At 68.7% G+C, this 227,329-nt stretch carries 205 protein-coding genes, 2 tRNA genes and 1 pseudogene (2 of these 208 cut by a window edge); 128 read left to right on the forward strand and 80 right to left on the reverse strand.

Annotated elements, in window-relative coordinates:
- The 3 genes from cpaB to ACHAAJ_RS02715 form a co-directional block, all read right to left on the reverse strand.
- On the reverse strand, positions 1–252 hold the start of the coding sequence (gene cpaB / locus ACHAAJ_RS02705; protein WP_435726340.1) for a Flp pilus assembly protein CpaB. The gene continues 453 nt to the left of window position 1, outside the view; only the first 252 of its 705 coding nucleotides appear in the window; its start codon is at positions 250–252; the stop codon falls past the left edge of the window.
- A gap of 121 nt (positions 253–373) precedes the next feature.
- Positions 374–670 (reverse strand): FmdB family zinc ribbon protein, encoded by a 297-nt coding sequence (locus ACHAAJ_RS02710; protein WP_435726342.1) that lies wholly within the window; start codon positions 668–670, stop codon positions 374–376.
- 98 nt (positions 671–768) lie between these two features.
- Positions 769–1,380 (reverse strand): 5-formyltetrahydrofolate cyclo-ligase, encoded by a 612-nt coding sequence (locus ACHAAJ_RS02715; protein WP_435726344.1) that lies wholly within the window; start codon positions 1,378–1,380, stop codon positions 769–771.
- 40 nt (positions 1,381–1,420) lie between these two features.
- On the opposite strand from ACHAAJ_RS02715, the gene ACHAAJ_RS02720 reads away from it, so the two are divergent.
- From ACHAAJ_RS02720 to ACHAAJ_RS02730, 3 genes are all read left to right on the forward strand, one after another.
- A complete protein-coding gene (locus ACHAAJ_RS02720; protein WP_435726346.1) occupies positions 1,421–2,038 on the forward strand; it encodes a GNAT family N-acetyltransferase in 618 nt (205 codons plus the stop codon).
- Between the two features lie 249 nt (positions 2,039–2,287).
- Positions 2,288–3,013, forward strand: coding sequence for a hypothetical protein (locus ACHAAJ_RS02725; protein ID WP_435726348.1), 726 nt, complete (start codon positions 2,288–2,290; stop codon positions 3,011–3,013).
- Positions 3,014–3,058: 45 nt separating this feature from the next.
- Complete coding sequence (locus ACHAAJ_RS02730) at positions 3,059–4,255, forward strand: aminoglycoside phosphotransferase family protein (RefSeq protein WP_435726350.1); 1,197 nt, start codon at positions 3,059–3,061, stop codon at positions 4,253–4,255.
- Positions 4,256–4,349: 94 nt separating this feature from the next.
- On the opposite strand, the gene ACHAAJ_RS02735 is transcribed toward ACHAAJ_RS02730, so the two are convergent.
- From ACHAAJ_RS02735 to ACHAAJ_RS02760, 6 genes are all read right to left on the reverse strand, one after another.
- The gene (locus tag ACHAAJ_RS02735) at positions 4,350–4,898 is read right to left on the reverse strand and encodes a hypothetical protein (RefSeq protein WP_435726352.1); all 549 of its coding nucleotides are present in this window, start codon (positions 4,896–4,898) and stop codon (positions 4,350–4,352) included.
- Positions 4,899–5,119: 221 nt separating this feature from the next.
- Entirely contained in the window at positions 5,120–5,788 is a 669-nt protein-coding gene (locus tag ACHAAJ_RS02740; RefSeq protein WP_435726354.1) for a response regulator transcription factor, read from the reverse strand.
- On the reverse strand, positions 5,766–7,250 hold the full coding sequence (locus tag ACHAAJ_RS02745) for a sensor histidine kinase (RefSeq protein WP_435726356.1): 1,485 nt from the start codon (positions 7,248–7,250) through the stop codon (positions 5,766–5,768). The genes ACHAAJ_RS02740 and ACHAAJ_RS02745 overlap by 23 nt, the downstream gene beginning before the upstream one ends.
- Positions 7,250–7,678, reverse strand: a complete 429-nt coding sequence (locus ACHAAJ_RS02750) for a hypothetical protein (RefSeq protein ID WP_435726357.1) — start codon at positions 7,676–7,678, stop codon at positions 7,250–7,252. The genes ACHAAJ_RS02745 and ACHAAJ_RS02750 overlap by 1 nt, the downstream gene beginning before the upstream one ends.
- A gap of 72 nt (positions 7,679–7,750) precedes the next feature.
- Positions 7,751–9,667: a tetratricopeptide repeat protein gene (locus ACHAAJ_RS02755; RefSeq protein ID WP_435726359.1), complete on the reverse strand. Its 1,917-nt coding sequence runs from the start codon at positions 9,665–9,667 to the stop codon at positions 7,751–7,753.
- A gap of 49 nt (positions 9,668–9,716) precedes the next feature.
- Complete coding sequence (locus ACHAAJ_RS02760; protein WP_435726361.1) at positions 9,717–10,196, reverse strand: Lrp/AsnC family transcriptional regulator; 480 nt, start codon at positions 10,194–10,196, stop codon at positions 9,717–9,719.
- Positions 10,197–10,302: 106 nt separating this feature from the next.
- Here ACHAAJ_RS02760 and ACHAAJ_RS02765 point away from each other — a divergent pair, with 106 nt between their 5' ends.
- Positions 10,303–11,565 (forward strand): MFS transporter, encoded by a 1,263-nt coding sequence (locus ACHAAJ_RS02765; protein ID WP_435726362.1) that lies wholly within the window; start codon positions 10,303–10,305, stop codon positions 11,563–11,565.
- Here ACHAAJ_RS02765 and ACHAAJ_RS02770 read toward each other — a convergent pair.
- Positions 11,534–12,025: an Lrp/AsnC family transcriptional regulator gene (locus tag ACHAAJ_RS02770; RefSeq protein ID WP_435726364.1), complete on the reverse strand. Its 492-nt coding sequence runs from the start codon at positions 12,023–12,025 to the stop codon at positions 11,534–11,536. The two genes, ACHAAJ_RS02765 and ACHAAJ_RS02770, sit on opposite strands and share 32 nt — an antisense overlap.
- A gap of 68 nt (positions 12,026–12,093) precedes the next feature.
- Between ACHAAJ_RS02770 and ACHAAJ_RS02775 the strand changes: the two genes are divergently transcribed.
- From ACHAAJ_RS02775 to ACHAAJ_RS02805, 7 genes are all read left to right on the forward strand, one after another.
- Positions 12,094–12,579, forward strand: coding sequence for an NUDIX hydrolase (locus ACHAAJ_RS02775; protein WP_435726366.1), 486 nt, complete (start codon positions 12,094–12,096; stop codon positions 12,577–12,579).
- Positions 12,576–13,619, forward strand: a complete 1,044-nt coding sequence (locus ACHAAJ_RS02780; protein WP_435726368.1) for an ABC transporter ATP-binding protein — start codon at positions 12,576–12,578, stop codon at positions 13,617–13,619. Before ACHAAJ_RS02775 ends, ACHAAJ_RS02780 begins: the two co-directional genes overlap by 4 nt.
- Positions 13,606–14,310, forward strand: a complete 705-nt coding sequence (locus ACHAAJ_RS02785) for an ABC transporter permease (protein WP_435726370.1) — start codon at positions 13,606–13,608, stop codon at positions 14,308–14,310. Before ACHAAJ_RS02780 ends, ACHAAJ_RS02785 begins: the two co-directional genes overlap by 14 nt.
- Before the next feature lie 5 nt (positions 14,311–14,315).
- Positions 14,316–15,011 (forward strand): ABC transporter permease, encoded by a 696-nt coding sequence (locus ACHAAJ_RS02790; RefSeq protein ID WP_435726589.1) that lies wholly within the window; start codon positions 14,316–14,318, stop codon positions 15,009–15,011.
- Positions 15,008–15,973 carry an ABC transporter substrate-binding protein gene (locus tag ACHAAJ_RS02795; RefSeq protein ID WP_435726371.1) on the forward strand — a complete coding sequence of 322 codons (966 nt, stop codon included), beginning with the start codon at positions 15,008–15,010 and terminating at the stop codon, positions 15,971–15,973. The genes ACHAAJ_RS02790 and ACHAAJ_RS02795 overlap by 4 nt, the downstream gene beginning before the upstream one ends.
- 158 nt (positions 15,974–16,131) lie before the next feature.
- Positions 16,132–17,346, forward strand: coding sequence for a pyridoxal phosphate-dependent aminotransferase (locus tag ACHAAJ_RS02800; protein ID WP_435726372.1), 1,215 nt, complete (start codon positions 16,132–16,134; stop codon positions 17,344–17,346).
- 41 nt (positions 17,347–17,387) lie between these two features.
- Positions 17,388–18,353, forward strand: a complete 966-nt coding sequence (locus tag ACHAAJ_RS02805; RefSeq protein WP_435726373.1) for a PPK2 family polyphosphate kinase — start codon at positions 17,388–17,390, stop codon at positions 18,351–18,353.
- A gap of 25 nt (positions 18,354–18,378) precedes the next feature.
- Here the strand turns inward: ACHAAJ_RS02805 and ACHAAJ_RS02810 are convergent, their stop codons facing one another.
- Positions 18,379–18,624: an exodeoxyribonuclease VII small subunit gene (locus ACHAAJ_RS02810; RefSeq protein ID WP_435726375.1), complete on the reverse strand. Its 246-nt coding sequence runs from the start codon at positions 18,622–18,624 to the stop codon at positions 18,379–18,381.
- Positions 18,617–19,918, reverse strand: a complete 1,302-nt coding sequence (xseA, locus tag ACHAAJ_RS02815) for an exodeoxyribonuclease VII large subunit (protein ID WP_435726377.1) — start codon at positions 19,916–19,918, stop codon at positions 18,617–18,619. The genes ACHAAJ_RS02810 and xseA overlap by 8 nt, the downstream gene beginning before the upstream one ends.
- Positions 19,919–20,036: 118 nt before the next feature.
- Here xseA and ACHAAJ_RS02820 point away from each other — a divergent pair, with 118 nt between their 5' ends.
- Entirely contained in the window at positions 20,037–20,939 is a 903-nt protein-coding gene (locus tag ACHAAJ_RS02820) for a hypothetical protein (protein ID WP_435726378.1), read from the forward strand.
- Positions 20,940–20,949: 10 nt separating this feature from the next.
- Entirely contained in the window at positions 20,950–22,044 is a 1,095-nt protein-coding gene (locus ACHAAJ_RS02825) for a 4-hydroxy-3-methylbut-2-enyl diphosphate reductase (RefSeq protein ID WP_435726379.1), read from the forward strand.
- A gap of 47 nt (positions 22,045–22,091) precedes the next feature.
- Here ACHAAJ_RS02825 and ACHAAJ_RS02830 read toward each other — a convergent pair whose 3' ends face one another.
- Positions 22,092–23,354, reverse strand: coding sequence for a DNA recombination protein RmuC (locus ACHAAJ_RS02830; protein ID WP_435726380.1), 1,263 nt, complete (start codon positions 23,352–23,354; stop codon positions 22,092–22,094).
- 54 nt (positions 23,355–23,408) lie between these two features.
- Between ACHAAJ_RS02830 and ychF the strand changes: the two genes are divergently transcribed.
- The 5 genes from ychF (at position 23,409) to ACHAAJ_RS02855 (ending at position 26,129) form a co-directional block, all read left to right on the forward strand.
- Complete coding sequence (gene ychF / locus ACHAAJ_RS02835) at positions 23,409–24,494, forward strand: redox-regulated ATPase YchF (RefSeq protein WP_435726381.1); 1,086 nt, start codon at positions 23,409–23,411, stop codon at positions 24,492–24,494.
- Positions 24,495–24,634: 140 nt separating this feature from the next.
- Positions 24,635–25,213: a hypothetical protein gene (locus ACHAAJ_RS02840; RefSeq protein ID WP_435726383.1), complete on the forward strand. Its 579-nt coding sequence runs from the start codon at positions 24,635–24,637 to the stop codon at positions 25,211–25,213.
- Positions 25,214–25,240: 27 nt separating this feature from the next.
- Positions 25,241–25,456: a cupin domain-containing protein gene (locus tag ACHAAJ_RS02845; protein ID WP_435726385.1), complete on the forward strand. Its 216-nt coding sequence runs from the start codon at positions 25,241–25,243 to the stop codon at positions 25,454–25,456.
- Between the two features lie 160 nt (positions 25,457–25,616).
- Complete coding sequence (locus ACHAAJ_RS02850) at positions 25,617–25,862, forward strand: type II toxin-antitoxin system Phd/YefM family antitoxin (RefSeq protein WP_435726386.1); 246 nt, start codon at positions 25,617–25,619, stop codon at positions 25,860–25,862.
- Between the two features lie 9 nt (positions 25,863–25,871).
- Entirely contained in the window at positions 25,872–26,129 is a 258-nt protein-coding gene (locus tag ACHAAJ_RS02855) for a type II toxin-antitoxin system RelE family toxin (RefSeq protein WP_435726388.1), read from the forward strand.
- A gap of 292 nt (positions 26,130–26,421) precedes the next feature.
- On the opposite strand, the gene ACHAAJ_RS02860 is transcribed toward ACHAAJ_RS02855, so the two are convergent.
- From ACHAAJ_RS02860 to ACHAAJ_RS02870, 3 genes and pseudogenes are all read right to left on the reverse strand, one after another.
- The gene (locus ACHAAJ_RS02860; RefSeq protein ID WP_435726389.1) at positions 26,422–26,715 is read right to left on the reverse strand and encodes a hypothetical protein; all 294 of its coding nucleotides are present in this window, start codon (positions 26,713–26,715) and stop codon (positions 26,422–26,424) included.
- A 30-nt stretch (positions 26,716–26,745) separates the two neighbouring features.
- Positions 26,746–26,919: a hypothetical protein gene (locus ACHAAJ_RS02865; protein WP_435726391.1), complete on the reverse strand. Its 174-nt coding sequence runs from the start codon at positions 26,917–26,919 to the stop codon at positions 26,746–26,748.
- A 269-nt stretch (positions 26,920–27,188) separates the two neighbouring features.
- A pseudogene (locus ACHAAJ_RS02870) lies at positions 27,189–27,445 on the reverse strand (DUF8821 family protein); the annotation flags it as partial.
- Positions 27,446–27,500: 55 nt separating this feature from the next.
- Here ACHAAJ_RS02870 and ACHAAJ_RS02875 point away from each other — a divergent pair.
- The 7 genes from ACHAAJ_RS02875 (at position 27,501) to ACHAAJ_RS02905 (ending at position 37,182) form a co-directional block, all read left to right on the forward strand.
- Entirely contained in the window at positions 27,501–28,046 is a 546-nt protein-coding gene (locus ACHAAJ_RS02875) for a DinB family protein (RefSeq protein WP_435726393.1), read from the forward strand.
- A gap of 386 nt (positions 28,047–28,432) precedes the next feature.
- Complete coding sequence (locus ACHAAJ_RS02880; protein WP_435726395.1) at positions 28,433–30,235, forward strand: ABC transporter family substrate-binding protein; 1,803 nt, start codon at positions 28,433–28,435, stop codon at positions 30,233–30,235.
- Positions 30,236–30,347: 112 nt separating this feature from the next.
- Positions 30,348–31,865 (forward strand): ABC transporter permease, encoded by a 1,518-nt coding sequence (locus ACHAAJ_RS02885; RefSeq protein WP_435726397.1) that lies wholly within the window; start codon positions 30,348–30,350, stop codon positions 31,863–31,865.
- Between the two features lie 40 nt (positions 31,866–31,905).
- Positions 31,906–32,943, forward strand: coding sequence for an ABC transporter permease (locus ACHAAJ_RS02890; protein ID WP_435726399.1), 1,038 nt, complete (start codon positions 31,906–31,908; stop codon positions 32,941–32,943).
- The gene (locus tag ACHAAJ_RS02895; RefSeq protein WP_435726401.1) at positions 32,940–34,643 is read left to right on the forward strand and encodes an ABC transporter ATP-binding protein; all 1,704 of its coding nucleotides are present in this window, start codon (positions 32,940–32,942) and stop codon (positions 34,641–34,643) included. Before ACHAAJ_RS02890 ends, ACHAAJ_RS02895 begins: the two co-directional genes overlap by 4 nt.
- Before the next feature lie 210 nt (positions 34,644–34,853).
- Complete coding sequence (typA, locus tag ACHAAJ_RS02900) at positions 34,854–36,776, forward strand: translational GTPase TypA (RefSeq protein WP_435726403.1); 1,923 nt, start codon at positions 34,854–34,856, stop codon at positions 36,774–36,776.
- Complete coding sequence (locus ACHAAJ_RS02905) at positions 36,763–37,182, forward strand: hypothetical protein (RefSeq protein ID WP_435726405.1); 420 nt, start codon at positions 36,763–36,765, stop codon at positions 37,180–37,182. The genes typA and ACHAAJ_RS02905 overlap by 14 nt, the downstream gene beginning before the upstream one ends.
- A 108-nt stretch (positions 37,183–37,290) precedes the next feature.
- On the opposite strand, the gene ACHAAJ_RS02910 is transcribed toward ACHAAJ_RS02905, so the two are convergent.
- Positions 37,291–37,785 carry an ArsR/SmtB family transcription factor gene (locus tag ACHAAJ_RS02910; protein ID WP_435726407.1) on the reverse strand — a complete coding sequence of 165 codons (495 nt, stop codon included), beginning with the start codon at positions 37,783–37,785 and terminating at the stop codon, positions 37,291–37,293.
- 150 nt (positions 37,786–37,935) lie between these two features.
- Here ACHAAJ_RS02910 and ACHAAJ_RS02915 point away from each other — a divergent pair, with 150 nt between their 5' ends.
- Complete coding sequence (locus ACHAAJ_RS02915; protein ID WP_435726408.1) at positions 37,936–39,219, forward strand: MFS transporter; 1,284 nt, start codon at positions 37,936–37,938, stop codon at positions 39,217–39,219.
- An 8-nt stretch (positions 39,220–39,227) separates the two neighbouring features.
- Here the strand turns inward: ACHAAJ_RS02915 and ACHAAJ_RS02920 are convergent, their stop codons facing one another.
- On the reverse strand, positions 39,228–39,500 hold the full coding sequence (locus tag ACHAAJ_RS02920) for a hypothetical protein (protein ID WP_435726410.1): 273 nt from the start codon (positions 39,498–39,500) through the stop codon (positions 39,228–39,230).
- A 131-nt stretch (positions 39,501–39,631) separates the two neighbouring features.
- Between ACHAAJ_RS02920 and fdxA the strand changes: the two genes are divergently transcribed.
- From fdxA to ACHAAJ_RS02940, 4 genes are all read left to right on the forward strand, one after another.
- Positions 39,632–39,955, forward strand: coding sequence for a ferredoxin (gene fdxA / locus ACHAAJ_RS02925; RefSeq protein WP_435726412.1), 324 nt, complete (start codon positions 39,632–39,634; stop codon positions 39,953–39,955).
- Positions 39,956–39,977: 22 nt separating this feature from the next.
- Positions 39,978–41,084: a succinyldiaminopimelate transaminase gene (gene dapC / locus ACHAAJ_RS02930; RefSeq protein ID WP_435726414.1), complete on the forward strand. Its 1,107-nt coding sequence runs from the start codon at positions 39,978–39,980 to the stop codon at positions 41,082–41,084.
- Between the two features lie 107 nt (positions 41,085–41,191).
- Positions 41,192–42,475: a citrate synthase gene (locus ACHAAJ_RS02935; RefSeq protein WP_435726416.1), complete on the forward strand. Its 1,284-nt coding sequence runs from the start codon at positions 41,192–41,194 to the stop codon at positions 42,473–42,475.
- A gap of 154 nt (positions 42,476–42,629) precedes the next feature.
- Positions 42,630–43,277, forward strand: coding sequence for a hypothetical protein (locus tag ACHAAJ_RS02940; RefSeq protein WP_435726417.1), 648 nt, complete (start codon positions 42,630–42,632; stop codon positions 43,275–43,277).
- Between the two features lie 17 nt (positions 43,278–43,294).
- Here the strand turns inward: ACHAAJ_RS02940 and ACHAAJ_RS02945 are convergent, their stop codons facing one another.
- Both ACHAAJ_RS02945 and dapD read right to left on the reverse strand, forming a co-directional pair.
- A complete protein-coding gene (locus ACHAAJ_RS02945) occupies positions 43,295–44,116 on the reverse strand; it encodes a hypothetical protein (RefSeq protein WP_435726590.1) in 822 nt (273 codons plus the stop codon).
- Positions 44,117–44,225: 109 nt separating this feature from the next.
- Positions 44,226–45,197 carry a 2,3,4,5-tetrahydropyridine-2,6-dicarboxylate N-succinyltransferase gene (dapD, locus tag ACHAAJ_RS02950; RefSeq protein ID WP_435726419.1) on the reverse strand — a complete coding sequence of 324 codons (972 nt, stop codon included), beginning with the start codon at positions 45,195–45,197 and terminating at the stop codon, positions 44,226–44,228.
- A 40-nt stretch (positions 45,198–45,237) separates the two neighbouring features.
- On the opposite strand from dapD, the gene dapE reads away from it, so the two are divergent.
- Positions 45,238–46,356, forward strand: coding sequence for a succinyl-diaminopimelate desuccinylase (dapE, locus tag ACHAAJ_RS02955; RefSeq protein ID WP_435726420.1), 1,119 nt, complete (start codon positions 45,238–45,240; stop codon positions 46,354–46,356).
- A 97-nt stretch (positions 46,357–46,453) separates the two neighbouring features.
- On the opposite strand, the gene ACHAAJ_RS02960 is transcribed toward dapE, so the two are convergent.
- The 4 genes from ACHAAJ_RS02960 to ACHAAJ_RS02975 form a co-directional block, all read right to left on the reverse strand.
- A complete protein-coding gene (locus ACHAAJ_RS02960) occupies positions 46,454–47,377 on the reverse strand; it encodes an amino acid ABC transporter permease (protein WP_435726421.1) in 924 nt (307 codons plus the stop codon).
- Positions 47,374–48,051 carry an amino acid ABC transporter permease gene (locus ACHAAJ_RS02965; RefSeq protein ID WP_435726423.1) on the reverse strand — a complete coding sequence of 226 codons (678 nt, stop codon included), beginning with the start codon at positions 48,049–48,051 and terminating at the stop codon, positions 47,374–47,376. Before ACHAAJ_RS02965 ends, ACHAAJ_RS02960 begins: the two co-directional genes overlap by 4 nt.
- Positions 48,052–48,158: 107 nt before the next feature.
- Positions 48,159–48,983 carry a glutamate ABC transporter substrate-binding protein gene (locus ACHAAJ_RS02970; RefSeq protein ID WP_435726425.1) on the reverse strand — a complete coding sequence of 275 codons (825 nt, stop codon included), beginning with the start codon at positions 48,981–48,983 and terminating at the stop codon, positions 48,159–48,161.
- A gap of 52 nt (positions 48,984–49,035) precedes the next feature.
- Positions 49,036–49,809 (reverse strand): amino acid ABC transporter ATP-binding protein, encoded by a 774-nt coding sequence (locus ACHAAJ_RS02975; protein WP_435726427.1) that lies wholly within the window; start codon positions 49,807–49,809, stop codon positions 49,036–49,038.
- Positions 49,810–49,962: 153 nt separating this feature from the next.
- Between ACHAAJ_RS02975 and ACHAAJ_RS02980 the strand changes: the two genes are divergently transcribed.
- The 3 genes from ACHAAJ_RS02980 (at position 49,963) to ACHAAJ_RS02990 (ending at position 51,390) form a co-directional block, all read left to right on the forward strand.
- Positions 49,963–50,760 (forward strand): LOG family protein, encoded by a 798-nt coding sequence (locus ACHAAJ_RS02980; RefSeq protein WP_435726429.1) that lies wholly within the window; start codon positions 49,963–49,965, stop codon positions 50,758–50,760.
- 8 nt (positions 50,761–50,768) lie between these two features.
- Complete coding sequence (locus ACHAAJ_RS02985) at positions 50,769–51,119, forward strand: DivIVA domain-containing protein (RefSeq protein WP_435726430.1); 351 nt, start codon at positions 50,769–50,771, stop codon at positions 51,117–51,119.
- Positions 51,120–51,222: 103 nt separating this feature from the next.
- Positions 51,223–51,390 carry a DUF3117 domain-containing protein gene (locus ACHAAJ_RS02990; RefSeq protein ID WP_435726431.1) on the forward strand — a complete coding sequence of 56 codons (168 nt, stop codon included), beginning with the start codon at positions 51,223–51,225 and terminating at the stop codon, positions 51,388–51,390.
- 126 nt (positions 51,391–51,516) lie between these two features.
- Here the strand turns inward: ACHAAJ_RS02990 and ACHAAJ_RS02995 are convergent, their stop codons facing one another.
- On the reverse strand, positions 51,517–52,152 hold the full coding sequence (locus tag ACHAAJ_RS02995) for an O-methyltransferase (RefSeq protein ID WP_435726432.1): 636 nt from the start codon (positions 52,150–52,152) through the stop codon (positions 51,517–51,519).
- A gap of 111 nt (positions 52,153–52,263) precedes the next feature.
- Here ACHAAJ_RS02995 and sigE point away from each other — a divergent pair, with 111 nt between their 5' ends.
- The 3 genes from sigE (at position 52,264) to ACHAAJ_RS03010 (ending at position 54,298) form a co-directional block, all read left to right on the forward strand.
- The gene (gene sigE, locus ACHAAJ_RS03000) at positions 52,264–52,887 is read left to right on the forward strand and encodes an RNA polymerase sigma factor SigE (RefSeq protein ID WP_435726433.1); all 624 of its coding nucleotides are present in this window, start codon (positions 52,264–52,266) and stop codon (positions 52,885–52,887) included.
- Positions 52,888–52,890: 3 nt separating this feature from the next.
- Positions 52,891–53,841, forward strand: a complete 951-nt coding sequence (locus ACHAAJ_RS03005) for an anti-sigma factor family protein (RefSeq protein WP_435726591.1) — start codon at positions 52,891–52,893, stop codon at positions 53,839–53,841.
- 67 nt (positions 53,842–53,908) lie between these two features.
- On the forward strand, positions 53,909–54,298 hold the full coding sequence (locus ACHAAJ_RS03010; RefSeq protein WP_435726434.1) for a sec-independent translocase: 390 nt from the start codon (positions 53,909–53,911) through the stop codon (positions 54,296–54,298).
- On the opposite strand, the gene ACHAAJ_RS03015 is transcribed toward ACHAAJ_RS03010, so the two are convergent.
- The 4 genes from ACHAAJ_RS03015 to ACHAAJ_RS03030 all read right to left on the reverse strand — a co-directional run bounded on the left by ACHAAJ_RS03015 (position 54,295) and on the right by ACHAAJ_RS03030 (position 58,209).
- Complete coding sequence (locus ACHAAJ_RS03015) at positions 54,295–55,134, reverse strand: SAM-dependent methyltransferase (RefSeq protein ID WP_435726435.1); 840 nt, start codon at positions 55,132–55,134, stop codon at positions 54,295–54,297. The two genes, ACHAAJ_RS03010 and ACHAAJ_RS03015, sit on opposite strands and share 4 nt — an antisense overlap.
- A gap of 73 nt (positions 55,135–55,207) precedes the next feature.
- A complete protein-coding gene (locus ACHAAJ_RS03020; protein WP_435726436.1) occupies positions 55,208–56,329 on the reverse strand; it encodes an Mrp/NBP35 family ATP-binding protein in 1,122 nt (373 codons plus the stop codon).
- A 4-nt stretch (positions 56,330–56,333) separates the two neighbouring features.
- The gene (locus tag ACHAAJ_RS03025) at positions 56,334–56,933 is read right to left on the reverse strand and encodes a DUF1003 domain-containing protein (protein ID WP_435726437.1); all 600 of its coding nucleotides are present in this window, start codon (positions 56,931–56,933) and stop codon (positions 56,334–56,336) included.
- Positions 56,926–58,209: a magnesium transporter MgtE N-terminal domain-containing protein gene (locus tag ACHAAJ_RS03030; protein ID WP_435726438.1), complete on the reverse strand. Its 1,284-nt coding sequence runs from the start codon at positions 58,207–58,209 to the stop codon at positions 56,926–56,928. The genes ACHAAJ_RS03025 and ACHAAJ_RS03030 overlap by 8 nt, the downstream gene beginning before the upstream one ends.
- A gap of 107 nt (positions 58,210–58,316) precedes the next feature.
- Between ACHAAJ_RS03030 and ACHAAJ_RS03035 the strand changes: the two genes are divergently transcribed.
- The gene (locus ACHAAJ_RS03035; protein WP_435726439.1) at positions 58,317–59,123 is read left to right on the forward strand and encodes a YflT domain-containing protein; all 807 of its coding nucleotides are present in this window, start codon (positions 58,317–58,319) and stop codon (positions 59,121–59,123) included.
- Here the strand turns inward: ACHAAJ_RS03035 and ACHAAJ_RS03040 are convergent.
- Complete coding sequence (locus ACHAAJ_RS03040; protein ID WP_435726440.1) at positions 59,120–60,676, reverse strand: aminopeptidase P family protein; 1,557 nt, start codon at positions 60,674–60,676, stop codon at positions 59,120–59,122. The two genes, ACHAAJ_RS03035 and ACHAAJ_RS03040, sit on opposite strands and share 4 nt — an antisense overlap.
- Before the next feature lie 60 nt (positions 60,677–60,736).
- Here ACHAAJ_RS03040 and ACHAAJ_RS03045 point away from each other — a divergent pair, with 60 nt between their 5' ends.
- From ACHAAJ_RS03045 to ACHAAJ_RS03060, 4 genes are all read left to right on the forward strand, one after another.
- On the forward strand, positions 60,737–61,594 hold the full coding sequence (locus ACHAAJ_RS03045) for a PHP domain-containing protein (RefSeq protein ID WP_435726441.1): 858 nt from the start codon (positions 60,737–60,739) through the stop codon (positions 61,592–61,594).
- Between the two features lie 389 nt (positions 61,595–61,983).
- The gene (locus ACHAAJ_RS03050) at positions 61,984–63,660 is read left to right on the forward strand and encodes a sodium:solute symporter family protein (protein ID WP_435726442.1); all 1,677 of its coding nucleotides are present in this window, start codon (positions 61,984–61,986) and stop codon (positions 63,658–63,660) included.
- A gap of 8 nt (positions 63,661–63,668) precedes the next feature.
- Entirely contained in the window at positions 63,669–63,800 is a 132-nt protein-coding gene (locus ACHAAJ_RS03055; RefSeq protein ID WP_435726443.1) for a putative transporter small subunit, read from the forward strand.
- 199 nt (positions 63,801–63,999) lie between these two features.
- On the forward strand, positions 64,000–64,734 hold the full coding sequence (locus ACHAAJ_RS03060; RefSeq protein WP_435726444.1) for an AMP-binding protein: 735 nt from the start codon (positions 64,000–64,002) through the stop codon (positions 64,732–64,734).
- 9 nt (positions 64,735–64,743) lie between these two features.
- On the opposite strand, the gene ACHAAJ_RS03065 is transcribed toward ACHAAJ_RS03060, so the two are convergent.
- Positions 64,744–65,670 carry a DNA-methyltransferase gene (locus ACHAAJ_RS03065; protein ID WP_435726445.1) on the reverse strand — a complete coding sequence of 309 codons (927 nt, stop codon included), beginning with the start codon at positions 65,668–65,670 and terminating at the stop codon, positions 64,744–64,746.
- Between the two features lie 5 nt (positions 65,671–65,675).
- Positions 65,676–67,343, reverse strand: a complete 1,668-nt coding sequence (locus ACHAAJ_RS03070; protein ID WP_435726592.1) for a DEAD/DEAH box helicase — start codon at positions 67,341–67,343, stop codon at positions 65,676–65,678.
- Between the two features lie 413 nt (positions 67,344–67,756).
- On the opposite strand from ACHAAJ_RS03070, the gene ACHAAJ_RS03075 reads away from it, so the two are divergent.
- The 3 genes from ACHAAJ_RS03075 to ACHAAJ_RS03085 are packed head-to-tail and all read left to right on the forward strand — an operon-like array spanning position 67,757 to position 70,093.
- Complete coding sequence (locus ACHAAJ_RS03075) at positions 67,757–69,025, forward strand: FAD-dependent oxidoreductase (RefSeq protein ID WP_435726446.1); 1,269 nt, start codon at positions 67,757–67,759, stop codon at positions 69,023–69,025.
- A complete protein-coding gene (gene thiS / locus ACHAAJ_RS03080) occupies positions 69,022–69,285 on the forward strand; it encodes a sulfur carrier protein ThiS (protein ID WP_435726447.1) in 264 nt (87 codons plus the stop codon). The genes ACHAAJ_RS03075 and thiS overlap by 4 nt, the downstream gene beginning before the upstream one ends.
- A complete protein-coding gene (locus ACHAAJ_RS03085) occupies positions 69,278–70,093 on the forward strand; it encodes a thiazole synthase (RefSeq protein ID WP_435726448.1) in 816 nt (271 codons plus the stop codon). Before thiS ends, ACHAAJ_RS03085 begins: the two co-directional genes overlap by 8 nt.
- 53 nt (positions 70,094–70,146) lie before the next feature.
- On the opposite strand, the gene ACHAAJ_RS03090 is transcribed toward ACHAAJ_RS03085, so the two are convergent.
- Entirely contained in the window at positions 70,147–71,634 is a 1,488-nt protein-coding gene (locus ACHAAJ_RS03090) for an RNB domain-containing ribonuclease (protein ID WP_435726449.1), read from the reverse strand.
- A 54-nt stretch (positions 71,635–71,688) separates the two neighbouring features.
- Here ACHAAJ_RS03090 and ACHAAJ_RS03095 point away from each other — a divergent pair, with 54 nt between their 5' ends.
- Positions 71,689–72,372 (forward strand): ferritin-like fold-containing protein, encoded by a 684-nt coding sequence (locus tag ACHAAJ_RS03095; RefSeq protein WP_435726450.1) that lies wholly within the window; start codon positions 71,689–71,691, stop codon positions 72,370–72,372.
- Between the two features lie 118 nt (positions 72,373–72,490).
- Here the strand turns inward: ACHAAJ_RS03095 and ACHAAJ_RS03100 are convergent, their stop codons facing one another.
- Both ACHAAJ_RS03100 and ACHAAJ_RS03105 read right to left on the reverse strand, forming a co-directional pair.
- Positions 72,491–72,712 carry a DUF3107 domain-containing protein gene (locus tag ACHAAJ_RS03100; RefSeq protein WP_435726451.1) on the reverse strand — a complete coding sequence of 74 codons (222 nt, stop codon included), beginning with the start codon at positions 72,710–72,712 and terminating at the stop codon, positions 72,491–72,493.
- 55 nt (positions 72,713–72,767) lie between these two features.
- A complete protein-coding gene (locus tag ACHAAJ_RS03105) occupies positions 72,768–73,403 on the reverse strand; it encodes a TetR/AcrR family transcriptional regulator (RefSeq protein ID WP_435726452.1) in 636 nt (211 codons plus the stop codon).
- Positions 73,404–73,605: 202 nt separating this feature from the next.
- Here ACHAAJ_RS03105 and moeB point away from each other — a divergent pair, with 202 nt between their 5' ends.
- A complete protein-coding gene (gene moeB / locus ACHAAJ_RS03110) occupies positions 73,606–74,787 on the forward strand; it encodes a molybdopterin-synthase adenylyltransferase MoeB (protein ID WP_435726453.1) in 1,182 nt (393 codons plus the stop codon).
- Positions 74,788–74,884: 97 nt separating this feature from the next.
- Here the strand turns inward: moeB and ACHAAJ_RS03115 are convergent, their stop codons facing one another.
- A complete protein-coding gene (locus ACHAAJ_RS03115) occupies positions 74,885–76,249 on the reverse strand; it encodes a glutamyl-tRNA reductase (RefSeq protein WP_435726454.1) in 1,365 nt (454 codons plus the stop codon).
- Positions 76,250–76,385: 136 nt separating this feature from the next.
- On the opposite strand from ACHAAJ_RS03115, the gene hemE reads away from it, so the two are divergent.
- Genes hemE through hemL form a run of 8 tightly spaced genes read left to right on the forward strand, consistent with a single transcriptional unit; the run spans position 76,386 to position 85,192 of the window.
- Positions 76,386–77,459, forward strand: coding sequence for a uroporphyrinogen decarboxylase (hemE, locus tag ACHAAJ_RS03120; protein ID WP_435726455.1), 1,074 nt, complete (start codon positions 76,386–76,388; stop codon positions 77,457–77,459).
- 18 nt (positions 77,460–77,477) lie between these two features.
- The gene (locus ACHAAJ_RS03125) at positions 77,478–78,983 is read left to right on the forward strand and encodes a protoporphyrinogen/coproporphyrinogen oxidase (protein ID WP_435726456.1); all 1,506 of its coding nucleotides are present in this window, start codon (positions 77,478–77,480) and stop codon (positions 78,981–78,983) included.
- Between the two features lie 54 nt (positions 78,984–79,037).
- Positions 79,038–79,745, forward strand: coding sequence for a hydrogen peroxide-dependent heme synthase (gene hemQ, locus ACHAAJ_RS03130; RefSeq protein WP_435726457.1), 708 nt, complete (start codon positions 79,038–79,040; stop codon positions 79,743–79,745).
- Between the two features lie 50 nt (positions 79,746–79,795).
- Positions 79,796–80,953: a ferrochelatase gene (locus ACHAAJ_RS03135; protein WP_435726593.1), complete on the forward strand. Its 1,158-nt coding sequence runs from the start codon at positions 79,796–79,798 to the stop codon at positions 80,951–80,953.
- Complete coding sequence (gene hemC / locus ACHAAJ_RS03140; RefSeq protein WP_435726458.1) at positions 80,950–81,921, forward strand: hydroxymethylbilane synthase; 972 nt, start codon at positions 80,950–80,952, stop codon at positions 81,919–81,921. Before ACHAAJ_RS03135 ends, hemC begins: the two co-directional genes overlap by 4 nt.
- 2 nt (positions 81,922–81,923) lie before the next feature.
- On the forward strand, positions 81,924–82,898 hold the full coding sequence (locus ACHAAJ_RS03145) for a uroporphyrinogen-III synthase (protein WP_435726459.1): 975 nt from the start codon (positions 81,924–81,926) through the stop codon (positions 82,896–82,898).
- On the forward strand, positions 82,895–83,878 hold the full coding sequence (gene hemB, locus ACHAAJ_RS03150) for a porphobilinogen synthase (RefSeq protein WP_435726460.1): 984 nt from the start codon (positions 82,895–82,897) through the stop codon (positions 83,876–83,878). The genes ACHAAJ_RS03145 and hemB overlap by 4 nt, the downstream gene beginning before the upstream one ends.
- Before the next feature lie 3 nt (positions 83,879–83,881).
- Complete coding sequence (hemL, locus tag ACHAAJ_RS03155; protein WP_435726461.1) at positions 83,882–85,192, forward strand: glutamate-1-semialdehyde 2,1-aminomutase; 1,311 nt, start codon at positions 83,882–83,884, stop codon at positions 85,190–85,192.
- Positions 85,193–85,201: 9 nt separating this feature from the next.
- Here hemL and ACHAAJ_RS03160 read toward each other — a convergent pair whose 3' ends face one another.
- From ACHAAJ_RS03160 to ACHAAJ_RS03200, 9 genes are all read right to left on the reverse strand, one after another.
- Entirely contained in the window at positions 85,202–86,614 is a 1,413-nt protein-coding gene (locus ACHAAJ_RS03160; RefSeq protein WP_435726594.1) for a glycoside hydrolase family 32 protein, read from the reverse strand.
- 53 nt (positions 86,615–86,667) lie between these two features.
- The gene (locus tag ACHAAJ_RS03165; RefSeq protein WP_435726462.1) at positions 86,668–88,278 is read right to left on the reverse strand and encodes a type 2 periplasmic-binding domain-containing protein; all 1,611 of its coding nucleotides are present in this window, start codon (positions 88,276–88,278) and stop codon (positions 86,668–86,670) included.
- A 44-nt stretch (positions 88,279–88,322) separates the two neighbouring features.
- Complete coding sequence (locus tag ACHAAJ_RS03170) at positions 88,323–89,294, reverse strand: carbohydrate ABC transporter permease (RefSeq protein ID WP_435726463.1); 972 nt, start codon at positions 89,292–89,294, stop codon at positions 88,323–88,325.
- A gap of 11 nt (positions 89,295–89,305) precedes the next feature.
- Positions 89,306–90,115, reverse strand: a complete 810-nt coding sequence (locus ACHAAJ_RS03175) for an ABC transporter permease (RefSeq protein ID WP_435726464.1) — start codon at positions 90,113–90,115, stop codon at positions 89,306–89,308.
- A gap of 151 nt (positions 90,116–90,266) precedes the next feature.
- Positions 90,267–91,319, reverse strand: a complete 1,053-nt coding sequence (locus ACHAAJ_RS03180) for a LacI family DNA-binding transcriptional regulator (RefSeq protein WP_435726465.1) — start codon at positions 91,317–91,319, stop codon at positions 90,267–90,269.
- Positions 91,320–91,608: 289 nt separating this feature from the next.
- Positions 91,609–92,454, reverse strand: a complete 846-nt coding sequence (locus ACHAAJ_RS03185; protein ID WP_435726466.1) for a MetQ/NlpA family ABC transporter substrate-binding protein — start codon at positions 92,452–92,454, stop codon at positions 91,609–91,611.
- 115 nt (positions 92,455–92,569) lie between these two features.
- Positions 92,570–93,250, reverse strand: a complete 681-nt coding sequence (locus tag ACHAAJ_RS03190; protein ID WP_435726467.1) for a methionine ABC transporter permease — start codon at positions 93,248–93,250, stop codon at positions 92,570–92,572.
- Between the two features lie 2 nt (positions 93,251–93,252).
- Entirely contained in the window at positions 93,253–94,242 is a 990-nt protein-coding gene (locus tag ACHAAJ_RS03195) for a methionine ABC transporter ATP-binding protein (protein ID WP_435726468.1), read from the reverse strand.
- 219 nt (positions 94,243–94,461) lie between these two features.
- On the reverse strand, positions 94,462–95,169 hold the full coding sequence (locus ACHAAJ_RS03200) for a 3'-5' exonuclease (RefSeq protein ID WP_435726469.1): 708 nt from the start codon (positions 95,167–95,169) through the stop codon (positions 94,462–94,464).
- Between the two features lie 90 nt (positions 95,170–95,259).
- Here ACHAAJ_RS03200 and ACHAAJ_RS03205 point away from each other — a divergent pair, with 90 nt between their 5' ends.
- The 3 genes from ACHAAJ_RS03205 to ACHAAJ_RS03215 are packed head-to-tail and all read left to right on the forward strand — an operon-like array spanning position 95,260 to position 102,346.
- Entirely contained in the window at positions 95,260–95,640 is a 381-nt protein-coding gene (locus ACHAAJ_RS03205) for an MGMT family protein (protein ID WP_435726470.1), read from the forward strand.
- Positions 95,640–98,915, forward strand: a complete 3,276-nt coding sequence (locus ACHAAJ_RS03210; RefSeq protein WP_435726471.1) for an ATP-dependent helicase — start codon at positions 95,640–95,642, stop codon at positions 98,913–98,915. Before ACHAAJ_RS03205 ends, ACHAAJ_RS03210 begins: the two co-directional genes overlap by 1 nt.
- Positions 98,912–102,346: an ATP-dependent helicase gene (locus ACHAAJ_RS03215; RefSeq protein WP_435726472.1), complete on the forward strand. Its 3,435-nt coding sequence runs from the start codon at positions 98,912–98,914 to the stop codon at positions 102,344–102,346. Before ACHAAJ_RS03210 ends, ACHAAJ_RS03215 begins: the two co-directional genes overlap by 4 nt.
- Here ACHAAJ_RS03215 and ACHAAJ_RS03220 read toward each other — a convergent pair.
- Positions 102,312–103,655 carry a phosphotransferase gene (locus tag ACHAAJ_RS03220; RefSeq protein ID WP_435726473.1) on the reverse strand — a complete coding sequence of 448 codons (1,344 nt, stop codon included), beginning with the start codon at positions 103,653–103,655 and terminating at the stop codon, positions 102,312–102,314. The genes ACHAAJ_RS03215 and ACHAAJ_RS03220 overlap by 35 nt on opposite strands.
- A gap of 129 nt (positions 103,656–103,784) precedes the next feature.
- Here ACHAAJ_RS03220 and nudC point away from each other — a divergent pair, with 129 nt between their 5' ends.
- Both nudC and ACHAAJ_RS03230 read left to right on the forward strand, forming a co-directional pair.
- Positions 103,785–104,771, forward strand: coding sequence for an NAD(+) diphosphatase (nudC, locus tag ACHAAJ_RS03225; protein WP_435726474.1), 987 nt, complete (start codon positions 103,785–103,787; stop codon positions 104,769–104,771).
- Between the two features lie 5 nt (positions 104,772–104,776).
- Positions 104,777–106,897 carry an ATP-dependent DNA helicase UvrD2 gene (locus ACHAAJ_RS03230; protein WP_435726475.1) on the forward strand — a complete coding sequence of 707 codons (2,121 nt, stop codon included), beginning with the start codon at positions 104,777–104,779 and terminating at the stop codon, positions 106,895–106,897.
- Between the two features lie 5 nt (positions 106,898–106,902).
- Here ACHAAJ_RS03230 and ACHAAJ_RS03235 read toward each other — a convergent pair whose 3' ends face one another.
- Entirely contained in the window at positions 106,903–107,895 is a 993-nt protein-coding gene (locus ACHAAJ_RS03235) for a ThiF family adenylyltransferase (protein ID WP_435726476.1), read from the reverse strand.
- A gap of 138 nt (positions 107,896–108,033) precedes the next feature.
- Here ACHAAJ_RS03235 and ACHAAJ_RS03240 point away from each other — a divergent pair, with 138 nt between their 5' ends.
- Positions 108,034–108,648, forward strand: coding sequence for a M48 metallopeptidase family protein (locus ACHAAJ_RS03240; RefSeq protein WP_435726477.1), 615 nt, complete (start codon positions 108,034–108,036; stop codon positions 108,646–108,648).
- Positions 108,649–108,654: 6 nt separating this feature from the next.
- Here ACHAAJ_RS03240 and ACHAAJ_RS03245 read toward each other — a convergent pair whose 3' ends face one another.
- Complete coding sequence (locus tag ACHAAJ_RS03245; protein WP_435726478.1) at positions 108,655–110,148, reverse strand: zinc-dependent metalloprotease; 1,494 nt, start codon at positions 110,146–110,148, stop codon at positions 108,655–108,657.
- A 230-nt stretch (positions 110,149–110,378) separates the two neighbouring features.
- On the opposite strand from ACHAAJ_RS03245, the gene ACHAAJ_RS03250 reads away from it, so the two are divergent.
- The 6 genes from ACHAAJ_RS03250 (at position 110,379) to ACHAAJ_RS03275 (ending at position 117,228) form a co-directional block, all read left to right on the forward strand.
- Entirely contained in the window at positions 110,379–111,413 is a 1,035-nt protein-coding gene (locus tag ACHAAJ_RS03250; protein WP_435726479.1) for a YlbL family protein, read from the forward strand.
- Between the two features lie 247 nt (positions 111,414–111,660).
- Complete coding sequence (locus tag ACHAAJ_RS03255) at positions 111,661–114,606, forward strand: UPF0182 family membrane protein (RefSeq protein WP_435726480.1); 2,946 nt, start codon at positions 111,661–111,663, stop codon at positions 114,604–114,606.
- A gap of 112 nt (positions 114,607–114,718) precedes the next feature.
- Positions 114,719–114,792, forward strand: a tRNA-Met gene (locus ACHAAJ_RS03260).
- A gap of 237 nt (positions 114,793–115,029) precedes the next feature.
- A complete protein-coding gene (locus tag ACHAAJ_RS03265) occupies positions 115,030–115,914 on the forward strand; it encodes a cytochrome b/b6 domain-containing protein (RefSeq protein ID WP_435726595.1) in 885 nt (294 codons plus the stop codon).
- A gap of 37 nt (positions 115,915–115,951) precedes the next feature.
- Positions 115,952–117,088, forward strand: a complete 1,137-nt coding sequence (locus tag ACHAAJ_RS03270) for an acyl-CoA dehydrogenase family protein (protein WP_435726481.1) — start codon at positions 115,952–115,954, stop codon at positions 117,086–117,088.
- Positions 117,089–117,154: 66 nt separating this feature from the next.
- Positions 117,155–117,228 (forward strand) — tRNA-Met (locus ACHAAJ_RS03275).
- Positions 117,229–117,291: 63 nt separating this feature from the next.
- Here the strand turns inward: ACHAAJ_RS03275 and ACHAAJ_RS03280 are convergent.
- Together ACHAAJ_RS03280 and ACHAAJ_RS03285 are read right to left on the reverse strand one after the other, a co-directional pair.
- Positions 117,292–118,077 (reverse strand): PspA/IM30 family protein, encoded by a 786-nt coding sequence (locus ACHAAJ_RS03280; protein WP_435726482.1) that lies wholly within the window; start codon positions 118,075–118,077, stop codon positions 117,292–117,294.
- A 56-nt stretch (positions 118,078–118,133) separates the two neighbouring features.
- Complete coding sequence (locus ACHAAJ_RS03285; RefSeq protein ID WP_435726483.1) at positions 118,134–120,239, reverse strand: TPM domain-containing protein; 2,106 nt, start codon at positions 120,237–120,239, stop codon at positions 118,134–118,136.
- A 251-nt stretch (positions 120,240–120,490) separates the two neighbouring features.
- Here ACHAAJ_RS03285 and ACHAAJ_RS03290 point away from each other — a divergent pair, with 251 nt between their 5' ends.
- The 4 genes from ACHAAJ_RS03290 (at position 120,491) to ACHAAJ_RS03305 (ending at position 124,688) form a co-directional block, all read left to right on the forward strand.
- Positions 120,491–121,999, forward strand: a complete 1,509-nt coding sequence (locus ACHAAJ_RS03290; RefSeq protein WP_435726484.1) for a S1C family serine protease — start codon at positions 120,491–120,493, stop codon at positions 121,997–121,999.
- 157 nt (positions 122,000–122,156) lie between these two features.
- Positions 122,157–122,972: an electron transfer flavoprotein subunit beta/FixA family protein gene (locus ACHAAJ_RS03295; protein WP_435726485.1), complete on the forward strand. Its 816-nt coding sequence runs from the start codon at positions 122,157–122,159 to the stop codon at positions 122,970–122,972.
- A gap of 16 nt (positions 122,973–122,988) precedes the next feature.
- On the forward strand, positions 122,989–123,930 hold the full coding sequence (locus tag ACHAAJ_RS03300) for an electron transfer flavoprotein subunit alpha/FixB family protein (protein WP_435726486.1): 942 nt from the start codon (positions 122,989–122,991) through the stop codon (positions 123,928–123,930).
- Between the two features lie 2 nt (positions 123,931–123,932).
- A complete protein-coding gene (locus ACHAAJ_RS03305; RefSeq protein ID WP_435726487.1) occupies positions 123,933–124,688 on the forward strand; it encodes a PIG-L deacetylase family protein in 756 nt (251 codons plus the stop codon).
- Positions 124,689–124,727: 39 nt separating this feature from the next.
- On the opposite strand, the gene ACHAAJ_RS03310 is transcribed toward ACHAAJ_RS03305, so the two are convergent.
- The 5 genes from ACHAAJ_RS03310 to folP all read right to left on the reverse strand — a co-directional run bounded on the left by ACHAAJ_RS03310 (position 124,728) and on the right by folP (position 128,675).
- The gene (locus ACHAAJ_RS03310; protein ID WP_435726488.1) at positions 124,728–125,273 is read right to left on the reverse strand and encodes an anti-sigma factor; all 546 of its coding nucleotides are present in this window, start codon (positions 125,271–125,273) and stop codon (positions 124,728–124,730) included.
- A gap of 93 nt (positions 125,274–125,366) precedes the next feature.
- Positions 125,367–125,843 carry a tRNA (cytidine(34)-2'-O)-methyltransferase gene (locus tag ACHAAJ_RS03315; protein ID WP_435726489.1) on the reverse strand — a complete coding sequence of 159 codons (477 nt, stop codon included), beginning with the start codon at positions 125,841–125,843 and terminating at the stop codon, positions 125,367–125,369.
- A gap of 46 nt (positions 125,844–125,889) precedes the next feature.
- Complete coding sequence (locus ACHAAJ_RS03320) at positions 125,890–126,816, reverse strand: J domain-containing protein (protein WP_435726490.1); 927 nt, start codon at positions 126,814–126,816, stop codon at positions 125,890–125,892.
- Positions 126,817–126,959: 143 nt separating this feature from the next.
- On the reverse strand, positions 126,960–127,733 hold the full coding sequence (locus ACHAAJ_RS03325) for a pyrimidine reductase family protein (RefSeq protein WP_435726491.1): 774 nt from the start codon (positions 127,731–127,733) through the stop codon (positions 126,960–126,962).
- Between the two features lie 9 nt (positions 127,734–127,742).
- Entirely contained in the window at positions 127,743–128,675 is a 933-nt protein-coding gene (gene folP / locus ACHAAJ_RS03330) for a dihydropteroate synthase (protein ID WP_435726596.1), read from the reverse strand.
- A gap of 81 nt (positions 128,676–128,756) precedes the next feature.
- On the opposite strand from folP, the gene ACHAAJ_RS03335 reads away from it, so the two are divergent.
- The 3 genes from ACHAAJ_RS03335 to mnmA all read left to right on the forward strand — a co-directional run bounded on the left by ACHAAJ_RS03335 (position 128,757) and on the right by mnmA (position 132,058).
- Positions 128,757–129,632: a hypothetical protein gene (locus ACHAAJ_RS03335; protein WP_435726492.1), complete on the forward strand. Its 876-nt coding sequence runs from the start codon at positions 128,757–128,759 to the stop codon at positions 129,630–129,632.
- A 69-nt stretch (positions 129,633–129,701) separates the two neighbouring features.
- Entirely contained in the window at positions 129,702–130,940 is a 1,239-nt protein-coding gene (locus ACHAAJ_RS03340; protein WP_435726493.1) for a cysteine desulfurase family protein, read from the forward strand.
- On the forward strand, positions 130,937–132,058 hold the full coding sequence (mnmA, locus tag ACHAAJ_RS03345; protein WP_435726494.1) for a tRNA 2-thiouridine(34) synthase MnmA: 1,122 nt from the start codon (positions 130,937–130,939) through the stop codon (positions 132,056–132,058). The genes ACHAAJ_RS03340 and mnmA overlap by 4 nt, the downstream gene beginning before the upstream one ends.
- 25 nt (positions 132,059–132,083) lie before the next feature.
- Here the strand turns inward: mnmA and ACHAAJ_RS03350 are convergent, their stop codons facing one another.
- The gene (locus ACHAAJ_RS03350) at positions 132,084–132,446 is read right to left on the reverse strand and encodes a hypothetical protein (protein WP_435726495.1); all 363 of its coding nucleotides are present in this window, start codon (positions 132,444–132,446) and stop codon (positions 132,084–132,086) included.
- A gap of 96 nt (positions 132,447–132,542) precedes the next feature.
- On the opposite strand from ACHAAJ_RS03350, the gene ACHAAJ_RS03355 reads away from it, so the two are divergent.
- Complete coding sequence (locus ACHAAJ_RS03355; protein ID WP_435726496.1) at positions 132,543–132,953, forward strand: chorismate mutase; 411 nt, start codon at positions 132,543–132,545, stop codon at positions 132,951–132,953.
- A gap of 29 nt (positions 132,954–132,982) precedes the next feature.
- A complete protein-coding gene (locus tag ACHAAJ_RS03360) occupies positions 132,983–133,975 on the forward strand; it encodes a uroporphyrinogen decarboxylase/cobalamine-independent methonine synthase family protein (protein ID WP_435726497.1) in 993 nt (330 codons plus the stop codon).
- Positions 133,976–134,014: 39 nt separating this feature from the next.
- Here the strand turns inward: ACHAAJ_RS03360 and ACHAAJ_RS03365 are convergent, their stop codons facing one another.
- Genes ACHAAJ_RS03365 through ACHAAJ_RS03385 form a run of 5 tightly spaced genes read right to left on the reverse strand, consistent with a single transcriptional unit; the run spans position 134,015 to position 139,334 of the window.
- A complete protein-coding gene (locus tag ACHAAJ_RS03365) occupies positions 134,015–135,307 on the reverse strand; it encodes a DUF58 domain-containing protein (RefSeq protein ID WP_435726498.1) in 1,293 nt (430 codons plus the stop codon).
- An 11-nt stretch (positions 135,308–135,318) separates the two neighbouring features.
- Positions 135,319–136,290, reverse strand: coding sequence for an AAA family ATPase (locus tag ACHAAJ_RS03370; protein WP_435726499.1), 972 nt, complete (start codon positions 136,288–136,290; stop codon positions 135,319–135,321).
- Positions 136,287–137,492, reverse strand: a complete 1,206-nt coding sequence (locus ACHAAJ_RS03375) for a DUF4350 domain-containing protein (protein WP_435726500.1) — start codon at positions 137,490–137,492, stop codon at positions 136,287–136,289. Before ACHAAJ_RS03375 ends, ACHAAJ_RS03370 begins: the two co-directional genes overlap by 4 nt.
- The gene (locus tag ACHAAJ_RS03380; RefSeq protein WP_435726501.1) at positions 137,489–138,169 is read right to left on the reverse strand and encodes a DUF4129 domain-containing protein; all 681 of its coding nucleotides are present in this window, start codon (positions 138,167–138,169) and stop codon (positions 137,489–137,491) included. The genes ACHAAJ_RS03375 and ACHAAJ_RS03380 overlap by 4 nt, the downstream gene beginning before the upstream one ends.
- A gap of 10 nt (positions 138,170–138,179) precedes the next feature.
- Entirely contained in the window at positions 138,180–139,334 is a 1,155-nt protein-coding gene (locus ACHAAJ_RS03385) for a DUF7847 domain-containing protein (protein WP_435726502.1), read from the reverse strand.
- A gap of 160 nt (positions 139,335–139,494) precedes the next feature.
- On the opposite strand from ACHAAJ_RS03385, the gene mtrA reads away from it, so the two are divergent.
- The 7 genes from mtrA (at position 139,495) to secA (ending at position 149,537) form a co-directional block, all read left to right on the forward strand.
- Entirely contained in the window at positions 139,495–140,172 is a 678-nt protein-coding gene (gene mtrA / locus ACHAAJ_RS03390; RefSeq protein WP_435726503.1) for an MtrAB system response regulator MtrA, read from the forward strand.
- Between the two features lie 2 nt (positions 140,173–140,174).
- Positions 140,175–141,863, forward strand: a complete 1,689-nt coding sequence (mtrB, locus tag ACHAAJ_RS03395; RefSeq protein WP_435726504.1) for an MtrAB system histidine kinase MtrB — start codon at positions 140,175–140,177, stop codon at positions 141,861–141,863.
- Positions 141,856–143,601, forward strand: a complete 1,746-nt coding sequence (locus ACHAAJ_RS03400) for an LpqB family beta-propeller domain-containing protein (protein ID WP_435726505.1) — start codon at positions 141,856–141,858, stop codon at positions 143,599–143,601. Before mtrB ends, ACHAAJ_RS03400 begins: the two co-directional genes overlap by 8 nt.
- 107 nt (positions 143,602–143,708) lie before the next feature.
- Entirely contained in the window at positions 143,709–144,674 is a 966-nt protein-coding gene (locus ACHAAJ_RS03405) for a ComF family protein (RefSeq protein ID WP_435726506.1), read from the forward strand.
- Positions 144,675–144,796: 122 nt separating this feature from the next.
- Positions 144,797–145,483: a ribosome hibernation-promoting factor, HPF/YfiA family gene (gene hpf / locus ACHAAJ_RS03410; RefSeq protein ID WP_435726507.1), complete on the forward strand. Its 687-nt coding sequence runs from the start codon at positions 144,797–144,799 to the stop codon at positions 145,481–145,483.
- A gap of 30 nt (positions 145,484–145,513) precedes the next feature.
- Positions 145,514–146,743, forward strand: a complete 1,230-nt coding sequence (locus tag ACHAAJ_RS03415; RefSeq protein WP_435726508.1) for a winged helix-turn-helix domain-containing protein — start codon at positions 145,514–145,516, stop codon at positions 146,741–146,743.
- Between the two features lie 67 nt (positions 146,744–146,810).
- Positions 146,811–149,537, forward strand: coding sequence for a preprotein translocase subunit SecA (gene secA, locus ACHAAJ_RS03420; protein ID WP_435726509.1), 2,727 nt, complete (start codon positions 146,811–146,813; stop codon positions 149,535–149,537).
- Here the strand turns inward: secA and ACHAAJ_RS03425 are convergent.
- The gene (locus ACHAAJ_RS03425) at positions 149,534–150,091 is read right to left on the reverse strand and encodes an Rv3235 family protein (protein WP_435726510.1); all 558 of its coding nucleotides are present in this window, start codon (positions 150,089–150,091) and stop codon (positions 149,534–149,536) included. The genes secA and ACHAAJ_RS03425 overlap by 4 nt on opposite strands.
- A 42-nt stretch (positions 150,092–150,133) precedes the next feature.
- Positions 150,134–150,889: a LysM peptidoglycan-binding domain-containing protein gene (locus ACHAAJ_RS03430; RefSeq protein WP_435726511.1), complete on the reverse strand. Its 756-nt coding sequence runs from the start codon at positions 150,887–150,889 to the stop codon at positions 150,134–150,136.
- Positions 150,890–151,014: 125 nt separating this feature from the next.
- On the opposite strand from ACHAAJ_RS03430, the gene ACHAAJ_RS03435 reads away from it, so the two are divergent.
- From ACHAAJ_RS03435 to ACHAAJ_RS03455, 5 genes are all read left to right on the forward strand, one after another.
- Positions 151,015–151,566 carry a hypothetical protein gene (locus tag ACHAAJ_RS03435; protein WP_435726512.1) on the forward strand — a complete coding sequence of 184 codons (552 nt, stop codon included), beginning with the start codon at positions 151,015–151,017 and terminating at the stop codon, positions 151,564–151,566.
- A gap of 145 nt (positions 151,567–151,711) precedes the next feature.
- Positions 151,712–152,359, forward strand: a complete 648-nt coding sequence (locus ACHAAJ_RS03440; protein ID WP_435726513.1) for a hypothetical protein — start codon at positions 151,712–151,714, stop codon at positions 152,357–152,359.
- Complete coding sequence (locus ACHAAJ_RS03445) at positions 152,356–153,594, forward strand: CpaE/TadZ family protein (protein WP_435726514.1); 1,239 nt, start codon at positions 152,356–152,358, stop codon at positions 153,592–153,594. Before ACHAAJ_RS03440 ends, ACHAAJ_RS03445 begins: the two co-directional genes overlap by 4 nt.
- A gap of 114 nt (positions 153,595–153,708) precedes the next feature.
- The gene (locus ACHAAJ_RS03450) at positions 153,709–158,523 is read left to right on the forward strand and encodes an NAD-glutamate dehydrogenase (RefSeq protein WP_435726515.1); all 4,815 of its coding nucleotides are present in this window, start codon (positions 153,709–153,711) and stop codon (positions 158,521–158,523) included.
- Positions 158,524–158,526: 3 nt separating this feature from the next.
- Positions 158,527–159,996, forward strand: a complete 1,470-nt coding sequence (locus tag ACHAAJ_RS03455; protein WP_435726516.1) for a sensor histidine kinase — start codon at positions 158,527–158,529, stop codon at positions 159,994–159,996.
- A 68-nt stretch (positions 159,997–160,064) separates the two neighbouring features.
- Here the strand turns inward: ACHAAJ_RS03455 and ACHAAJ_RS03460 are convergent, their stop codons facing one another.
- Positions 160,065–161,597 carry a LysM peptidoglycan-binding domain-containing protein gene (locus ACHAAJ_RS03460; protein WP_435726517.1) on the reverse strand — a complete coding sequence of 511 codons (1,533 nt, stop codon included), beginning with the start codon at positions 161,595–161,597 and terminating at the stop codon, positions 160,065–160,067.
- Between the two features lie 206 nt (positions 161,598–161,803).
- Between ACHAAJ_RS03460 and ACHAAJ_RS03465 the strand changes: the two genes are divergently transcribed.
- Positions 161,804–162,157, forward strand: coding sequence for an Rv2175c family DNA-binding protein (locus ACHAAJ_RS03465; protein WP_435726518.1), 354 nt, complete (start codon positions 161,804–161,806; stop codon positions 162,155–162,157).
- Positions 162,158–162,183: 26 nt separating this feature from the next.
- Here ACHAAJ_RS03465 and ACHAAJ_RS03470 read toward each other — a convergent pair whose 3' ends face one another.
- The gene (locus ACHAAJ_RS03470; RefSeq protein ID WP_435726519.1) at positions 162,184–163,290 is read right to left on the reverse strand and encodes a polyprenyl synthetase family protein; all 1,107 of its coding nucleotides are present in this window, start codon (positions 163,288–163,290) and stop codon (positions 162,184–162,186) included.
- A 69-nt stretch (positions 163,291–163,359) separates the two neighbouring features.
- Here ACHAAJ_RS03470 and dinB point away from each other — a divergent pair, with 69 nt between their 5' ends.
- The 25 genes from dinB (at position 163,360) to nrdR (ending at position 191,896) form a co-directional block, all read left to right on the forward strand.
- Positions 163,360–164,544: a DNA polymerase IV gene (dinB, locus tag ACHAAJ_RS03475; protein WP_435726520.1), complete on the forward strand. Its 1,185-nt coding sequence runs from the start codon at positions 163,360–163,362 to the stop codon at positions 164,542–164,544.
- A gap of 161 nt (positions 164,545–164,705) precedes the next feature.
- Positions 164,706–165,074, forward strand: coding sequence for a DUF3040 domain-containing protein (locus tag ACHAAJ_RS03480; protein WP_435726521.1), 369 nt, complete (start codon positions 164,706–164,708; stop codon positions 165,072–165,074).
- 296 nt (positions 165,075–165,370) lie between these two features.
- Entirely contained in the window at positions 165,371–165,802 is a 432-nt protein-coding gene (mraZ, locus tag ACHAAJ_RS03485) for a division/cell wall cluster transcriptional repressor MraZ (RefSeq protein ID WP_435726522.1), read from the forward strand.
- Between the two features lie 154 nt (positions 165,803–165,956).
- A complete protein-coding gene (gene rsmH, locus ACHAAJ_RS03490) occupies positions 165,957–166,952 on the forward strand; it encodes a 16S rRNA (cytosine(1402)-N(4))-methyltransferase RsmH (protein WP_435726523.1) in 996 nt (331 codons plus the stop codon).
- A gap of 2 nt (positions 166,953–166,954) precedes the next feature.
- Positions 166,955–167,698, forward strand: coding sequence for a cell division protein FtsL (ftsL, locus tag ACHAAJ_RS03495; protein ID WP_435726524.1), 744 nt, complete (start codon positions 166,955–166,957; stop codon positions 167,696–167,698).
- Positions 167,699–167,773: 75 nt separating this feature from the next.
- A complete protein-coding gene (locus ACHAAJ_RS03500; protein WP_435726525.1) occupies positions 167,774–169,627 on the forward strand; it encodes a peptidoglycan D,D-transpeptidase FtsI family protein in 1,854 nt (617 codons plus the stop codon).
- A complete protein-coding gene (locus ACHAAJ_RS03505; protein ID WP_435726526.1) occupies positions 169,627–171,285 on the forward strand; it encodes a UDP-N-acetylmuramoyl-L-alanyl-D-glutamate--2,6-diaminopimelate ligase in 1,659 nt (552 codons plus the stop codon). Before ACHAAJ_RS03500 ends, ACHAAJ_RS03505 begins: the two co-directional genes overlap by 1 nt.
- A 13-nt stretch (positions 171,286–171,298) precedes the next feature.
- Positions 171,299–172,771 carry a UDP-N-acetylmuramoyl-tripeptide--D-alanyl-D-alanine ligase gene (locus tag ACHAAJ_RS03510; RefSeq protein WP_435726527.1) on the forward strand — a complete coding sequence of 491 codons (1,473 nt, stop codon included), beginning with the start codon at positions 171,299–171,301 and terminating at the stop codon, positions 172,769–172,771.
- Positions 172,768–173,874 carry a phospho-N-acetylmuramoyl-pentapeptide-transferase gene (mraY, locus tag ACHAAJ_RS03515; protein ID WP_435726528.1) on the forward strand — a complete coding sequence of 369 codons (1,107 nt, stop codon included), beginning with the start codon at positions 172,768–172,770 and terminating at the stop codon, positions 173,872–173,874. Before ACHAAJ_RS03510 ends, mraY begins: the two co-directional genes overlap by 4 nt.
- Positions 173,856–175,394: a UDP-N-acetylmuramoyl-L-alanine--D-glutamate ligase gene (murD, locus tag ACHAAJ_RS03520; RefSeq protein ID WP_435726529.1), complete on the forward strand. Its 1,539-nt coding sequence runs from the start codon at positions 173,856–173,858 to the stop codon at positions 175,392–175,394. The genes mraY and murD overlap by 19 nt, the downstream gene beginning before the upstream one ends.
- A gap of 136 nt (positions 175,395–175,530) precedes the next feature.
- Positions 175,531–176,724, forward strand: coding sequence for a putative lipid II flippase FtsW (gene ftsW / locus ACHAAJ_RS03525; protein ID WP_435726530.1), 1,194 nt, complete (start codon positions 175,531–175,533; stop codon positions 176,722–176,724).
- A gap of 35 nt (positions 176,725–176,759) precedes the next feature.
- Positions 176,760–177,896 carry an undecaprenyldiphospho-muramoylpentapeptide beta-N-acetylglucosaminyltransferase gene (gene murG, locus ACHAAJ_RS03530; RefSeq protein ID WP_435726531.1) on the forward strand — a complete coding sequence of 379 codons (1,137 nt, stop codon included), beginning with the start codon at positions 176,760–176,762 and terminating at the stop codon, positions 177,894–177,896.
- Between the two features lie 4 nt (positions 177,897–177,900).
- Positions 177,901–179,298 (forward strand): UDP-N-acetylmuramate--L-alanine ligase, encoded by a 1,398-nt coding sequence (gene murC, locus ACHAAJ_RS03535; protein WP_435726532.1) that lies wholly within the window; start codon positions 177,901–177,903, stop codon positions 179,296–179,298.
- Positions 179,295–180,047 carry a cell division protein FtsQ/DivIB gene (locus ACHAAJ_RS03540; protein ID WP_435726533.1) on the forward strand — a complete coding sequence of 251 codons (753 nt, stop codon included), beginning with the start codon at positions 179,295–179,297 and terminating at the stop codon, positions 180,045–180,047. Before murC ends, ACHAAJ_RS03540 begins: the two co-directional genes overlap by 4 nt.
- Before the next feature lie 204 nt (positions 180,048–180,251).
- Positions 180,252–181,451 (forward strand): cell division protein FtsZ, encoded by a 1,200-nt coding sequence (gene ftsZ / locus ACHAAJ_RS03545; RefSeq protein WP_435726534.1) that lies wholly within the window; start codon positions 180,252–180,254, stop codon positions 181,449–181,451.
- A 41-nt stretch (positions 181,452–181,492) separates the two neighbouring features.
- Complete coding sequence (locus ACHAAJ_RS03550) at positions 181,493–182,227, forward strand: purine nucleoside phosphorylase YfiH/LACC1 family protein (RefSeq protein ID WP_435726535.1); 735 nt, start codon at positions 181,493–181,495, stop codon at positions 182,225–182,227.
- Positions 182,224–183,006: a YggS family pyridoxal phosphate enzyme gene (locus ACHAAJ_RS03555; RefSeq protein WP_435726536.1), complete on the forward strand. Its 783-nt coding sequence runs from the start codon at positions 182,224–182,226 to the stop codon at positions 183,004–183,006. The genes ACHAAJ_RS03550 and ACHAAJ_RS03555 overlap by 4 nt, the downstream gene beginning before the upstream one ends.
- Positions 183,007–183,072: 66 nt before the next feature.
- Positions 183,073–183,588, forward strand: a complete 516-nt coding sequence (locus ACHAAJ_RS03560) for a cell division protein SepF (RefSeq protein ID WP_435726537.1) — start codon at positions 183,073–183,075, stop codon at positions 183,586–183,588.
- Positions 183,589–183,605: 17 nt separating this feature from the next.
- A complete protein-coding gene (locus tag ACHAAJ_RS03565) occupies positions 183,606–183,893 on the forward strand; it encodes a YggT family protein (RefSeq protein ID WP_435726538.1) in 288 nt (95 codons plus the stop codon).
- A gap of 167 nt (positions 183,894–184,060) precedes the next feature.
- Positions 184,061–184,807, forward strand: coding sequence for a DivIVA domain-containing protein (locus ACHAAJ_RS03570; RefSeq protein ID WP_435726539.1), 747 nt, complete (start codon positions 184,061–184,063; stop codon positions 184,805–184,807).
- 90 nt (positions 184,808–184,897) lie between these two features.
- Complete coding sequence (gene lspA / locus ACHAAJ_RS03575) at positions 184,898–185,446, forward strand: signal peptidase II (protein WP_435726540.1); 549 nt, start codon at positions 184,898–184,900, stop codon at positions 185,444–185,446.
- On the forward strand, positions 185,446–186,369 hold the full coding sequence (locus tag ACHAAJ_RS03580) for an RluA family pseudouridine synthase (RefSeq protein ID WP_435726541.1): 924 nt from the start codon (positions 185,446–185,448) through the stop codon (positions 186,367–186,369). The genes lspA and ACHAAJ_RS03580 overlap by 1 nt, the downstream gene beginning before the upstream one ends.
- 86 nt (positions 186,370–186,455) lie before the next feature.
- Complete coding sequence (gene dnaE, locus ACHAAJ_RS03585) at positions 186,456–190,019, forward strand: DNA polymerase III subunit alpha (RefSeq protein ID WP_435726542.1); 3,564 nt, start codon at positions 186,456–186,458, stop codon at positions 190,017–190,019.
- 27 nt (positions 190,020–190,046) lie between these two features.
- The gene (gene hisD / locus ACHAAJ_RS03590; protein WP_435726543.1) at positions 190,047–191,447 is read left to right on the forward strand and encodes a histidinol dehydrogenase; all 1,401 of its coding nucleotides are present in this window, start codon (positions 190,047–190,049) and stop codon (positions 191,445–191,447) included.
- Positions 191,444–191,896: a transcriptional regulator NrdR gene (gene nrdR / locus ACHAAJ_RS03595; protein ID WP_435726544.1), complete on the forward strand. Its 453-nt coding sequence runs from the start codon at positions 191,444–191,446 to the stop codon at positions 191,894–191,896. Before hisD ends, nrdR begins: the two co-directional genes overlap by 4 nt.
- Here nrdR and ppgK read toward each other — a convergent pair.
- On the reverse strand, positions 191,893–192,696 hold the full coding sequence (gene ppgK / locus ACHAAJ_RS03600; RefSeq protein ID WP_435726545.1) for a polyphosphate--glucose phosphotransferase: 804 nt from the start codon (positions 192,694–192,696) through the stop codon (positions 191,893–191,895). The genes nrdR and ppgK overlap by 4 nt on opposite strands.
- 50 nt (positions 192,697–192,746) lie before the next feature.
- Complete coding sequence (gene map / locus ACHAAJ_RS03605; protein ID WP_435726546.1) at positions 192,747–193,622, reverse strand: type I methionyl aminopeptidase; 876 nt, start codon at positions 193,620–193,622, stop codon at positions 192,747–192,749.
- 47 nt (positions 193,623–193,669) lie between these two features.
- On the opposite strand from map, the gene ACHAAJ_RS03610 reads away from it, so the two are divergent.
- Entirely contained in the window at positions 193,670–193,858 is a 189-nt protein-coding gene (locus tag ACHAAJ_RS03610; RefSeq protein ID WP_435726547.1) for an SPOR domain-containing protein, read from the forward strand.
- Positions 193,859–193,909: 51 nt separating this feature from the next.
- Here the strand turns inward: ACHAAJ_RS03610 and panB are convergent, their stop codons facing one another.
- Positions 193,910–194,785, reverse strand: a complete 876-nt coding sequence (panB, locus tag ACHAAJ_RS03615) for a 3-methyl-2-oxobutanoate hydroxymethyltransferase (protein WP_435726548.1) — start codon at positions 194,783–194,785, stop codon at positions 193,910–193,912.
- A 146-nt stretch (positions 194,786–194,931) separates the two neighbouring features.
- Between panB and glnA (ACHAAJ_RS03620) the strand changes: the two genes are divergently transcribed.
- The 3 genes from glnA (ACHAAJ_RS03620) to ACHAAJ_RS03630 are packed head-to-tail and all read left to right on the forward strand — an operon-like array spanning position 194,932 to position 199,654.
- The gene (glnA, locus tag ACHAAJ_RS03620; RefSeq protein WP_435726549.1) at positions 194,932–196,269 is read left to right on the forward strand and encodes a type I glutamate--ammonia ligase; all 1,338 of its coding nucleotides are present in this window, start codon (positions 194,932–194,934) and stop codon (positions 196,267–196,269) included.
- Between the two features lie 9 nt (positions 196,270–196,278).
- The gene (locus ACHAAJ_RS03625; protein ID WP_435726550.1) at positions 196,279–199,287 is read left to right on the forward strand and encodes a bifunctional [glutamine synthetase] adenylyltransferase/[glutamine synthetase]-adenylyl-L-tyrosine phosphorylase; all 3,009 of its coding nucleotides are present in this window, start codon (positions 196,279–196,281) and stop codon (positions 199,285–199,287) included.
- Positions 199,288–199,324: 37 nt separating this feature from the next.
- Positions 199,325–199,654 (forward strand): cupin domain-containing protein, encoded by a 330-nt coding sequence (locus ACHAAJ_RS03630; protein ID WP_435726551.1) that lies wholly within the window; start codon positions 199,325–199,327, stop codon positions 199,652–199,654.
- 60 nt (positions 199,655–199,714) lie between these two features.
- On the opposite strand, the gene glnA (ACHAAJ_RS03635) is transcribed toward ACHAAJ_RS03630, so the two are convergent.
- A complete protein-coding gene (gene glnA / locus ACHAAJ_RS03635; RefSeq protein WP_435726552.1) occupies positions 199,715–201,139 on the reverse strand; it encodes a type I glutamate--ammonia ligase in 1,425 nt (474 codons plus the stop codon).
- 231 nt (positions 201,140–201,370) lie between these two features.
- Between glnA (ACHAAJ_RS03635) and ACHAAJ_RS03640 the strand changes: the two genes are divergently transcribed.
- Entirely contained in the window at positions 201,371–201,805 is a 435-nt protein-coding gene (locus ACHAAJ_RS03640; RefSeq protein WP_435726553.1) for an RDD family protein, read from the forward strand.
- 90 nt (positions 201,806–201,895) lie between these two features.
- Here ACHAAJ_RS03640 and ACHAAJ_RS03645 read toward each other — a convergent pair whose 3' ends face one another.
- From ACHAAJ_RS03645 to lipB, 3 genes are read right to left on the reverse strand one after another with little or no spacing between them, the layout of a single operon-like run.
- Positions 201,896–202,657, reverse strand: coding sequence for a DUF4191 domain-containing protein (locus ACHAAJ_RS03645; RefSeq protein WP_435726554.1), 762 nt, complete (start codon positions 202,655–202,657; stop codon positions 201,896–201,898).
- Between the two features lie 30 nt (positions 202,658–202,687).
- Complete coding sequence (gene lipA / locus ACHAAJ_RS03650) at positions 202,688–203,692, reverse strand: lipoyl synthase (RefSeq protein ID WP_435726555.1); 1,005 nt, start codon at positions 203,690–203,692, stop codon at positions 202,688–202,690.
- The gene (lipB, locus tag ACHAAJ_RS03655; protein WP_435726556.1) at positions 203,689–204,363 is read right to left on the reverse strand and encodes a lipoyl(octanoyl) transferase LipB; all 675 of its coding nucleotides are present in this window, start codon (positions 204,361–204,363) and stop codon (positions 203,689–203,691) included. The genes lipA and lipB overlap by 4 nt, the downstream gene beginning before the upstream one ends.
- A 103-nt stretch (positions 204,364–204,466) precedes the next feature.
- Here lipB and ACHAAJ_RS03660 point away from each other — a divergent pair, with 103 nt between their 5' ends.
- Positions 204,467–206,035 (forward strand): serine/threonine protein kinase, encoded by a 1,569-nt coding sequence (locus ACHAAJ_RS03660; protein ID WP_435726557.1) that lies wholly within the window; start codon positions 204,467–204,469, stop codon positions 206,033–206,035.
- A 29-nt stretch (positions 206,036–206,064) separates the two neighbouring features.
- Positions 206,065–209,751, forward strand: coding sequence for a S41 family peptidase (locus tag ACHAAJ_RS03665; RefSeq protein ID WP_435726558.1), 3,687 nt, complete (start codon positions 206,065–206,067; stop codon positions 209,749–209,751).
- A 70-nt stretch (positions 209,752–209,821) separates the two neighbouring features.
- Here ACHAAJ_RS03665 and ACHAAJ_RS03670 read toward each other — a convergent pair whose 3' ends face one another.
- From ACHAAJ_RS03670 to ACHAAJ_RS03690, 5 genes are all read right to left on the reverse strand, one after another.
- Positions 209,822–210,256: an OsmC family peroxiredoxin gene (locus tag ACHAAJ_RS03670; RefSeq protein ID WP_435726559.1), complete on the reverse strand. Its 435-nt coding sequence runs from the start codon at positions 210,254–210,256 to the stop codon at positions 209,822–209,824.
- Positions 210,257–210,385: 129 nt separating this feature from the next.
- Positions 210,386–210,736 carry a hypothetical protein gene (locus ACHAAJ_RS03675; RefSeq protein ID WP_435726560.1) on the reverse strand — a complete coding sequence of 117 codons (351 nt, stop codon included), beginning with the start codon at positions 210,734–210,736 and terminating at the stop codon, positions 210,386–210,388.
- 99 nt (positions 210,737–210,835) lie between these two features.
- Positions 210,836–212,641 (reverse strand): 2-oxoglutarate dehydrogenase, E2 component, dihydrolipoamide succinyltransferase, encoded by a 1,806-nt coding sequence (gene sucB, locus ACHAAJ_RS03680; protein WP_435726561.1) that lies wholly within the window; start codon positions 212,639–212,641, stop codon positions 210,836–210,838.
- A 131-nt stretch (positions 212,642–212,772) separates the two neighbouring features.
- Complete coding sequence (gene lpdA, locus ACHAAJ_RS03685; protein ID WP_435726562.1) at positions 212,773–214,152, reverse strand: dihydrolipoyl dehydrogenase; 1,380 nt, start codon at positions 214,150–214,152, stop codon at positions 212,773–212,775.
- A gap of 237 nt (positions 214,153–214,389) precedes the next feature.
- Positions 214,390–215,916 carry a leucyl aminopeptidase gene (locus ACHAAJ_RS03690; protein ID WP_435726563.1) on the reverse strand — a complete coding sequence of 509 codons (1,527 nt, stop codon included), beginning with the start codon at positions 215,914–215,916 and terminating at the stop codon, positions 214,390–214,392.
- A gap of 225 nt (positions 215,917–216,141) precedes the next feature.
- Between ACHAAJ_RS03690 and ACHAAJ_RS03695 the strand changes: the two genes are divergently transcribed.
- The 4 genes from ACHAAJ_RS03695 (at position 216,142) to ACHAAJ_RS03710 (ending at position 221,180) form a co-directional block, all read left to right on the forward strand.
- The gene (locus ACHAAJ_RS03695; RefSeq protein WP_435726564.1) at positions 216,142–217,074 is read left to right on the forward strand and encodes a proteasome assembly chaperone family protein; all 933 of its coding nucleotides are present in this window, start codon (positions 216,142–216,144) and stop codon (positions 217,072–217,074) included.
- A 17-nt stretch (positions 217,075–217,091) separates the two neighbouring features.
- Entirely contained in the window at positions 217,092–218,423 is a 1,332-nt protein-coding gene (locus ACHAAJ_RS03700; RefSeq protein ID WP_435726597.1) for an MFS transporter, read from the forward strand.
- 110 nt (positions 218,424–218,533) lie between these two features.
- The gene (locus ACHAAJ_RS03705) at positions 218,534–219,694 is read left to right on the forward strand and encodes a DUF4192 domain-containing protein (protein WP_435726565.1); all 1,161 of its coding nucleotides are present in this window, start codon (positions 218,534–218,536) and stop codon (positions 219,692–219,694) included.
- 298 nt (positions 219,695–219,992) lie between these two features.
- Positions 219,993–221,180 carry an RNA polymerase sigma factor gene (locus ACHAAJ_RS03710; RefSeq protein ID WP_435726598.1) on the forward strand — a complete coding sequence of 396 codons (1,188 nt, stop codon included), beginning with the start codon at positions 219,993–219,995 and terminating at the stop codon, positions 221,178–221,180.
- A 117-nt stretch (positions 221,181–221,297) separates the two neighbouring features.
- On the opposite strand, the gene ACHAAJ_RS03715 is transcribed toward ACHAAJ_RS03710, so the two are convergent.
- On the reverse strand, positions 221,298–221,525 hold the full coding sequence (locus ACHAAJ_RS03715; protein ID WP_435726566.1) for a DUF7455 domain-containing protein: 228 nt from the start codon (positions 221,523–221,525) through the stop codon (positions 221,298–221,300).
- A gap of 224 nt (positions 221,526–221,749) precedes the next feature.
- Between ACHAAJ_RS03715 and ACHAAJ_RS03720 the strand changes: the two genes are divergently transcribed.
- The gene (locus ACHAAJ_RS03720) at positions 221,750–223,855 is read left to right on the forward strand and encodes a DNA gyrase/topoisomerase IV subunit B (RefSeq protein WP_435726567.1); all 2,106 of its coding nucleotides are present in this window, start codon (positions 221,750–221,752) and stop codon (positions 223,853–223,855) included.
- A gap of 27 nt (positions 223,856–223,882) precedes the next feature.
- Here ACHAAJ_RS03720 and ACHAAJ_RS03725 read toward each other — a convergent pair whose 3' ends face one another.
- Both ACHAAJ_RS03725 and ACHAAJ_RS03730 read right to left on the reverse strand, forming a co-directional pair.
- Entirely contained in the window at positions 223,883–224,818 is a 936-nt protein-coding gene (locus ACHAAJ_RS03725) for a M56 family metallopeptidase (protein ID WP_435726568.1), read from the reverse strand.
- Positions 224,819–224,846: 28 nt separating this feature from the next.
- Positions 224,847–225,224: a BlaI/MecI/CopY family transcriptional regulator gene (locus tag ACHAAJ_RS03730; RefSeq protein ID WP_435726569.1), complete on the reverse strand. Its 378-nt coding sequence runs from the start codon at positions 225,222–225,224 to the stop codon at positions 224,847–224,849.
- Between the two features lie 203 nt (positions 225,225–225,427).
- Between ACHAAJ_RS03730 and ACHAAJ_RS03735 the strand changes: the two genes are divergently transcribed.
- Both ACHAAJ_RS03735 and cydB read left to right on the forward strand, forming a co-directional pair.
- Positions 225,428–227,011 carry a cytochrome ubiquinol oxidase subunit I gene (locus ACHAAJ_RS03735; RefSeq protein WP_435726570.1) on the forward strand — a complete coding sequence of 528 codons (1,584 nt, stop codon included), beginning with the start codon at positions 225,428–225,430 and terminating at the stop codon, positions 227,009–227,011.
- Positions 227,012–227,034: 23 nt separating this feature from the next.
- On the forward strand, positions 227,035–227,329 hold the start of the coding sequence (gene cydB / locus ACHAAJ_RS03740) for a cytochrome d ubiquinol oxidase subunit II (RefSeq protein WP_435726571.1). It continues 728 nt past the right edge of the window; 295 of the gene's 1,023 nt are visible here — the first part of the coding sequence; its start codon is at positions 227,035–227,037; the stop codon falls past the right edge of the window.

A 227,329-nucleotide genomic window follows, 5' to 3' on the forward strand; every position in this document is an offset into this window, starting at 1 on the left:
CAGCTCCAGGGCGTCCGATCCCAGCACGGAACCGGCGGGCAGGTCGCGGCGCGCGACCACCACGTCGACGACGGGCGAATGCGCGGGAGCCAGCGCGGAAAGCGCCGCCGCGACCGACAGCGCGGCGAGGCAGGCAGCCATCGGACGCCGGTAAAGGGCCAGCAGTTCGCGCCAGGAGCGACGGTAGCCGGTTCCGTTCCGGCCCGGGGCGGAACGTGCTGCCGGGCTTTGTAACGCAAAGGGGATCCTCATGCGTCCAGTAGGCCACGGACCAACGCAAAGGGCCGCCCGCAATCCGAAGACTGTGGACGGCCCGGCCCCCACGGGGCGAAGACAGGTGCTGTGCGGGGCGGGTGCCCGCGCGGGGGAAGTGCTAGACCGAGGCGCCGGAAGTGGCGGCGGCGGCGGGCACGGCGGGTGCCGGCTTGGAGGCCTCGGACGCGCCCTTGGTGTCGCCGGTTCCGGATGCCGCGGGTGCCGTCGCGGTGGATCCGCTGCGCGAATCCGTGCGGTAGAAACCCGATCCCTTGAACACGACGCCCACGCTGTTGAACTTCTTGCGCAGGGTCCCGGCGCACTCGGGGCAGGACGAGAGGGAATCGTCGGTGAAGGACTGGACGATCTCGAACGCGTGGGTGCAGTCCTTGCAGGCGTAGGCGTAGGTCGGCATGGGTTTCCTTCCGGTGTGGCGGGGTCGGGGATGGTCCGTGGCCGGAACCGCCGCCGCCCGCGGGCTGGCAGTCGAATCCCCAGACTGCCAATTCTACATCACCGAGCGGCGTCGTCCCCGAACCACGTGATGCCGGAGGGGGTCAGCACGGCGTCCACCCTGCGGTCCAGGGCGTTGTAGACGAAGGAGTCCGCGGGCAGGAACTCGTGTTCGTAGACCATCGAGAGCAGCAGCGGACGCGGGGTGAATTCGTCCAATGACGCAATGAAACGGTCGTAGTAGCCGCCGCCCTGGCCGAGCCGCGCGCCCGTGGTGTCGATTGCCTGGGCGGGCACCAGCACGACGTCGACGCCGGCCATCACGTCGCTGCCGTGCCGGTCCCCCATGGGTTCGGCGATAGGCGCCACGGCGCTGCGGCTGGTGGCTATGCCCGGGTGCCAGTCGGTCCAGCTCAGCCGCCTGCCGGGTTCGCAGATGGGCACGAGGATGCGGTATCCCTGAGCGTGGAGGGCGTCCATGAGCCTTCCCGTGGGTGGCTCCGCCCCGTAGGACAGCACGCACGTGAGCGTGCGGCGGGGCGCCTTGGCATCCAGCCACGGGAGCAGGTGTGCCTGCATCGCGTCCACTTGGGCCTGGCGCGCCTCGGGCGTCAACGCGCGGCGAAGTGCCCGGTACCGTTCGCGGGCCGTCTCCTTGTTCAGTGTGTCCACCAAGCCATCCTAGGGAGATGGACACGGATAAGCTTCCCCCATGGACTACGGCGCGCGGTTTTGGCCGGTCACCCTGCAAAGCGGTGACCTGTTGTTGCGTCCGCTGCGCCACCGCGACCGACGCGCATGGACCGATCTGCGCCGGGACAACGCCGAGTGGCTCCGGGCGTGGGAAGCGACCCAGCCCAACCCCGGCGGCCGGATGCCGACGTTCCGCGAGATGGTCTCCTCGCTGAACCGCCAGGCGCGCTCGGCGCAGTCGTTGCCCTGGGCGATCGCCGTCAGGGAACCGCTCGTCCGCGAACCTGTCATGGCCGGGCAGTTGACGGTTGCCGGCATCATGTGGGGCTCGGCCATGACGGCGTCGCTGGGATACTGGGTGGACCAGGCCCGCGCTGGACAGGGGCTCGCTCCCACGGCCGTGGCCCTCGCCGGCGACCACTGCTTCGGCACCCTCGGATTGCACCGCCTGGAGATCAACATCCGGCCGGAGAACTCCGCCAGCCTTCGGGTGGTGGAGAAGCTCGGGTTCCGCGACGAGGGCATCCGGCGGAACTACCTGCATATTGACGGCCGCTGGGCCGACCACAGGACGTTCGCGCTCACGTCCGAGGAGGTCCCCGGGGGACTGATGAAGCGCTGGCTCGAGACGCGCTGAAACGATCCGCCGCGGCGCGCCGGGGAACGAATCGCCGCAGATCAGCGGACACACCGCGCCCAATGCCGGTCCTGCGTGTCGCGTGCCAGTAGCGTCGAACCTGTGGACGTCCAAGTCGAGAGCTCTGCGGTCCTGGTGGCCATGGTTGGAGTGATGCTCGCGTTCGTCGTCCCGGGTCTTTTGCGTCGGGGCAAGGACGCGCCCCACAGTGCCCGCCCAGTCCGCAACGACAGTCCACGGAGGAAAACGATGGCAACACGAGCACCCCAGGCCGCCGCGCCGCGCACTCGGCTGCGGATCCGCACTGGCCCCGCCGCCGTCGCCGCCGCGGGTGCGCTTGCCGCCGTCGTACTGGTCGTCGGGGGAGCGCTGGCGCCCTTCGGCGTCGTCTCCGGGATGGTGCCCCTCCTTGCTGCCTTGGTGCTCGTCGCGAGTTTCGCGGGCCTGCGCATGCTCGCGGTGGCCGGCCGTCGTCGCCGGGCCCTGGCCCGCATGGAGGCCGCCTTCGCGGAAGCCATGCAGGCCCCACGCACCGAATCCAACGCGCCCCGCCGCGAAACGAAGCTCTTCGACGCGCAGCCCGCGCAGCAGGTCGAGCCCGCTTCGCTGACGGTCCACGAACTGCGGGCGGCGGCGCGCCGCGTGGCGGCGGACGCAGGCCCCCGGTCCGTGAAACCGCCGACCTGGGATCCCGTGGAGGTCCCGAAGCCCACCTACGTCGACGCGGCCAAGGCCGAGCGCCCGGCGCCGGCCGCGTTGCCGCAGCCCGAGGAGAAGAAGGCCACGGGCGTCACGAGCATCCTTCAGGACACGCGGGTGCTCGCCGCCGCGGAGGCCCGGGACGCCGCGCCGGACGGCGTCGTCGCCGGACCGGGGGAGCGCACCGGCGCGGCCCGCGGAAGCGTCGCGGAAAGCGTCCCGTTGGACACTGGCCGCATCAACCTCGACGCCGTCCTGCAGCGCCGCCGCGCCTAGTTCCGCGACGTGTCCACGACGTCCGGATGGCCCGAGGAGCTCCACGTGGGCTTTCTCGAAGCCCACGCCGCCGAACTGATCGAGGCGGCCACCGGCACCGAAGTGGCCCGGCCGCCCCGGCAACTCCAGCTCCAGCACCGTCCGGGCGCCGGGGTCAGCGCCCTCTACGAACTACCCGCCGCCGCGGGCTTCATCGGCATGACCACCGAAACCATGCCCGCGACGGAGGGCACGGTCCGCGTCGAGATCCCGGCGGACGCCGCGCCCAGTTCGAGCGGCAAGCCGGTGACCGGACCCTTGGTGGTCTCCATGTGGCGGCATCCCCACGACCCGAAACTGCCCGGACTGAGGTCCGCCACCGTGGAGCAGGAGGTGTGGCGGATCTGGGGCCGGGACGATACGCTGCGCCGGCTCGAGACCGTCACCTACCGCCCGCTGCGCCGGGCGGTGGTCCGCGCCGAATTCGCCACGGCCGCACCCGTCGTCCACACCCGCCGCCTGTACCTGAAGGTCATGCGCGCCGGGCTGGCCGAGGGCCTGCACCGGCGCCACCGCGTGCTGCACGACGCCGGACTGCCGGTGCCGCGCCCCGTTGGCGAGCCAGTGGACGACGTCGTTGCCCTCGCCGAGGTGACGGGGGACCCAATGTCGAAACTGATTCTGCAGGACGGCGCCACCTCCCTGGCCCCGGGCGACCTGTTGGAGCTCCTGGACCGGCTCCCGGAAGAGGCCTTGGGCTTCCCCCGCAGACCCGCGTGGTCGGACCGGCTGGGTCGCTACGCATCGGCGGCGGCCGTGGCGCTACCCGAGCACGGGGAGCGCATCGGACGTCTGGAACGGCACCTCGCTCGGTTGCTGGGCTCAACGGACCGCGGGCCCGTTGTGCCCACGCACGGCGATTTCTACGAGGCCAACCTCCTCATGGAAGGCAACCGGATTTCGGCGCTCCTGGATGTGGACGGGGTGGGCCCCGGACACCGCGTCGACGACCTGGCATGTCTGCTGGGACACCTCGGTGTCCTGCCTGCGGTGGACATCCGCTACACGCGGATAACGGAGGCCCTCGACCACTTTGGTGGGGCGTTCGCCGCCCACGTGGACCCGGGGGCCCTCTGGGCCCGGTCCGCCGCCGTGGCGGTGTCGCTGGTCGCCGGGGCACGGACTGCCGGCGCCTCCGGCTGGAACCGCCAGGCGCTGGCGCGGCTGGTCGCGGCCGAGGAGCTCGCAGACCGGGCAAACTGAGTCGAACCCGTAGATGAGGGTTTTCTCATGCGTTTCTCCTTTGCCTCTCATCAGGCGTGCGCACACTGGGGTGGAAGGCAAACACCGGACCCGGTCACACGGTCCCCGCATGAGGAGCAACGACAATGATGAACCACAGATTCTGGACCATCACCGGGTCCCTCGGCGTCGTTGCCGTCGGCGCCGGAGCGGCCGTCGCAGACAACCACGTCTTCGACGACTCGTCCGATCTCGGAACCGGCATCCACTCGACGGCGGCAACCCAGGGCGCCCGCACGGCCGTAGCGCCGGAGCCGGCCGCTGCCAGCGTCAGCCCATCCGCCATCAACGACGACAACTTCACGCAGCGCGGCCTCTCCGCCGCTTCCACGGACACCTCGGGTTCGGCCAACACCTCCGGTTCGGCGAACACGTCGGGCTCTGCGAATACCTCGGGTTCGGCCGATACGTCGGGCTCTGCGAATACCTCGGGTTCGGCCGATACGTCGGGTTCCCCCAACACGGCGGCCACGCCGCCGACGCCCCCCACCCCGCCGACACCCGCTTCCGCCCCGTCGCCCGTGTCGGCGGCAACCCCCGCCACGCCGCCGACCCCGATGTCGCCGGCGTCTCCCGCCAGCCCGATGTCGCCGGCGTCACCCACCTCGCCGGTTTCGCCGGCGTCCCCCGTCAGCCCGGTGAGTGCGGCATCTGCCGGCTAGCCTCCTGACGGTACCCCCAAGCGATGGCGTTGCCGGCCCCCCACGGCAACGCCATCGTTCTGCGTTTTGATGCCTTGCCAGTCTCTGTCGGCATAGTCGCCGTCGTCGTGCGCGGTGCGCTTGCGGAGGCCAGCGCATGCGAACAGCCCAGCGTTCCGGCCGTCTACCCGTCGCGCGACAGCCTGTAGCCCATGCCGCGGACGGTCTCGAAGCGGTGGGCACCCAGCTTGTTGCGCAGGTAGCGCACGTAGACGTCCACGACATTCGATGACGGATCGAAGTCGTAGCCCCAGACGCGCGAGAGCAATTGCTCGCGGCTGAGCACCTGGCCGGGGTTGCGCAGGAACGCCTCGGCCAGCGCGAATTCGCGGGCGGAGAGGTCGATTCCGTGTCCACCCACGGTGGCCCGGCGTGAGCGGAGGTCCAGGGAGAGGCCGTTGTGTTCGATGACCTCCTGGTGCGCGCCGTTCGCCTCCGGGTGCAGCCGCAGCCGGACACGCGCCAGCAGTTCCTCGAAGCGGAAAGGCTTGGCCATGTAGTCGTCCGCCCCGTTTTCCAGGCCCTCGACGGTGTGCTCGATTCCGGACCGCGCGGTGAGGATGATGACCGGCACGTCGTTCTTTCCTTGGCGCAGCGACCGCAGGACCTCGAATCCGTCCATGTCCGGCAGGCCGAGGTCGAGGACGACCAGTTCGAAGTCGCCGGTTTGGGCCAGATGGAGGCCGGCGGTTCCGCTGGCCGTCACCGTTGGCAGGAAGCCCGCGGAGCGCAGCCCCTTGGAGACGAACGCGCTGATGCGTTCTTCGTCCTCAATAATCAGGATCTGGCTCATGCGTTCCCCTTTCTTCCGGCGGGGGCACGAAGCCCCGCAACGGTAGGTCCAAGTAGAAGGTCGATCCAACGTCCGGTGTGGACTGCACGCGCACGTCTCCCCGGTGGCCGGCGGCGATGGCACGCACGATTGTCAGCCCGAGCCCGGATCCCTCCGCGCGGCTGCCGTTGCTGCCCCGGGCGAACCGGCTGAAGATCTCTTCGCGGTCCTCCGGCCGGATGCCCACGCCCTCGTCGCGCACCCAGAGGCGCAGGTGGTCGTCCAACAGCGTGGAACCGAGCGCCACCGTGGATCCCGGCGCGGAAAACTTCACCGCGTTCTGGCACAACTGGAGCATGGCCTGGGTGATGCGCCGCGGATCCAGCTCCAACGAGCCGTGCGCGCGCCGTTCGATGATCCAGTGGCGGTCCCCCAGCGCGCGTGCCTTGTCCAGCACGTCGTCGAGGAGGTGGTCCAGCTCCACCGCCACGGGCGCCACGAAGTCGGCCCTGTCGGACTTGGCCAGCGTGACGAGGTCGTCCACGAGCAGCGTCATGCGGTCGAGCTCGTCGAGGGCAACGGCGCGCGTCTGGGTCACGTCGTCGAGGTCCGTGTTGTCCTGCAGCTCGAGGTGGCCCTGGATGATCGTGATGGGGGTGCGCAATTCGTGCCCGACGTCGTCCAGCAGCTGGCGCTGCGAGCCCAGCGCGAGCTGGAGCCGGTCCAGCATGTTGTTGAACGTGCGCGACAGGTCGGCGAGATCGTCGGTGCCAGCGACCGCCAGCCGCTCGTCGAGATCGTGTTCGGTGATCTTGTCCGCGGTCCGCCTCAGGTCGCGCAGTGGCCGCAGCAACCGGGAAACCAGCACCCCGCCGAGCAGGGCCGCCAGGAGGAGTGACCCCAACCCGGCGGCGAAGAAGACGGCGTACGTCTGGTTGAGTTCCTTCAGGGCCGCGGTGGAGTCGTAGGCGAGCACGAACAGCATGGGCTGCTGGTCCGCCGCGAGTTGGACCGGGACCACCACCAACCGGTAGGTGGTCGAGCCGGTCTCGAAGTTGCGCAGCACCACTCGCTCCGGAGGGCCCTCGGCGACGAGGGCCCTGACCAGATCGCCGTCCTGCTCTAGGCGCAGCTCGACCGACTCGGGCGCCTGCCACCGCACCCCGCCCGGCTCCAGGGCCATGAGGCCCTCGTTCGTGGAGGGCAGCGTGCGCTGCATGGCCACGTAGACGAGCGACTCCGCCGATGAGAACGGCCGTCCGGTCTCCAGATCCACGCCGCCCTCGGCCAGGACGCGGAATTCCCGAACCGAACGGGTGAGCGAGGCGTCGATCCGGTCGGCCACCTGACCGCGCTGCACGCCGTATGACGTCGTCCCGGCGACCAGCAGCGTGAGCAGCGCCAGCAGCACCATCGAGGTGAGGATGCGCGCACCGACGGAGCCGTGGCCGCGGAGCCAGTCGAGCCGGCGCCCGTCCTCCATCAGCCGTCGTCCCGGTCGTCCCGGTCGTCCCGGTCGTCGTCATCGTCGTCGTCCGATTCGTCGTCGGGGCGGTCCCCGCCGTGGTCGTCGTATTCGACGGGCGGGGCGGGCGCCACGGGCTGCGGCGAACGGGTCGCCGAGCGGTTCGGACGCGGGGACGCGGACGACGACGGCGCCGCGGACGGCTTGGTCGACGATGGCGTGGCGGACGACGTCGGCGCGGAAGACGGTGTGGAGGACGGGGACGCGGACGACGACGGCGCGGTGGGGCCGGGCGCACCGCTTCCGGCGGGAGTCGTGGACGTCAGTCCGGGGCCCAGATCCACCGGCTGCGGCGCGCCCAGGGCGACGCCGAGCATCGCGCCGATGGTGAGCAGCGAGGCGGCTACGGCCGCCACGAGGAGCGGCCGGATGGTCCGGGGATGCATGGGATCCATTATCCGCGAACCACATGAGACGGGAATGAGAAGACCGCGCCCATGCCCGCCACCGGATCCACGCTAGTCCCCGTGTGGCCCGGGAGCGCCGGGCCCACGATCCGGCGGCGGAGTCTCCGGTTCCCCGTCCGACGGCGGAGCCTCCGGTTCGTCATCCGACGACGGCGCGCCCGGGTCGTCCGCTCCGTCGGCGTTCTGGAGGGCCTCCTCAGCGAGATGCCTGGCTTCTTCGGCCTGGGCCGGCAGCCCTTGCGCCGCCAGGACATCCGCGAGACCACGCTGCGCCGCGTAGAAGTGGGCGACGCTGTCCCGGTGCTCCGAGGCGATCAACCTGTAGAGCGGCACCGCTTCCTCGCCGCGGTCGGTCTCCGCAAGAACGTGGGCCGCGAACAGTTCGGCGTTGCCGCCGGCGTCGTCGTCCTTGGCCGCGCGGAAGAGATCCGCCGCCTCGAGCGCGCCGGCCACGGCCTCCGGACCGTGGCCGAGGGCCCACAGGCTGCGTGCGCGGGTGTCGCGGAAGTCCGCGGAGTGCCATTCGGCGTCGTGTTCGTCTGCGAGGCGGATCGCCTCGTCCAGCACGGTCAGGCCCGCGGCGTCGCCGGCCTCGCACATGGCGTGTCCGAGCGCGTGGAGGGACTGCGGCAGGACGCCCGGATCCGTCTGGCCGGACCGCCGGGAGAGCGAGACGGAACGCTCGAAGTAGGGCAGCGGCAAGCCGGGGTCCTCGCCGCCGGAGACCAGGGTCCCGGCCGCGAGCAGCGCGCGCGCCGCGTCGCCGGGGAGGTCCTGCTCCTCGAAGAGCCGCGCCGCCCGCTCCCACGCCGCGAGCGCCTCGTCCAGGCGTTCCTGGTGGCGGAGGCAGTGGCCGAGCGACATCAGCGTGCGCGCCTGGTCGGAATGGTCGCCGACCTGTTCGAGGGAGGCGGCCAGGTGCTCCAGCACCTCTTCGGCGAGCAGGAATTCCTCGGCCTCCAAGAGCTGGTTGCCGAGCGCCAGGCGAACCGCCCAGGTCTCGCCGAATTCCCCGCGCTCCGCCTGTTCGACGGCGATGCGCCACGCGGTCACGGCGGAATCCTGGTCCATGGACAGCGACGACAGGTTGGCGACCAACGCGGCGGCCGAGACGGCGCCGCGGCGCACCCCCGCGCCGGCGTAGAGCTCCAGCGCGCGCACGGCGCAGCCCTCCGCCTCCAGCGGTTGGTCGAGGTCGGCGTTGGCGGCGGCCTTGACCATCCACACCGCCGCGCGCATCGCCTTGTTGACCGGTAGCTCCAGCAACCGGTCCGCCTTCAGGAGCGCGTCCTGGGGGCGGCCGGCCTTGGCGTAGCCGTGCGCGAGGTAGAGCAGGGCGCCCGCTTCGCTTTCGCTGCGGCCGCCCTCGCGGTACGCGGCCGCACAGGCCTCCAGGTCGTCCATGGCCGACTCCTCGCCGGCCTCGTAGCGGCAGACCGCCAGCGGCAACCGCACGTCCGCGAGGACGGACTCCGGTGCGCCGGAGGCGGCGTGGGTGGCGAGGGCTGCCTCGAGCACCGGTGCCTCCTCGGGGCGCGGCTCGCGGAAGAGGAGCGGGCCGAGGTGCTCCTCGAGGTCCGCCTGGTGGGGGCGCCCGAGCGCGCGCAGCAGTGAGACGCGGGCGGCGGCGGCCTCCGCGGCCGCGTCCTCCTCGCCGGAGAGGTGGCGGACGGAGGCGGCGACTCCCCACAGGGAGAGTGCGGTCTCCGGATCCGAAACGTCGCCGGCCGTTAGATCCCCGGCCGTCGGGTCACCGGCCACCACCGCCCCGGAGTCCCCGCCCGCGGAGGGTCCGCCGCCGCAGAGCGCCAGACCGGCCTCGGCGGCGCGGACGGCGCCGTCGTGGTCCTCGCCGTAGGCGCGCTCGTAGGCGAGCTCCAGCCATCCCTGGGCGTCGGTGGGGGATGCGAGGGGGTTGGGCTGTGGTTCCGTCAGTATGCCGCGCAAACGCTCGGCCAGGGCTGACAATCGAGGCGCCTCCTTATGGGTCGCCGGGTGCGGCGTGACTGGTTCCAGCCTAATGCCTGCCCCCGTCAACTAGCTTGCCGAGCAGGGGTTGCGCCCGGTAGGGAATGTGTTCGCTCAACGCCAGGGAGGTTTCGGTGCGGATGACCCCGCGCATGCGCAGGATCGCCCGCAGAACGGCCTGCAGGTTGTGCGTGTCGCGCGCGGCGACCCGGCACCAGATGTCGCCGCGGCCGGAGATCTCGTGGACCTCGAGCACCTGTTCGTGCCGGCGCAGGGACGCGATGACGCCGTCGAGCTCCCGGTGCGAGACCTCGATGGTGATGAACGCCAGCACGTCGAAGCCCAGGGCCTGCAGGTCGACGTCGCGTCCGCCGTTGCGGACCAGCCCCGCGCGGTCCAGCCGCCGCAGCCGGGACTGCACGGTGTTGCGTGCCACGCCCAGCGACTCCGCCAGCTCGCCGATCTGCGCGCGGGGGTTCTCCAAGAGAGCCAGAAGCAGGCGGATCTCCAGGTCGTCGAGGTTGGCCATTTTGTGTCCCGTCCGGTCACATGGGAGGTGAATGTTGATAATAGTGATCAATTCTGCACCATGAAGGGCATCACCATGCGCGTTGCGGTCCCACACTGGTTGCATCATGACTGTTATCAACGAATTGCGCATGCGCGCAGCCGGGGACGTCGCCGCCAGGAACGGCTGGGACGCCTCGGTGCGCACCCGCCTGATCCTGACCGGAACCGTCATGACGCTCCTGCTGGTCGGGGCGAACCTGGCCACGCCGCTCTACCCGTTGCTCCAGGAGCGCCTCGCCCTGGGACCGTTCGCCGTCACGATCGCCTTTTCCGCCTACGTCCTGGCCCTGATCGCCGGGCTGGTCGTCTACGGGCACTGGTCGGACCACATCGGCCGCCGCGCCGCGCTGGTCGTGGCCGTCTGTGTGGGCCTCGCGGGGGGACTGGTCTTCGCCTTCGCGCCGTCGCTGCCCGTGCTCGTGGCCGGACGCGCGCTCCAGGGCGCCGCGATCGCGCTCGCCACCGGCGCCAGCAGCGCGGCGCTGCGCGAGCTCCTGCCGCTGCACCCGGAGTGGGCCAGCCGCTTCACCCTGCTGGCCTCCGCCGGGGGAGTCGCCGCGGGGCCGGTCGCCGGCGGACTGCTCAGCGGGCTTCCGGCACCGACGTCCACCCCGTTCCTCGTGCACGGCGCCCTGCTCGCCGCGGTGCTGGTCCCGCTGTGGGTCCTGCGCGCCCGTCCCGCGCTCGCTCCCGCACCGGGACGCCGGGCGCCCCGCGCGCTGCGGCCGCGCCGGTTCCGGCTCGGCGGGGAGGCGCTGCCGCAGTTCCGGACGGCGGCCGCCGTCGGCTTCCTCAGCTTCGCCCTGTTCGGCTTCGGGCTGTCCCTCGCGCCGACGTATTTCACGCAGGTGTTCGCCATCGAATCCCGCGTGCTGACCGGCGCCCTCGCGGCCCTGACCCTCGGGGCCTCGGCGCTGAGCCAGCTGTTCGGCCGGGCCCGCCGCCGGCTGCTGCCCGGCGCGCTCACCGTGATGGCGGCCGGGGTCGTGCTGGTTGCCGTCGCGGGGCACGTGCGCAGCCTGGAACTCCTGGTCGCCGCCAGCATCCTTGCCGGGCTGGCGCAGGGCGCCGCGTTCCGTTCCGCGTTCAACGACGTGACCGCGGCCGTCGCACCCGCCCAGCACGCGCAGGTGGTCAGCACGGTCTATGTGGTCACGTACCTGGGCAGCGCCGTGCCGGTGCTCGGACTGGGACTGGCCGCCGCCGCCTTCGGGTTGCCGATGGCGGTCAACGCCTTCGCCGCGTGCTGCGCGGCCGCCTGCCTGGCGGTCGCGGCCGCCACGCTGGCCCCGCGGATCAGGGCCGGAGCGGTCCCGTCTGCCCCTTGACGTGGTTGAACACCAGCGTCGTTTCCGTGTGTCCCACGGCAGGGTCCGTCGCGAGGTTGTCCAGCACCCAGTCGCGCAGCGCGTCCGTGGAAGCGACCGCCACGTGGAGCAGGTAGTCCGTCCCGCCCGAGACGTGGAACATCGAGAGCACCTCGGGCAGGCCGGGGACCCGTCCGGTGAACCGGTCGATCTCCACGCGGTCGTGGACGCGCAGCTTCACGGCGATCAGGGCCTGGACGCCGCGCCCCACGGCGGGTAGCGAAAGCTCGGCGTGGTAGCCGAGGATGACGCCGCGCTCCACCAGCTGCCGCGTGCGCAGCAGGGCGGTCGACGGCGCGATGCCCACGCGCTCGGCCAGCGCCGCGTTGCTGATCCGCGCGTCGGCCAGCAGCTCCGCGATGATGCGCCGGTCGACGTCGTCGAGGGCTGCGGGGGCCGGGTTCTGCGGTGCGGCGGGCATGGGAACATTCCACCACAGTCCGCGCCGCGCCGCTCCCCGTCGGCGGGGCCTGACAGTAGGCTGGTTCAATGAGCAGCCCCGAGCCGGCCCGGCACCGCGGATTCGACACGCGGCTGGCCGCATACTGCGTGGTGGTTCGGGAGAGCAGGATCCTGCTGGCCCTCTGGGACATGCGCGCGAGCGCCCCGGACTTCCTCCCGCGCTGGACCCTGCCGGGCGGGGGAGTGGAACTCGGCGAGGCGATCGAGGACGCCGCCGTGCGCGAGGTCGCGGAGGAGACCGGCTACGACGTCCGGCTGAGCGGCCTGCTCGGGGTCGACTCCGGGCACGTCCCCCCGGAACTGCGGCTGCACGGGGCGGCGCGTCCGCTGCAGACCGTCGCCGTCGTCTACGGCGCGGAGATCGTCGGCGGCGTCCTCGCCAACGAATCGGACGGCACCACCACCGAGGCCGCCTGGTTCGACCTCGCCGATGTGGCCCGGCTAGAACGCACCACCCGCGTGGACCACGCGCTGGGACTCTTCCACGCCAAACAGCAGGAGGGCGCCGTATGATCCGGTTCCGCGAGATCGAAAAGCGGTACGACGGCGGTGCGCCCGCCGTCAGCGGGCTGAACCTCGACGTCCCCGCCGGGAAGGTCACCGTTTTCGTCGGCCCGTCCGGCTGTGGCAAGACCACCTCGCTGCGGATGATCAACCGCATGGTGGACCCGACGTCCGGACGGATCGAGGTGGACGGGCGCGACGTCTCCGGCGTTCCTCCCCACGAGCTGCGGCGCTCCATGGGCTACGTCATGCAGCAGGGCGGGCTGATGCCGCACCGCACCGTGGCGGACAACGTGGGGACCGTGCCGCGGCTCAACGGGGCGTCCAAGTCGGCCGCCCGGGCGGCGGCGGGGGAGCTGCTGGAGCGCGTCGGGCTGGATCCCGGGCTGGCGTCGCGGTACCCGGGACAGCTCTCCGGCGGGCAGCAGCAGCGGGTCGGGGTGGCCCGCGCGCTCGCCGCCGACCCGCCGATCCTGCTGATGGACGAGCCGTTCAGCGCCGTGGATCCCGTGGTGCGCGGCGAGCTGCAGAACGAGCTGCTGCGGCTCCAGTCCGAGCTCTCCAAGACCATTGTCTTCGTCACGCACGACATCGACGAGGCCGTCCTGCTCGGGGACCGGGTGGCGGTGTTCGGCACCGGGGGAGTGCTCCACCAGTTCGCGCCGCCGCCGGAGCTCCTCACGGCCCCGGCGAACGACTTCGTCGCCCGCTTCGTCGGGCGGGACCGCGGGTTCCGCGCCCTGTCCTTCCTCGACGCGGCCGGTGTCGAGCTGCGCCCGCTGGACAAGTACGACGCCGGCGCGCTCGCCGGCGCGCTGCGGTTTCCGGCGGCGGGTTCGCTGCGGTCGGCGCTGGACGCCGCGCTCGCCTCGCCCGGGCGGATCGCGGTCGCGACCGACGCGGACGGCCGGGACGCCGGGGTGGCCCGCGCGTCCGACGTCGTCGCGGCGATCGAACGGGGCGATTCCCGGCAGCCTGCGCGGGACGGGGCGGCTGCGATCACGGCGGACCGGGCCACGGCGGAACCGGGTTCCCGTGGAATGGCTTAGCCGCAACCTGGACCGGGTGTTCGAACTCGCCGGTTCGCACCTGGTCCAGTCCATCCTGCCGCTGTTGCTCGCCACGCTGATCTCGATTCCGCTGGCCCGGGCCGTGCGCGCCAACGGAACGCGCCGGCGTCGTGCGGTGCGCGGGACGGTGATCCAGCTCAGCGCCCTGCTCTACACGATCCCGTCGCTGGCGCTGTTCGTCGCGCTGCCCGCCGTGCTGGGCACGCAGATCCTGGACCCGGCCAACGTGATCGTCGCGCTGACCATGTACGCGGTGGCGCTGCTGGTGCGCAGCGCGGCCGACGCGCTGGAGTCCGTGGACCCGGCCATCCTGCGCGCCGCGGACGCCATGGGATACCGGCCGCTGCGGCGCTTCTTCGCCGTGGACCTCCCGCTGTCCCTGCCGGTGATGTTCCCCGCGCTGCGCGTGGTCTCCGTCAGCAACATCTCCCTGGTCAGCGTCGGCGCGCTGATCGGGATCGAGAACCTCGGAACGCTGTTCATGGACGGGCTGCGCCGCGACTTCCCCTTCGAGATCATGGTCGGCATCGTCGCGACGCTCCTGCTCGCGCTGGCCATGGACCTCGCGCTGGTCGGCCTGCAGCGGCTGACGACGCCGTGGACGCGGCCGTCGGTGCCCGTGGCGGTCGCCGCCGTCGTCGTTCCGGCGCACGTCGGGGACGCACCGTGACGGCCGTGCGGCTCGCGGCCGGACCCGTGGACCAGTTCGCCGAGTGGCTCTCCCGCCCGGGGACGCTGTCCGGGCCGGGCGGCATCTGGGACCGGACCGTCGAGCACCTGACCTACACGGGCCTCACGCTGGCGATCTCCCTGGCGATCGCCGTGCCGATCGGCTTCTACGTGGGGCACACGGGCAGGGGACGGGTCGTCGTCGTCGCCGCAGCCGGCATGCTGCGCGCGCTGCCGACCCTCGGCATGGTCACGCTGTTCATCCTGCTCTCCGGGACGCTCGGGGTGATGCCGCCGATCTGGGCGCTGGTGCTGCTGGCGGTGCCGCCGCTCCTAGCGGGAACGGCCGCGGGAATCGGCGCGGTGCCCCGGCAGGTGGTGGACGGCGCGCGCGCCGTGGGGATGACCGAGACACAGGTGCTTTTCGGCGTCGAGGTGCCCAACGCCCTGCCCGTGCTGATGGGCGCGCTGCGCCTGGCGGTGCTGCAGATCGTGGCGACCGTCGCCGTCGTCGCGGTCATCAACCTCGGGGGACTGGGCCGCTTTCTTATGGACGGCATCGCCGTGAGGGACTACGGTCAGGTTCTCGGCGGCGCCCTAGTCATCGCCGTCTTGGCTATTGTTGTTGATGCGGTGCTGGCGGTGGTTCAGAAGTTCGCCGTCTCGCCGGGCCTTGCCACCCATTCCGGAGGAAAACCATGAACCGCAAGACCCCCAGTCCCACCCCCCGCTCCCGCACGCGACTGGCCCTGTCCGTCGCCGCCGGGTTGGCGGCCACGCTGGCCCTCGCGTCCTGCGGCGGCGGCGACCCGCTGGCCGACGACGAGCCGCAGGCCACCGCGTCCGGCGTCGACCGGCCGTTGGTGATCGGGTCCGCCGACTTCCCCGAGAGCCAGATCATCGCCGAGCTCTACGCCGGGGCGCTCAACGCCGCGGACATCGAGGCCACGACGACGCCCGGCATCGGCGCCCGCGAGGCGTACGTCGAGGCCGTCAAGGACGGCTCCGCGGACGTCGTCCCGGACTACTCCGGCAACCTGCTGCTGTTCTTCGACGCCGAGGCCACCGCCGTCTCCGCGGGGGACATCCGCACCGCGCTGGACGAGGCGCTCCCGGAGGGGCTCGGCGTGCTCGAGGCGTCCTCGGCCGAGGACAAGGACTCGCTGGTCGTCACGTCCGCCACGGCCACCGAGTACTCGCTCACGAGCATCGAGGACCTGGCGGAGGTCTGCGACGAGCTGGTCTTCGGCGCGCCCCCGGAGTTCAAGACCCGCGCCTACGGACTGCCCGGGCTGGAGGAGAAGTACGGCTGCACGCCGAAGTCGTTCGAGCCGATCGCCGACGGCGGGGGCCCGCTGACCATCAAGGCGCTCATCAGCGACCAGGTGCAGGTCGCGGACGTGTTCACCACCAGCCCGTCCATCGCGGACAACTCGCTGGTGGTGCTGGAGGACCCGAAGGACAACTTCATCGCCCAGCAGGTGCTGCCGCTGGTGAACACCGAGGTGGTCGGCGAGGCCGCGGCCGAGCAGCTGAACCGGGTCTCCGCGGAGCTGACCACGGAGGACCTGATCGACCTCAACCGCTCCGTCTCCGGCGACGCCAAGCTGGAGCCGGCCGAGGCCGCCGCCGAATGGCTGCAGGAAAAGGGCTTTACCGAGTAGCAAGGCGGGCCCGCCGCGCCGGCCGGCCGGGCGCGGCCCGGCTGCGCGGCACCCGGCGGGGGCGCCGCCGTCGAATGCCTTCGGGCGCGGCGGCGGCGCCCCGCGTTGTTTTGCTCACAATTCCGTGCCCCGTCGCGACGCTGTGAGAAGCTTGGCAAATGCCAGAATTCAAGCAGTCGTCCAAGCTCCACAACGTCCTCTATGACATCCGTGGACCACTGCTTGAGCACGCCCAGCGCATGGAGGCCGAGGGGCACCGCATCCTGAAGCTGAACATCGGCAACCCGGCGCCGTTCGGTTTCGAGGCGCCGGACGCCATCCTGGTGGACATCATCCGGAACCTCCCCACCGCCCAGGGCTACAGCGACTCCCGCGGGATTTTCTCCGCCCGGACGGCCGTCTCGCAGTACTACCAGACGCGCGGTATCCAGACCATCGGCGTGGACGACATCTACCTCGGCAACGGCGTGTCCGAACTGATCACGCTCAGCCTCAACGCCCTGTTGAACAACGGCGACGAGATCCTGATCCCGGCGCCCGACTACCCGCTCTGGACCGCGTCGGTCTCGCTCGCTGGCGGAACCCCCGTGCACTACCTCAACGTGGAGGAGGAGGGGTGGCTGCCGGACTTGGAGGACATCGCGGCCAAGATCACCCCGCGCACCAAGGGCATGGTCATCATCAACCCGAACAACCCCACCGGGGCCGTGTACCCCAGGCACATCCTCGACGGGATGCTGGAGCTGGCACGCAAACACAACCTGGTGGTGTTCTCCGACGAGATCTACGAAAAGATCCTGTACGACGACGCCGTTCACATCAACACCGCCTCCCTCGCGGACGACGTCCTGATCCTGACGTTCTCCGGCCTGTCCAAGGCGTACCGCGTCTGCGGATTCCGCGCCGGGTGGATGGCCATCTCCGGGCCCAAGCACCTGGCCGGCGACTACATCGAGGGCATCAACCTGCTCACGAACATGCGGCTCTGCGCGAACGTCCCGGCGCAGCACGCCATCCAGACCGCGCTCGGCGGCTACCAGTCGATCGACGACCTGATCCTGCCCGGCGGACGCCTCAAGGAGCAGACGGACACGGCGCACCGGCTGCTCAACGAGATCCCCGGCGTCAGCTGCCAGCCGGCCCGCGGCGCCCTGTACCTGTTCCCGAAGCTCGACCCCGAGGTCTACCGCATCCGCGACGACGAGCAGTTCGCGCTGGAGTTGCTCAAGCAGCAGAAGATCCTCGTCTCCCACGGCCGCGCCTTCAACTGGGTCGCGCCGGACCACTTCCGGCTGGTCACCCTGCCGAATGTCCGCGACATCGAGGACGCGGTGGGCCGGATCGCCACCTACCTGGAGGATATCCGCGCCTGACTACCACCCGCTCGGTGTGCCCACGGTGGCATAGTGGGCGCATGGGCGACAAAAAGCGTGGCAAGGGCAAAGGCAAAGGCAAGGGCGGAAACAAGGGCGAGAGGGGCTCGAAGCCCACGGTCGTGGAGGACGCGGCCGCCGCTGACGGGCGGGGAGTCGACTTCGCGGTGGCACCGTCCCAGACGCTGCGGGCCGGCCCCGACGTCCGCTTGGCGGACATCGATCCCCGGTCCACGCCCGGCTATCCGGGCGACAAGGACGACGGCGCCGCTACCCTCGCGCGGGCCGACGGCGAGCTGAGCGAGCTCCAGGAGCGCTTCTTCGCGGCCTCCCGTGGAGGGCAGAACACGGGCGGTGTCCTGCTGATCCTGCAGGCGATGGACACCGCCGGCAAGGGGGGAATCGTCCGGCACGTCATCGGTGCGGTGGATCCGCAGGGGGTGGCGCACAGGGCGTTCAAGGCACCCACCGAGGAGGAGAAGTCCCACGACTTCCTCTGGCGGATCGAGCGCGAACTGCCCGAGGCGGGGATCATCGGCGTGTTCGACCGTTCGCACTACGAGGACGTCCTGATCCACCGGGTGCGCGCGCTTTCGCCGGCGGAGGAGATCGAGCGGCGCTACGGGGCCATTCGCCAGTTCGAGGCGCGCGTCGCCGCGTCCGGCACCCGGCTGATCAAGGTCATGTTGCACATCTCCAAGGAAGAGCAGCACGGGCGCCTGTCCGAGCGGCTGGAGCGTCCGGACAAGTACTGGAAGTTCAATCCGGGCGATATCGACGAGCGGGAGCTGTGGGATAGCTACATGGATGCCTACGAGACCGCGATCCGGCGCACGGACTCCGACGAGGCGCCCTGGTTCGTGGTGCCGGCGGATCGGAAGTGGTACGCGCGCATCGCCGTGCAGCAGCTGGTGATCGACGCGCTCAAGGACATGGGTCCGCAATGGCCGCCGGCCGACTTCGACATCGACGAACAGAAGCGGCGGCTCGCCGAGTCGGGGGGCTAGCCCCGCGCGGCGCCCGCCCGGCGGGCTACCGCCCCTGTTCTTCGTCAGGTTGCCCGTCGGAAGCCTTCCGCGCCGCCTCCAGGCGCTGCCGCGCGCCCTCCAGCCACGCCTCGCACCTGGCCGCGAGCGCCTCGCCGCGCTCCCACAGGGTGAGCGACTGCTCGAGGCTCGCGCCTCCGGCCTCCAGCTCGGCGACGACGGCGACGAGCTCCTCGCGTGCCTGCTCGTAGCTCAGCTCGGCGATGTCCGCGTTGGTCTGGGTCTCAGGCATGGGAGGTCCCTTCGGTGGTGGTGTCCTCGGTCGTGGTGTGCGCGTTGGACGCGTTCTCGAGTACGACGGCGGCAAGCCGGCCGCGGGCGACCCGCACCGTGAGTTCGGTGCCGGCCGGAGCGTCGGCGGGATCCCGGACGACGGCGCCGCCGGGGCGTTGGACCACCGCGTAGCCGCGGTCCAGGGTCTGTTGCGGCGAGAGGGCCCGGACCTGAGCGCGCAGGTGCGCGACGGCGTCGAATCCCCGGGCGAGCGCGGAGCGCATCGATTGGAGCGACCGGACGCGCAGTCGGTCCACGTCCTCCGCGCGCACGTCCACCATGCCCGCGGGATGGGCCATGACGGGACGGGTGCGCAGCGATTCGATCCGGTGGGACTCGCGTTCGACGAACTGGTGGACGGCCCGGTCCAGCCGGACACGGGCCTGTTCGATCCGCTGGCGCTCCTCCCCGACCTCGGGAACGATCCGCTTGGCCGCGTCCGTGGGGGTGGAGGCGCGAACGTCCGCGACGTCGTCGAGGAGGGGGCGGTCGGCCTCGTGCCCGATGGCGCTGACCACGGGCGTGGTGGCGGCGGAGACGGCGCGGACCAGCTCCTCGGCACTGAACGGCAACAGGTCCTCGAGCGCGCCCCCGCCGCGGGCGATGACGATGACGTCCACCGTCTCCATCGCGTCGAGTTCACGCAGCGCGGCAACGACCTCGCGGACGGCATTGACGCCCTGGACCGCGGTGTTGCGGATCTCGAACTCGACGCCGGGCCAGCGCAGGGACGCGTTGCGCACCACGTCCTTTTCCGCATCCGAATTTCGGCCGGTGATCAACCCCACACGGTGCGGCAGGACCGGAAGCGGCAGCTTCCGCGAGGCGTCGAAGAGCCCCTCCGCGCCCAGGGACTGGCGCAGGCGCTCCAGCCGGGCCAACAGGTCCCCGAGGCCGACGGGACGCAGATCCGACGCCGTCATGGAGAGCCGGCCGGTCTTCAGGTAGAGGTTGGGGCGGACACGGGCCACCACGCGGGCTCCGACTTCCGGCCGCGAGTCGAGGTTCCGCATCACGGGCGCCCACACGTTGACGGACAGGGAGTATTCGACGTCCACGTCCCGCATGGTCAGGTAGGCGTGCCCGTTGCGGAGGTTGGCCTCGAGGAGCTGGCCCTCGATCCAGACGTCGGGGGAGCGCTCGATGTGCGCCTTGAGCTTTTCCGAGAAGACGCGGAGCGGCCAGGGGGAGTCGGGGGAGGTTTCCGCGGCGGTCGCGGGCAGCGACGAAACGTCCGCGCGTTGCTCGTCCACGGTGGTCCTTCCCGTTGCTCGTTTCGGTCCGGTCCGGAGCGGTCCGACCCCTCAATCAATATCAGTAAGGTGGGACAAATTGGGCCAGCCACTCCCCGGCGGCCCGGGAGGGGCCCGGATGAGGACGTTCTTGGCTGTGCCGTTGATCCTGTTGGCTGCCGCGCTCGCGTGCCTCGCCATCGCCGGTTCGTACCTGGAGCGACTGGCCGAGACGCCGGAGCAGGCCCGGGCGGTGGCCGGCCCGCTGTCCGGCGACCCAGCCTTCCTCGAGGCGCTGGCTCCGCGGCTCGCGGCGGTAATCACCGATCGGTTGCCCGATGAGGTCGCCATCCCCGACGCGCTGGAGCCCGTTATCGAGCAGGCGACCGGCCAGGCACTCGACGCAATCGTCACGGACCCGGGATTCGAGGCCGCGTGGCTGAAGACCATCGACCTCACTAGGGAGGACTACGTCGCGCAGCTCCGCGCGGTCCATGCGGGGGACTCGGAGGACGCGGGCGTGGGGCTGGACATCGGCCCGGTGGCCGCGCTCGGATACGCCAAACTGGCCGAATCGGCCGGCTCGATAGGCCTCGGAGGGATGGTGGAGGGCCTGCGGCCGGAGACGTCCGTGGTGTTCGATCTCGGCGTTCCGCCGGACGGACACCCGATCCAGGAGCCCCTTGCCGCCGCCGTCGCGCAGGCCGGGCTGTGGATCTGGTGCGCGGCCGGATCCGGCGTCGCCACGCTGCTCGCCTTCGCCGTCGCCGGCCGGGGCCGTTGGCTGGTTCTGGCGCTTGGCGGGGCGGTCCTGGCCGTGGCGGGATTCGCCGCGCGAGTGGCGGCCGGGGACCTGGCCACCGGTGCCGCGGCGCCCGGAGGTTCGGGCGCGACACTGGAGGCCATCGTGACGGACACACTCGTGTCCGGCCTCGGAGGCCAGCTGGTCCCCGTCGCCACGGGGACGCTGGTCGGCGGCGCGGCCGTGATGGTTGTCTCCCTTGTGGCCCACGCCCTGAGCCGCCGCCATTCGACCGGCTAGAATTGACCCCATGCCTACCACCGCCACCGCTCCGGTCTCCGTGCCCATGCCGCAGGTTCCACGCCGGCGGCGCAGCCCCGAGGACGTCGCGGCCGCGGCTCCGGTCGAGGGACCCAAGCGCGTCCTGCTGGCCGCCCCCCGCGGCTACTGCGCCGGCGTCGACCGGGCCGTCATCGCCGTGGAGAAGGCGCTGGAGCACTACGGGCCGCCGGTCTACGTCCGCAAGCAGATCGTGCACAACCTGCACGTCGTGACGACGCTCGAGGAGCGCGGGGCGATCTTCGTGGAGGAGACCGACGAGGTCCCCGAGGGCGCGCTGGTGATCTTCTCCGCGCACGGCGTCAGCCCCGCCGTCGTGCAGTCCGCGGACGACCGCAACCTCCGCACCATCGACGCGACCTGCCCGCTGGTGACCAAGGTCCACCGCGAGGCCGTGCGGTTCGCGAAGGACGACTACGAGATCCTGCTGATCGGCCACGAAGGCCACGAAGAGGTTGAAGGCACCTACGGCGAGGCGCCCGAGCACACGCAGATCGTCAACAACCCCGAGGAAGCGGCGACCATCGAGGTCCGCGACCCGGACAGGCTGATCTGGCTTTCGCAGACCACGCTGTCCGTGGACGAGACCATGGAAACCGTCCGCATTCTCCGGGACCGCTTCCCGAACCTGCAGGATCCGCCCAGCGACGACATCTGCTACGCGACGTCCAACCGACAGGTGGCCATCAAGAAGATCGCCCCGGATGCCGATCTCGTCCTCGTGGTGGGATCGTCGAACTCGTCGAACTCCGTGCGCCTCGTCGAGGTGGCGCTGGAGTACGGCGCCCAGGCGGCATACCGGGTGGATTACGCGAACGAGATCGACGAAACCTGGTTCGAGGGCGTCTCGACGGTTGGCGTGACCTCCGGGGCATCCGTGCCCGAGGTGCTGGTGCGCGATGTGCTGCACCTGTTGTCCGAGTACGGTTTCGGCCCGGCCGAGGAAATCGTGACGGCCGAGGAGGACATCCTGTTCTCACTGCCGAAGGAGTTGCGCGCCAAGCTCAAGGAGGCCGGCGACGGCTCCGTGGGGCTCGGCGGCCGCGGGGCGCGACCGGCGAACTAGCGGCGGCTGAACCGCGAACTAGCGTCCGCCGCGCCGGGCCCGCGACGCTAGCCAGCCGCGCGGGCATCCCGACATTGCCCGGAGCTCGCGTTCTCCTCCAACTGCCGCTCGTCGAGCAGTTCGGTCGCGCTGAGCACCCGTGGTGTCGCCTCCAGCGGAGCGGCCTCGAGCGCTGTTCTGGTGGCCGGGTCCGAGCCCAGCCCCGGATCGAGTTCCTGGATCCGCCGCGCGGACGGCAGCACGCGGGACTCCAGCGCGCCGACGAACGAGTTGTACTTCTCCACGCTGGACTTCAGGGAATTGCCCAACCGCGTCACGTGCCCGCCCATGGTGCCGAGCCGTTCGTAGAGCTCCCGCGAGTGCTCGAAGAGCGCCTTGGCGTTCTCCGTCAGCAACTCCTGCCGCCAGGCGAAGGCCAGCCCCTTGAGAATGGACAGCAGCGTTGCGGGCGAGGCCAGCGCGACGTTCTTGGAAAACGCGTGGTCCATCAGTCCGGCGTCGGCGGACAGGGCCGCGGCCAGGAACGACTCAGCCGGCAGGAAGCAGACCACCAGCTCGGGGCTGCCGGGCACCGAATCCCAGTACTTTTTCGAGCCCAGCGCGTCCACATGGGCGCGTAGCGCCTTGGCGTGGGCGAGGAGTAGTTCGGCTTGGCGGGAGCGCAGGGACGGATCCGCGTCCGTGTCCAGCTCCTGGGCCTGCAGATAGGCCGCCAGCGGAACCTTCGAATCCACGGCGACGGACTTGCCGCCCGGCAGTGACACGACGAGGTCGGGCCGTTGGCCGGTGTGGGTGGTGGTCTGTTCCGAGAAATCCACGTGGTTGAGCATGCCGGCGGCCTCGACCACCCGCCGCAGCTGAACCTCGCCCCACGTGCCGCGCGCCGCGTTGTTGCGCAGCGCGCCCGCCAGCGAAGCGGTTGTGCGCAGCAAGGCGGCATCCTGTTCGGCGGCCATCGCCAACTGCTGGCTGAGCTGTCCGAACTGCTCGACGCGGTCCCGTTCCAGGATCGAAACCTGTGTCTGCACCTGGTGGAGCTTTTCCGCGACCGGGGCCAGCGCCTGGAGCACGGACTGGTCCCGGCGGCCGCGCTCGCGGTCCTCGTCCACGCGTCCCTGGAGCATGTGTTTCTCCGCTTGGACCGCCGCGAGGGCCGTGGTCGCGTCGCCCAGGCGCCGCGCCGCGTCGTCGTTCGCTTGGCGAAGGCCCGCGAGCGTGCCCCTGATACCGAACCACCACAGGGCGGCGGCGCCCGCGAGGGCCCCGACGATCAGGGTGAGACCTGCCACTATCCAGCCGATTGCGTCCATGTCTCCACTGTGCCAGCCGCCACCGACGGAATGGGGCAGGTAGACTCTTCTCCCGTGGCTCTTACTATTGGAATCGTCGGACTGCCCAATGTCGGCAAGTCAACCATGTTCAACGCACTGACCCGCGCGCAGGTTCTGGCGGCGAACTACCCGTTCGCGACCATCGAACCCAATGTCGGCGTCGTGCCCCTGCCCGACTCGAGGCTGAAGGTGCTGGCCGGGATCTTCTCCTCCGACCGCATCCTGCCCGCGACCGTGTCCTTCGTCGACATCGCGGGCATCGTCAAGGGCGCCTCCGAGGGCGAGGGCCTGGGAAACAAGTTCCTGGCGAACATCCGCGAGGCGGACGCCATCTGCCAGGTGACCCGCGTGTTCGAGGACTCCGACGTGGTCCACGTCGACGGCGAGGTGAATCCGGCGTCGGACATCGAGACCATCGCCACCGAGCTGATCCTGGCCGACCTGCAGACCATCGAGAACCAGCTTCCGCGCCTGGACAAGGAACTCCGCGCCAAGAAGATCGAGGCGTCGTTCATCGAAACGGTCAAGTCCGCGCAGAAGGTGCTCGAAGAGGGGACAACACTTTTCGCCGGCGCCGCCGCCGCGAAGGTCGATCTCGAGGAGCTCGCGCCGCTGCAGCTCATGACCACCAAGCCGTTCATCTACGTCTTCAACACCGACGAGGCCGGGCTGGGCGACGAGGAAATGAAGGCCAAGCTCTCCGCCCTCGTCGCGCCGGCCGAGGCGATCTTCCTGGACGCGCAGTTCGAGTCCGAGCTCGCCGAGCTGACCGAGGAGGAGGCCGCCGAGATGCTCGAGGACGCCGGCTACCAGGAATCGGGCCTGGACAAGTTGGCCCGCGTCGGCTTCGAGACGCTTGGCCTGCAGACCTACCTGACGGCCGGTCCCAAGGAAACGCGCGCGTGGACCATCCACAAGGGCGACACCGCCCCGCAGGCCGCCGGCGTCATCCACACCGACTTCCAGCGCGGCTTCATCAAGGCCGAGGTCATCGGCTTCGACGACCTGGTCGCCGCCGGATCCGTTGCCGCCGCCAAGTCCGCGGGCAAGGCCCGGATCGAAGGCAAGGAATACGTGATGAAGGACGGCGACGTCGTCGAATTTAGATTCAATGTCTAATTGAGTTCCGGTTCAACGTCTGCGATCCGAGTTCGTGTGGTATGTAACCCTCCCGGCGACAGCCCAAGGAGTAAAGCTCCAAATTAGAGTGCGTAGCGCTGTGTGGTATTCAGGTTGGCTTGTTCGCGCAGGTACAGGCGATGGGAGAGGCAACGGCTCCTAGCTTTCGCGAGTCCAATCCATATGACGAGCAGCTTGCGGCCGCGAAGATCAGGCGGCAGTATGAGACGAACGCCGAGTTGAGCACGGCCAGCGACGCCCTCTTTCAGCAGCGCGCGGTCGCCGAATGGCTCGAGGCGCAGAAGCCCGAACTCGGCAACACCTACCGGGTCGCGAGGCAACTGTTGGCCGAGGCACCGGATCCCGGTTATGAACGAACCCGGGTTCTCCTGATATGCCACTCCGTGAGGGAGGTGATCAATCGCCTGCCTACCGGAGTGATGCTCGGTCGCGGAAGCCTTGATCGTAGTGCCGTAGCGAACCACAGGGGCTCATCGGAACTGGTGCGTAGTCTTCCGAAGCTCCGCGTCGAGTACCCGGAAATGGACTTGTCGCAGGAGGTTGAAAATGTTCCAGTCCCGCGCGACGTTGCGCTCGCTTTCAACTGCCTCATCGATGCCTCGGTGAACGAGGATCAGCGGCGCCTGAGCGATCTAGCCGCGTTTCTGACCACGATGCCAATCGCAAGCATCCCGCCGTGCGTGAGTGGCGCAGCTTGAGTTAGAGCTCCGACAGCTAACTGTTTCGTGTGGCATTGTCACCCCGAAACGGACGAGCTGATCCTGGTCGCGAGCGGCGAGCTCAGGATCCTGATGCGTGGTGGCGACGTCGTCCTCGGCCCTGGTGACTTGTATGTCGTTCCCTGGGGCACCGAGCACTGCCCGATGGTGGACGGTGAGGTGCACGCGGTCCTTCTCGAACCGAGCGGGACGATGAGTACGGTGACGCCGGTGGGGAGATGACGGCGGACCTGCGAGAATTTGCGTAGGAAGCCGGTCAAAGACGCGTGGCCCAAGGCTGATAACTGCCGGAACTAGGTGGCATTGAGGTTCGCACCCTAACGTCCGACTGCCTAATTCGCGGACTCTTGAGTACAACTTGTACAAGTTGTACTATTGGTTCATGACTTCCGTGACCTTGTCCCAGTTCCGTAACCAGCAAAGTGACTACATTGCTGCGGCCCAGCGTGAACCGGTTGAGATCACCTCGCGCGGGGCCGGGCGTCGTGCTGTCGTCGTCTCGCCCGAGTTCTTCGATCGTGCGCTGCAGGCGCTGGAGGACCAGGCTGACATCCATGGTGCCGCGCAGGCCCGCACCGAGATGGGGCGGGTCTCCCACGAGGAGCTCGTGCGTGAGCTTGGCTTCTGATCCGGTTCGATGCCGTATTCGATCAGTTATGTCCCTTCAGTAGCGAAGACCATCCGGAAACTCGACAAGCCCACGGCCCGGCGATTGCTTGATGCGATCGGGGGACTCGCCAGCGACCCGCGCCCTCCTGGTTGCATTCAACTCAAGGGAGGCGACGGCGAATTCCGTATTCGCGTCGGCGACTACCGAATCGTCTACGATGTCCAAGATGATGAGCTGGTCGTCCTGGTGCTGCGGGTCGGCCATCGCCGAGAGGTGTACCGGTGAGATGGTGTCGGCTGTCGGGCAGGGAAGGGAGTTTTTTTGACGTGCTTGCGGAAACCGAACCGGCACACGGGTCTATGGCCACCTGCCAATGGCGTTAGACCCGGCGTCCAGTAAGGTTAGCTCGCACAGCGAGCGGGACATTCATAGGTTATTTAGGTGCTGAACGTGGTGGAGTTCCGCTTCAACGTCTGATCGACAGCGTCTTAACCACACTGCGCACACGCCAACGAGTGTGCCGGGGCCGGTGGCCCGGGCACACTCGTTTTTGCCCGCGCTAGTTCTTGGTGACGGATCAGATGGTGTTGGTCGACGGCTTGGTGAACCAGACGGAGGCGCTTTCCTTGCCAGCACCGTCAGGATCGGGCCGGACAACGACGCCGAGCGCGTCCTTCAGCCCACCGTCCTGCGGCGCGTCCTTACCCGCCGCGGTCATCACGCCGTCTGGGGTGATGTTGACGACGTTGCCGCCTTCGGCCCTCATGAACCACATGCTGCCGTCGTCGACCGACTTGATGTCCTGTGGCCCGGACGGATCCCCGCTGTTGAACAACTGAACGGCGAGGGTGAGCGGGTCGACATACCCCACGCAGTCGCTGAACCGGCTGGTGAACAGACCTTACTCCGCGAAGTGTCCGGCCAGAACTTGGTAGCGCCATAGCGCCCCGCTGCCCGACCCCCACAGCTCGTTGGCGTGGCGGACGATGCCGGTTCCGAAATTGGTCGTGAGCTGGTTGCCGTCGGCTCCGTCGACGATGTCGATGGGGGCGCAGCCGCAGGTGAAGGGAAACATCGGTGATGTCGCCTCTCGGCGTGATGCGTCCGATGTGGTTCGTCTCCTCGAACGTCTCCGAGTTGAACTCCGTCGCGCCTTCCGTGACCCACACATTGCCGCCCGGCCCCGGGTGATGCCATGAGGGGCGCTGTGTTCCGAAGATGTGACTACGACATGGCTACCGCCCCTGTACTGACGCCCCCATGGGTGATGTGCGTCACTTCACTCCCACATGACCTCCTTGTCGTCAATAGGATGTCAAGTCTTGACCTGTCGTGAGCGGAAGGTCAGTACTCGCCTTTGATGACGAGGTACGAACCGCGGATGTCCCCGGCCAGCTTCGACTTCTGGCGCGCGAACTTGAAGCGCGACGCCAACTCCTCGGGAATCTCCATGCCGTCGGACAGCTTGAATTCGACTGCCCGAATTCGATGGCCTCGAGGGGAGGGGATTCGGCGACGATGTCGCGTTCCTCCTCGAGGATGCGATGTACCCATGCGACGACGTCGGAAACGTCGGACGCGGGGCTGACCGTGAAGTCGTGCGGGGCCGTCCAGCGGGCGCGGCAACGCGTAGGCGGTAGGCAGAGTCTGACCTCCATGGAGACTGCCAAGGACACGTTGCACAGGTACCTGCAGAGCCAGCGCGATGCCCTGATCTGGAAGCTCGATGGGCTGGGGGAGCGGGAGATGCGCTGGCCCGCGACCTCAACGGGGACCAATCTGCTCGGGCTTGTCGAGCATCTCGGCACGGTCGAGTTCGGCTACTTCGGCGAGGTGTTTGGACGCCCCGTCCCCGAAACCATCCCCTGGGTCGGCGACGCTGCCGAGGACAACGCCGACATGTGGGCGACGGCGGAGGAGGCCTCGGCGGACATCGTCGCCTTCTACCGCCGTGCTTGGGCCTTCGCCGACGAGACCATCAACGATGTGGATCTCGAACACGTCGGGCACGTGCCGTGGTGGGGCGACCGGGGCGCAGTCACGCTGCACACGGTGCTGATCCACATGATCGCCGAGACCGCGCGCCATGCCGGGCACGCCGACGTCGTGCGCGAATCCCTGGACGGCGCCGCCGGCCTACGCGACGGCGTCGGCAATCTCCCGGAGCAGGGCGCCGGTTGGTGGGCGCGCCACCGAGCGTGACTCGGGGCCGTCGCGACGGGCGCCGTTGATAGTGGATCGGCGGCTCGCCCATGGAAGCCGTGACACGCCCGATCGGTTCCACAGGCTTCCCTACTTTTCGCCCAATGCTTCCCCGCCCGAGGGGCACTAATTGGTAAAACCCAATGTGAAGCAAATCCTTGATTTCCCGGGGATCCGCGCCAGTCCGCGGTTGTGGAGGGGTAGAGGTGACGCGATGGGCCAAAAGTTGCGACTCCATAACATCGCATTCTGAAACGAGATTTTTATATCCAAAAACGCGGGGCCGGTCTAAAGTTTCTGCTTGTGAGACGCGCCACGTTTAGCGGGGACGTCGGGGACAAGTGCAGAGCTTGGCTTGAAAACACACCTAAAAACAAGGAGGCGGAATGCGTTTGAAGCGTATTTCCAAGGCTGTTGCCGTAGGCGCCGCCCTCGGGCTGGTTCTCAGTGCGTGTGCGCCAGGCGGCGAGGGCAACACGGATGCGTCGCCCTCGAGCGAATCGACCGGCAAATTCACCGTTGAGCCGACCAATACCGGTCTGGCGGATCTCGGCGACATCACCACCAAAGACGACTCCATCAGCTACTCGGTTGGTGCGGAAGACTTCATCAGCTACAACGGGTTGACGCCGGAAAGCTACAGCACGTACAACTCGGCTGTCGTCGACCGCATGCTGGTGGGTTTCTCCTACTTCGGCACGGACGGCAAGATCTACCCGAATGAGGACCTCGGCACCTACGAGGTGGTCAGCGAAGATCCGATGACCGTCAAGTACACGATCAACCCGGAGGCCAAATGGTCCGACGGGACGGACATCACGGTGGCCGATGCGGTGCTCGCGTGGGCCACGCAGAACGTCAATCTGGCCAAGGGGGATACCCCGCTCTTCAACTCCGTCTCCCAGGACCTGGGCGACACGGTACCGAAGGGGCCCGAGGGCGATCCGATGGGCAAGGAATTCACCCTTACCTACGCGAACCCGGACCCGGACTACGCGATCCAGGTCCTGATGGCGCAGCCGGCCCACGTCGTGGCCGAGCAGGGTGGACTCTCCGTAGAGGAATTCGTCGAAGCCGCCCGCGCGGGCGACTCGAAGAAGCTGGAGAAGGCCGCCGAATTCTGGAACACCGGCTGGAACACCAAGCCGGGTACGTTGCCGGACGAGGCACTCGTCCCGGTCAACGGCCCCTACAAGCTCTCCTCGTGGGAGCCCGGCCAGTCGGTGACGCTCGTGGCCAACGAGAACTACTACGGCACGCCGGCGGCGACGAAGGAACTGGTCATCCGCTTCGCAGCTCCAGACACCATGGTCCAAGCGCTGCAGAACGGTGACATCGACGTCATCGAACCGCAGGCTACGGTGGACACGCTGGCGCAGCTTGAGGCGCTGGGTGAGGAAACCGTTCAGATTCACACGGGTGACTCACTGACCTGGGAGCACCTCGACTTCAACTTCGGCGACGGTGCACTCTTTGCCGACAACCTGGAACTGCGCAAGGCCTTCGCCATGTGCGTTCCGCGTCAGCAGATCGTGGACAACCTGATCAAGCCGCTCAACCCCGAGGCCGAGGTCATGAACGCCCGCGAGGTGTTCACTTTCCAGGACAACTACGACGACATCGTCTCCACGTCCTACAGCGGTCAGTACGACGAGGTGGACATCGAGGGCGCCAAGGAGATCGTCGACGCGGAGGGTGCGACCGGCAAGAAGGTCCGCATCGGCTACTCTTCGCCGAACCCGCGCCGCACAGAGCAGGTGGCGATGATTAAGTCCTCCTGTGACCAGGCAGGATTCGAAATCGTCGATGGCGGAGACGCCAAGTTCTTCGCACCGGGCGGAAGCCTGGAGCGCGGTGACTTCGAAGTGGCACTCTTCGCGTGGGCCGGCTCCGGACAGATCACGTCCGGCGAGAACATCTACGCAACGGGTAAGCCACAGAACTACGGCCAGTACTCCAACAAGGAGGTCGACGCCGCCTGGAACCGTCTGGTGACCACGCTGGACACCGAGGTCCACCTGGAGGAGACCAAGAACATCGAGAAGCTGCTGTGGGATGACCTTCACGGCATTCCGGTGTTCGCCCACCCGGGCCTCGGGGCATCCTCGGCGGATGTCTTGAACGTCCGCGACACGGCGACCCAAGGCGGCATCGTCTGGAACGCGGAACAGTGGGTTCGCGCCGAGTAGCCGCCTGACGGCAACAGCGCAACAGTGGGGCCTGGCGCATCCAGCGTCGGGCCCCACCTGCACGCCGCCCACGGTGGCCGTGTACCACGGTTAGGAAAGGTCGTTTCTTGCAGTGTTGAGATTCATTCTGCGAAGGCTCGCCGCATCGATAGGAATCCTGTTCGCGGCCTCGCTTTTGCTCTATGTCCTAGTGGTCAACTCCGGCGACCCGCTCGCCGAACTCAGGGAAAGCAACGCGGAAAACCGCGAAAACCTGATGAAGCAGCGGATCGAGTTCATGGACCTCGACCTGCCGTGGTACCAGAGGTACTGGACCTGGCTCGTCGGCGTCGGGAAATGCTTCACGCTGCAGTGCGACCTCGGCACCAACCGGCAGGGCATCGAGGTCATCGACCTCCTCGCGCTTGCGGCGGGCTCCACCCTCCGACTGGTCCTTCTGGCCACCGTGTTGGCCGCCGTGCTGGGCATTGCCATCGGCGTCCTGACAGCCGTCCGCCAGTATTCCGGCCTCGACTACGGCGTCACTTTCCTGACGTTTCTCTTCTTCTCCCTGCCAGTCTTCTGGGCCGCCGTGCTGCTCAAGGAGTACATGGCGATCGGATACAACGACTGGATCAGGCAGCCCGAATTCAGCGTTCCCCAGATCGTCGTGATCGCCCTGGTCGTCGGATTTCTCATGCAGGTTTTTCTCGGCGGAAACCGCAAGCGGCGCGCCGTCACGTTCCTCGTCTCGGCCGGCTTCGTTGCCATGGTCATTCCCTACCTCACGTGGCTGAACTTCTTCCGCTTCCCGCAGCTGGGGTTCGGCGCGGTCATCTTGCTCACCCTCGGCGTGGCCCTCTCCGGCACGGCGATGAGCGTGGGCCTGCGGAACACCAAGGTCCTCTACCCCGCGCTGGCGACAGTGGCCCTTGGCGCCATCCTCTACTTCGTCACCTTCGGAATGCTGGAGGAGCCGAATGTGTGGATCCTCGTCGGCGGCGGCATCATGGCCGTGGTTCTTCCGGCCCTGCTGGGGCACTTCATGGGGGGATGGCTCCGCAGCCAGGCCATGGCCGTCAGCGTCGCCACGGGGCTTGTGGCCGCGGCCCTGACCACCGTGGACCACATCTTCCGGGCATGGCCGGGTTTCCTGGCGATCAAGCCACGTCCCATCGCGACGATCGGCTCGCAAACACCGAACTTCGCCGGGACGTTCTGGGAGGACTTCCTGGACAAGGGGGCGCAGCTGCTGCTCCCGACCATTCTCCTGGCGATCATCTCCCTCGCCAGCTACAGCCGCTACACCCGCTCGTCGATGCTCGAAGTGGGCCAGCAGGACTACATTCGGACGGCGCGCTCCAAGGGCCTCTCCGAACGCACCGTGATCTTCCGCCACGCGTTCCGCAACGCCATGATTCCGATCGCGACGATCGCCGCGTTCGATTTTGCCGGTCTGATCGGCGGCGCCGTGATCACCGAGTCGGTCTTCGGCTGGAAGGGAATGGGCGAGCTGTTCCGGACGGGCCTCACCCAGGTGGATCCCGCGCCGGTGATGGCGTTCTTCCTGGTGACCGGCACGGCGGCCGTGCTGTTCAACATGCTGGCCGACATCTTCTACGCGATATTGGATCCGAGGATCAGGGTATGAGCATTAAAACGACGGGCACAACGACGAAGGAGGCCTGGGCATGACGGTCAACAAGGAGCCGACCGACGTCGAAATCGTCTCCCTCGCCGACGCCGAAGACGCGGCACTGCTGCGCAAGACCACCGTATCGCTGAGCCAGGGCCAGCTGGTCCGGCGACGCTTCTTCGCGCACAAGGCCGCCATGGTTTCCGCCGTGACGCTGGTCTTCATCGCCGTCATGGCATTCACCTCCATCGGTTTCGCGGGCATCCCCGGTTGGTGGGACAAGAGCTACATCCTGGCCGGCACGGTGGTCGACGGGGGGAGGCCGACGCTATCGTTGATCCCCTCGCTGCTCGGCGGGGACGGCCTGCGATGGGGCGAGCACCCGTTCGGGCAGGACTCCACGGGCAAGGACTACTTCGCCCTGGTCATGCGCGGAACGCAGCAGTCGATCATCATCGCCGTGATCGTGGGTGTCGTCGCCACCGTGATCGGTGCGGTGGTCGGTGCCGTCGCCGGGTACTTCCGCGGGTGGGTCGACGCCATCCTCATGCGCGTCACGGACCTCTTCATTGTGATTCCGCTGCTGGTTTTGGCCGCCGTGCTGGGACAGATCGCCAGCCAGTCCGGGAACTCGACCGTCATGCTTGCCCTGGTCCTCGGCCTCGTCACGTGGACGGGGCTGGCCAGGTTGGTCCGTGGCGAGGTCTTGTCCCTGAGGGAACGCGAATTCGTCGCCGCCGCCCAGGCCATGGGTTCCAAGACCAGCCGCATCATCTTCAAGCACCTGCTGCCGAACACCATCGGGGTCATCGTGGTCAACGCCACGTTCGCCGTGGCCGGCGCCATCCTGTTGGAGACGTCCCTCAGCTACCTGGGATTCGGCGTGAAGGCGCCGGATTCCTCGCTTGGGCTCCTCATCAGCCAGTACCAGAACGCCTTCACTAACCGTCCGTGGCTTTTCTGGTGGCCCGGCATGACGATCCTGGCCATCGCCCTCAGCGTGAACTTCCTGGGCGACGGCATGAGGGACGCCTTCGATCCCCGGCAAACCAAGTCCGTTCGGCGGCAAAAGAAGGGAGCGGTCAGGAAATGAGCGCCTCAACCGAAGTACGCGTGGACCAGACCCCCGTCCTCAGTTTCGAGGACCTGAACGTTGTTTTCGAAACGGAGTTCGCAGACGTCCACGCAGTCAAGGGACTCTCGCTCGAGGTCCGGCCCGGCGAGGTCGTTGCGCTCGTGGGCGAATCCGGATCGGGCAAGTCCGTCACGTCCACCGCCGCGATGGGGTTGTTGCCCGGCAACGCGCGGATCACGGGAGCGGCGCGTGTTGGCGGCATCAATGTGGTCGGCATGGACCAGAACAAGCTGCGCAAGATGCGCGCCACGGACATCGCCATGGTCTTCCAGGAGCCCATGACGGCCCTGAACCCGGTGTTGACCATCGAGCGCCAACTCACCGAGGCGTTGGAGCTCCACGGCCTGGCCTACGGCGAAGAGGCCACTGCCCGGGCGCTGGAGCTGCTGAAACTGGTCGGCATCCCAAACGCTGAGAAGCGGATACGCCAGTACCCGCACCAGTTCTCGGGGGGCCAACGCCAGCGCATCGTGATTGCCATGGCGATCTCCTGCGGCCCCAAGGTCATCATCGCCGACGAACCAACCACGGCCTTGGACGTCACGGTGCAGGCGGAGATCCTCGACCTGCTGCGTGAGCTAAAGGACAAACTGGACACGGGCATCCTCCTGATCACCCACAACATGGGTGTCGTGGCCGACCTGGCGGACCGCGTCGCGGTGATGTTCAAGGGTCAGCTGGTGGAGACAGGGACTGTGGAAGGAGTGCTCAACGACCCGCAGCACCCCTATACGCAGAAACTGCTCGCCTCCGTGCCGCGCCTCACCCAAGTCGACGTGCTCTCGGGGGACGCCGATGCTGAGGTGCGGGCTGCGGCGCCGGAGCGCAAGCTGGTGCTCGAGGCGAGGGACCTGATCCTCGAATACGACATGCGCGGAAAGCAGTTCCGTGCGGTCGACGGCGTCTCCTTCGAATTGGCCTCGAACGAGATTCTGGGGATCGTGGGCGAGTCGGGGTCCGGCAAGTCGACCATTGCCAAGGCCGTCCTGGGTCTGCTCCCCGTCGCAGGCGGGACACTGGCGGTGAAGGGCGCGAACCTGGGGAAGCTCTCCACACGGGAGGCCCGTGCGGTGCGCTCCACGATCGGCGTCGTGTTCCAGGATCCCGCGGCCTCGCTGAACCCGCGGTTCCCGATCGGCGACTGCATCACCGAGCCCATGGTGATCCACAAGGCGGGGGACCGGAAGTCCCGCCTCGCCCGGTGCGGAGAACTCCTCGACGCCGTCCGCCTTCCGCGCTCGGTGATCAACAGGTATCCGCACGAGCTCTCCGGCGGCCAGCGCCAGCGCGTCTCCATCGCGCGTGCCCTGACCCTCGACCCGGACCTCCTCATCGCCGACGAGCCGACGTCGGCCTTGGACGTCTCTGTGCAGGCGGCGGTGCTGGAGATGCTCGCCGAACTCCAGGAGCGCTACGAGTTCGCCTGCCTGTTCGTGAGCCACGACCTGGCGGTGGTGGACATGCTGTCCCACTCCGTCGTCGTGATGAAGGACGGGAAGACCGTGGAGATGGGACTGACGAAGGAAGTCCTCCACCATCCCCGGGAGGACTACACGAAGCGCCTGCTGGCGGCCGCGCCCGTCCCCGAGCCGGGCGAGCAGCGCGATCGGCGCGAGGCCCGGCGTGCGCTCATCCGGCTCGATGAGGACGTCGCCTAACCGGCTAGCCCCGGTTGCCAAATCGGGGCCTCCGCGTCAAACGGGTCGCACGTGGGATCGCACAGATGTGCCCCCGAAACGCCCGCCGCGCCATGGCGGCGCGCCCACTGGTTTGGGTTGATTTTTCCCAGCGGTTAGAATGGTTGATTGGGTCAGCCGTGGCCCCACCGCACTGACCCCAAACCCCAAATGAAGCGAGCCTGAGAACGCATGTCAGATTTCACCTCGGCAAACAACACCGCACGTCGCGACGACCTGCGCAACGTAGCCATCGTCGCCCACGTCGACCATGGCAAGACCACGCTGGTGGATGCCATGCTGGGGCAGACGGGCGCCTTCTCGTCCCACGGAGAGACCGAAGACCGCGTCATGGACTCCGGCGAGCTGGAGCGCGAAAAGGGCATCACCATCCTCGCGAAGAACACCACGGTGTTCTACCAGGGCCCGTCGGCCCAGGGCAAGGACGTCACCATCAGCGTCATCGACACCCCGGGCCACGCCGACTTCGGTGGCGAGGTCGAGCGCGGCCTGTCCATGGTCGACGGCGTCGTCCTCCTCGTCGACGCGTCCGAGGGTCCGCTGCCACAGACCCGCTTCGTGCTGCGCAAGGCGCTCACGGCCAAGCTGCCCGTCATCCTGGTCGTCAACAAGACCGACCGCCCCGACGCGCGCATCGACGGCGTCGTCTCCGACTCCATGGACCTGCTGCTCGGCCTGGCCTCCGACCTCTCCGACGAGGTGCCGGACCTGGACCTGGACTCCGTGCTGAATGTCCCCGTGGTGTACGCCTCCGGCAAGGCCGGCCGCGCGTCCACCAACAAGCCCGAGGACGGGACGCTGCCGGACTCCGAGGACCTCGAGCCGCTGTTCGCCGCCATCATGGAGCACGTGCCGGCGCCGTCCTACAACCCGGAGGAAGTCCTCCAGGCGCACGTCACCAACCTTGACGCGTCCCCGTTCCTGGGCCGCCTCGCACTCCTGCGTATCTTCAACGGCACCCTCCGCAAGGGCCAGCAGGTCGCTTGGGCCCGCCAGGACGGCCAGCTCAAGACGGTCAAGATCACCGAACTGCTGGCCACCAAGGGCCTGACCCGCGTTCCGGCCGAATCGGCCGGACCCGGCGAGATCGTCGCCGTCGCCGGCATCGAGGACATCATGATCGGTGAGACCCTCACCGACCTCGACAACCCGAAGCCGCTCCCGCTGATCACCGTGGACGATCCCGCGATCTCCATGACCATCGGCATCAACACGTCCCCGCTGGCCGGCCGCGTCAAGGGCGCCAAGGTCACCGCGCGCCAGGTCAAGGACCGACTTGACAAGGAGCTCGTCGGCAACGTCTCGCTCAAGGTCCTCCCGACCGAGCGTCCCGACGCCTGGGAGGTCCAGGGCCGTGGCGAACTCGCGCTCGCCATCCTGGTGGAGCAGATGCGCCGCGAGGGCTTCGAGCTCACCGTCGGCAAGCCGCAGGTCGTCACCAAGACGGTCGACGGCAAGCTGCACGAGCCGATGGAGCACATGACCATCGACGTCCCCGAGGAATACCTCGGCGCCGTCACGCAGCTGCTGGCTGCTCGCAAGGGCCGCATGACCAACATGTCCAACCACGGCACCGGCTGGGTCCGCATGGAGTTCATCGTCCCGGCCCGCGGCCTGATCGGGTTCCGCACCCGGTTCCTGACGGACACCCGCGGCGCCGGCATCGCCGCCTCGATCGCCGAGGGCTACGAGCCGTGGGCAGGTGACATCGAGTACCGCACCAACGGTTCGATGATCGCTGACCGGGCCGGCGTCGTCACCCCGTTCGCCATGATCAACCTGCAGGAGCGCGGCTCGTTCTTCGTCCAGCCGACCTCCGAGGTCTACGAGGGCATGATCGTCGGCGAGAACTCGCGCGCCGACGATATGGACGTGAACATCACGAAGGAAAAGAAGCTCACCAACATGCGCGCGGCCTCCTCGGACTCCTTCGAGAACCTCACCCCGCCGCGCCAGCTGACGCTGGAGGAGTCGCTCGAGTTCGCCCGCGAGGACGAGTGCGTGGAGGTCACTCCGGAGGCCATCCGGATCCGTAAGCTGATCCTGAACGTGAGCGAGCGCCAGAAGTCGCAGCGCGCACGTGCCCGCTCCTAGCGAGGCCCGCACGGGTTCCCTGGCGACCGCCACAGCCGTCATCGCCGCCCTGGTGGCGGGCGGGCTGGCGGCGGTCGTCGGGACCCTCCTGCACGCGCAATTGCACTACGCCGGCGACACGCCCCTTCCGTGGGGTGCGCTGCTGGCGCTCGTCTTCGCGGGGAGTCTGTTCACGGCCGCCGGTATCTACGCCGAACGTGTCTGGGCCGCGGCCATGGCTGGCATCGCGGCCTACGCGCTGGTCGCGTGGGTGTCCCTGGACGAGCGGAATCGGCTCATCCTCTCGTGGGCCAACCACGAGGCGCTCCCGGGCCCGGCCCTGGCCGGCGTCGTGTGGATGTACGGCATCGTCGCGGCGACCGTCCTCGCACTGCTGGTCTGCGCCCGGGCCATGCGCAAACACTAGCCCCCCAACCAGCACCCCCCACCCCCCGAAGTGGACATTACCTACCGGAATAACCGGCGGTAATGTCCACTTCGGGGGGTATTGCGTTTTTTTGAGGGGGCGGGAGCGCTAATTCGCGGTCTGGTCCAGGTGGTGCGCAAGGAACAGGGAAGTGGCCACGCCGTCATCGCCGACGGTGCGCAGGGCGTAGTCGGAGACGATCTCGCGGATGCGATCCAGCATCTCGCGCTGGTCTTCCTCGGTGAGTTTCAGCCCGACGCGTAGCACCTGGATTTCGTTGGGAGAGAGGCCGTCGATCTCCTGCAGGAACGTCTCCACCAGCACGGGGGCCGCGTCCGGGAGCTTGGTGCCCCAGGACATTCGCGTGCTGCGGTAGGGGACTTCCTTGGCCCCGCGATTGCCGCGGCGGGCGGCCTCGGCCTCGAGGAATCCGGTGGCCAGCAGCGTTCGAACATGGTGCAGCGAGGTGGCCGGATTGATGTCCAGCAGATCGGCGATTTCCTTGTTGGTCCTAGATTTATGCAGGCAAAGGCGTAGGATTCGTAGCCTGATGGGGGAACTCAGGGCCCGTGCTCGTGCTTGCAGCTCCTCGTCGGTTGCCATATGTTCAGCATACGGTAAATATCCGCACTGATTGACTTCCTCAAATCGCATAGCAAGGTTCGTATGACCTCCTCTAGGCACCAGTCTCAGCCGGCGCCGGATGGGACGGGGGGATCCGCTGGGGGCGGTCCCACCGACTTTCACGAAGCTGTGAGCCAACCGGCGAAGCCCCTTCTGCGTGATGGCAACTTCCTGGTTTTCTGGCTCGGGCAGACGCTCAGCCAGCTCGGGGCCCAGCTCGGCGCCGTCGCCTTGCCCGTCCTGGCGGTGTCCCTCCTGCATGCCACCGAGTGGGAAGTGGGCGTGCTCAACGCCGCCAACACCGCCGCGTTCCTCCTCGTGGGTCTGCCGGTCGGGGCGTGGGTGGACCGGTGGTTCAAGCGGCGCATCATGATCCGGGCGGACCTGGCCCGCGTGGTGGCCATGCTTGCCATCCCGGCGCTGTGGTTCTCCGGCGTGATGGAGATGTGGCACCTCTGGGTGATCGCGGCGGCCATCGGCGTGGCCAACGTGTTCTTCGACGTGTCCTACCAGTCCTACATTCCGGCGCTGGTGGCGCGCGACCAGATCTCCGAGGCGAACGCCAAGCTGGAGACCACGGGGCAGGTGTCGCGGCTGGCCGGGCCGGCGCTCGGGGGAGGGCTGCTGGTCGTCATCTCGGCGCCGGTGCTCTTCATCGGCGAAGCGATCGGTTATCTGATCTCGGCGCTGTGCCTCTGGCGGGTGCGCGACAACGAAAAACCCGCCCCAGAGCCGGCGACCCGCAACCTGGCCGACGAAATCCGGGAGGGACTGGCGTACGTGGTGCGCCATCCGCTGATCGGCAGGATCGCCCTGACGACCGCGATCACCAACTTCTTCAGCACCATCGTTTTCACGCTCCTTCCGATCCTGGTCCTGCGCACCCTCGGACTCGACACCGTGCAGCTCGGCCTGATCTACTCCGTGGGCGCCGTGGGCGGGCTGATCGCGGCCTCGGTGACCCCGCAGGTGGCGAAGTGGATCGGCGAGGGAACGTCCCTGCCCGTCAGCTGCCTCCTCACAGCGGTCGGGATGGCGGGCTTCCCGCTGTCCACGATGGTCGAGGGCAAGGTCGCCGCCTTCCTCGTCCTTGCGGCGTCGATGTTCGTGCTCACGGTCGGGGTGCTGATCTACAACATCATCCAGGTGAGCATGCGCCAGCGCATCTGCCCGCCCCGCCTGCTGGGGAGGATGAACGCATCGATCCGCTTCCTGGTCTGGGGCGTCATGCCGTTCGCGGCGCTGCTCGCGGGGGTTCTCGGCGAATGGACGGGCCTCGTCACGGCCCTGTGGGTCGGCGTGGTCGGCTGCGCCGCGGCCGTCCTGCCGTTACTCTTCTCGCCGCTGCCGCGCATGCGCACCCTGCCCGAATCGGTCGAGCGCGACGCCGGCGGCCCGGACGGCCGCAGCTAGGACGCCGGCTACGCGCGGGGGCGCCGTCGTTCGGGGGCCGGGGGGACGAGCTTGGCGTGCGTGACAGCGCTGCGCGGCACCGGCACGTCGCCGGACCTGGTCCGCACGACGACGGCGTCGCCTGCCGTCTCGCCCGCGGCGTCGGCTTCGGTGGCCGCCGCGCGCACCCCGACGAACGTTCCCAGGGCGTCGCTCGACATCGCGCCGCGGGGGCCTTCGAGGCGGTAGCGTACGACGATCCGGTCGCCGGGGGAGAGTGTGTCGAAGAAGTCGCTCGGCATGACCCGATCGTAGCGGTCCGTGACGACACCTGAGAGCGGGCGGGCGCACGGGCGTACTAAGCTGGGGGTGCGTGGTCGAACGCTGACCGCCGCACCGGAACATCCCACTCCACAGGAAGGCCTCGGGTACCGTGACCTACATCATCGCCCAGCCGTGCGTCGACGTTAAGGACAAGGCCTGCATCGAGGAGTGTCCCGTCGACTGCATCTACGAGGGCGAGCGCTCGCTGTACATCCACCCGGACGAGTGCGTCGACTGCGGTGCGTGCGAGCCGGTGTGCCCCGTCGAGGCCATCTACTACGAGGACGACACCCCCGAGCAGTGGGCGGAGTACTACAAGGCCAACGTCGAGTTCTTCGACGAGATCGGATCGCCCGGCGGCGCCGCCAAGCTCGGCAACACGGGCACCGACCACCCGATCATTTCCGTCCTTCCGCCGCAGAACCAGGGCTAGCGGCGGTCGCCGCGCACCGGAGATGCTGAAGCTCCCCGACTACCCCTGGGATTCGCTCGCCCCGTACCTGGCTACGGCCGCACGGCACGACGGCGGAGCGGTCAACCTCTCGATCGGCACGCCGGTGGACCCGACCCCGCGCATCGTCCAGGACGCGCTGCGCGCCGCCGCCGACGCCCCCGGCTACCCGACGACCCACGGCACCGAGTCGCTGCGGCGCGCGATCTCCGACTGGTACGCGCGGCGCCGCGGCACGCACGGGATCGACCCGGCGAACATCATGCCCACGGTCGGATCCAAGGAACTGGTGGCGTGGCTGCCTCTGCTGCTCGGCGTTGGCCCGGGAGACGTCGTCGTGCGTCCCGAGGTCGCGTACCCGACGTACGACATCGGCGCCAGGCTCGCCGGCGCCGAGGCGGTCGCCGCGGACCGACTGTCCGACCTCCCCGCCGACGTCCGGGCGCGCGTGCGCCTGGTGTGGGTGAACTCGCCCGGCAACCCGACCGGAATCGTCCGCGATGTCGACGAACTGGCCGAGCTGGTGCGCGACGCCCGATCGCTGGGCGCCGTCGTCGCCTCCGACGAGTGCTACGCGGAGCTGGGCTGGGACCGGTGGGAGGCCGGTGTTCCCGGTGTCCTGGACCCGCGCGTCAGCGGCGGGGACCATTCGTCCCTGCTCTCCGTCTACTCGCTCTCCAAGCAGTCCAACGTCGCGGGATACCGCGCCGCGTTCGTTGCGGGCGCCCCCGAGCTGATGCCAACGCTGATCAACAACCGCAAGCACGCCGGCATGATCGTGCCGCACCCCGTCCAGGAGGCCATGCGCGTGGCCCTGGGCGACGACACGCACGTGGCCGCGCAGAAGGACCTCTACCGCGGACGCCGAGAACGCCTGATCCCGGCTTTGGGCGCGTTCGGGCTGCGGATCGAGCACTCGGAGGCCGGGCTGTACCTGTGGGCCACGGCGGGCGAGGACACGTGGGACACGGTCGGACGCCTTGCCGACCTGGGAATCGTGGTGGGCCCGGGCAGCTTCTACGGCACGGCCGGCGAAGGTTACGTTCGGGTGGCGCTCACGGCCGCCGACGAGCGCATCGATGCCGCCGTCCAGCGCCTGCATGCGGGCTAGCGTGGCCGAAACGTGACCGCCGGATTAGTTGTCGGCGCCGAGTTGCCGGTAGCGTGAGCCGTGATTAATGCCCTTTGGAACCATCTGTACTCCGGTGAGGAAAAGCCATGACGGATCAGAATTCTGCCCGCTTAGCGTTTGCGGGTGCGGAGCTCGAGCTCCCTGTTGTCCCCGCCGTTGAGGGCAACAATGGCTTCGACGTTGCGAAGCTCCTCAAGTCGACCGGCGCCGTCACGTACGACCCCGGCTTCATGAACACCGCGGCCACGAAGTCCGCCATCACCTACATCGACGGTGACGCCGGCATCCTGCGCTACCGCGGCTACCCGATCGAGCAGCTGGCCCAGAAGTCCACCTTCCTGGAGACCTCCTACCTGCTCATCTACGGGAACCTTCCCTCGAATACGGAGCTGGAGGAGTTCGACCAGAAGATCCGCCGCCACACGCTGCTGCATGAAGAGCTCAAGGGCTTCTTCGGCGGTTTCCCGCGCGACGCGCACCCGATGCCGGTGCTCTCCTCGGCCGTGTCCGCCCTGTCCACCTGGTATCAGGACTCGCTGGATCCGTTCAACGAGGAGCAGGTGGAGCTCTCCACCATCCGCCTGCTCGCGAAGATGCCCGTCATCGCGGCCTACGCGCACAAGAAGTCGATCGGCCAGGCGCTGCTCTACCCGGACAACTCCATGAACCTCGTGGAGAACTTCATGCGCCTGAGCTTCGGCCTCGCCGCCGAGCCGTACGACCTCGACCCGGATCTGGTGAAGGCGCTGGACCAGCTCCTGATCCTCCACGCGGACCACGAACAGAACTGTTCGACGTCCACCGTCCGACTGGTCGGCTCCTCCAACGCGAACATGTTCGCGTCCGTCTCCGCCGGCATCAACGCCCTGTTCGGCCCGGCCCACGGCGGCGCCAACGAGGCCGTGCTGAAGATGCTGCGCCAGATCCAGGCCGACGGCATCAAGCCCGAGGACTACATGGAGAAGGTCAAGAACAAGGAGGACGGCGTCCGGCTCATGGGCTTCGGACACCGCGTCTACAAGAACTACGACCCGCGCGCCAAGATCATCAAGGCGACGGCCCACGACATCCTGGGCAAGCTTGGCGGCAACGACGAGCTTCTGGACATCGCGATGCGGCTCGAGGAGCGCGCGCTGGCGGACGACTACTTCATCGAGCGCAAGCTGTACCCGAACGTCGACTTCTACACGGGCCTGATCTACAAGGCCATGGGCTTCCCGGAGAAGATGTTCACGGTGCTGTTCGCGATCGGCCGCCTGCCGGGTTGGATCGCGCAGTGGCGCGAGATGATCCAGGATCCGCAGCTGAAGATCGGCCGTCCGCGCCAGCTCTACATCGGCGAGGGCGAGCGCACCTACCCGGGCAACTAGCGCGGCGGAACAACGAACGACGGCGGCGGCCGGCTCCCAACGGGCCGGCCGCCGTCGTTGTCGTTGGCGTTCAGGGGCAAAACGCGGTTTTCGGTGCCCGCGGGGCGAAACGGGTTTACTCTGGTGGGGGAAACCTTCACGAGGAAGGCCATGGATGTACGAACGATCCGGTGACGGTTGGCGGGTGTCCGCGGACACGCACGAACAGGTCCTCCTTGCTCTGTACTTCCGCGACCTGGCGGGGATCCCCCATGCCGATCAGCCGATGCTCTGTCCGTTGTCGCCCCCGGTGCGTCCCGTCGCCGCGCCCGAGGTGCCCCGGCACGGGGCCGCGGAGTTGCGGCAGGAGTGGCAGCAGTGGTGGCGCCGGTTGCTGCGGCACGATCTCCAGGAGCACGATGGCGGTCCCGCTGGACATCCGCGCCCGGGACTGGACGCCCTGCTGGAACCGCCGCGCTTTCCGGCGTTCGACGACTCGCCGACCCTGCAGCGGCTGATGCGCGCCCACTACGGCGCCGCGTTCAGCTGGGTGGAGGCGCGGCTTCTGGAATACGGAGAGGTCTCCCGCGAGCACACGGCCTCCGGGCGCAGGGCCGCGCTGGAGCGGTTGGTCCAGGACCGCGAACTCGAATCGGACCTCCCGGCCGCCTCGATCAGCCTCAACCTGGTCGAGCTGCCGCTGGCCGAGCCCCGCGCGTGGTTCGTGGAGCCGCGGACCGTGATCATGAGCCAGGAACTGCCGCGGCACGAGGAACTGTTCCGCAGCTACCTCCAGCCGATCGTCGGCATGCTGCAGCCCTGAGCCCTGAGCGCGCCCGGCTATCCCTCGCCCTCGGCGGCGGCGACGGTGACGACGACGCTGCCATCCGTGGTGGACGCCGGAACCCAGCCATCCTCGGCGCGGTTCCAGAGAAGTCCCGCGTGTCCCACGGACGTGGTTTGCTGCGCCGCGGCGTTGGCCACCGCCCACTGGGCAACCGCCCACCCCCGCGTGCCACGCGCCTCGAAGGCCACGGTGCGGCCATCGACGGTGGCGGAGAGGCCGCCGAACGCGGCCTCCGCGGCATCGGCCACCTCCTGAGGGTCTCCGGACGCCGTCGCCTTGCGCAGCACGCAGTTCAGGGCGGCGGGGGACTGGCCGGTGAGCGCCGACGCGTAGGCGCGCCCTTCCGGCTCGTGGTCGGCATAGGCATCCGGGTAGGCGCTTCGCTGGACTTTCTGGGCGGCCTCGGTCACCGGCATGTCCACGTAGTCGAACGTGTCCAGCTCCTCGTAGAACCGGTTCGCGGCGTAGAGCGGATCCATGACTTGCGCCTGCGTCCCCCAGCCCTGCGACGGGCGCTGCTGGAAGAGGCCGCGCGAATCGGGGCCGGCGGTGTCGCCGTAGTCGATGTTGCGCAGCTTGGATTCCTGGACCCCGGTGGCGATCGCGATCGTCGCCGCCCGGGCGGGCATCCCGCGCCGGACGGAGACCGCGGCGATCAGCGCCGCGTTGCCCGCCTGTTCCGGATCCAGCTCGTGCCGGTCGGAACCGACGACGGCGTCGCAGCGCTCGCGCACCAGCGTCTGCTCGTCCTCGAGGTACGCGTAGGCCGCGTAGATTCCGCCCCCGACGACGGCGACGCCGAGCAGGAGCGCCATCACCGACCGGGCGCGCCGTCGCCTGCGGTGCGCCAGCTGTCCGGACCTCCCGCGGCGGGACGGCGTCCGGCTCCATTCCGCCCCGAGGGCTAGAACCCGGCGGTGGGGGTCAGTTGGCATGCAGGGCCGAGTTCAGCTCCACCGTCTGTCCCTGGCGGGGGAGGGCCTCGACGGCGCCGGAGGACGAGTTGCGGCGGAAGAGCAGGTTCGGCACGCCGGAGAGCTCCAGCGCCTTGACCGTCCGGTCCCCGAGCTGGACGCGCGTTCCCGCGGTGACGTACAGGCCGGCCTCCACGACGCAGTCGTCGCCGATGGAGATGCCGACGCCGGAGTTCGCGCCCAGCAGGACGCGCTGTCCGATCACGATGCGTTCCTTGCCGCCGCCGGAGAGCGTCCCCATGATCGAGGCGCCGCCGCCGACGTCGGAGCCGTCGCCGACGACCACGGAGGCCGAGATGCGGCCCTCGACCATCGAGGAGCCGAGCGTTCCGGCGTTGAAGTTCACGAAGCCCTCGTGCATCACCGTGGTCCCGGCTGCGAGGTGCGCTCCCAGACGGACGCGGTCGGCGTCTGCGATGCGGACACCCGCCGGCAGGACGTAGTCGACCATGCGGGGGAACTTGTCCACGCCGTACACGGAGACGGCGCCGCGGCGGCGGAGCTTCAGGCGGGTGGTCTCGAACCCGTCGACCGAACACGGCCCGAAGTTCGTCCAGACGACGTTTGAGAGCAGGCCGAACACGCCGTCGAGGTTCTGTTCGTTCGGGGCGACGAGGCGGTGCGAGAGCAGGTGGAGGCGGAGCCAGGCGTCGACGGCGTCGGCCGGGGCGACGTCGAGGTCGGCCTCGATCTCCACCACTTCCTGTGTGGTTCCGCGGTCGGCGTCGTCCGCCACGACCGCGGCCAGTTCGCCGGAGACCTGGGGAGCGCGTTCGAGCGGGCCGAGGGAGGGGGCCGGGAACCACACGTCCAGGACCGAACCGTCCGCCGCGCGGGTGGCGAGGCCGTATCCGGACGCGACGCGAACGGTGGAGTCGGCGGGGTTTTGGACAAGACCGGGCTGGGCATCTGCGGAAGTCATGCCTCCATGTTAGCCGCGGCGGCGGGGTTACGCTGGACGGGTGACTTCAGCCCAGCACGCGCGCCCGCGCACACCGCAGCCTGCCGCCCTCGACCCGCGCGGCGACGTCGCCGCCCTGACGGCGGCCCTGATCGACGTCGAATCCGTCTCCGGGAACGAGCGCGCCGTCGCCGATCTCGTCGAGGACGCGCTCCGGGACCTGGCGCACCTGGAGGTCCACCGCGACGGCGACGCGATCGTCGCCCGCACTCGCTTGGGCCTGCCCGAGCGCGTCGTGTTGGCCGGGCACCTGGACACCGTGCCGCTGCCCACCACCGGGGGCGCCCGCGGGACGGTCCCCTCTGCCTGGGACGGCGAGACGTTGTTCGGGCGCGGCGCGACGGACATGAAGGGAGGCGTCGCCGTCCAGCTGGCGCTGGCCGCGGGCCTCGCCGCACCCAACCGGGACGTGACGTACGTGTTCTACGACCATGAGGAAGTCGAGGGCAGCAAGTCCGGTCTGGGGCGGCTGGTGCGCAACAGCCCGGAGCTGCTGGAGGCCGACTTCGCGATCCTGCTGGAGCCCACGAACGGCACTGTCGAGGGCGGCTGCAACGGAACGTCCCGCTTCCGCGTGACCACCCGGGGCGTCGCCGCGCATTCGGCCCGCGCGTGGATGGGTCGGAACGCCATCCACGGCGCGGCGGACATTCTGGCCCGGCTGGCCGGGCACGAGCCGGCGACCGTGGACGTCGACGGGCTTCAGTACCGGGAATCGCTGAACGCCGTCCGGATCTCCGGAGGCATCGCCGGCAACGTGATCCCGGACCACTGCGAGGTGGAGATCAACTACCGGTTCGCGCCGGACAAGGGCATCGATGACGCCGAGACCTACGTGCGCCGGCTGATGGACGGCTTCGACGTGGTGCGGACCGACGCCGCGCCCGGTGCCCGTCCGGGACTGAGCCACCCGGCGGCGGCCTCGTTCGTGGAGGCCGTGGGAGCAGTGCCCCTGCCCAAGTACGGCTGGACGGACGTGGCTCGCTTCTCGGAACTGGGCATCCCGGCCGTGAACTTCGGCCCGGGCGATGCGCTGCTGGCCCACACGGACAACGAGCACGTGGAGGCGGACGCGGTCCGCGAATGCCTGGCCGCGCTGACGCGCTGGCTGACCGCCTGACGCAGGACGCCTGACACGCAAGCGGCGCCGCCACCCCGTGATGGTTACGGGTGTGGCGGCGCCGCTGTCTCGTTGGCCCGAACGCGGAACGTCCGGTCTATTTCTTGTCCCTCGGGTCATCCGGGTCCTTCGGCGCGGTCGCCGCGCCGGCGGCCGGTGGGAGGCCCGCCGGAACGCCGACGGGTTCTTCGGCCTTTGGCTTGACCTTGCCGGGCCCCCGGCTGCTGAGCCGGCTGGAGACGAACTCCGCCAGTCGCGAAAGCGAGAAGTTGATGAGGATGAAGATGGCCGCCACCACTATCAGCGCTTGCAGGACGTTGCCGTTCGGGGACGAGTACGTGCGTCCGAAGAACAGCAGCTCGTTGAAGCTGATGATGTAGCCCAGCGCGGAGTCCTTCAGGATCACGACGAACTGCCCGATCAGGGCCGGCAGCATCGCGATCAGGGCCTGCGGGATCTCGATCAGGCGCAACGACTGCTGCCGGGTGAGCCCGATCGCGATGCCCGCCTCGCGCTGGCCCTTGGGCAGGTTGTGCACGCCGGACCGGACGAGTTCGGCCACCACGGATCCGTTGTAGAAGACCAGTGCGGCGACCACGGCCCACAGCGCGCTGTCGTTGGAGATCTGCAGGGTGCGGGCGAAGAAGACGTTGAAGAAGACGATCATCAGCAGCACCGGCACTGCGCGGAAGAACTCCACGACCACGGAGCTGATCCCGTTGATCAGCTTGTTGTGCGAGAGCCGGCCCATGCCGAAGACCAGGCCGAACACCACGGATCCGACGATGCCCAGCGCGGCGGCCTTGAGGGTGTTGACGAGGCCGGGCAGCAGGTAGTTGGTCCATGTGCTTGCCTCCAGGAAGTCGTCCCACTGCGAGGCCTGCATCTGGTTCTTCGCGGCGAGGCCGGCGATGATCCACCAGAGGAGACCAGCGATGACGGCCACGCCAACGATGTTGATGGCGAGGATGGTCCGGCGGGACTTGGGCCCGGGTGCGTCGAAGATTACCGATGCGCTCATCGGGACACCGCCAGTTTCTTGGAGAGCCAGGTGGTCAGGAGTCCGACGGGGATCACGATGATCACGAACCCGGCGGCGAAGGTGAGGAAGATCGGGATGACGATGTCGGACCGGAACTCGATCATCGTCTTCATGACGGATGACGCCTCGATGGCAACGGAACCGACTGCGGCCACCGTGGAGTTCTTGATCAGGGCGATCAGCACGTTGCCCAGCGGCACGATGGCGCCCCGGAAGGCCTGCGGAAGGATCACGAGGCGGGCCGCCGGCATGAATCCGAGCCCGATGGCGCGGGCGGCCTCGGCCTGCCCGAGCGGGACGGTGTTCACGCCGGACCTGATGGCCTCGCAGACGAATGCCGCGTGGTAGACCGCGAGTCCCATGACAGCCAGACGGAAGAAGTTCTCCTGGAAGCCGCCGCCCAGACTGACGCCCAGCTGGCCGTTGAGGGCAAGAACGCCGAACAGGATGATGATGGTCAGCGGCGTGTTGCGGATGATGTTGACGTAGGAGGTGCCGATGGCGCGGAAGCTGGGGACCGGCGAGATCCGCATCATGGCCAGGAAGGTCCCCAGAACGAGCGATCCGATGGCGGCCCAGAAAGTCAGCTTGATGTTGACCCAGAACGCGGCCGGGATGTCGTATTCCGTGAAGATCGATAGGTAGTTGTCCACTGCCTGCCTCTATACTTGGTGGCCGCGCGGACGCGGCCCAGTGGGAAAGCGGTCCCCGGCGGGACGGCTCCATCACTGGAGCCGTCCCGCCGGGTGTGGCTCGTCGGCTAGGCGCAGGGTGCGGGCGTCGGCGGGTTGAGTTCCGCGTTCGGCTCGTAGCCCGTGCCCTCGGTGTTGGTCTCGAGCGCCGTCTTCCATTCGCCGGAGTCGACCATCTTGGTGATGGCCTCGTTGATGGCCTCGCACTGGTCGGATCCCTTGGGCAGTCCGACGCCGTAGTTCTCCTCCGAGAACGGCTGGCCCAGAACCTTGAACTTGCCCTGGTAGGCCGGCTGCGCCGCCAGGCCGGCCAGGATGATGTCGTCGGTGGTGACGGCGTCGATGGTGCCGCCGGACATCTGTGTGGTGCACTCGGCGTAGCCCGGGAGCTCCTGCAGGTTCACGTCCGTGGCCAGGGTGTCCTTGACCTTCTGCGCGGACGTGGAACCGGTGACGGAACACAGGTTCTTGCCGTTGAGGTCCTCCGGGGACGTGATGTCGGAGTCGACGCTGATCAACAGGTCCTGGCCGGCGACAAAATACGGTCCCGCGAAGTCGACGACCTCCTTGCGCGTGTCGGTGATGGAATACGTCGCGAAGATCATGTCGACCTGGTTGTTCTGCAGCATGGTCTCGCGGTTCGCGGACGGAGCCGAGACGAATTCGATCTGGTCCTCGGCATAGCCGAGTTCGTTGGCCACGTACTTGGCGACGTCGACGTCGAAACCCTTGTAGGTGTCGCCGTCCTTGAAGCCGAGACCGGGCTGGTCGAACTTGATGCCGATCTTGATCGAGTCCTCGGACTCGCCGGCGTCGCCACCGCCGCCGCAGGCGGAAAGGGTCAGTGCCGCCACGGCCGTGACGGCGGCGAGCGCGATGCGGTTCTTGCGCATGTCATTCTCCTTGGTATGTGGCCGCCCCGTGGGGCGGCCGCGAGTGGTGGTGCTAGTGGGTGATCAGTTTGCCGAGGAAGTCCTTGGCACGGTCGGTGCTGGGGTTCGTGAAGAAATCGTGGGGAGTCGACTGCTCCACGATCTGGCCGTCGGCCATGAAAACCACGCGGTCCGCGGCCTTCCGGGCGAAGCCCATCTCGTGGGTCACCACGATCATGGTCATGCCCTCCTTCGCCAGGCCCACCATGGTGTCCAGCACCTCCTGGATCATCTCCGGGTCCAAGGCGGAGGTGGGCTCGTCGAACAGCATGACCTTGGGGCGCATGGCGAGCGCGCGGGCGATGGCCACGCGCTGCTGCTGGCCGCCGGAAAGCTGGGCGGGGAGCTTGTCCTTCTGGTTGGCGACCCCGACCCGCTCGAGCAGTTCCATGGCTAGCTTGTTGGCGTCCGCCTTCTTCATGCCCTTGACCTGGATCGGGCCGAGCGTCACGTTTTCCAGGATGGACTTGTGGGCGAACAGGTTGAAGGACTGGAAGACCATCCCCACGTCCGCCCGCAGGCCAGCCAGCTGCTTGCCCTCTTCGGGAAGCAGCTTGCCGTCGATGTAGATTTCGCCGTCGTCGATCGTCTCCAAGCGGTTGATGGCGCGGCACAGTGTCGACTTGCCGGAACCGGACGGCCCCAGCACCACCACCACTTCGCCCTTGGCCACCTCGAGCTCGATGTTCTGCAGAACGTGAAGCGGCCCATAGTGCTTGTTGACCTTCGCCAAGCGGACGACCGGTCCGGTCGCCGTGGCGTTGCCGGTCTGGGGATCAGTGCTCATAGGGACGAGACTAGCGGATGTAAGGCGCGCCACAATGTACCCGCGGGCACTTCGGGCCGGATCGTCGCGGAATCTTTATTTTGCCGAGTCACCCCGGGATTGACCGGGCCTGTTCGGAACCCGGACCGGGCGTGCTCGCTATAGGGTGGAAGCATGTCCAGCAGCAACTCCTCCGGCCCGGCCTTCGACCCCCTGCCGTACCCGGCACGACGCAAGGGATCCGTGGTTCTGCGGCACCAACAAGCCCAGACCCAGCAGGCGGACGCCCAACTGCTGGATTCCCCCAAGGGGATCGACTTCACCCACACCGATCCGTGGCGCGTGCTGCGGATCCAAAGCGAATTCGTCGAGGGGTTCGGCACCCTCTCCGAGCTTGGCCCGGCCGTCAGCGTGTTCGGATCCGCCCGCACGGAACGGAACTCCGAACGGTATCTCCTGGCCGAACGGATCGGCTCGCTGTTGGTGGAGGCCGGCTACGCCGTGATCACCGGCGGCGGGCCGGGGACCATGGAGGCCGCCAACAAGGGCGCGATCGAGATGGACGGCACTTCGGTGGGGCTGGGCATCGAGCTGCCCTTCGAAACCGGCCTCAACGAGTTCGTCGACCTGGGCATCAACTTCCGATATTTTTTCGCGCGGAAAACCATGTTTGTCAAGTACTCGCAGGGATTTATCGTCCTCCCCGGTGGCTTCGGCACGCTGGACGAGCTCTTCGAGGCCCTGACGCTGGTTCAGACGGAGAAGGTGACGAGCTTTCCCATCGTCCTGGTGGGCACGGAGTATTGGGAACCGCTGGTGGCCTGGCTGCGCGCAACCGTCGCGGGCGAGGGCGCGATCTCCGAGCGGGACATGGACCTGATCCGGATGACCGACGACCCGGAGGAAGCGGTGCGCCTGATCGCGTCCCACGAATCCCAGGGGCGCGCGGACCCCGCGGGCCGCGCGGACTAGGGCCGGCCATGGAGTTCGTGCTGGTCGTCGTGGCCGTGGTGGTGGCGGGCCTCGCCGTGCTCCTCGCGGTCGGCGGCCGGCGCGGGGGGCGTGCGCCCGGCCCGGCGCCCTTCTCCGATGGAGAGCTCCTCGGCCTGGCCGAGCCCCTGCCCAACCTTCCGCCGGTGCTCCTTCCCGAGCGTCCGACGGCGGTGGACGTCGCCCGGGTGCGTTTCGGCGTCGGGTTGCGGGGGTACCGATGTGAACAGGTCGACGCGGTGCTCGAGGCACTGGCGGACGAGATCACGCGGCTCGAAACTGAGCTCGGCGACGCGCGGCGCAAGCCTGTGATTAGCACCACGAACCAATCTCCGGAATAATATGAAATGCAGGTTGAACGCCTTTCCGCTCCGGCGGATTCGTTCGACGTTCGAGCGGCGGGGCCAGGGGGTTCCGTGACACCTAGGAAGGAACACAGCGCCAATGGCTGCGATGAAACCGCGTACCGGGGATGGCCCCATGGAGGTCACGAAGGAAGGCCGTAGCCTGATCATGCGAGTGCCGATCGACGGCGGTGGGCGCCTTGTGGTGGAGCTCAACGGCGCCGAGGCGGCCGAACTGAAGGAGTGCCTCGTCGGCGTCACGGAATAAGACCCCTCGGGATGCCTCGACTCGATGCGCCACCGACGCGTCGGATTCACGCAAAAGGGTTCGGACGGCCGCCGCCGTCCGAACCCTTTTGCATCACCCGCACTATGGGTGGACGTTCGGTTCCGACTACGCGGTCTTGACCGCCAGCAGCAGGCCGCTGCCCGTCGGCACCATCGATGTCACCAGGTCTTCGCGCTCGCGCAGGAAGCGCCCCATCTGGCGCGCCGCGACCGTGGTCGGTTGGCGCACGGCCGGTTGCGGGACGCGGTCCGCATCGAGGGCGTCGTGGACCATGAGCATGCCCCCGCGGCGCAGGAGGCGCACGCCGTGATCCACGTAGTCGGCCAGGTGCGTCTTGTCGGCGTCGATGAAGACGAGGTCGTAGGCGGCATCGGTCAACCGGGGCAGGACGTCGCGCGCGCGGCCGCAGATGGTGCGGGTGCGGTTCGGGGCGACGCCGGCGTCGAGATACGCCTCGCGCGCCGCATTGAGGTGGTCGACGTCGATGTCGATGGTCGTGAAGACGGACTGGCGGTCCAGGCCGCGCAGGAGGCTGACCCCGGATACCCCGACGCCGGAACCGATCTCCACCGCGGTCCGCGCCTTGGAGGCGGCGGCGAGCACCGTGAGCAGCGCCGCGGTGCCGGATCCGACGGGCCAGACCCCGAGTTCGTGTCCGCGCTCGCGGGCTCGCGTGACGACCTCGTCCTCGACCGGCAAGGCCTCGGTGTAGGACCAGCTGCTCTGCTTGTCGGAGCTCATGGCGTGGAAGTTCCTTCGGTGTGCTGGTGGAGTGGTGGCCGGACGGCCGATTCCATCCTAGCGCCAGCCATTCCCCAGCAATCTCACAGCCTCTTCGGCCAGAATGTATACGTGAACGCAACACCATCGAACCGCGCAGCCGGCCTGGCCCCCGAACCCGAAGAGACCGTGGTTCCGGGCTGGGACGAAATCGTCGAGGTCCATTCGCCCCGCGTCTACCGCTTGGCGTACCGCCTGACGGGCAACAGGTTCGACGCCGAGGACCTCACCCAGGAGACGTTCGTCCGGGTGTTCCGTTCGCTGCACAATTTCACGCCGGGCACGATCGGCGGGTGGCTGCACCGCATCACCACCAACCTCTTCCTGGACCAGGCGAGGCGCCGGAACCGCATCCGCTTCGATTCCCTGGGCGAGGACGCGGAGAACCGCGTCGAGGGCAAGGACCCCGGACCGGAGCGGAGCTTCGAGCACAACAACCTGGACATCGACGTCCAGGCGGCCCTCGACGGGTTGCCGCCGGACTTCCGCGCCGCCGTCGTCCTGTGCGACCTCGAGGGACTTTCCTACGAGGAGGTGGCCGCGGCGTTGGGCGTCAAGCTGGGAACGGTCCGTTCGCGCATCCACCGAGGACGTACGCTCCTGCGCGAGAAGCTCGCCCACCGCAACCCCTCCCGGACCGCGGCGAGCGGCATGGTCTTGCCGAAGGTGGGTCCCGCCGTCTCGGAGGCGCACTAGGTGATGCACCGACAGGAGCGCTGGCTCGACGCCTACATCGACGGCGACCTGTCCGCCGAGCGCGTCGTCGCCCTCGAGGAGCACGTGCGCACGTGCTCGGATTGCCGCACCAGCCTGGCCGACCGCCAGCGACTGCTCGAGCGGCTGCGCGCCTTCTCATCGGCGCCGCACTCGGGTCCGACGCCCGATCAGGCGCTGCTGGACCGGCTCTGCCAGCCCCATTCCGCGGCGGCGGATTCCGACTGGGCGGCGTTCATCGACGCCTACAGCGAGGGCTCCCGGTTGCGCCGCATGGCCCCGGCCCTCGCCTCCGTCGCCGCCATGGTCCTGGTCGTGGGGGTGCTCGGTGCCGCGTGGTTGCTGGGCGGCACGGACCGCTCAAACCCCGCCGCGGACGTGGTGTCCGCAGCCTGGACCGGAGACAGCACCGAGCTGACCGGCGGCGACATCGAACGCCTCCGTGGTGCCGGGTGGAACTGTCCCGAATTCACCGACATGGGTTTGGCGCTCGTCGGCGCGAAAGGCCAACGGGTCGACGGGGCCGCGCGGCTGGTCCTCGACTTCTCCGGCGCGGCGGGCGACGTTCGTGTGGTCGAGAGCGGCAAGTCCCTGATGCCGTCGCTCCTCGGCGGACCGGACGGCAACAGCCAGTCGGCCGCGCCGACGGAGGCCGGGAGCACTCAGCGGCCGGAAACGCGGCTGGTTGCCGGCGAACAGGTCTCCCTGCGGACCGCGCAGGATCCAGGTACTCCGCACCGGGCGACGGTGGAGATGGACGCGACCCGGTACGAAGTCGAATCCACGCTCGGGGAGCAGGTGACCGTGGCCGTGCTCAGGCGGATCGTCGTCAGCGAGCACTCCAAGTTGGCCCCCGACGGCGTGCGGGAAGCCGAGGGCTGGGAGCGCATCGGCCGCGGCATGGCACGGCTCATGGTCTTGGACACCGGCCGGTGACGCGTGGCTCGCCGCGCGGCACCGCGGAAAATACGGTGTTGCACCGCCTAGCGGGTAATCTCTAAGCGTGTTCGGAATTAACGGTGGCGAGTTCCTCATCCTCGCGGTGCTTGCGGTCCTCGTGCTGGGCCCCGACAAACTTCCCGAATACGCCGCACAACTTGCCCGGCTGGTGAAGGAAGTCCGCCGGATGGCCACGGGTGCCAAGGAACAGCTGCGCGAGGAGGTCGGCGACGAGATCGCCGACATCGATTGGCGCAAGCTGGACCCGCGGCAGTACGACCCGCGCAAGATCATCAAGGACGCGTTGCTGGACGATTTCGACGACGCCGTCTTGGCGGCCAGGGAAGCGCCCGCCAAGGCGATTTCGCCGTCGGGCCCCACGACGCCGAAGCGTTCGGCTGAACCGCCGCTGACCGACGGCGAAGCGGCGCCCTTCGATTCCGAGGCGACCTAGGCGTTCGCCTTCGACAGGGTGAATATCCCATAGCGCATCGCGCCGGTGCGGTAGGCCAGAATCAGGCGGGGGATGGATAGCACGAAGATGCGATTGCGTGCGCCCAGGGCGAGGCGACGGGTCTCTCGATCGACGGCCAAGGCCTTCCCCAGTCGAAGGGCGCAGATTGTCCAGGTGCGTCCGACGCGGCGGCTCACGTCCTCATAGCCGTCGATCGAAAAGCCCGCCGCCCTTGCCATCGACTCATACTCCTCGCGCGTGCCCATCGAGGGCAGGCGCCCTTCGCGGCAAATTGGCTCGAGCAGGTGGCGAACCTTCCAACCGCTGGCTCCTGTCTCTGCGAGCCACGCGCAGACGACGAGGCGGCCCCCGGGCGACAGCACGCGATGCACCTCGGCGAAAAACGCCGGCTTGTCGACCATGTGCTCGCTCGACTCGATGGCCCATGCGGCATCGGCCGAGCCATCGGGCAGTCCGTTGGCGAGCCAGTCGCGGAGATGGATGTCCACGCCGGATGCGGGACGTGCGGCGGCGTAGTGGGCCTGCTCGGTGGATAGCGTGAAGCCGGTAACGCGAACCGAGCGTGTCGCCGCGAGCCGCCTCGCGGTGGAGCCGTAGCCGCAGCCGATGTCGACGCACGCTTCTGCGGGCATAAGACCCAGCCGGTCGCCCACCGTGTCGACCAGCGCCTCGACGGCCTCGGCGGGCGTCTCGCGACCCGTCGCCCAGAACCCGTGATGGACATGCTCGCCCCACACGCGACGATAAACCGGATCGAGTTCGTCGTAGTGGTCGGCGACCGCCACTGCGGTCTGGGGAATGTCGGGGACAATCACGCCATCACACTACAACGCCGATCCAGACGATCAGAAGGTCTCCGCCCCAAGGACGTCCTGGCGCCGGCGGCGCCTAGGCGAGGCTGACGCCGAGCGGCTTGCCGGCGAGTCCCCGGGGTTTGCGCGCCAGCGTTCCGGCGATCCTCGCGATCTCGCGCGACGCGGCCGCATCCGGGGTGGACAGCACCAGCGGGACGCCCGAGTCCCCGCCCTCGCGCAGTCGGGGATCCAGCGGGACTCCTCCGAGGAGCGGCACGTCCGCGTCCAGCGTTTGCGACAGGCGGCGGGCCAGCAACTCGCCGCCCCCGGAGCCGAAGGGCTCCATGCGGCTGCCGTCCGGCAGTTCCAGCCAGGACATGTTCTCCACGACGCCGAGAACCTCTTGGCCGGTCTGCTTCGCCACGGCCCCGGCGCGTTCGGCCACCTCGGCGGCGGCGGACTGCGGCGTGGTGACCACCAGCAGCCCGGATCCCGGGAGCAGCTGCGCGACGGAGATGGCGATGTCACCCGTGCCCGGCGGAAGATCCAGCAGCAGCACGTCGAGGTCGCCGAAGTGCACGTCGGTCAGGAACTGCTCGAGCGCTCGGTGCAGCATCGGACCGCGCCACACCACCGGCTGGTTGCCCTCCACGAACATGCCGATGGAGATGACCTTCACGCCGTGCGCGACCGGAGGAAGGATCAGCTCGTCCACCCGCGTCGGCGGCTGCGTGATGCCCATGAGCGAGGGGACGGAGAAGCCGTGCACGTCGGCGTCGATGATGCCCACGCGCAGACCGTCCGCGGCCATGGCGCACGCCAGGTTGACCGTGAGGCTGGACTTGCCGACTCCGCCCTTGCCGCTGGCGACGGCGATGACGCGCGTCAGCGAGCCGGGAGAGCTGAAGGGAACCGCACGGACCTTGAGCCCCTCCTTGAGCTCGGCCCGCTGCCCGGGCGTCATCACGCCGACGTGGACGGCGACCGAGCCGACGCCGTCGACCCCCGAGGCCGCGGCCGTGACGTCGTCGACGATGGTGTTCCGCAGCGGACAGGCGGCGATGGTGAGCAGGACGCGCACGCGGGCGGCACCGTCGTCGTCGACCTCGACGGAGTCGACCATCCCGAGCTCCGTGATGGGGCGGCGCAGTTCCGGGTCCTGGACCCCGGACAGGGCGGCCAGGACGGCGTCGGTCCTCGCGGTGTTCTCTCCCACGGGCTCAACCACCCCGCTTCGGGTCGATGCGGGGAAGCTGGGTCGTGGCGTCGGAGACCCGCTCCTTCTTCTTCTTGGGCGACTTGCCGCGCAGGCGGATCTCCTCGCCGTCGTTGGATTCCAGCAGGTCCTCGAGCGCGGAGCGCAGCTCGCTGCGGACGTAGTCGCGGGTGGCGACGTCGCGCAGGGCGATGCGCAGCGCGGCGAGTTCGCGCGTGAGGTATTCGGTGTCGTGCAGGTTCCGCTCGGCGCGCTGGCGGTCCTCGGTCACGGAGACCTTGTCGCGGTCGTCCTGGCGGTTCTGGGCCAGTAGCAACAGCGGCGCCGCGTAGGAGGCCTGCAGCGAGAGCATGAGCGTCAGCGCCGTGAAACCAATGGCCGCGTCGTCGAACCGCAGGGTCGACGGCCCCCACGTGTTCCAGGCGAGCCAGAAGACGCAGAAGACCGACATGTAGAGCAGGAAGGTCGGCGTCCCCATGAAGCGGGCGAAACCCTCGGTGGCGCTGCCGAACGCGTCCGGGTTGGGCGACAGGCGCGGCCAGAACCGGTCCCTCGCCGGAAGCGGCGTGTCGAGGCCGGTGGTCGGATTGTTCTTCTCAGCCATGGGCGCTTTCCCCCTTCGGTTCCTTGTCGTCGTGCGTTCGCCAGTCGTCCGGCAGCAGATGGTCGAGGACGTCGTCCACGGTCACGGCCCCGACCAGGCGGCCGGCGGTGTTGACGACGGGTAGCGACGTGAGGTTGTAGGCCGCCAGCATGCGGGCCACTTCGCTGATGCCGGCGAAGTCGTGCACCGGTTCCAGATCGGTGTCCAGGATGTTGCCCAGCGGCTCCGGCGGCGGGCAGCGCAGCAGGGCCTGGACGTGCACGACGCCGAGGTAGCGGCCGGTCGGAGTCTCGGAGGGGGGCCTGCAGACGAAGACGGACGACGCCAGCGCGGGGCTGAGCTCCTCCCGCCGGACGTAGGCGAGGGCCTCGGCGACGGTGGCTTCCGGGGGCAGGATGATGGGCACCGTGGTCATCATCGACCCGGCCGTGTTCTCCTCGTACTCGAGCAGGCGGCGTACGTCCTTCGCCTCCTCGGGTTTCATCAGGCCCAGGAGCGCCTCCTGTTGTTCCTCGGACAGTTCGGCGAGGAGATCGGCGGCGTCGTCGGGATCCATCTCCTCCAGGACGTCCGCGGCCCGCTCCATGTCCAGCGAGGAGAGGATCTGGACCTGCTCGTCGTCGGGGAGTTCCTGCAGCACGTCGGCGAGCCTGTCGTCCTGCAATTCGGTGGCGACCTCGACGCGGCGCTTGTCGTTCATCTCGTGGAGCGCCTCGGCGAAGTCCGCGGGCTTGAGCTCCTCGTGCGCGGCGACGAACTGGGCGGCGGCCTGCGGTTCCTCCAGGTCGCCGTGCACGACCTCGCTGCGCGGGACGAGCAGCCGCTCCCCGCGGGCCAGGCGGCGCAGGGCGCGGAAGCCGCCGGCCTCGCCGCGCCGGACGTAGTAGTCGGAAATGATCCAGTCCCCGTGCCGCTGGAGCTCCAGGCCGATGTCCTCGACGACGCCGTTGCTCGAGCCGTCCTTGAACGTCACCTTGCGGTCGAACAGCTCGGCGGCGGCCAGGCGCTCCGCGCCGCGTTGCTGGAAGCGGCGGAGGTTGACCAGTCCGGAGCAGATGATCTGGCTGGATTCGATGGCGTGCACCCGCGTCATCGGGACGAAGACGCGCTTCTTTCCGGGCACCTCGACGACGAGGCCGACGCACTGCGCGGGTTTCGACGGTCCGTGGTCGAGCACGACGACATCCCGCAGCCGGCCCAGGCGGTCGCCCAAGGGGTCGAAGACGTCGAGGCCGAGCAGGCGGGCAATAAAGACCTTGTTCAGGGAGCTGCTCACCTCCTTAGGCTACTGCCTGGGCGTCGGCCGGACGTCGAGGCCCGCCCTCCGGTTCACCCGCAGCGATAACCGTCCCGGCGGATGCGCGAGCGGGGCAGAATGAAGGCATGTCTTTTCCCTTTGGCTCGAAACAGTCCGATCCGACCCTGCTGGGCCTTCCGCGCGGCGAGGTCCTCGGGCGCTACCAGTCCTACCTCGACGCCCAAAAGGTGGTGGACTACCTCGCGGACAACGACTTTCCCGTGGCCAACGTGAGCATCATCGGGAACGACCTGAAGTCCGTGGAGCGCGTGACGGCGAAGCTGAGCTACCCCAAGGTGGCCCTCGCCGGCGCGGCGCAGGGCGCCATGTTCGGCATTTTCGTCGGGCTGCTGTTGAGCATCTTCACGCCGTCCGGCGGGATGGCCCAGATCGTCTCCTCCGTCGGACTCGGCATGGCAATTTGGATGATCGTCGGCGTCGTCGGCTACTCGTTCCGCAAGGGAAAGCGCGACTTCGCGTCCTCCAGCCAGGTCATGGCGGGCTATTACGACGTCGTTGTCGGCTTCGAACACTCGGCCGCGGCCCGGCAACTGGCCGCCAAACTGCCGATGAGCGCGGGCGAGGCCCAACGACCGGCCTCCGCCTGGGGCCAGGGCAACGGCTCGGCCAAGCCGTCCCGTCCCGCCGAGCCCGCGGCGCACCGGCCGCAGGACGGAGCCGCCGGGACCCCGGCTTCCGCCGGGGCGCAGGGCGCGACCGGCACACAGCGTCCGGGAACGGGGGACCTGCCCGACGGGCGGCCGCAGTACGGCGTCCGCGTCGACCCGGCGGAAACGCGGCAGTCTGAATCCCCGCAGCCGGAGACCCCGGAGGCGGAAGCCCCTCGGCCGGACTCTCCGGAACGCCCCGAGCGCCCCGACGAAAACCGCTAGCGGGGCCCTCCGGCGACGATGCCCGCCATCCAGGATTCGACGTCGTCGGGGGTGCGCGGCAGGGCCGCGCTGAGGTTCTCGACGCCGTCGGCGGTGACCAGGACGTCGTCCTCGAGGCGCACGCCGATCCCGCGGTATTCCTCCGGAACGGCCAGGTCCTCGTTCTTGAAATAGAGCCCGGGCTCGATCGTGAAGACCATGCCCTCCTCGAGGATTCCGTTCAGGTACAGCTCCCGCTTGGCCTGCGCGCAGTCGTGGACGTCGAGTCCCAAGTGGTGGCTGGTCCCGTGCGGCATCCACCGCCGATGGTGCTGGCCCTCGTCGGACAGCGCCTCCGCCAGCGGCACCGGCAGCAGGCCCCACTGCGACAGCCGTTCCGCGAGCACCTCGATGGCCGCGGTGTGCACGTCGCGGAACCTGACACCGGGACGGGCGACCGCGAACGCGGCATCGGCGGCATCGAGCACGGCCTGGTAGATCTTGCGTTGGATCTCGGAGTACTTGCCGTTGACCGGCAGCGTGCGGGTGATGTCGGCCGTGTACAGCGAGTCCGCCTCGACGCCGGCGTCGAGCAGGAGCAGATCCCCGGTGTCGACCCGCCCGTTGTTGCGGATCCAATGCAGGATCGTGGCGTTGTTGCCCGCCGCGGCAATCGTGTCGTACCCCAGGTCGTTGCCCTCCTCGCGCGCCCGGGCGAAGAACGCGCCCTCGACGACTCGTTCGCCGCGGGCGTGGGTGATGGCGCGGGGCAGCTCCTTGACCACCTCGTGGAAGCCGTTGACGGTGGCCTCCACCGCGATGCGCATCTGCGCGATTTCCCATTCGTCCTTGACGAGCCGCAGCTCGGACAGGGCCTCGGACAGTTCGCCGTCGAGGCGGTCGGAGACCTCCAGGTCCACGCCGGTGTTGATGCGCGAGGTATCCACGAGGGCATCGCAGTTCAGGTCGACGTCGCGCACCAAACGGATGCGCATGCCACCGAACTCCACGGCGCCGGCGTCCTTGGTCACCGCGACCTCCAATTCGCCGAGGTCGGCGGTCGGGATGGCCAGTCGCGCTGCGAGGTCCCCGAGGGTGGGGCGGGAACCGATCCAGAATTCGCCCGAGCGCGCGTTGGAGTAGAACTCCTCGGTGTCGCGGCCGGCGGGCGGACGGAAGTACAGCGTGGCGGTGTGGTTGCCGCCGTCGTCCCCGGCGCCGTCGTCCGTGGGCTCCATGACCAGCACGGCCTCCGGCTCGTGGTCGATTCCGAGCCCCGTGAGGTGCGCGAAGCCGGAGTGCGGGCGGAAGCGGTAGTCCGTGTCGTTCGAGCGGACCTTCAGCGGCCCGGCCGGCAGGACCAGACGCTCGCCCGGGAAGCGGGCGGACAGCGCGCGGCGCCGGCGCGCGGCGTAGGGGGCGACGACGTCGGGCCCCGGCTTCACTGCCGTGTCCGGCGCCCACTGGGAGGCCATGAACTCCTTGAAGGCGTCTGAACTCGGTCGCTGGGAACGGTTGTTCACGCGTTCGCCGAGGGGCTGGTTGCTGCCGGGGGCGTCGTTAGATTCGGTCATCACCCCTCCATCGTCTCAAAGCCCGTCTCATCCACCAAGGCGCCCGGCTAGGCTTGGGCCATGCTGATCGACCTCCACACGCATTCGAATGTCTCGGACGGCACGGAACCGCCGGCCGGCGTCATGGCGGCGGCGGCCGCCGCCGGCGTCGATGTGGTGGCGCTGACCGACCACGACCAGACCAGCGGCTGGGCCGAGGCGGCCGAGGAGGCCGCCCGCCTCGGGATGGGTCTGGTTCCGGGCATGGAGGTCTCGTGCAAGACCCGCGAGGGCGTGAGCGTCCACCTGCTCAGCTACCTGCACGATCCGGAACACGCGGGTCTCGCGGAGGAGATCGACAAGGCTCGCGACGCCCGCCTGCACCGCGCCCGTCGCATGGTCGCGCTGTTGTCGGAGGACTTCCCGGTGGACTGGGACCTGGTCAACCGCCATCGGGCGCCCGGAGCCACGATCGGGCGCCCGCACATCGCCGATGCGCTCGTCGCGGCCGGCGTCGCGGCGGATCGTTCCGAGGCCTTCGCCACCGTGTTGACCTCCCATTCGCGTTACTACGTGGGGCACTACGCGGTGGATCCGGTCACGGCCGTGCGGCTGGTCCGCGACGCCGGTGGAGTACCGGTGTTCGCCCACCCGGTCGCCTCGGCGCGCGGCCGCGTGGTCGACGAGTCCGTCTTCGACGACCTGATCGCCGCGGGGCTGATGGGCGTGGAGATCGACCACCGGGACAACCCCGAGGATGGGAGGGCGTTCCTGCGTTCGCTGGCCGCGCGACACGACCTGATCGTCACGGGATCCAGTGACTACCACGGCACCGGAAAGCCCAACAGGCTGGGGGAAAACGGCACGACGCCACAGATGCTTGCGAGGATCCTCGAGGCCGGCACGGGCTCGATGCCGATTGGCGTCTCCGGCCTTTAGCGGGTGGCCTGCGACGCCTCACCAGGGGGCCCTCAGGGGAGCGCCCCCCCGATTCCTGTTAGTATCAAGCGTTCGGTGTTGCCCTGAGCAACTACTCGTAGAGCCCGGTTCCGAGTGGATCCAGGCCAACATCGGCTTCCACTGCAGGTTGCAAGACAGCCTCTGCCCTAGACGTGGACTAGGCCCGCGGACCGCGGGTTCCACGTGCTTGCCGCGCTGTGCGCGGCCCGATTGGTCCGGTGTACGTGCCGGGTGGAAAGCGCGCCTTTAATGCGTCCCACACCGGATGCGGTTCGCCCTCACGGCGGCCAGGTAGTCGAGCCCTGACAGGCCGGCGCGCTCGCACGGGGGAGTGTTGCCGGTGGCTTCCCCCACTTGAGAGGAGAATTATGTCACCGGATGGCAACAGCCCAGCGCTGATGTCCGGCTGGATCATCATCGCCCTGCTGGTGGTGTTCTACGGAGGCACGTTCGTGATGAGCGTGGTGATTGGCAAGAAGAAGGAAAACGCCGACGGCTACATGACCGCGGGAAACAAGATCGGCTTCGGCATCTCCGCGGCCAGCATGACCGCAACCTGGATCTGGGCCGCATCGATGTACGCGTCGGCGACCTCGGGATACACGTACGGCATTTCCGGCCCGGTCCACTACGGGCTCTGGGGCGCGTTGATGATCCTGTTCATCTACCCGTTCGGCAAGCGGATCCGCCAGGTGGCGCCGAAGGCGCACACGCTTGCCGAGGTCATGTACGCGCGCCACGGCCGTTCCAGCCAGCTGATGCTGGCCGGCTCCAACATCCTCGGCTCCGTCATCAGTCTGACCTCCAACCTCATCGCGGGCGGCGCGCTGGTCGCGCTGCTGTCGCCGTTCAGCTTCCAGCAGGGCATTCTCGCCATCGCGGCCGGGGTGCTTCTCTACACGCTCTGGTCCGGTTTCCGAGCGTCCGTGCTCACCGATTTCGCCCAGGTTATGGCGATGCTCGGCGCGGTGGTCATCATCATCCCCGTGGTGTTCTTCGCCGCCGGCGGTTCCGCGATGTTCGAGGCCGGTGCGGCCAACCTCACACCGCAGCAGGGCAACTTCTTCTCCTCCGAGGCCTTCATGAACCAGGGCGCGCCGTATATCGCGGCCGTGCTGGCCTACGCGATCGGCAACCAGACCATCGCGCAGCGGCTTTTCTCCGTCCGCGAGGACCTGATCAAGCCCACGTTCGTCACCGCGACCATCGGCTACGGAGCGACCATCATCGGCGTCGGGATGCTCGGCGTCATGGCGCTGTACCTGGGCGTCGAACCGCTCAACGGCGACACGAACAACCTGATCCCGCAGATGGCGGCCACCTACCTCGGCCCCGTCCTGCTGTGCCTGTTCTTCGTCATGATCATCGGCGCGCTGTCCTCCACGGCGGACTCCGACCTGGCGGCGCTGTCTTCGATCGCGATGGCAGACCTCTACGGACAGGCCAAGGGCAAGGCCAACGCCAACCCGAAGACGATGCTGATGGTGGGCCGCCTCACCATGGTCCTCGCGACCGGCACCGCGTTGTACTTCGCCAGTGGGCAGATGAACATCCTGGACCTGCTGGTCTTCGTCGGCGCGCTCTGGGGCTGCCTCGTCTTCCCGGTGCTGGCCAGTTTCTACTGGAACAAGGTCACGAACGCGGCCTTCACCGTGGGCGTCCTCGCCGCGATGGTCGTGTTCCTGCCGGTTCGGTTCGGCTGGATCACGATGGACGGCGTCGTCGGCTACGCGGTCGACGTCCTGTCCATCGTGGGCATCGGCGTGGTGATCGGGCTGATGGCCTTCGGGTTCTTCGGCACCCGGATCGCCCGGATCGCGGGAGCGGCGTCGGCCGCCGTCGCGGCTCCGTTCGCGTTCGGCACGCTGCACGAGTACGCCGTGCTGAGCGGCTCACTGGTGGCGTACGCCGTCTCCACGCTGGTCTGCTACTTCATGTCGGTCCGGTCCAAGCGCGAGTTCGACTTCGACTCGATCAAGGACACGGTCGGCAACTTCGACACCCCGGAAGCCGCCACCGTCGGCGCGCCGGCACCCACCAAGTAGGGAGACCCATGGAAACGTTTTTCTTGACCCTGTACGTCCTTATCTGGCCGGTCGTCGTGGCGGGCACGCTGTTCGTGATTGCCCGGGCCTTCTTCCGGGAATGGGCCCAGGCCCGCCGCGACGGTCGAAACCTGATCTAGCGCGCAGGCGGTTGCCGGGCGGGCCGGGTGACACCGCGTCCGTCCCGGCATCGCCCGGCAGCCGCGTCCGTCCGGGCCCGGCAAGCGACATTTCGCCCCCAGGCCTCGATGAAACTCCGTCTCATTTGCTTGGTACTACGTACCGTAGGGTGCGCAGGGACACATTGCCTCCCAGGGACGCCGTCGAGGATGGAGAACCATGAACATCGAGCAGGCCGCCAACCACAGCGAGCTGACCCCCTTGCCCTTCCTCCAGCGTTCGGCGGAGGTCTACCCGGACAAGCCCGCGGTCATTCACGGAAGCCTGACGTGGACCTACCGGAGGTTCGCCGAGGAGGTCCAGCGCACCGCGAAGGCGTTGGCCGCGCGGATCGACACGGGGGACACGGTTGCCTATCTTGCCCCGAACATTCCTGAACTCCTGGTGGCACACTACGCGGTGCCGCTGGATGGCGGCGTGCTCCTGGCGCTGAACACGCGCCTCTCCGGCCGCGAGTTGGAGTACATCCTGGGGCACGCCGAGGTCTGCGAGCGGCAGGACGATTGGGACGCACCGGCCCCGGCCGAGCGGGCCGCCAGGCTGTCCCGGCAGGGCGGCGGCATGATCCAGGCCGAAAGCGCGCGCGTTGTCGACGGGGAGATGCGCGACGTACCGGCGGACGGACGCACCATGGGGGAGATCGTCCTGCGCGGAAACAACGTCATGATCGGGTATTTCAAGGACCCGGAGGCGACGGCGCGCGCTTTCGCCGGCGGCTGGTTCCACACCGGCGACCTGGGGTCATGCACCCCGACGGCTACCTACAGGTTCGCGACCGGGCCAAGGACATCGTCATCAGCGGCGGGGTCCCGGAGGAAGTGCACTTGTCGGACGCGTTGCCGCGGACGTCAACGGGCAAGGTCCAAAAGCACGTGCTGCGCGCGGATGCGGTAGAGCGGCGGACTATTCGGCGCCGACGACGGCCGCGCGTGGAATCCGTTTCCGCATGACCTCGATCGCCTCGGCGTTGGCGTCGACGCACACGAAGCGCCGGCCCAGCGCCGAGGCAACGGCGCCGGTGGTGCCGGACCCGGCGAAGAAGTCCAGGACCCAGTCGCCGGGGCGGCTGCTGGCTGCGACGATCCGGCGCAGGATGCCCTCGGGCTTCTGCGTCGGATAGCCGGTCTTTTCCTTGCCGGTGGGGGAGACGATCGTGTGCCACCAGACGTCCGTGGGCAGTTTCCCGCGGGCTACTTTTTCGGGGGTCACCAGCCCGGGGGCCATGTAGGGCTCCCGGTCCACCTCGGCGGAGTCGAAGTGGTAGGCTGCCGGGTCCTTGACGTAGACGAGGATGTTGTCGTGCTTGGCGGGCCAGCGGCTCTTCGCCCGCGCGCCGTAGTCGTAGGCCCAGACGATCTCGTTCAGGAACGAGTCCCGACCGAAGATCGCGTCGAGCATGACCTTGGCGTAGTGCACCTCGCGGTAGTCCAGGTGCACGTACAGGGTGCCGTCGTCGGCCAGCAGCCTCCAGGCCTCGCGCAGCCGCGGCTCCAGGAACGACCAGTAGTCCGCGAACGCGTCGTCGTAGCTGCTCAGTGCCCCGCGCACGGTGGAGTAGCTGGCACCCTTGAACCCGAGCCTGTCGCCGGTGCCCGGCTCGGCCCGCACCATCTTCGTCTGCTGCCGGCTCTGCTTGCGGCCGGTGTTGAACGGCGGGTCCACATAGATGAGCGTGAACGCGCCGTCGGGCAGGGTGGGCAGGTAGTCGGCGTTCTCGGCATGCACCACGAGGTCGGGGCCGTCGGGCGTCCAGACGGTCGCGCCGGGCTCGCGGGCGAAAGCCCCGACCGTGTGGTCGGGGCCTTCGGTGTCGACGCGGTGGGGATCCATTCCCGCTATTCGGACTCGGTGCGGTCCACGGCCTCGCCGTTGCGGCGGCGCGTGCGCGAACGACGCCGGCGCGTCGGCTCGACGGCATCGGACGCGGCGTTGACTTCGACGGCGGGGCCGGTGGCTCGGACCGCATCCGCGTCTTCGGCGCGGCGGCCGCGGCCTTCGCCGGTCGCCTCCTTGTTCGGGCGGTCCGCGCGGCCGTGGCTGTGTCCGTGGCGGCCACCGGATCCGCGCTCGGCGCGGTCTCCGCGGCCCTCGCGACCACGTCCACCGCGGTCCCCGCGTGAGTCGCGGTCCCCGCGTCCTCCCCGGGCGTCGCGGTCGCCCCGGACCGCCGGCTTCTTGCCGGTCTCCCCGAGATCCTCGAGCTTCTCGCCGGACAGTCCCTCGAGCACGCGCTTGTTGCGCGGCAGGCGGCCCTTGGTCCCGGCGGGAATGTGCAGATCCTCGTACAGGTGCGGCGAGGACGAGTAGGTCTCCACCGGCTCGGGCTGGTCGAGGCCGAGCGCCTTGTTGATCAGACCCCAGCGCGGGACGTCCTCCCAGTCCACGAACGTGACGGCGGTCCCCTTGTTTCCCGCGCGGCCGGTGCGGCCCACGCGGTGGAGGTAGGTCTTCTCGTCCTCGGGGCACTGCAGGTTGATGACGTGGGTGACGTCGTCGACGTCGATGCCGCGGGCGGCCACGTCGGTGGCGACGAGTACGTCGACCTTGTTGTTGCGGAACGCGCGCAGGGCCTGCTCGCGCGCGCCCTGCCCGAGGTCTCCGTGGATGGAACCGGCGGCGAAGCCGCGGTCCATCAGTTCCTCGCTGAGCTTGGCGGCCGACCGCTTGGTCTTGGTGAAGATGATCGTGCGTCCGCGGCCCTCGGACTGCAGGATGCGGGAGACGACCTCGTCCTTGTCCAACTGGTGAGCCCGGTAGATGACCTGGCGGATGTCCTTCTTGGTGATGCCGTCGTCCTCGGGATCCGCGGCGCGGATGTGCGTGGGGTGGCTCATGTAGCGGCGGGCCATGGCGACGACCGGGCCGGGCATCGTGGCGGAGAAGAGCATTGTCTGACGGACCGACGGCGTCGCGCCCAGCAGGGTCTCGACGTCGGGCAGGAACCCGAGGTCCAACATCTCGTCGGCCTCGTCCAGCACCACGATGCGCACGTTCTTCAGGTTCAGGTGCTTCTGCTTGAACAGGTCGATCAGGCGCCCCGGGGTGCCGACGACGATCTCGACGCCGGACTGCAGCTGCTCGATCTGCGGCTCGTACGCGCGGCCGCCGTAGATCGTTGCGATGCGCGCGTTGCGCTGCGTGGATGCCTTGGCGATGTCCGCGGCGACCTGCACGGCGAGTTCGCGCGTCGGGGCGACGATGAGTGCCTGCGGGGCGCCCGGAACCGGGAGCTGGTCGTAGCCGGCGTCGTCCGGACCCACCACGCGCTGCAGCGCGGGGATGCCGAAGCCGAACGTCTTGCCGGTGCCCGTCTTGGCCTGGCCGATGATGTCGTGGCCGCCGAGGGCGATCGGCAGGGTCATGGACTGGATGGGGAAGGGATGCAGGATCCCAGCGGCGGCGAGCGAGTCCACGATGTCCTGGCGGACTCCGAAGTCGGCGAACGTCTGCTCGGGGATCTCGTGGGGGACCTCGTCGGTCGCGAGTACTTCCTCGACCTCCATCTCCTCGGCGCCGCCGTCGGCCGTCAAATGCTGTTCATTGCTCAATTGGTTCTCAGTTCTTTAAGGCACCGGCCACGGGCGTGCTCGACGTGCACCGCCGTTGTGGGCGGGACGGAGTCCACCGCGAAAGCGGCGCATCCAGCGGAGCCGATCGCGGGCTTGCAAGCGCGGTGTTCGCGCCGGGGTGCAGGTTCGCTGGGAATCGCTGCCAAGAAAATGCGTATGGGTACGACCGGGCATCCTTGTCTACGCGACCCAGTCTAGCGCGCCGCGGCAAAACCCCGGGGCAGTGACGGTAGCCGGCCCCGCCGCGCCTAGACTGGTGGGGAACCACGGGAGCCCGCCAACGGGCTGAGAGGGCACTGCCGGGCACACTCCGGCACCGGTGCCGACCGCTTAACCTGATCCGGATCATGCCGGCGGAGGGAGGGAACGTCGCGATGCGCTGCGTAGTTGTCGGTGCGGGAATCATCGGATTGTCGATCGCCTGGGAGTTGACCCGCCGCGGCGCCGAGGTGGTCGTCCTCGACCCCGCGCCGGCGTCGGGCGCCACCCGCGCCGCCGCCGGGATGCTGGCGGCCGTTAGCGAATTCCATTACCAGGAGCTCGATCTCCTGAACCTGTCCGTACCCGCGGCGCGGCGTTGGCCGGGATGGGCGGCCGAGTTGTCCGACGCCTCCGGGGTGGAGCCCGGCTTCGCGGCCCGCGGGACAATCGCCGTGGCGGCGGATTCCGCCGACCGCGAGACGCTGGCGGACCTTCGGCGGGCACAGTCGGCGGCCGGGATGGACGTCGAGGAACTCACCGTGCGCGGTGCCCGCACGGCCGAACCCATGCTTTCCCCGCGGCTCGCTGGCGCGTTTGTGGCGCAGTCGGACGGCCAGACGGATCCCCGGCGCACGGCGGCTGCCCTGCGCGAGGCGCTGGCGCGATCACCGGGCGCGCGGTTTCTGTCCGGCACGGCGCTGCGCTGCGTGGCCGGAGCCAATCCGGCCGTGGAGTACGACGGCGGTCGGCTCGCCTGCGACGAAATCGTCCTGGCCGGCGGACTGGGCCTGCGCGGCGCGGGGCGCGGAGCGGCCCCGGGCGCGGAAGCGAACGGAACGTGGGCCGGACCGTTGCTGGAGGGCCTGCCGACGACGCTGCGCCTGCCGGTGCGCCCCGTGTACGGCGACGTGCTGCGGCTGGGCACGCCCCGCGGCGGTCCCCGATTGGCCGGCACGACGATCCGCGGGCTGGTGGGAGGCCACGGCGTGTACGTCGTCCCCCGCGACTCCGGCGAGGTGGTCGTCGGCGCCACCGAGCGGGAGGACGGCCGGGCGGCGGTCAGCGCCGGGGGAGTCCAGCGACTCCTCCGCGACGCGCTCCGGTTGGTTCCGGTCCTCGGGGAGTTCGACCTCGTGGAATCCATTGCCCGCGCGCGCCCCGGGACGCCGGACAACCTGCCGCTGCTGGGCCGGGCCGCTCCCGGACTGGTGGTCGCCACCGGCTTCCACCGCCACGGCGTTCTCCTGAGTCCGCAGGCGGCGGCCGTCGTCGCGGAACTCTTGGGTGGGCAACGCGCCGAGGACCCGCCGGGAGGCTCCGGCGTCGTGCCGTCAGGCCCTGGGCCAACCCGCCCCGCCGCTTTTGACCCCGCACCATTTGACCCCGCACCATTCGACCCTTGGAGGTTCTCGTGACTACCACCCGACCCGCACCCGCACACGCACCCGTCACCGTCAACGGTTCGCCGGTTACGGATGCCCCAGAAAACGTCCTCGTTCTCGTGGCCAGGCACACCGGGCGCGCCCTGCTGCCCGACGGGCATCCAGAGGACGGCGGAAGGCTGGGCCTCGCGGTGGCGCTCAACGGCACCGTGGTGCCGCGGTCCATGTGGGGATCGACGCCGCTGGCCGCGGGCGACCGCGCAGAACTGCTTTCGGCGGTGCAGGGTGGATAGCGCGGTCACCGGGGTCACCACACCCGCCGCCCCGGACACCGACGCCCTCACGATCGACGGCGTGGGGCTGGGTTCGCGGCTCATCACCGGCACGGGAGGCGCGCCGAGCCAGGTGGTGCTCGAGGACGCGCTCGTCGCATCGGGAACGGAGCTCACCACGGTGGCGATGCGCCGGCACCAGGCCACCGCCGGGGAATCCATCTATTCGATGCTGCTCCGCCTCGGCATCAGGGTGCTCCCGAACACCGCCGGATGCCACACGGCCGGAGAGGCCATCCTCACCGCCGAGCTTGCGCGCGAGGCGCTGGATACGAACTGGATCAAGTTGGAGGTCGTGGCCGACGACGAGACCCTCCTACCGGACGCCGTCGAGCTCCTGGACGCGGCCGAACGGCTGGTGGCGCGCGGCTTCACGGTGTTCGCGTACACCAACGACGACCCGGCCACCGCCCTGCGTTTGGAGGACGTCGGCTGCGCCGCCGTCATGCCGCTGGGCGCACCGATCGGCACCGGACTCGGCATCCTGAATCCCCACAACATCGAGTTCATCGCCTCCCGCGCGAACGTGCCGGTGGTGCTCGACGCCGGCGTGGGCACTGCGTCTGACGCCGCGCTGGCCATGGAGCTCGGCTGCGACGCCGTGTTGCTGGCCACCGCGGTGACCCGAGCGCAGGATCCCGCACGGATGGCCGCGGCGTTCCGCCACGCGGTGGTGGCCGGGCGGCTGGCACGCGGGGCGGGTCGGATCCCCAAGCGGCGGCTGGCCCAGGCGTCGTCGTCGCTGGAGGGCCGCGGCGACTTCGGCTAGCTGGTCCGGAATCCGTGGGAGGCCGTTCCCCGTTCGACTTGGCGGGTGGGGAGCTACGCCGTGGCCGTTTGCGACAGGCCGGGGACGATGCGGAAAACGACGGATCGGCTTTCGACGTCTGCCTCCACGAGTTCGGCGACCACGTGCTCGCCGGCGGGGACGTCTCCCTCGTATCGGGCGGTGATGGCCGGTTCCGCCACCAGAAGCGTCCCCGAGGGGGCCTTGCCATTCGCGGGGGTCTTGCCCGATTGGTGCGGTGCCGGTCCGGTGACGGTCACGGCGTCGAACCTTTCGCCGATGCGCCCGTGCAACAGGGCGGCCTCGACCGCGTTGAGGGCCTCGCGTTCCGCCTGACCGGCGGTCCTGTTGGAGGCGTTCATCAAATCCGGCAGCAGCGGGAGCGTCGCGCGGATCCCGGGCGGAACGTCGGCCCCGCGCACCAGGTGTTCGCAGACAACCAGGACGAACCGATCGACCAGCCGGCGAAGGGGAGCGGTAGTGTGGGCGTAGGGCGCGGCGATGGCCGCCTGATCCGTCTCGGCGGGCGCTTCGCCGTCGAAGGCCGTGTATCCCGCGCCGCGGAACAGGGAAGTGGCCGCATGCATCACGGCCATCTGCCGTGGGTCCGAGACGTCCAAGCTGCGCAGGAAGTCTCCGTAGTGCACCCCATCCGCCCACTCGGATCCAAGGGCGGCCGCCTGGCGCCGGAAGATCTTCTCGCTGCCTGTTTCCGGTGCCGGCATGGTGCGCAGGATGCCGACACCGCCGTCGAGCATGATCCGGGCGGCTTCCATCCCGGTCATCAGGGAAATCTGCGCATTCCAGTCCTCAACGGGAAGCGGCGCCCGAGCGGTCAGGCGGTAGCCGCCGTCGTCGACCTCGACGTCCTGTTCCGGCAGACGCAGGCTCGCCCCGCCGCGCTGGTGCTCCAGATCGATGCGTTTCAGACCCACCTCGCGCAAAAGCGACAGGGAGTGGCTCGCGGTTCCGGCGTCGATGGATTCCTGTACCTCCGAGTAAGCGAGCTTCTCCCGGCTCTCGACCGCGGCCCTGACCAAGGACGTCTGCACCACGTTGCCGTCCGCATCGAGCGAAAAGGTCCAGACGTAGGCGCCGCGGCGCTGGCCCGGTAGCAGGCTCCCGGCGTCCTCGCTGATGACCTCCGGGTGGAGGGCGATGCGGCGATGCGGCAGGTAGAGGGTTTGTCCGCGGCGGCGCGTCTCGGCGTCGAGGTCACCGTCTTCGGGGACGAAGGTGGGGACATCGGCGATGGCGTAGCGCACCGTGTACCCGTCGCCGTCGCGTTCGATGTGCACCGCCTGGTCGAGGTCGGTCGAGGTCGGCGGGTCGATGGTGACGAAGCCGATGTGCGTCATGTCCTCGTCGGGCAGTGCGTATTCCTCGACGACGCGCACCGCCTCCGCGGTCACCTCCGGCGGGAAATCGCCGGGCAAACCGAGTTCATCCTCGAGCGCGGACATCGCAGCCGCGAGGACGGTGTTGCGGGCACTGGTGCTGAGATTCATCTGCTGGTACGCCACAGCCACAGCCTACCCACACACGGCACAGATGCGCCCGGAAGGTAGGGTTGGGCCATGACCGAGAAGCCCCTGACCGCACTGGACGAGGCCACCCGCGAGCGTTTCGACGCGGCCCTCTATGGGCTCATGGCCTACCGCGAATTAACGGCCTTCGAACGACTCTCCTCGGACGCCCGCTTTTCCCCGACGCTCGCCGATCGACACGCGCTCGCGCAGCTTGCCGTCGCGGAATTCGGGCACCACGAGTTGGTCCGCGAATACATCGAATCGCGTGGCCAGGATCTTGAGCGGTCCATGGAACCGTTCGTCGCGTCAATTGATGCCCTGCATGACCGTACGCGGCCCGCGGACTGGTTCGAGTCCCTGATGAAGGCGTATGTCATCGACTCCGTGTCCGGAGATTTCTACCAAGCCATCGCCATGTCCCTCGACGACGAGGCCAGGGTGCTGGTGGCGGAGGTACAGTCCACGGACACGCAGACGAAGTGGTTGCGCGAGAGGCTCCATGGTGCGCTTTCGGAGGACCCGCGGCTGGCTTCGAGACTGGCCCTCTGGGGACGGAGGCTCGTGGGGGAGGCCCTGACCCAGGCGCGTCGAATAGGAGACGAACACGACTTCTGGCGGAACCTGCTGTCCCTCTCGGAGGGTGAGGAACGCGAGGCGGGGATCACTCGGCTTTTCGCCAAGCTCGTGGAAAACCATTCCCGGCGGATGAGCGATCTGGGGTTGACGGCCTAGCCGCCGGCGCCGAACACCTTAATCAAAAGATGCCCGACAGGCCGCCCCGTGTGGGGCGCTGGTTCGGGCAGCTTTCGTTTGTCGGCGGTGAGCGGCTCGGCTGACCACCCTACAGTGACTAGTGGGCGAAGCCCACGCGGCGCGGTTCGTCGGCGCCGATCTCGACATAGCCGATGGAAGCGGCGGGAATGATCACCACACGCCCCTTCACGTCGGTCAACTGCAACTCGTTTCCGGCGTGAAGTGCCTTGGTCACCTGCTCCGAGACCTTGTCCGGCGAGTCCGCGGACTCGACGACGACTTCACGGGCGACGTTCTGGATTCCGATGCGCACGTCCATGTGGCGGCTCCTTCTCTGGCGGGGCGATATTCAAGCTGTCAGCTACGAATCTACTTCAGGATTCCTTGGGAAACCGACCGATTCCGCGCCAAGCTAAACGAGAGACGAGTTCCGAGGCGTCGTCCAGGTTGACGTCGTCCTCCAACTCCAACCAGTAGCGCGCCGACACCTGTGCCATCCCAGACATGCCCCGCCCGAGAAGGAGCGCCTGTGCCCGCGGCAGCTTCGTGTCCTCCGCGATGACGTCGGCGATGGCCGATGCGAACCGGGCGTTGAAGTCCTCGAGCCGCTTGCTGACTTCCGGGTCGTTCATGAGGTCGGATTCAAAGACCATGCGGTGCGCTTGGCTGTCGTGGGCGATGAACTCGAAGTAGGCCTTTATGGTCGCCTGGACGCGCAGCTTGTTGTCCGTGGTCGAAGAGATCGCCGCCAGCATGCGTTCGGTGAGATCCGCGAGATGCGCTTCGAGCAACGCGAGGTACAGTTCGCGCTTGCCCGGAAAGTGTTGATATAGAACCGGTTTGCTCACCATGGCAACATCTGCGATCTCGTCCATCGAGGCACCGTGGTAGCCGTTCGATACGAAGACCTGGTGGGCTGCGCGCAGAAGCTGTCGACGGCGCTGCTCACGGGGCATGCGTTGGGTCTTCGACGCCCGATCCGGGGTGCTGTCCACATCCTGCCTTTCCATGGAGCCGCCGCCAATGTAGGGCCGGCTGAGGTACGTCATTCTATGCCCGGGTAAACTCGTTATGCCCACCAGAAAGCCTAACTTCGCGGTATTTCCCGAGCTCTTGGTAACAGTGGGTCACCCGAGGCGCCGCAGTGTGCGGCTAGCAGGGCAAAATGCCGTCCTTGAGGTCATACGGGAACTACTGACTTAGGGTTGTTGCATGGAAACCGAACGTAGGGGTCCCGGAGTCCCGCTTGTCGACCTTGCACCGGAACTCACCGCGGCGGAACTACGCCGTTACTCGAGGCACCTCATCATTCCCGAGGTGGGGATGGATGGACAGCGTCGCCTGAAGCAGGCACGGATATTGGTGGTAGGTGCCGGTGGACTTGGCTCGCCCGCCCTGCTCTACCTTGCGGCAGCCGGCATCGGCACGCTGGGGATCGTGGACGACGACACGGTCGACGAGTCGAACCTCCAGCGGCAGGTCATTCACGGCGTTTCCGACCTCGGCAAGTCCAAGGCCGAGTCCGCACGAGATTCGATTCACGACCTCAATCCGCATGTGTCCGTAGTCCTCCACCAGGAACGCCTCGACGCCGGAAACGCCCTGGAGATTTTCGCGGGCTACGACTTGGTCCTGGATGGAACGGACAATTTCGCGACACGCTATCTGGTCAACGACGCGGCGGCGATCGTAGGGATTCCCTACATCTGGGGCTCGATCCTGCGTTTCGACGGCCAAGTCAGCGTCTTCTGGAACGGCCATGGCCCCACCTACCGCGACCTCTATCCGGAGGCGCCGCCCGCCGGCACCGTCCCCTCCTGTGCGGAGGGGGGTGTGTTCGGCGTGCTGTGCGCACAGATCGGATCCGTCATGGTGGCCGAGGCGATCAAACTGGTCACCGGTATGGGAGACCCCCTTTTGGGTCGGGTACTGATCCTGGATTCCCTCGCCATGACGTGGCAGGAGATCCGGCTGAAGCCCGATCCCGAGACGGTGCAGCCCGCTGCCCTGCTGGACGACTATCCCGCATTCTGCGGGATGCCGACGCAGGGCGCCGATTCGGAGCTTCCCGCGGTGGGGGCGAAGGAACTCCAGGCCATGCTGGCCGCCAGGGCGGACGGGCGGTCCGACTTCCGACTCATCGACGTGCGGGAACCGGGCGAGGCCGACATCGTGGCCATCGATGGTGCGGAGTTGGCTCCCCGAGGCCAAATACTCGGCGGCGACATCGATCTTCCGCGCGACGTGCCGCTGGTGCTGCACTGCAAATCAGGTGGCCGTTCCGGTGAAGTGCTGGCTTATCTCCTCGAACGCGGCTACCCGGACGCAAGGCATCTGGCCGGCGGTATCCTGGCCTGGGTTGAGGACGTGGAGCCCGGCAAGCCCGTCTACTGAGCAAGCCCGTGTGCCGTACAAGCCCGCGTGCGCAGAGTTCGTGTGCTCGGACCCCTCGTCCTGAGGGAACCCGGCCTACTCAGGAGTGCAGGCGCCCTTAGCCGGCGTCGCGGACGGAACCGCCAGCGGCAGACTCTGAAATCGGGCAGGTGTCGGCGTCGGTCGCCGCGGAAGTCCCCGGATGGGCCGAGCCGCGCCGGCCGACGGACTGCCCGCCAACGCTGATGCCGAAGAGGGTCTCCAGTGCGGACTCGACCTCCGCCTGCCGACCCTCGGAAGCGAGCTCGCGGGCGCGGACGGTGGGGGCGTGCAGCAGTTGGCGCATCATGCGACGCATGGCGAACTCGACTTCCTCCGCTGCGGCGGTGCAGCCGTGTTGGGCGCGGACCTTCTCCACCTCGGTCTCCAGAACGCGCTGGGTGTGGCGCCGCAGTGCCACGATGGCCGCGTCCGCGGACCGCTCCATCTGTTCGTTCACGAAACTCTCGGCGGCCGAACTGACAATCGTCCGGGCCTCGCGCAAAGCCTGCGCCTGCTCGGCGGGAGCCGCCATCCGCACCGACTCGAGCGTGATCAGGTCGACGTTCTCCAGCTCTTCGACGGACTGGTCGAAGTCGCGGGTCAGCGCCAGGTCGATGGCAACCAGCTGGCGGTCGCCGCGTTCGAGGCCAGCGAGATCGGAAGCGGTGATTCGCTGCCCGCCGCCGCTGCAGCCGATCAGGACGTCGGCCGCCTCAAGGGCACTGCCCAGTGAAGCTTCGTCCAGGGCCGTGCCGCCGCGCGTCGCGACAAACGATTCGGCTCGACCGGAGGCGGAATAAACCGAAATATCGGTGGCGCCGCGTTCCTTCAGCAGCGCCATGGTGGCGCCGGCGTAGGCGCCGGTTCCGAACACGACGATCGACTTGGACGACCAGTTGGCATCCGTGGCGATGTCCGTGGCCAGGTCCAGGGCGACCGAGACGATGGAAAGGCCGCGACCGCCTAAAGCGGTACGTGTGCCGACGTCCTTGGCGGTGCGGGACGCCGTTTGGAAGAGTCGCACGAGTGGGCCCGAAGCGGTTCCGCCCTGCTGGGCCTCGATCAGCGCGCGGCGAACCTGGCCCGCGATCTCGCGTTCGCCCGTCACAGCCGAGTCGAGTCCGGCGCCCACGGCGAAGAGGTGGTCGACGGCGTCCTGCCCCGTCTTGGTCGACAGCGCCGCGGAGACATGTTGCTCGGCCAGGCCAGAGGCGTCCGCGATCTGCGAAATGATGGCTGCCCGGGCGGCCTCGACGTCCTGGTCGGAGGTCGCCTCGCAATAGACCTCGTAGCGGTTGCACGTGGAGAGGACCACCGCTCCGGACAAGGGGGTGGTTCCATCGAGCACGGCGGAGGCGACCCCGGAGGCCGCGGCACTCAGCCGGGCGACGGTCTCGAGGTCGATGTCCGAGTGGGAGGCGACGAGCGATAGGTAAACCACAGTGGATCCATCCTACCGCCAGAGCAGGGGGTATTCTCCGCCGATTACGGCATGTGTTCGTGTCTTATCCCACCTTCCGGGCCTTTCCGCGGCGGGGGATTAGCGGTTACGACACCACCTTGGCAGAATCATCACCATGACGTTGAGCGCAAGCCACCCGCTGAAGGATGGCCGAACTGCCGGATCCCCCCTGATCACCGCCTACCGAGGCGGGGAGCCGAGTCGCCGTCCCGTGTGGTTCATGCGCCAGGCGGGCCGATCCCTGCCGGAGTACCGCTCGCTGCGCGAGGGGATTCCGATGCTGGAGTCGTGCCTGAGGCCCGAGCTGGCGTCGGAGATCACCCTGCAGCCCGTGAGGCGCCACGACGTCGACGCGGCGATCTTCTTCTCCGACATCGTGATCCCCCTGAAGCTCGCCGGCGTCGAGGTGGACATCGTTCCGGGCGTCGGGCCAGTGCTCGCGAAGCCCGTGCGGACCGCCACGGACGTGGCGGCCCTGCCGCGGCTCGACGACGCCGCCCTGGATCCGATTCGCGAGGCCGTCGCGCTGACGGTGGAACAGCTGGGGTCCACCCCGCTGATCGGCTTCGCCGGTGCGCCGTTCACGCTGGCCGCGTACATGGTGGAGGGCCGCCCGTCGCGCGACCACTTGGGCCCGCGCACCATGATGCACGCCGACCCTGAAACCTGGCGGGCGCTCGCGGAATGGGCCGCCGACGCTTCGGGCGAGTTCCTCCGCGCCCAGCTGGAGGCCGGCGCCAGCGCCGGCCAGCTCTTCGACTCCTGGGCCGGCAGCCTGGGACTGGCCGACTACGAGCGGCACGTCGCGTCGTCGTCGTCCCGGGCCCTAGACCACGTCCGCGACCTGGGCGCACCGCTGGTCCATTTCGGGACCGGCACCTCCGAACTTCTCCCCGCCATGCGCGACGTCGGCGTGGACGTCGTCGGCGTCGACTACCGGCTCCCGCTGGACGAGGCCAACCGCCGGCTCGGCGGCACGGTCCCGCTGCAGGGCAACATCGATCCCGCGTTGCTTCCCGCGCCGTGGGAGGTCCTCGAGGAACATGTGCGCGGCGTCCTTGCCGCGGGGGAGTCCGCGCCCGGCCACGTGGTGAACCTGGGACACGGAGTCCCGCCGGAAACCGACCCGGACGTCCTCACACGGGTCGTCGAACTGGTGCACTCCGTAGCCCCGACCGCGAAGGCCTAGCAGGAAAGAGAAGCCGAGATGCCACACCGGAACGCACGCCAGACACACCCCGCCGCCGACCAGGGCGCGCCAGTGCCCGTTCCGGTGCGGGCCGTCGTCGTCGGCGGGGGTGTGGCCGGACTGGTGGCAGCGCGGGAACTCGCGATCTCGGGGCACGAGGTGGAGGTGTTCGAGGCGTCGCCCGCGTTCGGCGGCTGCGTCGCGCCCCATACCGTCGCCGGGCTCCTGCTCGACGCCGGCGCCGAATCCTTCGCCACCCGCAACACCGCCGTCGCGGACCTGATGGCCGAACTCGGACTCGCCGGCGACATCGCCGTGCCGCGCCCCGGAGGCGCCTGGTTGTACTTCGATCGGGACGGCGGCCGCGGCGGCACCGCCCTGCCGATGCCGCAGACCGGCATCCTCGGCATCCCCGGTGACCCCGGGGCGGACGACGTCAAACGCGCCATCGGTGCGGCGGCGGCGCTGCGGGCCACGACCGACCTCGCCATGCCCGTCTCGCGCCACGTGGCCCAGGGGCCGCTCAGCATCGGGGAACTGGTCCGCTCCCGCATGGGCCGGGCCGTGTTGGACACGCTGGTGGCGCCGGTCGTCTCGGGGGTCCACTCCGCGGACCCGGACACGCTCGACGTCGACACGGTCGCCCCCGGGTTGCGCGCCGCCGTCGTCAAGCACGGTTCGCTGGCCCGGGCGGTGTCCTCGATGCGTGCCGCGGCGCCCGCGGGATCGGCCGTCGCCGGGTTGAACGGGGGCATGCACCGCCTCGTGGCCGCGCTGGTCCAGGACCTGCGCGAGCGCGGCGCGACCCTACACGTGGGCACGTCCGCCACGGGCATCGAAAGCACGACGGCGGGGCACGCACCGGGCGCGCGCCCGTGGGCCGTCGCGGTGCGCGGCCCCGGCGCCGCGGCGGCGCACACGGTCGACGCCGACCGGGTTGTCGTCGCCACCACGGGACCGGCCGCCGTCGACCTGCTCGCGGGCCTGCGTCCCGAACTCGGGCGGCACCGTCCCGAAGCGGGCGCGGGCGTCTCCCTGGTCACCCTGGTCGTGGACAAGCCCGAACTCGACGACGCTCCGCGCGGGACCGGGATGCTGGTCGCCCCGGGCGCCGCAAACGTCGGCGCGAAGGCCATCACCCATGCGTCCGCCAAGTGGGGATGGCTCGGCGAGGAGGCGGGCCCCGGCACGCACGTGCTCCGGCTTTCCTACGGCCGCGTCTCCGAGGCGACGTCGCGGATCTCCGACGCAGCCGACGAGGAGCTGCGCCACACGGCAGTGCTCGACGCCGGCCGGCTGCTGGGCGTGGACCTCCAGGACACCGACGTCCTCGGGTGGGACGTGGTCCGCTACGTCGGTGCGCTGCCCTTCGCGACCACGGGCCACCGGGACCGCGCGGAGGAGTTCCGGCGGGACCTCGCGCCCCTGGACGGCATCGACGTCGTCGGCGCGTGGCTTTCCGGAACCGGACTCGCAGCCGTCGTCGCCGACACCCGCACTCGCATCGGCATCACCGCCAGCTGACCCCCTGAACACAGCATGCCCCACGCAGAGAAACACGTAGAGAAAGAGGCCACCATGAGCGAGAACCCCTACAGCAGTCCCGTGCTTGCCGACCGCGAGCGCGAGGGCGACACGCTGCACTTCACCCTCTGGACCGTGTTCAAGCGCGACTCCGACCTCGACCGGTCCGAGGGCGTCGCGGCCTTCGACGCGCTCGTCGCCGAGCTCGCCGCGGACGGCGTGACGATGCGCGGGGCCTACGACGTCTCCGGCATGCGCGACGACGCCGACGTCATGGTGTGGTTGCACGGCCCCGCCGCCGAGGCCCTGCAGGAGGCCGTGCGCAAGATCCGGCGCAGCTTCCTGTTCGCCGAGACGTCCATCGCGTGGTCGTCCATGGGCGTGCACCGCGAGGCCGAGTTCGCCAAGGACCACTCGCCGGCGTTCGCGCGCGGCAAGGAGCCGAGCACGTGGATGACGGTCTACCCGTTCGTGCGCTCCTACGACTGGTACCTGCTGGACCCCAAGGACCGCGGAAAGATGCTTCGAGACCACGGCGTGCTCGGCCGCCAGTTCCCGCAGGTCCTCGCCAACACGGTCGCCTCGTTCGCCCTGAACGACTTCGAGTGGATGATCTGCCTCGAGGCGCCGGAACTGATCGACCTGGTGGACATGATGCGGCACCTCCGGTACTCCGAGGCGCGCCTCCACGTGCGCGACGAGCTCCCGTTCTACACCGGCCGCCGCGTCGACACCGCCGGGATCGCCGAGGTGCTCCGGTGACCGGCCGGCTGATCTTCGATCCCCGCGAGGGATACGACGCAGACGGGCGCATGGCCCCCAAGCCGTACGACGCCGTCCTGCTCGCCTCGTTCGGCGGCCCCGAGGGCCAGGACGATGTGATTCCGTTCCTGCGCAACGTCACCCGCGGGCGGGGCATCCCGGACGAGCGCCTGGAGGAGGTGGCCACCCACTACCGCGCCAACGGCGGCATCAGCCCCATCAACGCGCAGAACCGCGCACTGAAGGCGGCCATCGAGGCGGAGTTCGAGGCCCGCGGGATCGCCCTGCCCGTCTACTGGGGCAACCGCAACTGGGCGCCGTACATCCCGGACACGCTCCGCGAGATGCACGACGCCGGCCACCAGCGGGTGCTCATGTTCAGCACCAGCGCCTACTCGTCCTATTCCAGCTGCCGGCAGTACCGCGAGGACCTCGGCGTCGCCCTGCGCGAGACCGGCCTCGAGGGTCGGATGGAGGTGGACAAGGTCCGCCAGTACTTCGACCACCCGGGCTTTGTCGAGCCGTTCGTCGAAGGCGTCGCGGCCGGCCTGGCCGACGTGCGCGCCCGCCTCGCTCAGGCGGGGAAGGACGGCGCCGGGGTGCGCATCGTCTTCGTCACCCACTCCATCCCGACGTCCGACGCCGAGGCGGCCGGCCCGCGGGACGTGGCCGCAGCGCTGGAAACGGACGTCTACTCGGCCCAGCACCTGGCCGTGGGGCGCGCCATCCTGGACCGCGTTCCGGAGTCCGCCGGCCTGGAGACGTCGCTGGTGTTCCAGTCGCGCTCCGGGGGGCCGCACGTGCCGTGGCTCGAGCCGGACATCAACGACGCCTTGTCCGAATACGCCGCCGCGGGCACCCGCGGGGTGCTGGTGGTCCCGATCGGGTTCGTCAGCGACCACATGGAGGTCCTGTGGGACCTGGACACGGAGGCCAAGGAAACCTGCGCCGAGCTCGGCCTCGTCTTCCACCGCGTGCCTACCCCAGGCACCCACCGCAAGTACGTCGAGGGCATCGTGGACATGGTCTCGGAGCGCCTCCTCGGCACCAACGGCAAGGCGCTGCTCGACGGCCGGGCGTCGGAGGCCGAACTGGGCCCGTGGTACGACGTCTGCCGGCCGAACTGCTGTTCCAAGACCATGCGGGACGGAACGGTGAAGCCGACCATCGCGGCCGTCGACTCCGAGGTGGGGGTGCCGCGCCCGTGACCGGATTCGTGGTGGGCACCCGCGGAAGCGCGCTTGCCGTGACCCAAACGACGACGGTCGCGGAGCACCTCGCCGCCGCCGGCGCTCCGGACTACAAGATCGTGCGCATCAAGACGGAGGGCGACGTGACCGCCGGGCCGCTGTCCCAACTGGGTGGCACCGGGGTCTTCGCCGCCGCCCTGCGCATGGCGCTCCTCAACGGGGAGTGCGACGTCGCCATCCACTCCCTCAAGGACCTGCCCAGCAAGCAGCCGGAGGGACTGGTCATCGCCGCCATCCCCGAACGCGTCGACGTGCGCGACGCCCTCTGCGCGCGCGACGGGCTCACGCTCGCGGAGCTGCCCGAAGGCTCCAGCATCGGCACCGGGTCCCCGCGGCGGGCCGCGCAACTGCGCGGGGCACGCCCGGACCTGGTGGTCGTCGACATCCGCGGGAACGTTGGCACGCGCCTCGGCAGGGTCGCCGGGTCGCCGGCCCCGGCGAACGACGGCGGCGTGGGGCACGGCAGGCACGGCGACCTCGACGCCGTCGTGCTCGCCGCCGCCGGACTGCGGCGCCTGGGCCTGGAGGGCCACGTCACCGAGTTCCTGGACCCCTCGATCATGCTGCCGGCGCCGGGACAGGGCGCGCTCGCCGTCGAGTGCCGGCCCGAAACCGTCGTCGACGGAAACCTCGCGGACGCGCTCGCCGGGATCGACCACGCGACGTCGCGGCTGGGCGTCACCGCCGAGCGCGGACTGTTGGCGCGGCTCGAGGCCGGCTGCAGCGCCCCGATCGGCGCGCTGGCGCACCTCGACAGGGAAGCGCTGGTGCTGGAGGCGGCCGTCTGCAGCACCGACGGCTCCCGCATGCTGCGGCGCGCCCTGTCCACCGCCGACCTCAGCCTCGACGGCGCGGAGGCGCTCGGGCGCGACCTCGCCGACGAGCTCCTGGGCCTGGGCGCCGCCGAACTCGCGGACCTGGGCTGAGCATGGTCGGCAGCGGCGTCCTCGCCGGCCGGACCGCGGCGGTGCTCCGCGCGCCCGGCCGGGCCGGCGGCATCGTCGCGGAACTGCGGTCCCGCGGCGCATCGGCCGTTCTCTGCCCGCTGATCGACTTCGAACTGCCAGCCGACACGGTGGCCCTGGACGACTCGGTCCGCGCGCTCCTGGGCGGGGAATTCACGTGGATGGTGTTGACCAGCCGCACCACGGTGGCAGCGCTGCTGCACCGTTGCCGGGCGCTGGGACTGTCGCTGTCCGTGCCGGCGCACACGCGGATTGCCGTGGTGGGCGACGCGACCCGCCGGGCCGCCGAGGACGCCGGTCTGCGCGTGGACCTCGTGCCCGACGCCGACCATTCGGCCGAGGGCATTCTCGAGGCGTGGCCCTCCGGGACGGGCGGCGTGGCCTATCTGCCGCAGGCGGACATCGCCTCCCCGACGCTCGACGACGGCCTCGGGGCCCGCGGTTGGCGGACACGGCCGGTCACGGCCTACCGGACGGTCGACGCGCCGGCCGATCCGACCCGGCGGCTCGCGGACGAGGCGGCGCCCGATCACGACGGAGTGGTGGGAAGCCACACGGCGACCCCGAGTGCCACCGCCCCGCCGGGCGGCCGGGCCGCCGTCGTTCTGGATTCCGGGCGGCTGGCCGAACTGTTGTCCGGCGCCCCGGAATCCGGCCTCGGAGCGGTGTTCCTGACCTCGCCCAGCATCGCGCGGCGGTTCCACACACTGGTCCCCGCGCCGGACGGATCGGTCGCCGTCGTCGCGATCGGCCGCAGCACCGCGGCCGAGGCGCACCGGCTGGGCCTGCCGGTCTCGGCCACCGCCGAACTGCCCACTCCGGTGGGACTGTGCGACGCTTGGGAGGGTGCCCTGCGCGGCTCCGTGCCCGCGATGGACTGCGCACCCGCCCACGCTCCCCAGCCCGCCCCGATCCCACCGAAGAAGGAGCCGATGTGAGCTTTCCCCATCGCCGACCGCGCCGCCTGCGCACCACCCCGGCGCTGCGCCGGCTCGTCGCCGAGACCAGCCTGTCCGCCGGGCAACTGATCCTGCCCGCGTTCATCCGCGAGGGCATCGTCGAGCCGAATCCGATCTCGTCCATGCCCGGCGTCGTGCAGCACACCACCGAAACCCTCAAGCGCGCCGCCGCCGAAGCGGTGGAGCTGGGGCTGGGCGGCATCATGCTCTTCGGCATCCCCGAAACCCGCGACGCCACGGGCAGCGCCGGACTGGACCCCGACGGCGTGCTCAACAAGGCCATCCGCGACGTGCGCACCGAGGTCGGCGACGAGCTGGTGGTGATGGGCGACGTCTGCTTGGACGAGTTCACCGACCACGGGCACTGCGGTGTGCTCGACGTCCGCGGGCGGGTGGACAACGACGCGACGCTGGAGATCTACGCCGAGATGGCGGTCGCGCAGGCCGAGGCCGGGGCGCACGTTTTGGGCCCCTCCGGGATGATGGACGGCCAGGTCGCCGTCATCCGGCAGGCGCTCGATGCCGCCGGCCACCAGGACACCGCCGTCCTGGCCTACGCCGCGAAGTACGCCTCCGCGTTCTACGGCCCGTTCCGCGAGGCCGTGGATTCGCAGTTGACGGGGGACCGGCGGACCTACCAGATGGATGCCGCCAATCGGCGCGAGGCCATCATCGAGGTGGAACTGGATCTGGCGGAGGGTGCGGACATGGTGATGGTGAAGCCGGCCATGAGCTACCTGGACATCCTGGCCGACGTCGCGGCGATGTCGCCCGTGCCGGTGTCCGCCTACCAGATCTCCGGCGAGTACGCGATGATCGAGGCCGCCGCCGCGAACGGCTGGATCGACCGCCGCGCCGCCATCACCGAATCCGTCCTCGGCATCCGCCGGGCCGGTGCGGACACCGTTTTGACCTACTGGGCCGCGGAACTCGCGGGCTGGCTGAAAGAAGGAAAGTAGACCATGGCCTCCTCAGAGGAACTCTTCGACCGCGCCCGGCACCTGATGCCGGGCGGAGTGAACTCGCCCGTCCGGGCTTTCGGCTCCGTCGGCGGGACGCCGCGCTTCATGGTGGACGCGCACGGACCGCACCTCACGGACGCGGACGGACGGCGCTACGTGGACCTGGTCTGCTCGTGGGGCCCGGCCCTGCTGGGGCACGCCCACCCCGAGGTTCTCGCCGCCGTGCACGCCGCGGTCGACCACGGGCTTTCCTTCGGGGCCTCGACGCCCGACGAAGGGCGGCTCGCCGAACTCGTGATGGAACGCGTCCCCGGCGTGGAGCGCATCCGCATGGTCTCCACCGGCACGGAGGCGACCATGACGGCCGTTCGCCTGGCCCGCGGATTCACGGGGCGGGATCTGATCGTCAAGTTCGCCGGCTGCTACCACGGACACCTCGACGGCCTGCTGGCGGCCGCCGGTTCCGGTTTGGCAACGCTGGCGCTGCCCGGGTCCGCCGGGGTCACGGCGGCCACGGCCGCAGAGACGCTGGTCCTGCCCTACAACGACCCCGCGGCCGTCGAGGCGGCCTTCGTGGAGCACGGCGGGCGGATCGCCGCGGTCATCACCGAGGCGGCGCCCGCGAACATGGGGGTGGTCGCGCCGGTGGACGGCTTCAACGCGTTCCTTTCCCGCACGACGGCGGCACACGGCGCCCTGCTGATCCTGGACGAGGTGCTGACCGGATTCCGCACGGGCTACTCCGGCTACTGGGGCCTCACGGGCCGTGACGAGGGCTGGACGCCGGACCTGTTCACGTTCGGCAAGGTCATCGGCGGCGGCCTGCCGACCGCGGCGCTCGGCGGCCGCGCCGAAGTCATGGAGCACCTGGCCCCCACCGGTCCGGTGTACCAGGCGGGGACCCTGTCCGGGAACCCGGTCGCCATGGCCGCCGGCGTCGCCACGCTGACCCACGCGACCCACGCCGTGTACGAGCAGATCGACGCGGCCAGCCTCGAGCTTTCCTCCGCGGTCTCCTCCGCCCTGGAGGCCGAGGGCGTGGACCACTCGGTCCAGCGGGCCGGGAACCTGTTCTCCATCGCCTTCGGGACCTCGGCGACCGGCGTCCACAACTACGCGCAGGCGCAGGCCCAGGAGGCCTTCCGCTACGCGCCGTTCTTCCATTCCATGCTGGAGTCCGGCGTCTACCTGCCGCCGAGCGTGTTCGAGGCGTGGTTCCTGTCCTCGGCACACGACGACGCTGCGATGAACCAGATCCTCGAGGCCCTGCCGGACGCCGCGCGGGCCGCCGCGGGGGCCACGGCACACTAGCGGGCCGACTTAGACGACCTTCGACAGCCTGTCGTAAGGCGTCGAGGGGAAGACCAGCTCGGTGAACGTCACCAGCCCTCCGTCTACGTAGACCTCCACGACGCTCGCGTCGACGACGATCTCCAGTTGCACATCTCCGTCCACGTCCGGCAGGGGCGCCCGGTCGACGGAGGCATACCGCGGGTGGAAGGAGGTGTCGCCGGCGCGGGTGCGGTCGCACAGCACCTGCCCCGCCGCCGCGTCCACCGTGATGCGCAGTTCCTCTCCGGTGTCCGCGCCGCCGTCGAGCACGAACGTCGACGAGCCGGGGCCGGTACGGGGTGCGCTTGCCGTGAAGACGAGGACTCCGGGGAGCGCCGCCGGACCGTCGCCCGTGCGGTGTCGCCGGGCGTCGGGGGGCAGGACGGGCCGCTGTTTCAGGCGGTGGCCGTCCCGGCCGGACCGGACGAGCCCGAGTTCCCTCACGAGGGACATCGACGAGCGCCACGGGTACGTCGGGGTGTCTGCCGCGTATTCCCAGTTGCTGGCCCATCCCACCATCAGGCGACGGCCGTCCGGCGCGTTGGAGAACGAGACGGCGGCGTAGTAGTCGCGGCCGTAGTCCAGCCAGTCGTAGTCCGCGAGGTCCTCGGAGGCGCTGAGTCGTTCGGCCGTGAAACGCCGGCCGTCGAAATCGCCGACGAAGTACTGGGTTCCCGAACCACCGGCAATTGAGCCGGGATTGAGGCTCACGATCAGTACCCACCGGGTGTCGCCGGTCGCGTCCACGCGAAGCGGGAAGAGGTCCGGGCATTCCCAGACCCCGCCCGTCGCGTGTGCCGGACCGAAGGACGAGGCCTTGAGCCACGTCTTCAGATCGGCAGAGGTGTAGACGGCGACTCGGTGGTCGGTTGCCTCGACGACGACCATGACCCAATGGCCGGCCTCGCCTCCGTACCAGAACACCTTCGGGTCGCGGAACTCGGAGGATCCGATGTCCAGCACCGGGTTTCCCGAATACCTGGCCCAGGTGGCGCCGTCGTCGACGCTGAACGCCAACGCCTGGGCCTGCCGCATCGATCCGTCCCGCTGCGTCGTGGCGCTGGTGTAGACCGCCACCAGGGCCGTCTCGCCGGGGCGGGCGAACCCCGCCGTGTTCCGGTGGTCCACCACCGCGCTGCCGGAGAACACCATCTCGTCTTCCGTGCTCTCGATGGCCACCGCGTGTTCCGTCCACGTCACCAGATCCGTGGACGTCGCATGGCCCCAGGAGATGTTCCCCCACACGTTGCCGTGCGGGTTGTTCTGGAAGAAGAGATGGTACGTACCGTCGTGGTGGACGAGCCCGTTCGGATCGTTGAGCCACGTGTCGCGTGCGCTGAAATGGGTGCTGGGGCGCCACTGGTCCGGCGCGGTCTGGGGCCTGCCGACGGCGAGGCGCATGTCAGTCAAAAGTTACTCCTGAATCGGGCGGGAAGGCTGCGGGGGAACGGGTGTCATTCGCCAACGGCTGCAAAGCGGTCGTAGGCCGTCTGGTAAACGCCGGTGATCTCTTCGATGCCGAGCTGGTCGAGCTGCTGGCGGTAGGTATCCCAATCGGATTCCACGGTGTCCTTGACGACCCACGAGGCGAACTTCTCCAGCACGAGGGTGTTGATGTCTGCCTGGGGGAAGGAAACCTGGTCCAGTTCCTCGTTGGAAAGCATCACCGGCGGGTAGGCCTCGTTGGCGCGGTGCGGCTCGTAGAAGTCCCTCACCAGATCCTGCCGCTCCTTGGCTCGCGGTTCCGGGGCAACGACGGTCTCGAAGTCCTCCGCCGTGGTGATCTTCGGGCCTCCGGGGGCCACACGCTGGCGGCGTTCGCCCTCGGATTCTCCGGCCGCGGCGGGTATTTGGACCAGAACGCCGTCCGCGTCCTCCTTGAGGGTGACTCCAATCGGACCCCAGTTCGCCTGGGCGGACATTGCCGGTTCGAAGAGGCGGTCCGCCCAGCGCATCGTCGCGGCGGGGTACTCGTTGGCGCGCGTGATCGCCATGGCACCGCGGCTGATCTCCTGGTTGTTGGACACGCTGGCCAGCCGTTCGCCGTCGACGCCTTCGAGGACGCCCACGAGCTCGTAGTCCCCGAGCCGGTCCTCACCCACCATTTCCTTGGCCTCCCACCAGAAGAACGAACCGAGGATCGGTGTGTTCGACTTTCCCTTGGAAAGGTAGGCGACATCGTCCTGCGAGAAAGACTCCGGATCGATCAGGCCGTCGGCGTACCAATCGCCGAGTTCGTCCACGGCTTTCTTGTAGCCTTCGGTGTTCGCCGTGAATTCGACGGTGCCGTCCCGAACGATGCGGTGGTCGTTGTTTTCCGGCTGGCCACCAAGGGCGGCCACCAGATCGTGTGGGTTGGCCGCGAACGAATCCGTGCGGAATGACAGGGGGATCTCATCGGCCTTGCCGTTGCCGTTGGGGTCCTTTTCCTTGAAGGCGCGCAGCGCGTCCCGGTACTCGGAGATGGTCTTGGGCATGTCCAGGCCCAGCTCGTCCAGCCAGGCCCGATTGATGTAGAGGAAGTTGGGGTGGGAGAGGATCCCCAATTCCTCGACCGACGGAAGGGTGTAGATGTGGCCGTCCGAGGCGGTGATGGCCGCACGGATGTCGGGTCGCTCCGCGAGGATGCCCGAAAGCGTGGGCGCGTGTTCGGCGATGAGGTCCTCCAACGGCAGCAGGGTCCCGTTGCTGCCGTTGGTCACGACCTCGGCATCCGTGAGACCGGTGTTGAAGAGGACGTCCGGCAGGGCATCGCTCGCCAGCATCAGGTTCTTCTTCTCCGCGTAGACCTGATCGGTGAGGTTTCCCCAATCAATGGCGATGTTGGTGTCTTTTTCCCACTGCTGGACAAGCTCCATTTCGGAGTAGTCGGGGGAGAGCGCGGATTTGGTGCCGCCGAACGTCAGACTCAGGGTTTCGTCGACGATGGGCAGGCCCTCGGCGTTGAAACCGTATTTCTCCGAGCTGTCTTCTACGGATGTCCCGCCTTCGGATCCGCAGGCGGTGAGCGCGAGACCAGTCGCGAGCGTCAGGGCGGTGAGGGTCAGATGCCGATGTGAGCGCATGGGTGCTTCCTTTGTTCGGTGGTGGTGGGGGCGTAGGGGGGCTGTTAGCTTTTGACGGCGCCGAGCATGGCGCCCTTGGTGAAGTGCTTTTGCATGAAGGGCAGGATGATCAGCAGCGGGAGCGTGGAAACGACGATCATGCCGTACTTGATCAATTCGCCGAGCCGTTGCGCCGCGGCATATGAGTCCAGCGCTCCGGTCCCGCCGGCCGAAGAGACCTCCGACTGGATGAGGACGTTGCGCAGCACGAGCTGGAGCGGGTATTTCTCTTCGCTGTCGAGGAAGATCAGGGCGTCGAAGAACGCATTCCAATTCGCCACCAGGTGGATCATGATCATCAGGAAAATGAGCGGCTTGGACAGCGGCAGGACGACGCTGAAGAAGAACCGGAAGTCGCTCGCTCCGTCCATCTGGGCGGCGTCGCGCAGTTCGCCCGGGACGTTGTTCTCAAAGAAGGCGCGGGCAATGATCAGGTTCCAGACTCCCACCGCTCCGGGAAGGACCACGGCCCACATGGTGTCCAGCATCCCGAGGTCGCGGACCACCAGATAACGGGCGATCAGGCCGCCGTCGATGAACATGGTGATGATGAACATCAGCAGCAGCGGAGTCCGGCCGTACAGGTCTTTCCTGGAGAGCGCGTACGCCGCGCACAGGATCATGGCGACGCTGACGACGGTTCCGACCACGGTGTAGAGGACGGAGTTGGCGAAGCCGCGCAGGATGCTGTCGTCGGAGATGATCCGCAGGTAGCCCTCGAGCGTGAAGCCCCGCGGCACCAGCCAGACATTGCCGTTGAGGATCTCGGAAGGTTCGCTCACCGACGCGATGACGATGAAGTACATCGGGTAGATGATGGCAACGATCGCGGTCACGAGCAGGCCGATGGAGCAGAAGTTGAATACCGGATCGGACCAGCGGCCCATGGTGCCCCGTGCGCGGCTTGTCCGGCGTCGTTCCTGGGGCTGCTTCGGGTCGGCCGGAGCGGCGGGGGAACGGGGAATCGTTTCGGTCATGGCTTCCTCTCTCACCACAGGCTCGACTGGTTGGCGCGGCGCGCGATCCAGTTGAAGGTCAGCAACAGCAACAGGTTGATCAGTGAATTGAAGAGGCCGATGGCGGCGGAGTAACTGAACTGCGCCTGTTGGAGCCCGGCCTTGTAGACGTAGGTCTGGATGACCTCCGATGTCTGGAGGTTCAGGTCCGTCTGCATGAGCAGGACCTTTTCGAACCCGAGGTTGAATAGGTTGCCGATGGCCAGGATGAAGAGGATTGTCACGACGGGCAGGATGCCGGGGATGTCGATGTGCCAGATCCGTTGCCACTTGTTGGCCCCGTCAACTCGCGCGGCCTCGTGGAGCGCGGGGTCGATCGCCGTGAGCGCGGCCAGGTAGACGATCATCGAGAACCCGGCGTTCTGCCAAATATCGGAACCAATGTAGAGCGGCCTGAACCACTCGGGCATGCCCATGAAGAACACCGGTTGGCCGTTGAACAGCTCGATCGCGTTGTTCACGATTCCGGAGCGGGGCGAGAAGAGGAGGTGGATCATGCCGACGATCACGACGACCGATATGAACGAGGGTGCGTACAGGACGGTCTGCGTGAACTTCTTGAACCGTTCGCTCTGCAACTGATTGACGATGAGGGCGAGGACGATCGGGACCGGAAAAGCGATGAGCAGGCCCAACGCGTTGACGCTCAGGGTGTTCGCGATCAGCCGTTCGAACTGGAAGGAACCCACGAACCGGATGAAGTGGTCGAGCCCAACCCACTGACTGCCGGCAAAACCGTCGGCAGGGTTGTAATTGCGGAACGCGATCTGCGCGCCGTACATAGGCCAGTACTTGAAGACGAGTACATAGATCGCCGCGGGCAGTAGTAATACGTATAACTGCCAAGAACGAAGGGCCCGATTCAGGGGCGACGTGGTGTGCCTGCGGGGTGTTTGGCCAGCCTGCTTGAGGGCAGTGTCAACGGTCTGTGGCCTATTCATGGGGGACCTTTGCGGTGCGTTGGGCGGGGGCAGCGACCGAGGAGCGCTCGACCAGTCTGCCGTGGACGGGGATCTGTTTCGTGGTGTCCGCAGGGGACAAGAGGAGGTCGATGGCGCGTCGCGCCATGTCCTCGAACGGCAGCTCGACGGTGGTCAGGCCTGGATCGAGGTGCGGAGCCGTCGTCTCTTGGTTGTCGAAGCCGACGATCGAACAGTCGTCGGGGATGCGCAGTCCACGGGCTTCGAGTGCACGGTAGGCACCCCAGGCGGTGCGGTCGTTTCCGCAGAAGATCGCGGTCGGCGGGTCGTCGAGGCCAACGAGGGCCGCGCCGTGCTCCAAGCCATCCTCGACCGTTCCGTATCCGGGCCGCACCAGCGAAGCGTCGAAGGCAATGCCGGCTTCGGCCAAGGCGGCCCGGTATCCCGCAAGCCGGCCGATACCCGCGGGCAGGTTGCTGTCCGGCTGCTGGATGTTGATCATGCCGATGCGCTGGTGCCCGGATTCGATCAGGTGGGATGTTGCACGGAACCCGCCGTGACGCTCGTCGGGGAAGACGCTGCTGTGCGTTCCGTCGACGTCGAAGGCGTTCAGTACGACGACTGGGATCCCGGAGAGCGCGGCCGGAACCTCGACATGGCGGTGATACATGGTCGCGTAAATGACCCCGCGCACCCGGTATGACTGCATCATCTCGATCGCCGCCGTCTCTAGTTCCAGGGAGCCGAACGTCTCGACGCTGAGGATGACGTTTTCCGACTCCCAGGCGCGCATCTGCGCCCCCTTGAGCAGGCCGCCCGAGAACGGCGCACTGGCGACCTCATCGGAGATGAAACCGATCATCCCGGATTCCCCGCTCCTCAGGGACTTTGCAAAGGCATTCGTTCGGTACCCGAGTTCGTCCACTGCCTTGTGGACCCGTTCCTGGGTGGCTTGGGCGACCCGACCGCCGCCGGCCTTGTTCAGGACGAGGGACACCGTCGCCTGGGACACGCCCGCCCGCTCGGCGACTTGCCACATCGTCGGCAACTGCTTTTTGGCGACCACGGATTGTTCCTTTCGAGTGCAGGCGAGGCGTGGGGGGATTTGGTGGAGCGGTGGTTATTCGTATAACTAGATAGACAATAAAGCCCGTTCGAGAATGTGTCAACCATCACAAGCGAGAAGGGGTGCGTTTGTCGCCTTGGCCCCGCATCGGCGGGTTTGCCCGTACAGGGGGGGCGGTCGATGTGAGGGCCATGCCGGTGCCGGATGCGGAAGAGGGGCGTTGGCCGGAAGCCAACACCCCTCTGCTCTTAGCACGCGATAGCTAGTGGGCTACGCCGGCGGGCGCGTCCTAGAACGCGGGGATGACATCGCCGTCCGGCCACGTCTCCTCGATGTAGTCGGCGACCTCCTCGCTGTGGAGCAGCTCGTCCAGCTTGGCGATTGCCGCGGTCTCCTCGCCTGCGCGCCAGGCGAGGAAGTTGGCGTACGGGTTCTCCTCGACGGACTCGACGGCCAGGGCGTCGGCGCTCTTCAGGCCTGCCTGCAGGATGAAGTTGCCGTTGATCATGGCGATGTCGAACGACGGGTCCTGCTTGAAGACCTGGACGGCCTGCTCCGGCGGAACCTCGGAGAACTTGAGCCTCTTGGGGTTCTGCTCGTCGGACAGCGTCAGGACCGCCGAGTCGTCTTCGATGCCGGACAGCAGGCCCGCGGCCTCGAGCACCTTCAGGGCGCGCAGCTGGTTGGCCGGGTCGTTGGTCAAAACGACCTTGGCGCCTTCCGGGACCTTTGCGGCGTCGTCGTACTTGTCCGAGAACGCGGCGAACGGCTCGATGTGGACACCCTCGCCGTGCTCGAACTCGTATCCCTTGGTCTCGACCTGATCCTCGAACCAGGGGAGGTGCTGGTAGTAGTTGGCGTCAAGGCTGCCCTCGTCCAGCGCGGTGTTCGGGGTCTGGAAGTCGTCGATCTCCTGGATTTCCAGGTCGATGCCGGCTTCCTCCGCCAGGTTCTCGTCGATAAACTCGAGCACCCGGGCGTGGGGAACGGGGCTGGCGCCGACCTTGATGACGGTCGGGTTCGCCGGATCCAGGGTCGCGTCTGCGCTGGGCGTGGTGCTGCTGCCGCCACCGCAGGCCGCGAGGGCGAACAACGTGGCAGTGCCGGTGAGGGCAAGTGCGATTTTCGTACGCATGGTCTGCGTTCCTTATCTTGTGGGCCGGGCCGCCGAAACGGCTCCGGAGGTGTTCGCAGCTGGCGGCTACCGGCTGCGTTCCGCCGCCCGGGGCGGGGAAGAATGTGGGTGTCGGTCAGCGGTGGTCGACGCGCCGGGCGATCAGGTCGCCGACGATCTGGATGAGCTGCACCAGGACGACCATCACCACGAGGATGACGATCATGACCGCGTACTCGAAGCGCTGGAATCCGTAGTTGTACGCCAGTCGCCCGAGCCCGTCGCCGCCGACGAGACCCGCCATGGCCGAGTAGCCAACGAGCGTGACGAGCGTGGTGGTGAGGGACGCGACCAGCCCGGGCATGGCCTCGGGTACCAGCACCTTGCGGACCACTTGCAGCTTCGTCGATCCCATGACCAGGGAGGCGTCGACCTTGCCGGTGTTAACGTCGCGCAGCGAGGTCTCGACGAGCCGGGCAAAGAACGGGATGGTCCCGATGGTCAGCGGAACGGAAGCGGAGATGGGCCCCAGGGAGCTGCCGGTGATGAGTACCGAAAGCGGGATCAGCGAGAGCATCAGGATGGCAAACGGGATCGAGCGGGTGATGTTCACGACGATGCCGGACAGGAAGAAGCTCAGCCAACGGATCGGAGTCAGGCCGCCCTGGGAGGTCGCGTGGAGGACGATTCCGAGCGGCAATCCGATCAGGACGGTGAAGAATCCGGAGATGCCCACCATCTGCAGGGTCTCAAGGGTGGCCTCGGGGATGGCCCGGGTGATGGCCGGGTTGGTGGAGAGTTCGCTGAAGAAATCCACGTCTAGGCCTCCTTCGAGGACACGGCGATGCCGCTGGTTTTGAGGTGGTCGGTGATGGCGGCGATGTCGCTTCCGGCCGGAAGGTGGATCCGCAGGTGGGCGAACTGGGCCCCGCCGAGCGATTCGACCGAACCGGCCAGGACGTTCACGTCTGTGTCGAACCGTCGGGCGATTCCGGAGATGACCGGTTCCACGGCCTGGTCGCCGGAGTAGAGAAGTTCGAGGACCGTGCCCGCCGGGAGGTCCTCGGGGATTTCGCCCGGTAGCGGCAGGAGCGCCTCCGAGAGGCGGCCGTCCAGCCGGGAGACGACCTCGGCCAGGTTGCCGTGCTCCACGATGCGCCCGGTCTCCAGGAGCGAGACGGAGTCACACGCCCGCTTCACCACGTGCATCTCGTGCGTGATGATCAGGACCGTAAGTTGGAGGCGGTCGCGGACCGCCTTGATGAGATCGAGGATCTCGTCCGTGGTGCGGGGGTCCAGCGCGGACGTCGGCTCGTCGCACAGGAGCACGTCCGGATCCGTTGCCAGCGCGCGGGCGATGCCCACGCGCTGTTTCTGGCCCCCGGAGAGCTGCGACGGGTACGCATCGGCGAACTTGTCCAGGCCCACGAGCTTCAGGAGTTCGGCGACACGCTCCTCCACCCGCTTGCGCGGCGTTCCCACAAGCTCCAGCGGGAAGGCGACGTTCTGCGCCGTCGTCCGCGAGTCCATGAGGTTGGCGTGCTGGAAGACCATTCCGATCCGGCGGCGGGCCGATCGCAGGTCGCTGTCGCCGACGTTGGAGAGTTCCTTGCCGTCGATGGCCACCGAGCCTGACGTGGGACGGTCCAGCAGCGTCAGACACCGGACGAGCGTGGATTTGCCGGCGCCGGAGTGGCCGATGATGCCGTGGACCGAGCCCTTGGGGACGCTGAGCGTGACGCCATCGAGGGCGACGACGTCCCGATCCCCTTGGCGGTACACCTTGCGCAGGTCGGTGACTGTGATCAAGTGAAACCTCGAGAGCTGGGGGCGAAAAACCTTACCCCATATTCAACCACCGCCGAATAAACGGTCCCTAAACTGCGTCACATTCCAGGATCGTCGACGAGATGGGCCTGAACGAAGAAATTCGTCGAACGCCACCCCGTATTTTAGGGGGATGCGCCGAACGACAGCCTGTGACGTGAGTGCCGCGGGGAGTCGAATGTTGCGGCGCTGCCCAGTGTTCTAGGACACACTCGCTACCGGGGTGGCCACCTTGCGCAGTGGCCAGGACCCGTCGACCTCGGCTTCGGGATCCTTGCGGCGGAAGTACTCCTGGAGGCTGGCGGCCTGATGGGCGGCCCAACCAACCTGTGCGTCATGGAGCTCCGTCGGATCCACCTGGAGCTGCGGGTACTTCAGCGCCTGGGCGTGCGCAACGGCGACCGTTGCGGCGGCGTCGGCGACCGAGGTGTGGGCGTTGCGCAGTGGAATGCCGTAGAACTCGCACATCGCGGTCAGCGTCCGCTTGCCGCGCCGGTACTTGTCGACGTGTTTGTCGATGACGAACGGATCGACGACGGGACCGGGCTCGACCGGCTCCACGCCATGGCGGGCGCACTCGCGGGCCAGGACGGTGAAGTCGTAGCTGGCGTTGAAGGCAAGAACGGGCATGGTCTGGAAGAGGTCGCGCAGGTGCGCGGCGATCTCGGCGGTCGCCTGCGCCGCGTCCATGCCCTCGGCGGCGGCGCGGTCCGTGGTCACACCGTGGATCGCCGAGGCTTCCTCGGGAATCGGCACCCCGGGGTCGACGAGCCACTCGCGGTGGTTGACGATCTCCTGGCGTCCGTTCACAACCACGACGGACGCCGTGACGATGCGCGCCTGAAGCGGGTCGCGGCCCGTGGTTTCAAGATCGAACGCGGCCCGGGGAAGTTCATGCCAGTTACTCATGCTCACCACGCTACCGTCGGGCCCCGACGGGTTGGCGCATGCCGGACGGCGTGTGGATAAGTGATCCGCGGCGCACCCTAGGCTGGGGAGATGCAGAACGACTATGCCGAGGCGGTCCTCGAACTGGCATGCCTGGTCGCGCGCGGGAGCGTCGTCAGTTACGGGGATGTCGCCGAGCTTCTCGGAGCGGGCGGACCGCGGCAGGTGGGATCCGCGATGTCCCGCGGCGCGGAGCACGGACCGGGGCCCGTCCCCTGGTGGAGGGTGGTCCGCGCCGACGGGACCCTGCCGCAAGGACTGGCCGTGGAGGCGGAGGCCCGGTGGGCCGAGGAGGGCACACCCAGGCGCGGCGGACGCGTCGCGATGGGGGAGGCCCGATGGCGTCCCTCCGAATCGGACTTCGAGGCCATCGACACGTTGGCCGGACGCCTGCGTGCGCCGGAACCAAAGTGTCGGGACCCCCTGATCTAATGTTCCGGGTGACCCAACAACAAGCCCCGGCATCCGACGTCGTCCGTCCCTCGGGATCGGAATCGGTGCCCAGCGAGCAGCAGGCGCGCATCGAGGACCTGCGGTCCGGGCACGGAGCCGTGCTCATCCTGGGGGCGCCCGGAACCGGCAAGACGACCGCGCTGCTCGACGCCATTGCTTGTCGCCTGCGGGACGGGCTCCCCCCGGAGGCGCTTTTGGTGGTGGCCCCCTCCCGTGCGGCGGCGGCCGGCCTTCGCAGCGGGCTCGCGGCTCGCACGGACCGGACATTTTCCGAACCGGCCGTCAGGACCTGGGCGGCCTACGCGTTCGACCTCATCCGGCGTGCGCGGCTGCAGGGCTACCTCCCGCACGTCGAACGGCCGCCCCGGCTGTTGTCGGGGCCCGAACAGGACACGCTCATCGGCCAGTTGCTGGCCGGCCACGAGACGGGGCTGACGCATGGCCCGGCTTGGCCGGAGTCGTTGGGCGAGGCCGTGGCCACCCGGGGCTTCCGCCAAGAGATCCGCGAACTTTTCGACCGGCTCTCCGAACACGGGCTGGAGGCCGGCGACCTCCAGGACCTCGGTCGGACCTGCGGCAAGCCGGAATGGACGGCCGCCGCATCCCTGTATCAGGAATACCGGGACCTGCTGGACTTGGGCAGCGCCGAGGCGTTCGATCCGGCCGGACTGATCACCGCGGCCGCGGACCTCCTTTACGCCAACCCCGGCCTGCTGGCGGACGAACGCAAGAGGCTGGGGCTCGTGGCGGTGGATGACCTTCAGGAGGCCAACCCGGCCCAACACCGGTTGCTCTCCGCGTTGTGCTCGGGTTCGGACCTTCTCGCCTTCGCGGCGCCCGACAACGCTGTACAGGGTTTCCGCGGTGCGCGCCCGGACCTCCTGTCGAGGTTCGATTCCCTCTACGGATCGGCCGAGCGGCCCGCCGTGGTGATCGAACTGACGCGGTCTTTCCGGATGGCGCCCGCGGTCGCCCGTTCGTGGGAGCGCATCGCGCGCCGCGTACCGGTCGCGGCCGGCGCCGCCGGAAGGCGCCTCGACGGCCCGGAGGATGTCAACGGGACCGCCCGTGCAGGCAACGTGGAAGTGCACCTGGTCGAATCTCCCATCCATGAGCTCCGGCTCGTCGCACAGCGGATCCTCGAGGAGCACCTCATGGATGGCCGTCCCCTTCAGGACATGGCCGTCGTCGTGCGCAACGGAGGCCAGGTGCGGACGGTGGCCCGGCACCTGGCACACCAGGGAATCGCCGTGTCCGTGCCCGCGGCGGACGTCGCGCTGCGCGACGAGCCGGCCGTGCGTCCCCTGCTCGACCTGCTTCGGTTGGCCCTCGCGTTGGAGGCATGCAGTGAAGAGAACCCCGATGCGGACGGCGAAGCCGGGCCGGGGGATCCGGGCACGCCGGAACTGCCCGGCGCCGCGGAGATCGAAACCCTCCTGACCTCGCGGTACGGGCAATCGAACGCCCTCGACGTCCGCCGGCTGCGTCAGGCGCTGCGACGCGAGGAACGGCTGTCCGGAGGCACACGCGGCAGCAGCGAACTGCTGACCGGAATGTTCCAGGATCTGCCGCTGCTCGGCACGCTCGGCCGCGAGGGTCGCGGCGCCCGGCGGCTTGGCGGCATGCTGACGGCCGCCCGCGCCGAGGTTTCGCGGCCGGAGGCCAACGCGGAGACCGCGTTGTGGGCGTTGTGGGACAGCTCCGGCATGGCGGCGAAATGGAGCGAGGCCGCGCTGGCGGGGGGATCGGCGGGGGCGCGCGCCGACGCGGACCTGGATGCCGTGTTGGCGCTGTTCCAGGCGGCGGAACGCTTTGTGGACCAGCTGCCGGGCTCGACCGTCGGCCAGTTCGTGGACCACGTCCTCGGTCAGGAGCTGCCGATGGATTCCCTGGCCGGCCGCGGTGGAACGGGTCCCGCTGTGGAGGTCCTCACGCCAGCCGCGGCTGTAGGGAGGGAATGGGACCTGGTCGTCGTCCCCGGCCTGCAGGAGGGCATCTGGCCCAACACGCGGCTGCGCGGCGAGCTGCTCGGCAGCGGCGCCCTCGGCGACGTCGTCGAACATGGCACGCGCGCCCTTGCCGAACGCGATGCGGCGTCGAGGTTGCGGGCCGTGCGTGCCGACGAATTGCGCACTTTTGCCGCGGCATGCTCCCGGGCCAGGGATTCCCTGGTCTGCATCGCCGTCGAATCCGAGGACCACCAGCCGTCCGGGTTCCTGGACCTGGTGCTGCCCTGGGAGGACCGGGAGCGTCCGCGGCCCTTGACCCAGGTGCCCCGGCCCCGGACGCTGGCCGCCCTCGTGGCCATGCTGCGGCAGCGAGCCGAGGACGGCGGCCGCAACCCGGCCGAGCAGGCCGACGCCGCCGCCGTCCTGGCACGGCTGGCGACCAGCGAACGGGCCGTGCGTGGTGCGGCCCCGGAATCCTGGTGGGGTTTGCTGCCCCCGACGACGGACGCACCCGTTGCCCCCGCCGGCCACGCGGTCCGCGTATCACCCTCTCGGGTGGAAGCGGCCCTTGAGTCGCCCCTGAACTGGTTCGTGCAGGCGGCGGGGGGCGAGGCGGCCACGGACTTCGCACGAAGCCTGGGCACGCTGGTGCATGCCATCGCCGAAGACCGCCCCGACGCCACCGGGGACCAGTACCGGGAAGAGCTCGACCGCCGCTGGCCGGAACTGGACCTTCCCGAGAACTGGGAAACATCCCGCGATAGGGAGCGCGCCGAAGCGATGCTGCGCAAACTCGCGCAGTACGGGTTGCTGATGCGTCAGGGTGGCCGCCGCCTGGTGGGGCGCGAGGTCGACTTCGACGTCGAAGTGACGGCCGATGGCCGTACCGCAAGGCTGCGGGGGGTGATCGACCGCCTGGAGGTGGACGAATCCGGACGACCCTATGTCGTGGACCTGAAGACCGGGAAGTCCCAACCCGCCGCCAAGGACGTGGACCGCAACGCCCAGCTGGGCAGCTACCAGGCGGCCGTGCTCGCCGGGGCGCTCGGAGACAAACTGCCGTCGCGTCCCTCGGGGGCGGCCCTGGTGCAGCTGGGCACCGCGACGAAGTCGCCACGCGAGCAGGCGCAGCCACCGGTCGAGACGGAGGACTGGGCGACGCCCATGGTCCTCGAGGCCGCCGGGCTGATGGGGGCCGCCGACTTTCTGGCCCGGCACGACCCGGGAAAGGGGAGGGCCGGCTCGTGCAGGCTTCCCGGCGTTTGCCCGCTATGCACCGAAGGAAGGCAGGTCACCGAACCGTGAGCAACCCCATCGCCCACACGCCGGAAGAGCTGGCCGATCTGCTCGGCCAGCACCAGCCGACGCCTGAACAGTCCCGGATCATCAGTTCCCCCCTGGCGCCGATGCTGGTTATCGCCGGCGCGGGATCGGGCAAAACGGCCACGATGGCAGACCGCGTCGTCTGGCTGGTGGCCAACGGGCTGGTAGCCCCCGATGAGATTCTCGGGGTCACCTTCACACGCAAGGCCGCCGGTGAGCTGGCCCAGCGCATCCGGCAACAGCTGGCCACCCTGGCCGCGAGCGGCCTGGTCCCGTCGTCGGACGATCGGGGAGAGGCCCCGTTGGAGCCAACCGTCTCGACCTACCACTCCTATGCGAACACCCTCGTTCAGGACCACGGACTGCGCATCGGGGTCGAGAGCGACACAATGCTGCTCGGTGGAGCGCAGGCCTGGCAACTGGCGGCGACGGTCGTAGAGGAGTACAACGGCACCCACGAACACCTCATGGCCTCGAAATCCACGCTCATCGACGCCGTGGTGACGTTCGCCGGGGAATGCGCCGAACACCTGGTGGAGCGTGCCGACGCCCGCGGGCACTTGGACGGCCTCATCGCGCAGTTGGAGACCCTTCCGTATCGCGAGGGGAAACAGGCCGCGAGATCCCAGAAGGGAACCGAGCTTCTCAACAAGTTGCGGACCCGCGCGACGGTCGCAGAGCTGGCAGCCCGGTACGCCGAGGCGAAACAGCTGCGCGGCGTGCTGGACTACGGGGACCTCGTTGCCCTGGCCGCGCGGATCGCACGCACCGTGCCAGCCGCCGGAGAGGCGGAGCGCCAACGCTACAAGGTGGTGCTGCTCGACGAATTCCAGGACACGTCCCATGCACAGATGGTCCTCTTCGCCAACCTCTTCCGCGGCGGACACGCCATTACCGCCGTCGGAGACCCGAACCAATCGATCTACGGGTTCCGCGGCGCGTCGGCCGGCCAACTCTTTCGTTTTCCGCAGGAATTCCCCGAGGTCTTGGCCGACGGCTCCCGGAAGCCGTCGGACGTCGCCTTCCTGACGACCGCCTGGCGGAACTCCGTCAACATCCTCCAGGCGGCGAACGCAGTCTCCGCCGCCCTGAACAAGGCCGACCCGAACCGGGCCGCGGGGCGGATCGAGGTCCCACCGCTGGTGGCCAGCCCGTTCGCCGGTACCGGTCGCGTCGAGCTCAGCCGCCACGCCACGAGCGGGGACGAGGCGAAGCACCTTGCCAGAAGGTTGCTCACGGAACACCACGACTTCCGCTCCGCACACGGCCGCGCTCCCACCATGGCGGTGCTCTGCCGCACACGCGGACAGTTGGCCGGGATTGCGGATGCGCTGGTGGAGCAGGGCATCCCGTACGAAATCGTCGGACTCGGCGGCCTCCTCGGGATGCCGGAGGTCACGGATCTGGTCGCGACCTTGCGCGTTCTCGTGGACCCCTCGCGTTCGGATGCGCTCGTGCGGCTGCTGGCCGGGGCGCGCTGGCGTATTGGACCTGCCGACCTGATGGCGTTCGCCGACTGGTCCCGATTCCTCGCCCGTCGCCGCGAGGCCGCCATCCGCCACCGGCGTCCCCTCGACGTGGAGTCGCCCGACGAAGTCGGGGACGCGAACCGCGCCGAGGCGCGGGCGGAACTGTCGGAGGCGGCGAGTCTCGTGGAGGCGCTGGACTGGCTGCCCCAACCCGGTTGGACGAGCCAGGACGGACGATCGCTGACCGATGCGGCCCATGAACGCCTGACCCGGCTACAGCACGAGATCCGGCACCTGCGGACCTTTGTGGACGACGATCTGCCCACCCTGCTCCACGAGATCGAGCACGCCCTCCAACTGGATATCGAAGTGGCCGCAAAGCCCGGCGTCGGCATCCATGCGGCGCGGCGGCACCTGGATGCCTTCGCCGATGTCGCAGCCGGGTATTCGGACTCCGCACTGCGCACCGACCTCGCGGGATTCTTGGCCTGGCTCGACGCCGCCGCGGCCAAGGAAGGCGGACTGGAGGTCGTTCAGCAGGAGGCCACGGAGGAGGCCGTGCAACTCCTGACGATCCACGCGTCCAAGGGCCTCGAATGGGATGTCGTAGCGGTAACTGGACTGAACGAGGGCGTCTTCCCCTCGGCGCGCGATTCCCGATGGACGTCGGGGGACAGTGCGTTGCCTTGGCCGCTGCGCGGGGACCGGCACGACCTCCCGCAGTGGGACACCGATCAGCCCAGTCTGTTCGAGGCACTCGAAGCCGAGCAGGAGTTCCGATCACGGGTGATCGGCCATGGCGAGGCCGAGGAGCGGCGGCTGGCGTACGTTGCGCTGACGCGTGCCCGTGACCTCCTGCTCTGTTCGGCGACCGTGTGGACCGGAACGCGCTCCAAGCCCACCCTGCCGTCCATGTTCTTCAACGACTTGCTGCCTTTGACGGACGGGCCGACGCCGCCGGCCTCTTGTGGACACTGGGTCGGGGACGACGAAGCGCCGGCTGAGAACCCGTTCCGCGAGGAACCGGTGCAGGCGGTATGGCCCTACGATCCGCTCGAAGGACCCATAAGGATCCGCGGCTCCGTGGAGGAGCCGGTGCGTGCGGGGCGCCGGCGGGCGATGGAGGCCGCGGCCGCGGCCGTCCGCTCAGCCATGGACGAGCTCTCGGCCGGCGACTCCGGAGAATCGGCGGCCATTGACGCGCGGCGGGCGATCCAAACAGACGTGGGCCGGTCTTGGGCCGACGAGGCCTGCCTGCTACTAGCCGTCCACGAAGGTGGGTTGGAGCAGCCGAACAATGCCGCCGTTCCGCGGCACGTGCGGGCGTCGCTGTTCGTGGAAATCGCCACCGATACGGATGCCGTGCTCCGCCAAATGCGCCGCCCCGTGCCCCGCCGGCCCGGTATCGCCGCCCGCAAGGGCACGGCGTTCCACGCCTGGGTCGAGGAGCACTACGGGACCACCGGCATGCTGGACCTCGGGGAATTCCCGGGTTCGGCGGACGCGTACGTCGAGGACATGTACGGACTCGACGACATGAAGGCGGCTTTCCTCGCCTCCGAATGGGCCGAGCGGCAACCGGCCTTCGTGGAGGTGCCGTTGGAGACGCCCGTGGGACCGGTGACGGTGCGCGGCAGGATCGACGCGGTGTTCAGCGAGCGGCGGTCCGATGGGACCACGCTCTGGACGCTCGTCGACTGGAAGACCGGGCGGGTGCCCTCCGGCCGTGAAATGGCGATCAAATCCCTGCAGCTGGCTGTGTACCGACTCGGGTGGGCTCGGTTGCAGAACATCGACGTCGAACAGGTCCAAGCGGCCTTCTACTACGTCGGGGAGGGGCGGACCGTTCGTCCACACGACCTCGCCGATGAAGCCGCACTGGTGCGCCTGATTTCCGACGCGTTTGGGACTACTGCCGGTCCGCCTCCCTCTGATCCACGATGATCACGGGGATGGCCGACGTGGGGATCTCCGAGGCGGACAGGTCCTTGGTGTCGGTTGCCTCGGTGGTTTCGGATTCGGTGGTTACATCCGCTTCAGCAGTGGGATCGGCGTCGGGAACGGAAACGGGTGCGACGTCAGGGGTCGGCGGCACGTTGCCGTCGCGGGGACTCACCGTGCGCTCCGGGCGCGAGATAATCACGGCGTCGTCCAGGTCGTCCAGGTCGTCCACGGCGTCCGCGTTGACGGCGGGGTCCGAGCCGTCTGCGGCGTGCCCGACCTTGGCGTGCCCTTCATCGTTACCTGCGCCAGCGGCATCGGCATCGGCGTTTCCGTCGACTTCCGCCGGCGAAGCAGCATCGACCCGGGGCGGTTCGACGATGCTGATGGGCTGTCCGCCGTATTCGGCCACGTCCTCATCCAGTTCGCGCAGCATCTCCTCCGCCTCGACGATGCGCTCGGGGTCCTCGCTCGCAATGCCCTTGGCAAGCCACTGTGCGAGCGCGAATTCGGCCGCCAGAGCGGCGCGGCGCATCAGATGCGGGTCGGCGCGCTCCCCCCGCACGGCCACATAGGCCTCGAGCACCGCATCCGCGAACGACTGTTCGTGGGCGGCGGCAAGCCATGCCAAATCGTCGGCCGGATCCCCGATCCGCAGGTCGGTCCAGCCGGTCACCGTAGTGACTTTGCCGTCCTCCAGAAGCAGGTTCTCCTCGTGGAGGTCGCCATGGACGACAGTTGGGTTGAAGCGCCACAGGGCGACGTCTTCCAAGGCGTGTTCCCATCGGCGCAGCAGACGCGCCGGGATGCGCCCGGTCGTCGCCGCCTGGTCCAGCTCGTTGAGCCGGCGTTGGCGGAATTCGTTCGCCGTGTAGATGGGGAGGTCGGCGCGGTCCACGACTTCCTCCGGCAATCCGTGGATGGCGGCGAGGGCGCGGCCGATGTCCTCCGCGGTTCGGCCGCCGGCGGCTATCAGGTCCTCGAGGGACAGGGCAGAACCGGGAAGATGGTTGTAGACGAATGTCCTGAGTGCCCCTTGGCGGACCGTGCCCGCGACGGACGGCAGGCGGAACGGCAACTCCGCCCGGATACCCGGGGTGAAGGACCGCAACGCCGTGAGTTCGGTCTCCAACCGCATGCTCGCCTCGTCGTGGCGCGGGGAGCGCACCCGCCAACGGTTCTGCTGGGCGTCGACGATGACGGCCGAGTCGAAATCGTGCGCATCATCCGCCACGGCGGCGACGCCAACCGGCGTCAGCCCCGGGACGGCGGCGGTCGCGATGGCGGCAAGTTCCATGGGAGAGCGTTTCACGTCTCCCACCGTATGCGCAGGAGCGGCCGAGCGGTGCCGTGGAACGGCGGCGAGTCGCGGGAAGGAGCATCGTTCCACAGGATGCGGACCGGTGTGCGGACCGCCTGCCCGTGTCAGTACGGTAGGTACATGACTTTTCGCCAAGCCGACTCCGTCGACAGCGCCGCGGTACCCGGACGGGCCGCCGGCGTCGTGGACGCCGGAGCATTTCCACCGCTGGGCGAACTGCCCTTGACCCGCGGAACCGTGGACCGCGGCTGCGAGCGGCGCGCTGACGAGGAATGGCTGCCGGGTCTGCTGGAGGATCCGCGCACCCGCGTCCTGCGGCTGGTCGGCGGCAAGGCCCCCGTCGGAGACGGTGCCCTGCTTCTGAGTGGTCCGGAGGCCGCCGCCGAAGCCGAACTCGTCGTTTACCTCGGCCGTGTGTCCGGCGAGGAAGTCGTGTTGGCCGTCCTGCCCGAGATTCCGGAACAGGCCGGAGGCGGAACGGAATGGCAGGGTCTGCGCGACGTCGCCGCGGGGCTGGCCGCGCACGAGGGCGCGCTGTTCGTCGAGGCGTTGGCGATCGCCAATTGGCATGCCAATCACCGGCACTGCCCGCGCTGCGGCGCGGCGACCGGCGTCGTGCAAAGCGGTTGGGTGCGGAAGTGCCCGCAGGACGGTTCCCTGCACTTCCCGCGCACTGATCCCGCCATCATCGTGGCCATCACCGACGAACTGGACCGCCTGTTGCTGGGCGCCAACGCGCAGTGGGGAGGGCAACGGTTTTCGACCCTCGCCGGATTCGTCGAGCCGGGCGAAACGCTCGAGGCCGCCGTGGTGCGCGAGGTCGCCGAGGAGGCGGGTGTGTCGGTGCACTCGCCGCGCTATGTCGGTTCCCAGCCGTGGCCGTTCCCCGCGTCGCTGATGTGCGGCTTCACCGCCAAGTCGGCATCCACCGCCACGGTCCCCGACGGCGAGGAGATCGTCGCGCTGCGTTGGTTCACGCGGGAGGAGCTCGCCCGCGAGGTGGAGGAGGGCACGATTTCGGTGCCCTCGGGAGTGTCCATCGCCAGTGCGCTCGTCGAGCAGTGGTACGGCGCGCCGCTTCCCGAACCGCGCCGTCTGGAGAACTAGGAGCCATGCCCACCACCCTCGAAGAGAAGATCCTGGGCGGACTCGACGACGAGCAGCGGGAGGTCGCCACCACGCTCGGCGGTCCTCTCTGCGTGCTCGCCGGCGCCGGAACCGGCAAGACCCGCGCCATCACGCACCGGATCGCCTATGGAGTCCACTCCGGTGTCTACAAGCCGAACCAGGTCTTGGCGGTGACCTTCACCGCGCGCGCCGCCAGCGAAATGCGCACCCGACTGCGGGACCTCGAGGCCGGCGGTGTCCAGGCCCGGACGTTCCACGCGGCCGCCCTGCGCCAGCTCCAGTACTTCTGGCCCCAGGCCATCGGAGGCCAGCTGCCCGCGATCGTCGACCACAAGGCGCAGCTGGTCGCGGAGGCGGCCCGGCGCCTGCGGATCAGCACGGATCGGGCCGCCATCCGCGACCTCGCCGCGGAGATCGAGTGGGCCAAGGTCTCCATGCACACGCCGGAGGGCTACACCGCCGCGGCCGCCTCCCGCGTGCCGCCCGCCGGGCTGGACCTCACCACGGTCTCGCGGCTCTTCCAGTCCTACGAGGACGTGAAGACCGACCGGAACATGATCGACTTCGAGGACGTCCTACTGCTGACGGTCGGGATTCTGGACGAGGACCCCAAGGTGGGCGCCGCGGTCCGCGAACAGTACCGCCACTTCGTGGTCGACGAGTACCAGGACGTTTCTCCGCTGCAACAGCGTCTCCTGGACCTTTGGCTCGGCGGGCGCGAGGAGCTGTGCGTCGTCGGCGACTCCAGCCAGACCATCTACTCCTTCACCGGCGCCACGCCGGCGCACCTGCTGGATTTCACCCTGCGCTATCCCGAGGCGCCCGTGGTCAAGCTCGTCCGCGACTACCGGTCAACCCCTCAGGTGGTCCACCTCGCCAACCGGTTGCTGGCCGGACGGCGCCTGGAGCCGGGGGTGCCCGCCGGGACGGCGAAGTGGCCCGAGCCCTTGGAGCTCATGGCGCAAAGGGAAACCGGCCCCGATCCGGAATTCATCGAATGCAGCGACGACGAGGCGGAGGCGGCCCACGTCGCCCAGCGGATCCGCGCGCTCGTCGAATCGGGTGTGCAGGCCGCGCAGATCGCGGTCTTGTTCCGCACCAACGGGCAGTCGGAGGCGTACGAACAGGCCCTCGCCTCGGCCGGCATCGGCTACCAGCTGCGCGGCGGCGAGCGGTTCTTCCAGCGCCGCGAGGTGCGCGACGCCATCCTGCAGCTTCGGGCGGCCTCCCGCACCCCAACGGACGACGCCGTCCCCCAGCTGTGCCGAGACGTCCTGGCCTCGCTCGGCTACTCCGGTGAGGCTCCGGCCGGCGGCGGGGCGGTCCGCGAACGCTGGGAATCCCTGAACGCGCTCGTCGCGCTCGCCGGGGAACTGGCCACCGCACGTGCGGGCCGTGAGACACCTTTTACGCTGACCGAATTCGTGGCCGAACTCGACGAGCGTGCGGCCACCCAGCACGCGCCGACGGTCCAGGGAGTCACCCTCGCCTCGTTGCACTCCGCCAAGGGGCTGGAATGGGACGCGGTGTTCCTGGTCGGGTTGAGCGAGGGGCTCATGCCGATCTCCTTCGCGGACGAGCAGGCCGATTACGACGAGGAACGGCGCCTGCTCTACGTCGGAATCACCCGTGCGCGCATCCACTTGTCCCTAAGCTGGTCGCTCTCCCGGACCCCGGGCGGGCGGGCGGGCAGGCGTCCGTCGCGTTTCCTCGACGGGCTGCGGCCCGCGGCCGCCGGCAGGGCTGGACGGGAAGCGGCCCGCCCGGCCAGGCGCCGCAAGGCGGCCGGCCCGCCCACGTGCCGTGTCTGTGGGTCCATGCTGTCATCCGCCGCCGAACGCAAGCTCGGCCGTTGCGGCGGCTGCCCGCCGGGATACGACGAGGCCGTCTTCGATGGGCTCCGAGCCTGGCGCCTCAGGGTGTCCCAGGAGGCCGAGGTGCCGGCCTTCGTGGTGTTCACCGACGCCACGCTGATGGCGATCGCGGAGGCGATGCCGGAAAACGCGACCGGGCTCGCCAAGGTCGTCGGCGTGGGCGCCAGCAAGCTCGAACGCTACGGACAGGACGTATTGGACATCATCAACGCGGGCGCCGAATCCGCCTGAGACCGCTAGGCGGCGCGCGCTAGGCAGAGGCACCCGGGGCGCGCAACCACCGGCTCGTGCGTCGCCGCGCCGGTCCCGAGGTCCAGGCATAACACCGATCCCGCGGCCGCCGGAACGTTGACGCCGTCCACAAGCATCAGGAGCTGCATCACGGCCATGCCCGCCGCCGCCGCCGCGATCGAGATCTCGGGCGACGTCGGTGAGACGGCGCATGCGGGGGCCACGGGCGCCGGCATCGTGTGGGACGGCGCGCAATCGAGGCAGGGCGTGAGACCCGGAATGACCAACGGACCCACCCGGGCACCTGCATCCGTGAACAGCACGCGCAGATGTGGAATCGGGCTCTGCGCCAGATGGCCGGCGACATCCTCGCGCAACCAATCACGGGCGACGGCCACCGTGGCATCCGCCTCTTGCGGCGTGCCCCCGAAGCGGGGGGCCCATTCCGGAAAGCGGGTGTGCGGCCAAGCGCGCGCCAGACTCCGCGACAGCGCCCGCGTGCGCGGCATGCCGAGGTCGGCCAATCGGAACGGGCCCGATCCCAGGTCCCCGGGATCGACGATTCCGGGGTCGCACAGCGCAACGGTGCCGACACCGGCGGCGGCCAGCAACGAAGCCACGGCCTGTCCGCAGCGGTCCAGCCCGTGAAGCCGAACCACGGCGCGGGCGCGGCGCTGCACGGACGCGCCTGCATGCCTTCCATAGGCCGCCGACCACTGGGCGATGTCCGGCGCCAGCGTCGACGCCCGCGTTCCAGGAAGCCGAAAGTCATCCTCCGGCACCAACACCGGAGCGAGCACCGCGAGCAACTCTTGCTCGCGTTCCGGCGCGAGCCCGGATGGCAGCCTGTCGGACGTCCCGGAATCTTTGGCAAAGCGGGCGATGAAAGCACGATCGGCATCGTCCAAACCGTCTATCCACAGCCCCCCGGCTCCGGAACCTATACAGACGGATCCGTCCGTTAGGCTGATGACCCGAAGTCCGGGATTGATTCTCATGTGAGCCTCCTCGCAAGGCGTGGATCGACGGTTTCGGGAGTGTCATCCTGACACGGGATTTCCCTCCGACCGGCGCTTTCCACAGCTTTTTGGGGGAGAGTCGCCCACAACATTCGAGTACGAAAGAGCGGAGTGACCATGCCGGCCTCGCCCAGGGAACGAGAGTTCACCGCACCCGACGGATTGCGCGTGCGCGTGGTGCGATCGGCCCGTCGGACGCGCACGGTTTCCGCCGCGTGGCGTGACGGAGCGGCCGTGGTGTCGGTCCCGGCCCGCCTCAGCGCCGCGCAGGAGGAGCAGTGGGTCCTCGACATGGTGGAACGTCTCCGCGACGGCCGCACCCGTCGGCGCAAGCGCGGTGCCAAAAGCGACGCCGAGCTCATGGACCGCGCCACCCGGTTGAGCGCGCGGTACCTCGCTGGCCGCGCGGAACCGGAATCCGTCCGATGGGTGTCGAACCAGCAGTCGCGCTGGGGATCGGCCACTCCCGAGGAGGGGAGCATCCGGCTGTCGAACCGCCTGATGGAGATGCCGGAGTGGGTCAGCGACTACGTCTTGGTGCACGAACTCGCACACCTCGCCGAACCGGGCGGGCACGGCCCCCGGTTCAAGGCACTCGAGGCAACCTATCCGCGGATGGCCGAGGCGAAGGCGTACCTTGAGGGCGTCACCTTCGCCCTCACTCGGCTCGGGGGCAACGAGTCCCCCGATGCGCCGGAATGGGACGCGCGAGAACCGGCGGCGGGGGAGTAGGGCGCCCTATGACTGTCCGGGCTTGTCGCCCGAGCCGTCCCGACCGGTTGTGTCGTCCCCACCTTCCGCGTCGCGGCCATCCTCGGTCTTGTCCGGGCCGTCGGTGTCGCCCGCTTCGGGGTCCGGAACGTCGTATCCGCCCGACAGCAGACGGTTGAGCGCCTCGTCCATTTCGCCGTCGGAAGCCTCGGCAAGGGCCCGGCGTTTGCCGAAACCCTCCGGGTCGTCGAGGTCCTCGGCCGTTGGCATCAGGTCCGGATGGGACCACACGTCCTCGCGACCCTCCTGCCCCCGGTCCTGAAGCAGCAGGGCCCACAGGCGGGCCGCGTCGCGCAGGCGGCGCGGACGCAGTTCGAGACCCACGAGGGAGGCGAAAGCCTGCTCGGCCGGTCCGCCCGACGCCCGGCGCCGACGCACGGTCTCGCGCAGGGCGGCAGCCGACGGGAGGTTGGCGGCCGCCGTGGCGACAACCTCGTCCACCCAGCCCTCGATCAGAGCGAGGGCCGTTTCGAGCCGACCCAGCGCGGCGTCCTGGGCTCCGGTCCGCTGCGGCGTGAACAGCCCCTCGGTGACGGCTCCCTGAAGGGACTCGGGGTTGGACGGATCGATGTCGCGCACGGCCTCTTCGATGCGGGACATATCGATGTGGATGCCCTTGGCATAGTCCTCGATGGCGCCCAGCACGTGGGCCTTAAGCCAGGGAGCGCGGAGGAAGAGCCGGGCGTGCGCCGACTCGCGTAGCGCCGCGAACAGGAGCACCTCCTGCTCGGGGATGTCGAGCCCATCGCCGAAGGCGGTGATGTTGGCGGGAAGGAGCGACGGTGTTGACCCAGCCAACGGGAGTCCGATGTCGCTGGAACCGAGGACGTCCTTGGCCAGACCGCCCACCGCCGTCCCCAACTGCATGCCGAACATGGCGCCACCCAGATTCTGGAACATGCCCTGCGCGTTCCCCAGCATGGGCTTGAGCTGTTCCGGAAGCTGGTCTCGCATCGCGGTGCTGAGCGCCTGCGCGACGCTGATCGCCACGGGTTCCGTCAGGGTCTTCCAGGTTGGCATGGTCTTGTCGATCCATTCGGCGCGCGACAGGGAGGCGAACCCCGTCCCGCCGCTGGTGAAGGCGGTCGCCTGGTCCAGCCACAGGTCTGCCAGGCGTCCCGCATCGGCGACGGCTCCGGCGCGCGACGGGGTGACGCTGGGATCGGACCCCGCGGCGGCCTGCCGGGCGGAGTCCTGGGCCAGCTTCCAGTTCACCGGGCCACCGTCCCCCGAGGCCATGGCGCCCATCATCGACTGCACCTGGCGGAACATGGCGGAGAGCGCCTCGGGATCGTTGGGCGCGCCCATCGCGGCGCCGAATCCCGCGGGAAGGTTCTTCGGGTCGAAGCCCTCCGGACCGCCGCCGAAAAGACCGGCGAACATCTCCGCGAACGGATCCTTGCCGGAATCCTCCGGCTCGTCGGAGTCGTCGGGACGGTTGTCTGGGGGTGTGTCAGCCATGGCTCAACGTTACCCCCGGCGCCCACGGCGTTCCCATGCGACGGGCCCCGGTTCGCTGACGGCAAAGCCGGAACATCGCCGGAGACCTTGTAGCCTTGGTGGGGCCGCTTCGGCCCAGCCGGACACGCTAGAGGGCACCGGCGGAAGGGAAACACCAGGTGACGGAAACGCAGCAGTTCCCGCCCGTGCGGAACGACGCCGTGGATCCGGGGCCGAGACGTCGGCTCAGGATGCATCGCACATTCATCGGGGCGACCAGCGCCGCCGTCGTGATCGGGTTGGCCGCGCTGGCCCTGCCCGCGCCGTATGTCGTGGAGTCGCCGGGGCCCGCCATCAACACCATCGGGGTCGTCGACGGGGAGCCGGTGATCAAGGTGGCCGGTCGGGAAACGTTCGAGCCCACGGGAAACCTCGATCTCACGACGGTCTACGTCCGGGGCGGGGCCGACCGGCGCCTGCCGCTCTTCCAGGTCCTCCAGGGATGGGCCGACTCCGAACAGGACATCTACCCCGAGGAGTCCGTCTACCCGCGCGGCGTGACCGGCGACGAGGTCAGTGACCAGAACGCGTCCCTGATGGACAACTCGCAGCAGACGTCCGTCGCGGCGGCACTGACCAGTCTGGGCATCGAGTACGGACAGACGCTGGCGGTGGCCGGAATGGCGACGGAAACCAATGCCGCGGTGCTGGCCGAAGGCGACCTGCTCAGGACAGTCAACGGCGAGCCCATCACCGACCTCGCGATGCTTCGCGGCTCGCTGCAAGACGCGGGCGACGCCCCGGTCCGGCTGGGCATCGAACGCGACGGCGGTGCGGAGACCGTGCGGGCGAGCACCACGGCCGGGGACGACGGCCAGCGGCAGCTCGGGGTGTTCCTGCAAACCGAATTCACGTTCCCCTTCGATGTCGACTTCACGCTCGCCAACGTCGGCGGCCCCAGCGCCGGAATGATGTTCTCGCTGGGTCTGGTGGACACGCTCACCGAGGGCGACCTCACCGGCGGACGACACGTCGCCGGCACCGGAACCATCACCCCGAACGGCGACGTCGGCCCCATCGGGGGAATCGCCCAGAAGCTGGTGGGCGCGAGGGAGGCCGGAGCCGAGGTGTTCCTTGCCCCCGCGGGGAACTGCGCGGAGGTCGACGGGCGAATTCCCGAGGGACTGAGCGTTATTAAGGTAGCGACCCTCGACGAGGCCAGATCGGCCCTCGAGGACATCGCGGCCGGCGACGATCCGGCGTCGCTGGGATCCTGCGGCGCCTGAACGTCACGATCGTCCATCGATGCTCGGCGGGCGGGCCTCCCGGTTCGCCGCGCCGACCGCATCAAGGCAGAATGATAGATAAACCGTCCCGAATTCGCGTGGGCGGCACATAGCCAGACCCCGATGATGAGGTTTTACAGTGACATTCGGTGCTGACAATCCGTTCGGCGGGCGCCCCCAAGGCCCCGGCGAGCCCAATGGTGGAGCACGACCACCGCAGGGACAACCGCGCAAGCCCTCCGCCCTGATGCCCACGATCGTGATCGTGGGCGCGGTCGTGGCCGTGTTCGTGTTCTTCGCGAACATCTACGCGGACGTCCTCTGGTACAACCAGTTGGGTTTCTCCGAGGTGTTCTGGAAGGAGAACCTGTCCAAGGCGGCCATCTTCGCGGTGTCGTTCGTCGTGATGGCCGCGGCGACTTGGATCAGCCTGATGCTCGCCCACCGTAGCCGGCCGGTCTACGCGCCCGATGCCCAGATGCGCGACAGCCTCCACCGGTACCAGTCGCAAATCGAACCCATCCGCCGCCTGGTGATGATCGGGGTCCCCGTCGTCATCGGCGCGTTCGCCGCCACTGCGGCCACCTCGCAGTGGCAAAAGGTGCTGCTGTTCTTCAACCAGGTTCCCTACGGCGCGGTCGACCCCAGGTTCGGGCTGGACCTTTCGTTCTACATGAACACGCTGCCGTTCCTCTCCTTCCTCGTCGGCTTCCTTGTCAGCGTGGTCCTCATCGCCGGCATCGCCGGCATCCTGACCCATTACCTGTATGGCGGCATCCGGGTCGAGGAGCGCGGAGGCGTCGTCGTCTCCCGCGCGGCACGCGTCCACGTCAGCATCGCGGCGGGCCTGTTCCTGCTGCTGCAGGCGGCGAACTACTGGCTGGACCGCTATGCGACCCTGGTTTCGCAGGACGGCCGCGCCGCGGGCGCCCTGTACACGGACGTCAACGCCGTGATCCCGACCAAGACCATTCTCGCGATCGCCGCCATTTTGGTGGCGCTGCTCTTCGTGGCGGGCGCCATCGCCGGACGCTGGAAGCTTCCTGTCGTCGGCGCGGCCATGCTCGTGGTCACCGCCGTGGTCGCCGGCGGGGTTTACCCGTTGATCGTCCAGCAGTACCAGGTGGTCCCGTCCGAGAAGACGCTGGAGCAGCAGTACATCCAGGACAACATCGACATGACCCGGTCGGCCTACGGCCTGGAGGACATCGACTCGATGCCCTACGACGCGACCACCGACACGGCGAAGAACGCGCTGGCCAAGGACAGCGCGACCACCGCGAACATCCGCCTGCTGGACCCGAACCTGATCTCCGACGCGTTCGCCCAGCTGCAGCAGTTCCGCACCTACTACAAGTTCGCTCCGACTCTCAACGTCGACCGCTACGAGGTCGACGGGAAGGTCGAGGACACGGTCATCGCAGTCCGCGAGGTGAACGTCGACCAGACGGACAGCTGGGTCAACCAACACATCACCTACACCCACGGCTACGGCGTGGTCGCCGCCTACGGGTCCAAGGTCGCCGCCGGCGGACGCCCGGACTTCATGCTGGAGGGCATCCCCACCGAGGGCGTTCTCGGCGACGACTCCACCTACCAGCCGCGGATCTACTTCGGCGAGTTCTCGCCCGAGTACTCCGTGGTCGGCGGCCCGGAGGGATGGGCACCGCGCGAGCTCGACCGTCCCCAGGGCGAAGACGGTGAGGACGGCGAGGGAGACGCGAAGACCACCTTCAGCGGCAACGGCGGTCCCAGCGTGGGGAACTTCTTCAACCGACTCGTTTACTCGCTGAAGTTTGGCTCCACCGACCTCATGCTTTCCGACGCCATCAACTCCGAGTCGCAGATCCTCTACGAGCGCTCTCCCAAGGAGCGCGTAGAGAAGGTCGCTCCGTACCTGACCGTCGATTCGAACGCCTACCCGGCGATCGTCGACGGCCGCGTGAAATGGATCGTGGACGCCTACACCACCAACGACAGCTACCCCTACTCGACGGCACAGCAGCTGGAGTCGGCCGTCCGGGACTCGTTGACGGGGGAGAACCGCATCAACGCGCTCACCGGTCAGGTCAACTACATCCGCAACTCCGTGAAGGCGACCGTGGACGCCTACGATGGCTCGGTCGACCTGTACGCGTGGGAGCCGGACGAGCCCCTGCTGCAGGCCTGGCAGAAGGTGTTCCCGACGACGCTGAAGCCTTTCAGCGAGATGAGCGCGGACCTGATGGCGCACGTGCGCTACCCGGAGGACCTGTTCAAGGTGCAACGGGAACTCCTGGGCCAGTACCACGTCACCGATGCCGACGACTTCTACGAGTCCAACGATGCGTGGTCCGTCCCCAACGACCCGACGGCGCCCACCGCCGCCGTGAAGCAGCCCCCGTACTACCTGTCGCTGCGCATGCCCAACCAGGACGACGAGACGTTCTCGCTCACGTCGACGTTCATACCGGCCACCAGCGCCGGAAGCCAGCAGCGCAACGTGCTCTACGGCTTCTTGTCCGCCGAGGCGGACGCGGGCACCGAGGCGGGAGTGAAGTCGGAGGGCTACGGCACGCTGCGGCTGCTCGAGCTGCCCCGCAACACGGTGGTGCCCGGCCCCGGCCAGGCGCAGCAGAACTTCGACTCCAACACCGAGGTTTCGACCCAGTTGAACCTGCTTCGCCAGGGCGCTTCCGAGGTCATCAACGGCAACCTGCTCTCGCTGCCCGTCGGTGGCGGCATCCTGCACGTGCAGCCCGTCTACGTCCAGTCGACCGGTCAGACGTCCTACCCGACACTGCGCAAGGTGCTGGTCTCCTTCGGCGATAAGGTCGGCTTCGCCGACACGCTCTCTGAGGCGCTCGACCAGCTCTTCGAGGGATCGTCCGGCGCGGTGACCAACGAGGGCGAGGGAGGCACCCCGGCCCCCGACGCCGAGGATCCGGATGCGGAGACGGCGTCCGCCGAGCAGCGGCTGAAGGACGCGCTGGCGGACGCGAACGCCGCCATCACCGCCGGACAGACCGCACTCGCCGAGGGCGACTTCGGCGCGTACGGTGCGGAGCAGACCAAGCTCCAGGAGGCCCTCCAGAGGGCGATCGACGCCGAGGCGACGATCACCGGCGAATCGGCCGTCCCGCCCGCAGAGGAAGGCGGCGCCGAGGACGCAGAACAGCCCTCCGAGCCCGCCCCGGCCGAAGACAACGGCTAGCTCAATCGGGGCGCACCAACCCCGCCGGAGCCCGGCGGCCGGACCTTCGTCCGGCCGCCGGATGGCCCGATTTGTGGTTGGGCGGCAAAGATGCGAAGCTTGTGTCTTGCGGCGCGGGGTGGAGCAGTTCGGTAGCTCGCCGGGCTCATAACCCGGAGGTCACAGGTTCAAATCCTGTCCCCGCAACAATGAGAATGAATTAGGCCCCGGCCGGTGGAGACACCGGCCGGGGCCTTTTTGTCCGTGATGTGTCTTTGGGTTTCCCCTTGCGTCCCTTAACCCCCGACGGGTGCCCGGCGGTGAGGCGGCCGTCACGTGGACCCGGCCGGGCCTAGTAGTCTGTCAGTTGAAATCCGCTGCCCGAGAGGAACCCACGTGACGTCCCCCGCCAACAAAACGGCCCGACCCGAACAGGCCGCTTGGGTGCGCTTCCTCCTGATCGCCGCCGGCGCCGTCGTGTTGCTGGCCGTTGTCGTACTCGTCTCGCGCTGGCTCGTGACGCTTGAGGGCGTGCAACGGTTCCTGACCGCCTACCCGGGACACACCGAGCTGCCCGAGGGCACGCCGACGGGCCTGCCCGCCTGGCTGGGGTGGCAGCACTTCCTGAACGCCTTCTTCCTCGTGCTGATCATCCGCACGGGCTGGCTCGTGCGGACGACGACGCGGCCCCCGGCCAACTGGACCCGAAACAACAAAGGGCTCATCAAGACCAAGAACCCCCCGAAGAAGATCAGCATTGACCTGTGGTTCCACCTCACGCTCGATGCGCTGTGGGTGCTCAACGGCATCGTCTTCATCGTCCTGCTGTTCGCCACCGGGCACTGGGCCCGCATCGTCCCCGCCGGGTGGGACGTCGTGCCGAACGCGGCCTCCGCGGCGCTCCAGTACGCGTCGCTCAATTGGCCGTTGGAGAACGGGTGGGTCAACTACAACAGCCTCCAGCTGCTGACGTACTTCGCCACGGTCTTCATCGCCGCCCCACTGGCCATCGTCACCGGCCTGCGGATGTCGGAGGCCTGGCCCAAGAAGGCGGCCGTCAACAAGGCGTTCCCGATCGAAGCCGCCCGGGCCGTGCACTTCCCGGTCATGCTCTACTTCGTGTTCTTCATCGTCGTGCACGTGGCACTGGTGCTGGCCACGGGAGCCCTGCGGAACCTCAACCACATGTACGCCGCGCGCGACGACGGCGGGTGGACGGGATTCTGGATCTTCGCCGCCTCGCTCGTGGTGATGGTCGGGGCGTGGTTCCTGGCCAAGCCGGTTTTCCTCGCCCCGATCGCGTCCCTGACCGGCAAGGTCAGCCGCTAGGCGGCATTTCCCACCGGACGAGGCGAAGGGGCCACGGATGAGTGAATCAGCCGAAGAACGCGAGGCCATCCTCGGCGTCGTCCGGGAGTTCGCGGCCGAGCGCATCGCCCCGCACGCCGACGCGTGGGACCGCGACCACCACTTCCCCGTCGACGTGCTGCGCGAGGCGGGCGGCCTCGGCCTGGGCGGGATCTACGCGCGGGAGCAGTTCGGGGGTTCCGGGCTCGGCCGCGGGGACGCGGTGCGCATCTTCGAAGAGCTCGCCAAGGCGGATCCCAGCATTTCCGCCTACATCTCGATCCACAACATGGTCGCCTGGATGCTCGACGCGTTCGGCGACGACGCGCAACGCGCGCGCTGGCTCCCGAGCCTCGCCACCATGGAGGACCTCGCGAGCTACTGCCTCACGGAGCCCGGCGCCGGGTCCGACGCCGCGGCACTGGCCACCCGCGCGAAACGGGACGGGGACGACTACGTCCTCACGGGAGTCAAGCAGTTCATCTCCGGCGCCGGGGCATCCGCCGTCTACCTGGTCATGGCGCGGACCGCCGACACGGGCAGCCACGGGATCAGCGCCTTCATCGTTCCCGCGGGAGCGGAGGGACTCTCCTACGGTTCCCTCGAGCGGAAAATGGGGTGGAACGCGCAACCCACCCGACAAGTGGTGCTCGACGGGGTGCGCGTCCCGAAGGCAAACCGCCTGGGTGAGGAGGGTGAGGGCTTCGGCATCGCCATGAAGGGACTCAACGGGGGCCGGATCAACATCGGGGCCTGCTCGCTGGGCGGGGGACAGGCAGCGCTGGACAAGTCGGTGACCCATCTGCACCAGCGCAACGCCTTCGGGAGGCCGCTGATCGACCAGCAGTCGCTGCTGTTCACGCTGGCCGACATGGAGACGGACCTGGAGGTGGCGCGCACGTTCCTGTGGCGCGCCGCCGACGCGCTGGACGAGGGGTCCGCCGATGCCGTGCGCCTGTGTGCGATGGCCAAACGCGTCGCGACCGACGCCGGCTTCGGCGTGGCCAACGCCGCACTGCAACTCCACGGCGGCTACGGCTACCTGGCCGAGTACGGACTGGAGAAGATCGTCCGCGACCTGCGCGTCCACCAGATCCTGGAGGGGAGCAACGAGATCATGCGCCTCGTCGTCGGCCGGATGATCGCCGAACGGTAGCCGCGACCCCCTCGGGCAGCACCGATTTGGCGGTGCGGCGAACCTCCGCTAGAGTTGATGATGCGCCGCGGGGTGGAGCAGTTCGGTAGCTCGCCGGGCTCATAACCCGGAGGTCACAGGTTCAAATCCTGTCCCCGCAACAAAATAAACGGTTCCGACCGTGGAGAAATCCACGGCCGGAACCGTTTTTTCGTTAATCCAGATCAGGCGCCATGGTAAGTGGTTTCCTCCGTGGCCGACGCGGCATCCGATGCTGCCGACCCGAGCGCCGCGGGGGACTGGCCCGCCTTGAGCGCGGCCAGGCGCGCCTCGACCTCGGTCTGCTCACCCAGATCCTCGAGTGATTCGAACTGGCTGTCCAGGGACGAGGCGGCCAACTCGTTGGCGCCGATCACGCGGGCCTCCTCGCGGCGGATCTTCTCCTCGAAACGCGACACCTCCGACGTCGGGTCCATGATGTCGATGCTCTTGATGGCATCGTTAACCTGGTTCTGGGCCTGGGCGGATTTCGCCCGCGCGACGAGCTCGTCCCGCTTGGAAACGAGCTCCTGGCGCTTGCCCTTCATCGCCTCGAGGCCGGACTTCAGCTTGGCGACGATCTCCTCCTGCGATGCGATGGTCGGCTCGACACCCGTCGCCTCGCGCTCCGACTGCATCTGCCGCTGAAGGGCTACCTTGGCGAGGTTGTCGAACTTCGCCGCATTCCCGGCGTCGCCCGACGAGCGGTATTCATCCGCCTTTTGCGACGCCGCCAGCGCCTTGGTGCCCCAGTCGCGGGCGTTGTCCTGGTCCTCGCGGTGGTCCTGCTCGAGCATGCGCAGGTTGCCGATCGTCTGCGCGACGGCGGTTTCGGCCTCCGCGATGTTGTTCGTGTAGTCGCGGACCATCTGGTCCAGCATCTTCTGCGGGTCCTCCGCCGAATCGAGAATCGCGTTGATGTTGGCCTTGGCCAATTGCGCGACCCGACCAAAGATCGATTGTTTTACCACGGTGTCACCCTCCATTTGTCATCGATACAACCTTGAAAAACGCCGCGGTCCCGGGCCTAGAAGTTGCCGCCTCCGCCGTCGCCGAAACCGCCGAAGCCACCGCCACCGCCTCCGCCGCCGCCGCCGAAACCGCCGAAGCCGCCGCCACCGAAGACGCCGCCGCCGGAGTGGCCGCCGCCTCCGCCTCCCCGCAGGATGGAGTCGATCAGGATCCCGCCGAGGATGGCGCCCCCGAGCCCGTTGCCGCCGCCACCGCCGAATCCGCCTCCGAACCCTCCGCCGCCGTAGCCGCCGCCGCCGAAGCCGCTGACGTCGTTCTCGGCCTCCCGCGCGGCCTGGTCGGCGAGGTGCGCGGCCTGGTTCGCGTATTGGAGGGCCGCCACGGGATCGTGGTTGCCCATGCGCAGTGCCTCGTCCAGGTTGCGCTCGGCCTCGGCCAGCCGTGTGCGTGCCGTGGATCCGACGCCGCCGCGCCGTGCGCGGATGAAGTCTCCGGTTCCCTCGATCTTCACCTGTGCCGTCCGAACTGCGGCCTGGAGCTGTTCCGCTGCCCGGGCCGCCTGCTGCTGCTGGTCGCGGATGGCGGAGAGCGGCGCGTCGAGCTGGGCGTGCGCGTCCTCGACGGCACCGAGCAGGGCGACGGGGTCGATGCGACCAGCTTGCACTTGCGACTTGACTCGGCCCAACGCCTGCTCGACCGCGGCGGCTGGCCCGGCCAACTCGGGACTCCGACCGCCGGAAACCATGGCCCGAGCCTGCGCGAGATCCCGGGCGGTGGTCGCGACCGCCGACTCCAGGTCCCGGCGCGCGCGGGAGAGATCGTCCCCCGTCTTGTCGATGGCCTCGAGCAGCACGCGGGCCTGGTGGAGGCTCTCTTCTCCGGCACGGACGGCCACGGCCGCCTCGCTGGTGGACTGTTCCTGGATCTTCGCCTCCGCAGTGGTGATGGCGTTGTCCACGAAGTCGAGGCGTTCCGTTGCCTGGGCGATGTTGTCGCGGACCTGGGTCAGCGCGGAATCGGCGTAGGAACCGGTCAGTGTCTCCAGCGCCGACTGCGCGGAGACGAGGCGTTCGCGCTGTGCCGGGGCGTCCTGACGGAGCCTGGCCACCGCCTGCGGCGCGTTGCGCTCGAGCTCGCGGAGGGCGTCGAATTCGGCGTGGTGCTCTTCGAGGGTGTCGCTCACGGCCTCGCACCGGCGGATGATGTCGCCAAGCCACGTGCGTTGCTGTTCCTCGGTGTCCGGGATGTGGTCATCCAGCTGCTGCTGGAGCTTGAAGGATTCGGTCAGGTGCGCCTTAGCCGCCTGGATGTCCTCGGCGAAGGGCTTGACGGCGCCTTCGCCGTATTGGGCCATGGCGAAGCCCACCTCCTGCTCGCTGGACTTGATCGCGTCGTCGGCCGCGATGAGCAGGCTTCCGGCACGCTGCCGAAGCTCCTCGACGCCCAGGCCGGCCAACGGATCAACCGGCTGCCCTTCGGGACCGGAGAGCGGTCCCTGTGCCGGGCCGGCCGGTGGCATCTTCCGGCGCCGCGAGAGGGCGAGCGCGGTCGCGCCGCCGGCGACGACCACGCCGCCGACGATCCACGGCGCCGCCGAACCCCCGCCGGACTCGCCGGTTCCCGCGCCCGAATCCCCGGGATCCCCACCGGAGCCCGCGCCCAGTTCGCCGTTGACCGCCGCCTCGATACCCTCGGCGGCGCCGACCGCGGCGTTGGCCCAGTCCGCGGAGCCGATCGTGCCCGATGGCAGTTCCGGGACCACATACCGCGTCCAGATCTCGTTGTCCAAGGGCGCGACCTGCTCCGTGTCGCCGGAGTCGAGGCGGCCTTGGCGCGCGTCCACGGCGATGGCCAGGATCGAGTCGCTGGCGCCCATACCCTTGGTGCCCGCCACCTCCTCGACCCAAGCGCCGGCGTCGGACGGCTGTTCGAAAGTGTCCACGAACACCACGAAGAGGGTGCGCCCCGTGTTTTCCCGAAGTTCCTGTACCGCGTCTTCGACCCGCGAGGCCTCGGAACCGAGGGCGCCGGCGCTGTCCACGACGAATTCCCCGGGCGGGATGTCGACGGGCGGTTCTGCGGCGGCGGGGCCAGCCCACGCCAGAACGGTAAACATGGCGATGCCGGCTGCCGCCGACGCCCGCCCGGGAATGGATCTCATGGATCACCCTTCGGCATCGTGGACCGCCCTCGCCGCGAATGTGGCCCGACTTTTTTGCGGGTCACCGGCGGGGGCAGTCGCTGTTGATTCTATGGTTGCAGTGTGGGGGCGTCCACCGAGGCCGAATGCGCCGACAGCGAAAGCCCGGGCGTCCATTCGGCCAAAACACAGGCTTCGCTCAGGAAAACCTTTCGGGGAACACAGCACGGGTTGCCATAGTTGTTCCAAGGGAACCCAGAAAGGAACCAGCGATGAGCGAGCACAGGTACAACCCGGGGGACAACGCGCCCGACGGCCACGACGCCGACGCGGACGGGTCCGTGGCTGGATCCGACGTGCCGCCGCGCCCGCAGGCCCCGCCGCAGGCGCCCTACTCCTCGTGGAACGCGACCGCGCCCATCGACAGGGCGGCAAGCGGGGGAGCCGCTCCCGGTGATGCCGGCGGCCCGCCTCCGGCGTTCGGCCCGGGAAGCCACTACCCGCCGTACGGTGCGCCGCAGGCGACAGGGTCCGCCTTCGCGTCGGCCCCCGCGCAGCGCCGGAAATCCCCCAAGCGTTTCGGCGCCCCGACGCTCATCGCCGGCATGCTCGCCGCCGCGCTGGTCGGGGGCGGCTCGGCGGTGGGCGCCAACTACCTCATCGTCGGGGACGAAACGCCGGCGTCGACGTCCACCGCCCAGCCGGGCGGCGCCGTCGTCATCAACAACCCGGAGAACGTGACCGCGGTGACGGCGGCCGCGGCGAAGGCCTCGCCCAGCGTGGTCACCATCGAGGTCAACGACGGCGGACAGGGCGGATCCGGATCCGGCATCATCCTGGACGGCGAGGGGCACATCCTCACCAACACCCACGTGGTGACGCTGGGAGGAGCCTCCGCCTCGCCCACGGTGAATGTGCGCACCAGCGACGGCACCGTGCACAAGGCCGAGATCGTTGGCACCGACCCGCTTTCCGACTTGGCCGTCATCAAGATCGACGCCGACAACCTCACCCCGGCGACCCTCGGGGAATCCGGAAAGCTCAACGTCGGCGACACCGCGATCGCCATCGGCGCGCCGCTGGGGCTCAGCGGCACCGTCACCGACGGCATCATCTCCACGCTCAACCGGACCATCAGCGTGGCGTCGTCGGCCGTGCCCGACAGCCCCGCCGAGGGGGACGCCGAAGAGGACGACGGCGGCGGTGAATTCAACTTCCAGTTCCCCGGCGAGTCGGGACAGCAGGACTCCAACTCGGGCTCCATCTACGTCAACGTCCTGCAGACGGACGCCGCCATCAACCACGGCAATTCAGGTGGTGCCCTGGTCGACGTCGAGGGCAGGATCATCGGCGTGAACGTCGCGATCGCCTCCGCCGGGAGCGGCGGCCCGGGCGGGGAGGGCGGCAGCATCGGCGTCGGCTTCGCCATCCCCATCGACTACGCCAAGCGCGTCGCCAACGACCTCATTTCCGACGGCGAGGCGTCCCACGGGCTCCTTGGTGTGACCGTGCAGGCCCAGGCGGCAGGCGACGGGGACGCCAGGACGTCGTTCAGCGTCGGCGCCGCGGTCCGCGACGTCGTTCCGGATTCGCCCGCCGAGGCCGCCGGCCTGCAGCCGGGGGACATCATCACCGGTGTCGGCGACCGGCCCATCGACGACAGCCTCTCGCTGACCGCCGCGGTCCGCGAGTACGCCGCCGGGACGAAGGCGACCGTGCACTACACGCGCGATGGCCAGGAGAACAGCGTCGAGGTCACGGTCGGGGCGTCCGAGGGCTGATTCGCCCGTGGTGCCCGCAACGAGGCGCGCGGCCCGACGATGCCGCGCGCCGCGCCACGGTTAACCACCATTAACCGAAATGGCCGTCTGGCGCGAACCTGCGGCTAGCATGGGGGAGGGCCGTATCCGGCCACACTTCCGCAGAGGAAAGGCAGCAATGAGCGAGGCAAGCGGGTCATTGAAGGTCCTGGTGCTGGTCAAGCATGTTCCCGACGCGCAGTTCGACAGGCACCTGAGCGGTCCGGGGAACACCACGGACCGCTCCGAGAGCATCCTGTCGGAGCTGGACGAATACGCGATCGAGACGGCACTGCAGCTGACGGAGTCCCGTGGCGGACCGAAGGCCGGAAACACCGTGACGGCGCTGACGATGGGCCCGGAGGCGGCCATGAGCGCGGTGAAGAAGTCGTTGCAGATGGGCGCCACCGACGGCGTGCACCTGTGCGACCCGGCGCTCGCCGGCTCGGACGCGGCCGCGACCTCGCTCTCCCTGGCCCGCACGGTCGAGCACCTCGGCGGCTTCGACCTCGTGGTCGCTGGCATGTCCTCCACGGAGGGCGAAACGTCCCTGGTGCCGTCCCAGCTTGCGGAACGCCTCTCGCTGCCGCAGTTGACGCTGGTGTCCTCGCTGGAGTTCGCCGCCGACGGCACCCTCGTGGGCCGCCGCGACAACGGAACGGCGACACAGACGGTTCAGACGTCCCTGCCCGCGCTCGTGTCGGTCACCGACCAGTCCGAGGAGCCGCGCTACCCGAACTTCAAGGGCATCATCGGCGCCAAGAAGAAGAAAACGACCGTGCTTTCGCTCGCCGACATCGGGGTTTCCCCGGAAGAGGTCGGCCGCGCGGGGTCCTGGACCGAGGTCGTCACCGCAGATGCCCGGCCGCCACGCCAGGGCGGGACCGTCATCACGGACGAGGGGGACGCCGGCATTCAGCTGGTCGACTTCCTGGCCGCACAGAAACTGCTGTAGGAGCGAGGGGACCAACATGGCCAACATCCTGGTATTCATCGACACGCCCTCGGCTCGCCCGGGCAAGGCGCAGCGCGAGTTGCTGACGATCGCCGCGCGGCTGGGCACGCCCGTCGCCGCCATCGCCGAACCCGCGGACGACGACGCCGTTGCCGCGCTCGGCGCGCTCGGGACGCCCACCGTGTACACGGCCGCGACGAACCTCGACACCGAGCTGGTCGCGGGCAAGGCGGCCTTCGTGGCGGCCGCCGCGCGGGCCTCCGCCGCGCGGGCCGTGCTGTTGCCGAACACCGGCGAGGGCAAGGAGATCGCCGCCCGCGTGGGCATCAAGCTCGGCTCCGGCGTGATCACCGACGTCGTCGACGTCGCGGCCGACCTCACCGCCACCAAGTCGGTTCTCGCCGGCTCCTACACGGTCACCGCCCGTGTGACCCGCGGTGTTCCCGTGCTCACGGTCAAGCCCAACAGCGTGGAACCGGCGGAGGCCGTTGCGGCGCCGGCGGAGCGCGTGGAGCTGGACGCCGGCGCCGCCGGACCGGCCGCCGTGGTCACCGCCACCGAGGCCAAGGCCTCCACCGGCCGCCCGGGACTGCAGGACGCGCGCATCGTCGTGTCCGGCGGGCGCGGATTGGACGGCGACTTCTCAACCGTGGAGCAGCTGGCCGACGCGCTCGGCGCCGCTGTCGGCGCCTCTCGGGCCGCGACGGACGCCGGGTGGATCGAGCATTCGTACCAGGTGGGCCAGACCGGCCAGACGGTCTCCCCGCAGCTCTACATCTGCGCGGGCATCTCCGGAGCGGTCCAGCACAAGGCCGGGATGCAGACCTCGCAGACCATCGTGGCGATCAACAACGACCCGGACGCGCCGATCTTCGAGATCGCCGACTTCGGCATCGTGGGCGACCTGTCCAGCGTGCTGCCGCAGGCCGCCGCCGAAATCCTTCGCCGCAAGGCCTAGGCGTGCCCGTGTTCGACCCGGGGACCCAGCCGATCCGCCGGGTCCTGTGTTTCGCCGCGCACCCGGACGACCTCGACTTCGGGGCGTCCGGGACCGTGGCCGCGTGGACGGCCTCCGGCGTCGACGTCCAGTACTGCATCATGACCGACGGCGACGCCGGCGGGTTCGATCCGGCGCACCGAGAGCGGATCATCGCCACGCGCCGCGAGGAGCAACGGCTGGCCGCCGGAATCGTCGGGGTCGAGACGGTCCATTTCCTCGGCGAACGCGACGGCTACCTGGAACCGTCCCACGAGGTGCAGCGGAAGGTCGTGGCGCTGATCAGGCGGCTGCGCCCCGACGTCGTGCTGGCCATGCACCCCGAACGGGACTGGGACCGGCTGCAACGTTCGCACCCGGACCACCTCGCCTGCGGCGAGGCCGTGACCCGGGCCGTGTACCCCGCGGCCGAGAACCCCTATGCCTACCCGGAACTCGAGGCGGAGGGTCTGGCCGCGTACAAACTCGGCTGGCTCTGGCTCTATGGTGGACCAGTGTCCCGCGACAACCACTGGGTCGACGTCACGGACACGTTCGCCCAGAAGCTCTCGGCGCTGCGCCAGCACCTGACCCAGCACCCGGACGTGGCCCGGATGGAGGCCTTCGTCGAGACGAACTCGCGCCGCAAGGCGGCCGCCGGCTCGCTGCCGGAGGGGCGGCTGGCCGAGGCCTTCCACACCGTCGCCGTCAACGCGGCGGACACCATCGCGGGGTTCTAGCCCGGTTCCGGCGGGACGCCGACGAAATCCGGCCGGCGGCTACCGCGTGGGCAGGTCCACGGTCACCACGGGGTCCGAACTCGGCTTGTCCGAGCCGCCCTCGGGCTCCGACGTCAGGGCCACGCCCTGGACGTCGTCCAGCCCGCGGAATCCGGCCGTGGCCTCGACGCCCTCGACCAACTCCAAGGAGCTGAGGGCGCCCGTCTCCGCGGACACGACCCACAACTGGTACGTGGTTCCCTGCGACGGCGCGGGAAGCCCGGACACGGCGACCGAACCGGCGTCGTTGGAGGGCGAGACCGCGACGGTTGCCGTCCCGCCGCCAGGGACTTCCACGGTGCGTTCGGCGCGGTCGGACGCACCGTCGACCTCGGAGGCCATGTCGCGCGGGGCGAGCGCCGAGAACAGGCTGACCACCCCGATGACGGCGACGACGGCGGCCGCGACGAGGAGCATCCACTTGCGCACCGGTGCCGCCCGGCGCTGCGGCCGGTGCTCGGCCACCTCGTCCACCAGATTCAGGCCCAGGTTCTCCTCGGGCTCGTCGTCGAAGTCGCGGGCGTCGGCGGAATCGCTCTGGCGCATGGTCCTCAATCCTTGGTTTTGCGGTGGGGGTGAATCCGGGTCCAGCTTAGGCCAGGGTGGCCGGCGGATCCGTGGGGCGTGCCGGTGGCACGGCTAGTGGGGTTTGGGGGCCGAACCGTCGAAACCGTTCTGCCGCCAGGCCTCGAACAGTGCGATGGAAGCCGCGTTCGCCAGGTTCAGCGAGCGGCGGGACGGCTGCATGGGCAGTCGCACCCGCCGCGTCACGCGGGCGTCCGCCTTGACCTCCTCGGGAAGTCCCACGGACTCGGGGCCGAACAACAGGATGTCGCCGGGGCGGTAGGAGATGTCCGTGTACAGCTCTTCGCCGTCGGACGTGAAGGCGAAGACGCGCCCCGGCAGCAGGGCCTCCCAGGCGGAGGCGAGGTCGGCGTGGACGGTGACGTGGGCCAGGTCGTGGTAGTCGAGGCCGGCCCTCCGGAGCTTCGCGTCGCCGAAGTCGAAGCCCAGGGGCTCGACCAGATGCAGCTCCGCCCCCGTCACGGCGGCCAAACGGATGGCGTTGCCGGTGTTGCCGGGGATCTCGGGCGCGAAGAACAGGATGCGAAACACGGTTGCCATCCTATGCCCAGCGGCCGGTGGCCCCGAGGAGGCCGTCCTAGTACATGCCGCCGAGGAGCCGGGCCAGGACGGGCACATCGACGACGTTGGGCGTGGGTCCGGTCCCGAGGAACATCTTCAGCTCGCGCACCAGGTTGGCCGCGTTGACCACGTGCACGCTCGCCGACGACGACGGATCCGCGCCGCGGGCGTAGTCGATCACCGGTTCGTGGAGGTTGCCGTCGGGGGCGTGGATGACCGTCCATCCGGTCACGTTTAGCTCCGGGAAGAGCTCCTGCATCCTGCGCACCGACGGTGCCAGCCGGGGCGGGGTGATCCCCTTGCCGTCGCGCAGCAGGCTCTCGCCGTCCCAGCGGTAGACGCCGCGGGGGAGGAGCATCGAGTCCACGAGGGCCAGCCGGTATCCGGCGAGCACGGCGTGGTCCAGGTGCCCGTTGTCGGCAGGGGAATGCAACCCGTTCACGAGGCGGGTCGCGGGCAGCACCTCGAGCACGTTGCCGGAGAGTAGCTGGACCGTGCGGGCCTCGCGGGCCAGCCGGGCCTGCGCGCCGAAGATGCCGCGCTTGCGCGGCGCGCCGTGGATGCGTTGTGCGGCGACCGCCCGTTCGAGCACGGGCACGGTCCCGGGCTCGAACGCCGGGACGTACCGCGGCGGGGCGGTTGCGGAGGTCTTCTGCGGGGCGGGCCCGGCTGTCGGGGCGGGCTCGCCGCGGTAGGAGGCGGCGTCGTCGGACGACGGCCGGCGGTAGGCGGAGGCGCCGCCGTAGCCGCGGTCGTAGGCGGCCCGTGCCGCGGTGTCGGAGAGGGTCTCGTACGCCAGCGACACCAGGCGGAATTCGGCGACGTCGCCGCCGTGGTCGGGGTGCGTGGCGCGCGCCGCCCGCCGGAAGGCGGACTTGACCTCGGCCACGCTGGCGGTCCGGGAGATGCCCAGAACCTCGTAGTGCGTGCGTTCCTGCCCCAACGGCTGCCTTTCGCTTGCGTGTCCACGCGGGTGCCCCGGCTTGGGCCGACCCGCCGAACGAATCCTACCCAAGCCCCGGTATGTGTCGATCCGGGCGTCGTGCCTCCGGGGTTAACGACGCGCCGGCCGGCAACGTTCCGGCCTCAGGCGCGGAGCCCCGGATCCGAGGGCGTGGCGGCGCCCGCCTTGCGGTACTCGAGGAAGAGCGCGCCGTCCTCCTCCAGCAGGACGTTCAGCGACATCCGCCGCAGCGCATGGCCGGACGCGCCCTCGGCGATTCGGCGGGAATCCCCTCCGGCCAGCAGCGGGCTGAGCGTCAGGCACAGGCTGTCCACGAGGTCCGCGTCCTGGAAGTCGGCGAACAGCGTGGGCCCGCCCTCGGAATGGATGCACCGGTGTCCGCGACGGAGCAGTTCGGCCGCCGCGAGCCGGGGGTCCACGCGTCCGGAGCCGCAGGGCACGACGTCGGCGACCCGCTCCAGCGCCGCCTTGCGGTCCGCGGGCGCTTCCCCTGCGGTCAGGACGACCGGGCGCACCGGAGCCTCCGTGAAGAACGCCGCCGCTGGATCGAGCCCGAGGCCGGCGGAGACGACGGCGATGCCCGGGTGGGCGGGCATGCCCCGCCGACGCCGCCAGGACTGCCCCGCGGCGTCGACCAATTCGCCCGCGTAGCCTTCCGCGCGGACCGTGCCGGCGCCGACGAGGATCGTGTCCGCATGCCGGCGCAACAGGGCGAAGATCCGCTCGTCCGCGGGCGTGCCGAGTTCCCCGGACGTGCCGTCGTGCGTGGCCGCGCCGTCGAGCGTGGACACGAAGTTGAAGCGCGTCCAGACCTCGCCGCCCGGTGGCGGGGCGTAGAGGGCGAGAAGCGCGTCGTCGTCCAGTGGGGCGGAGCCCGGAGTCGGCTGGTGAACCATGGGGCCAACCTAGCCCAAACGCGGGGCGCTTGGCGCCGGGTGGGCCGGATCGTTGAGCTCACCCATGTTGTGCCGGAGGTAGGCGGGCTCGCGCCACCCCATGGCCGCCTCGACCAGGCGGACCGCGGAGGCCGCCTCCGGTACGTTGTGCATCCGGATGATCCGCGCCCCGTTGAGCATGCACATGGTGGCGGCCGCGAGGGACCCGGCGAGCCGTTCCGTCTTGGGGAGGTCCAGCGTCTCGCCGATGAAGTCCTTGTTGGAGACCGCCGCGAGCGACGGGTAGCCCAGGGCCGCGATCTCCTCGTACCGCCGGGTGATCTCCAGCGTGTGCCGGGTGTTCTTGTTCAGGTCGTGGCCCGGATCGATGATCAGCCTGTCGGCCGCGACGCCGAGGCCCAGCGCCGCGTCCACCTTCTCCGCGAGGTAGTCGCGGACCTCCGTGACGACGTCCCCGTAGGTCGGTCGCGGGAAGACCGTCCGTGGCGCGGCGAGGGAGTGCGTGAGCACCAGGTGCACGCCGCGTTCGGCGACCACCGAACCCAGTTCCGGGTGGCTCAGGCCCGTGGTGTCGTTGATGACGTCCGCGCCTGCTTCGATGGCTGCGGCGGCGACGCCCGGAAGGAACGTGTCCGCCGAGATCACGACGTCGGAGCGGGAACGGACCGCTTCGATGACCGGAACCACGCGTTCCGCCTCCTCTTCCCAGCCCAGCGCGGGGCCAGGGGCGAACGGGACGCCGCCGATGTCCAGCCAGTCCGCCCCGTCGTCGACCGCCTTCAGGCACGCGCGGACGGCGGCGTCGAGCGCGAAGGTGGCCCCGCCGTCGTAGAAGCTGTCCGGTGTGCGGTTGACGATCGCCATGAGCGCGACCCGGCGCGAAAAGTCGATGGTGCGGTGCGCGAAGTGGTGCACGGGGTGCAAAAGTTGCGGCAGGTACATGCTCACGGCGTGGCTCCTTCGGGCGGATTACTCCATTCATACCAGCAGCCGCCGCGAACCGGCGGCCGCTAGGGTGGTTGCATGGCATTGGACTTTGCCGGGCCCGGGCCCGGACGCTGGATCGTGGACGCGCTGGCCGGAACGGCGGGGGATCCGCACGCGGGGGACACGGTGGCCGGCCAGGTCCCCGCAGTCTTCGAGGCCTACGCAAGGATCTTCCACCCGGCGCTCGACGACGACGGCCGCCCCGTGCGATGGGCGGCAATCGCCGAGCGCCGGGGCACGCGGCTCCACGGTGAGGCGCAGTTCGCGTCCGTCTCGGGCCTGGACGAATCCGGGCACCCCTGGGCGGAAGACGCGTGGGAGGGCGATCCGCCCTCCGGCGACGGCCTGCCCCAGCCGGATCTGGCCGCGCTCGCCGGCGTCCTGGCCGGACACACCGAAACGCCCGCGGAGATCTACCTGGCCCTGTGGAACGGATACGCGTTCATCCACGGCGGCGAGGCGATCTCCATCCTCTCCGCGGAGGAAGGCGCGGAAGCGACCGACGGCGATGCGCAGGCGCGCCTGGAACACCACCGGGCGCTGGAGGCGGAGGCCAAGCGACCCGCCTTCGGCCCCGACGTGCTGGGCGGCCCCCTCCTGGAGTTGGGGCCGACCGGATACCGTGCGTTCTACGTCTTCTCCGGGACCGCCGAAGACCTTGCGCGGCCCCTGTGGAAACGCGGAACGGCCTTCGAGGAGCGGCAGGCGCCGAACCTGGCCTGGCCGGCCGACCACGCCTGGCTGGTGTCGACCGAACTCTACGAGGACAGCACCGTCGTGGGCGGCAGCGCCGCGCTGGTGGCGGCGCTCGCCGAACATCCGGAACTCGAGGTGCGTGCCGTGGAGGCGGGATCGCGGCTCGACGCCGACGGGGACGCCCTCAATCCGAAACCCGAGTTGCCGATGCTGTAGTCCCGGCGGCGCCGCGGGGGACAATCCGCTGGGAAGACGGCGCCGCCGGTCAGTCGGTAGAATCGGGGGATGCCCACCAACCAGCCCGTCTACGTGGACCATGCCGCGACCACGCCCATGGCGGCGTCCGCGCTCGCCGCGATGACGCGCGAGTTGGGCAGCACCGGCAACCCCTCGTCCCTGCACGGCGCGGGCCGGCGGGCGCACCGGGTGGTCGAGGACGCGCGGGAACGGCTCGCTGCCGCTGCCGGCGCGCACTCCTCGGAGGTGGTCTTCACCTCCGGCGGGACCGAGGCGGACAACCTGGCGATCAAGGGACTTTTCTGGAACCGCTCCGGCGCGGACGGTCGGCGCGTGCGCATCCTGTGCTCCGCCGTCGAACACCACGCGGTCCTGGACACGGTCGAATGGCTCCAGGCGCACGAGGGCGCCGAGGCGGTGTGGCTGCCCGTAGACGGTGAGGGACGCGTCGACGTGGACGTCTTGCGCGCGGAAATCGACCGGGATCCGGCGTCCGTCGCGCTGGTCGCGGTGATGTGGGCCAACAACGAGGTGGGGACCGTGCAACCCATCGACGAGGTCGTGGGCGCGGCGGCCGAGCATGGCATCCCCGTGCATTCCGACGCGGTGCAGGCCTTCACTGCGGTGCCCGTCGATTTCAGCCGCAGCGGCCTGGCGACCATGGCGGTCAGCGGGCACAAGATCGGGGGACCCGTCGGCATCGGTGCGCTGTTCGTGCGCCGCGACGTGGTCCTGACGCCCGTGCAGCACGGCGGCGGGCACGAACGCGCACTGCGTTCGGGAACGCTGAATTCAGCGGCAGCGGCGGCGTTCGCGGAGGCCGCGCGGGGCACGGCCGCGGAACTCGACACGGAGTCCGAGCGGCTGGCCGGGCTGCGCGACCGGCTGATCGACGGCGTCCTGGCGGCCGTTCCGGAGGCACGGCTCAGCGGCGTCCGGGACCCGGGGCATGCCGGGGCGCGACTCCCGGGCAACGCCCACTTCACGTTCCCCGGGTGCGAGGGCGATTCACTGCTGTTCGTGCTGGATATGCTCGGCGTGGAGTCCTCCACGGGGTCTGCTTGCACGGCCGGGGTCCCGCGCCCGAGCCACGTCCTGTTGGCCATGGGGTTGGAAGAGGCCGTCGCGCGCGGGGCGCAGCGTTTCTCGCTCGGGCATACAACGACGGCGGCGGACGTTGATACCGTGGTGGCCGCCGTGCCCGAGGCATACGCACGGGCCCAACGGGCAGGCATGGCGGCACGACCGAGCAGCATACAAACGGCGGGAACGGGATTTACGGCATGAGGGTATTGGCAGCGATGAGCGGCGGAGTCGACTCCGCGGTGGCGGCGGCGCGCGCCGTTGATGCCGGACACGACGTCGTCGGCGTCCATCTGGCGTTGAGCCGAATGCCGGGCACACTGCGCACCGGCAGCCGCGGCTGCTGCACGGTGGAGGACTCCAACGACGCGTGGCGCGCGTGCGACGTCCTGGGCATCCCGTACTACGTGTGGGACTTCTCCGAGCGGTTCAAGGAGGACGTCGTCGACGACTTCATCAGCGAGTACGCCGCCGGCCGGACGCCGAATCCCTGCATGCGCTGCAACGAGCGCATCAAGTTCGCCGCCCTGCTGGAGAAGGCGATCGCCCTCGGTTTCGACGCTGTCTGCACCGGGCACTACGCCAAGGTCGTCGAGGTCGCGGACGGAAACCGCGAGCTCCACCGCGCCGCGGACTGGGCGAAGGACCAGTCCTACGTGTTGGGCGTACTGACCCACGAGCAGCTCAGGCATTCGCTGTTCCCGCTGGCCGAGACGCCCTCCAAGGCCGAGGTTCGCGCCGAGGCGGAAAGCCGGGGGCTGTCCGTGGCCAACAAGCCCGACAGCCACGACATCTGCTTCATCCCGGACGGGGACACGCGCGGCTGGCTCGAGGAGCGGATCGACCTCAGCGAGGGCGAAATACTCGACCACGAGGGCAATGCGTTGGGGAGCCATCCGGGGGCCAACGCATTCACGGTCGGACAGCGCAAGGGACTCAAGATCGGCCGCCCGGCGGCCGACGGGAAGCCGCGCTTCGTGCTGGAGATCCGGCCCAAGGAGAACCAGGTCATCGTGGGGCCGGAGGCGCTGTTGGAGGTCGACCGGTTGCGCGGCATCAAGGTCAGCTGGGCCGGACTGCCCATCGACGCCGCGGTGTCGGGCGACAGGTTCGAATGCATGGTGCAGGTCCGCGCCCACGCGGACCCCGTCCCGGCCACCGCGGTGGTCGAGGGTGCGGAACTGGTGGTGAACCTCAACGGACCGCTACGCGGAGTGGCGCCGGGACAAACCATGGTCCTCTACCAGGGGACGCGGGTCCTGGGCCAGGCGACGATCGACACCGCGCGCAGTCTGGCGTGGGATCCCGCGGCCGTCTCCTAACGCGGTTCGCGCGCGGGGAACCCCGTTAGACGGATTCGTCGACCACGCCGGTCATGCGGGTGCCGATCTCTTCGTATTCGCAGCGCACGCGGCCTTCCGCGACGGCGGGCAGTTCCCGCGGCGAGTGGTCCGCGCAGTGGACGAAATCGAATTCGGGCCACCATTTCTTGGGCCGCGCCGCCTCCGAATAGCCGCACACCTCACAGGTCAGATGGACCCACACCGGGCGCTTGCCCTGGCGGTTGGCACGCGACTGGACAAGCCACGCGGGCGGTTCCGCCAGAATGGCCGCGAGCTCGTCCTCGCCCAGCCGCGAGGGGATTCCGTGGCGCTGGGCCATTTCCAGCGGTATATCGAGGGCAATGGCCGCGTCGCGTCGAGTCATCATGGCCCTTAACCATAGGCGACGCGCGGCGTCGGGACGTCATGCCCGGCGGCGTAACAGGGGTCGGGACGGTCCGGGGCGGCCACTAGACTTGCAGGCATGAGCGACCAGCTGGAAACGGGCGACGCCGCGGACACCGCCGCCGCCGCGACGCCCGACTACGATCCGTCCGCGAGCTCCCTCCGGGGCGACATCGACCAGGCCGTGATGGAGGAGCTGTTGTCCGTCCGCGGCAGCATCGACAACATCGACGCCACACTCGTGTATTTGCTGGCCGAGCGGTTCAAGGCGACGCAGCGGGTGGGCTACCTCAAGGCCCGGCACCAGCTTCCCGCGGCGGATCCCGGCCGGGAGGTCGCGCAGATCGCCCGCCTGCGACGGCTGGCCGAGGAGGCGCAGCTCGATCCCGCATTCGCCGAGAAGTTCCTGAACTTCATCATCAGCGAGGTCATCAGGCACCACCAGGCGATCTCGGAGTCGCATGCGCCGGATCGGGGCGAGGCATCCTGACCGGCGTCCGCGCCACCGCCCACGGGCCCATGCCCGGCGTCGACCCGGTGGAGGCGACACGGATCGTGCGCGGCGAACTGGGGGAGCCGAACCTTCCGCACCTTGTCCAGCTCCCGGATCGTGGCGTCGGATCGGACGACGTCGGACGCAGCGCGGCCATGCTTGAGGGGCTATACGTCGACGTCCAGCCCTTCGGCTGGAGAATCGTGGATCGTCCGGGACAGGACCACCGACGGGCCGTCTCGGCGCTGTCCACGGACCTCAACGTGCTGGCGGACGTGGTGGGCGCGGAGGAAAACCCCGGGCAGGGCCTCAAGATCCAGATCCGCGGTCCGTTGGCCATGGCCAGGGACCTCTACCTGCACCACGGCGAACGCGCGCTCTCGGATGCGGGCGCACGCCGCGATGTCGCCGAGTCGCTTGCGGCGGGATCCGCCGACCACGTCCGCGACGTCATGAGGACCAGCGGCCGCCGGAAGATCACGGTCGTCATGGAGGAGCCGGGCATCTCGGATGTCCTGAACGGATCGGTCCGGACCGCAAGCGGATACCGGACGCTCCGCTCGGTGCCGCGCAACGAGGTGACGAACGCATGGTCGCTCCTCGTCGAGTCGCTCCGCGGCGCCGGCGCGTCCGCCGTCGTCCTCAAGGCGGAACCGCGCTCCGCTGATGTCAACACCGTGTTCGACGCCGTGGCGGCGGCCGCATCGGATGGCATCTGCCTGCCCATCGGCACCCTGGACGGATGCGCGTGGGAGCGCGCGGCGGGACTCGTCGAATCCGGCGGCCAACTTTGGCTGGGATTGCTGGATCCATCGAAGGAACCGCCCATGGTGGTTCGGGCGGTGGAGCGCATCCTCCGTCCCTGGCGCGAACTCGGCCTCGAGCAGGGAACCCTGGAGACGTTGACACTCTTGCCCACCGGCGGACTGGCCGACGCGAAACCCGCCGCGGTGCGGACGATCCTCACGCGGCTGACGCAGACGGCGGACGCCCTCAACCAGGTGCTCGCGGAGGCTTAGCCACCAAACGGCGCAGCCTTAGCCACCAAACCGCGCAGCCTACAGCCGTCCCGTGGCCTTGAGGCGGATATACGTGTCCGCCAGAGCCGGCGGCAGTTCGAGCGGTCCCGCGTCCACCACCTCGGCGCCGTGGGAACGCAGCTCCTCCTTGAGGGCTTCGCGCTGCTGCAGGGCGCGTTCCGCCGCGGCCGCGCGGTAGACGCCGGTTGCGGAGTCCAGCTCCCCGCGCCGGTGCTCCAGCTCCGGATCCCTGACCGCGGCGATGACCACCACGTGCTGCGCCGTCAACGCGGGCAACACCGGCAGCAGGCCCTCCTCGACGGCCCCCGAGTCCAGCGACGTCAGCAGCACCACCAGTGAGCGGTGGCTGGAGACCAGGCGAATCTGGCCCGGAATCCGGGACCAGTCGGCCTCGATCAGTTCGGGCTCCAGCGCCGCCATGGCGTCCACCAGCTGGGTCAGCAGGTTTCCCCGGGCCGCCGACTCGACGCGGGCCCGCACGCGGCGGTCGTAGGCCAGGAAATCCACCCGGTCGCCGCCGCGCTCGGCGAGCACCGCCAGCAGGAGGGCCGCCTCGATGCCGGTGTCCAGCCTCGGTTCGTCGGCGATGCGGGCGGCAGATGTCCTGGAGGTGTCCAGCACGATCACGACGCGGCGGTCGCGTTCCGGACGCCACGTCCGCACGACGACGTTCTGCCGCCGCGCGCTCGCCCGCCAGTCGATGGATCGCACGTCGTCCCCCCGCACGTAGTCGCGCAGCGAATCGAACTCGGTGCCGGCCCCGCGGACCTGGATGGCGGCGCGGCCGTCCAGTTCCCGCAGGCGGCGGAGCTTGGAGGGGAGGTGCCGCTTTGCGTGGAAGGGCGGCAGCACGCGTAGCGTGCCCGGGGTCGGGTGCGTGAGTTGGCGCCAGGCCAGCCCCAGCGGTCCCCGGCTGCGGATGGTGGTGTGGTGGACGGACAGGTCGCCGCGGCGCCGCGGAAGCAGCCCGGTCTCGAAGACCCGCCGCTCGCCCGGCGGCAGGACCAGTTCGAAGCGCGCAGGCGCCGCCCCCGCGGACGGCTGCCACCCCTCGCGCACCTGCCCGCGCATCCGGCGTCGTCCGTTGTTCGTCACCAGCAGCCGCGAAGCGGCCGCCTCGCCGAGGCGCACGCTACGCGGAAGGGAACGCTCGATCGTCACCCGGCGCGGCGACGGCGCCAGCAGCACGTCGGCCAGTGCCAGCGCCGCGAGGCAGCATGCGACCAGCACCACCGTCCCGGACGACGGGAACAGCACCACGGGCACCAGCCCGGCGAGGAAGAGCCAGACGAAACGCGGGGTCAGGGCCACGGCGGGCGCTCCTAGCGCGGAACCGGGACGGTCGCGAGTATCGACCGGAGGACGTCGTCCGCGGCGACGCCGTCCATCTGGGCCTCGGGCCGGAGGGCCACGCGGTGGCGAAGGCACGGCAGCGCGAGCACCTTGACGTCGTCGGGCGACACGAAATCGCGTCCGCTCAACCACGCCCAGGCGCGTGAGGTGTTCAGCAGCGCCGTGGCGCCGCGAGGCGAGACCCCCAATTGGAAGCTGGGGGCGTTCCGGGTCGCCCGGACAAGGTCCACGATGTAGCCGAGGACCTCGGGGGAGACGGTGACCCCGCGGACCGCCGCGCGGGCCTCGCCGAGGTCGGCGGCGGACGCCACCGGGGTCACGCCGGCTCCGCGCAGATCGCGCGGGTCGAACCCCTCGCTGTGCCGGCGGACGATCTCGATCTCGTCCTCGCGGGGTGGAAGGTCCATGGTCAGTTTCAGCAGGAAGCGATCCAGCTGGGCCTCGGGCAGCGGATAGGTCCCCTCGTATTCCACGGGGTTCTGCGTGGCGGCCACGATGAACGGTTCCGGGAGTGGACGGGTGACCCCGTCGGCGCTGACCTGCCGCTCCTCCATGGCTTCCAGGAGCGAGGCCTGGGTTTTCGGGGGAGTCCGGTTGATCTCGTCTGCCAGCAGGATGTTCGTGAACACCGGGCCTTCCCGGAAGCTGAAGTCCGCGGAGTTCTGGTCGTAGACCAGGGAGCCGGTGACGTCGCCGGGCATCAGGTCCGGCGTGAACTGCACGCGCTTGGTGTCCAGGCTCAAGGCGGCGGACAGAGAACGGACCAGGAGCGTCTTGGCCACCCCGGGCACGCCCTCCAACAGGACGTGGCCCTGGGCAAGGAGCGCGATGAGCAGCCCCGTGACGGTGGCGTCCTGCCCGACGACGGCCTTGGCGACCTCGCCGCGGACGTCGAGGAGGGCCTGGCGTGCACGGACGGGGTCTTGGACTTGCTGGCTCACGGGATTCCGATCTCCTGTTCGAGGGTGTGTAGTTCGTTGGCCCACGCGACGAGTTGCCTCTCGGTGGTGACGGCGGAGGGGCGGAGAAGCCGGTGGAGTTCCGCATCGGTGCGATGGCCGGCCCGGACCAGCGTGGCGACCACCATTTCCGTGGTGGCGCCGCGGCCCAGTCCGAGGTGGTGGGACATCCGGGTGAGCGAGGCCGAACGCAGGCTGGCCGTGGCCGCGGCGACGGCGCGGGAGTCCTGGTAGAGGCGCGCGCGCCCCTCGGCCGTCTCGGCAGCCGGCACGACGACGGGGAGCGGCTCCACCACCAGCGGCCCGTCGCGCCGCGCCCGCCACAGCACGGCGACGACGCCGAACAGCATCAGCCAGGTCGCCGCGGGCCCGAACCAGCCGGGGAGGAGTTCAAAGGGCGACGCCGGGGTCCCGTGGGCCGCCAGGTCGGTCACGGTGGGCTGGTACCAGACGAGAGTCGGCTCGGCACCGAGCGTCCAGAGCGCCAGTGCCGCATGCCCCTGCGCCAAGACGTTGGCGTTGTCCAGGAACGCCGTGTGCCCAAGGACGGTGGTGCGGCCGTCCGAGGCCACCGAGTGCGCCGTGCCGCCCGCCCGCGCATGGCCGTAGCAGCCCGCACCGCCCGTGTAGGTCCTTCCGCCCGCGGCCACGCCCGCCGCCTGTGCGGCGAAGGGCGCCGCGCAACTCGCCTCCACGGGCGATGGCGTGCCGTCGCGGACCGGTCCAGCGGGGCGGATGCGGTCGGTGAAGGGACGCAGTTGTTCGAACCCCGGCTCGACGAGCACGGTGCGGTCGGCCGCGGCCGACAACCGGCCGAGTTGCCCGGCGTCGAGGATGGACTCCGGATCGTGGAGCAGCAGCGTGGCGCCCGCGCCGTCGGCGGCCATGGCGAGGGCGGCATCGAGCGAATCGGGAACCGCCACGTCGACTCCGTTTCCCGCCAGGACGCGAACCACGGCCAGGGCCCCCTCGGGGGCCGCGTTGTCCGGACCGAGGACACGGCGGTCCCCGTCGTGCCCGGACACGGCGTAGAACACCCCGACGAGGCATGCGACGGCGCCGATGGCCAGCCAGAGCCGCCAGCGCAGCCAGAGCCGACGCCACATGCGGGAGGCGCTCTCCGGCGTGGCGGCGCGCTCGGTGCGCCTGCCGTCCGCGGCCGTGCCGGTCACGGCGGCGCTCACCACGGAGCCTGCAGGGGGTGGGGCTGCGTCCCGTCGCCGGATCCCGCGGCCGTGGCGGCGGCGAGCCGGCGCTCGAGCTCGTCGATCCTGCGCCAGTCGCCGATATCGGCTCCATGGTTTCCGTAGTGGATGGCATTGAACAGGCCGGCGGCCCATCCCAGTGCGTCCGCCTCGGTGGGAAAGAGAAGCCGCAGGCGGTCCGAAGCCTCGTACGCGGTGCGTCCGGGGTTTTCGTCCAGGAACGTCCGTTCCTCGACCCGCCTGACCATCGCACGGAAACGCTGCAGGCAGGCGGTCGCCCACTCGCGGTTCCCGGCCGCCACGGCGGCGAGTTCCCGATAGTCCCGGGCCGACATCGCACTGTCCAGGCCGAGCCCGACGTCGGCGTCGACCGGAGTCGCCCGGCCCGCCAGGCGTGGCCGCGCCAGTAGCACGGAGGCGATCGCGACGGCCACGCCCGCCACCATCAAAAGGGTGACGCCCAGGCCTGGCCGGAGCGACTCGAGGCCCGCGAGCCAGTCCGTGAACGACCGCCATGCCGACTCGAGGAACTCAAGGACCGGGGTCGGAAGCGCGTCCGAGTATTCGCGGCGCGCCAGCTCGCGGGCCAACTCGCCGCGCGCCTCGTCGAGGGTAGGTTCGTAGGCACCGGTCGGCGTGGTCCCGCTGGCAGGCACGTGCGTGTCCCTAACGCGCGCCGGGTCCGGCGGCCGCCGCGCCGCCGCCGGGCAGACCGTGGTCGGTGCCCGATTCGAATTCGTCCAGCAGGGCAAGGTCGAATCCCTCGCCCCTGATGCGCAGGTCGGTGTAGAGCAGGGACGAAACGGCGCACTGGTACGCGAACCCCAGGCCGGCCGCCACGGCGCCGAGCAGCGTCATGACGACGGTCAGGTTTCCGACCAGGGCGGACAGCGCACCGGGGTCCTCCGGGGAGACGATGCCACCGGTCAGGCCGGTCGCGAAACTGACCGGCGTCGTGATCAGGCTGGTCGCGATGCTCACGATCAATCCGGTCAGCAGCAGGATGCCGAGGCAGCGCCACCAGCTGGACCGGACCAGGTTCCAGGAGCGACCCATCGAAGCGAACACGCCCAGGTTCTCGATGACCAGCGCATGGGCGGACAGCGAGAGCCGGACGGTGATCCAGATGCCCGTCGCCAGCAGGCCGAGCAGCACCAGGACGACGATCGGGATGCCGATGGCCGCGTCGCCCACCGCGACGGCCAGGACGACCACCCCCACGAAAAGCGCGGTGGCGACGAGGCCGGCCGCCGCCCAGAGCAGGCCCAGGGCGACGAGCCTGCCGAGCGCCGGCCGGGCCAACGCCAACGCGCGACCCAGGGGCGTCCGAAGGTTCAGCGTGGCGCGCAGCACCGGAACGGTCACCATGCCCTGGATAAACACGAGGAAAGCCCCGGACAGGATCCCCGCCGCCAGGATTCCGACCACGAACAGGATCAGTGGTCCCACCAGCGCCGCGTCGTCGGGAGCGGCTCCGGCGAGCGCCTCCGGAGCCATCATCACGGAAAAGAGGGGTGCGCCCAGCGCCGCGATGAACACGCCGCACAGTAACTGGAGCAGGACGGACGGACCCAGAGTGGCGCCGGCGTTCCGCCGGACCGACTGGAAGGCTCCGTCCAGCATGTCGCCGAGGCCCAACGGACGCAACGGCACCACGCCCGGCTTCGGCGGCGGCGAATAGCCGTGGCGCCCGGGCGGGGGACCGCCCGGGTGCGCCGCGTGGGGATCGGCAAACGGCCGGCCCCACGCATTCGGGGCGGGCGGCGCCCAGCCCTGCTGCGGCGTGGACTCGCCGTAGGGGTTGGTCGGTTGCTGCGTCATGGCTCTGGTTCCCCCATTGTCACGAGTCGACAAGTCACGAGTCGATCTTGGACCCAGCCTAGTGCCCGCGGTGCGCCGCGCGGCCCTGCCGCGCCATGGCCTCCTATAGTGTTGTTGGACGACGGCGGCCGCTCGCCGTCGTCGTGGGAAAGGGGGAGCCATGAAGGCTCGAGTACTGGTGGTTGACGACGACGAGGCGTTGGCCGAGATGATCGGCATCGTCCTTCGCAACGACGACTTCGATCCCGTGTTCTGCTACGACGGCGCCAAGGCGCTGGAGGCGTTCCGCAACGCCAAGCCGGACCTGGTGCTGCTGGACCTGATGCTGCCCGGCATGGATGGAATCGAAGTCTGCCGGCTCATCCGCGCCGAGGCAGACGTCCCGATCGTGATGCTGACAGCCAAATCGGACACGGCCGACGTCGTGCGCGGCCTGGAGTCCGGCGCGGACGACTACGTGCCCAAACCCTTCAAGCCCGCGGAACTCATCGCCCGCGTCCGGGCCCGCCTGCGCATCGGCGAGAAACACGCGCCTGAGACCCTCAAGATCGCCGACCTCACCATCGACGTGGCCGGCCACTCCGTCACGCGCGGCTCCGAACACCTCTCGCTGACGCCCCTGGAATTCGACCTGCTCGTGGCCTTGGCGCGCAAGCCCTGGCAGGTGTTCACCCGCGAGCTTTTGCTGGAACAGGTCTGGGGCTACCGGCACGCCGCCGACACGCGATTGGTGAACGTTCACGTCCAGCGGCTGCGGTCCAAGGTCGAACGTGATCCGGAGAACCCTGAAGTGGTGCTGACCGTCCGCGGCGTCGGCTACAAGGCCGGCCAAGGCTGACCTTGGGATCCGCCGCGGCGCCGGAGGAGGCGGCGGGAACCGGCGACGGAACACCGACCGTCCCGAAGCCGCGCCGCCGGGTGGCCGCTTTCCGCAACAACCGGCGCATCCAACGCGTCTCCAACGCCTGGCGCCGCTCCCTGCAGCTGCGCGCGGTTGCCGCCACCGTCCTGCTCTCGGCCTTGGCACTGGCGGGAACCGGCGCGTTCCTGTCCAACCAGATCGCCGCCGGTTTGTTCGAGGAGCGGTTCCGACAGGTTGAAGACGAATCCGTGCGCGGGCTGAACCGGGTCAAGTCCAATTTCGAGTCGGCGGCGACCACGGACCGGTCCAGCACCGTGGCCTTCGTCAACGACACGCTGAAACTGGTCCAGGGGGACGGCGCAACCGTCCAACGGGATTTCGTGCTGACGCCCCTTCCGAGTTCCGAGAACATCTACGTCACGAACACTGCCAGTGGAGGACTCACCACCGGCGTCATTCCCGATGCGCTCGCCACGACCGTCCGGGAAAACTCGGGCGTCTTCTGGCAGTCCATCGAATACCCGCGGAATAACATCGACGTCCCCGGCCTGGCCTTCGGGACGCAGGTATCGCTCCCGCCGGGACGCGCCTACGCGTTGTATCTGGTCTACGACCTGTCCTCCGTCCAGGAAACGCTCGACCTGATCCACCGTGTGATGGGGATCGGCGGGATCGTGCTACTCGTGGTGACCGGTGGCATCGCCTGGTACACCACGCGGCTGGTGGTCCGACCGGTCTCCAACGCGGCGCTCGTGTCCGAGAAGCTGGCCGACGGGGAACTCCAGGAGCGCATGGAGGTCCACGGGGAAGACGAGATCGCCAGGCTGGGGACATCGTTCAACCGCATGGCCGCGAACCTCCAGGACCAGATCACGCAGCTGGCCAGGCTGTCGCGGATGCAACAGCGTTTCGTCTCCGACGTGTCCCACGAACTGCGCACCCCGCTCACGACGGTGCGCATGGCGGCGGAGGTGCTCCACGACGCGCGGGCGGACTTCGACCCGGTCAACAGGCGCTCCGCGGAACTGCTCTACAACCAGGTCGAGCGTTTCCAGAACCTGCTGAACGACCTGCTGGAGGTCTCGCGGTTCGACGCCGGCGTCGCGGTGCTCGACGCCGAGGCCCTCGACATCGTCCCCATCGTCCGACGCGTCGTCGATTCCGCCCAGATGCACGCGGAGACCGCGGGCACTCCGCTGCGCATCCACGCGCCGTCGGACGGGTGCGTCGTGGAGATGGATCCGCGGCGCATCGAACGCGTCGTCCGGAACCTGGTCATGAACGCCGTGGAACACGGCGAGGGTCGCCCCATTGACATCACGGTGGCCGGCGACGACCACTCCGTCGCCGTCGTGGTGAGGGACCACGGCATCGGCATGTCGCCCGCCGACGCAGCCCGTGTCTTCGACAGGTTTTGGCGGGCGGATCCGGCACGGGCGCGGACCACCGGCGGCAGCGGCCTGGGCCTCTCGATCGCCACGGAGGACACGCGGCTCCACGGCGGCTGGCTGCAGGCGTGGGGTGAGCAGGGCCACGGCGCTTCGTTCCGCCTCACGCTGCCGTGTCGGGCGGGGGGCACGGTGGAGGCCTCGCCACTGCCGCTGGTGCCGAAGGACAACGCGTTCGAAAATGGGGAGAGGGATGCGACGGGAGGACAGGATGCCTAGAACGCAGGACGAGCGTAGGGGCGGTGGAAGGTTCCACGGGGTGCCGGTGCGGGCGCTGGTCGCCATGCTGGCCGCCGTCGTGCTCCTCGCCGCCGGCTGCGGCTCCATACCCGTCCGCGGGCCGGTGGGCACCATCGGACCCGAGGGCCAGACGGAGTCCGAATTCCAGTACGCCTTCACGCCGCCCGGCCCGGAAGACGGTGCCGGCCCCGACGAGATCATCGCGGGCTTCTACCGTGCGGGCATCTCGCCGCAGGACGACTACAAGGTGGCCCGCGAATACCTGGCTCCCGAACTGGCGCGCTCCTGGCAGAGCACGGCACGAACCCTGGTCTACGACTCCGAGCCGAACGTCGTCTCCAATGTCGAGGAGGGAAGCTACACGATCGAATTGGCCGTCGTCGCGACCATCGACGAGCACGGCATCCTGACCCGCAGCCCCGAGAACGCCACCGAATCCGTGGAGGTCGCCCTGACCGAAGTGGAAGACGAATGGCGCATCTCCGCCGCGCCGGACGGAACGCTGGTGGAGCAGGGGAACTTCCCGGTGTTGTTCTCGCCCTACGCCCTGTACTTCTACGATTCGACGCTGGCCTACGCCATTCCCGACTACCGGTGGTTCGCCAACCGGCAGTCCCTTGCCGCGCCCCTTGTCGAATCCATGTTGGCGGGTCCCGCGCCTTATCTGCGCAACGCGGTGCGCACCGCGTTCCCGGAGGACAGCGAGTTGGCCCGGGCGGCCGTGCCCGTGGATGCCCGGCACGCGACGGTGGACTTCGCGGACGGAGTGTTCGCCGACACCACGGAACTGCACCGCCAGCAGATGCAGCAGCAACTGGAGCTCACGCTGGCCGGCGTCGGGAACATCTCCTCCGTCACGATGACGGTCGGACAGCGTGCGGTCAGTCTGGGGGACACGTCGCCCGACTTCGTCAACGCCGTCGTCAACCCCGCGGTTCCGGACACGCAGGTGGCGGTTGCGGACAAGCAGTTGGTCTACTACCAGGGGAACGGCGTCCAGGCAGTGGTCGGTGTCGGGGACATCTCCAGTCACGATCCCCGCGACCCGGCCATGTCCCCGGGCGGCAACCGCTTCGCCTTCCTCAACGGCGACCGGAGCCGGCTGTTCACGGTCGGTGAGGGCGGCGCCGTCCGGCGCGGCGCATCGGGAAAAAGCCTGTTGGCGCCCAGCATCGATATCCATGGATGGACCTGGACGGTGGATCCCACCGACCGGACCCACGTGTATGCGGTGCCGGAGGACAGGTCGCGCCACGGCGAGGTCCGTGAGGTTGCGGCCGCCTGGATGGACAATGCGGTGGTCTCGTCACTGCGGATCTCCCGGGATGGCGCCCGCGCCGTCGTGGTCGCCGAAATCGATGGCGAGGCGGGCGTGTACGTCTCCGGAGTGATCAGGGACACCGAAGGCGTGCCGCGCGGATTCACCGAGCCGTCGCGCCTACCCTCGACCGTCCCCGTGGGCAAGGCGGTCTGGGACTCGGCGACCTCCGTGATCGTCATGGCGCCCGACAACGAGCAGCCGGTCGAGGCCGAACGCATCCCGCTGGCAGGGGACAGCGAAGTCTTCCAGCCGCTGCTGGGCATGACGGGAATATCGGCCGCGCCGGGCGAGCAGCGCACCGTCTACGCGGAAACGCCCGAGGGAGTCTACTCGCGGGTGAGCAACCTGTGGAAGAAGCAGGCGGGACAGGCCCGCTATTTGGCCTACCCCGGCTGACCCCGCCTCCACGCCGAAGTCCTTCCACACGTTCCGGTCCGCGCCGCCGGTCCACAGTCCGGCGTCGCCCGAGCGCGGCACGGCCCCGCGTCGGCGACGATGGGGCCATGGACCGCCCCTTCGCACCCCACATCGCAGCGACAGTGGACGCCTGGCTTTTCCACCCCCGGGCACTCTCGGCCGTGGCGGCCTTGCGCGACTTGGCCTCGGTCCTCTCCCCGTCCGACTGCGTCGGGTGCGGGGCGTCGGACGCGGTGCTCTGCCCGCGCTGCCGGGCGGTGATCCGCGCCGCCACGGTGCGTCCCTTTCCCGCGCACGACGGCGCGGAGTCGCTGCCGCTGCGGGAAGCCCTCTCGCCCGGACGCGCCACCGCCCCGCCCGTGGGAGCCGGCGTCGACGCCGGCGGGACGCCGGGGGGATTCCTCGAGCCGCTTCCCGCCGTCGCCGCGGGGATCTACCGGAACGAATTGGCGGCGGCGTTGTTGGCGTTCAAGAACAAACAACGCACGGGACTCGTATCCGTGTTGGGACCGGCGCTCGCCGGTGCCCTGAGAACAGCGCGCCCGGCCTGGGAACGTGACGGGCCGTCGTCCGGAGACGGAGACGCAGACTCGGAGGTGCTGCTGGTCCCCGTTCCCTCCCACTTCGCCGCGCGCACGCGTCGTGGATACGCCCCCGTTGACGTCCTTGCCGGGTGGGTGTCCGCGCGGGGGTTGCTTCCGCGCGGAACACGGGTGGAGGGGTTGCTCGTCCAGCGCGACCTCCTTGGCCTCGGCCACGGGGCGCAGAAGGGCAAGGGGCGCCGTGCACGGGGGCAGGCCAGGGGATCCATGTCGGTGCGACGCGGCAAGGTCGCGAAAGGCCGGACCTGCGTGATTGTGGATGACGTGCTGACCACCGGCGCGACGGTTGCAGAGGCGTACCGGTGCCTTACGGAGGCCGGTGCACGGGTCGAGGCGGCCGTCTTCGTCGCCGCGACGCGTCCGCCCCGACACGCCGACTCCGCGCACGCACAGGACGGTTCAGCGGACGGTGAACGAGAAACATTTGGCAACTCCATTGAAACCGGCTAGGGGTGAACTACGGTGAGATATGGGCACCTCGCCAGGAGGATAAGAACCCATCTTCAGCGGCTGGAAGGAGCACCCCTTTTGGCCGCTGATGTGTCACCCGAGGCAAGTAGTAGGAGGACACCATGGAGATGATGATCACCGGACGCAACCTGACGGTTTCCGACAGGTTCCGGGAGTACGCGGACGAAAAGGTCGCGAAGATCGAGCAACTGGCAACGAAGGTCCAGCGCCTCGACGTCAAGGTGACCAAGGAGCCCAACGCACGCCAGACCGACACGCAGCTCACCGTTGAGATCAGTGTCGTCGGCCGGGGACCTGCCATCCGCGCGGAGGCCAAGGCGGCGGACAAGTTCGCGGCATTCGACATCGCTTTCTCCAAACTGCTCGAGCGTCTGCGGCGCGCAAGGGACCGCAAGAAGGTCCACCACGGACGCCAGACGCCGCAGGCGGTTTTCCAGGCCACGTCCACACTCGAACCGGCGAGTTCGACCGTGCCCCTCCACGAGGAGGCCGCAAGGGACCAGGCCGAAGCAGCGGCTCCCGCGGCAGAGGCCCCCGCGGAAAACCCGGTGGAGATCCGCCGGAAGGTCTTTCCCGCGGCTTCCATGAGCGTCGACGACGCCGTCGACCGCATGGAGATGGTGGGACACCCCTTTTACCTGTTCGTCGACGACACCACGGGCCAGCCGTCGGTGGTCTACCGCCGGAAGGGCTGGGCCTACGGCATCATCTCCCTGGACGGCGAATGCAACGACGAGGAAACGGTGGAGGTTCGCCACTACCGCGGCGCCGAGGCGGCAAACGCCTAGGACGCGGATGGCCGGTCCTAGACTGGCCGCATGACACCACGGATGACCTTGGAACGGGCACGGCGCATCGCGCTGGCGGCCCAGGGCCTATCCACACGGAGGCCCACCGGCCGGGCGAGTGCCCGGCGGGTGGGCCTTGCCGTGGAGAGGCTGCAACTCCTGCAGATCGACTCGGTCAATGTCCTCAGCCGCGCGCACTACCTGCCGCTCTATTCCCGCCTCGGGGACTACGACCGCGACGTGTTGGACCGGCTCGCGTCACGGCAGCCCCGGCGACTCGTGGAGTACTGGGCGCACGAGGCAAGTTTTGTCCGCCCGGAGCACTTCGCTGACCTGCGGGTTTGGCAGCGCCGCAACTGGATGGGCGATTTCTCCAGCGACTCCGGCGAGCTCCGGCGGACCGCCGACCTGGTGCTGGAGACCCTGCACGCGTCGAGGCCCCTGACGGCCCGCCAGGTGCAGGCGCGCCTCGGACACGTGGAGGACCCGCATCGGGACAACTGGGGCTGGAACTGGTCTGCGGTCAAGAGGTCGCTCGAGGTGCTGTTTGCGGCCGGCGATGTGGGATCCGTCGGCCGCACCCAGCAGTTCGAGCGGCGCTACGCTCACATTGCCAGCGTGCTGCCGGGTGGTTTCCCGGCCGATCCGAACCCGGACCCGGACGAAGCCATGCTGCGCTTGATCGCAGCGGCGGCGCGGGCGCACGGCATCGGCACGGTGCGCTGCTTCGCCGACTATTTCAGGGTTCCCCTGAAGCCGGCCGCGCGCGCGGTTGACCGGCTGGTGGGGCGGGGCGAGCTGGAGCCCGTCCACGTCGACGGTTGGCGCGGCGACCAATACGTGCACGTCGCTGCCGCGGTGCCGCGAACGGCGTCGGGTCGGGCTCTCCTGGGTCCCTTTGACTCCATGGTGTTCGAACGCCGGCGGCTCGAGGAGCTCTTCGGCTTCCGCTACCGGATCGAGATCTACACGCCCGAACCGAAGCGGCAGTTCGGCTACTACGTCCTGCCGTTCCTTTTGGGCCAGCGAATGGCGGCCCGCGTGGACCTGAAATCGGATCGGGCGAACGGGAAGCTGCTGGTCCGTGCCAGCCACGCGGAGACCGACGCACCACGGGAGACGGCCGGCGAGTTGGCCCGGGAACTGCGCCTGATGGCCGGGTGGCTGGGGCTCGGCGAGGTGGTGGTTGAACCGCGCGGCGACCTGGCCCCGGAACTCGCGGCGGAGGTGCGAAACGACGGCGCGGGAACCATCCCCTGAGGTCGATCGTGTCTCACGTAGACTGGCCTAGCCAGAATTCCTGTGCCTGAGATTTGGGAGCTGCCACGTGGCATCACTGCTAGAACGCGTCCTGCGAACCGGCGACAAGAAGACCTTGAAGCGCTTGCGCGGCTACGCCGACGCCGTCAACGTGCTCGACGAGGAATTCAGGTCGCTCACCGATGCCGAGCTGCGCGGTGAAACGGACAAGTTCAAGCAGCGCTACCAGGATGGCGCCACGCTGGACTCCCTGCTTCCCGAGGCGTTCGCGGCGGTACGCGAGGCCGCAGGCCGTACCCTCGGAATGCGCCACTTCGACGTCCAGCTGATGGGTGGAGCCGCGCTGCACTTGGGCAACATCGCCGAGATGAAGACCGGCGAGGGCAAGACGCTCGTGGCCACCGGTCCCGCCTACCTCAACGCGATCACCGGCGCGGGCGTGCACGTGGTGACCACGAACGACTACCTGGCGCAATACCAGTCGGACCTGATGGGCCGCGTGTACCGTTTCCTCGGCCTGACCAGCGGCTGCATCCTGTCCAACCAGGACCCCTCCGTCCGCCGCGAGCAGTACCTTGCGGACGTCACCTACGGCACGAACAACGAGTTCGGCTTCGACTACCTGCGCGACAACATGGCGTGGTCCAAGGACGAACTCGTCCAGCGCGGGCACAACTTCGCCATCGTCGACGAGGTCGACTCGATTCTCATCGACGAGGCCCGCACCCCGCTGATCATCTCCGGGCAGGCTACCGGCGACGTGAATCGTTGGTTCGGGGAGTTCGCCCGCCTCGTCACCCGGCTGAAGCTCGACGAAGACTACGAGGTCGATGAGAAGAAGCGCACTATCGGTGTCCTCGAATCCGGTATCGAGAAGGTCGAGGACTACCTCGGCATCCACAATCTCTACGAGTCCGCCAACACGCCGCTCATCGGTTTCCTGAACAACGCCATCAAGGCCAAGGAACTCTTCAAGAAGGACAAGGACTACGTCGTGATGAACGGCGATGTGATGATCGTCGACGAGCACACGGGGCGCACCCTGGCCGGACGCCGCTACAACGAGGGCATGCACCAGGCCATCGAGGCCAAAGAGGGCGTGGAAATCAAGGCCGAGAACCAGACCATGGCCACCGTCACGCTCCAGAACTACTTCCGTCTGTACTCCAAGTTGTCGGGAATGACCGGTACCGCCCAGACCGAGGCGGCCGAGTTCATGGGAACCTACAAGCTCGGTGTGGTGGAGATTCCGACGAACAAGCCGATGCAGCGCCAGGACCAGTCGGACCTCATTTATAAGAATGAAATCGCGAAGTTCGAGGCAGTGGTCAAGGACATCGGCGAACGCCACGCGGCCGGACAGCCGGTCCTGGTCGGAACGACCAGCGTCGAGAAGAGCGAGTACCTCTCCCGCAAGCTGGCGAAGGAAGGCGTCCGGCACGAGGTGCTGAACGCGAAACAGCATGCGCGCGAGGCCGCGATCATTGCACAGGCGGGCAAGAGGGCCGCCGTGACCGTGGCCACCAACATGGCCGGACGCGGAACCGACATCATGCTTGGAGGCAACGCCGAGTTCCTTGCGGTTGCCGAGATGGAACGGCGCGGTCTTGACCCGGCCACCGATTCGGAGCAGTACGAACGCGTCTGGGACGAGGTTTTCGCGGCATCGACCATGCAGGTCGAGTCCGAGGCAGAGGAGGTCCGCAAGCAGGGCGGGCTGTATGTGCTCGGCACCGAGCGCCACGAGTCCCGCCGCATCGACAATCAGCTGCGTGGACGTTCCGGCCGACAGGGCGACCCGGGCGAATCGCGGTTCTACCTGTCCATGACCGATGAGCTGATGCGCAGGTTCAACGCCAACGCGGCGCAGCGGATCATGAACAACCCGTCCATGCCGGACGATATGGCCCTGGAGTCGAAAATTGTCTCGAAGGCCATCGAAACGGCGCAGGGCCAGGTGGAATCAACGAACGCCGAGCAGCGCAAGAACGTCTTGAAGTACGACGACGTCATGAACCGCCAGCGTGAGGCCATCTATGGCGACCGGCGCCGGATTCTCGAAGGCGGCGACCTGCACGAGAAGGTCGGGCACTTCCTGGAGGATGTCGTCACCGCCATGGTCACCGAAACCACGGCCGAGGGCCACGGGGACGATTGGGACCTGGAGCGGCTCTGGACGAACCTGAAGCAGATCTATCCCGTGTCCCTCACGATCGACGAGGTGCTGGAGGAGGCCGGCGGCAAGGGAAAGCTCACCTCCGAGTTCCTCCACGAGGAGATCCTGTCCGACGCCCGGGTGCAGTACCAGATGCGCGAGGAGGCCGTGGGCGAACCGAACATGCGCGAGCTGGAGCGTCGGGTGGTGCTGAGTGTCATTGGCCGCAAGTGGCAGGAGCACCTGTATGAGATGGACTACCTCAAGGAAGGCATCGGATTGCGGGCCATGGCCCAGCGTGACCCGCTGGTCGAGTACCAGCGCGAGGGCTACACGATGTTCCAGACCATGATGGAGTCCATCCGCGAAGAAAGCATCGGATTCCTCTTCAACGTGGAGGTCGAGGTTGCGAAGCCCGCACGGGTGACGTTGCCCGGCGTGACTGACGGCCGCGGAGCGACTCTTGCCCCCGTTCTGTCCACGCCCGGCCTCGACGCACCGGCCAAGCCGGCGACCTTGCAGTACACGGCCCCCTCGGAAGACGGGGGCGCCAGTACCCACGTCGAACGCACCGCTGCGGAGGACGCGGAGTCGGCCAACCGGGCCGAACGCCGCGGCAAGAAGGGCAAGCGCAGCTAGCCGATTTCCAGGGCGGAAACCTTCCACTGTCCGCGCCGCAGCTCGATCCTCAGAGCGGCGGCGCGGACCCGTGTCTGGTCCACCACGACAAGTGACGCCTCGTAGACCCCTTCGCCGACCCGGCACAGGCGGGTCCGCCGGACCGCGGTGTTCCGGTAGAGACGTGTCCCTGCGGACTGATGCGCCGTCGTCGTGAGCTGGACGCGGTCGCAGATCTTCTCGAAGCTCTCGGGGTCCAGCCACCGGGCCAGCTGGTGGACCGGCCGGATGCCGGCCATCGATTCAAATGCGGCCTGGCCTACGACACGGGCTATCGACGCTATGTGGCGGTGTTCTGCCCGCAGGTCGATCGGCTCCGGGGGATTTGGCGACCGTACCGGCGGTTCGCGTCGGTCGCCCGCGGACGGTGAGGCGCCGGCGGAGCCTCCTGTGGATGAGCCGTATGACGGCATCACGTCGGCGAAGCGTCGGACGGCCTGGGGTTGATCGCCGCCGCTGGCTGGGCCGTGGAGTGGTCGGGACGTGATGGGGCGGGGTTCCGGCGTGGTGGTCATGATGTCCTCCCGAGACGGTTCGTTGGATTGGGTGCTTGTTGGTTATCCGGCAGGCGGAATGAGTATCGACCCGACCGACAGGTGGTCGGGGTCGGAACCGATGGTGTGGCGATTCGCGCCATACCAGCGCGGCCATTCGCGCGCGATCTCGGCCTCCGTGGCGTCGCCTCCGAGGCTCCGGGCCGCAATGGACCAGAGCGAATCGCCACGGGTCACGACGACGTCCCGTCCGGAATCCGACGGTGCGGATCCGCCGAGTACGCGGTCCATGGGTGCGGCCGGTTTCTCCGCACGCCAGCCCGGATCCGGGGCGCCTGCCGTAGCCCGCGGATTTACCGCCGATTCGGCTACCGTGTCCCTTGTTCCGACGTCGGTCGCCCAGTAGGGGACGGGGACCCCGGTGGCCTTCGCCGCCACGATCGGGGCGGACGCGGGCGCCGATGCCGCATGGGCGGCGGGCGACAGCAGCAGATTCGCGCCGAGCAGCGCCGCGACGAGGCGACGCATGAATGCGGGACTGAGGCGCGCCGTCCGACGCGCCGCCTCCGTGTGCCCCGAACGTGCCATCACGCTGGCAGTGAGCGCGGCCGCCAGCCCCACGGCCCACCAGCCCAGCACCAGCAGGCCGAGGACCATGAGTGCAAAGGCGCTCAGGCTCTCGAACTCGCTGGACGAAGCGGGAACGGCCAAGAGCGCGCGAGCACCGCCGTCCAGGGGTCCCAAGCCGCACCAGAGGAGAAACGCGCCGAGTGCGGCGATGGTAAGGCACCAGGCATAATCGAGAGATTCGGCTCTCATTGCATTCACCATTCTTTGGGGAATTAGAAGCTATTTGATGTCGTTTAGTATCGCTAGTGCCCATATCGTGCCATTTGTCGTGCGGGGTGTCCAGAGTGTGTCGAGTGTTCGCTAGGCTGGCGTGCATGAGATGGGATGCCCTGTTTGCCGACCTCGAAGCGCAGATGAACGGCGAAGCCGCCCGTGACCGCGTGGTCGAAATCCAGGAAATGGTCCGCATTGAGCGTTCCCAACTTCCTTTGGCCAGACGACTGGGCGGCCACCTTGGCGGGGAAGTGACCCTGCTGCTCTTGGGTGGGCTTCTGCTGCGCGGACGCCTGCAGCGGGTGGGGGCGGGGTGGCTGGGACTGGTGTCCGGAGGAGCCGAGTACGTCGTGCCGGTTGCGGCCCTCCGTTCGGTAGAGGGTGTGGGTGTCAGGGTCGCACCGGAAGAAAACGGGGGACGCCGGCTGCCGAGCCTCGGTGCCGCACTGAGGGCGCTGGTGCGGGACCGGGCACGCGTCACGCTGCATGCCCGGGACGGAGCCGTTCTCGGGACGGGGACGTTGGACCACGCTGGAGCCGATCACCTCCAGCTTGCGGCCCATCCCCTCGGTGAATTCCGGCGGGGCTCGTCCGTCCGGTCGCTCCTTCTGGTGCCGTTCGACGCCGTCGCCGCCGTCCAGCGCGACCCCTAGGTCCGCAGGGCGTGCCCTGTCCACAGGTTTGCGGTTCGCTTTTCCGTGACGGGCGTTTAACCAATAGTGTGGAATCGTGCCCTCCGCGCAGGCGGCGGTGCCGAATCATGCGGCGGGCGAGGGCCCGGAAGGCGGGGGACGACTCATGGAACCGAATACGAGCGACGGAGAGCTGCGCCGCCTGCGGAAGCCGGGGTGGAAAGATCCGCGTCTTCTGGTCGGGATCCTGCTGATGGTCGCGTCGGTTGCCGGTGTGGTGGCGTTGATCTCCAGTCTGGACAAGTCCGTGGCAATGTACGTCGCCAAGGAAGACATCTCGCTGGGAGAGAAGGTGGAAGCGTCCCGGCTGTCCGTGGTCGAGGTTCGCCTCGACGGCACCGCCGACCGCTACGCCGTCGCCGGTGGTATTCCGGAAGGGGCCCAGGCGAACACGTTGATCCGGGCTGGCGAACTTGTCCCGATGCGCGCGTTGGGGGTGCCGGATGCCACCGGACGCAAACCGGTGACGATCGAATTGCAGCAGGCCCTACCGCAGGCTGTCGTCGTCGGAACGCGCGTTGACATCTGGTCGGGCGCGAAGACGGCAGCGACGAACTCGTACGAGCAGCCCGAGCTTCTCCTCCCAGGTGCCGAGGTTTCCGCGCTACGGCCGATGGAAACCGGATTCGGCGGAACCGCCGGCATCGTGGTCGAGGTCCTTGTGGAGGACGGCAAACTCGCGCAGTTGCTCAATGCCCTGGCAAACGACGCGCGCATCACAGTGGTCCACAATCCGTCCGGTGGCACGCCGTGACGGTGTCCGCCGTGGTGTGGGCCGACACGGCCGGCGTCACGGACGCGTTGGAGCGCCTCCGCGGCGCCGTGACCGTCGTGCGGCGTTGCGACGAACTCACGGAGATCGTTGCCTTGGCGGAATCGGGCTTGGCGGATGCGGCGCTCTTGGCGGGGGATCCCCTCGATGTGGACGCGGCAACGCTGGACAGCCTTGCGCGACTCGGTGTCCCGGCGCTCGTCCTGACCGATGACGGGGCGGCTACGGAACGACTGGCCGGTTTGGGCGCCAGCGTCGAGTCGCCGAGCGCGCCGGCGCAATCGATATCGGATCTACTGGAACTGCTCTGCGGCGGCGCGGTGCGCGGAAGGGTGCCGACGCCCGCCGCCGGCCCACCGGTGCAACGAGAACCTTGGGAGGATCGCGCACCCGGACGCATCACCGCAGTGTGGGGACCTCCAGGCAGCTCGGGCAGGACGACCGTAGCGGTGAACATGGCCGTCGAGGCCGCCCTCGATGGCAAGAACGTCGTGCTGGTGGACGCCGATACCTACGGCGCCAGCGTTGCCGTCCACCTCGGATTGTTGGACGAATCCGCGGGTCTCGCGCAATTATGCCGACTGGCCGATCAGGGCGTATTGGACCGGTCTGGATTCGAACGCGGGTGTTCCGTACTTGCCGTCGCCGGTGCAAGGTTGCGCGTGGCCACGGGGCTTCCGCGGCCCAGTCGGTGGCCGGAACTCCGAGCAGAGTCGATGGCCCGCGTTCTCGACTTCTCCCGCCGGCAATCGGACCTTGTCGTCGTCGACGTGGCGCCCGCCATCGAATTCGACGAGGACCTCAGCTTCGACACGTCTGCACCCCAGCGCAACGCGGCCACGGCGGCGGCCCTCGAAGCCGCCGACGAGGTCCTGGCCGTCGGAGCGGCGGACAGCGTGGGGGTTCCACGACTGGTCAAGGCCGTCGAGGAACTTGGGGACCGATTTCCGGATATCGAGCCGCGCATCGTCTTCAACAAGGTCAGGTCGGCTTCCATCGGGGCATCGCCGGAACGCCAGCTGCGTGAAACCTGGGCGCGGTTCGGCCCGGACCGCCCGGTGGCGGCGTTTCTGCCCTGGGATCCGGAGGCCGCCGACGGGGCGTTACTGGCCGGCAGTCCGCTTGCCGAATGGGCGCCGGCCAGCGGCTTGAGAACCTCTGTCGCGGGCCTCGTAGGAGTGGGAATTCCGCGAAGGAAGAGCCTCTTCCGGCGGTAACCGAGACTCGATGTGAACTTGCCTGTAGACGGGATAGGCTGGACGGCATAAGACCGCAATGGCGCGGTATACACCATCACACGGAGGCTTACATTGAAGTCGTCGGGGTCCGGCATGCCCTCTGGGTTCATTGCTGACACGCTCACGCCCGCATTCGTCGAAACCTACTACGGACACGTGGCAAGGGAAGACACGGAGGGATATTCCGCGCAGGAACTGGAGGCGAGGGTGGGCGCCCACCTCTCAGTCGGACAGACGCGCGGCGCCGGGGAAGCCAAGGTTTCCGTTGGCGGGCACGCCGGAACGGCGGTGGTGTACGTCGTCACGGACGACATGCCCTTCCTCGTGGACTCCGTGACGGCGGAAGTCAGCCGCCAGCGGCAGGCGATCAACCTCGTGGTCCACCCGACATTCATCGCCCATCGCGCCGAGGACGGCACGCTGACCGACCTGGAACCCGTGTCCACAGCGGTTCCCATCTCCAGCGGCGACACCGCATCGCTCCCCAATCTCGCCCGTTTCCTGTTGCAGTCCGAGGGGCAGACTCGCGTCGAATCCTGGATATCCATCGAAATCGGCGGACAGCCATCGGACGACGCCGTCGTGGCGCTTGTCGAAGGACTCGAAAAGGTCCTGGCGGACGTGCGCGACTCCGTCGAGGACTGGCCCGCCATGCGGGCCAAGGCACACGACATCGCCGATTCGCTCGGTTCGGTGGTCAACGGACACGAAGTGCCGGACCTCCACGGCGCGAGCGAACTGCTGCGGTGGCTCGACGACGGGAACTTCACGTTCCTTGGCTACCGGGAGTACGACCTGGCAACGCAGGACGGCGAGGACGTGCTGCGCGTCCGAGCCGAGAGCGGCCTGGGCCTGTTGCGGCAGCCGTCCGTGGCCGGACAGGTCCAGATGCTGACCGCGTCGGGGAGGGCCAAGGCACGCGAAAAGCGGGCCTTGGTGATCACCAAGGCAAACTCCCGTTCCACCGTGCACAGGGCGGTCTACCTGGACTACATCGGAGTGAAGAGCTTCGACCCGCAGGGCAACGTCAACGGCGAGCGTCGATTCATCGGTCTGTTCGCCTCGAGCGCCTACACGAGGTCGGTGCGCAGCATCCCGGTGGTCCGCGAGAAGGTCGACGCCGTGATGAAACGCTCGGGTTTCGCCTCGGACTCCCATTCCGGCAAGGACGTCCTGACCATTCTCGAGTCGTACCCGCGCGACGAGCTGTTCCAGATCGAGCCGGTCGACCTGCTCGAAACAGTCCTGGGCATCCTCCGGCTTCAGGAACGACGGCGCACCAGTATTTTCCTTCGGCCGGACATCTACGGGCGCTTCATGTCGGCCCTGGTGTTCCTGCCCCGCGACAGGTACACCACGGGCGTGCGCCTGCGTATCGAGGACGAGCTCAAGAAGGCCTTCGCCGCAGACGCCATGGACTTCGAGGTCCGCATGAGCGAATCCGCACTCGTCCGACTCTTCTACCGGATCAGGCTGCCCAAGGGTGGTGACGTCCCCGCCGTCGACAGGTTGGATCTCGAGCAGCGTCTCGTGCTCGCCGTGCGGTCGTGGCCCGAGGGCATCGACCAGGCGGTCCGGGGAAAATTCGCGGACGGCGAGGCCGGCGCCCTGTCATCGCAGTGGGCCGAGGCGTTCCCGCCGGCGTATCGCGTGGACTTCGAGATCGAGGATGCGCTGGAGGACATTGAACACTTCCGCCGCCACGACGAACCAAACCACGAAGGTCCCGTCGTCAAGGTCTACGTTCCCGCCGCAACCGACGGCGAACACAACGTCGATGCGCGGCTCAAGCTCTATCTGACGGAGCCATTGTCCCTGAGCCGCATCCTGCCCGTCCTGACGAACCTGGGACTCGAGGTGGTGGACGAGAAGCCGTTCGCGATTTCACGGGGGGACGGCAGGGACTTCTTCCTCTACGACCTCGGTCTGACCTACCCGGTCGGGGCCGACCCGCTGCGGACGAGCGACCTGGTTGCGGAGGCGTACGCCGCCGTGTCCCTGGGGAAGTCGGAGTCCGATTCGTTCGACCGGTTGATCCTGCGCGAGGGCATGCGTTGGCGCCAGGTGGCCATCCTGCGCAGCTACGCCAAGTACCTCCGGCAATTGGGCATCCCGAACTCCTACGGTTTCATCAGCGACACGCTGCTGACCAACCCCGAAGTGGCCAAGGCGCTGATCGAACTCTTCGAGGGCAGCTTCGATCCCGCACTGAGCGATGCGGCGCGTGTCCAGCGGACCGCGGAAACACGCGCCGCGCTGACCTCGGCGCTGGAGCGGGTCCCGACGCTCGACGCAGACCGGCTCCTGAGGCGCTTCGTCAACGTCATCGACTCCACGTTGCGCACCAACTACTTCCAGGGCGCGGAGCACCTGGCGTTCAAGCTGTCCCCACGGACCATCGACGGGGCGCCCTACCCGCGTCCGAAGTACGAGATCTGGGTCTACTCGCCGCGCGTCGAGGGGGTTCACCTCCGCTTCGGCGAGGTGGCCCGCGGCGGATTGCGCTGGTCCGATCGCCGCGAAGATTTCAGGACCGAGATCCTGGGACTGGTCAAGGCACAGATGGTCAAGAACGCCGTGATCGTCCCGACGGGGGCCAAGGGCGGATTCTTCGCCAAGAAGCTGCCTGACCCGATGCTCGACCGGAACGCCTGGATGGAGGAGGGTAAAGCCGCCTACCGCATCTTCATCCGTTCGCTCCTGGAAATCACGGACAATCTGGTCACCACGGCGGCGGGCCAGGAGGTTGTGCCCCCGCGCGACGTCGTCCGGCTGGACGGAGACGACACGTACCTCGTCGTCGCCGCGGACAAGGGGACGGCCAGCTTCTCCGACATCGCCAACGAAATTTCGCTGGAGCGCGGACACTGGCTCGGCGATGCCTTCGCATCGGGCGGTTCCGTGGGGTATGACCACAAGGCCATGGGAATCACGGCCCGCGGCGCCTGGGAATCGGTCAAGCGGCACTTCACCGAGCTGGACCTGGATACGCAAACGCAGGACTTCACGGTGGTGGCCGTGGGGGACATGAGCGGAGACGTGTTCGGAAACGGCATGCTGTGCTCGCGGCACATCAGGTTGGTGGCCGCCTTCGACCACCGACACATCTTCCTGGATCCCAACCCGGATTCGGGGGCATCGTTCGACGAGCGCCGGCGGTTGTTCGGGTTGCCGCGCTCCAGCTGGGCGGATTACGACGCCTCGCTGATCAGCGAGGGAGGAGGCGTCCACCCGCGGGAGTCCAAGAGCATCGACATCACTCCCCAGGTCAGGGACGCCCTCGCCCTTCCAGCCGGCACCACGCGACTTTCCCCGCCGGAGCTGCTGCGCGCGATCCTCATGGCGCCGGCGGACCTGTTCTACAACGGCGGGATCGGCACATACGTCAAGTCGTCCGACGAAACCCATACCGAAGTCGGCGACCGGGCCAACGACGCGATACGCGTCGATGGAAGCGAGCTGCGCGTCAGGGTGGTCGGCGAGGGCGGCAACCTCGGCATGACCCAGTTGGGCCGCATCGAGGCCGGACTCAACGGCGTCCTGCTGAACACGGACGCCATCGACAACTCCGCCGGCGTCGACTGTTCGGACCATGAGGTAAATATCAAGATCCTGGTTGACCGCCTGGTCGCGACCGGCAAGCTGGACGCGGGGGAACGAACGGCATTCCTGCATTCCATGACCGAGGAGGTCGCCGATCTGGTGCTCAAGACGAACGTCGACCAGAACGTCCTGCTCCTTAACGACAAGCAGCGTCTGACCGAGTGGAGCCCGAGTTTCGAGCGCATGATGGATTGGCTCGAGGAGAGCGCCGACCTCAACCGCGAGATCGAGTTCCTTCCGTCGAACAAGGAGCTGGAGACCAGGCTTGAACGCGGACAGGGCCTGACCTCGCCGGAGCTCTCGGTGCTCGTCGCCTACGCCAAGATCCAGTTGGCCACGGCGCTCACGGCGACGGAACTCGCCGACGATCCGTATTTCGACGGGACGCTCCGGGACTACTTCCCGCGGCAGCTGTCGGAACGGTTCCCCGAGGAGGTCCTGATCCATCCGCTGCGCAGGGAAATCATCTCCACGGTGGTCGCCAACGACATCGTGAACATGGGTGGAATCAACTACGCGTTCCGGGTGATGGAGGAGACGGGTGCCCCGGAGTCGGTTGTGGCACGCGCTTTCGTGGCGCTGCGAGAGATCTACGCGCTGGACGGCTTCGTCTCCAGCGTGGTCGCGCTGCCGGCCGATTTCCCGACCGAGCACTGGTGCCGGCTCCAACTCGACATGCGCCGTCTACTGGACCGCGCCACGCGCTGGCTCATCGCGCACGTCGGTCGCGGCACGTCCGTCCAGAAGGACGTCGACGCCTTCAAGGACACCGTCCTTTCCCTGCGCGACCGCCTCGGTGAGTTCCTGCGGGGCCGGGACGCGGAGCGCGTGGGGGAGTGGGAAGCCCGGGCACTGGCCTGGGGCCTCCCGCAAACTCTGGCGGAGCGCTATGCGCAGCAGTTCGAAAGTTTCGTCCTGTTGGACATCGCTCTGACAACCGCGGAAACGGGCATAGCGGCCGAGGACGTCGCCAGGACGTACTACGTCGTCTTCGACCGCTTCGGCATCGATGATCTCCTGGAGCGGATCACTAAGCTGCCCCGCGACGACCGGTGGCAGGCGCTGGCCCGCGCGGCGTTGCGCGACGACCTGTACGCAACGGTCATCGACATCACGCGTTCCGCCATCGCCGCGGCGCCGGAGCAAAACGATCCCGTGGCGCGATTGGACGCCTGGGAGGCGCTGAACGCCGACAACCTCGAACGGGTCCGCAACATGTTCGACGAGGTCAACAGCCTGGAGCGCGACGACATGGCGTCTCTGTCCGTCGCCCTGCGCCTCCTGCGTTCCACGGTTCGGCGGTAGGGGTTGGCGATCTTCACCGACACGGTCCGCGAATTCGCGGACTTCGGGCCCGGGGACGAGGAGTGGCTCCACCTGCTGGTGGGGGACTGGCAGCTGGTGGCCGACTTGGCCTTTGCGGATCTGGTCCTCTGGCACCCCGCCCCGGGTGGGACGTTCGTCGCGCTGGCGCACGTTCGTCCCTCCACCAGCCACACGGTCTTCCACACGGACTTCGTGGGTGAACGCATACGCATGGACCTCAAACCGCTGGTCGAAAGCGCTTGGAGCACCCAGTCGATCCAGCGCGCCGACGAGGAACACTGGACACGGGACGCCGCCATGCGGATCGAAGCCGTTCCGATGGTCCGCAATTCACGGACGCTGGCTGTGGTGACGAGCCACATGGATCTCTCCAGTTCGCGGATGCCGTCCCGACTCGAGCTGACCTACCGCCAATGCGCGCAGGATCTCCTGAAGATGTGCAACCAGGGCCTATGGCCGGATTTCGCGACGCCGACAGGGTCCCGCCGGGGCGCGCCGCGTGTCGGCGACGGACTGATCCGGTTGGACGCGGAGGGGATCGTCCAGTACGCGAGCCCCAACGGCGTGTCCGCCTATCGGCGCCTGGGCGGGGTGGACAGCCTCGAGGGCCGCTCCTTGGCGGAGGTCACGACGGGACTGATCAAGGACCGCCGCTTGGTGGACGAGTCTCTGCCGTTGGTGGTGACCGGAAGGATGCCGTGGCGCACCGAAGTGGAATCGCGGGGCGTGAGCCTGTCCCTGCGCGCCATTCCACTGCGCGACGGCGGACACCGGTACGGCGCGTTGGTGCTGTGCCGCGACGTGACCGAACTGCGGCGGCGCGAGATGGAGCTCGTGTCCAAGGACGCGACAATCCGCGAGATCCACCACCGCGTGAAAAACAACCTGCAGACGGTCGCCGCACTCCTGCGGATGCAGTCGCGCCGGATGCAGAGCGAGGAAGGCAAGCTCGGCCTGGAACAGGCCATGCGGCGCGTCGCGACAATCGCGTTGGTCCACGACACCCTGTCGCAGGGGCTCACCCAAAACGTCGCCTTCGACGAGATGATCGACCGCCAGTTCCGGTTGGCCGCGGAGGTCGCTTCCCCGGGCCAGGTCGTGCGCACCGAACGGAAGGGATCCTTCGGGGACCTTCCCAGCGAACTGGCGACCCCGCTGTCGCTGGTGATCAACGAGTTGGTCGCCAACGCCGTCGAGCACGGGTTGGGCGAGCGGAACGGGACGGTCGCGCTGGGCGTCGAGCGCAGTACCGACCACGCCGGATCGGCACGGCTGCGCGTGACCGTATCCGACGACGGGGTCGGACTTCCAGGGGGCCCGCCGGCTGGCGGGTTGGGGCTCCAGATCGTGCGGACCCTTGTCAACAGCGAACTCTGCGGCGACATCGCCTGGGAAGCGCGGGCAGGCGGCGGCACACGCGTGGTGCTGGACCTGCCCGTCGTGGCACCCTAGCCGAAGCGGGGAACGACGACGAAGGGCCCCGGGAGCACTCGATGCTTCCGGGGCCCTTCGGCCTTGCCCTACTTGAAGCTCTTCTGGTGTGCCAGAATGCTCCGCACGTAGCGCTTGGTGTCGTTGTACATTCCGTTGCGCTTCACGGAACCCGCTCCCTGGTAATAGCCGGCAATCGCGTCCGACTTTGAGGGGCTTGTCCGGTGCAACGAACGGATGATCGCCACACCCGCGGTGGCGTTGTCATAGGGATTGAGTAGGTCCAGGTCGCGTCCGACCAATTGCGAGGCCCACTCTCCGGAGGACGGGATCACCTGCATCGCGCCGATGGCGTTCGCCGGGGAGACCGCGGCCATGTTGAACCCGGACTCCTGGTAGGCGTGCGCCAGGGCGAGCGAAGGATCGACGCCCATCTTGGTCGCGGTGTCGGCCACGATCCGCTTCATCGCCGCGCGGCTCGGGAGATCGCCGGACAACAGGGTGTGCTTGTTCTCGTTTGCGGACGCGACGGTCGCCTTGGGGTAGGTGTAGTGCAGGAACGTGCTGGGCACCAGCTGCTTGCGGGCCGACGACGTCGAGGAGACCGACGAGGTGCCGGAAACCTTGAGCTTCTGGCCGGGGTGGATCACCGAGGTGGATTTGATGCCGTTGGCGGACAGTAGCGCGGAGAGCGGCATGTTCTTCTTGGCGGCGATACCGGAGAGCGTGTCCCCGGAGGCCACCGTGTACGATCCGGACGCGGATTTCGTGGACGTGGCCGCCCTCGGCGCGGACGAGGCGGGCTTGGCCGCCGTCGATCCGGAGAGCGTGAGCTTCTTGCCCGGGTGGATCGTGGAGCCACTGCCGATCTTGTTGGTCTTGAGCAACACGGACAGTCCCATGCCGTGGCGCTGGGCGATGCCGGAAAGGGTGTCCCCGGCGGCCACGGTGTAGGTCTTCGTGGACTTGGAGGCGCTGGAGGCGGAAGCCTTGGGTGAGGTCGAGGTCGAGGGTGACGATTCCGACGGGCCCGCGCCACTGACGCGGAGCTTCTGTCCGGGGTGGATGACCGAGCGCATGTTCAGCCCGTTGGCCTTGAGCAACACCGAGAGACCCATTCCCCGTCGCATTGCGACACCCGAGAGCGTATCGCCGGAAACCACCGTGTACCGGCCGGCGGTCGAGGACGCTCCGGAGGACGACGACTTCTTGGATGCCGTGGACTTGGTGGTCGAGCCGGTAGACAGCTTGATCTTCTGGCCCGGGTGGATCACGGAGGTGGACTTGAGGTTGTTGGCCTTCAGCAGCGTGGACAGGGCCACGTCGTGCCGGATGGAGATGTGGGAGAGCGTGTCTCCACTACGAACGGCGACGGATTTCTGTGCGGACGCCGCCACGGTCAGGCGGGAGGGAACCTGCGCGGCCACCAGATGGGCGGCGATGCGCTGCTGGGCGGCCTGCACGTTGGCGTGTGTGGCCAGCTTCGGGGTCAGCGTGGTTCCGAGTGCGGGAACCTCGGCAGCCGCGGCGGGCGCCGCGGCTCCGAAACCGGTGAGTACGACGGCGGGAATCGCCGCTGCGGCGACGGCGCCGGACAGTGCGCGGTTGCGGGGCTCGGGCATGAATCATCCTCCGGTTGGGCCGGCGCTTTAGCCGGCACACAGTGAAAGCGGGGAGCCAGGCAGGGCTCCTCGTTTCATTTGTGACGTGTGGTGCAAGTGTGACTCAAGTGAATTTACACCATGAGGTGGGCAACACGACAGCCCGTATTGGCGTCCCATCGCGGTTTAGCGCTCCGTTCACCTCGTGTTTATGGCACGCTGGTGCCGTGAGTACTATCGAAAACCTTGTCCCCGAGTGGTTGCCACTACCCGATGTTGCGGAATACCTCGGCGTTTCCATTAAGAAGGTCCACAGCCTGCTCGATGAGCGGGCGCTCGTGGAGGCACGGATTGGCGACCGCGGCATCCGGTCCGTCCCCGCCGCGTTCTTCCTCGACGGACACGTGGTCGACAGTCTCAAGGGCACCATCTCGGTTCTCGTCGACGCGGGCTTCTCCGACGAGGAGCTGTTGGTCTGGTTGTTCAGCGAGGACGAATCGCTCCCGGGTACGCCTGTGCAAGCCCTTCGCGAGGGACGCAAGACGGAGATCAGGCGTCGGGCGCAGGCGCTCGCCTGGTAGCGACCCTGCTGGGACCACCGCCCGCGTCAGGCGCGGCGCGCGATCGCGTCGAGACCGAGCCCGTGGAGTGCATCACGCACCGACGCCTCGATGGGAAGGCGGTCCAAGGCCTCGAACGCACTGTCGGACAACTCGTCGATGGCGGCCTCGGTGGCCGCGAGCGCGCCGCAGGAGCCAATGATCGAACGCATGCGATCGATGTCCGCGACCCCCAACTCGGCCGAACCGAGGCGGGCTTGGATGAAGGATCCGTCTTCCGGCTGGGCAAGCAACAGCGCATGGGCGACCAGCTCGGTCCTTTTCCCTTCGCGCAGGTCGTCTCCGGCCGGCTTGCCGGTCTCGACCGGGTCCCCGAAAACCCCGAGGACGTCGTCGCGCAGTTGGAAGGCCTTGCCGAGCGGTAGCGCGAACTCCGTGTAGCCGTCCAGCAAATCGCCCGCCGCCTCCGCGAGCGCGCCACCGATCAGCAGTGGGTTTTCCGTCGAGTACTTGGCGGACTTGTAGGTGAGGATGGTCCTGGCCCGGTCCAGCGCGTTTCCGGCGCCGTACGATCTGCCGGCCGATTCCTCCAGGACGTCGAGGTATTGGCCCGCCATCACCTGAGTACGCATGCGGTCGAAGACCGCGCGCGCGGACCTGTGCTCCCCGGGGATCCCGGCGAACATCTGCTCGCTATACGAGAGGCACAGGTCTCCGGCCAGCACCGAGGCAGCCTCTCCGAATCGCGACGCCACCCGGTCCCAGCCGTTCCGCTCATGGATCGACTCGAATCGCTTGTGCACGCTGGGCCGCCCGCGGCGGGTGTCGGAGCGGTCGATCAGGTCGTCGTGGATCAACGCCGCGGCCTGGAAAAGCTCCAGGGACGCTCCCGCGCGGACCACGACTTCACTGGTCGGATCGCCGCCGGCACCCACGAATCCCCAAAACGCGAACCGCGGCCGCATTCTCTTGCCCCCGCGGACAAGGTCTTGGATGCTTGCGACCAGTTCGGCGGCGTGTGGCGAGATCCCGGCAACCACCTCGTGTTGCTCCCGAAGGAAATCGGCCAGAACGGCATTCACCTCGGCGGTAAACGTGTCGGCGTCGGCGGGCTTCGCCGCCGTAGCGGGCTGCGCGGAAGGCGAATCGGTCATGCGGACCACTCTATCGGCGAAGCTCCGGAGCGCGGCCAAAGGGTCGGCGGAGGCGCCTAGGATAAAGGCATGATCGACGCTTCCGTGCCGCGCACCGTGCTCCACGTGGACATGGATGCCTTCTACGTCTCCGTCGAGCTGCTGGTGCGTCCCGAACTGGCGGGACGGGAAATCATCGTTGGCCACAAGGGGGAGCGCTCCGTCGTCCTCTCCGCCTCCTACGAGTGCCGGAGGTTGGGAGTGCGCTCGGCCATGCCCATGTCGACGGCCTTGCGCCTGGCGCCGCGCGCGACGGTGATCGAACCGGCGATGGCGAGTTACCGGCACTACTCCGCTCGCATGATGGATGTCTTCCACGACATCACGCCGCTCGTGGAGCAGGTCAGTGTCGACGAGGCCTTCCTGGACGTGACCGGGAGCCTGCGCCGGCTCGGTGGCCCAGTGCAGATCGGGACGCTGATCCGTCGTCGCCTGCGCGGGGAATTGGGGCTTCCGGCAAGTGTGGGGATCGCCCGGAACAAATTCGTGGCCAAGGTCGCCTCGACACGGTCAAAGCCGGATGGGCTGCTGCGGGTGGCGCCGGAAGACACGGTGGGCTTTCTGCACGGGCTTCCCGTGGGGGCCCTATGGGGCGTGGGCGGGAAGACGGCCGAGGTGCTGGCCCGCGCCGGGATCTCCTCCGTTGCAGATCTTGCGCAGACGCCGCGGGGGACGCTGGAACGCATGTTGGGTGCGCACGGTACGGCACTGCACGCATTGGCGTGGGGCATCGACTGCAGGCCCGTGGAGCCGGTACGGGAGGAGAAGAGCATCGGCGCCGAGGAGACGTTCGCGCGGGATACCGCGGACACGGAAGTGCTGCGCCGGGAACTGCTCCGCCTGTCCTTCCGCGTCGCGGAGCGCCTCCGCGGAGCCGGCAGGGAGGCGCAGACGGTCGCCCTCAAACTTCGCTACGCGGATTTTTCCACCATCAGCCGCAGTCGCCGCCTGGGTCAGCCCGTCAACTCGGCCGCGGCCATCGGGAAGGCCGCGGAGTCTCTTCTGGATTCCCTGGGCGACCGGCCGCAATCGGTGCGGCTCCTGGGAGTCCGCGCGGAGCAGCTCGTCGATGCGGACAGCGGCTACCAGCTCAGCTTCGATCGGGCGGATGGCAATTGGAGGCAGGCCGAGGAGGCGATGGACCGGATCCGCGCAAAGTTCCCGGCTGGGACCATCCTGCCCGCCACCCTCCTGCCACCTCGGGGCGACTCTTGAACTACCTTCTGCGGGCGCCGCGGACTATCCTTTAGGTACTGGACAACGCGGGACTGCGCAGTCCTAGTTTTCGGCAGCAATAGGGAACGTTTCCGTTGAAGCTGGCGTTGATACACGTAAGGGCCACATGGCCTACGCACTAGGGGATCGGGGAAGGGAAGATGCCGCTTTCCGAACACGAGCAACGTTTGCTCGAGCAACTGGAGAAGCAATTGCATGAGGACCACAAGTTCGCGTCCTCGATGAAGTCCAGTGCGTCGCCTGGTGGGTATTCAACCCGGAACATAGCCATCGGCGCACTGGTCGGGGTCGTGGGGATCGTGGTCCTGCTGCTCGGGATATCGAGCCAGTGGATCCCGGTCGGCGTCGTGGGATTCGCGCTGATGTGTGTCGGCGTCTACATCGCGGTCTCGAAGTCTTCCCTTGGCCGCCTGGGAAAGCAGGAGTCCGGCAAGGCCGCCCGACCGCGCAGCTCCTTCATGTCCGACCTCGAGTCCAAGTGGGACGCTCGACGCCGCGACGACGAGTAGCGGCGCCCTCCCCCCCACTTCGCCCCACCGGGGCTCAAAGCCGACGAACGGACCCGTGATTTTCACGGGTCCAGTCGTTTTTAAGCCCTCTTTCCGGCCCGCGGGCCCCAAAACTCCTCCACGTCCCTCCATCCCCGCCCATCCCTTGTGGGGCGGGGGTTTTTTTGTGGACAGGAAACACGAATGCACCCCCCGTTGCGTTGACAGTGGGGCCAAGTGGAGTAAAGTGGTGGATAGAAGAGGGCATTGGAGAATTAGGGGTGCGGGTAGCTCCTCGAATCGAGAAGGCGGTGCGCATGTTCCTCGGGACATACACTCCGCGACTCGACGAGAAGGGCCGCTTGATTCTCCCGGCGAAATACCGCGACGAACTGGGCGATGGCCTGGTTCTGACACGGGGCCAGGAGCGTTGCATCTACGTTTTCAGCCAGCAGGAGTTCGGGCGGGTCCACGACAAAATGCGTGAAGCCCCCCTGTCTTCCCGCCAGGCGCGGGACTACACCCGCGTGTTCCTTTCAGGGGCCTCGGACGAGGTTCCCGACAAGCAGGGGCGGGTCACGATTCCGCCCTCGCTGCGTTCGTACGCCGGGCTCGACCGCGAGGTCACGGTCATCGGGGCGGGGACGCGGGCCGAGATCTGGGACACCAGCGCTTGGAACGCCTACCTGGAGGAGAAGGAAAGCACCTTCTCCGAGACGGACGAGGAAATCATTCCGGGACTCTTCTAGGGAACCGGAGGGCTTGGACGAGATCTCCAGCCGCCCGATACGCAACAACCTGGCTCACCTTCCCCGGAGCCAGGCGGGGCGAGTCGGCGCGGAGGGGGCTCTGGTCCAAGCACAGGACATGTATAGCAGGCAGTGACACGCTGAAAGGGGAACGGTGACGACGGACGACGCGACGCCGCGACCCACCCACGAACGCCACGTACCGGTGCTGCTCGACCGCTGCGTCGGGCTGTTGGCGCCGGCGATCCAGGCAGGGATCGCCGAACGCGGCAACGCCGTGGTGGTCGATTGCACCCTTGGGATGGGGGGCCATTCGGAGGCGATGCTGGCACGTTTCCCCGAGGTGCACCTGATCGGCCTGGACAGGGACGAACAGGCGCTCGCGCTGGCAGGAGAGCGTCTCGCGCGCTTCGCGGAACGGATTGATCTAGTCCACGCGGTCTACGACGAGATCGCCGACGTCGTCGACGATCTGGGGTTTCCCGGTGTCGACGGGATCCTCTTCGACCTCGGGGTCTCCTCGCTCCAGCTCGACGAGCGCGAGCGCGGATTCGCCTATTCCTACGATGCACCGTTGGACATGCGTATGGACACCTCCACGGGGCCGACCGCCGCGGACATCGTCAACCAGTACACCGAGGCGGATCTGATTCGGATCATCCGCGGTTGGGGCGAGGAGAAGTTCGCCGGCAGGATCGCCTCAGCGATCGTCAAAACCCGCGACGAAGCCCCCATCGAGACCACCGGGAGGCTGGTCGAGGCCATCCGTTCCGTGGTTCCGGCCGCGGCGGCCCGAACGGGCGGGCATCCGGCCAAACGCACCTTCCAAGCGTTGCGCATCGAGGTCAACGAGGAACTCGACGTGCTCGACCGCGCGGTACCGGCTGCGATGGGGACGCTCGGTGTCGCCGGTCGGGTCGTGGTCATGAGCTACCACTCGCTTGAGGACAAGATCACCAAACGCCATTTCGCCGCCGGTTCCAAGTCGTCGGCCCCCGTCGGATTCCCGGTCGAGTTGGAAGAGCACAAGGCGCAGTACCGCACGCTGACCAAGGGCACGGAAAAGCCCACGGAGCAGGAAATCAATGATAACCCCCGCGCGGCCTCGGCAAAGTTGAGGGCCGTCGAACGAATCCTGAAGAGGAGATGACCATGAGCACCCGTACTCAGACGCGTGTTCACGCGCGCGGCCCCGGCACCGAGGCCATTGACGGCGCAAATGCCCGCGCACTGTCGGCGGAGCCGGTCCGGCACGCCATCCCGGGGCGTGAGCGCACTCCGCTCTCGGTGGTCCCCTCCGTCGCGCGCAATCGGAGGGCGCACTTCGCGGTCTTCTGCTTCGCCGTCATGCTGGCCGCGTTGGCTGGCGTGCTGGTCCTCAACGTCCAGGTCTCGAGCGCGCAGTACGAGCTCGTTGGGCTCCGCAACACGGAGCGGGCCCTCGCCCAGGAGAACGAGGCGCTGACTCAGCGCGCCCAGAATCTCGAGGCTCCACAGAATGTGGCCGCCAAGGCGGCAGAATTGGGAATGGTCGTTCCCGGTTCGGTGGCCTCCATCGACCTGGGAACGCTCAAGGTCGCGGGCGTGTCGACCCCGGCCGAGAAGGAAACGACGCCGACGTCCCTTGTCGCCGCTCCGCAAGCGCCGTATGTGGCGCCGCAGGCGAAGACCGTTCCGGCCGCGCCCCAGGCGCCGGAACGGCCGGCCGCAGGGAAAGAGACGACACCGGGGGAAACCCCCAACACCAAAACGGACAGCAAGCCGGCGGAAGCCGAACGGCAGAAGGAATCGACAAAGCCGGCGGATGCCGCTTCCGGCCAACGGCCTTCCTTCTCCGAGAAGGAACTCAACGGGGGCACCATCCCGGCGCCGTCGCAGCGGGGCACGGACGGCTAGGTTTCCCGGCGGCGGTCCGGCTCGACATCACCCAACCACTCGCGACCCAGACAACCGCAACCCAAGGACGTAAACATGGTGGGCAACCGCAACGGCACCAACGGGCAGGCTCCGCGCCAGACTGCGCAGGGTCTGCCCGCCCGGCTGAGGATCGGCCTCAGCATCGCACTGGTGATGCTCGTGCTGTTAGGCGGACGTCTCTTTCTCGTTCAGGGGTTGGACCCGGAGGGCATCGCACAGGCGGCGGTGAACAACCGCATCCGCGTCGAGAACGTGGCACCGCAGCGCGGGGACATCATCGATTCCGAAAACAGGGTGCTGGCGACCAGTGTCGAGCGGTTCGACCTGGTGGTCAACCAGAAGCTCGTCAAGGACGAGTTCACCCGGAAGAACAAGGAGACCGGCGACCGCGAAAAAGTCTCCATAGATGACGCCATCGCGGAACTGAGCGCCGTCGTTGGACTCGATGTCGAGACGCTCAACTCCTCCGTCGTCGGCAAAGAGGGCGCCGAGAAGCGCGGTTATGTGCACGTGGCCAAGAACGTGACACCGGACGTGCGCAACGCCGCCATCGACGTGGGGATCCCCGCCTTGACCAGCGAGCGGAACATCGAGCGGAACTATCCGAACGGATCGGTCGCGGGAACGGTACTCGGATTCCTCAGCGCGGCGGACAAGGCGACGTCCGGCGTCGAATCGGGCGCGGAGGGCCTCGAGCTGAGCCAGGAGGGTTTGCTGCGCGGCACTCCGGGAAAGAAGACCTACGAGGTCGGCGCGGATGGCATCCGCATCCCGATGGCCACCATGCAGGAGGAGCCCGCCGTCGACGGCCAGGATGTCCGCCTGACGCTCAACAGCGACATCCAGTGGGCCGCGCAGGAAGCCGTGATGGCGAAGCTAAAGCAGTTCAACGCCGAGTGGGTCAACGCGGTCGTCGTCGAGATGAAGACGGGCAAGATCCGCGCCCTGGCGGATTCGACGTCCGTGGACCCGTCCGACCCCGGCGCCACCGATCCTCAGTACCGCACCTCGACCACCGTCACGCAGGCCTTCGAGCCGGGATCCACGGGCAAGCTCGCCACCTTCGCGGCCGCCGTCGACGAGGGCGTCGTCAAACCGACGGACGAGTTCAAGGTTCCCAACTCCTACAAGGTACAAAACGAGACCATCAACGACTCGCTCAAGCACGCCACATACGAGATGACAACCGCCGGGATCTTCGCCCGCTCCTACAACACCGGAACGGTGATGGTCGGCGAGAAGCTGAGTAACGAGCAGCGCCACGCGTCGATGAAGAAGTTCGGCATCGGCGAGTCGATCAACGTCGGGCTGCCCTTCAACGAGGGCATCTTCGCGCCGCCGGAGACGTGGGAACGCCGGCAGCAGTTCACGACCATGTTCGGGCAGTCCTATACCCAGACGGCGCTGCACACGGCGAAGATCTTCCAGTCGATCGGAAACGGCGGGCTCCAGATCGAACCCTCACTCATCGAGGCGTACATCGACCCGGATGGGACCGAACACCCGGTCGAGGCGGCGGCGCCGAAGCGCGTCGTGTCCGAGAAGACATCCGCTCAAATGCGCCGCATGATGGAGACGGTCGTCGAAGAGGGCACCGCCGGAGGCGCCGCGATCGAGGGATACCGGGTGGGCGGCAAGACCGGTACCGCGCAGGCGGCCGGAAAGAGCGGCGGCTATGACGGTTACACCAGCTCCTTCGCCGGCATGGTGCCCATCGACGATCCCGAGTACCTCGTGGTCGTCACGATGCACCGCCCGCAGGGCAACTGGAGGAGTTGGACGGTGGCTGATACGTTCAAGCGCATCATGAACCAGACGCTAAACACCTACAACATCCCGCCGTCGTCCACCGAGCCGAACCCCTACAAGGTCTTCGTCGGGGACGAGCAGAAGTACGGCTGGGACTAATGGCGCACTCCACCCCGCGGGAGGCCGAACTGTCCTTCCGACCGTCGTCGCGCCCCGCCGTCGCGCTCCGGTCCCTGGCGGACGCCGCGTCGGGCACGGGCCTGTCCACCGCAGTGGAGGGCGACGGGTCCGTCTCGGTCCACGGCGTGTGCATGGACTCACGAGCCGTCCAGCCGGGCGACCTCTACGCGGCGGCGCCCGGCGCCAACCGCCACGGCGCGGACTTCGCCTCCGCGGCGGCCGAGGCGGGAGCCGCGGCCATCCTGACCGATTCCGAGGGCGCGACTACCGCCCGCTTGGCCGGCCTGCCCGTGTTGCTCGTGGACTCGGTCCGGGAGGCCGTGGGCGTCCTGGCCGGAATCGTCTACGGCACGGCCGGCAATGCGCCGCGGCTGCTGGGCGTCACCGGGACCAACGGGAAAACGACCACCACCTACTTCGTCCGCTCCTTGCTTAACGCCCTCGGGCACGCGACGGGCCTGATCGGCACCATCGAAATCGTCGCCGGCGACACCCCCGTCCCGAGCGTGCTCACGACGCCCGAAGCGCCACAGCTCCATGCGCTGATGGCCCGCATGCGGGAATCCGGGATCAGCGCGACGGCCATGGAGGTTTCCTCGCACTCCGTGGACTACCGCCGGATCGGCGGCCTGCACTTCGCCGTCGCCGGTTTCACCAACCTCACGCAGGACCACCTCGACCTGCACGGCAGCATGGAGGCCTACTTCGCCTCCAAGGCGGAGCTGTTCACGCCCGAGCGCACCCGGCGCGCCGTCGTCACGGTCGACGACGAGTGGGGACGCCGCTTGGCCAAAGCCCGCGGAGCAGGGGTCTGGACGCTCGCCACTTATCCCGGAAGCCAAACGGACGGGGACGCCGGCGCGGACGACGCCGGAGCCGGGCACTGGCGCGTGGGCTCCGTTGCGCCGGACGGCTTGGGCCACTCCTTCGAGCTCCACGGTCCAGACGGGGCCCGGTTGCGCGCGCGCACCGGCCTGCCCGGTCTGTTCAACGTCTCCAACGCGGCCCTGGCCGTCCTGATGGTGTTGGCCTCGGGAGCCGACGCGTCGGCGCTGCAACGCGCACTGGACGAGGCCGACCCGCTGACCGTTTCCGTGCCGGGGCGAATGCAGGTGGTCTGCGAAAGCCCCGCCGGGATCGTGGACTTCGCGCACAACGCCGACGCGCTTCAGCGCGCGATCGACGCCGTCCGGGGCCCGGCGAAGGGCTCCCGCGTCATCCTGGTGTTCGGCGCCACCGGTCAGCGGGACGCGACGAAACGGCCCGTCATGGGCGCCGTCGCCGCGCGTCATGCGGATGTGGTCATCGTTACCGACGACGATCCGCACGACGAGGAGCCGGCGGGCATTCGGCGGGCTGTACTCCGCGGCGCCCGCGACGCCATCGCCTCCGAGGGACTGTCCAGCGTGGTCCACGAGGAATTTCCGCGGGCCCGCGCCATCGCCACGGCGGCGGCCATGGCCTCGCCGGAGGACACCATCCTCGTCGCCGGCCGGGGCCACGAGGTGTGGCAGGAGGTCATGGGGGAGAACCTCCCCCTCGACGACCGCGTGGAGCTGCGCAACGCGCTCGCGGAGCGTGGTTTCAAAGTCATTCCCGCGCCGGCGGATTCATCCGGCACGGCGGCCAGGGAGTAAAGTCCACTAAGCCATGATTGAACTTAACGCAGCCGAAATTGCCGCCATCACCGGTGGGCGCGCCACCACGACGGTCTCCCCCGAGACCGTCGTCGCGGGTGTCGACACCGACTCCCGCGAGTGCCGCCCGGGGTGGTTGTTCGTCGCCAAGCCCGGAGAGGCGTCCGACGGGCACCACTTCGTCGGCCAGGCCTTCGCCGCCGGCGCCGTCCTGGTGCTCGCGGAGCGCGAGACGCACGACGACGACGGCGGGGTCCACCCGGCCGTCATCGTCGACGACGCCGTGCTGGCCATGGGCCGCCTCGCCGCGCACATCGTGGCTCGGTTGCGCGACGGAGGCCTGCGGGTGGTCGGGATCACGGGGTCCGCCGGCAAGACGACGACCAAGGACCTACTGGCGGCCATCCTCGCGAAGGTGGGGGAGACGGTCGCACCCGTCGGTTCCTACAACGGCGAGGTCGGCGTCCCGCTGACCGTCTTCCGGGCGACGTCCTCGACGCGCTTCCTGGTGGTCGAGATGGGTGCCACGGGAATCGGCCACATCGAGTACCTCGCGGACATGGTGCGTCCCGAAGTCGGCGTGGTGCTCTGCGTGGGCACGGCGCACGCCGGCGAGTTCGGTGGCGTGGAGAACATCGCCCGCGCCAAGGGCGAACTCGTCGAGGCGCTGCCGGCCACGGGCACCGCCGTGCTGAATTTCGACGACCCCCAGGTCCGCGCGATGGCCGGCCGGACGGCGGCGACGGTCCTGGGCTTCGGGCCGGAATCGGAGGCCGACGGCGTCTTTACCGCGGCTCGGGACCTCTCCGTCGACGCGGACGGGCACCCCCGGTTCACGCTGGTGATGCCCGACGGCTCGGCGCATCCGGTCCGCAGCGGACTCATCGGGCGGCACCACGTCTCCAACGTCCTGGCCGCCGCCTCGGCGGCCCACGCCCTGGGCATCGACCCGGGCACCATCGCGGGCACGCTGACGGGTCTGGGGCCCGCCAGCCGTTGGCGCATGGAGCGGACGGAACGCCCCGATGGAGTCACCGTCATCAATGACGCCTACAACGCCAACCCCGAATCCATGCGGGCGGCCCTGCGCACGCTTGCCGAACTGGGCCAGGTCGACGCCGACGGTGGCGCGGCGCGCAGGACATGGGCCGTGCTCGGCGAAATGCTCGAGCTGGGCGACCAATCGATCTTCGAACACGACCTCCTCGGACGCGTGGTGGTCCGCCTGAACATCAAGAAGCTGGTCGTCGTGGGCGCCGGCGCCAAGCCCCTGCACACGGCGGCGGTCCTCGAGGGCAGCTGGGGCGACGAAGCAACGTTTGTCGAAACCATCGACGACGCAGAACGGCTGCTTAACGAGCGGCTCGAACCGGGAGACATCGTGTTGTTCAAGTCCTCCAATGGCGCCGGGCTGAGGCATCTCGGCGATCGGATCGCCCTGGCGTCGTCCGAAGCACCTGTTGCCGGAGAGGGGCCGAACCGGTGATCGCACTGCTCACGGGCGCGTCCATCGCGCTGTTCCTGACCTTGGTCGGTACGCCGTTGTTCATCAAGCTCCTGGTTCGCCGCAGCTACGGCCAGTTCGTCCGCGACGACGGGCCGACGACGCACCACACCAAGCGCGGCACACCCACGATGGGCGGGGCGATCATCGTCTTCGCCGTCATCGTCGCCTACTTCGGAACGCACGCAATGCTGCGGATGTTCAGCGAGCACGCCGAGGGCCCGACGGCCAGTGGCCTCGTCCTCCTGTTCCTCATGGTCGGCATGGGGCTCGTCGGCTTCCTGGACGATTTCATCAAGATCTCGAAGCAGCGCAGCCTGGGCCTGCGCGCGTGGCAGAAGATCACCCTTCAGGCCATCGTCGGCGTGGCCTTCGCCCTTCTGGCACTGCAGTTCCCGAACGCAAAGGGGCTGGCTCCGGCATCGACGAAGATCTCGTTCATCCGGGACACCGGGTTCGATCTCGCCTTCGCCGGTCCGCTGCTCGGGGCACTGCTCTTCATCCTGTGGTCGAACCTGATCGTCACGGCCGCTACCAACGGCGTCAACGTCACCGACGGCCTGGACGGCCTGGCAACCGGCGCGTCCATCATGGTCTTCGGGGCATACACACTCATCGGCATCTGGCAGTTCAACCAAGCCTGCGGATCATCGCGCTCGATCGGTTCGGTCTGCTACGAGGTCAGGGATCCCATGGACCTGGCGTTGTTGGGCGCGATCCTGTCCGGGGCGCTGGTCGGCTTCCTCTGGTGGAACACCTCGCCAGCGGCGATCTTTATGGGCGACACCGGATCTCTGGCCATCGGCGGCGCCATCGCGGCCTTCGCCATCCTCTCCCGCACCGAACTGCTGCTCGTGGTGCTGGCCGGCCTCTTCGTCATCATCACCCTGTCTGTCATCATCCAGGTCGGCTTCTTCAAGCTCAGCGGCGGCAAGCGGGTCTTCCTCATGGCTCCCCTGCAGCACCACTTCGAGCTCAAGGGCTGGGCCGAGGTCACGGTGGTCGTGCGCTTCTGGATTGTGGCCGGGTTGTTCGTCGCCGCGGCTCTGGGCATCTTCTACGCCGAATGGGTCGTCGGGCTGTGACGCACGCACACTTGGACGAACTGACCACCTGGGACGCCGACTGGGCGGGCCTGCGCGTGGTGGTCGCCGGTCTCGGACTGTCCGGGTTCTCCGCCGCCGACACCCTGATCGAGCTGGGCGCCCGGGTTGTCGTCGTCGACGGCGCCGACACCGACGAGAACCGCTCGCGCGCGGACACGCTCCGGATCGTGGGCGCGGCCGAGGTCCTGCTGGGCGCCGCAGGCGCCTCCGCCCTGCCGCCGGTCGACGGACGGCCGCCCGAACTCGTGGTGGCCTCACCCGGATGGAACCCGCGGCATCCCGTGCTCGTGGCGGCCGACGCGAGCGGCATCCCCATTTGGGGCGACGTGGAACTCGCCTGGCGCGTGCGCGAGCGCCGGGGGCGCAAGACGGCGGAATGGCTGGTCATCACCGGAACCAACGGCAAGACAACGACGGTCGGGATGGCCGAATCGATGCTGCGGGCCGCCGGCCTGCGGGCGATCGCGGCCGGCAACGTGGGTACGCCGATCCTGGACGCGATCCGCGATCCGGAGGGGTACGACGCCATCGCCGTCGAGCTCTCCAGCTTCCAACTGCACACCACACACACGATGTCCCCACTTGCCTCGGTGGTGCTCAACGTCGCGGAGGACCACGTCGACTGGCACGGATCGTACGCCGAGTACCTGGGCGCCAAGGCCAGGATCTATTCGCGCACCCGGGTCGCGGCGATCTACAACGCGGACCAGGCCGAGACGGAACGCATGGTGGAGGACGCGGACGTCGTCGAGGGCTGCCGTGCCATCGGGTTTACCACCGACGTGCCCGGGCTCAGCATGGTGGGCGTCGTCGAGGGCCTGCTGGTGGACCGCGCCTACGTCGAGGATCGGAAGACCTCCGCAGCGGAGTTGGCCGCCCTGACCGACCTGGGCGATATCGCGCCGAGGCACACCGTGGCGAACGCTTTGGCCGCCGCGGCGCTGGTGCGGGCGTACGGCGTCGAACCCCGCGCCATTCGCGACGGCCTGCGCGCCTTCGACCCCGGGGAACACCGGATCCAAGCCGTGGCCCGTCGCGACGACGTCCTGTGGATCAATGACTCCAAAGCCACCAACCCGCACGCCGCGGACGCGTCGCTTGCGTCGTTCTCCTCGGTCGTGTGGATCGCCGGGGGCCTGTCCAAGGGCGTCGACTACGACGAGCTCGTTGCGCGCCACGCCGGGCGGCTCGCCGCGGTGGTCCTGATTGGCGCGGACAGTGCGTCGCTCCGCGGCTCGTTACGGCGACACGCGCCGGACGTGCCGGTGATCGAGCCCGGGGTGCGGGAAACTGGAGGCGGGACACCGCCGGCAGACGGAGAGACCGGTTGGACCATCATGGCGGAAGCCGTCGCCGCGGCGGCCGGCGTCGCCAGGGCGGGCGACACGGTGCTGATGGCGCCGGCGGCCGCCTCGATGGACCAGTTCTCTTCATATGCCCACCGCGGAAACGCCTTCATCCAGGCGGTCCGCGGGCTGATGGAGGACACCACTACGTAAAGGAGTACCCGTGCCAGCCCCCACCTCGCCGCCGCGCGGCAGCGATGGCCGCAAACCCCGGGTACGCTCCTCAGGTCCCCGAGGCGGTCCAGGGAATGCCACGACCGCCTCCCGGGCCACGGCAACGACTCCGACCATGGGACGCGCCGAGGTTGCGGCCTCCGACGCCGACGCCCGTCCCATGGCGAGGCTGTGGCGGATGGTCGAGGGGGACGCGGGTTCCGGGGCCAACACCGGCTACTACATGATCCTGGGCAGCGCCCTGGCCTTGACACTGATCGGCCTGCTGATGGTGCTGTCCTCCTCCGCGGTCGAAGCCATCACGCGGGAGACCTCCTCCTACCTGCTGTTCATGAAGCAAGGTGTTTGGGCCCTTGCCGGTTGCGCCCTGATGGTCATCATGTCGCGGCTGTCCGTGGCGACAATGAAGAAGCTCGCCGGGCCGGCCATCCTGCTGGCCCTGTTCCTGTTGCTGCTCGTGTTCACGCCGCTGGGCGTCGAGGTCTACGGCAACCGCAACTGGATCGGGATCGGCGGTTTCACGGCTCAGCCCTCGGAGGCGGCGAAGCTGGCGCTGGCGGTGTGGGCGGCGAAGATGCTCGCCAAAAAGGCGCCGTTGATACACCGCACCGGACACGCACTCATTCCGGTCGTCTTCCCGGGCGGCCTGGCGGTGCTGGCACTGGTCCTCGCGGGGCGGGACCTGGGCACCGGGCTCGTCCTGATCCTGATCATCGTCGCCACGCTGTTCTTCGGAGGGGCGCGGCTGAGGATCTTCGGCATCGCCGCTGCGGTCGCGGCCGTGGGCGCCGTGCTCATGGTTCTGCTCTCCGGAAACCGCATGGGGCGCATCAACGCCTGGCTGGGCATCGACTGCGGCGCCAACGACGCCTGCTACCAGTCCCGCCAGGGCCTCTACGCGCTGGCCTCGGGCGGATGGTGGGGCGTGGGGCTCGGCCAGTCGAGGCAGAAATGGAACTACATCCCCGAGGCGGAGAACGACTTCATCTTCGCCATCATCGGCGAGGAGCTGGGCCTGATCGGGACCACGGTCATCATCGCCCTGTTCGGCATCATGGCGGTTGCCATGTACCGCGTGGCCGTCCGGCATTCGGATCCGTTCGTCCGGATCGCCACCGGTGGCATCATGGCGTGGTTGATCGGGCAGGCGTTCGTGAACATCGGCATGGTCACGGGCCTGCTTCCGGTCATCGGCGTCCCGCTGCCCTTCATCTCCTACGGAGGTTCCGCGCTCACCTTCGCCCTGATGGCCGTGGGCGTGGTGCTCTGCTTCGCACGCCAACATACGGACCCACCCGCCGCCGCATGACCAGCCCACCGACGACTCCCGAAAGCCGTGAAGACATGAACCCTGGACCCTCGATCGTGTTGGCCGGTGGCGGCACCGCCGGCCACATCTCGCCACTGTTGGCCATCGCCGACGCCCTCCGCACACAGGCGCCCGAGGCGGGCATCGTCGCCGTGGGAACGGCTTCCGGCATGGAAACCCGCCTGGTCCCGGCTGCCGGGTACACCCTGGAGACCATCGAGCGCGTGCCGATGCCGCGGCGACCATCCGCCGACCTGGTGAAGTTGCCGTTCCGCATGGTCCAGGCGGTCCGGCACGCCGGCGCCATCCTGGACCGCGCGCGGGCCGACGTCGTCGTGGGCGTCGGAGGATACGTCTGCACCCCCGTCTACCTCGCCGCGCGCAAGCGGCGGATTCCGGTGGTGATCCACGAGGCCAACGCGCGCGCCGGACTCGCGAACAAGCTGGGCGCACGGTTCGCGGCCCGCATCGCCACCGCGTTCCCGAACACGGAACTCGCCGGTGCCGAACTGGTCGGCATGCCGATGCGGTCGGCCATCGCCGCTTTGGACCGGGCCGCCGACCGGCGGTCGGCGCGCGAGTCGCTGAGTCTCGAACCCGGCGTTCCGACGCTGGTCGTGACCGGCGGGTCGTCCGGTGCCGTGTCCATCAACCACACCATTCGCACGTCGCTGCCGCTGCTGGCCGATTTGGCCGCCGCCGGCAATCCCGTCCAAGTCCTGCATGTCACCGGGCGGGGGAAGCAGATGCTCGACGACGACGGCGTCGTGTTCGCCGCTCCGGGCTATGTCCAGGTCGAATACGTGGACGGCATGGAATCGGCCTATGCCGCCGCCGACCTGATCGTCGCCAGGGCGGGCGCGGGAACGGTGTGTGAGATCGCCGCGGTGGGGCTGCCTTCCATCCTGGTTCCCATGCCGATCGGCAACGGTGAACAGCGGCTGAATGCCGGACCCCTCGGCGACGCGGGTGCCGCCGTGGTCGTCGACAACGACTCGTTCACTCCGGGGTTCTTCGCGGGAACCGTCCTGCCGCTGCTCTCCAGCCCGGACAGGTTGGACATCATGGGCCGCGCGGCACATGCGCTGGGCAACCGGGACGCCGCGCGCCGCATGGCCCAGATTGTTCTCGAGACGGCGGGCCGCGCGCCGGCCCCCGGCGTGGGAAGGTAGAGGCATGCAGCAGAACCCGAAACTTTCCGAGCTGGGCCGCGTACACCTGATGGGGATCGGCGGCGTTGGTGTCTCCGCGGTCGCCCGGTTGATGCTGGCCCGCGGGGTCGCCGTCTCCGGCAGCGACGCCAAGGATCTGCCCGTGCTCCACGAGCTTCGCGCTCTCGGGGCACGGATCCACGTGGGCTACGCACCCGAAAACATCGGCGATGCCGACACCTTGGTGGTCTCGTCTGTCATCAAGGCCGGCAATCTGGAGTTCGACGCCGCCCAACGCAACGGCCTACGGATCCTGCACCGTTCGGAAGGGCTCGCCGCCACGATGGAGGGCCACCACGTGGTGGCCGTCTGCGGCACCCACGGAAAGACCACCACGACGTCGTTGATCGCGGTGATGCTCCGGCACGCGGGCTTGTCGCCGTCCTTCGCCATAGGTGCGAACGTCGCGGGCCTCGGTGTCAACGCAGAGCAGGGGGCGGGACGGATTTTCGTGGCCGAGGCCGACGAATCCGACGCGTCGTTCATGAACTACCGCCCCGACGTCGTGGTCGTCACGAATGTCGAGGCGGACCACCTGGACCACTACGGCACCGCCGAGGCCGTTCACGAAAGCTTCCGCCGGTTCGTGTCCCTGCTGCCGGAGGACGGGCTCCTGATCTGCTGCGCGGACGACGCCGGGTCCAACGCGCTGGCTGTCCGGACGCGGCGCGAGCGACCCGACGTGCGGGTGCAGACGTACGGATTCAGCGAGACGGCCGACCGGCGCCTCCTGGATCCCACACCGTTGGCCGGCCAGCGCTACGGCTGCTCGCTCGAGTGGGGGAGCGGCGAGGAGGGACGGCTGGATCTCGCGGTCCCCGGCGACCACAACCTGCTGAACGCGGCAGCCGCCTTCGCGGTGGGTCTCGACTGCGGCCTGGAACCGGAGTCGGCGACATCGGGGCTCGCCGCCTTCGCCGGGGCCGCGCGACGGTTCGAATACCGCGGAGAGGCCTCGGGCGTCCGGGTCTACGACGACTACGCCCACCACCCCACGGAGGTGCTGGCCGCGCTCAAGGCCGCCCGGGCCGTCGCCGGCGAGGGACGCGTCCACGTCCTGTTTCAGCCGCACTTGTTTTCGCGGACGCGCGAGTTCTGGCGCGAGTTCGCCGACGCGCTGTCGCTGGCGGACACGGCGTTGGTCCTGGGGATCTATCCCGCGCGCGAGCTGCCCATCGAGGGCGTGACCAGCGAACTGGTCGCCGACGCGCTCAACACCGACGGGGGAACCGCGACGCGCTTCGACGCGCCCGGCAGGATCGCGGCCGCGGCGCGGCCCGGCGACCTCGTGATGACCATCGGCGCGGGGGACGTGACGGAAGCCGGCGTGGACATCCTGGCGGCTTTGGCGGCGGGTCGGTGAGCCACCTCGACACCGTGCCGGAGACCAACGTCGTTTCGCTTCCGGAGCCGCCCGCAAAGCGCCGTCGGCGCATGGTTCTCGTGGGCGTCGGTTCCGTGGTCGGTCTCATCGTCGCTCTGATCCTGGTGCTCCTGTACTCCCCGCTGCTGGCCGTGAAGAACATCGAGGTCCAAGGGATCGAGCTGACTCGGGAAGCGGCGATGCGCGAGGCGCTGGAGCCCCTGGTGGGGACGCCGTTGCCGGGGATCGGCCCGGCGTCGGTCCAGCGGTTGCTGGAGGGCCAGCCGGCGGTCAAGGACGTGGTGGTCCAAGCGGAGGCGCCGTCGACCCTGCGGGTTGAAGTGATCGAACACGCGCCGGTGGCCATCGTCGAATCCAAGGGCAAGTTCCGGCTGGTATCGGAGGACGGACGCACCCTCGCGCCCTTGGCCAAGCGAGACGGCGCCGACCTCCCGGTCATCGACGCTGGCGTGTCGGCGGCGGATCCGAAGGTCTTCGCGACGGTGACGAAGGTTCTGGCTTCCCTGCCGGAATCCGTCCTGAACCGCATGGACAAGGCCGGGGCCAAGACGATCGATTCCGTGGAGCTGCGACTGGTCAACGGCCAGACCGTGCTCTGGGGCAACGCCGAAAGAAACGCGGACAAGGCGCGGGTCGTCGAGGCGCTGCTGAAAATCAAGAACGAACCCGACGCCGCCGCGGTGAAGGTCTACGACGTCACGAGCCCGGACCATCCCGTGACGCGCTAGGAGAGCGGTGCCGGGAACCACGGCACGCAACTTTCCTGAAGGCAAAGGGGCGACACGCGGCCTAGGTCGTTGCATGGGGGATGGGCACCCCATAGCGTTTCAGTAGCAGGTACTTGACATAACTATAACCCTCAAGCTGAAGGTTAAAGTTAGTCCGGTTGAAGCTTCCTAGATCAGCAGCACATCGAACAAGGGAACCAGGACGTGGCAGCTCCACAGAACTACCTCGCCGTCATCAAGGTCGTCGGCATCGGCGGTGGCGGCGTGAACGCCGTCAACCGCATGATCGAGGTCGGCCTCCGCGGCGTCGAATTCATCGCGATCAACACAGATGCGCAGGCGCTGCTCATGAGCGACGCCGACGTCAAGCTCGACGTGGGTCGGGAACTCACCCGCGGCCTGGGCGCGGGGGCGAACCCGGAGGTGGGCCGCCAGGCCGCCGAAGACCACGCCGAGGAAATCGAAGAGGTCATGCGCGGGGCCGACATGGTCTTCGTGACCGCGGGCGAAGGCGGCGGCACCGGCACCGGCGGCGCGCCCGTCGTGGCTCGGATCGCACGATCGCTGGGTGCGCTGACGATTGGTGTCGTCACGCGCCCGTTCACCTTCGAGGGCCGCCGGCGCGCGAGCTCGGCGGAGGCCGGCATCGAGGCACTGCGCGACGAGGTCGACACGCTGATCGTCATCCCGAACGACCGGCTCCTGTCGATCAGCGACCGCAACGTCTCCGTACTCGACGCCTTCCGTTCCGCCGACCAGGTGCTGCTGTCCGGCGTCCAGGGCATCACGGACCTCATCACCACCCCGGGTCTGATCAACTTGGACTTCGCCGACGTCAAGTCCGTCATGCAGGGAGCAGGCTCGGCGCTGATGGGCATCGGTTCCGCCCGCGGCGAGGACCGGGCCGTCAAGGCCGCGGAACTCGCGATCGCCTCGCCCCTGCTTGAGGCGTCCATCGACGGCGCCCACGGTGTCCTGCTCTCGATCCAGGGCGGATCCGACCTGGGTCTGTTCGAGATCAACGAGGCCGCTCGGCTGGTGCAGGAGGTGGCGCACCCGGAGGCAAACATCATCTTCGGCGCCGTCATCGACGACGCGCTCGGCGACGAGGCCCGCGTGACCGTGATCGCCGCCGGATTCGACCAGGTCGACGTCACCTCGGCACCCGCCCAGCCGCAGCAGATCCCCCAGGTGCTGCCGCAGTCCCAGCCGGCCTCGGTGCCGGGTACGATTCCTCTGGCACCGGCGCAGTCGACTGCGGTTCCCGCTCATGCCTCCGCGCAGTCGGCCCCGGAGGCCGCACGCCCGGCGCAGCCGCGCTACGAGGAACTTCCGGCCATCGTGGAACAGGACCTCTCCGGTTCCTCCCACGACGACCTCGACGTGCCCGACTTCCTGAAGTAGGGAGAAAGCAGCGAGCGGTCGCGAACGCGAGGTTGCCCAAGATGATTCGTTTTGAACCGGTGGGACTGTCCGGGACCCGCGTTGGTTTCACCTCGATGACCGAGGGCAACCTCGCGTTGCATGTCGGGGACAACCCCGAGGCGGTCGCGGACCGCCGCAGGGAACTCGAGTCCCGGCTTGGCGTTCGGGACGGGGCGCTGCGCTTCATGAACCAGATCCACTCGGCCGACGTGCACGTGGTCGGGGACGAGTCGGGAAGCGCGAAGGCCCCAACGGCGGATGCCCTTGTATCCGTCGACGGAACCGTACCGCTGGCAGTCATGGTGGCGGACTGCGTGCCGGTGGTTTTAGCCGGGGTCGCCGGCGGTTTTGTCGCGACCGCCGTGGCGCACGCGGGGCGGGCAGGTCTGCTGGACGGCGTCCTCGAGGCTACGGTGCGCGCGCTGCGGAACGCGGGCGCCGTCGACATTCAGGCATGGATCGGCCCCGCGGTCTGCGGCTCCTGCTACGAGGTGCCCACGGAGATGGCGGAGACAGCGGAGAAACGACTCCCGGGGATCCGCACCACGACGCGTCGCGGCACCAGCGGGCTGGATCTCCCCGGAACCGCGCGCAGGCTGCTCGAAGCCGAGGGGATCGACGTCGTCCGCGTCGACATCTGCACCATTGAGGACACCCACTACTACTCGCATCGCCGGGATCCGCGTTCCGGAAGGTTCGCCGGCCTGGTGTGGGGCACTACCGCCGGCGGGGCGGGAGAGGAACGGACACCGTGAACACCACCGAAAATGGGGGCGGCACGGTTGCCCGGCGAGACGAACTCGAGCGTCGGCTCGCGGACGTGCAGCGGAGGATCTCCAAGGCCTGTCGTGATGCCGGGAGGACCGAGGAACCCGGGTTGGTCGTGGTGACCAAGTTCTTCCCTGCCTCCGACGTCCGGTTGCTCGCCGAGCTCGGGGTGCTCGAAGTCGGCGAGAACCGCGACCAGGAGGCCGCCGCCAAGGCCGCCGAACTCGACGGCGTCGACGTGGCTTGGAACTTCATAGGACAACTCCAGACGAACAAGGCAAAATCCGTGGCCCGCTACGCGGCCGCCGTGCAATCCGTCGACCGCATCTCGCTGGTATCCGCCTTGGACAAGGCCGTGGCACGCGAAAACGAACGCCTGGCGGAGGGCGGAAAGCCTCCGCGGGCGGCCCTGCGCTGCCTGATCCAAGTTGATCTGCGGGAACCTCCCGGCGAGGACGGCGGGCAGGCCGGCGCGGCCGGCCGCGGCGGTGCCCTGCCCGGCGACGTGCCCGCCATCGCCGACGCCATCGACGCGGCTGCCCTGTTGGAACTCGGCGGCGTCATGGCAGTCGCGCCGCTGGACGCCGACGCGGCGGAGGCATTCGACCGGCTCATGGAAGTTTCGCGCCAACTGCGCGCATCCTACCCCGGGGCCGATACGGTTTCCGCGGGCATGAGCCAGGATTTGGAGCAGGCTGTTGCCGCCGGTGCGACACACCTGCGTGTCGGTTCCGATGTGCTCGGGCCGCGACCGCCCTTGCGGTAGCGTCGTCATTGCGGAGACTCTTGCGGAACAGACCCTTGGACCGCGCACGATCATAAGGAGAAGACCATGGCTGGCGCGCTGCGCAAGACAATGATCTACCTGGGGCTCGCCGACGGTGACGAGCACTATGCCTCGGACAACTACGGCGTCGACGAGCATGAGGAGGCGCGGCGCACGGAGCCGGTTCGCGAGGATCGCACGCACCAGCCGGTGGCCGCGGTTCCGGAGACGGACACGGAGTACCGGGCACCGGTGACCCCCATCAAGCGGGCGCCATCTTCCAGGGACGAGGATTCTTCATTGCGGCAGATCACAACGGTCCACCCCCGCTCGTACAACGACGCCAAGATCATCGGCGAGAGTTTTCGCGAGGGCATTCCGGTCATCATGAACGTGACGGACATGGGCGAGGGCGACGCCAAGCGGCTCGTGGACTTCTCCGCAGGACTGGTGTTTGGGCTTCACGGAAGCATCGAGCGCGTCACCAACAAGGTGTTCCTCCTGTCGCCGTCATCGGTTGAGGTGCTTGGCGAGGACAAGAAGTCCTCCGAGGGCCAAGCGACCTTCTTCAACCAGAGCTAGCCGGACCGCGCCCCGCCGTGTCACTGCTCCTCGGTCTCCTGTATGTAGCGCTGACCATTGTCCAGGTCCTCCTGATGATCAGGATCGTGTTCGACGTCGTCCAGATGTTCGCCCGTTCTTGGCGGCCCCGCGGCCTCGCCCTTGTCGCCGCCAGCGTGGTCTACCGCGTGACCGATCCGCCGATGCGGTGGCTGAGGTCCAAGGTCAAGCCCGTCGACCTCGGCGGCATGAGGCTGGATCTCGCCTTCCTTATCCTCTATTTCGCCGTGATCATAGCCAAGATTGTGGTCCAATCCCTAGCGTAGGTCGGACGGCGAGACGGCTTCCGTAGTCAGGTTAGTTTTCCCGTACCGAAACGTTATAGTCTTGACGCAGAGGGCGCCGCAGTTGTGGCGTGTGCGCCCAAAGTGAATCAGCGTACGCGGGCCGCACCAGCGGTCGGTGGAAGAACCAAAGCAACTGAGGTGACCAGATGGCACTTACGCCAGAAGACGTAGTCAACAAACGCTTCCAGCCGACGAAGTTCCGCGAAGGCTACGACCAGGACGAAGTTGACGATTTCCTGGACGAGATCGTCGTCGAACTGCGTCGTCTGAACCAGGAGAACGACGAGCTCCGCCGTCGTGTCAGCGAACTGCAGTCCGGTGACTCGGAGTCCGACTCCGGCGCCGTACCGGCTCCCGTGGCGGCGGCCCCCGCCACCGAAGCGACCCCGGTTGCGGCCGACAAGTCCCAGGTCGTCGACAAGACCCCGAAGGACGAGCCCGCAAAGGGCGCCCCGGCTTCCGCCGCCGCCCCGTCCGCTTCCGCAGGCGCGGCCGCTCCGACGGCGTCGGCAGGCGCAGCGGCGCCGTCCGCGCCCGCAGCCCCGGCCGGCCCCGCGGCCTCCGGCGGAACCGCCGAGTCGGCCGCCGGCGTCCTGGCGATGGCGCAGCGACTGCACGACGAATACGTCGGCGCCGGTGTGGAACAGCGGGACAAGATCATCGCCGAGGCGCAGATCGAAGCCAACGCCATGGTCAGCGACGCCGAGGAGAAAAGCCGCAAGACGCTCAGCTCCCTGGAGCAGCAGAAGTCGGTGCTCGAGCGCAAGATCGAACAGCTCCGAGGCTTCGAGCGCGACTACCGCGGCCGTCTGAAGGCGTACATCGAGGGCCAGCTGCGCGACTTGGATTCGAAGGGATCCGTCGCCACGCCGGAGTCGAAGGAAAACGCCTAGGCATAGGTAGCTGCCCCGACCGGGGAAAAGCAAGCCGTAGATCGTCGGCGGCCGGGTCTTCCGGCCGCCGACGTCACGTTAAGGGAGACCATGGAGCACGAAGCGACGGACCAGTCGGCCACCGGGCATTCGACGCGCGGCAACCGCGCCCTTCTCGGCCTCGCGGCCGCGGTCGCCGTGGCGGGCTATGCACTGGACCAGGTGACCAAATGGCTGGTCCAGGCCAACATGGAACTGGGCGAGAGCATCGAGGTCCTGCCGCCGGTGTTGAGCTGGCACTACATCCTCAACCCCGGGGCCGCCTTCTCGATCGGCACGAGCGTCACCTGGATCTTCACGATCGTGCAGGCCGCCGTGGTGCTTTACGTGCTGTTCATCCTGCGCAGGGTCGGCTCCAAGGTCTGGGCCGCGGGGCTCGGGGGATTGCTCGCCGGGGCGGCGGGGAACCTCACCGACAGGTTGTTCCGGGAACCGTCCTTCGGGATGGGACACGTCGTGGACTTCATTGCCTTGCCCAATTTCGCGATCTTCAACATCGCGGATTCCCTCGTTGTCTGCTCCATGGCAGTGATCTGCGTGCTGATTTTCCGTGGTCTACGAATCGACGGATCCCGCGAAACAACGGGGGACAAGCCCTGATGCCCGGCTTCACCGTCGCCGCCGAGCAAGACGGTTCGCGGCTGGACGCCGTCGTCGCCGCCCAGCTGGGGCTATCGAGGACACACGCAGCCCAGCTCTGCGCCGACGGGCATGTCCTCTTGAATGGGCGGGCCGCGGGAAAATCCCGCCGTGCCGCCGTCGGCGAGCAGATAGATGTCACCATTCCGGAGCGTCCGGATCCGTTGGAAGTGAGAGTCGAACCCGTGGAAGACCTGAGGATCCTCGGCGAGGACGAAGACTATGTGGTCATCGACAAGCCCGTCGGAGTCGCCGCCCATCCCTCGCCCGGCTGGGTGGGGCCCACGGTCGTCGGGGCGCTGGCCGCCGCCGGCTACCGCATCTCGACGTCGGGTGCGGCCGAACGGCAGGGCATCGTGCACCGGTTGGACGTCGGGACGTCCGGGGTGATGGTGGTGGCCACGTCCGAGCGCGCCTACACCGCCCTGAAACGAGCCTTCAAGGAGCGGACACCCGCGAAGACGTACCACGCGGTGGTCCAGGGCCTCCCCGATCCGCTGGAGGGTACGATCGACGCCCCCATCGGGCGGCACCCGGGGCACGACTGGAAATTCGCCGTCGTCGAGGATGGCCGGGACTCGGTCACGCACTACAAGGTCATGGAGGCGTTCGGCCGCGCGTCGCTGGTGGAGGTCAGGCTGGAGACCGGTAGAACGCACCAGATCCGCGTCCACTTGGCCGCACTGCGCCATCCGTGCGCCGGAGACCAGACCTATGGCGCGGATCCGCGCCTCGCCGCGGCGCTGGGTCTCACGCGGCAATGGTTGCACGCACACCGGCTCGGGTTTCCGCACCCGGTCAGCGGCGAGTGGGTCGAATACGCGAGCGATTACCCGGCCGACCTGTCCCAGTCCCTGGAACTGCTCCGCGACGGCGCCTTCTGAGGCCGCCGTCCGGGCGGGCAGGGCACGGCTCGCCCCGTGCGCGGGACCTTGACTTCGTCGGGTCTCCGGGCACCTAGAATTGATGGGTGGCTAGCTCAACTACAGGCGGATTCGTCCATCTTCACAACCATACGGAATACTCCATGCTGGACGGCGCCGCCCGGCTGACCGACCTCTTCGCGGAGACGGACCGGCTCGGCATGACGGCCCTGGCCACGACCGACCACGGCTACCTGTTCGGCGCCTTCGACTTCTGGAAGAAGGCCACCGACGCCGGCATCAAGCCGATCATCGGCGTGGAGGCGTACGTCACCCCGGGCACCGCGCGCAATGACAAGACGCGCGTTCGCTGGGGCGAGGAGAACCAGCGCCGGGACGATGTCTCCGGCGGCGGCAGCTACACCCACATGACGCTGCTCAGCTACAACAACCAGGGCATGCGCAACCTCTTCCGCGCGTCTTCAATCGGTTCCCTGGACTCCGCGTTCGGGAAGTATCCGCGTCTGGACCGCAACCTCCTCGAGACGTACAGCCCGGGCCTGATCGCGACCACGGGGTGTCCCTCGGGCGAGGTGCAGACCCGACTCCGCCTCGGCCACTACCAGGAGGCAAAGCAGGCCGCGTCCGAATACCAGGACATCTTCGGCAAGGAGAACTACTTCTGCGAGCTGATGGACCACGGACTGGACATCGAACGGCGAGTCACGAAGGACCTCGTCCGGCTCGCCCACGAGTTGGAGATCCCGCTCGTCGCGACCAACGACCTGCACTACACCCACGAACACGACGCGAAGGCCCACGAGGCCCTGCTGGCCATCCAGTCCGGTTCCACGCTGCTCGAGCCGACCTACGACCAGGGAGGCTCGCGGTTCGCGTTCTCCGGCAGCGGCTACTACCTGAAGTCCCCCGCGGACATGCGCCGGCTTTTCGCCGACTTCCCCCAGGCCTGCGACAACACGCTGCTCATCGCCGAGCGTTGTGAGGTCTCGTTCAACACCAACGCGAACTACATGCCCAACTTCCCCTGCCCGGCGGGCGAGGACGAGACGTCCTGGCTGGTGAAGGAAGTCGACGCCGGCCTGGCCTACCGCTATCCCGCCGGCATCCCGGACGATGTCCGCAAACAGGCGGACTACGAGCTGGACGTCATCAATTCCATGGGATTCCCGGGATACTTCCTGGTCGTGGCCGACTTCATCAACTGGTCCAAGGACAACGGCATCCGGGTGGGTCCCGGCCGCGGCTCGGGCGCCGGTTCGATGGTCGCCTACGCGCTGCGCATCACCGACCTGGATCCGCTCCGGCACGGACTGATCTTCGAGCGCTTCCTGAACCCGGAACGCGTCTCCATGCCCGACTTCGACGTCGACTTCGATGACCGTCGCCGCTCCGAGGTCATCGACTACGTCACGCGGAAGTACGGCGACGAACGCGTGGCGATGATTGTCACCTACGGCACCATCAAATCGAAGCAGGCGCTCAAGGACTCCTCGCGGGTGTTGGGCTATCCGTTCAGCATGGGCGAGCAGCTCACCAAGGCGCTGCCGCCGGCTGTCATGGCCAAGGACATCCCTCTGGGGGACATCGACGACCCGAAGTCCAAGCGCTACGGCGAGGCGGGGGAGTTTCGCGAGCTGGTCGCCACCAACCCGGAGGCCGCGAAGGTCTTCGAAACCGCCAAGGGCATCGAGGGCCTCAAACGCCAGTGGGGCGTGCACGCGGCCGGCGTCATCATGAGCTCCGACCCGATCATCGACGTCGTGCCCATCATGCGGCGGTTCCAGGACGGCCAGGTCATCACCCAGTTCGACTACCCGACCTGCGAGGGCCTGGGGCTGATCAAGATGGACTTCCTCGGGCTGCGGAACCTCACGATCATTTCGGACGCCATCGAGAACATCGCGGCGAACCGGAACGTCGAGCTGGACCTGGAGCGGCTGGAGGTCGACGACGCCGAGTCCTACAAGCTCCTGGCCCGTGGCGACACGCTGGGCGTGTTCCAGCTCGACGGCGGCCCCATGCGGTCTCTGCTCAAGCTCATGCGGCCCGACAACTTCGAGGACATCTCCGCCGTCATCGCGCTGTACCGCCCGGGCCCCATGGGCGCGAACTCGCACAACAACTACGCGCTGCGCAAGAACGGCCTGCAGGACGTCACTCCGATCCACGCTGAGCTCGAGGAACCGCTGCAGGAGATCCTGGGCACGACCTACGGCCTGATCGTGTACCAGGAGCAGGTCATGGCCATCGCGCAGAAGGTCGCCGGCTTCACGCTGGGCCAGGCGGACATTCTCCGTCGCGCGATGGGCAAGAAGAAGAAGTCCGAACTGGACAAGCAGTACGCCGGATTCCGCCAGGGCATGGTGGACAACGGGTTCTCGGAGGCGGCCGTGAAGTCGCTGTGGGACATCCTGCTTCCGTTCTCCGACTACGCGTTCAACAAGGCCCACTCCGCCGCCTACGGCATGGTGTCCTATTGGACCGCCTACCTCAAGGCGCACTACCCCGCGGAATACATGGCTGCCCTGTTGACGTCCGTCGCGGACGACAAGGACAAGTCCGCCATGTACCTGAACGAGTGCCGCCACATGGGCATTACGGTGCTCCCGCCGGACGTCAACGAGTCCGCGCTGAACTTCACGCCCGTCGGGGACGACATCCGCTTCGGCATGGGAGCCATCCGGAACGTGGGCACGAACGCCGTCCACGCGATGGTCGCCGCGCGCGAGGAAAAGGGCGCCTTCGAGAACTTCAGCGACTTCCTGCAGAAGGTGCCGGCCGTGGTCTGCAACAAGCGCACCATCGAGTCCCTCGTGAAGGCCGGGGCGTTCGACTCCATGGGCCACCCGCGCCGGTCGCTGGCGATGATCCACGAAGAGGCCGTCGACTCGGTGATCGTGCTCAAGCGCAACGAGGCCGCCAACCAGTTCGACCTGTTCAGCGCCTTCGACGACCCCGCCGTGGGGTCGGGGCTGGCCGTCGAGGTACCCGATCTGCCCGAGTGGGAGAAGAAGGACAAGCTCGCGTTCGAGCGGGACATGCTGGGCCTGTACGTCTCGGACCACCCCCTGAAGGGGTTGGGCGGGCTGCTCGACCAGCACGCCGAGCTGTCCATCACCCAAGTGCTGTCCGACGACGGCCCGCAGGACGGCCATACCGTCAAGATCGCCGGAATGATCACGTCCCTTCAGCGCCGCATCGCGAAGAACAGCGGCAATGCCTACGCCAAGTGCGAGGTGGAGGACCTCGGCGGCTCCATGGAGGTCATGTTCTTCGGCCAGGTGTACGGCCCCATCGCGACACTCCTGGCGGAGGACCTGATCGTGGTGGTGAAGGGTCGGGTCCAGCGGCGCGACGACGGTGCCATCAGCCTCAACGCGCAGGAACTGACGATTCCGGAGATCAGCGAGGACGGGCTGGCCGGCCCCGTGGTCATCAGCCTGCCGGGACACAAGGCCACGGAGGACGTGGTCTCCGCGCTGGGGGACGTCTTGCGCACCCATGCGGGCAACACGGAGGTGCGCGTGAAGCTGTCCAACACGAGAAGCGTCCAGTTGATGCGCCTGGGCATGGAGTTCCGCGTCAATCCGAACCCGGCGCTGTTCGGTGACCTCAAGGTGCTCCTCGGGCCCGCCTGCCTGGACGTGTAGGAGGGCGGGGCAACGTAAACTTGGGGTGTGACTTCCCCAGCATCCCAGACACCCGGACCCGACGCGCCGCGCGGCGTTGACCTGCGAGCGCTTGAGCTGCGCACCATCGACCTGCGGGGCGCGAGCCTGGATCACGCCGGTTTGAGGGCGGCACTGCCGCGGCCCGAACTCGACTTCAACACCGCGGCGTCCGCGGTCGAGGCGATTATCGAGCAGGTCCGCCGCGACGGCTTCGCCGCGCTGACCGAACTCGCGGCCCGCTTCGACGGCGTGGAGCGGGAACACACGCTGGTCCCGCGGTCCGCCCTCGTCGAGGCGCTGGAGCGTATCGACCCCGCCGTGCGCGCCGGCCTGGAGGAATCCATTCTGCGTGCCCGCGAATTCGCCACCGCCCAGGTCCCCGCCGACACCACCGTTTCCTACCCGCACGGTGCCACCGTCACGCAGCGCTGGGCACCCGTGCGGCGCGTCGGACTGTACGTGCCCGGCGGGCTCGCGGTCTATCCCAGCTCGGTCGTCATGAATGTGGTGCCCGCACAGGCCGCCGGGGTTCGTTCGCTGGCCATCGCCTCTCCTCCGCAGAAGGAATTCGGTGGACTGCCGCACCCCACGATCCTCGCCGCCGCGGAACTCCTCGGCGTTCACGAGGTGCACGCCATCGGCGGCGCCCAGGCCATCGCAGCCTTCGCCTACGGCGTGTCGGCCCCGGAGGGATCGGGTCTGGGTGCCATCGAGCCGGTCGATGTGGTCACCGGCCCGGGGAACCTGTACGTGGCCACGGCGAAGCGTCTGGTGAAGGGAATCGTCGGTATCGACGCGGAGGCCGGGCCAACGGAGATCGCGATCCTGGCCGACGAGACGGCGGATCCCAGATTCGTCGCGGCGGACATGGTCAGCCAGGCCGAACACGACCCGAACGCCGCGGCCGTCCTCGTGACGGATTCGGAAATCCTCGCCGACGCCGTCCGGGGGGAACTGCTCCGGCAGGTGGCAACCACGAAGCACGCGGACCGGGTCGCGGCCGCGCTGTCCGGACCGCAATCGGCCGTGGTGCTCGTGGACGGGCTGGACGAGGGGATCCGCGTGTGCGACGCCTACGCCGCCGAGCATTTGGAGATCCTCACGAAGGACGCCGCCGGTGTCGCCGCCCGCATCACCGCCGCGGGCGCGATCTTCGTAGGGCCGGACAGCCCGGTCAGTCTGGGGGACTACTGTGCGGGGTCCAACCACGTCCTGCCGACCAGCGGAACCGCTGCGTTCGCGTCCGGGCTCAACGTGTCCACCTTCCTGAAGGCGATCCAGGTGATCGACTACCCCCGCGAGGCACTCTTGGAGGTGGGCGGGCACGTCGTGGTTCTTTCGCGGGCCGAGGATCTTCCGGCGCACGGCGACGCGGTGCTGGTCCGAACCCAGGGACGGTCGTCGTGATCTGTCCCTTCTGCCGGAACTCGGATTCCCGCGTCGTCGATTCGAGGCTCACCGACGACGGCTCCGCCATTCGGCGGCGGCGACAGTGCGGCTCGTGCGGACGGCGCTTCACGACCGTTGAAACGGCCAGCCTCAGCGTCCTGAAGCGCTCGGGCGTGGCCGAGCCCTTCAGCCGGAGCAAGGTCATCAACGGCGTGCGCAAGGCCTGCCAGGGACGCCCCGTCACCGACGACGACCTGGCCGTTCTGGCACAGGAGGTCGAAGAGGCGGTGCGCGCTTCCGGAAGCGCCGAAATCAACGCCCACGAGGTGGGCCTGGCGATCCTCGGCCCGCTCCAGAAGCTGGACCAGGTGGCCTACCTCCGCTTCGCCAGCGTCTACCAGGGCTTCGAATCCCTGGAGGACTTCGAGACGGCCATCGGCAAGCTGCGGCGCGAGTCCGGCCTCTAGGAGGCGAAGCCGAAGTGGATGGCCGCCTGGAGCGCGCCGCCGACGATCCCGGCGTTGTTCTTCAGCGCGGCCGGAACGATCTCCGTGCGCAGGTCCAGCAACGGCAGGAAGTCCTCGCTGCGCTTGGAGATGCCGCCGCCCACGACGAACAGGTTCGGTGAAAACAGGAACTCGACGTGGGAGAAATAGCGCTGCAGCCGGACGCCGTACTCGTCCCACGGCAGGTCTTCGCGTTCGCGGGCGGAGGCGGACGCGCGGGATTCCGCGTTGGCTCCGTCGATCTCCAGGTGGCCCAGCTCCGCGTTCGGAACCAGCACGCCGTCGTGGATGAGCGCCGAGCCGATCCCCGTGCCCAGCGTGATGACGAGCACCGTTCCGCCGACGTTCTTGCCGGCGCCGTAGCGGACCTCCGCCAGGCCGGCCGCGTCGGCGTCGTTCATGACCTGGACCGGGCGGGCGAGCTTCTCGGTGAGCAGCGTGTCCACGTCCGTGTCGATCCAGGACTTGTCGACGTTGGCGGCGGACAGCGCAATGCCCTTGTGGATGATTGCGGGGAACGTGACGCCGACGGGGACCTCGGCGGACGGGGCGCCGTCCTTCGTGGACAGCTCGGCCACGATGGCCGCGACGACGTCGGCCACGGCCTCGGGCGTGGAGGGCTTGGGAGTGTCGATGCGGAAGCGGTCACCGACGAGTTTGCCCTTCTTCAGGTCGACGATGCCGCCCTTGATTCCCGTGCCGCCGATATCGATCCCGATGGCGGTGGGGTGCTTGGTCTTGTTCTTGTCGGTCTTCGACATCGGGCTCCTCGGAAGATGGATGGTGCACAGCGGATGAAAGGGGGTGGCGCCTACGCCGCGGTGAGGACTTCGGCCCCGTCGTCGGTCACGAGCAGGGTGTGTTCGAACTGGGCGGTCCGCTTGCGGTCGCGTGTCACCGCTGTCCAGTCGTCGTCCCACATGTCCCAGTCGATCGTGCCCAACGTGAGCATGGGTTCAATGGTAAACACCATTCCCGTTTCAATGACGCGGCTGTACGCCGGTGCGGCGTCATAATGCGGAATGATCAGCCCGGTGTGGAAGGCCTCGCCCACCCCGTGTCCCGTGAAGTCCCGCACCACGCCGTACCCGAACCGCTTCGCGTACGCCGAGATCGCGCGGCCGATGACGTTGATCTCACGCCCGGGCGCCACTGCCCGGATTGCCCTGCGCAGCGACTCCTCGGTGCGTTCCACCAACAGTCGCGACTCCTCGTCCACGTCGCCGGCCAGGAAAGTCGCGTTCGTGTCGCCGTGGACGCCGCCGATGAAGGCCGTGATGTCGATGTTCACGATGTCGCCGTCCCGCACTTCGGTGGTGTCGGGGATTCCGTGGCAAATGACCTCGTTGATGGACGCGCAGAGCGACTTGGGGAAACCGCGGTAGCCCAACGTGGACGGATACGCGCCGTGGTCCAGGAGGAACTCGTGGCCGATCCGATCCAGCTCGTCGGTGGTCACGCCCGGGACGACCGCCCGCCCGACCTCTCGGAGGGCGCGCGCGGCGATGCCGGACGCGACCCGGATCCGTTCGATGGTCTCCGAGTCCTTGACCTCCGAACCCTCGAACTTCGCGGGCGCCGGCTTGCCCACATACTCCGGCCGGGCGATGGACGAGGGCACGTGGCGCGGGGGAGTGGGCGTGCCGGGGACGAGGTTTCCGACGGGCGCGGTGGTGGTGCTTGGCATGTGATTCATCCTATCGCCATCGTTCTTCGCACGAGTAGGGTGGCCCCATGAGCGAGAACACGGAAACGGGCCAGGGCGACTTCTGGTTCAACGTCAACACGAAGCAGGTCGAAACCGGTGCGCAGTCGGACTGGACCCAACTGCTGGGTCCCTACGCGACGCGCGCCGAGGCGGAAAAGGCGTTGGAGACGGTGGAGCGCCGCAACCAGGCGTGGGACGCCGAGGACGACGCCTAGTTTCGCGGTGGCTCCAGGGACGCCCTCGGTCACCGGGCTTCCGAGCCTTAGCTACTGCTGGAATCCGTGCTCGGCGGCCGGGAACGTTCCCGCCAGCACATCGTCGTGGTAGGTGCGGGCGGCTCGCGAGATTTCCGTACCGAGGTCGGCGTAGCGTTTGACGAACTTCGCGACCTTCTCCGTGCGCAGCCCCAGCATGTCCTGCCAGACGAGCACCTGTCCCGTGGTGCCCGCCCCGGCGCCGATCCCGATCGTCGGGATCCTCAGCGCGGCGTCGACTTCGGCGGCGACATCCGTGGGGACCATTTCCATCAGTACGCAAAAGGCCCCGGCCTCCTCGAGCGCGAGTGCGTCGGCAACGAGCGCGGCCGCGGCCTCGCCCCGGCCCTGCACGCGGTACCCGCCGAGGGCGTGTTCGCTCTGCGGGGTGAATCCGATGTGGCCCATGGCAGGGATGCCCGCGGCCGCCAGGGCGCGGACGTGCCCCGCGTAATGGGCGCCGCCCTCCAACTTGACGGCGTGGACGAGTCCTTCCTTCAACAGGCGTACGGACGACTCCACCGCCTGCGCGGGCGAGACCTCGTAGCTTCCGAACGGCAGGTCGCAGACCACCAGCGGCCGGTTCGCGCCGGCGGTGACGGATTTGGCGAACACGATCATCTCGTCGAGCGTGATGGGCAGGGTCGTCGCGTAGCCCATGACGTTGTTGGCGGCGGAATCGCCAACGAGCAGGACCTCGATGCCGGCTTCGTCGAAGATCCGTGCCATGTACTGGTCGTAGGCGGTGAGCATCGCGAACCGGCGCCCCTCCGCCTTGGCCTGGGCCAGGTGGTGGGTCCTGATGCGGGCGATGGGCTTCGGCCCCGGAACGGGCTGCGCGGCACTGGCGGAACCGGGCCCGTAGGGGGCGTTCTCTTCGGGGCTCATGGCCGACAGCCTACTTCAACACCGGGCCGCACGGCGGGGTCCGCACGCTCGTCAACGCCGTAATGCGGGTCCTTCCGAGTAGAGTGGAAAACGGTGGCCGGAGCCATCGCCGCCGAATGCATTCCACCGTGGAAGGAGTCCCGCACGTGGACCGTCAGCAGGAGTTTGTCCTCAGGACCATCGAGGAGCGGGACGTGCGGTTCGTCCGCCTCTGGTTCACCGACGTCGTCGGATCCCTTAAATCCGTCGCCCTGGCGCCGGCCGAGGTGGAGGGCGCCTTCGAGGAGGGGCTCGGCTTCGACGGCTCGTCCATCGAGGGGCTCTCGCGCATATTCGAGTCCGACATGCTCGCGCAGCCGGACCCGTCCACGTTCCAGATCCTCCCGTGGCGCGGGGACACGGAGCCGACGTCGCGCATGTTCTGCGACATCCTGACGCCCGACGGCGCGCCGTCGCCCGCCGACCCGCGCAACGTCCTCAAGCGACAGCTCGCCGCCGCCGCGGACATGGGGTTCACGTGCTACACGCACCCGGAAATCGAGTTCTACCTCCTGGAGTCCTCGGACATCGGAGCGGCCGGACCCGTGCCGGTGGACTACGGGGGATACTTCGACCACGTCACCGGAGGCGTCGGCCAGGACTTCCGCCGCAAGGCCGTGACCATGCTCGAGGCCGTCGGCATCTCCGTGGAGTTCAGCCACCACGAGAACGGACCGGGCCAGAACGAGATCGACCTGCGCTATGCGGACGCGCTGCAGACGGCGGACAACGTCATGACGTTCCGCACCGTGATCAAGGAAGTGGCCCTGCAACAGGGCATCTACGCCACGTTCATGCCCAAGCCGTTCTCGGACCACCCGGGCTCCGGGATGCACACGCACTTTTCCCTGTTCGAGGGGGACAGCAACGCGTTCTTCGAGGCGGGCCAGGAATACCAGCTCTCCACCACGGCCCGGCAGTTCATCGCTGGCCTGCTGCACCACGCGCCCGAGTTCACCGCCATCACGAACCAGTTCGTGAACTCCTACAAGCGCATGTGGGGCGGGGGCGAGGCCCCCAGCCACCTGTCCTGGGGCCACAACAACCGTTCCGCCCTGGTGCGCGTGCCCCTATACAAGCCCAACAAGGGCCAGTCCGCGCGCGTCGAATACCGCGGTCTGGACTCCGCGGTGAACCCCTACCTCGCCTACGCCGTCCTGCTGGGCGCCGGGCTCAAGGGCATCCAGGAGGGCTATGAGCTGCCCCCGGGGGCCGAGGACGACGTCTGGAGCCTGTCTTCGGCCGAACGCCGCGCCATGGGCCACGACCCGCTTCCCGGCAGCCTGCACGACGCCATCCGCAGCATGGAGGACTCGGAGCTGGTGGCCGGGATCCTCGGCGAGCAGGTCTTCGAGAGTTTCCTGCGCAACAAGCAGGACGAATGGCATGCCTACCGGCAGAATGTCAGTCCGTTCGAGATCAACCGCTATCTGGGCATCCTCTAGGAAAACACCATGAGCCTCACGCGCCGCCTGATCGCAGCGGGGTTCGACGACGTCGACCGCGCCAAGCGCTTCATGGAGGCGCCCGAGCTCGCCGGCGTCGACCACGATGCGCTGCTGAGGGGGTTCGCCCTGTCCGCAGACCCGGACCAGGCGCTGCTGGCGCTCGTGCGGTTGGCCGAACAGTCCCCGCAGGCCGCCTCGCTGGTGGCCCGGGGAGAGGGGGCCGTGCCGCTGTTCCGCCTCCTGGGCGCGTCCGAGGCGCTGGCGGAGTTCCTGGTCCGGCACCCGGAGCACGTCGGTCTCCTGGACCGCGCGCCCGATCCGAGCCCCGAGGCCACGCCCGCCGAACGCCTGCGCGCGGAACTGATGGAAGCGGTCGGGGCCGATCCGGCGTCGGACCGTCCGCTCGTCCCCACCGCCGGAAAGGAAGCATACGCGGCCCTGCGCGTAGCCTACCGAAGGTGCCTCACCGACCTCGCCATCCGCGACGTGTGCGCCGCCGACCCCCTTGCCGTCATGCCCTTGGTGGGCCGCGAGCTGGCCGACCTTGCGGCCGCCGCCGTCGACGCCGCGCTGGCCGTTTCGCGCACCGAGGCCCAGGAGCGTTTCGGGGCGGCCGACGTCGCGGCAGTGCGGCTGGCCGTCATCGGCATGGGCAAGTGCGGTGCCGGCGAGCTGAACTACATTTCCGACGTCGACGTCGTCTACGTCCACGCGGCCGACGGGCTCGACGAGAACACCGCCGCGAGCATAGCGGCGGCGCTCGCGTCGGGGATCGCCCGGGCCGTCGGAACGGCCGGCATCGAGCCCGGCCTGTGGGAGGTGGACGCCAACCTGCGGCCCGAGGGCAAGGACGGCGCGCTGTCCCGGACCCTGGAATCGCACGTCGCCTACTACCGGCGCTGGGCGCAGAGCTGGGAGTTCCAGGCGCTGCTCAAGGCCCGGCACATCGCGGGCGACGCCGAACTCGGACGCGCCTACGAGGAGGCCGTCGCGCCGATGATCTGGGCGTCGTCGGAACGCGACAATTTCGTGGAGTCCGTGCAGGCCATGCGCCGGCGGGTCACCGACAACATCCCCGACCACGAGGCGGGACGGCAGCTCAAGCTCGGACCGGGAGGCCTGCGGGACGTCGAGTTCACCGTCCAGCTGCTGCAACTCGTCCACGGGCGCGTGGACGAGGACATCCGCGTGCGGGACACGACGACGGCCATCGCCGCGCTGAGCGACGCGGGCTACATCGGCCGGTCCGACGCCGCGGAGTTCGACGCGGCCTACCGCTATCTCCGCGTGCTCGAGCACCGCATCCAGCTGGTGCAGCTGCGGAGAACCCACCTGATGCCGGTCCGGGACCCCGCGCTCCGGGCGCTGGCCCGCGCGTCGCAGGGCACCGCCGCGCGGACCCGGCCCACCGCGGCAGAACTGCAGGAGCAGTGGCAGCGCACGAAGAAGTCCGTGCGGAGGCTGCACGAGCGCATCTTCTACCGGCCGCTGCTGGCGACGGCCGCGAACCTGAGCACCGACGAGGTGCGCCTGACCGCGGGCGCCGCCGAGGCGAGGCTCAAGGCCCTGGGATACGTCGATCCACGGGGTGCCATGCGGCATATCGAATCGCTGACTTCCGGGGTCCGCCGTCGCGCGTCCCTGCAGCGCCAACTGCTGCCGATCCTGCTCGGCTGGATCGCGGACGGCGTCGACCCCGACGCCGGCCTGCTCGGTTTCCGCCGACTGAGCGAGGCGTTGGGGGAGACCCACTGGTATCTGGGGATGCTGCGTGATTCGAGCGCCGGCGCCGAGCGGCTGTGCCATGTGCTGTCCAACAGCCGGTTCATCACCGACCTGTTGGAGGTGTCTCCGGAGTCGGCCGCCTGGCTGGGCGACGACAAGGAACTCAAGCCCATGCCCTTCGAACAGCTCTGGCAGGAAAACGCGGCCAAGATGCGGCGCAATCCGCGTCCCGATGCCGCCATGCGCCTGGTGCGGCTGAACCGGCGCCGCGAGATGCTGCGCGTGGCGCTGGCCGATTCGGCCGGCATGGTCGACGTCGACACGGTGGGCAGGGCCCTCTCGGACGCGGACCGGGCGGCTGTCCTCGGAGCGTTGCGGGTGGCGGAAACGGAGGAGTTCGAGACCACACCGCGACGGACGGATCTGCTGGTGGTGGCCATGGGCCGCCAAGGTGGCAGGGAAATCGGCTACGGCTCCGACGCCGACGTGATGTTCGTCCACCGCCCCCGCGACGGCGCGGGTGCGCAGGAGGCCCAGGAGCAGGCGCTGCGTGTCGTCACCCGGCTCGGCCAACTGCTCACCCAGCCTCTGAAGCCCGCCGTCCAGGCCGAACCCAAGCTGGTCGTCGACGCCGCCCTGCGGCCGGAGGGCAAGCAGGGTCCCCTGGTCCGCTCGCTGGAGGCATACCGCGAGTACTACGAACGCTGGGTCCTGGTCTGGGAAAAACAGGCACTGCTGCGCGCCCGGCCGATCGCCGGCGACGACGCGCTGGCCGAGGACTTCATGGCGCTCGTCGACGGCGTGCGCTACGGATCGGATATCGGGGAGCTGGAAGTGCGGGAGATCCGGCGGATCAAGGCGCGCGTCGAAGCCGAGCGGCTTCCGCGCGGGGCGGATCCCGCCCGGCACGTGAAACTGGGACGTGGCGGCCTCAGCGACGTCGAGTGGCTGGTCCAGCTGCTGCAGCTGCAGCACGCCGGCGAGCACCCGGCCCTGCGCACGACCGGGACCCGCGAGGCGCTGCGCGCCATCGCCGCGGCCGGAATCCTGCCGCTGGAGGACGTGGAACTGCTGGACCGCGCCTGGGTGCTGGCGACGCGGATCAGGAGCGCCACCCTCGTCTGCACAGGCCGCGCATCGGACGTGCTGCCGCGCTCTGGACTGGAGCTCGAGGCCGTGGCACGCTGGTGCGGCTACCCGCGGGGCGATGCAGGCCGGATGGAGGACGACTACCGGAAGTCGGCCCGCCGCGCGCGGCAGGTCTTCGAGAAGCATTTCTACGGATTCTGACGGGCGGCACACGTCGCCGCGGACACGAGGAGCGCACATGCACGTCACCAAGGCAGAACTGGACGATCTCGCGCGCGAGCACCTGGCGAAGGCCGCGACGGCCCCGCACGGGCGCAGCGCCCACGCCGTGTTGAGGGACGGACGCCTGCGGCACACGCTGATGGCCCTCGACACCGGCGCCGTGCTCGGCGACCACGACAAGCCCGAGTCCGCGACGCTGCTGGTGCTCCAGGGGAGCGTCACCGTGTCATGGGACGGCGGCGAGCAGCGAGTCGACCACGGCGGTCTGTTCGTGCTGCCGAACGCGGTCCACAGCGTGAGGGCCGAGTCCCCGGCGGTGTTCCTGCTCAGCACGATCGCCGGATAAACGACGGCGGGGCCGCACCTTCGTGGAGAAGGTGCGGCCCCGCCGTCGTGCCGGTGGTGACTAGCAGCCGTAGTAGAGCTCGAACTCGTACGGGTTCGGGCGCAGCGACAGCGGCTTGATCTCGTTCTCGCGCTTGTACTCGATCCAGGTCCGGATCAGGTCCTCGGTGAAGACATCGCCGGCGAGCAGGAATTCGAAGTCCTCCTCGAGGGCCTCCAGCGCCTCCTCGAGGGACCCGGGGGCCTTCTGGATGTCCTTGGCTTCTTCGGCCGGGAGCTCGTAGAGGTCCTTGTCGATCGGGTCGGACGGCTCGATGCGGTTCTTGATTCCGTCCAGGCCGGCCATCAGCTGCGCGGCGAACGCCAGGTACGGGTTGGCCGAGGCGTCCGGGGCGCGGAACTCGATGCGCTTGGCCTTGGGGTTCGAGCCGGTGATCGGGATGCGGATGCCGGCGGAGCGGTTGCCCTGCGAGTACACCATGTTGACCGGGGCCTCGTAGCCCTTGACCAGGCGCTTGTAGGAGTTCACGGTCGGGTTGGTGAAGGCCAGGACGGCGGAGGCGTGCTTAAGCAGGCCGCCGATGTACCAGCGCGCGACGTCGGACAGGCCGGCGTAGCCCTTCTCGTCGTAGAACAGCGGGTCGCCGTTGGACCACAGCGACTGGTGGCAGTGCATGCCCGAGCCGTTGTCGCCGAAGATCGGCTTCGGCATGAACGTTGCGGACTTGCCCCAGGCGTCGGCGACGTTCTTGACGATGTACTTGAACTTCAGCAGGTCGTCGGCCGAGTGCGTCAGGGTGTTGAACCTGTAGTTGATCTCCGCCTGGCCGGCGGCGCCGACCTCGTGGTGGGAGCGTTCGACCTCGAGGCCGGCGGCATCCAACTCGACGCACATGGCATCGCGCAGGTCGGCCTGCTTGTCGGTCGGGGAGACGGGGAAGTAGCCGCCCTTGAAGGGGGTCTTGTAGCCCTGGTTTCCGCCCTCTTCCTTGCGGCCGGTGTTCCACGGCGCCTCGTCCGAATCGACCTTGTAGAACGAACCCTCCGGCTTGGACTCGTACTGCACGTTCTCGAAGACGAAGAACTCGGCCTCGGGGGCGAAGAATGCGGTGTCGGCGATGCCGGTGGACGCGAGGTAGGCCTCGGCGCGCTCGGCGACGCCGCGCGGGTCGCGGTGGTACGGCTCTCCGGTGCGCGGGTTCACGATGGAGAAGTTGAAGGCCAGCGTCTTCTCGATGCGGAACGGGTCGAGGAAGCCCGTCGTCACGTCCGGGATCAACTGCATGTCGGAATCGGCAATGCCCTGGAAGCCCTTGATGGATGAACCGTCGAACAGCTGGCCGTTCACGAAGAAGTCGGCGTCCACCGTCTTGGCCGGGACATTGAAGTGCTGCTGGACACCCGGGAGGTCGGTGAACCGGATGTCGACGAACTTCACGTCTTCGTCGGCAATGTACTGGAGGACTTCGTCCGTAGTCTTGAACATCTAAAACTGCTCCTAATGGGGGCGTTAGATCCGGGCCGCGGGAGACCTGGGATCGGGCGATCGGTACCCGAAGTTGTGTCAACAATAACGAATCGGCGTTACCCGACCATGACGCAATTGTTTCCGGCACGTTACACAACGCTTTTCCATCCCGCAATGCCGTGTCCGCGCTCACGCGTGGATGTGGCGGCGGGCCGGGGTTCGACGGCGCCCCGGCGGTAGTCTGGAGCGGTGGACAGAAAAGACTTTGGATCCTGGCTCGAGGGCCCGCCGCAACTCAATTCGGAGGCCTGGCCGGGCCGGCGGTTGGGGCGACCCGAGTCCGGACAGGGGAGCGTCGCCCGGCTCGGGCGGCGGATCGGCGCCCTGAGCATCGACTGGGTTCTGGCGATGGCCCTGTCCTTCGTGTTCTTCGGCGGGGACCCGAGCGCCAATTTGGCGTTCTTCGCCGGCATGCAGATCCTGTTCGTCGGCGTGACGGGCCACTCGATCGGCCACCGCACCCTGGGCATGCAGGTCCAGCGCCTCGACGGGACGGCCGCGCGGCCGCTCGACGGCCTGTTGCGCACGGTCCTCCTTTGCCTGGTCGTCCCGCCGCTGCTCGGCGACGCGGACCAGCGGGGGCTGCACGACCGGGCGGCTAAAACCATTCTCGTGCGTATCTGACGGCCACCGCCGCACTTCTCGAGCGGACGTCGGACGCGAATGGCCCGGACCAAGCGGTCCGGGCCATTCGTCTTGTGGCGGGCAGGCGTCCTAGCGTCCGCGCATTGAACGGCGGTCGGGACGGGCCTTCATGGGATCGATGCCCTTGGGAATCGGCAGCTTGGCGCTTCCGAGCGTCGTCAGCCGCAGGTCCACGGCATGGACCTCCTGCTTGTTGAGCGCCTTCGGCAGCTTTTTCATCTTCTTGGCGACGTCGCCCAGGGCGGTCTGCCCCTCGGCGCTGCCGGCGTTGATCACGTGCATCGGAACGTTGGGGAGCACGCGGGACATGCGGCGGCGTTCGGCATCCACCAGGGGACGCACGCGCGCCGTCGGACCCTCGGCCACAAGCACGACGCCGGCGCGCCCGATCGCGAGGAACACCAGGTCCTGCGTCCGCGGGCTCACGGCCACGGGCTGGTCCTTCAGGATCCAGCCCCGGCGCAGCACGCTCATCGACGCGCCGGCCGCGCCAGGGCGGCCCTCGAGCTGCGCGAACGCCGCCTTCTCCGCCCTGCGCGAGAGGATGAAGGTCGCCGCAAGGAGACCCAGCGGGATGGAGATCAGCAACAGGGTAATCCAGTTGTTGATCAGGAGGCCGATCACCAGACCCACCGCGACGGTTCCCAGGAAGGCCAACAGCATGAGCCAAACAACGTTCGGATCGTTGCGCCGGGTCATCTGGAAGACCTGGCCGAGCTGCTTCAGCCGACCGGGTTTCTTCGGGGCCGAGTCGGCCTTGGGCTTGCGGGAAAAGAGCCTGCGTTTGGGCTTCGCGTCGTCCACGGGGGAGCTATCGGGGGTCTTGGCCATAGTGAGTCGATTCTACGCGATGGAGGCGTCTCAGCGCGCCGAGAGAAGGCTGGATGCTTCCTGGCGCGTGCTGCCGGAGCTTTCGATGTGTGCCAGTGCCTCCGGAATCGGCAGGCCCTTCTTGCGCATGGCCCCGGCCCATAGGCGGCCGGCGCGGTAGGAGGATCGCACCAGCGGACCGCTCATGACGCCGAGGAAGCCGATTTCCTCGGCCTCCTTCTGCAGGTCGACGAACTCCTGCGGCTTCACCCAGCGCTCCACCGGGTGGTGGCGTTCGGTGGGGCGCAGGTACTGGGTGATGGTCAGCAGGTCGCAGCCGGCGTCGTGCAGGTCGCGCATCGCTTCGGAAACCTCCGCCAGTGTCTCGCCCATGCCGAGGATGAGGTTCGATTTGGTGATCATGCCGTTGTTGCGGCCCTGTGTCAGCACGTCGAGCGAGCGTTCGTAGCGGAACGCCGGGCGGATGCTCTTGAACAGCCGCGGCACGGTTTCGACGTTGTGTGCGTAAACCTCGGGGGCGGACGCGCAGATCTCGTCGAGGTACTCCGGCTTGCCGGAGAAGTCGGGGATGAGCAGCTCGACGCCGGTCCCCGGGTTCAGCTGGTGGATGCGGCGGACGGTTTCCGCGTACAGCCACGTGCCCTCGTCCTCGAGGTCGTCGCGCGCCACGCCCGTGACGGTGGCGTAGCGCAGATCCATCTTCTTGACGCTCATGGCGACCTTGAAGGGCTCGGCGCGGTCCAGGGCGGCCGGCTTTCCCGTGTCGATCTGGCAGAAGTCGCACCGGCGCGTGCATTCGGAGCCGCCGATCAGGAACGTCGCCTCGCGGTCCTCCCAGCACTCGAAGATGTTCGGGCAGCCCGCCTCCTCGCAGACGGTGTGCAGGCCTTCGGACTTGACCAGCTTCTTCAATTCAACGTATTCGGGGCCGATCTCGACCTTGGCCTTGATCCACTCGGGCTTGCGCTCCACGGGAGTCGCGGAATTGCGCTGTTCGATCCGCAGCATGCGGCGGCCTTCGGGTGCGAGGGTCATGAGAGGGCTCCTTCGGTGGCTGTTGTCTTCACGGCGGGCAGCAGTTGTGCCGCCAGTTCCTCTTCGACGCGGTCGAGCACATCGGACGGCTCCACGGTCCTGCCGGCCTCGGCCGAGATCGTGGTGACGCCGGCGTCGGTGATGCCGCAGGGGATGATCTGGCCGTACGGGGCCAGATCGTTGGAGCAGTTCAGGGCGAAGCCGTGCATGGTGACGCCGTGGTCGACGCGGATCCCGATGGCGGCGATCTTGCGGTCCGGCGCGACGCCGTCGCCGAGGACCCACACGCCGGAGCGGCCCTGGACGCTGACCGCTTCGATGCCGAATCCGGCCACGACGCGAATCAACGCCTCCTCCAGGCGGTTGACGTAGTCGCGGATGCCCGCGCGGTTGCCCAGCTCGACAATCGGATAGCCGACCAGCTGGCCCGGGCCGTGCCAGGTGAGCTTGCCGCCGCGGTCCACGTCGACCACGGGCGTGCCGTCCAGCGGCAGGTCCTCGGGCTCGGTGCGTTTACCGGCCGTGTAGACGGGCGCGTGCTCGAGGAGCAAGACCTGTGGCTCGCTCGTGCCGGCGGCCACCTCCGCGTGGATCGCACGCTGGAGGTCCCATCCCGTCACATAGTCGACGAAGGAGGGCGCGAAACCAACGCGCCGGAAGTTGATGGTCATGGCGTCAAGGTTACGCTTCGGGGCCGGGAGGTTCGAATTACGTGAACGGCCCCGGTTGTGGATAACCTCTGCGGGCTTTCGGCGGCTCCGGTAGAAATGAACCATGGACTCGACACCGGTGACCCAGCGGCCCCCGATCATCGACGGCTATGTCGTGGAGCGCGAACTCGGGCGCGGCGGCACGGCGAGCGTCTACGAGGTGCGCCGCGAGAGAACGGGGGCGCTGTTCGCCCTCAAAATCGGCACGGGCACCGGCACCCGTTCCGCGGAGCTCCTGGCTCGGGAAGTGGAGGTGTTGCGCGGCATGGCACACCGGCATCTGGTGGGCGTCGAGGGAACCGCGCAGACGTCGCGCGGAGCAGGCATCCTGATGGAATACATGCCCGGTGGTTCGGTGGCCGATCTGGTGGCCGCCCGCGGGCCGGTACCGCTGGGGGAAGCCATCACCATCCTCGCACCGGTGGCGCAGGCGCTCGCGGCGCTGCACGGGGCCGGGGCCGTCCACGGCGACGTCGCCCCGGGCAACATCCTGTTCACCTCCGAGGGCATGCCGAAGCTGGGGGACCTCGGTCTGGCCTCGCTCGTGGGCCGCCCGGGAACATCGGGCGGTACGCCCGGGTTTTCCGCGCCGGTGGATCCGGGCGAGGGCAACAAATCGATCCACCCGGCGCGGGACGTCTTTTCGATCGGCGCGGTCGGTTGGTATCTGCTCACGGGGCGCACCGCCGCAAGCACCCCTCACCGCCCGCCGCTGGGCAGCCTGGATCCGACCGTTCCCGACGAGTTCGCGCGGCTCCTCGAGGACTGCCTTCAGGAGGACGAATCATTGCGGCCCTCGGCCGAGGAAGTCGCCCGGCGCGTGTTCTGCGGGACCGCCCCCGAACCGGTCGGGCTGACGGAGTCCGTGCATCCGGAAGCCATGGGGCACATGGTGACGCAGATGGCCGACCGCGGGAAGCGTGTGACCAGGCGCTCCCGTTTAAGCCGCCGGGCGGCGCCCACTCCGGTCTGGGTGCGGAAGGCGAGCGGCGGTCCCCGGCCGTCGAACGGTCTCGGGGTCCGGCTGGGCGTGGCCGTGGCGGTGACTCTTCTCCTGCTGGCGGGCGCCGCGACGTGGTGGGTTGGCCGGCCGGGGCCCACCGAGGGCACGGTGTCCGGCGAAGGGCCGGCGCCGACCGCGTCGCCGGCTGCCGGAACGGGGACCCCTCCGGCGGGTGACGCCGCGGCCTCCGGCACCGTCCGTGCCTCGCCGTCACCCGGTACGACCCCGGGCGTCCCGGAGGATCCGGCACGTGCCGCCGTCGCGCTGGCCGCCCAGAGGGACGCCGCGCTGTCCCGCGCGGACGGGGCGGCACTGCGCCGGATCCACCATCCCGACGGAACGTCGCTGGCGGCCGACTCCGAGACCGTTAGCGCGCTGGAGGCCGACGGCATCCGGTACGACGGGCTGGTGACCGAGCTGACCGACGTCGAACCCGGTTCCGGAGCCGCGTCCGGGACGGTGGAGGTCGCGGCGACCAGCACCATGTCGCCGTACCGCGTCGTCGACGCGGAGGGCCGTACCGTGGCCACGGAGACGCGGGAAAAGGTGCAGCATGTGGTGCTGGAACTGCGGAGGTCCCAGGGGCGTTGGATGATCTTCCGCGTGGTGCGGGACACCGGCGGCGCGTAGGCCGGCCGCTGGCTGGATAGGATCGGAGAATGGAGCCCACTAGCTATCTGCGCTACCCGCACATTGCCAACGACCTGGTCACGTTCGTCGCCGAAAACGACGTCTGGATCGCCCCGCTGACCGGCGCCCGCGCGTGGCGCATTTCCGGGATGGGCCTGCCGGCGCGCGGTCCGCGGTTCACCCCGGACGGATCCGCCCTTGTCTGGAGCGTCCTGCAGGGCAGCGCCCCGGAGATCGTCACGGCAGGCACGGACGGTGGGGGATACCGCCAGCTCACCCACTGGGGACAGCCCAGCACGCGTGTGCGTGGCTTCACCCCCGAAGGCGACGTCCTGGCCGTCAGCGCCCACGGACAGGCGGACGGCCGGCACACCTGGGCGCGCGCGCTCCCGCTCGACGGCGGTCCCTCCCGCATCCTGCCCCTCGGTCCGGTGGACTCCGTGGTCTGGGGGCCCAGCGTCGGCGACGACCGGCCTGTTGTCCTGGGCACGGCGCTGAGCCGGGAACCCGCGTACTGGAAGCGGTACCGGGGCGGTGCCGCCGGCAAGATCTGGATAGACCGCGACGGCGGCGGAGACTTCGGGCGACTCGTCCCGGAACTGGACGGCAACCTGTGCGATCCGGTCTGGGTGGGTGGACGGATCGCGTTCCTCTCGGACCACGAGGGCTACGGGAACGTCTACTCCGTGTTCCCGGACGGCTCGGACCTGCGGCGGCACACGGACCACGAGCAGTTCTACGCGCGGCACCTTTCCAGCGACGGCGAACGCGTGGTGTACGAGCACCGCGGGCGGCTCTTTGTCTTGGACACGCTGGACGGCGAGGCCCGCCGCCTGGAGATCACGCTTGGATCCGCCGGCCACGGGCGGCGCCGGCAGACGCTGGCGCCGGCGCGGCACCTCAACGCGGCCGTCCCGGACAGGGAGGGTGTGGCCAGCGTTGTGGAAACCCACGGGACGCTTCACCTGCTCAAGCACCGCGACGGCCCGTCGCACGCCATCGAGGCGACCCCGGGCGTCCGCGGACGGTTGGGCCGGATGCTCGGCGGCGCACACGTCGGCTACATCGCGGACCGCGGCGGCGAGGAGGCCCTGTTCGTTCGCGATGTCGCGACCGACGCCTTCTTCGGCGCCCACGGACCGATCCCCAGCGCGCTCGAGGACGACTCCGCGCCCGGCGCCTCCGATGCGCCCGGCGCCCGAGCAATGTTCCGCGGCGTCCAGGGCCACGAGCCGGTGGAGCCCAATGGATCCGACACTCTGGCCGCCGCTGAAGACGAGGATGCTGGGGTCCTGCCCCAACCGGTCAGTGCCACGGCGGTCACCGGCGCGGCTGCCGGCGAGCCCGCGCCGGCGCGGGTGCCGGACGTGGAAGCGCCCTCCCGCGACGGCGACGAGGGACAGGTCGACGAGGGACGCGACGACGGGGAACACGGCGACGGCGGCCGGTCCGCGACCACGCCGACGGAACACGATGGCGAAGCCGCCCCGGCCGACTGCCTCCGCCGGATCCAACTGCCCTGCCGCGGTCGGGTGCGCAGCATGGAGTCGAGCCCGGACGGCCGGTGGCTGGCGATCGGGTCCGAATACGGCGAGGCCTATCTGCTGGACGTCGATGGCGGGCAGTGGCGGGAACTGTGCGCCACCGATTTCGGCGGCATCACCGACCTCAGCTTCTCCCCGGACTCCGGATGGCTGGCGTGGATCGAACCCGTGACCGCGTTCGAGGGCCGAAGCCGCATCATGCTGACATCCACCACCGAACCGGAACGTGGAGCCGTCCAGGTGACGGACGCGCGCTTCCACGACCACTCGCCGTCGTTCACGCACGACGGCCGCTACCTGGCGTTCCTCTCGGAGCGCAGTTTCGACCCGGTGTACGACACCCATAGTTTCGACCTGAGCTTCCCGGCGTCGACCAAGCCGTTCATGGTCGCCCTGGCCGACGCCACGCCCAGCTTGTTCGGCCCGTCCGTGTACGCGGCGGACGCGGGCCCGGGCGACGTGCCGGGCGGAACCGCGTCCGTGGACGCCAAGCCGGCGGGAGAAGGCGCCGCGGACGGACCGGCGAAGACCGTCGTCGTGGAAGACGGGATCGGCCAGCGGCTGTTTGCGGTGCCGGTGGCACAGGGCCGCTACAGCCGGCTCGTGGCCGTGGAGAAGGGGCTGCTCTGGCTGGTCGACGAGTCCACCGGCGTGACCGGTGACGGGCGCGGCCCCGACGCGGAGGCCCCCGCCCTGCGGCTCGAGCGTTTCTCGTATGCGGACCGGAGCGTCAACACCCTGGTGCCCCGGCTGAAGCAATACCGCGTGAGCGGCGACAAGCGCCGACTCGTGTTCGTCGACGGGCAACAGGTGCGCAGCGTGCCGGTGGACCGCCCGCTGGACCCGTCCTCGCCGGATGCGCACACGCTGGACCTGAACCGCATCCGGGTGGAACTCGATCCGGCCAAAGTCTGGGAGCAGGCGTTCACCGAGGCCTGGCGGCTGCAGCGCGACTTCTTCTGGACCGCCGACATGGCCGGGCTGGACTGGCCCGCCATCGCGGAAAAATACCGGCCGCTCATCGCGCGGCTGGGTAGCCACGACGACCTCGTCGACATCCTGCTGGAGATGCACGGCGAGCTGGGCACGTCCCACGCCTACGTCTCGCCGTTCGCCGCCACCGAGCCCGGCGCCGGGCGCCAGGGTCTGCTCGGCGCGGACCTGGAGCGAGTGGACGGGGTCTGGCGCATCGCCAAGGTGCTGGAGGGGGAGACCTCCGATCCACAGGCGTATTCCCCGCTGACGGCACCGGGTGTTGCGGTGCGCGCGGGGGACGCCATCCTCGCCGTCGACGGGCAGCGGACCCCGCACGACGGCGGTCCGGACCTCCTGCTCAAGGGTGCAGCGGGACGCACGGTGGAGCTGACCATCGAGGGCGGACCGGACAGCCGCAGGCCGGGCGAGGTGCGCCGCGTCGCCGTCGTGCCCGTGCGAGACGAACAGCGCCTGCGCTACCAGAATTGGGTCGCGGGAAACCGGCGCACCGTCCGGACGGCGTCGCAGGACGCGTTCGGGTATCTGCACATCCCAGATATGGCGGCGCACGGATGGGCCCAACTGCATCGGGATCTGGACACCGAGACCGAGCGCGACGCGCTGATCGTGGACGTCCGGCGCAACCGCGGCGGGCATACCTCGCAACTCGTCGCCGAGCTCATCGGGCGCAAGGTGACGGCATGGACCATGGCCCGGGAAACTCGCACGGGCACCTACCCCTCCAGCGCCCCGCGCGGACCGGTGGTGGTCATCGCCGACGAATGGGCTGGCTCCGACGGAGACATCATCACTCAGGTCGCAAAGCTGCGCGCCATCGGACCGGTGGTCGGGATGCGCACGTGGGGCGGGGTGGTGGGGATCGACAACCTGTTCGACCTGGCCGACGGCACCAAGGTGACACAGCCGCGGTATGCGACGTGGTTCGTTGGGGGCGTGGGCTGGGGTCTGGAGAACCGCGGGGTCGATCCGGACATCGAGGTCCCCTACCCGCCGCACGCCTACGCGGCCGGGGAGGACCCCCAGCTGGAGCAGGGCGTCGCCGTGCTCAAGGAGATGCTCCGCGAGATTCCCACCCAGCAGCCGCCGCGGCTCGCGGGATACCGTTCCCTGCAGCCGGCGCCGCTCCCGCCCCGCCCGCAGGACGTCCAGCCGACGACCGCCGCCGACGTGCCGTAACGGCACAGTCGACGCGAAGGAGCCCGTCCCGGCACGTGGCCGGAGGCGGGCTCCTGGTCCTTTTTGCCTCCTAGGAGGCGAGTTTCGCGTCGAGGGTGATGCTGGGGACCGACGCGAGCGCCTTCGACACCGGGCAGCCTTCCTTGGCAGCCTGTGCGCTCTTCTGGAAGGTCTCCTCGTCGATTCCCGGGACCGTCGCGACGACTATCAGCCTGATTTCGGAGACGAGCGGCCCGTCGGTGGTGTCGAAGTCGACCTCCGCGGTGGTGCGGATGCTGTCGGCGACGTGGCCCGCCTCCTTGAGGATGTTGCTGAAGGCCATCGAGAAGCACGAGGCGTGCGCGGCGGCGATCAGTTCCTCGGGGCTCGTCTTGCCCTCCGCCTGTTCCGCACGGGCCTTCCAGGTCACGTCGAAGGTGCCGATCCCGGACGTCTCGAAGGTGGTCCGGCCGCTGCCGGTGAGATCCCCGCTCCATTCGGTGCGCGCGGTACGAGTTGTAGCCATCGTGACTCCTCCATGGTTGCTCTTCGGCCGCCCGGTCGACGGCCCACTGGCCATCCTAGGACGGCGGGCCGGACGGGCGACACCCATCGCGTCGGCCAGTGGCGGTCCGTTGGCCCCGAAAGACCGCGACTAGCCCCAGAAGACCGCCACGGCGATGTTGATCAGTGCCATGCCGCCGACCGCGTGGGCCAATCCCTTCGGTACCTTGTCGCCCGCCTTGACCTTGCGCCGGCCGAGGAACGCGGCCACGGCGACCACGAGCGCGAGGACGAGCTTGACGGCGACCTTGACGTTGTTCACCTCGCCGTCCTGCATCTCCAGCAGCCCCACCATCAAAAGGCCGGTGAGGAGCTGCGTCAGCGCCCCGATCCACTGCCAGAGGCCGACGGTTGGCGTCTTGAAGCGGGCGAGCCAGCCCCCGACGATGGCGGCGGCACCGAGAATGTGGAGGAACAGAAGCAGAGTGAAAAGAAAGTCCATGTCAACAGTCTATTGGGGTTGCGGTGGCGGAACGCGCCAACGCGGAAAGCGCCCGCGGCCGATCCCTGGGGACCGGCCGCGGGCGCCGCCGTGTGGTGCCTAGAGGCCGAGGTCGGCCTCGAACGCCCCGTCTTCGAGCCGCGTCCGCAGAGACTGCAGGAAGCGCCCCGCGTCCGCCCCGTCCACCAGACGGTGGTCGTACGTGAGCGACAGGTACATCATGTGGCGGATGGCGATCGTGTCGTCGCCGTCGGCGTCCGTGACCACCACGGCGCGCTTAACGATGGCGCCGGTTCCCAGGATCGCGACCTGCGGCTGGTTGATGATCGGCGTGTCGAACAGCGCCCCGACCGAGCCGATGTTGGTGATGGAGAACGTTCCACCGGAGAGCTCGTCGGGGGAGATCTTGTTGCTGCGCGTGCGCGCGGCGACGTCGGCGATCTTTCCGGCGATGCCGGCCAGGTTGAGGCTGCCCGCGTCGTTGATGACCGGAACCAGGAGACCCTTGTCGGTGTCCACGGCGATCGCCAGGTGCTCGGCGTCGTAGTAGGTGATCTCCTGCCTGGACTCGTCGTAGGACGCGTTGAGCTTCGGGTGCTGCTTCAGCGCCTCCGCCACGGCCTTGGCAATGAACGGCAGGAACGTCAGCTTGGTGCCGTTGGTCGCCTGGAAGGAGTCCTTGGCCTTGGTGCGCAGCTTGGCCACGCGGGTCATGTCGACCTCGTGCACCTGGGTGAGCTGCGTGGAGACATCCAGCGACTCGCGCATGCGGCGGGCGATGACCTGACGGATGCGCGGGGCCTTCTCAACGGTGCCCCGCAGGTTGGAGGCGGGAGCGGCGGCCTTCGCCGGCGCCGCGGCTGCTGGCGCTGCGGAAACCGTCTGCGCGGCGGGGGCGGCCGGGGCCGTGGAGGATGCCTCTACGGCGTCGAGCACGTCCTGCTTGCGGATGCGCCCGCCGACCCCGGTCCCCGTCACGGTGGACAGGTCGATGTCGTTCTGCGAGGCGAGCCGGCGCACCAGCGGGGTGACGTAGCCGTCGCCCGATGCGGCGGGCGCCGGGGCGGCCTCCGACTTCGGGGCTTCGGCCTTGGGAGCTTCGTGCTTGGGCGCTTCCTGATTCGGCGCCTCGGCCTCCGCTGCCGGAGCCTCTTCCCGAGGCGCCTCCTGCTTCGGCTCCTTCAGCTTCGGTGCCTCCTCCGCGGGAGCGTCCTGTTTCGGGTCTTGCTGGGCGGCGGGGGCCGCGCCGGAACCGATCACCGCGAGCACGGAACCGACCTCTGCGGTCTCGTCCTCGCCCACCCGGATCTCCTGCAGGGTGCCCGCGACGGGCGAGGGGATCTCGGTATCGACCTTGTCCGTGGACACCTCCAGCAGGGGCTCGTCGACGGCAACCTCGTCGCCGACCTGCTTCAGCCAGCGCGTCACGGTTCCCTCGGTGACACTCTCGCCCAGCGCGGGAAGGGTGACCTCGCTGGTCTCGCCGGAATCGGATGCGGGCGCCGCGGCCTCTTCCGTCTCCGGTTCCTTCTCGGTGGAGGGCTCGGCTGCCGGCTTTTCGGCCGCGGCATCCTCCGCCTCGGCCTGGGCGGGTTCGGAGTCGGAAGCGGTCTCCTCGGCGGGGACCTCTTCGGCCGGGGCGTCCTCGGACGGCGATTCTGATCCCGAACCGTCGCCAATGCGCACCAGCGGCGCCCCTACGTCGGCCGTCTCGTCCTCGGCGACGAGGATTTCCTCGATGACGCCGGCGACGGGGGACGGAATCTCGGTGTCGACCTTGTCGGTCGAAACCTCCAGCAGCGGCTCGTCGACCTCGACGCGGTCTCCGACCTGCTTCAGCCAGCGCGTCACGGTGCCTTCGGTGACACTTTCACCGAGGGCGGGCAAGTTCACGGTTTCAGACATGGCGTCCCCGTTCTCCTTCAAAACTATGTATCTTCATGTGGCGGCCGGCCGGAGCGGCCCAATATGGCGTCTTTCGAGCTTAGTGCACCCCGGTCCGCGCCAGCGGAGGCGCGGACCGGGGTGTCCGGTAGCTAGCCGTGGAGCGGCTTGCCCGCCAGGGCGAGCGCGGTCTCGCCCAGGGATTCGTTTTGCGTCGGGTGCGCGTGGATCAGCTGCGCGACGTCCTCGGGGTAGGCCTCCCAGTTGACGATCAGCTGGGCCTCGCCGATCTGTTCGCCGATGCGCCCACCGATGCCGTGTACGCCGACGATCGGACCGTTCTTGACGCGGACCATCTTGATGATGCCGGAGGTGCCCAGGATCGATGACTTGCCGTTGCCGGCGAGGTTGTACTCCTGTACCTCGACCTGGTCCTCGCCGAACTTCTCCTTGGCCTTGGGCTCGGAGTAGCCCACGGATGCGATCTCCGGTTCGCAGAAGGTGACCTTCGGGATGTTGATGTCCTCGATGACTACCGGGTTCTGGCCGGCGATCTCCTCGGCGACGAAGATGCCGTGCTGGTAGCCGCGGTGGGCCAGCTGGACGCCGGGGACGATGTCGCCGATGGCATAGATGTTTCCGACGCCGGTGTGCTGGCGCTCGTTGGTGATGACGAACCCGCGGTCCGTCGTGATTCCCTGCTCCTCGTAGCCGAGTCCTTCGGAGACCGGGCCGCGGCCCACGGCCACCAGGACGATGTCCGCCTCGAACGTCTTGCCGTCGGCCAGGGTGACCTTGGCGGCGTCGTCGGTCTGCTCGACCTTCTCGAAGAAGGTGCCGGTGTTGAACTTGATGCCGCGTTTCTTGAACGCACGCTCGAGGTTCTTGATGATCGAGGGGTCCTCGTTCGGGACCAGCGAGGGGAGGCCCTCGATGATTGTGACGTCCACGCCGAAGGACTTCCAGACGGAGGCGAACTCCACGCCGATCACGCCGCCGCCGAGCACGATCGCGCTCTTCGGGATGGTGTCCAGCTCCAGGGCCTCGGTGGAGGTCAGGATGCGGCCGCCGATCTCGATGCCCATGGTCTTCGCGAAGGAACCCGTGGCCAGAACGATGTTCTTGCCCTTGTACTGAACGCCGTCCACGTCGATGGTGTCCTGGCCGACGAGCCGGCCGTTGCCCTCGATGACCGAGATCTTCTTCATCTTCAGAAGACCGGTCAGGCCCTTGTACTTTCCGGCGACGACGCCGTCCTTGTACTTGCGCACGGCGGCCATGTCGATGGACTCGAGCGTGGTGTTGATGCCGTACTTGGCCCCCTCGCGGGCGTTCTCCGCCAGCTCGGCCGAGTGCAGGAACGCCTTCGTGGGGATGCATCCCCAGTGCAGGCAGGTGCCGCCGAGCTTGGCCTTCTCCACCAAGCCGACGGTGAAGCCCAGCTGCACGGCCCGCAGAGCGGTCGAGTAGCCGGCACTGCCGCCGCCGAGGATCAGGACGTCGAATTCTTGCGTTGTTGCCGTATCGGCCACGTGAACGCTCCCTCGCGTGTGTTTGGCCGTCGCGTGGCGGCGGCCGTCCTTTGGGTGCTCCGTCGCGGCGGGTACTCCGCGACGGTGATGCTGGTGATGTTTCAGGTTTACCTTAGCCCCATGGCTGGTGCGGAGCCACACGAGGTGACGAGGCCATCGCCGCCACGTGACGCCGTTCACCGTGGCCCGCCGCCGCGCCGCCGCCCGTCCGGCGGTGACGCGGCCCGTGGGCCGTGACTAGCGGTCCGCGAGTTCCTCGGCGTAGGCCAGGAGGGTCCGCAGGCTGCAGCCGGTGGCGTTCTTCGGCGTGTAGCCGTACGCCGCGCCGTTGTTGAAGGACGGCCCGGCGATGTCGATGTGTGCCCACGGGATGGGTTGCCCGTCGGTTTCTCCGACAAACTCGCGGAGGAAGACGGCGGCCGTCATCATGCCGCCGTGGCGTTCGCCGATGTTGGCGAGATCCGCGACCTCCGAGTCGATCGACGGGCGCAGTTCCTCCGGCAGCGGCATGGGCCAGGCGGATTCGCCCGACCTGTCGGCCGCCGACTTGAGCGCGTCGCGGACTTCGTCGTCGCCCATGATGCCGGCCGTTCGGTTGCCGAGCGCAATCAGCTGGGCGCCCGTGAGCGTCGCGATGTCGATGATCGCGTCCGGCTTCTCCAGTCCCGCCGCGACGATGCCGTCCGCCATGACAAGACGGCCCTCGGCATCGGTGTTCAGGATTTCCACGGTCTTGCCGCCGAACATGGTGACGACGTCGCCGGGCCGGGTCGCGGCGCCGGAGGGCATGTTTTCGGCGAGGCAGAGCCACGCGGTGGCCCGGACCGGCAGGCCGAGCTCCGCAATGGCGAGGACGGTCTGCAGTGCCGTGGCGGCGCCCGCCATGTCCGACTTCATGTGGTGCATGTTTGCCGGTGGTTTCAGTGAGATTCCGCCGGTATCGAAGGTGATGCCCTTGCCGACGATGGCCACGTGGGCGGAGGATTTGGCGGGGGAGTAGTCGACTTTGACCAGGCGGGGCGGGCGCTCCGAGCCGCGTCCCACGCCGATCAGCCCGCCGTAGCCGTCCTTCTCCAGCCGCTTCTCGTCCAGCACGGTGACCTTGATGGGGTGTGGCTTGGCCGCATCGCGTGCCGCCTGGGCGAAGGACTCGGGGTAGAGGACGTTGGGGGCGGTGTTCACGAGGTCGCGGACGCCGCGGACCGCGCGACCCACGATGGCCGCGCGCTTCAGCGAGGCGGGCAGGGCCCGGTCCGCGGAGGCGGCCGTCGCCACGACCGCCTCGCTGAGCGGCCGCTTCGCGTCGTCCACTGCGCTGGAGCGGTGGTTGCCGAAGGCGTAGGCGCCCAGGGCCGCGCCCTCGGCCACGGCGGCGGCCGCAGCGACCGTGGGCGCAGGAAGGGCGAACACGACCTTGCGCAGTCCACCCGATTCCCGTGCCGCTGCGCCCGCCGCGCGCCGCAGCGCCTCGTGTTCAACGACCTCCCCGTCCACGCGTCCGAGGCCGGTCAGGACCAGCACGTCGGCCCTGATGCCGTCCGTCGCGGGCAACCGCCGCACGTTGTCGGCCGCGCCGGTGACGCCGAGCGCGGAGAGCGATGCCTCCAATGCGGACGTCTCGTTCGCAGTCAGCGGCGAGGAGACCAGCCGCGCCGCGGTGGACCCCGGGGGAGCCTGGGCTACGCCGACGACGACCGCGTCGGCGGCGAGCCGCTTGATGTCGGCGGAAACGGCGGTCAGCTTGAGATCGCTGGCGTTGATCACGGAACCTGTCCTTAATGTGCGCCGGCCGCGGTGGCGGGCGGGCACGGTTGGCGGAATGTAGCGGGCGTAACAGTGCTTTCGATCGTAGCCGCAGGCGCCCACGGCGGCGGGCCACGGCGCCCCGGGGGCGCCCACGGATTAGAGTGGAGTCGACCCCGGGAAGAAAACCGGGCACGCGCGCCGTTAACGCCTTCGGACCGTCCGTAGACCTGGAAGGATACGCCCATGCTTGATCCGCTGTCCCTCGTCAGGCTGAACCACGACGTCATCGACGACATCCGCCTTCAGGGCCTCGGCCTGATCGTTGCGATCGATGGGCAGGTCGACGCCGGACAAGCCGTTGCGCAGGTCAGGTCCCAACTCATGGACGCTCTGGAGCCGCAACTGGTCGCGACGTTTGACGCCGACCAGCTCGTCAACTACCGCGAGCGGCGTCCGCAGGTGTCGTTCCTGGGGGACCACTTTGCCGCCTACCAGACGCCGCGGATCGAGTTGTACCGCTTGACGGACGGGCTGGGCAGGGATTTCCTGTTGCTGGCGGGGCCCGAACCCGACCTGCAGTGGGAACGGTTCGCCACCGCCGTCGTCCGGTTGGCCCAGGCGCTCAACGTGCGCCTGAGCGCCTCGTTCACTGCGGTGCCCATGCCGGTGCCGCACACGCGTCGGCTCGGCGTTACCGTCCATGGAAATCGACCCGACCTCGGCGAGGGCATCTCCACCTGGAACCCCACGGCCGAACTCCCCGCATCCGCATCCCAGCTTATTGAGATCAAGCTTGCCGAAGCCGGGCGCGACGCCGTCGGCTACTCAATCCACGTTCCGCACTACCTCGCCGAGGCGGAGTACCCCCAGGCTGCCGTGGCGGCACTGGAGTTCCTCGGCGCGGCGCTGGGACTGGGCCTGCCCACGGACAGGCTCCGCGAATCCGCGCGGCGGGTCGAGGGCCAGATCGACGAACAGGTGGCCGGATCCCCGGACATCGCCCGCATGGTGTCCAGGTTCGAGGAGCGCTTCGACGAGCACGTGCCCGACGCCGACCGGCGATCGCTTCTGCTGGACCCCAATGACGCCATGCCGGATGGCGAGGACCTCGCATCGGCCGCGGAGGCCTTCCTGATCGGGCAGGCCGGCGACTCCTCCGACGAGACCGGGCGGTGACCGCCAGAACCGGCGGATTGGACACCGCGGCTTCGTGGTGGGTGTGGGGTGCGGCCGTCTTCGCCTATCTGACGGCCGTGACCCAACGGACCAGCTTCGGCGTGGCCGGGCTGGAGGCGACTGAGCGCTTTGGCGCGACCGCCTCGGTGCTGGCCGCGTTCAGCGTGGTGCAGCTGGTGGTCTACGCCGGTCTGCAGATCCCGGTCGGGGTTCTGGTGGATCGGCTCGGCCCGCGCACCATGATCGCGGGCGGCGCGGTTCTCATGGTGGTGGGCCAGGGTTTGCTGGCCATCGCGGATTCGGTGGCCGCCGGAATCGTGGGACGTTTTTTCGTGGGTGCGGGCGACGCCATGACCTTCGTGTCGGTCATGAGGCTCCTGCCGGCGTGGTTCTCCGGCTACCGGGTTCCGATGCTGACCCAGTTCACCGGGATGCTCGGCCAACTCGGCCAGCTCGTCAGCCTTGTTCCTTTCGTGGCGTTCCTGCGACTCAGCGGCTGGACCACGTCCTTCCTGTCACTCGCGGCCTTGGGGGTCCTTTCATTCGCGCTGGCCGTCATCATGGTCCGCAACCAGCCGGACGCCGCTGTTCGCCCGGATGTCGGCGCGCGCCCCAAGAGCCTGGCCATGCTGGCCGGCGCGTGGCGCGAGCCGGGAACCCGGCTGGGCTTCTGGACGCACTTCTCCACCCAGTTCAGCACCAACGTCTTCCTACTGGCCTGGGGCTATCCGTTCCTGGTCTCGGGCCAAGGCCTCGCGCCGGCACAGGCGTCCGGGTTGATGTCGATTTTCGTGGTGGTTGCCCTCGTGGCGGGGCCGCTGTTCGGCGGGGCCGTGGCCCGGCATCCTCTGCGGCGCTCGACGCTGGCCTTCGGCATCATCGCGGGTGTAGCCATCGCGTGGGGAACCGTGCTGTTGTGGCCCGGTCCGGCGCCGGTGTGGGTCCTGGCCATCATGATCGTGCTGGTGGCCCTGGGTGGCCCGGGATCGATGATCGGCTTCGACTTTGCCCGGACCTTCAACCCGCCGAACATCACCGGAACCGCCACGGGAATCGTCAACGTCGGGGGTTTCCTTGCCGCTTTGGTGACGGTGTACGCGGTGGGCGCCATCCTGGACGTCCGGTACGAGGCGGCGGGGGGCACGGGGCAGCTCTACAACCTGGATGCCTTCCGGTGGGCGCTGGCCTTCCAGTTCGTTCCCCTCCTGCTCGGGACCCTCGGGATGGTTCTCTCCCGTCGCAAGGCGCGGAGCCGCATGGCAGAACGCGGCATCGTGGTGCCGCGGTGGCGCGACGCGATAGCGAGGAGGCGGCGCAAAGACCGGGGTCTTGACGGCCGAGAGCACTGAGACGGCCGGAAGCTCCTCCACAGTTTCGCCCGGCCACACAGCCGGGATCGTTGTCCACAGCGCGCGACGTCGGGCCCCACCGCGGGGGATTCCCGGCGGAGGGTGGGTCCATGGACACCTCAACGAACCAGCTTTCCGTCGCCGACGCAGAGGGCGTTCTCGCCCTTGTGCCCCACATGCTGGGGTTCCACCCCGAGCACAGCCTGGTCCTTCTGATCACGTCGGGCTCCAAACTCGTTGCCGCCTTGCGGGTCGACCTGCCGCCCGGGGGCGCCTCGCCTTTCGAGGAGCGTGCCCACGCGGTGAGGGTCGGCGAATACCTCGAGGACATGCAGGAAGCCACCGGTGCTTTTCTGGTGACCTATTCGGCTTCGCCCGCCTCCCGCTTGGCCGGGCGTACGCGTTCGCCCCATCGGCGCGTGGTCAAGACCGTGGCGGAAGAGCTCGGGGCGCGATCCGTCGCGGTGCCGGACGCCTGGCATGTGGGTCCGGACGGTTGGCGGTCGCACTACTGCACCGATGAATCGTGCTGCCCCGAACAGGGGCACCCGTTGGAGAGCATTTGGCTCTCGGACGCCAACCTCGAATTGCAATTCGCCGGGAGCGCCCCCGGCTCCCGCCTTTGGGACGGCACGCCGTCGTCTCCATGGCCGGCGGCTGCCACGGTCCGCGACATGGTGGGTTCGATCCTGGGCGGCGTGCTGGGCGCTCCGGACGCCACGGGTTTCCTTCGGCGGTGGTGTGAGGCCATCGAGAGGGAGCCCGCGGACGCGCTCGCGCGATTGCGGTCGGAACCGCTGGAGACGGGGATTCTGCTGGCGGGGTTGCACGATTACTCCGTGCGCGATGTGCTGCCTTTCGCGGCCGCCACCGCCACCGCGGACGGGATCGCCGTCGCCGGGGAACTCGACGCGGGAGGGGAGGCTCCGCGCCAACTGGCCGATGTGTTGCTGGGCAGCGCCGAGTCTGCGCCGGACTGGGACCGCCTGGACCGACTCTGGAACATCGGTGCGGAGCTCGTCGCCGCCGCGGACGGGGAGGATCGTTGCGCCCTGCTGTGCGTGCTCGGGTGGATCGAATGGGCCAGGGGGCGCAGCAGCGCCGCGGTGGCGCTGCTGGACGGATGCCTCGCGGCCAACCCCGCCTATGCGCTGGCCGGGAAGCTGAAGACGTTTCTGGATCAGGGGCGGCTTCCCCGGTGGGCCCGGGATCCCGCGACGGCGTGGAGGCGCGGCACGGGTCCGGGTGCCATGCCTGGCCGGGAAACGTGAGAGACTGTAAGTCGCAGACCCGGTTGGGTCCGTGTCCTTGGGCCGCTCCGGCGGATTCCGGTTCAGCCCCCGCGGGGGTGGGAACAAATAGGTCGGCTGCAGGCGTTGAGGTAACGAGATCCTGCATCCGAACCGTCGTGTGACGGTACCCGGACTTGACAGGGTCATAGTGGTGTTACCCGTGTGGTTGCACCGCGGACATCCGTGAGAAAGGTATTTCGTGCCAGCTTCCGATTCGAGCTCCAAGGCAGCAGAACGTCCGGGCACCGCGCCCGCGGCCGACGTCGACGGCGCCGCCGTGGAAACAACGCAGCAGAAGTCCGCGAGGACGCGTGCCCGCAACAAGGCCGCGAAGGAGGCGGCAGCAGCAGCCGGAGACTCGCCGGCCGAAGGCGCCGCCGCGGACAAGCGGCACTCGAAGGCATCGGCCCCCGCGACCGAGAGCCCGGCAGAGGGCGCCGACTCGGAGGAGTCGCCGGCACCGGCTGCCGCCGAGCCCGAGGAGGAGACCCGCGGGTTCATCATCACGACCGACGAGGACGACGCCCCCCAGCAGCAGGTCCTTGTTGCCGGCGCCACGGCCGACCCCGTCAAGGACTACCTGAAGCAAATCGGCAAGGTCGCCCTGCTCAACGCCGAGCAGGAAGTCGACCTGGCCTTGCGCATCGAGGCGGGCCTGTTCGCCACGGAGAAGCTGAAAACCGCTGACGACTCGATGGACAAGCGGCTGAAGTGGGACCTCGAGCAGGTCGTCCACGACGGCAAGATCGCCAAGAACCACCTGCTTGAGGCCAACCTCCGGCTCGTCGTGTCGCTGGCCAAGCGCTACACCGGGCGCGGCATGCTCTTCCTGGACCTCATCCAGGAGGGAAACCTGGGCCTGATCCGCGCGGTCGAGAAGTTCGACTACACCAAGGGTTTCAAATTCTCCACCTACGCGACGTGGTGGATCCGCCAGGCCATCACTCGTGCCATGGCCGATCAGGCGCGCACCATCCGCATCCCCGTCCATATGGTCGAGGTCATCAACAAGCTTGCGCGCGTACAGCGGCAGATGCTGCAGGATCTGGGCCGCGAGCCGACCCCGGACGAGCTGGCGCAGGAACTGGACATGACTCCGGAAAAGGTCGTCGAGGTGCAGAAGTACGGCCGCGAGCCCATTTCGCTGCATACGCCGTTGGGCGAGGACGGGGACTCCGAGTTCGGTGACCTGATCGAGGACTCCGAGGCAGTTGTCCCTGCCGACGCCGTTAGCTTCACACTGCTCCAGGAACAGCTGCACTCCGTCCTGGACACGTTGTCCGAGCGGGAGGCCGGCGTTGTCGCCATGCGGTTCGGCCTGACGGACGGGCAGCCGAAGACGTTAGACGAAATAGGAAAGGTCTACGGCGTGACGCGCGAGCGCATCCGCCAGATCGAATCGAAGACGATGTCCAAGCTGCGCCACCCCTCGCGGTCCCAGGTCCTGCGCGACTACCTGGACTAAATCCGGTGCGCCGGGCCACTGGTCCGGCGAACGCGGCGGCATGGACGGACGTAAGGGGCGGGCCCCGGCGATATTCGCCGGGGCCCGCCCCTTACGTTTGCGCGTTGTCCGAGCGGACTAGTCCTCGTCGCTGTACGAAGGCTTCTCGTGCAGCCGGTTCGTCTCGTCCTGCCACTCGGTGGTCAGGGGGCGGAGTTTGGGCTCCACCGCGCGGGCATGGTGTCCGCAGAAGAGAAGCTCTCCACCCGAGGTCCCCAAGACCGCACGAACGTAAGCCTGTGCCCCGCAGCGGTCGCAGCGATCCAGGGAAGTAAGTCCGCGTGTTGCCACTGATGTTGCCGTCATGACGACCTCCTTAGTTCTCGTACGCTCCATACAACCAGCCGGGGCCGACATTCCATCGCATATTCCGCCCCCTTTCGCTCACCGCGTAGCCACGAGTGGATCACGGCCCGGACTCGTTTTGGCATCCCGGTGCCCCGTCGCTCGGCGGGGGAACCGGAGTTGCGCGGATTTTCGGACTAACCTTGGGACGGTCAGATTTTCCCGACGACGAGGAGCGCACGCGCGTGGCACCGAGTTCTGAGTACAACGCCCGGCACCTCTCCGTGCTCGAGGGCCTGGAGGCCGTGCGGAAGCGTCCGGGGATGTACATCGGATCGACGGACTCGCGCGGGCTCATGCACTGCCTGTGGGAGATCATCGACAACTCGGTGGACGAGGCACTCGCCGGGCACGGACAGAATATCAAGGTGATCCTGCACCCGGACGGCTCCGTGGAAATCCACGACGACGGCCGCGGCATCCCCGTCGACGCCGAACCGAAGACGGGGCTCTCCGGAGTCGAGGTCGTCTTCACGAAGCTCCACGCGGGCGGGAAGTTCGGCGGCGGGTCGTACACCGCCTCGGGAGGCCTCCACGGCGTCGGCGCGAGCGTCGTCAACGCGCTGTCGGCCCGGCTGGACGTCGAGGTGGACCGTGGTGGCAAGACCTACCGCATGCAGTTCCGCAGGGGCGAACCGGGGCGCTTCACCGACACCGGCAAGGCCAAGCCGGATGCCCCGTTCACCGCGTTTGTGGAGAACTCTGTCCTGGATGTCGTGGGCAAGGCCAAGCGGGGTGTGACGGGAACGCGCATCCGTTACTGGTCCGACCGCCAGATCTTCACGAAAGACGCCCGGTTCTCCCACGAGGAACTCCAGGCGCGCGCCCGGCAGACCTCGTTCCTGGTGCCGGGGCTCAAGATCGATGTCCGCGACGACCGGCGATTGCCCGGAACGCCGGGCGAGGCCGGCCCGGTGGAGGAGACGTTCCACCACGACGGCGGCATTTCCGAGTTCGTCGACTACCTGGCCAACGACTCCTCGGTCACCGACATCTGGCGGCTGCAGGGTTCGGGCACCTTCAAGGAATCGGTCCCCGTTTTCGACGACGACGGACGCAGCCACATCAGGGACGTCGAGCGCGTGTGCGAGGTGGATATCGCGCTGCGGTGGGGGATCGGCTACGACACGACCCTGCGCAGCTACGTGAACATCATCGCCACGCCCAAGGGCGGCACCCACCAGTCCGGCTTCGAGCAGGCGCTGCTGAAGACCTTCCGCAAATCGGTCGAGGCGAACTCGCGCAAGCTGAGGGCGGGCAACGACAAGATCGAGAAGGACGATGTCATGGCCGGCATGACGGCGGTCCTGACGGTGCGACTTGCCGAACCGCAGTTCGAGGGCCAGACCAAGGAGATCCTCGGTACGTCCGCGGTCCGGCAGATTGTCACGCGAGTCGTCGAGAAGGAGCTGGCCGCGCGGCTGGGATCGTCGGCGCGGGCGGACAAGGCCCAGTCGGCCCAACTTCTCGAGAAGATCGTCAGCGAGATGAAGTCGCGCATTTCGGCGCGCGTGCACAAGGAGACGCAGCGGCGCAAGAGCGCGCTGGAAACCTCCTCGCTGCCCACGAAGCTCGCGGACTGCCGAAGCGACGACGTTGCGCGCTCAGAGCTGTTCATCGTGGAGGGAGACAGCGCGCTCGGGACGGCCAAGTTGGCCCGGTCCTCGGACTTCCAGGCGCTCCTGCCGATCCGCGGCAAGATCCTCAACGTGCAGAAGGCATCGGTCGGGGACATGCTCTCCAACGCCGAGTGCGCTGCGCTCATCCAGGTGGTGGGGGCGGGTTCCGGGCGCAGCTTCGACCTCTCGGCGGCCCGCTACGGCAAGGTGGTTTTGATGACGGACGCGGATGTCGACGGCGCACACATCCGGACGCTCCTGCTGACCCTCTTCTTCCGCTACATGCGTCCCATGGTGGAGAACGGCCGCGTGTATGCCGCCGTTCCACCGCTCCACCGCGTCGAGGTGATCAACCCGGGCGCGAAGCAGAACGAGATGGTCTACACCTACTCCGACGCCGAGTTGACGCGGGTGCTGAAGGCACTGGAGGCATCCGGGAAGAAGCACAAGGAGCCCATCCAGCGCTACAAGGGTCTGGGGGAGATGGATGCCGGGCAGTTGGCCGAGACCACCATGGACCCGCGGCACCGTACGCTCAGGCGGGTCAACATCGCGGACGCGGAGCGCGCCGAGCAGGTCTTCGATCTGTTGATGGGCAGCGACGTTGCCCCGCGCAAGGAGTTCATTGTCTCGGGCGCCGAGCGACTGGACCGGGAACAGATCGACGCCTGAGCGAGTCCGCGCCCGGCATCCGGGTCGCTAGGCGAGCAGCCAGGGTGCGACCAGCAGCGTGGTCGGGAGGACGATCAGCAGTGCGGATGAGCCCAGCACCGCGGCGCGGCCGGCCAGCGGCAGGGGTCCCACGGAGGGCGACAGCAGGCGCTTGAGGCGCATCGAGGAAAGCTCCTCGCTGGGCAGTCCCGATTCGGAGCCCGGTGATACCTTCGTCCCGGACGCGACCGCAACCAGGGACCGCAGGAGCGTATCGGCGGAGACGTGCCGCAAGGCGGTGTCGTCGGCCAGCATCTCGATGAGTTCCTGCACCGCGTCGCGCGCCAAGCGCGAGGTGGGCAGCCACGGCAGCGCGTTGTGCCACGATTCGAAGGCGAGTACCAGCAAATCGTGCCGCTGGTCCAGGTGCGCGCGTTCGTGGGCGATGACCCCGCGCAGCCCCTCGTCGTCGAGGGCGTCCAGGAGACCCCGCGAAAGCACCGTCAGGGAACCGTTGAATCCTGGCAGGCAGTAGGCCACGGGAGCGCCGTGGGCCAGGACCACGGTGCCCGGCGTGGTGGGCGAGGGATCGCTGAGCAGGGCAAGCAGCCGGCGGTGCCTCTGCCGCTGGCGGGCGACGCGGTACGTGGACAACAGCAGCGTGAAGACCAGATGCGAGCCGAGCAACAGGGCGGTGCTGAGGGCAAAAACGTGAACCGGCTCCAGGGAAGGCGCGGAGGGGCCGGCGGTGAGGACCTGCCAGAGACCGGCGAGGGCCGCTATGAGGTTGGCGCCCAGCGGTTCCAGGCCCCACACCAGCATTGCCCCGATCATGGACAGCCCACCGGCGAGGGCTATGGCCTGCCAGAGGAAAAGGGCGGTAAACGGGGAGCGCGAGGTCCATGCCATCCGTGACAGCAATACCGGGGCGGGCCACGCCAAGATGACGGCGAGGCCTGCGAGGAGATAGGAGGCGATTAGCACGGGCGCCGCATGGTGTGGTCCCGGCCGGCTATGCGGTCTGGTTGCCGTTCAGGATGCGACGGAGGGCGGCCGCCTCGTCGCCGGAAATCCCGCCGATGAAGCGGGTCAGCACTGCCTCGCGGTCCAGCACGGTGCCCAGTGCCTCGTTCATGAGTTCGACCGTGTGTTCCTCGCGGCTGGTGACGGCGTGGTAGCGGTGCGGTCGTGTGTCGCGTTCCCTGGTGACCAGGTGCTTCTTCTCAAGCCGCGCAAGGACGGTGAGAACCGTGGTAACGGCGAGCTCCTTGCCGTCGAGATCGCCCGTGGACTGCGCCAGCAGGTCGCGCAGATCGTTGGCCGTGCGGGCCTCCACGCTGTCCCACAGCAAATCCATTACCGAACGTTCGAGTTCGCCGAGAGTGGCCAATGCTGATCCTTAGGGTTTTACCGGTCGTCTGGGCGGCCCCTACCGGGGCGGGACCGCTTCCGGTTCCTAATTTACACCGATTCCCGGCAAGGTTCTACATCCGGTAGAACTTAGGATATTCTACCGAGCGTAGAAGTACTTCTACGAACGGTAGAAAACATGCCGCCGGGGCGGAAGCACCGCCCCTGCGGGAAGGGGAAGCAATGGATCCGCTCGAAATAGCACGGTGGCAGTTCGGGATCACCACCGTGTACCACTTCCTCATGGTTCCCCTCACCATCGGGCTCGGCCTGACCGTCGCGGTGCTGCAGACCGTCTGGCACCGCACCGGCGCGCCCGAGTACCTTCGGATGACCAAGTTCTGGGGCAAGCTCTTCCTCATCAACTTCGTGATGGGGGTCGCCACCGGCATCGTCCAGGAATTCCAGTTCGGTATGGCCTGGAGCGAGTACAGCCGGTTCGTCGGGGACGTGTTCGGGGCGCCGCTGGCCATGGAGGCGCTGTTGGCCTTCTTCGTCGAGTCGACGTTCCTGGGGCTGTGGATCTTCGGGTGGGACCGCCTGCCACGGCGGATCCACCTGCTCTGCATCTGGTGCGCCTCGCTGGCAACGATCTTCTCCGCTTACTTCATCCTGGTGGCGAATTCCTGGATGCAGCACCCGGTCGGCGTCGAGATCGTCGACGGGCGCGCCGTGATGAACGACGTCTGGGCAGTGTTCACGAACAACACCGCCTTGGTGACCTTCCCGCACACCATCTTCGGCGCCTTCTCCGTCGCCGGGGGATTCCTGCTGGGTATTTCCTGGTACCACCTGCACAAGCGCCGCACTGCCGGGATCGACACCGTGGACACCGCCGGCCGTGTGGTGGTGGGGGAGGACCCCCGCTGGGGTGCCGGCCGCGACGCCACCGACCATGCCGTGTGGATCAAATCCCTACGCATCGGGGCGGTCGTCGCGATGGTCTCCTTCGCCGGCGTCGGCATCACCGGCCACGCCCAGGCGCAGCTGATGTTCGAGCAGCAGCCCATGAAGATGGCCGCGGCCGAGGCCGCCTGCCACGACGGCACCGGCTTCTCCGTGCTGGCCATAGGCGACCTCACCAGCGGCGGCGCCACCACGTGCGACGACGTCGTCGGCGTCTACGAGATCCCCGGCCTGCTCTCGTTCCTGGCCAACGACGACTTCACCACCGAGGTGCGCGGGGTGAACACGCTGCTGCCGGAGTACGCGGAGAAGTACGGCAGCCACTACCCGGACCAGCCGGAGATCTACGGCGAACTGGCCGGGCAGGAGATCAACTACCTCCCGTTGATGGAGGTCACCTACTGGGGCTTCCGGCTCATGATCACGTTCGGCGGTCTGGCCGCGTTCGCCGCGGCCGTTGCGTTGTGGATGACGCGCAAGGGCACGGTCCCGGACAACCAGTGGATCTCCCGCCTCGCCGTCGTCGGCATCCTGGCACCCTTCGGCGCCAACTCCGCGGGCTGGATCTTCACCGAGATGGGCCGCCAGCCGTTCTCCGTGGTCCCCAACCCCACCTACGACGGCATCGACCAGGTCTTCCTCTACACGGCGGCGTCTGTCTCGCCGGGCGTCGGCGCAGGGGAACTGCTGTTCTCGCTGATCGCTCTGACCCTCGTCTACGCGCTCCTGCTCGTGGTCGAACTCGTCATGCTCTTTCGGTACGTGCGCGGCGGCGTGGCGTCCGCGATGCCTGAACTCGATCCCGCCGAACACCACGACGCCGGGCGGGACGACGGCGACGTGCTCGCCTTCGCCTACTGAACCGGCACGAGAGAGGACACGCCATGGATTCCCTGCCCACCCTGTGGTTCACACTGATTGCCGTCCTGTGGATCGGCTACCTTTTCCTGGAGGGCTTCGACCTCGGCGTCGGAATGCTGATGCGGACGTTCGCGCGGGACGACCGGCAGCGCCGCGTCCTGCTCAACACCATCGGTCCCGTCTGGGACGGCAACGAGGTGTGGCTGATCACCGCGGCCGGCGCCATGTTCGCCGCGTTCCCGCACTGGTACGCCTCGCTTTTCGCCGCGCTTTACGTGCCCATGGTGCTGGTCCTCCTGGCATTGATCTTCCGGGCCG

This window comes from Arthrobacter arnarulunnguaqae, assembly GCF_051262515.1.
GTDB lineage: Bacteria > Actinomycetota > Actinomycetes > Actinomycetales > Micrococcaceae > Arthrobacter_N.

Bases quoted from the DNA above. Each gene is read 5' to 3' on its own strand.
- ACHAAJ_RS02710 (WP_435726342.1), bottom strand. From the start codon at position 670: ATGCCGACCTACGCCTACGCCTGCAAGGACTGCACCCACGCGTTCGAG.
- ACHAAJ_RS02720 (WP_435726346.1), top strand. From the start codon at position 1,421: ATGGACTACGGCGCGCGGTTTTGGCCGGTCACCCTGCAAAGCGGTGAC.
- ACHAAJ_RS02725 (WP_435726348.1), top strand. From the start codon at position 2,288: ATGGCAACACGAGCACCCCAGGCCGCCGCGCCGCGCACTCGGCTGCGG.
- ACHAAJ_RS02740 (WP_435726354.1), bottom strand. From the start codon at position 5,788: ATGAGCCAGATCCTGATTATTGAGGACGAAGAACGCATCAGCGCGTTC.
- ACHAAJ_RS02745 (WP_435726356.1), bottom strand. From the start codon at position 7,250: ATGGAGGACGGGCGCCGGCTCGACTGGCTCCGCGGCCACGGCTCCGTC.
- ACHAAJ_RS02750 (WP_435726357.1), bottom strand. From the start codon at position 7,678: ATGCATCCCCGGACCATCCGGCCGCTCCTCGTGGCGGCCGTAGCCGCC.
- ACHAAJ_RS02760 (WP_435726361.1), bottom strand. From the start codon at position 10,196: ATGGCCAACCTCGACGACCTGGAGATCCGCCTGCTTCTGGCTCTCTTG.
- ACHAAJ_RS02765 (WP_435726362.1), top strand. From the start codon at position 10,303: ATGACTGTTATCAACGAATTGCGCATGCGCGCAGCCGGGGACGTCGCC.
- ACHAAJ_RS02770 (WP_435726364.1), bottom strand. From the start codon at position 12,025: ATGCCCGCCGCACCGCAGAACCCGGCCCCCGCAGCCCTCGACGACGTC.
- ACHAAJ_RS02775 (WP_435726366.1), top strand. From the start codon at position 12,094: ATGAGCAGCCCCGAGCCGGCCCGGCACCGCGGATTCGACACGCGGCTG.
- ACHAAJ_RS02780 (WP_435726368.1), top strand. From the start codon at position 12,576: ATGATCCGGTTCCGCGAGATCGAAAAGCGGTACGACGGCGGTGCGCCC.
- ACHAAJ_RS02795 (WP_435726371.1), top strand. From the start codon at position 15,008: ATGAACCGCAAGACCCCCAGTCCCACCCCCCGCTCCCGCACGCGACTG.
- ACHAAJ_RS02800 (WP_435726372.1), top strand. From the start codon at position 16,132: ATGCCAGAATTCAAGCAGTCGTCCAAGCTCCACAACGTCCTCTATGAC.
- ACHAAJ_RS02805 (WP_435726373.1), top strand. From the start codon at position 17,388: ATGGGCGACAAAAAGCGTGGCAAGGGCAAAGGCAAAGGCAAGGGCGGA.
- ACHAAJ_RS02810 (WP_435726375.1), bottom strand. From the start codon at position 18,624: ATGCCTGAGACCCAGACCAACGCGGACATCGCCGAGCTGAGCTACGAG.
- ACHAAJ_RS02820 (WP_435726378.1), top strand. From the start codon at position 20,037: ATGAGGACGTTCTTGGCTGTGCCGTTGATCCTGTTGGCTGCCGCGCTC.
- ACHAAJ_RS02825 (WP_435726379.1), top strand. From the start codon at position 20,950: ATGCCTACCACCGCCACCGCTCCGGTCTCCGTGCCCATGCCGCAGGTT.
- ACHAAJ_RS02830 (WP_435726380.1), bottom strand. From the start codon at position 23,354: ATGGACGCAATCGGCTGGATAGTGGCAGGTCTCACCCTGATCGTCGGG.
- ACHAAJ_RS02840 (WP_435726383.1), top strand. From the start codon at position 24,635: ATGGGAGAGGCAACGGCTCCTAGCTTTCGCGAGTCCAATCCATATGAC.
- ACHAAJ_RS02850 (WP_435726386.1), top strand. From the start codon at position 25,617: ATGACTTCCGTGACCTTGTCCCAGTTCCGTAACCAGCAAAGTGACTAC.
- ACHAAJ_RS02855 (WP_435726388.1), top strand. From the start codon at position 25,872: ATGCCGTATTCGATCAGTTATGTCCCTTCAGTAGCGAAGACCATCCGG.
- ACHAAJ_RS02865 (WP_435726391.1), bottom strand. From the start codon at position 26,919: ATGTTTCCCTTCACCTGCGGCTGCGCCCCCATCGACATCGTCGACGGA.
- ACHAAJ_RS02875 (WP_435726393.1), top strand. From the start codon at position 27,501: ATGGAGACTGCCAAGGACACGTTGCACAGGTACCTGCAGAGCCAGCGC.
- ACHAAJ_RS02880 (WP_435726395.1), top strand. From the start codon at position 28,433: ATGCGTTTGAAGCGTATTTCCAAGGCTGTTGCCGTAGGCGCCGCCCTC.
- ACHAAJ_RS02890 (WP_435726399.1), top strand. From the start codon at position 31,906: ATGACGGTCAACAAGGAGCCGACCGACGTCGAAATCGTCTCCCTCGCC.
- ACHAAJ_RS02895 (WP_435726401.1), top strand. From the start codon at position 32,940: ATGAGCGCCTCAACCGAAGTACGCGTGGACCAGACCCCCGTCCTCAGT.
- typA (WP_435726403.1), top strand. From the start codon at position 34,854: ATGTCAGATTTCACCTCGGCAAACAACACCGCACGTCGCGACGACCTG.
- ACHAAJ_RS02910 (WP_435726407.1), bottom strand. From the start codon at position 37,785: ATGGCAACCGACGAGGAGCTGCAAGCACGAGCACGGGCCCTGAGTTCC.
- ACHAAJ_RS02920 (WP_435726410.1), bottom strand. From the start codon at position 39,500: ATGCCGAGCGACTTCTTCGACACACTCTCCCCCGGCGACCGGATCGTC.
- dapC (WP_435726414.1), top strand. From the start codon at position 39,978: ATGCTGAAGCTCCCCGACTACCCCTGGGATTCGCTCGCCCCGTACCTG.
- ACHAAJ_RS02935 (WP_435726416.1), top strand. From the start codon at position 41,192: ATGACGGATCAGAATTCTGCCCGCTTAGCGTTTGCGGGTGCGGAGCTC.
- ACHAAJ_RS02940 (WP_435726417.1), top strand. From the start codon at position 42,630: ATGTACGAACGATCCGGTGACGGTTGGCGGGTGTCCGCGGACACGCAC.
- ACHAAJ_RS02945 (WP_435726590.1), bottom strand. From the start codon at position 44,116: ATGGCGCTCCTGCTCGGCGTCGCCGTCGTCGGGGGCGGAATCTACGCG.
- dapD (WP_435726419.1), bottom strand. From the start codon at position 45,197: ATGACTTCCGCAGATGCCCAGCCCGGTCTTGTCCAAAACCCCGCCGAC.
- ACHAAJ_RS02960 (WP_435726421.1), bottom strand. From the start codon at position 47,377: ATGAGCGCATCGGTAATCTTCGACGCACCCGGGCCCAAGTCCCGCCGG.
- ACHAAJ_RS02970 (WP_435726425.1), bottom strand. From the start codon at position 48,983: ATGCGCAAGAACCGCATCGCGCTCGCCGCCGTCACGGCCGTGGCGGCA.
- ACHAAJ_RS02975 (WP_435726427.1), bottom strand. From the start codon at position 49,809: ATGAGCACTGATCCCCAGACCGGCAACGCCACGGCGACCGGACCGGTC.
- ACHAAJ_RS02980 (WP_435726429.1), top strand. From the start codon at position 49,963: ATGTCCAGCAGCAACTCCTCCGGCCCGGCCTTCGACCCCCTGCCGTAC.
- ACHAAJ_RS02985 (WP_435726430.1), top strand. From the start codon at position 50,769: ATGGAGTTCGTGCTGGTCGTCGTGGCCGTGGTGGTGGCGGGCCTCGCC.
- ACHAAJ_RS02990 (WP_435726431.1), top strand. From the start codon at position 51,223: ATGGCTGCGATGAAACCGCGTACCGGGGATGGCCCCATGGAGGTCACG.
- ACHAAJ_RS02995 (WP_435726432.1), bottom strand. From the start codon at position 52,152: ATGAGCTCCGACAAGCAGAGCAGCTGGTCCTACACCGAGGCCTTGCCG.
- ACHAAJ_RS03005 (WP_435726591.1), top strand. From the start codon at position 52,891: ATGCACCGACAGGAGCGCTGGCTCGACGCCTACATCGACGGCGACCTG.
- ACHAAJ_RS03025 (WP_435726437.1), bottom strand. From the start codon at position 56,933: ATGGCTGAGAAGAACAATCCGACCACCGGCCTCGACACGCCGCTTCCG.
- ACHAAJ_RS03035 (WP_435726439.1), top strand. From the start codon at position 58,317: ATGTCTTTTCCCTTTGGCTCGAAACAGTCCGATCCGACCCTGCTGGGC.
- ACHAAJ_RS03040 (WP_435726440.1), bottom strand. From the start codon at position 60,676: ATGACCGAATCTAACGACGCCCCCGGCAGCAACCAGCCCCTCGGCGAA.
- ACHAAJ_RS03045 (WP_435726441.1), top strand. From the start codon at position 60,737: ATGCTGATCGACCTCCACACGCATTCGAATGTCTCGGACGGCACGGAA.
- ACHAAJ_RS03050 (WP_435726442.1), top strand. From the start codon at position 61,984: ATGTCACCGGATGGCAACAGCCCAGCGCTGATGTCCGGCTGGATCATC.
- ACHAAJ_RS03055 (WP_435726443.1), top strand. From the start codon at position 63,669: ATGGAAACGTTTTTCTTGACCCTGTACGTCCTTATCTGGCCGGTCGTC.
- ACHAAJ_RS03060 (WP_435726444.1), top strand. From the start codon at position 64,000: ATGAACATCGAGCAGGCCGCCAACCACAGCGAGCTGACCCCCTTGCCC.
- ACHAAJ_RS03065 (WP_435726445.1), bottom strand. From the start codon at position 65,670: ATGGATCCCCACCGCGTCGACACCGAAGGCCCCGACCACACGGTCGGG.
- ACHAAJ_RS03070 (WP_435726592.1), bottom strand. From the start codon at position 67,343: ATGGAGGTCGAGGAAGTACTCGCGACCGACGAGGTCCCCCACGAGATC.
- ACHAAJ_RS03075 (WP_435726446.1), top strand. From the start codon at position 67,757: ATGCCGGCGGAGGGAGGGAACGTCGCGATGCGCTGCGTAGTTGTCGGT.
- ACHAAJ_RS03095 (WP_435726450.1), top strand. From the start codon at position 71,689: ATGACCGAGAAGCCCCTGACCGCACTGGACGAGGCCACCCGCGAGCGT.
- ACHAAJ_RS03100 (WP_435726451.1), bottom strand. From the start codon at position 72,712: ATGGACGTGCGCATCGGAATCCAGAACGTCGCCCGTGAAGTCGTCGTC.
- ACHAAJ_RS03105 (WP_435726452.1), bottom strand. From the start codon at position 73,403: ATGGAAAGGCAGGATGTGGACAGCACCCCGGATCGGGCGTCGAAGACC.
- moeB (WP_435726453.1), top strand. From the start codon at position 73,606: ATGGAAACCGAACGTAGGGGTCCCGGAGTCCCGCTTGTCGACCTTGCA.
- hemE (WP_435726455.1), top strand. From the start codon at position 76,386: ATGACGTTGAGCGCAAGCCACCCGCTGAAGGATGGCCGAACTGCCGGA.
- ACHAAJ_RS03125 (WP_435726456.1), top strand. From the start codon at position 77,478: ATGCCACACCGGAACGCACGCCAGACACACCCCGCCGCCGACCAGGGC.
- hemQ (WP_435726457.1), top strand. From the start codon at position 79,038: ATGAGCGAGAACCCCTACAGCAGTCCCGTGCTTGCCGACCGCGAGCGC.
- ACHAAJ_RS03135 (WP_435726593.1), top strand. From the start codon at position 79,796: ATGGCCCCCAAGCCGTACGACGCCGTCCTGCTCGCCTCGTTCGGCGGC.
- ACHAAJ_RS03145 (WP_435726459.1), top strand. From the start codon at position 81,924: ATGGTCGGCAGCGGCGTCCTCGCCGGCCGGACCGCGGCGGTGCTCCGC.
- hemL (WP_435726461.1), top strand. From the start codon at position 83,882: ATGGCCTCCTCAGAGGAACTCTTCGACCGCGCCCGGCACCTGATGCCG.
- ACHAAJ_RS03160 (WP_435726594.1), bottom strand. From the start codon at position 86,614: ATGCGCCTCGCCGTCGGCAGGCCCCAGACCGCGCCGGACCAGTGGCGC.
- ACHAAJ_RS03165 (WP_435726462.1), bottom strand. From the start codon at position 88,278: ATGCGCTCACATCGGCATCTGACCCTCACCGCCCTGACGCTCGCGACT.
- ACHAAJ_RS03170 (WP_435726463.1), bottom strand. From the start codon at position 89,294: ATGACCGAAACGATTCCCCGTTCCCCCGCCGCTCCGGCCGACCCGAAG.
- ACHAAJ_RS03175 (WP_435726464.1), bottom strand. From the start codon at position 90,115: ATGTACGGCGCGCAGATCGCGTTCCGCAATTACAACCCTGCCGACGGT.
- ACHAAJ_RS03185 (WP_435726466.1), bottom strand. From the start codon at position 92,454: ATGCGTACGAAAATCGCACTTGCCCTCACCGGCACTGCCACGTTGTTC.
- ACHAAJ_RS03200 (WP_435726469.1), bottom strand. From the start codon at position 95,169: ATGAGTAACTGGCATGAACTTCCCCGGGCCGCGTTCGATCTTGAAACC.
- ACHAAJ_RS03205 (WP_435726470.1), top strand. From the start codon at position 95,260: ATGCAGAACGACTATGCCGAGGCGGTCCTCGAACTGGCATGCCTGGTC.
- ACHAAJ_RS03210 (WP_435726471.1), top strand. From the start codon at position 95,640: ATGTTCCGGGTGACCCAACAACAAGCCCCGGCATCCGACGTCGTCCGT.
- nudC (WP_435726474.1), top strand. From the start codon at position 103,785: ATGACTTTTCGCCAAGCCGACTCCGTCGACAGCGCCGCGGTACCCGGA.
- ACHAAJ_RS03230 (WP_435726475.1), top strand. From the start codon at position 104,777: ATGCCCACCACCCTCGAAGAGAAGATCCTGGGCGGACTCGACGACGAG.
- ACHAAJ_RS03235 (WP_435726476.1), bottom strand. From the start codon at position 107,895: ATGAGAATCAATCCCGGACTTCGGGTCATCAGCCTAACGGACGGATCC.
- ACHAAJ_RS03240 (WP_435726477.1), top strand. From the start codon at position 108,034: ATGCCGGCCTCGCCCAGGGAACGAGAGTTCACCGCACCCGACGGATTG.
- ACHAAJ_RS03245 (WP_435726478.1), bottom strand. From the start codon at position 110,148: ATGGCTGACACACCCCCAGACAACCGTCCCGACGACTCCGACGAGCCG.
- ACHAAJ_RS03250 (WP_435726479.1), top strand. From the start codon at position 110,379: ATGCATCGCACATTCATCGGGGCGACCAGCGCCGCCGTCGTGATCGGG.
- ACHAAJ_RS03255 (WP_435726480.1), top strand. From the start codon at position 111,661: ATGCCCACGATCGTGATCGTGGGCGCGGTCGTGGCCGTGTTCGTGTTC.
- ACHAAJ_RS03270 (WP_435726481.1), top strand. From the start codon at position 115,952: ATGAGTGAATCAGCCGAAGAACGCGAGGCCATCCTCGGCGTCGTCCGG.
- ACHAAJ_RS03285 (WP_435726483.1), bottom strand. From the start codon at position 120,239: ATGAGATCCATTCCCGGGCGGGCGTCGGCGGCAGCCGGCATCGCCATG.
- ACHAAJ_RS03290 (WP_435726484.1), top strand. From the start codon at position 120,491: ATGAGCGAGCACAGGTACAACCCGGGGGACAACGCGCCCGACGGCCAC.
- ACHAAJ_RS03295 (WP_435726485.1), top strand. From the start codon at position 122,157: ATGAGCGAGGCAAGCGGGTCATTGAAGGTCCTGGTGCTGGTCAAGCAT.
- ACHAAJ_RS03300 (WP_435726486.1), top strand. From the start codon at position 122,989: ATGGCCAACATCCTGGTATTCATCGACACGCCCTCGGCTCGCCCGGGC.
- ACHAAJ_RS03310 (WP_435726488.1), bottom strand. From the start codon at position 125,273: ATGCGCCAGAGCGATTCCGCCGACGCCCGCGACTTCGACGACGAGCCC.
- ACHAAJ_RS03325 (WP_435726491.1), bottom strand. From the start codon at position 127,733: ATGGTTCACCAGCCGACTCCGGGCTCCGCCCCACTGGACGACGACGCG.
- folP (WP_435726596.1), bottom strand. From the start codon at position 128,675: ATGTACCTGCCGCAACTTTTGCACCCCGTGCACCACTTCGCGCACCGC.
- ACHAAJ_RS03335 (WP_435726492.1), top strand. From the start codon at position 128,757: ATGGCATTGGACTTTGCCGGGCCCGGGCCCGGACGCTGGATCGTGGAC.
- ACHAAJ_RS03340 (WP_435726493.1), top strand. From the start codon at position 129,702: ATGCCCACCAACCAGCCCGTCTACGTGGACCATGCCGCGACCACGCCC.
- mnmA (WP_435726494.1), top strand. From the start codon at position 130,937: ATGAGGGTATTGGCAGCGATGAGCGGCGGAGTCGACTCCGCGGTGGCG.
- ACHAAJ_RS03350 (WP_435726495.1), bottom strand. From the start codon at position 132,446: ATGATGACTCGACGCGACGCGGCCATTGCCCTCGATATACCGCTGGAA.
- ACHAAJ_RS03355 (WP_435726496.1), top strand. From the start codon at position 132,543: ATGAGCGACCAGCTGGAAACGGGCGACGCCGCGGACACCGCCGCCGCC.
- ACHAAJ_RS03360 (WP_435726497.1), top strand. From the start codon at position 132,983: ATGCCCGGCGTCGACCCGGTGGAGGCGACACGGATCGTGCGCGGCGAA.
- ACHAAJ_RS03385 (WP_435726502.1), bottom strand. From the start codon at position 139,334: ATGACGCAGCAACCGACCAACCCCTACGGCGAGTCCACGCCGCAGCAG.
- mtrA (WP_435726503.1), top strand. From the start codon at position 139,495: ATGAAGGCTCGAGTACTGGTGGTTGACGACGACGAGGCGTTGGCCGAG.
- ACHAAJ_RS03400 (WP_435726505.1), top strand. From the start codon at position 141,856: ATGCCTAGAACGCAGGACGAGCGTAGGGGCGGTGGAAGGTTCCACGGG.
- ACHAAJ_RS03405 (WP_435726506.1), top strand. From the start codon at position 143,709: ATGGACCGCCCCTTCGCACCCCACATCGCAGCGACAGTGGACGCCTGG.
- hpf (WP_435726507.1), top strand. From the start codon at position 144,797: ATGGAGATGATGATCACCGGACGCAACCTGACGGTTTCCGACAGGTTC.
- ACHAAJ_RS03415 (WP_435726508.1), top strand. From the start codon at position 145,514: ATGACACCACGGATGACCTTGGAACGGGCACGGCGCATCGCGCTGGCG.
- ACHAAJ_RS03425 (WP_435726510.1), bottom strand. From the start codon at position 150,091: ATGACCACCACGCCGGAACCCCGCCCCATCACGTCCCGACCACTCCAC.
- ACHAAJ_RS03430 (WP_435726511.1), bottom strand. From the start codon at position 150,889: ATGAGAGCCGAATCTCTCGATTATGCCTGGTGCCTTACCATCGCCGCA.
- ACHAAJ_RS03435 (WP_435726512.1), top strand. From the start codon at position 151,015: ATGAGATGGGATGCCCTGTTTGCCGACCTCGAAGCGCAGATGAACGGC.
- ACHAAJ_RS03440 (WP_435726513.1), top strand. From the start codon at position 151,712: ATGGAACCGAATACGAGCGACGGAGAGCTGCGCCGCCTGCGGAAGCCG.
- ACHAAJ_RS03450 (WP_435726515.1), top strand. From the start codon at position 153,709: ATGCCCTCTGGGTTCATTGCTGACACGCTCACGCCCGCATTCGTCGAA.
- ACHAAJ_RS03460 (WP_435726517.1), bottom strand. From the start codon at position 161,597: ATGCCCGAGCCCCGCAACCGCGCACTGTCCGGCGCCGTCGCCGCAGCG.
- ACHAAJ_RS03470 (WP_435726519.1), bottom strand. From the start codon at position 163,290: ATGACCGATTCGCCTTCCGCGCAGCCCGCTACGGCGGCGAAGCCCGCC.
- dinB (WP_435726520.1), top strand. From the start codon at position 163,360: ATGATCGACGCTTCCGTGCCGCGCACCGTGCTCCACGTGGACATGGAT.
- ACHAAJ_RS03480 (WP_435726521.1), top strand. From the start codon at position 164,706: ATGCCGCTTTCCGAACACGAGCAACGTTTGCTCGAGCAACTGGAGAAG.
- mraZ (WP_435726522.1), top strand. From the start codon at position 165,371: ATGTTCCTCGGGACATACACTCCGCGACTCGACGAGAAGGGCCGCTTG.
- ftsL (WP_435726524.1), top strand. From the start codon at position 166,955: ATGAGCACCCGTACTCAGACGCGTGTTCACGCGCGCGGCCCCGGCACC.
- ACHAAJ_RS03500 (WP_435726525.1), top strand. From the start codon at position 167,774: ATGGTGGGCAACCGCAACGGCACCAACGGGCAGGCTCCGCGCCAGACT.
- ACHAAJ_RS03505 (WP_435726526.1), top strand. From the start codon at position 169,627: ATGGCGCACTCCACCCCGCGGGAGGCCGAACTGTCCTTCCGACCGTCG.
- ACHAAJ_RS03510 (WP_435726527.1), top strand. From the start codon at position 171,299: ATGATTGAACTTAACGCAGCCGAAATTGCCGCCATCACCGGTGGGCGC.
- murD (WP_435726529.1), top strand. From the start codon at position 173,856: ATGGGTCGTCGGGCTGTGACGCACGCACACTTGGACGAACTGACCACC.
- ftsW (WP_435726530.1), top strand. From the start codon at position 175,531: ATGGGACGCGCCGAGGTTGCGGCCTCCGACGCCGACGCCCGTCCCATG.
- murG (WP_435726531.1), top strand. From the start codon at position 176,760: ATGAACCCTGGACCCTCGATCGTGTTGGCCGGTGGCGGCACCGCCGGC.
- murC (WP_435726532.1), top strand. From the start codon at position 177,901: ATGCAGCAGAACCCGAAACTTTCCGAGCTGGGCCGCGTACACCTGATG.
- ACHAAJ_RS03550 (WP_435726535.1), top strand. From the start codon at position 181,493: ATGATTCGTTTTGAACCGGTGGGACTGTCCGGGACCCGCGTTGGTTTC.
- ACHAAJ_RS03560 (WP_435726537.1), top strand. From the start codon at position 183,073: ATGGCTGGCGCGCTGCGCAAGACAATGATCTACCTGGGGCTCGCCGAC.
- ACHAAJ_RS03570 (WP_435726539.1), top strand. From the start codon at position 184,061: ATGGCACTTACGCCAGAAGACGTAGTCAACAAACGCTTCCAGCCGACG.
- lspA (WP_435726540.1), top strand. From the start codon at position 184,898: ATGGAGCACGAAGCGACGGACCAGTCGGCCACCGGGCATTCGACGCGC.
- ACHAAJ_RS03580 (WP_435726541.1), top strand. From the start codon at position 185,446: ATGCCCGGCTTCACCGTCGCCGCCGAGCAAGACGGTTCGCGGCTGGAC.
- ppgK (WP_435726545.1), bottom strand. From the start codon at position 192,696: ATGTCGAAGACCGACAAGAACAAGACCAAGCACCCCACCGCCATCGGG.
- map (WP_435726546.1), bottom strand. From the start codon at position 193,622: ATGCCAAGCACCACCACCGCGCCCGTCGGAAACCTCGTCCCCGGCACG.
- ACHAAJ_RS03610 (WP_435726547.1), top strand. From the start codon at position 193,670: ATGAGCGAGAACACGGAAACGGGCCAGGGCGACTTCTGGTTCAACGTC.
- panB (WP_435726548.1), bottom strand. From the start codon at position 194,785: ATGAGCCCCGAAGAGAACGCCCCCTACGGGCCCGGTTCCGCCAGTGCC.
- ACHAAJ_RS03625 (WP_435726550.1), top strand. From the start codon at position 196,279: ATGAGCCTCACGCGCCGCCTGATCGCAGCGGGGTTCGACGACGTCGAC.
- ACHAAJ_RS03630 (WP_435726551.1), top strand. From the start codon at position 199,325: ATGCACGTCACCAAGGCAGAACTGGACGATCTCGCGCGCGAGCACCTG.
- glnA (WP_435726552.1), bottom strand. From the start codon at position 201,139: ATGTTCAAGACTACGGACGAAGTCCTCCAGTACATTGCCGACGAAGAC.
- ACHAAJ_RS03645 (WP_435726554.1), bottom strand. From the start codon at position 202,657: ATGGCCAAGACCCCCGATAGCTCCCCCGTGGACGACGCGAAGCCCAAA.
- lipA (WP_435726555.1), bottom strand. From the start codon at position 203,692: ATGACCCTCGCACCCGAAGGCCGCCGCATGCTGCGGATCGAACAGCGC.
- lipB (WP_435726556.1), bottom strand. From the start codon at position 204,363: ATGACCATCAACTTCCGGCGCGTTGGTTTCGCGCCCTCCTTCGTCGAC.
- ACHAAJ_RS03660 (WP_435726557.1), top strand. From the start codon at position 204,467: ATGGACTCGACACCGGTGACCCAGCGGCCCCCGATCATCGACGGCTAT.
- ACHAAJ_RS03665 (WP_435726558.1), top strand. From the start codon at position 206,065: ATGGAGCCCACTAGCTATCTGCGCTACCCGCACATTGCCAACGACCTG.
- ACHAAJ_RS03670 (WP_435726559.1), bottom strand. From the start codon at position 210,256: ATGGCTACAACTCGTACCGCGCGCACCGAATGGAGCGGGGATCTCACC.
- ACHAAJ_RS03675 (WP_435726560.1), bottom strand. From the start codon at position 210,736: ATGGACTTTCTTTTCACTCTGCTTCTGTTCCTCCACATTCTCGGTGCC.
- sucB (WP_435726561.1), bottom strand. From the start codon at position 212,641: ATGTCTGAAACCGTGAACTTGCCCGCCCTCGGTGAAAGTGTCACCGAA.
- ACHAAJ_RS03695 (WP_435726564.1), top strand. From the start codon at position 216,142: ATGCTTGATCCGCTGTCCCTCGTCAGGCTGAACCACGACGTCATCGAC.
- ACHAAJ_RS03705 (WP_435726565.1), top strand. From the start codon at position 218,534: ATGGACACCTCAACGAACCAGCTTTCCGTCGCCGACGCAGAGGGCGTT.
- ACHAAJ_RS03715 (WP_435726566.1), bottom strand. From the start codon at position 221,525: ATGACGGCAACATCAGTGGCAACACGCGGACTTACTTCCCTGGATCGC.
- ACHAAJ_RS03735 (WP_435726570.1), top strand. From the start codon at position 225,428: ATGGATCCGCTCGAAATAGCACGGTGGCAGTTCGGGATCACCACCGTG.